This is a genomic window from Clostridium folliculivorans, assembly GCF_024341905.1.
In the GTDB taxonomy this organism is placed as follows: Bacteria; Bacillota; Clostridia; order Clostridiales; family Clostridiaceae; genus Clostridium_AR; species Clostridium_AR folliculivorans.
In genome coordinates this window covers 207,071-418,833 of the sequence record NZ_BQXY01000004.1, presented here as the reverse complement: position 1 = coordinate 418,833, position 211,763 = coordinate 207,071, and the positions used below count along the sequence as shown (strand labels likewise).

The window sequence follows — 211,763 nt, the reverse complement described above, 5'->3', positions numbered from 1 at the left end:
AGTTTAATCATAGCTTACTTACTTAGTAAGTCTTTTTTCAAAAGAATTGCTGGTTTAGTTTAAGTCTAATTTTAGACTTTGTTTATCTTCTCTGTTTAATTTTCAAAGACCAATGCAATCGTTTCCGACTGCTTAATAATATTAACATTTAAGATTTAAATTGTCAACTTGTTTTTTTAACAAGTTTTAATTTACTATCCTGTCACTCATCAGCGACGTTTATTATAGTAACATTTTTATTATCTTACTCATTTCTATATATAATATAAATAAAGAAGTTATCTCACTATAGTTTTATTTTTCTAATATATTTAAGCTATTTCTATTAATGATACACGTGGTAATGTTTATAAACTAATTTGTATTTTATTGTTAATATATCTAATAAAATTACGATAATACACTTAGAAACCTTTATGTATTTACTTATTTGAACATATAAATATGCGATTTCACCGCTAATTTATTTTTTATCTTTGTAAAATTCACTTTTTCTTGTGCTAAAATTTAACTATAAAAAGCTTTGACTAGATCATTGTTTTATAAATATTAAAAAATCTTATAACTATTAATCAATTGATATATACTTAAAGATGAATCACTTCAATTAAAATCCTATTTTTTAGAACCTTCATGGCTTCTGATGAGGGAATTTGAAAATATAAATTAAAGTATTAAACAAATTCATCTGTAGATAACGCTATACAATTTAATAATTATATTTATTAATAGAACTTAATAAAAGCATTATATAGACTTATAGGTAGTTTTGTATTCCATACTAAATTACTATTTATAATTCAAGAAATCTCACAAATAATACTTAGGAGGAAAAGCATGAAGAAATTCTTAATTTGTTCAGTTATCGTATTTTCTTTTTCATTAGTTGGGTGTTCATCTAAGAGCAATTCAACAAACTCTAGTAGCAATAGTAGTAATTCAACTGATATAAAAATAACTTCTCCAACAACAGGAAATAATTCAAACACCGAAGTTAAAAATGATACAAAAGGCATCTCAGTATCTGGAGATCCTAATATTGCTCTACCAATTGTAAAAGTAGGTGGCAATATATATGTATCTCAATGGAAAGACAATAATAGGTTATATGAATATTTAACTAGTGATATTAACTCAATAAATGATCTACTCAAAGCTACAAAGAAATATAATTTATTCTCTAGAGAAATGGTTCAAGATACTGAAAAAATATATTTTACTAATATATCTGATAACAGCAATATATATACTTTATCTGATAGTACAAAAGAGATTAAAAAGCTTGATAACAGCAGAAGTTCAAATATAACTTTAGGAACCGACGGATTATATTTTATAAATCAAAGTGATAACAGCAAGATTTATAAAATAAATTTAAGTGATAATACTAAAACTGCAGTAATTCAAGATTCTGTTGGAAAGTTTCTCTTATTTAGCGATACAATCATATATCAAAATAAAAATGACAAATTCAAATTATACGCCTACTCTCTTAATGACAATACAAAAACTGAACTTACTAGCAATTCAGCTGAGAGCTTCGGTGTAGCTAATAACAAACTATATTATGTTAATTCGGGAGATCAAGATTCTATATGGAACTTAGATTTACAGAGCATGGAAGATAAGAAGCTTATAGATGTTAAAGCAGAAGATTTACAAGTAATCTCAGGAAGAATATTCTTTATAAACAGGTCTTCAGCTAATTATTTAAATGAATTGAGTTTACCTGCAAACGGAGTAGCATCAACAAGTCAAATTATAAATGAAGGTGTAGAACAATACTTTATATCTGAAAACACAATATACTATGAACCAAAAACTTCTCACAATGATATAAAAACATATAATATTAAATAATTGTACATCAAAAACTCGCTGAAGCGGCTTTCTTCAGCGAGTTTTTTTTGCACATCAGCTTTTCCAAATGTATATGAGAAAAATTGAGCAAGCGAATAAATTTTCTTTTTTAATGTATTAACTACAAATCATTAACTATACCCTTAAATTTATTCCCTCTAACTTCAAAGTTTGCAAACATATCAAAACTTGCGCAAGCGGGAGATAGGGCAACTACATCCTCTTCTTTTGCCAATTCCTTTGCTTTCAACACCGCTTCTTCTAAACTATCTACGCAATATATAGGAACTTCGATACCCTTTTCTTGTTTTAATTTATTAAACGCTTCTGCTATCTTATCCTTTGTAGCACCTAGTAATATAAGATTCTTTATATATTTATACCCTTCATAAGCAAGAGGTTCAAAAGGTATCTTCTTATCATATCCTCCTGCGATTAGTATCACAGGTTTTTCAAAAGCTTTTATTGTAGCTAAAGTTCTTGTAGGAGATGACCCTATAGAATCATTATAGTATTTCACTCCATTTACTTCCCTTATAAATTCACTTCTATGTGCAACTCCCCTGAACGAAGTTGCAACATTCTTCATAGCTTCAACAGATACTTCTTCATAAGTTGCTGCGAAGGCTGCCAAGTAATTCTCAACATTATGCATTCCCTTTATAACAATATCACTCTTTTTACATATTTCATTACCAAATACGTACAAACTTCCATCTTTATAGTAAGCTCCATCTTTCATTTCTCTTTTGGAGCTAAATTCTATAACATTTCCTTGCGCCTCATCTTTAAATGAAGCTGTTATGTCATTTTCTCTATTTATAATAAGTAAGTCTTTTGAAGTTTGAAACTTGAATATATTCTTTTTAGCATCAATATATTCTCCCATTCCTTTATGCATGTCTAAATGATTAGGAGTTATATTAGTAACAATTGCAACATCTATTTGACTATTCATTGTCATCAGCTGAAAACTTGATAATTCTAAAACAACCCTATCTTCTTCTTTAATCTCCTCAATTTTCGTGAACAGTGGTATACCTATATTTCCTCCTGTCCAAGTCTTAAATCCTTGTGACTTAAGCAACTCAGATATTACAGAAGTTGTAGTAGTTTTCCCATCACTGCCAGTAATTCCGTAAATCTTTCCTTTACAGTATCTAACAAACTCCTCTATTTCTGATGTTATATAAGTTCCATTAGCCTTTGCATTTACTAGAGCTTCATGATCTATTCTCATCGATGGACTCTTGAATATAACATCAAAGCCTACTAATTTATCAAGATAACCTTCCCCAAGATTCAACTTAACACCTTTTATCTCAAATCCAGTTGCAACTTCACCTAACTCAGACTTACTTTTCTTGTCAAATGCAGTAACACTAGCCCCTAAACTTAATAAAAAATCTATCAAAGGTATATTACTGACACCAATTCCTATTACAGCAGTATTCTTACCTTTAATAAATGCCTTAAACTCGTTAAAATCTTTTCTCATCAAATACTCGCTCCTTTAAAATTATAAATCTTAATAACTAATCAAAAAATCGATGAAACGACTTTCTTCAGCGATTTTTTTGCGCATATGCCTTTCCGAATGCATATGAGGAAAATCCGGCAGACAACACATTATTCTTTAACTTATACTACGTTTTAAGTCTATTATTCATACTTGGCCATAGATCAATTGAATTATAATTTCCTAAAGAATAAAAAATCGCTTAACGATATTATTTTATGTACTATATTAAATACTGTCCCATTTCTTTCTAATTATAACACCAGCAAATTATTTATTCTACTTTTCAAATAGTATATAATTTATAATTATACTCATTTTGCGGAGGGTATTATGGATACATATTATATAGGTTACTATTCCTCTCCTGTTGGCTTAATAAAGATCAAGGCCACTACAGATCATATAGTTAGTCTTGATTTCATTGATAACAAAACATCAGAGGATCAAAATCACAATTTTCTAATCACAAATTGTCTAAACCAGTTGCAAGAATATTTTGAAGGTAAAAGATTTCAATTTGATTTACCTCTATCACCTTCTGGTACTGATTTTCAAAGAGCCGTATGGAATGAACTTATAAATGTTCCTTTTGGCTCTATAAAGACATATAAAGATATTGCTATAGCTATAAATAATCCAAAAGCTGTTCGAGCTGTAGGTGGAGCAAATAACAAAAACCCTATTCCATTAATAATACCTTGTCACAGAATTATAGGCAGTTCAGGAAAATTAATCGGTTATGGAGGTGGCCTCTGGAGAAAAGAATGGTTATTAAACCATGAAAAAATAAAATTCAAAAAATGACAAACGTGATGTAATTGATATTATATAAAATAGATAAAACTTTAGAGCTGTCACAAAAATAAGTGACAGAATCTAAAGTTCTCTTATTCTATAGCCTTTGGTTAAATATATTACTTATCCCCAAATCTTTTATTTTATTTTTTATTTCATCATTATCTGTTGTATATAAACCTAACGCCTTCATTCTTTCAAAATACTCAGCTCCAGAAAAAGTATGTCTAACCCTTCTCCCGTCTTCAGTATTTAGCCTCTCATTAGCATAAGCAATTATATCACCTACTACAGTTTTTCTAGGAAGTATTAATGTTTCCATTCCTAAATAATTTCTTACTGCATTATATCCAGCTAATGTTCCAGTACTCATTGCTTCTGTGTGTCCTATAAAGAAACCAGCCTTTTCTCCTGCTACAAATAGGTTATCAATCCCCTTTACTTTCATATCATTATCTCTCGGTGTTGATGAAAGATATCTTATCGAATTACCTACGCCTCCTGAGTAAGGATCTATATATCTGGCATTTTCCAAGCCTTTAATCTTTCTTAACTTTTCTAATGGATAATAAGAAGTCATAACTTTTATATGCCCTGTATCAAGAAGCACAATATTTTCAGCAAATTCTTTTAATGCATATTGTTGGCATACCTTTGAGTCTAGTTTATCCATATTTATATCTTCTTCTGGAACTTTAAGAATTGCTGAGCCTTTTTCTTCAAGCTCTTTTAATATCTCTGGCGAAACACTTTCTCTCGGTATCTCACAGGAGCCACTAAATGCACCTATAGTTCCATCTCCTCTTTCTCCAGGGATATCCACTATTCCAGCCTTTGCACTTAAACTCACTCTCATTCCAAATGTAGGACACCTTAGTATACACATAACACATCCATTGCCATACTTATTACAATTCTCCATAGATCCTGTAGATCCGGTAGCTTCTACAAATGCATCAGCTTCTGCAACTGTCTTATCAAAAAACTTTATTGCCTTTATTTCATTGTTTTCTTTAACTACATTTATAGCTCTAGATCTAAAGTTAACCTTTATTCCTAGGTCAAGAATATACTTTCTAACTTCTGGTTCAACCTTACTTACATCACATAGCCACGCATGCTTATGTTGTGGAAAATCTACATTTTTATGGATCGCATTTCTATCCATGATGTCTATAAGTTCACCAGCTCCAAGAGCTATTAACTCTTCTGCCGCAGTATATCTACCATTATTCCTCATTATACCACCAACATTGCCTACACCAAGAAGTAGATCTGTCCTCTCAAAAATCTCTACTTCTGCTCCAGCTTTCTTAGCTGCAATTGCGGCTGCACATCCAGCCCATCCACCACCTACTATAACTAGTTTCATACTCTACCTCATTTATATTAGTATAATACTAGAATATTTATTTTCTATTGATATTGTTACAACACAAACACTATATTCCTTAAATATATCTATAAATAAATTTATAAATTAAAGTGCCTACTACCCTATCCAATTTAGAATCGATTTTTTAAATTTTAAAAATTTACTGTTAAACTTTACTTTAACACCAAAATTGTTATGCTTAATAAAATTTATAGCATCAATGTATTCTTTACCATCAGTTTGTAGGATAAATCTTTTACTACCCTTAGGTTTTATAAAAATAAGATTTGTGTTATCCTCGATAGTTTTTATATAACTTATATATTTATAGTCATATGCAGTTATTTTTAACCATTCGAAAAATATATTTGCTCTTATAACAAACATCTTCTTATTAGTTACAACAACTACTGTGTTTACACCCCATTCATTGTTAAATAAGTTTGACTTTGCCACTTCTTTAGTTTTTAATACTCTTCTATCTATTACACTGATATTAAATGCCTTAAACTTATACAATATTCTCTCATTCTCTTCTAGATGCTTTTGCAGCCTTGATATACCCTTAACCATCTCATTATCAATTATCTTTTCTTTTACTCTTCTCTCTATCTTAACTGCATCATATCCAACTATAAACTCATTTTGTGACTTTTCTATTGATTCAGCGTCTGTATCTTCATAGTTTAATAATGATAATACTTTTTTATCCATATTAGTACTCCTCCAAAGATTCTCTAAAGAATATGGTTCTCAATTTTTTTCTCCCCCTGCTCAATCTATTATATATAGTTACAGTTGTCATATTTAGTTCCTTGGATATTATCTCTACACTCTCTTCTTTTAGATATCTTCGCTTAAATATTTCTCTATCTCTATGAGCTAAGTGGTTAAACATATTCTCTATTTCACTTTTACTTTCTTTTTCTATAAAATCATTTTCTAAGTCTTCATTAGAATTAATTTGCAAATCTTCAAGCATTATATTATTTCTATCTCTTGAAAGTTTTCTTTTATAATCTAAAGCCTTATATCTTGAGATTGCCATTATCCACCCTTTAAAATTCCCTTTCTCAATGTCAAAGCATTCAATATTGTTCCAAATAATCATCAATATATCATCTACACATTCATCTATATAATTCATTTCATTACTATAATTGAGAATAGAAGCCACTGAGTTATATATTATTTTACCAAAAGAAGTTATAAGCTGGTTCAACGCTAATTCTTTTCTTTCAAATATACCTTTTATAATATCTTCATTACTCATTTTTCTCTCCTCTCACCCCTCATAATACTATACGTTTTAATTTAGCTTTTTCTGTCAATATAAATTTATTATCATAATATAGCTAGTTTTATATTTGCAATAGAAAAGTCATAGAAGTGAGCCCTTTTTGCACATCTTCCTTTCGAAATATATGAACAAACATATAGGCGAATAAGTTTTATTTCCTTGCAGTATAGCCATAAAAAAACTTCTAACCTCATTGAAATATATATTTAGCTGATTTGAAAGCTTTACACTTTTCTGGACATAAAAAAAACAAATCAGCTTTATAGAAAACTGATTCGCCTTTTTAAATCAAAAACCTTCTTATTTACAAGATTTAAAATTCTAATTTTTCTGCTATATAATTATCTAATTCTTCTATCTTAATTCTAACTTGTTCCATAGTATCTCTATCTCTTACTGTTACTGCAGCATCTTCTAATGTATCAAAGTCTACAGTTATACAGAAAGGAGTTCCTATCTCATCTTGTCTTCTATATCTCTTACCAATACTTCCAGCCTCATCATATTCAACATTAAATTTCTTTCTTAATTGTGAGTATACTTCATCAGCTTTTTCTGAAAGCTTTTTAGATAATGGTAGTATCGCTGCTTTATATGGAGCTAATGCTGGGTGTAGGTGCAATACATTTCTAACATCTCCATCTTCTAGTTCTTGCTCTTCATATGCATCTGCTAAAAATGCAAGCGCTACTCTATCTGCTCCTAGTGATGGTTCAATACAGTATGGAACATACTTTTCATTAGTAGTAGGATCTAAATAACTCATATCCTGTCCTGAATGTTCCTGATGTTTTGTTAAGTCATAATCAGTTCTATCTGCTATTCCCCAAAGTTCTCCCCAGCCAAATGGGAATAAGTATTCTATGTCTGATGTAGCATTTGAATAGAATGATAATTCTTCTTGTTCATGATCTCTCATTCTTATATTTTGTTTAGTCATACCTAAGTTTAATAAGAAATTCCAACAGTAGTCTCTCCAAAAATTAAACCATTCCATATCAGTTCCTGGTTTACAGAAGAATTCAAGCTCCATTTGTTCAAATTCCCTTGTTCTAAAAGTAAAGTTACCTGGTGTTATTTCATTTCTAAAAGATTTTCCTATTTGTGCTATACCAAAAGGAACCTTCTTTCTTGAACTTCTTTGCACTGCCTTAAAGTTTACGAATATACCTTGAGCAGTCTCTGGTCTAAGGTATATCTCAGCTTTTGCATCTTCAGTTACACCTTGGAATGTTTTAAACATTAAATTAAACTTTCTTATATCAGTGAAGTTTTTCTTTCCACACTTAGGACATTCTATTTGATGTTGTTCTATATACTCTTTTAATTGCTCGTTTGACCATCCATCCGCTGATGCTACCTCAGCTCCTTGTGCTGTCATATGATCTTCGATTATCTTATCAGCTCTAAATCTTGTCTTACATTCTTTACAATCCATAAGTGGATCTGAAAATCCGCCTACGTGTCCTGATGCTACCCATACTTCTCTATTCATAAGTATAGCGCAATCAACTCCAACGTTATAAGGGCTTTCTTGTACAAACTTTTTCCACCAAGCTTTTTTCACATTATTTTTAAATTCTACTCCTAGAGGACCGTAATCCCATGAGTTTGCTAATCCACCATAAATATCTGACCCCGGAAATATGAAACCTCTATTTTTACACAAAGCTACTAGTTTATCCATAGTTTTTTCAATTGCCATTTTAATACCTCCATTTATAATTAAATTTTAACTTATTGTTCATTTAATCCATCATCTGAATTCCATAAATTTACATATTAATAGTATTACTTAAGATTGCATAATTTAATATACATTTTTTAATATATTTACACTACTCTTATATAATAAAATTGTTTTAGACAAATAAAAAAAGCCCTTACCATAAAGGGACGAAAATTTCCGCGGTTCCACCCTTCTTGGCAAATGCCCTGCTTTAATATCTTAGCATTCAAAAGCGCCCTTCATCAATACAACTTAACGGTTTACACCAAACACCATCTCTCTAAAAAGTTATAAAGATTACTCTTCTTTATCATTATGCTATATTCATTTATAATTAGTATTGTATCAAAAAATTTCTTATTGTCAAGAAAAATACAAAAATCTCTTAAAACTCATATTGAAATAGTACTTTTATATAGAGTTCCTAATTTAACTATTAATTTGAACTCAAATATCTAACTTTCATGAATATTAATTGTCAATTCAATATATAACCTTTAATTATAAAAATTATCTTCAATAGCCATGTTATAGTTTCAAGTTCAATACTTATACTAAAATGTAATAAAATAATAAAACCTCATGCATAGCATGAGGTTATTGTACAAAATAAAAATGGCTCCGCGAAGAGGACTCGAACCTCCAACCTATCGGTTAACAGCCGAGTGCTCCACCATTGAGCTATCGCGGAACGTCATTACAAATAATATTATAACATCTTATAAAAACTTTGCAAGTATTTTTTTATTTTTTTTTGCACTTTTTACACTTATATTTTACCAACTCAAGATAGCATTAAAAAGCAATGTTTTACACAAAGCTTTAACATAATAACAAAACAATGGTAAGCTAATATATGAGGTAACATACAGGAGACATATTCTTATTTTTTATCCTTTAACTTGTATCAGGTTTTAAACCTAGTACTCATACTTATCTACAGATCTAATTGAATTATAAATTAATAAAAAATAAAGCCTTGCTTAAACAATACTTAAGCAAGGCTATTTTTACTTTTATAGTGGTTTCATGGTTGGGAATAAAAGTACATCTCTTATAGACGCAGAATCTGTTAAGAACATTATTATTCTATCAATTCCTATCCCTAATCCACCTGTAGGAGGCATACCAGTCTCAAGAGCACTCATAAATTCCTCATCAATTACATATGCTTCGTCATCTCCAAGCTCTCTTTCCTTAGCTTGTTGTTCAAATCTTTGTCTTTGAACTATTGGATCATTAAGTTCAGAGTATGCGTTACATATTTCTCTTCCATATACAAAACCTTCAAATCTTTCTGTAAAGGCTTCATTTCCTCTCTTCTTCTTTGTTAAAGGAGAGATTTCAACTGGGTAATCAGTAATAAATGTTGGTTGAATCATATGCTCTTCTGCATATTCTTCAAATAACATATTTAACACTTCGCCTTTTGTTACATTCTTTATATCTTTTTTAAACTCAAGGTGCTTTTCTTTTGCGATTGCTTGAGCTTCTTCATCACTTGAAATATTATTGAAATCTACACCTGCATATTCTTTAACAGCATCAACCATAGTGATTCTTCTCCATGGTGCTTTAAAATCTAGTTCAGTTCCTTGATATGTTACCTTAGTAGTACCATGAATCTTTTCACATACACTTGAGATTAAGTTTTCAGTGATTTCCATCATATCATTATAATCTGAATATGCTTCATAAAGCTCTATCATAGTAAATTCAGGATTATGTCTTACATCTATCCCTTCATTTCTAAAGTTTTTACCCATATCATATACTTTTTCGAAACCTGCAACTATACATCTCTTTAAGTAAAGCTCAGTAGCTATTCTTAAATACATATCAATATCTAAAGCATTATGATGCGTGATGAAAGGTCTTGCAGCTGCTCCACCTGCTATAGGCGAAAGTATAGGAGTTTCTATTTCTAAGAAACCTCTATTATCTAAGAAATTTCTAATTTCCTTTATAATTTTAGTTCTCTTTATGAAAGTATCCTTTACTTCTGGATTTGTTATAACATCTACTTCTCTTTGTCTATATCTTAAATCTGGATCTTTTAATCCATGCCACTTTTCTGGTAATGGTTTTAATGATTTGCAAATTAGTTTAAATGTTGAAACCTTAACTGAAACTTCTCCAGCCTTTGTTTTAAACACTTCACCTTCTGCCCATATCCAATCCCCAAGATCATATGTTTTATATTCTTTTAGAGCTTCTTCCCCAACCTCATCAATCTTTATAAATAGTTGAAGCTTACCATCTCTATCATGAATATCTGAAAATATAACCTTACCTTGACCTCTTTTAGACATAAGTCTTCCGGCTACTTTAACAATTTTTCCTTCTAATGTCTCAAAATTGTCTTTCACTTCAACTGATGAATGACTTCTTTCAACTTTATAAACATCAAATGGGTCCTTACCTGCTTCTTGTAGATCTAAGAGTTTCTGCCTTCTTAATCTTTCTTGCTCATTAAATTGAGCCTCTAACTGGTTTATACTCATTTCCTCATTTGACATTAAAAATCCCTCCGTTAATCTCTTCTTATTCCTAAAACTTCAAACTTACTCACACCTGATGGAACTACTGCTTCTACAATATCGCCTACTTTTTTGCCCATTAAAGCACTTCCTACAGGAGATTCATTTGATATTTTACTTTCCATTGGATCTGCTTCTGCTGAACCAACAATTATATATTCAACCTCTTCATCGAAGTCATAATCTTTTACTTTAACAATAGATCCTATTGTAACTGTATCTGTTGATATTTCTGACTCATCTACAACCACTGCATTTTTCAGCATGTTTTCAAGTTGTATTATTCTACCTTCTGTAAAAGCTTGTTCATTTTTAGCTTCGTCATACTCTGAGTTCTCGCTTAAGTCTCCATAGCCTAATGCAACCTTTATTTTTTCAGTTATTTCTTTTCTTTTAACTGTTTTTAAAAATTCTAGTTCATCCTCTAATTTTTTGACTCCTTCATAAGTCATCATATACTTCTTAACTTCGCTCATTTTTTTCTCCCCTTCAACAGTCATACTATTATAATATATCATATTTTAACAAAATTTCATATAAATTTGTTATATATGGTCTTCCTTAAACTGTCAATTATTTTTCATATTATAAGACCTATATTAGCTAATGTCAATATTATTCTTAAATAAATACTTAATTATATCACAAGCTAATATGTAATTTAACAAATTAGTTGCAAACGTTTTATAGGTTAACTTGTTATTATAAATCCTTTATTGCAACTTATTATTTAAGACTTGCTATTTTAATGACCATACATAAAACATATGGTACAGCAAAATAGCAAGTCTCATGTACTAACTTTAAATTTATGACTTTTCTCATTATTGTCTTTTTAGTATATTGTTATACCATATATTTATTCATTAATTTATCATAAAATGCTGTATCAAAATTCATTAATTAAATTTTTTTTATATTCTCTTAATATTGTTAATACACAATTCACATCATCTTCTGTATTAATAATATTCTTAATTTCTGTGCAGTTTTTTAAACCTTTTATGTACCAAGCAATATGTTTTCTCATTTCTCTTAAAGCCTTCCGTTCTCCATCATACTTTAAAGCCAAATCATAATGCTCCAAACACATATCAATTTTTTCAGAAGGAGTAGGTTCTATAACCTCAATTCCATTCATCATGTCAGTAATCTGTTTAAAGACCCATGGATTTCCCATGCTTCCTCTTGCTATCATTATTCCATCACAATTAGTCATTGATGTCATGTTTTTAGCATCAGCAGCAGTTACTATATCTCCATTACCTATCACTGGTATATTAACAGATTGTTTCACTTGTCTTATTATATCCCAATCAGCCTTACCTTCATACATTTGTTCCCTAGTTCTGCCATGAACTGCTATAGCATCAGCTCCTGCTGATTCTATCACTTTAGCAAAGTAAACTGCATTAACATCATCTTTATCAAAGCCTTTTCTAAACTTAACAGTTACAGGTTTATTAGAAACACTTTTTACAGCTTTAACTATATCATAAGCAAGGCTTGGATTTTTCATAAGTGCAGAGCCTTCACCATTTTTAACTATCTTTGGAGCAGGACATCCCATATTTATATCAACTATACAAATATCATCATTATTATTGAAATAACGTTCAGTAATTTCAGCCATAACCTTGGGATCATTACCAAATATTTGTACTGCCACTGGCTTTTCTTCTTCTGAAATTCGTAGAAGCTGTTCAGTATTATCGCTTCCATAATAAAGAGCCTTACTACTCACCATTTCAGTATAAACAAGAGAACATCCCATTCTTTTGCATAGGCCTCTAAAGGAAATGTCAGTAACCCCTGCCATAGGAGCTAAAAACACATTGTTTTCCAAACTTACATTACCAATATTCATTAGAGTATACCATCTTCTATTCTTTATTCTTATAATAAATTATCTTAAGTCCTTCTAAAGTCAATCTTGAATTAACTTTATCTATAAGATCCGTTTCTCTAGCAATTAAATTAGCTAAACCACCTGTAGCTAATACGAATGGTTCATCTTCTCCAAGTTCCTTCATTTCCTCTTTCATCTTTTTAATAATATATTCAACTTGCCCAGTGTATCCATATATTATCCCAGCTTGCATACTTGTAACTGTATTTTTGCATATTAGGGTATCTGGTTTTTCAAGTTCTACCCTAGGAAGCTTAGCAGCTCTCTCAAACAGAGCATCAGATGAAATTCTTATTCCTGGAACTATATTTCCTCCAAGATAGTTACCATTCTTGGATATAGCGCAGAACGTAGTAGCAGTACCAAAATCTATAACTATGGTGCTTCGCTTATACATTTCATATGCAGCAACCGCATTAACTATTCTATCAGCACCGACTTCTTTCGGATTATCATATTTTATATTTATACCTGTTTTTATTCCTGGCCCTACTACTATTGGATCCATATTGAAACATTTTCTAACCATATGTTCAAATGAATACATTATGTTCGGAACAACAGATGAAATTATTATTCCTTCTATGTCCTTAATATCTAAGTTATTCTGAGAAAATAAGGCTCTTACTTGTATTCCATATTCATCAGATGTTTTCTTCGAATCTGTTGATATTCTCCAGCTCATCATATACTTATTATTGTCATAAACTCCTAAAACTATATTAGTATTGCCAACATCTACTAATAAGATCATAATAATAATCCTCCAACTAATACAATTAAAAGCAGCCTTTGAAGCTGCTCATTGATGTTTTATTTTATTTAACTGCACATCTGGTTAGTTTCAAAATGTGTTGTGTAAATATCAATATAATTTTAGCAATTAAATTTTATTTGTCAAGTTTTTATCAATCTTTAGCTGAAGTCTCTTCTTTTCTTGGTCCCTTTTTTCTGAGCTACTTCTACATTAACTCTTACTCCGTTAATCTTAACCTTGTTCATCACATCTAATACATCATTTGAATATTGCTCAGGAATTTCTACAAATGTATACTTTTCATATATATCTATAGCGCCTATACTTCTGCCTGGTATACCAACTTCACTAGCTATAGCTCTCACAAGATGTTCTGGTTTTAGATTCTTGTCTCTTCCGATGTTGACAAACATTCTAACCATACCTTCTTCTCTGCTTTGGCCGACTTCTCTTCCGCCTCTTTCGCTTCTTTCGTTTCTTCCACTTCTTCTTGTACTTTCATCTCTAGATGATGTTGGATTCATATCTACATCGTCTCTTTCAGTAAAGTTAAGCTCTCTTTGAAGTAACGCAGCCGCTACATCCTTAGCATCATGACCTTGTTCCAGCATCTTTTCAACAATTGCTACATATTTCTTATATTCATCATTCTTCATGTCTTCTTGAAGCATATCTACAAACTTTTGAATTTTAACTTTTCTTACATCCTTTAATGTAGGTATGTTATGAAGCTTCATTTTCTTCTTTGTATATGTCATGATGTCTCTAAGATCTCTCATCTGTCTTCCAGTTACCATAGTGAAGGCTCTTCCTTCTCTACCTGCTCTTCCTGTTCTACCAATTCTATGAACATAGTGTTCTTCATGTTGTGGAACATCGAAATTAAATACCATTTCAACATCATCTATATCCAAACCTCTAGCAGCAACATCTGTAGCTATAAGAATCTTAATGCTTCCTTGTTTAAATCTTTGTATAACACTGCTTCTTACAGATTGCTTCATATCTCCATGTATCTTACTTATATTATAACCTTTATTTAAAAGCTTCTCTTCGATTTCATCTACTTTACTCTTAGTATTACAGAATATCAAAGAAAGCTTTGGATTGTACATATCTATAAGTCTTGTCATTACTTCTACTTTATCTTGTTCCTTAACTTCCACATACATTTGAGCTATATTTGGAGTTGTAATTTCCTTATTCTCTATCTTTACCATTTCAGGATTCTTTAAGTGCTTCTTAACTATGTCTAATATAGATCTTTTCATAGTAGCTGAGAATAAAAGTTTTTGAACCGGCTGTTCTATAGTTGATAATATTTCTTCAATATCATCTCTGAATCCCATATTAAGCATCTCATCAGCTTCATCCAATATAAGAACTTTTAAAGAATCCATCTTTATAGTTCCTCTTCTCATATGGTCCATAACTCTTCCAGGTGTTCCAACAACTATTTGGCTTCCTCTTCTAAGACCTCTTATTTGCCTATCCATAGAGTCTCCACCATATACAGCTAATACATTTAAACCTCTTTTGTATTTTGAAAGCTTTTCAAATTCTTCACCAACTTGAACAGCAAGTTCTCTAGTTGGGCATAAAACTAATACTTGCAAATCTTTGCTTGAAGTATCTATTCTATCTATAGTTGGTATACCAAAAGCAGCTGTCTTTCCAGTACCAGTTTGTGCCTGACCTACCATATCAGCTCCACTCATAACTACAGGTATCGCCATTGCTTGTATTGGTGTAGCTTCAGTGAACCCCATATCACTTATAGCCTTTTTTATCTCGTCTGAGCAATTTAACTCATTAAATATCATTTTTTCCATTCAGTATCTCCTTTTAACTAATTTTAATTTTTTATTTATTTTACGTATTATAATTTATTGCGCACCAAAAAAGGTCGAACAAAAAAAATCCTATCCATATCTAAGAGGATTTTTCAAGGCGACCAAAATTTCGTTTATACTCTTGAAGTAAATCGGAAAAAAAACCCAAAAACATGTTATAACATATTAATTCTTACGAGACTCTATTGTATCACATGGTTTATTCTCTGTCAAAGTATAAACATAAATATTAAAATTATAATATTTATTTTTAAAATTACATTCCTTTAATTTTAAGTTAAGTTTTCATATTATAGACCTAAAATTATAGTAGCCTTATGAAAATCTTCTATCACTTTGGCACAATTATTTTCATAAAATTCAAGTATACCTTTTTTTCAAAAATCTATTATCTAAGATTTTTGTATGCATTATTTTCTTTATTAATTATTTGAAAAGTCCGCTGATTTTATACATTAAATCAGCGGATTTCTAATATAGTTTTTAAAATAAACCTACAATTTCTCCATTTTCAAGGATATCCATCTTATTTGCAGCAGGAACTTTAGGTAATCCAGGCATAGTCATTATATCTCCAGTCAATGCAACAATAAATCCAGCCCCATTCGATACCCTTATCTCTCTTACAGTTATCTCAAAGCCTTCTGGTCTACCAATTAAAGAAGGATTGTCAGATAGTGAATATTGAGTTTTCGCCATACAAATAGGTAGCTTATCTAACTTAAAATCCTCTAATTCCTTTATTTGCTTTTGAGCAATTGAAGTATAATTCACACCTTTTGCTCCATATATTTCTTTCGCAATAACTTCAATTTTTTGCTTAATTTGAAGCTCTGAGTCATATATCGGACTAAAGTTTGATTTTTCTAGCTCTATAGTCTCAACTACTTTTTTAGCTAAATCAATTCCTCCTTCTCCACCTTTTTCCCAAACTTCAGTAAGAGATACCTTAACATCTAAGGAGTCACAAAACTCTTTCACAATTCTTATTTCTTCATCAGTATCTGAAATAAATTTATTTATTGCAACTATAACTGGAACTCCATACTTTTGGATATTTTCCACTTGTTTCTCTAGGTTTTTAATTCCTTTTTTCACAGCTTCTATATTTTCTTCATTTAGATTATCTTTCTTTACTCCACCATGATGTTTTATAGCTCTAATTGTTGCCACTAAAACTGCACAATCTGGTCTTAATCCACCATATCTACACTTTATATCAAAGAACTTTTCTGCACCCAGGTCTGCCCCAAACCCAGCTTCAGTTACAGTATACTCACCTAACTTCATTGCTGTTTTAGTTGCAATTATTGAGTTACACCCGTGTGCTATATTTGCAAAAGGTCCTCCATGTATTATTGCTGGAGTATTTTCTAAAGTTTGAACTAGATTTGGTTTTATGGCATCTTTCATTAACAACGCCATAGCACCTTGTATACCTATCTCTTTAGCATAAACAGGCATACCTTCTAAATTATACGCTACAAGTATATTGCCCATTCTTTCTTTCAAATCTTTAAGATCTTTCGCTAAACATAATATAGCCATTATTTCTGATGCTACTGTTATCATAAACCCATCTTCTCTAACAAATCCGTTAGCTTTACCACCCATACCTATTACTATATCTCTTAACGCTCTATCATTCATATCCATGACTCTTTTAAAAATAATTTTTCTAGAATCTATCTTTAATGAATTACCTTGATGTATGTGATTATCGATAGCAGCACACAGTAAGTTATTTGCAGTAGTTATCGCATGCATATCTCCCGTAAAATGAAGATTTATGTCCTCCATTGGAACAACTTGTGAATATCCTCCACCTGCTGCCCCTCCTTTCATTCCGAAAACAGGTCCTAAAGAAGGTTCCCTTAGAGCTATCACAGCATTTTTGCCTATCTTATTTAACGCTTGACCAAGTCCTACAGTAACTGTAGATTTACCTTCTCCTGCTGGTGTTGGATTTATAGCAGTAACAAGTATTAGTTTTCCAGCTTTATTTTCTTCTTTGTTGTTAACAACATCAAGAGATATCTTACATTTATACCTTCCATAAAGTTCAATATCTTCATCAGTTAATCCTAATTTTTCAGCTATCTTTATTATTGGTTCTATTTTCGCTTCTTGAGCTATTTCTATATCTGTTTTCATAACAAAATACACTCCTTCAGTTTAATATTCTTGAATAGAATATTTTTTCTTTCAATCAAACAACTAATACTAGTAAAAATCATAACTTATGAAATTATTATGATCATATGTAATTGCTAATAACATAACATTATTATTTGCCTCAGCATTATTAACATGTATATTATACCATTTTTAAATATAAAATAAATATATACTCGAATATTTTTATCTATGTTTTTATAAATATTCGTTATACAGCATACAATATCCATAATAATAGTTTAAACCATACGTATAATTGATTCTTTTAACTTTTGCAACAGCCTTTTATTTTATACGTTTAGACATACTCACATTTAACTTATAAATTCAGTTTCTTAACTAATATTAAATGATTTCATTTTATATAAAATAAGGTAACCACATTATCTGCGGCTACCTTATTTTTATAATGCATTATTAAATATCTCTTCAAATTCTTCAGCTTCAAGCTTTTCTTTTTCTAGAAGAGCTTGAGCAACTGCATGTAACTTACCAACGTACTCAGTAAGTAATGATTCAGCTTTTCCATAAGCCTCATCTATTAGACCTTTAATTTCTCGGTCAATTTTAGATCCAATTTCTTCACTGAAGTTTCTACTTCTTCCGATATCTCTTCCAAGGAAAACTTCATTATGGTCAGTTCCAAAAGATATAGGACCTACTTCATCACTCATACCATATTCCATAACCATACTTCTAGCTATATTACTAGCTCTATCAATATCGTTCTTTGCTCCAGTGCTTATATCACCCATTATTAATTTCTCTGCTACTCTACCACCAAGAAGTCCTACCATTTCATCTTTTAATCTAGACTTAGACGTATAACTTCTATCTTCTGCTGGTAAATGCATTGTATATCCACCAGCCATCCCTCTTGGAATTATGCTTATTTGATGAACTGGGTCCGCATTTGGCAATAGTTTAGCTACAACCGCATGCCCTGCTTCATTAGCTAAGTTTTCAATATCAGCTCCTGTAAATCCAGGAGTTCTCTTTGCTAAAACTTTAAGTTCTATATCATCAGATAAAGGCTTATTTCTTGTATGAACCTTAAGTATCTCTTCTCTACCTTTTACATCAGGAGCTCCAACTACAATCTGTCTGTCAAATCTACCTGGTCTTAATAGAGCAGGATCTAAGATATCTGGTCTGTTAGTAGCTGCTATCATAATGATTCCTTCATTAACTCCAAAACCATCCATTTCAACTAGCAACTGATTAAGTGTTTGTTCTCTTTCATCATGACCACCACCAAGTCCAGCACCTCTTTGTCTACCTACAGCATCTATTTCGTCTATAAATATTATACATGGAGCATTTTTCTTTGCTTGCTCAAATAAGTCTCTTACTCTTGAAGCACCTACTCCAACGAACATTTCTACGAAATCTGAACCTGATATACTAAAGAACGGTACGCCAGCTTCTCCAGCAATTGCTCTTGCAAGAAGAGTCTTACCAGTTCCAGGAGGTCCAACTAAAAGAACACCCTTTGGAATTCTAGCTCCCATTTCTATATATCTCTTAGGCTGCTTTAAGAAATCAACTATTTCCTCTAGTTCAGCTTTTTCTTCATCAGCACCTGCAACATCTTTGAATGTAACCTTCTTTTTATCTGGAGTAGCCATCTTAGCTCTACTCTTACCAAAATTCATTACACCTCTGCTTCCGCCTCCACTTTGAGATTGCTGCATAAATATAAAGAAAAATGCTATAAATAAGAAAATTACTAACACTGTTGGTATTATCTGTACCCAAACAGATATATTTGTTGGAAGTTCAAACGAAACTTTTACATTTGGTTTATTATTATTTGCAAGTAATATATTTAATGTTTCAACAGGAACTACAGTATTAAAAGTTTTGTTATTTGTTAAGGTACCTTCTACAGTCATTTTATCCTGTTTCACTTGTATACTCTTAACTTGGTCACCAATCCATTTTTGTTGAAAATCGCTATATGGTATAGTACTTCCTGCTTCGCCGCTTTTCACAAGAAAAACTGCAGAAATTACAACCATTATCATTACCACAACCCAGGCCGTTAAGCTAGAAAATTTTTTCATGATAGGCCCCCCTCTCTTACTAGTTACTATAAAATTTTACCATATGATTTTTTCCATTACAATACAGTTACATTACTTATTATATACTTCCTCTTTTAAAGAAGCTATAAATGGTAAGTTTCTATATTTTTCGGCATAATCAATGCCATAACCAACTATAAATTCGTCTGGAACTTCAAACCCATAATACTTCACATTAATATTTGTCTTTCTTCTTACTGGTTTATTAAGTAAAGATACTATTTCTATGCTGTTAGCATTTCTATCCTCAAAGTATTTCAATAAATAGCTTAGAGTAAGACCTGTATCAACTATATCTTCTACTATTATAACATCCTTACCTGCAACATCGTTGTCTAAATCTTTTAAAATTCTAACAACTCCTGAAGTTTGTGAAGAATTGCCATAACTTGATACAGCTATAAAATCTAACTCACAAGGTATCGATATATACTTTAATAGTTCAGAAGTAAATATCACAGATCCTTTCAATACTCCAACTACAAGTAATTCTTTGCCCTTATAGTCCTCGCTTAAATTTGCTGCTATTTCTTTAACCTTGCTAATGATAGTATCTTCAGAAAACAGTATTTCTTTTATGTCTTCTCTCATGTTAACTATTCCCTTTCTATAAAGCTTATTTGTAAAATTTTTTTTGTATTCTTATTAACTTTAAATAAGTCACTTATCTTTAAACCCACAATCCAAGAAATATTGCTATCAAAACAAACCAACGGTATTTCATCTCTTAAATTATTAGGAACTTTATTATCAATGAATATATCTTTTATCTTTTTGGTCCCTGTCATACCTAAAGGCTTAATTTTATCACCATTTTTTCTATTTCTAATAATTATATTTTGTTTTATTTTATCATAATCAAAATATTTAATTAAGTCACTACTATTTAAGTCAATTTTATTATTATTCTGCTTCACTTGTAGGACAGTATCATACATTAGCCCATCTAATCTCAGATTTTCTATCTTTTTCTCATCAAGCTCTTTTTTGGATATTATAAACTCTATGCTTTTGCATTTATCAAATTTTCTTATTGAGATAATTATATCTCCATAAGAATTTTCTGCAACTATTTTATTGGGAAGATTTATATTTTTTCCTGTTTTTCCTTTTTGTAATAGGATAATATCATAAATATGTTTCATTTCAAAATTATATGTAGCTCCAGAAACATAAAATATAGATTTTCTTACAAGCCTAGTCAACAACGCCTCATGAATATTAAAAGCCTCTTTGTTTATTATTACAGTTCCTACTTTTTCCTTACAAAACTTAAAATACATATCTTCAGAACTTTTATCAATATACTCACTATCAATATTGGCTAATGAGGCAAGCCTATTAAGAGATTCTACTATATCTTTATTGAAATTATTCTTTATAAAAGGAATCATTTCAAGTCTAACCTTATTTCTAGAATATATACTTTCCAAGTTAGTTCTATCAATCCTAGGATTAAGGTTATTACTTACGCAATAATCTTCTATTTCTTCCCTTGCTATACAAAGTATAGGTCTTATATATATATCATCTCTTACTGGCTTAATACCAACTAACCCATCTATGCCTGTTCCCCTCATAACTCTCATAAGTATAGTTTCTGCTTGATCATTTGCATTGTGAGCTATCGCAACCTTATTGAAACCTTCTTCTTTTATTATCTCGTTAAAAAATCCGTATCTTGCCTCTCTACCAGCCATTTCAGACGATATACTTTTCTCTTTCGCCATAGACTCAATATCTACTCTTTTTGTAAAACACGGTATTCCAAGACTAGCGCACATTTTTTCAACGTAGCTTTCATCTTCAAACGAATCGTCTCCTCTGAGCAAATGATTAATATGAGCTGCCCCAAGAGAAATTCCAAGTTCTTGTCTTATCATATATAAAACATGCAATAAACAAACTGAATCAGGACCTCCTGAAAGGGCAACCAATACTTTATCCCCATTTTTTATCATATGATGTTCTCTTATAAAATTTATAACTTTATCTTTCAAGCTAGAACACTTCCTAATCAAGTTTAATAACTTATTATAACATATCATTAAACTCTTATTAATATAAATTATTACAAATTCACTAAAACTTAAATAAATCGTATATTATCAATTGATTAATAATTTTATTTAAAATCACGCCACTCCTCTTACCCTTTATACATAAAAACGACTATGAAACTAAGCTAACATTAGTTTCATAGTTAAAATGTATTTTATTCAATTATAATATCAATTTTTCATTTTATCCATAAAGGTTTCATTTTATAACTTTTGTAAGTTACAAAAACACTTATTCACTAGTATATAGCAAACACCTTGGATACCACTACCGTCATATCATCTTTTATCTTAGCCCCACTTATTTCCTTAGCTTTGTCTAATATCTCTAAAGAAAGCTCTTTAGGATTTTTATTATTAGTTGTACGTAAAAATTCAGTAAGCCATTGACAGCTTCCATCACCATCTTTACCGTATAATATTCCATCACTTATTGTAACTATTAAATCTCCATTAGATACTTTTTTCTCTACGATATCAACATCTGTTGTATCCAATATGCCAAAAGGTAATGTTTTTGACTTCACTAATTCAACCTTTTCGCCCTTCTTGATAAAACTCTCTACAGCTCCAACTTTCATAAACTTGGCGTTTCCTGTATATAAATCAATATTTTGAAGATCTAAAGTTGCGAATTTTTCATCTTCACTAAACTTCATAGACATTATAGAATTAACAGTATTTATAGCCGTTAATTCCGAGAATCCAACTTGTGTAAACTTTTCTATGAGCTCCACAGCAGCTTTGCTCTCTGCACCAGCTTCAGGTCCTGATCCCATACCGTCGCTAACTAGAACCATATAGTTACCATCCTGAGTTTTCCCATAGCTATAGCTATCACCAGTATACTTTTCTCCATCTTTACACGCTATTGCTGCATATGATGACACATGATATTTAGGTGTTTCCTCAATATACACAGAACACTTATTAGTATTTGGGTCTATAGAGCATCCATCTCCACCTATACTCATAGTCTTACCGATAGACTTATTTATTACTGGCAAGACATCTTTTATGCATACTTGTCCACCACCACAACTATCCATAATTACTTTTATATTTAACCTGCCATTTTTATCGTTATAACATAAAATGTCATCATACTTTATACTCTCTTTATTCAACGCTCTCTTTATAGTTCTTTCAACATCATTGCATATAACTATATCTTTGCTAAAATCATCTATTAATTCTCCAATCGTAACCGCCATATTATTTATATGACCTGCTAAAAGTTTTCTTCCCTCTCCAAGTCTTCTTTTAAGCATTTCATCTTGAATATAATTACCAACTATCTCTTCTGTATTTTTTACTAGAGCATATTTTTTAATACATTTCTTATCCAATTCTAACGGAAAAGTCGATTTCCCCTCCTGATTACTTCTTATCAATTCAGAAAATGAATTGTAAGTAGTGTGCAACTCTCTTTTCCAACAAGTATATCTCATATCACAACCACTACACACTCTGTCAGCTAAGTTTTCTATAAGAGCACTACTTTTATTTTTTAATAGCAACCTATCATTATCAACTAAATTGCTTAGCGTAATAGATATAGTAGATAAAATATCTGTAAAATCAACAAGTCTATTAGTAAATTCCTCTTTAATCTTGCAAAAATGTAAATCTCCTAAAGTATCCTGCTTTCTTTCATTATCTAGTTCAAGCGATAGTTTATTATAAAACTTAAGTGGAATTGCACAAAATAACACTGCCACGATTAAAGCCTCTATAACCTTAAAATCATCGAATTTCTTTGAATACATTGATAGCACAAAGTATACTACAATATACGCTAACATCGTAAACCACTTGCCTGTATCTTTAAATATACCAACCATCAATCCGCATATACTATATACACTTATATAAAGCATCATATTATTAGTAGAAAGTCCTACTATTATCCCCATCGCGACACCTGCCGCTGCCCCCACTGAACTTCCTAAAGAAAAAGCTATTATTATTACAAAAAATAATGCAACTACATTCCTTATACTAATACCAAAAAGCGCTATACTGCCTATACCAGAAATTATAAGACAAAATAATAATGCCATAGCTATAAGCTCTTCACTTGTAAAAAAGTGATTTGTTTTTATATCATCTAGGCATGTTAGTGCATACTTTATAATATAATATATTGGATAAACTACAACGCATTGCACTAACGACGTTACTATATTAATCCATAGACTTATATTGGAACTAAACGCTCTATAAAAAATCATCGACAACATAAGTATGGAAAAACTCATTATTAAGCTAACCTTCTCCTTCAACTTAAAAGGGAGGTACGTAAATATAGATATTATAGCTGCCGACAAAATATAAATACCAACATTAGACGCACTACCTAGAAGAGTAGCGTATCCTAATAGAACTCCAACTGCCGCGATTATTCCTTCCTTCTTACTTTCCTTATTTAAAAACGACAGTATAAAAGCTATCCCGAAGGGTGATAACCCGTCTATACCCGCCCCATTTGCATTTATAGTTACTCTACTTATCAAAAAAGCTCCTATGAAATTAAATAGTAATCTATAAGGAGATCCTATAATCTTAAGTTCTTTCTTATCTTTTTTTCTATCACTTATTCTTTTATATGTAGTGACATCTACTCCATATTGCATTGGTAAACCCTCCTATTTTTCTAAAGCGTATTTCTATTATAGCAAAGGAGTTTGGAAATATATGTCACTTAATGTTTGTTGAAAATATTTTTATTCGGACATTTATCACTGTATTTCTTTATATTATTTATATTGATTTTCACTTAACTTATTGTAAAAGCACCTTTCTATTATAATTCACTATATAGTATGGTAAATACACATTTTCCTAGAAAAACCTCCTTATTTGTCGTTGTACAATAATCTTTGGGAATTTATAAGGATATTTTTTATGCATATAACCATGTACTTATATTTTATGTCAAAAAAAGCAAAATTAAATATAATATCTAAAATCACTTTAAGGTTACATAATTATTTACTTTTAATTATCACAATAAAGAATTTCTAAAGACATTAAAATATCCAGGTATAGTTAACTTAAAAATTTAATAATTTCTTATATAACAAAAAAGAACTCATAATATATGAGTTCTCTTGGTGCTGAAGACCGGAATCGAACCGGTACGATGTTTTAGCATCGCAGGATTTTAAGTCCTGTGCGTCTGCCAGTTCCGCCACTCCAGCAAGATGTATTTAATTTGAAATGGTAGCGGAAATAGGACTTGAACCTACGACCCTTCGGGTATGAACCGAATGCTCTAGCCAGCTGAGCTATTCCGCCATGTTATGGTTGCGGGGGCAGGACTTGAACCTACGACCTTCGGGTTATGAGCCCGACGAGCTGCCAACTGCTCCACCCCGCGATATTATGGTGCTGAAGACCGGAATCGAACCGGTACGGTGTTTTAGCACCGCAGGATTTTAAGTCCTGTGCGTCTGCCAGTTCCGCCACTCCAGCGAGTATTATTTAAAATTTGAAATGGTAGCGGAAATAGGACTTGAACCTACGACCCTTCGGGTATGAACCGAATGCTCTAGCCAGCTGAGCTATTCCGCCATGTTATGGTTGCGGGGGCAGGACTTGAACCTACGACCTTCGGGTTATGAGCCCGACGAGCTGCCAACTGCTCCACCCCGCGATATTATGGTGCTGAAGACCGGAATCGAACCGGTACGATGTTTTAGCATCGCAGGATTTTAAGTCCTGTGCGTCTGCCAGTTCCGCCACTCCAGCAAGAATTTTTCTGTCCGCCTCTCAGCGACAAGTTTTATTATAAAGTATGATATGTTTACTGTCAACACTTTTTTATTTTTTTATATATATGTTTTAACAGTTGATCTATTTTACAAAAAACAAGCTATAATCTCATTGTTCAGAGCTTATTTATCGATGATAAAAGCCAGATGTTTCCATCCGGCTTTTTCTATCTAAATGCTTTATATTAACCTAAGTTTTTTCTTCCCTTTGATTTGAACTCTTGATGTTTTTTTACATCAGCAAGTTTTTCTTCGCTATCTTTAAGGAACTTTGACATTATATCTTCAAAACTATTTGAAGAAGCCTTCTTCTTTTCTGAGTTCCAGTCAATCTCTGCAGGCTTAACTGATTTCTTTTGAACATTAGCTTGCTTTATTGAAAGGCTTATCTTTCCATTGTCATCTACTGATATAACTTTTACCTTCACCTTATCTTGCTCTTTTAGGTGCTGTCTTATATCTTTTACAAATGAATCTGCTACCTCTGAAATGTGTACAAGTCCAGTTTTACCTTCCACTTCTACAAACGCTCCAAAGTTTGTGATGTTAACCACTGTGCCTTCTAAAATGTTTCCTGCCATTAAGGTCATGTTAAAAATGTTCCTCCTTAAAATAATTAGAATAATTAAATCTATGTTATTTTTATAATAACCTATTTTGTAGAACTTGAATCATTGCTTGTTAAAACTTTCTTTTCACCTGGTTTAATCATACCTAATTTCTCTCTAGCCATCTTCTCGCTATAGGCATCAGTTTTTGACATGTTAACTTCATCTTTTAATCTATCATTAACTGCTTTCACTTTATTAAGTTCTAGCTGCCTTTCACTTACCTGTGCACTAATTTTGCGCATAGTAATCTCTTGTCTTATAAAACTAAATACAAATATTGATACAATTAGGAGTATAGCTATATTTTTAAGAGTAAGTTTCTTTCTCATGACTAAAGCTCCTTCGATTTCCAAAAAAATTCATTTATACTCCTATTTTAATAACTATTCATTTTTTATTCAAGTTATTTTTTTATCTTACTACTTATTAATCCTATTTCTGAAGAATATAAGTTTAAATATATACGATAAGTTCTTAAAAAATATTCTCATACCCTTTCCTGCAACTCTCTCAGCCTTTTTTTCAGTTTTCAGCACTTTCTTACTAAATAGCTTAATATAAATAAACGCTCCTATTATTATAAATAGATATACATACATCCCTAAGAAAGCATAATTAACATAAAGAAGGAATGTGAATATTATTATTGCAGTCAATATCCAGAATAAAAAATCCTCTATAAAAACTATAAACTTAGGTGTACCAATGCCTCTTATTGCTCTATAAATGTCAAAAAGCACACCAGTTAACATCCCTGCAACAAGGCTAAATATTACAATCTCAAATTGAATTTTTAATGGAAGTAGCATGATATCACCTATTTAAATATCTTCTTAAAGATATTTTCCTTTTCTTTTTTCACTTCACCCGTATATATCATAGCTGATATTTTCCCTATTATAACTACATCACCATTCTGTACATCTAGCTTATTCATCTTAAGCCCTTCACCTTTTACTGTAAGCATGCCTAGACATGTATTTAATAATATTTTTTCTTCATCAAAACTTAGAACTTCAACTACTCCTGTTAAAACTATCTTCTTTCTATTTTCCAGTGCTAAGTTGCTTTTTCTTTCCTCAACTTTAAGCTCCTTCTTATTCTCCATAATATCCTCCTATATGTTTTTATAATAAAATATATGACTATAAATTTTGATATATTCAAAATAGAGATATTTTTATTTAAATACATCATCCTAAGTAATCTTATTATTTTTATATAGTTTATATTATTGGTACTTATATGAGCTTTTTGCAAAATTTCAATCTATTCAAATTAATATTCAAACTATTACACTAAGCTAATTAGAATCACTTTATCACCTTTACGAAACAACACAAAAAATGACAAAAGGTCTCCTTGACTCTTCGTCAAAGAAACCTTACATTTCGTCTTGATCTTCTTCACCTTCTAATATTTCATACATCTGCTTTGCATTTTCTTTCTTTACATGTTCTGCAATATTAGTTATCTTAGCTTTCAGTTTTTTGTTAGCAAATACTATTTCAATTACATCCTCTTCTTTTACCTCTGTAGAAGGTTTTGCAACTTTGCCATTAATAGATACTCTTCCACCTTCGCACACTTCTTTAGCTACGGTTCTTCTCTTGATTATTCTAGATACCTTAAGATATTTGTCTAATCTCATAATATATCTCCTTATAACTTTAAGAACCCGAGATTCCTCGGGTCCTAAAAATATATATCTATTACTTGTTAACTTTTTCTTTGAATTCTTTACCAGCTTTAAATACTGGAACCTTTGAAGCAGGTATTTGGATAGTTTCCTTAGTTCTTGGGTTTCTTCCTTCTCTAGCTGCTCTTTCTCTAGTTTCGAAAGTTCCAAATCCAACTAATTGAACCTTTTCTCCATTTTCTAAAGCTTCTTGAACACTGTCAATGAAAGATTTTAATGCAACTTCTGCATCTTTCTTAGTTAACTTACTCTTCTCAGCCATGCTTGAGATTAATTCTGCTTTATTCACTTTTACATCCTCCTTAAAACTCTTATGATATGTTTTATGGTACCCTGATTATAATTATGTATTATAATCTACATTAACATATTATATAACCACTTTTTTATATAGTCTATAGTAAATTACTTATTTAACAGTACAAATATAATATGGTAATGATTGCTCACTCATGCTATATATTCTTCATAAAAGGGAAATTTCCTTCTTTGCCCCTAGTTTTTTTCAGTTTTTTTTGCTTTATTCCACAAATTATCCATTTCCTCAAGGGACATATCTTCTAATTTTTGCCCTTTTTTAGAAGCTTCTTGCTCAATATAAGAGAATCTTCTTATAAATTTTTCTGTTGTTTGAATTAAAGCAAGCTCACCTTCTACATTAAGGAATCTGGCAACATTAACACAGGCAAACAATAAATCTCCTACCTCTTCTACTATCTTTGCCCTATTTTCTCCATTATATACCTCTTTTATTTCATTTAATTCTTCTTCTACCTTAAGCATAGCATCCTCTACTTTATCCCAATCAAACCCAACCTTTTTAGCCTTATTTTGTACCTTTGTGGCTCTGATAATTGAGGGTAACGATTTTGCTATAGCCTTTAATTCATCGGTAATGCTATCAAATCCTTTTTCCTCTTTCTTAATATCTTCCCATCTTTCTAACACTTCACTAGATGATTTTAACGATTGACTGCCAAAAACATGCGGATGTCTATTTATCATTTTCAAACAAATCCCTTGTACTACATCCTTAATATTGAAGTACCCTTCTTCCTTAGCAATAGAAGAATGGAATACTATTTGGAGTAATACATCTCCTAATTCTTCTATCATCCCAGCATCGTCCTGGTTATCTATTGCTTCCAAAACTTCATAGCACTCTTCTATAAGAGCTTGTTTTAGACTCTCATGTGTTTGTTCTCTATCCCAAGGACATCCACCCTCACTTCTTAAAGTATCTATTATATCTACTAAATCATAAAAGTCCTTCTTATTTTTCAAATCTTTCGGTACATAGATCGAAGTTAAATAATCGATATCTTCTTGCATATCAATTTCATAAAGAGGCATTTTTCTTATACTTTCTTGATTTTTTATACCTGCAGCTCTAACAAAATATACTTCTGTATCATCATTAAATTCTTCTTGAAGCTTTAACTTTACTTCTGATGCAATAAATTGGTTATACACCTGAGTTACTATAATACCAGATCTCTTATCTAGAACCTGGTTTTCAACATCAAATGCATCAACAATTTTAAGTCCTTCCACTGGATCTATTTCTAAAGCTTCCATCATTACATCAATAAAGCTAACTGCCGGCAAAACTTCATATGGCACCCCTTGCTCTTTACACAAGTTTACGAGATTTAAAACAGATTTTTCTGCCACTAAAGGATGCCCAGGAACAGCATAAATAATATCATTATGTTTTTTATGCTGCTGAACCAAATCCAAAGCTATGCTTTCATACACTTGGTCAAATGTATCAGACTTCTCGTAAGCATCATCATAAGTATTAAACTTTACTCCCTCATCAACTAAATACTGAACGGTGGGATGCTTTTCTGTTCTAAGAAATATATTATCGCACCCTTTTAGTTCTTTTATCGCTCCTAAAGTTAAGGCTTCTTCAGATCCAGGTCCTAAGCCGATTATCTTGATCATGTTCTTTCTCCTTTTATCTATGTCTTTTTAGAAATTTACTCTTTATATAATCATATTTAAAGACACCAAGAATTACTATTAGCATCACATATATAATAATACCCAAAAAAACAGAAATCAAGCAAGCTATTCCATTACTAGAGGTTCTATTAAATATATTGATATAGGTTATTAGAACTACCAATATCATTATAGTAGCTGCAGCTAACGGTTTCATAACTGCTGCTCCGTAATCTATTCTAACTTTAAGTTTTAAATGGAGATATATCAGATTCAGCATAGAAGCAGCTATATATGCTAATATTGAGGCCGCTACAGCTCCGTATATATTTAGCCACGATATCGGTATAAGATACAATGTCAATACTACCTTAATAAAGCATCCAATGAGAAGATTTATTACAGGCATAGCATAAGATCCAGTAGATTGTAATATAGCTGTTGTAGTTTGTGCTAATATTATAAACGGAATAGAAATAGCTAGATATTTAAGTATCTGATACCCCTCATATCTTCCTGGAAATATAAGCATCATTACAGGCTCTGCTAAGAAATATAGTCCTAACGTACAAGGTATAGCTATAACCATTGACATTCTTATTGCAGAATCCACCTTAGAAGCAACTTCTCTAATATTCTTCAATATATAATTTTCCGCAATTATAGGTATTAAGGAAGTACTTAGAGCAACAGATAATGTTAAGGGTATATTGACTATTACTGAAGCTTTACCTGTTAATTGAGCATAAAGAATGGTAGCTTGTCTATAATCAAAACCTGCGTTCAAAAGCTGCCTTGGTACTAATATTGAATCAATTAAACTAGCTATAGTTCCAACCGCACCCCCTAGGGATATTGGAATCGCTATTTTAATCAACTGAGTAAGAAGCTTATCATTTGATTTTACTTTCCTTACCCCAAAGCTTCTCTTAACTTTAAAGTACTTTGTTATCAAGTATATTCCGCCTAAAAAGCCTCCTGCCGCCGCACCAAAGGCAGCACCACCTGCTGAATATTCTATTCCATAAGGAAGTAATAGAACAGCTAGTCCAACACCTACGACTACTCTTCCTATTTGCTCAATTATCTGTGAGATTGCAGATGGATTCATATTTTGGAGCCCTTGAAAAAATCCTCTAAAAGCAGACATTATAGATATACATATAGGTGCAAAAGCAACTCCAATAATAGAATAATAAGACTTTGAATCCCACTTTAATGCAGACATTATGGGTCTTGCACCTAAGAACAAAAACAACGACATGCCTGTCCCTAAAATTATCATTAATATAAATGATTCTTTCATAGTTTGAAATGATGTATCCAAATCTCCAACAGCATTACTTTCCGAAACCATCTTGGAAACTGCAACAGGAATTCCCGCTGCTATAGCAACATAAAACATATACAAAGGATAAGTCATTTGATAATATCCTATACCCTCATCGCCTATAAGCATTATTAAAGGCCAACGAAAAAATATTCCTAAAAATCTTGTGAATATTCCTGCAACACCTAATATTATACTTCCTTTTATAAGAGATTGTTTTTTCATAAAATACCTCCAAATTTTTTAACTACTTAATCTTTATTGCAAATTTGGAGGTATTATTACAGAATTTTTATATCTAACTGAATAAATCTTTAAAACCTAGTCAATAATTAAAATGGTTTTGGGATGCAAGTCCTAGGAGATATTATTGTTCCATTTGTTTTCCTAGGAATGCGGCTGCTGTTTCAGCAAGCTTAATTTCTAAGTCTCCAAACTTTTCTCCTGCTTGTTTGGATAATATCAAAACAGCACCGATTGCATCCCCCTCTGATATTATAGGTGATACTACTTGGCATGAGTATTTATCTTCAGCTGTATCCTCACTATATATTGGTACAACTTTACCTCCGGTTGCTCCTAAACATACAGTTTTTCTTTCATCCATTATCTTTTCTAGTTCATTACTTATCTTCTTTTCCATAAAATCTTTTTTAGAAGCTCCACTAACTGAAATGAAGGCATCTTTATCAGCAATTAAAACTATATGCCCTATTGCTTGTTGAAGACTTTCTGCATACTCTTTAGAGAAATCTGTTAATTCTCCAATAGGAGAATATTTTTTTAAGATAACTCCACCTTCTCTATCTGTAAAAATTTCTAGAGGATCTCCCTCTCTTATTCTTAAAGTTCTTCTTATTTCTTTTGGTATAACCACTCTACCTAAATCATCAATACGTCTAACAATACCTGTAGCTTTCATTATTATATTTACCTCCTTATATATCTTTCACTTAAAACTTTCGTTATTATTATTTTTCAGAATAGAAATTTTATACATGCTTTGGCTATAATTATCTTTTTGTATAATTTCAATCCAATAAAGTAAAAACTCACATAAATTTGAGCAAACAAATTCATGTGAGTTTTATTATGTCATTAAGACCAAAATTTATTCAATTAATTAAAGCTTATCATCATATGTTACAACTTTTAATTCTTTTTTCCATTCTTCATACTTAGCTTTAAATATTTCATTCTTCTTATTTGTTTCTAATGTATCTTTAATCGAAGCCTTAACAGCTGATAATTCTTGAGTCTTTGATGTAGTTTGAATTCCAGCAACCTTTATTATATGCCATCCATATTGAGTTTTAACTGGACCTGATACTTCACCTTCCTTAAGCTTCTTTGCAGCCGCTAAGAAGTCCTTATCGTAGTTTTGTGAATCATAAGGAACATACCCTAAACTTCCACCTGAGTCTTTTGTACCATCTGTACCATATTTAGCTGCTAATTCCTCAAACTTCGCACCTTTGTCTAACTCTGCTTTTATAGATTTAGCTTTATCTTCACTATCTACAAGTATGTGGGACATATTTGCGCCAGGTTGTTGTGTGTATTGAGTTTTATTTTCGTTATAATACTTTTCTATATCAGCATCAGTAATCTTTATATCTTTAAATAAGTATTTATCGAAAACTGCTTGCATCTTTATTTGAGTAGCTAAATATTCTTTTAAAGTATCTAAAGTGTAGTTTGCTGATTTTAGAGCATTATTGAACTCATCATCAGTCTTATAGACTTTCTTTATATCAGCAAGTTTTGCATCAACTTCCTTGTCTAGTTCAGCCTTTTCGGGTATCAATTTTAAGTCAGCTGCCTTCTTTAAAACTACCTTTTCTTGTATCATTTGCTCCAATTGAGTTTGTCTTTGTTGCTTTAAAGCAGCCTTACCATCAGTACTCTTTTCCAAATCATTGCCATATTGTTGTTTTAATTGATCTATAGTAGACTGCATCTTTTCATCAACACCACCAAGTGTGATTTTCTCACCATTAACAGTTGCTACTACAGTCTTGCTTATAGCTTCTGGAGTTTTTTGTATCATCTTACAGCCTGATAGTGATAATCCAATAACACCAATCAAAGCTATTGAAACTAATTTCCTTATGTTCTTCAAAATTCTTACCTCACTTTTCTTAAAATTAATTCCCCTTTATAACCAAAATTCAATAGACATAAATTAGTATATCAATTTATAACAATAATTTCAATTTATATTGGGTAAATTTATTTATTTATTAACATAATATGGTTTATATAAATTATTTTTATTATCATTATACAGCTAATTCAGTTAATTTGCATTTAAATTCCAGTTATATTTAAGCATTTTTACTTAAACTATCTACCATATTTTTAAGCGCAGGTAATATATCCTCTCTCTTTATATCTTTTAACTTATATCCAAAAGAAGGTTTATCACCCATTCTTATTATTATATTATTCTTATATCTCTCAAGCAACTTTTTAAATATATCCTTATCTACTTTATCTCTACTTTGGAATTGGAATAAAACCTCTCCATCTTTTTCTTTAACATCCTCTATCCATAGGTTTCTAGCCTTACTCTTAATATAAGCTATATCCATGAGGTTATATACTGCATCAGGAATTTCAGAAAATCTATCTTCTAACTCTTCTTTTACATCCATATAATCATGTATGCTTTCGATGGCTGCAATCTTTTTATATATTTCAATCTTCTGCAATTCATCTTCAATGTATTGAGAATCAATAAACGCATCGACTTTAATATCAATAGATGTTTCTATAGGCTCTTGCTCTATTTCACCCTTTATTATCTTTATTGTGTCTTCTAGCATTCTACAATATAGATCGTACCCAATAGTAGCCATATGTCCATGTTGGGCTGACCCCATCATATTTCCAGCTCCTCTTATTTCTAGATCTCTCATGGCAATCTTAAATCCTGACCCCAACTCAGTGAAATCTTTTAGGGCCCTTAATCGTTTTTCAGCTACTTCAGTTAAAATTTTATCTTTTTTATATACAAAATAGGCATAAGCTATTCTATTACTTCTTCCAACTCTCCCTCTCAATTGATAAAGCTGAGACAGCCCCATCTTATCTGAATCATATACAATTATGGTATTTACATTCGGCATATCTATACCAGTCTCAATTATTGTAGTACATATAAGGACATTATATTCATTATTCATAAACGCCATCATTTCGTTTTCCAGTTGTCTCTCTGTCATTTGACCATGAATTACTGTTGTTTTACACTCTGGCACAAGATTTTGAATATAATCAGACATCTCCATAATGTGTTCGACTCTGTTATATACAAAGAAAACTTGCCCTCCTCTATTTATTTCTCTAAGAATAGAATCTCTTATAAGTTGATCATTTTGCTCTACCACATAAGTCTGTATAGGATATCTATCCTCTGGAGGAGTCTCTATTACTGATATGTCTCTTACTCCAGTAAGAGACATATGAAGCGTTCTTGGTATAGGTGTAGCACTCAAAGTTAATACATCCACATTTTTCTTTATGTTTTTTATTTTCTCTTTCTGTGTTACACCAAATCGTTGTTCCTCATCCACAATAAGCAGTCCTAAATCTTTAAACTGTATATCCTTAGATACTAACCTATGTGTTCCTACAAGTATATCTACATTCCCTTCTTTTACTGCCTGCAAAGTTTCCTTCTGTTGCTTAGCTGTTCTAAATCTAGAAACCATATCTATTTTTATAGGAAAATCTGAAAATCTTTTCTTCATATTACCATAGTGCTGATCTGCCAATATAGTTGTCGGAACAAGTAGTGCAACTTGCTTACCATCCATTACAGCTTTAAATGCAGCCCTTAATGCAACCTCAGTTTTTCCGTATCCTACGTCTCCGCATAGCAGTCTATCCATAATCTTTCCAGATTCCATATCTGTTTTTATTTCTTCTAACGCTGTCAATTGGTCTGGAGTTTCTTCATAAGGAAATTCTTGTTCAAACTGATCCTGCCACTGAGTATCATTTGAAAACTTATGTCCTTTTAAGGTATTCCTCGTAGCATATAGCTTAACTAAGTCTTGCGCAATCTCATTTATAGACTTTTTAACCTTAGCTTTAGCTTTTTGCCAATCACTTGATCCAAGCTTGCTTATCTTTGGAGACTTTCCTTCACTACCAATATACTTTTGAACTAGATCCAATTGGTCCACAGGAACATACAGTTTATCACCTTTAGCATACTCTATATCCAAGTAATCTCTCTTATGTCCACTAACATCAATTTGTTTAATTCCTTTATATACTCCAACCCCATGATTAGCATGAACTACATAATCTCCTAGCTTTAATTCGGCAAAACTCTTTATTTTTGAAACGCCTTTTTGCTTAGGAGATTTTCTTACTGACTTCCTTTTAGCTTCTCCAAATACTTCTTTATCTGATATAACACAAATCTTTAGATCTGTGAACTCAAACCCTTTTAGCTGATTTCCAAAGGTTATTATAACTTCACCAAATTGTATTTCATTTATTATATCTTTATAGACACTTTCAATATCTCTATCTCTTAAGGTATCTACTAGCCTTTCTCCCCTGGGCCTTGTTCCTGATAATATAATAGTCTTATATCCATTTTTCTTTTTTTCTTTTATGTCATCTATCAACATATCAATTCTTCCATGATAGCTACTCAATGTTACTTGGGAAAAAGCTATAGAATCGACATTTTCAATAAAATCACTGTTCCTGGCAAATGCGTTTATCGTTATTAGTCTAGATGAATTAAACTTCTGTACTAAAATATCTTTACCTAGTATCAAGTTTCCTTGGGATGGTAAAATATCTCCTCTTTCAAGAAATGAGGAGTAGTTTTCTTCAAATTCATATATAACACTATCTAATTTGCCATTACATCTCTGATCGTCATCCATAATCATTATATAATCTTCAAAATAGTCAAAAAAACTTGATAATTTTTGAAAGAAAAAAGGTAGATAACTATCAATTGTTTCAAAGGACCACGTTTCTTTAAGATTTTCTATATTTGACCTAATATTTGATTTTATCTTTGATATTATATCTTTATCGCTATTATCTCTAGATTTTATAAAATTTGATAGTTCCTCATTAATCTTAGTTATAGCCTTCTGTATAGTTTCATCATCTAATATCACTTCTTTTGCTGGAAAGATCTCTATTTCTTTAACTTTATCTATACTTCGCTGACTTTCTAAATTGAAAAATCTTATAGAATCAATCTCATCCCCAAAGAGTTCTATTCTATATGGTAACGCAGTATTAGGAGGATATATATCTAATATACCTCCTCTGACTGAGAACTGACCTTTACCATCAACTATATCCATTCTCTCATATCCGCACTCTATCAATTTTTTAGAAAAATCTTTAAAGTTTATTTCATCTCCAACCGCAACTCTAAAGGTATGACTTATATATAAATCTTTAGGAGTATATACCGTTGCAAAACTCTCAATTGATACTACTATTATTTTCTTTCTACTATCCAAAATCTCTTTTAAAACTTTTAGTCTAGCCCATCTTAAATCTCCTGAAATAGCGTCAATATTGTAAAAAACTATTTCTTTTGAAGGGAAGTAGTATACATCAGTAGTATATAGTAATAAATCTTCATATAAATTTTTAGCTTCAATATCATTATGAGTAATTACAACTATAGATTTATCACTATTTTCAAATATACCACTTATTAGATAACCCTTTCCTGATTCAGACACTCCGTAAGTAGAAAACGGATATCGATCCCTATCAATATTTGATTTAACTTTCTGAAAGTTAATACTATTATTCAACGGCTCCATCAGGCCATTTAATCTCATAGAAACACCACCTGTAATACATTATTATTCCGCTTTAAATCCATTAAATTTATTCATTGCTTCGCTGATATCATTCTTTATTATAACCTCAACAGCTTGAACAACAGCTGGTAACGTTTTTTCTAAGATCTTATCTTCTTCCGAATTGAACTTTCCTAAAACATGTGAAACAAGGTCATGTTTAGGTTGTCCTACTCCGATTTTTATTCTTTGAAATTCTTCTGTTCCTAAATTTGCTATTATACTCTTTATTCCATTGTGACCTCCAGCACTTCCTTTTGGTCTTATTCTAAGTTTTCCCACTTCCAAACTAACATCATCATACAATACTATAATTTCATCACTATCTATTTTGTAAAAGTTTACTATATCTCTTACGCTTTCTCCACTGAGATTCATATAGGTTGTTGGCTTCAGTAGGATAACTTTATTGTTGTTAATGTATCCTTCTCCATACACACCTCTAAATTTTTCCCTATTTATTTCTATATTATACTTATTAGCAACATAATTAATTGCATCAAACCCTATATTATGTCTAGTATTAGTATACTCTTTCCCAGGGTTACCAAGGCCTACTACTAAATACATACGCTTACCTCCATTAGGCGAATTTTATCTTTTATAGTCAATTCAGTTGTATAACTATTACTTATTTATATATATCAAAACTTATATTTTGAGTCTAATGATTCAAGCTCATTATCTAAACATAAGAAAGTATATCCCATCCCTATTGTTAAAACTATATTCATTATGATTTTAACTATCAATAATATTTTAATCATAGATATAGATTTTATTTGGAACTAGCATATCTCTATAATACAAATATAAAATAAAAAATGCAACAAAGCATGCATTTGCTATATATTATAGCAAGCATGCTTTATATCACACCTTTTGTAAAAGTTTCATAGTTAACTCTACTGTATTTTTTCCTCTTAGTACTTTACAGGATATATTATCCCCAACATTATGAGAATTAATTACATCATTAATTTCAGTCAATGTTTTTATCTTCCTGCCATCCATCTCTATAATAATATCAAAAGGCTTCATTCCTGCAGCATCAGCGCTTCCTTTAGCAACTACACTTTCTACATACACCCCTTCAATATCTTTGTTTTGCTTAGATGTAAGATTCCATCCTCTAAACCCAAGGTTAACAAGCTTCACTTCATTATCACTTATTATTGAATCTATTATCTTCTTTGCATCTTGAATGTTTATAGCTATTCCTAGTCCTTGAGAAGAGTACTTATTAGTAATAGGTAAATTATTTATTCCTATTACCTCTCCATATATATCCGTTAAGGCTCCTCCATTATTTTCCCTATTTATTATTGCATTAGTTTGAAAAGTTCTAACGGATTGTTTGCCTAAATCTGCATTTTCAACATTGAATCTTATATTGGTCGAAGTAATTATTCCAGATGTAACAAGTCCTATATAATCATCTCCTATGCAATTACCTAAAGCTATTACTAAACCGCCTTCTCTAACATCCGATAGGTCTGATATCTTTACAACAGGTAACTTATCGGAATCAATCTTAACAACAGCCAAATCAGTTGTTTTGTCGTACCCAATCATCCTACCTTGCTCAATTTTAATTCCGAGGCCTGCTCTTTTTACTAATATCTTATCAAATGTTGATATAGAACTATAGTTTGTTACTATGTATCCATCTTCTTTATATATTATTCCTGTTACATTTGTATAACTATTTATATTAAAGTTTTCTTCTTTATTACTTATACTTACTATAGAAGGAGAAACTTTTGAAACAACCGAACTAATTTGCCCCTCCCCTGAAGTGGCAGAACTTTCTCTAGTGTCTATAATCTGAAATATCGTCTTATTACTGTCCTTTAATTTCAGTCCATATTTTCTCTCAACAATATAAGCACCTGAGATAGCCCCTGCTACTGATGCAACCAAGATTATTATAATACCTTTTGTTAATCTCTTTATATTATTTCTTCTTTTATTTTCCTTAAATCTTATCATTCCTTCTAAACTGCTAGTATCATCTTTCTTAGAAGATTTTTCGATGCGTATAGTTTTATCCTCCTTCTCCATGTAGCACCTCCTACGGTATTAAAACCATACATTTTATACTTTTTTTAGTGAAAATGTGAAGACTACTCCCTTATCTGACGCCTTATTCTCTACCCAGATGTCTTCACCATGTAACGAAAGTATATGTCTAACAATAGGCAATCCTAAGCCAGTACTAATCTTATTTGTTCTAGACTTATCTGACTTATAAAATCTATCCCAGATATAGGCTTTTTCTTTTTCTGATAGCATAGGTCCATCGTTATAAACACTGATTAATGCTTTACTGCCCTTTGATCTAGTGGTTATCTTTACATCACCACTTTCATTGCAATATTTAATTGCATTATCAATAAGATTATTTACTACTTGGATTATCCTATCTTTATCACCAGCTACATACAGATTTTGCCCCTCTAATACCACATCTACTTTTAACTTCTTCTCTTTTATCTTTTGCTCTAGGCTTATGGTACAATGTTTAATTATTTCATTTATATTTATTTGAGAAACATTCAATTTTAGCTTACCAGCTTCCATTGCTGATAAATCAAGCAAATCATTTATAAGCCTTGTAAGCCTTTGTATCTCTTCATAAGCTATACCCAAATAATACTTTTCCTTATCTATAGGAATAATGCCATCCAGAATACCTGCAATAAATCCCTTGATTGAAGTTATTGGCGATCTTAATTCATGAGAAACATTAGAAATAAATTCTCTTCTATTTTTCTCTACTTCCTCTAAAGACTCTGCCATTATATTAAACGAATCGGCCAATTCACCTATTTCATCCTTAGAACTTATATACACTCTATTCTCTATATCACCTTTTGCCAGTCTTTTAGCACCAATATTTATCTTAGCTAATGGAATTATAAGCATCCTATTACATACGTAATATATTATTATACTAGATAATATCAAGGCAATTAGAACTGTTATCCATATGATTGCATAAACTTGTTTTAATTGACCTTTTATTTGCTCCAAAGGCGTGATCATAACTATAGCACCTGCAAAAGTATCTCCGTACATTATAGGTTTGTAATAAATGTATCGTGATTCTCCCAGTATCTTATTATCTGTATTCCTCACCTCAATAGATATACCATTTTTAAGTTCATTAAGATTTTTACTGTCAATTACTTGCATTCTCATAAGACTACTCTTATCTTCACTATATGCTTTGACTATACCCCATAAATCCGTGACTAAAATATCAGATTTTATAGATTGACCACTATAATCTACAAACTTCTCCAAATCATTGAATGTAATTTCCTCATCATCAAACTTAGCCTTTTCTTTAGCTATTAAGCTAGCCTGTATATCTAGTTGCTGCTTTTTTTGATTAAAATGATAGTTTTCAAACCAAACAGATAACACTATAGCTATTATTACTAGACATCCTGCTATTATCAAAGTAAACGTTCCTAAAAGTTTAGAAACTAAACTGTTCCTCTTCATCTACTTCACCTCAAACTTGTATCCTACACCCCATACAGTTTCAAGCTGCCAATTAGAACCTCCATGTAACTTTTCTCTCAATCTCTTAACATGAACATCAACAGTTCTGGAATCTCCTGGATAGTCATATCCCCAAACCTCACATAGTAACTGTTCTCTTGTAAACACTCTGTTTTTATTAGATGCTAGGTAATATAACAATTCAAACTCTTTAGGTGGCATCTTTATCTCATTACTCTTATAGACAACATTATAAGAATTTGCATCTATAACAAGCTCTGAAAAATATAAAGTTTCCTTATTAGTTGAATCCACATTATATCTTCTCATTACAGCCTTTACTCTAGCAATCATTTCCTTAGGTTCAAAAGGTTTTACAATGTAATCATCTGCCCCAAGCTCCAATGCAAGTACTTTATCAAATGTTTCACCCTTTGCTGTAAGCATTATTACAGGCGTTTCATGCTCTTTCCTAATCCACTTTAAAACATCAATGCCATCTATATGCGGCAACATCATATCTAATAACACTAAATCCGGTTTATAATCTAAAAACATTTCTTCCGCAATTCTTCCATTACTAGCTACTCTAGTATCATAGTTTGCACTCTGTAAATACATCTTTATTACTTCACATATATTTTCATCATCATCAACAATGAGTATCTTTCCTAATAGTCCATCCATATCTAACACTCCTCATTTCTTTATATATTAAATTTAACACACTTATACTCTTCTTTTATATATCTTTTCAAAAATGTTACAAATTATTTACTACATATATATTATTCAATTGAATTTTTCCTATAAATATATCAGTTATAGTAAAAGTTATTACAAAAAAAAGACACTATCTTATTTATTATTACCAATAAATCGATAGTATCTTTCATCTATAAATATATCATAAAAATGTTTTTTACTTATGTATAAGTAAGCCTAGCCTTCAAATAACTTACTTAATGGCTTGTCGTCATATATCCTATTTATAGCTTCAGCAATAAGTGGAGCTACTGATAATGACTTAAACTTATGTAAATCTTCTCTTTCAGGAAGAGCTATAGTATTTAGCATAACTAGTTCCTCAATAGCTGAACTATTTATTCTTTCAAATGCAGGTCCCGAAAGAACTCCATGTGTACAACATGCATATACATGGGTTGCTCCTAAATCCTTTAGAGCATTTGCAGCATTCGCTATTGTTCCTGCAGTATCAATCATATCATCTATAAGTATACATCTTTTTCCCTTAACTTCACCAATTATGTTCATTATTTCAGAAACGTTAGCTTTAGGTCTTCTCTTATCAATGATTGCAATAGGTGCATGAAGTCTGTCTGCAAATCTTCTAGCTCTAGTTACACTACCCAAATCTGGTGATACCACAACTACATCATCTCTATCTATTAATCCCTTTTCTACGAAATACTTAGACAGTATAGGAGCTCCCATCAAGTGATCTACAGGTATATTGAAATAACCTTGAATTTGCGCTGCATGTAAATCCATAGTTAATACTCTTTCTGCTCCAGCAGCCGTAAGTAAATCTGCCACTAATTTTGCTGTGATTGGATCTCTTGATTTTGCTTTTCTATCTTGTCTAGCATACCCGTAGTAAGGTATAACGGCTGTTATTCTTCCTGCTGAAGCTCTCTTAAATGCATCAATCATTATAAGTAATTCCATAAGGTTATTATTAACTGGAGCACTTGTAGATTGAACTAAAAATACGTCAGCGCCTCTAACAGTCTCTCCAATATCTACTGAAATTTCCCCGTCACTAAACGTACCTACCTTTGCAGTACCTATAGGTAAACCTAGAATACTTGCAACTTCATGTGCTAATTGAGGATGTGAATTTCCAGTAAATATTTTGATATTCTTTCCATGGGTTATCATATTGTGAAGACCTCCTTAAAATTTGGGGTAGCTAATAAAACTATTTTTTCAGTCCTTTTTTATCTACCCAACCTTCTATGTTGGTTTGCTTTGCTCTAGCTATAGCAAGACTTCCTTCAGGAACTTCTTCAGTTATAGTAGAACCAGCAGCTATATAAGTATTATTTTTAACTTCCACAGGAGATACTAAATTGGTATTGCAACCAATAAAGGAATTGTCCCCTATGATAGTTTTATGCTTATTCTTTCCATCATAATTTACCACTACAGTTCCACATCCAAAGTTACAGTTTTTGCCCACTTCTGCATCACCTATATATGTTAAATGTGAAACTTTAGTATTATCATCTATTGTGGATTTTTTTATTTCTACAAAATCACCAATTCTTACTTTACTTCCAATCTTACTTTCTGGTCTAATATACGCAAATGGCCCAACAGTAGTCTCATTTCCTATTGTACTATCTATTATTACAGAAGACTGTATCTCAACACCATTACCTATAGTACTGTTGTCTATCCTTGAATTTGGATACAGTATACACTCTTCTCCTATTACAGAATTTCTTTCTATATAATTACCTGGATATATTATAGTATCCTGTCCAATCGAAACATCTGCACCAATATATGTGCTATTTGGATCAATCAGCGTAACTCCATTATCCATGTGAAATTTGTTTATTCTATCTCTAAGTATTTTTTCAACTTTAGCTAATTCAACTCTAGAGTTTACTCCAATTGTTTGCTCAAATTCTGTTATCATTGCTCCAATCTTTTTGTTCTCACTATTGAATATTTCAACAATATCTGTAAGATAATATTCACCTTGAGCATTTTCATTAGATAACTTTTCTAGAGCTTCGCTTAAGCTCTTTATATCAAAACAATACATTCCTGCATTAATTTCATTTACTTTAAGCTCTGCTTCATTACAATCTTTATGTTCTACTATCTTTTCTACACCTTCAGCACTTCTTATTATTCTTCCGTATCCACTTGGATCATCAATTACTGATGTCAAAAGTGTAGCATAATTATTTTCTTTTATATGCGTTTTTATAAGGTTTTCTACAGTACAACTAGTTATTAGTGGAGCATCTCCTGTAAATACTGCTACAACACCATCTTTATCCTTAAAAAAATCCTTCGCACATTTCACTGCATGACCTGTTCCCAGTTGTTCTAATTGCATTGAATACGAAACTTCTCTGCTATTTGTTCTTTCTTTAACAAGCTCTGCACCTTTTCCAATTATTACATTAATATCATTTATTCCAGAACTTCTTATAGTATCAATAACATGGTTAACCATTTCTTTTCCAGCAACTTTATGCAAAACTTTAGGTAAGTTTGATTTTATTCTTTTTCCTTGACCAGCGGCTAAAATTATAGCACATTTATACATTAAATCACCTCTTTATGAGTTACATTAAATTAATAGCATATTCAATTAATTTTATAATCTGAGCTTAACGCCTATTATATTATATTTTAAATAAATCACTATTTCAACTTTTTATAAAAAATTAGCTAAATTGATCTTATATAGTAAATCTTTTACGGAGCTACCTTTTCGAAAGTATATTAGAAAAACCTGAAAGGCAACAAATTTTACTTTTTACTGTATTCCTTAAAAGGCTATAACAATCAACTAAAATTATTTGTTTTAGTTAACATTAAGTTTTATACCTTTTTAAGTAAAAAAAAAATAAAAGGAAGTATCAACTTCCCTTTATCTGCACTACTCGGCATCTTCAGTATCTGCTTCTAATGCCTTTTCATATTCAGTTAAAATAGCTTCTTGAATCTTTTCTCTAGTATCTGTATTTATTGGATGGGCTATGTCTTTGAATTCTCCATCTGGAGTTTTTCTACTTGGCATAGCAATAAATAGACCATTTTGACCTTCTATAACCTTTATATCATGAACTACGAATTCATTGTCAAAGGTTACCGAAACTATTGCCTTCATTTTACCCTCAGCAGCTATCTTTCTGATTCTAACGTCTGTGATTTGCACTTCACTACACCTCCAGTTGCTTTATTGATTTATAAATTCTTCAAAAATTACTAAATTCCTCTTTTTTAAATTAAATTTTTTGAAAATTTTTTATTGTTCCTAAAATCAATCTAATTATACACTACTAAATTATATAAAACACAATATACATAGATATCCCAGTTCTACACTTTAAAACTAAGTTAATAATTTTTTTATTCACTAACGATAATAGCGATAACTTAGTTATGTATTTAGATTTTATTTGGAATTGGTACATCTTTAATAATTATCTATCATTTCTATTGGAATAGAAGCGACGGATTCATTATAACCTCTCCAGTTTCCTCTACACCTTTTAACTCTGCTATTGCAACATAGTTATTTATAAGTTTTTTGTTAGTACCTACGTTATCTACTAGTACCCCTATACCAATTAGATTACTGTCAAATTCCTTTAACAAATCCGTTATTCCTTTTGCTGTGCCTCCGCCTTTCAAAAAATCATCTATAAATATACACTTACTTCCTGTCTTCAACGATCTTTTCGAAAGAGACATTTGTTGTAATCTACCTGAAGATCCAGATACGTAGTTAATAGTAACCGTTGGTCCTTCAGTAACTTTACTATCCCTTCTTGCTATTACAAGCTGCACGCCAAGGTTTCTCGCAACTTCGTATGCTAAAGGAATCCCTTTGGTTTCTACAGTAACTACATAATCTATTTCATCTTTGTTGAAAAACGAAGATAATACAAGTCCTGCTTTACTGATTATTTCAGGATTATACATTACATCTGTCATGTATATAAAATTACCTGGAACCACTCTATTAGGATCTTTTAACATTTCACAAAGCCTATTTGCAAAATCCTTTTTTGCTGTTTCTCCTATTTCAGCTATATATCTGATGCCACCAGCTGCTCCAGATATAGTTTCAACTCTTCCCATATACATTTTCTCTAAAAGTTCTCTTACTATCACTATATCCTCACTTATTGTGGATTTAGCTGCATTTAGTAACTCAGAAAACGTATTCAAGCCAATAACTTTATTAGGATTTTCTATTAAATACTTAGTTATAGCTGCAATTCTACCATTTCTACTTATCTTTTCCAAAATATCACCTACACCATATACTTTACGAATTATATATATAAATTTTAATACTATCATTCATATTGTATTCAATATTATATCCAGAATCAATCTTTTTAACCATTTTATTATATATTATAAACTCTACGAATAAATTTATTGTAATATAATTGAACTTTTTGTAATGAATTAATTTAATTTTTTTATATTTTATACAAATCCTATTAATTTTTCTATTAAATTCTAATATAATTATATATACTAAACGATATATATATATGTAGCTTTATAATTAATATTTTTATAGGTTCCTTATACGTTTACATCTATGGATATACCAGTTCTAAATTAAATGTATTTATCAAGTAAAATACATTTAATAGTTAAATAGCTTATGGGTATGTTTTTAAACCTTGGAAATGGGATATCTATTCCGCTAAACTGACATACTACTTTAATCATTAGACTCAAAATAATGCTTTCGACTGTCTTACGAAGTACTATTTTGATAAATTTCAATTTGAAGTAGTATGTCTATGGATGTACCACTTCGTAATAAAACTTATTATTTTTAAACATCAATACAAAATATATTGTCCATCGTTATTATTAAAGGAAGGTATCTAATTATGAAGATTGTTCAAGAAATCTCATCTCATGAATTGCAAAATGGTATGATTATAGCTAAAGATTTAGTTATTAACAATTCTGTACTTTTAACAAAAGGAACAGAAATTTCAGAAAATCTAGCTGAGAAAATAAAGCTTAATTTTCCGCTTGTACGAATAGTGATTTATACAGAAACAAACCCTAATAATTCAACTCTCTTTGAAAGCAGAAATTCTGTGAAGAAGGTTAAAATAGAAGAATCTTTCAACAGAATGTCTTCAGTTGCAGAGAATATTTTTCACTCTATCAGAGAAAGCGATAAGTTTAACATGTCAGAGGTAAGGGAAATATGCGATGGTGTAATAGATGAATTGAGTGAAACTGGTTTAGTAATAAAAAATATAATTGATGAAAGAGAGGATAACCTATATCTTACAAGACATTGCGTAAATGTTGCTGCTATTAGCTCCTTAATTGGCAAGTGGCTTGATCTAACTAAAAAAGAAATAGTTTTCTTAACATACTCCGCGCTACTACATGACATAGGCAAAGCAAAGATAAGCCCAAGTATTCTTAATAAGAAAACAAAATTGACCAACGAAGAAATAACTCAGTGCCACTCACATTCCGCTCTGGGATATGAAATAGCGAAAAAAATACCTTACATAGATCAATCTATACTTTTCGGAATACTATTTCATCACGAAAGAGAGGACGGATCTGGTTATCCGCTTAAAGTAAAAGGATCTCAAATACCTAAGTTTGCAAAAATAATAGCCATTGCTGATATCTTCGATGCAATGACCTCAAATAGAGTGTATAAAAATAAAGAATGTGCACTTGTAGTTTTAGAGGAAATAAAAGCTGAGATATTTGGAAGACTAGATCCAAGTATAGGGACAATCTTTATAAATAATATATTAAATTATTATATAGGCGAATTGGTTGTACTTAATGACGGAAGGATAGGAAAAATAGTAAAGATAGATTTAAACTCCATCACAAAACCTTGGATATCTATTAATGATGAAGTTATTAACTTAATGTCTAACTCAACTTTAAAGATAGTTGACCTTTTATAAACTTATTAAGATTCAGCTAAAATTCTATTTTGATTTTCAGCTGAATCTGATATTTTACTTTATTGGTTCACCATTGAGATTTTGATACTGAGGAATATTTTTTGCATCTCCCTTATTATTTTGATCTCTATGAAGTTTTTGTCTTCTCTTTCCATCATCAGTTACATTGTTTCTTATTTTATTAGACATTTTTATCAACTCCTTTCAAAAATATTTTTCAACAATACCTCTCTTTTTATTCTTAGTAATATCTTTGAAATTAATCCTTATTTATAATATAAACTTCAAAATAAACTTAGTATTTCCATCTATAATGAGCATTTATAGGGCACTTAAACCAAGAAAGCTTAACTTCACTGGCATTGGGATTAGTGTTATGAATAACATATGGAATTCCATCCTCATCTCTTTTATCGGAAACTATAGCTACATGCTCATAATCCTCCAAAAAAACTACAATATCACCCGGCTGCCATTCCTGTAAATTTTCACGATCTCTTGCCTTAAGTTCTGTGGTAACAGCTATGCACTTCCTCTGAAAAAACACATTTTGATTCTGAACTCTTCTAAAATCTATATTAGTATCTGGAGTCTCCCCAATCCTTACATAGTTTTTTTTATTGTCTTTTATATCATTATCCATAAGAGTTTTCAAATCAATATCAGCACCTTTTAACCCTCTCCATATTACATCGGTACAAACGCCTTCACCTTCCGGAGGATATCCACCATAATAATAATTACTTTTGTATTTTGTCTTAATTTGCACTTCTTTTCTTGCAGAATTTACTATATCAATTGGATCTGCAATTCCATTATTATTTTTATCAACATTAGAATATTTGTTAGGTACTTCAAAGTCACTCTTTATGAAAATTCTTATTAAGTTATTATTTAATAAACTTTTGTACTTATTTTCTATAAAATTGATTATATAGTATGTAGAAAAAATAGCTAAAGCAATCAATGCAATTAATATATATTTTCTAAGCCTATTCATAATAAATCACCTCTTCTGAATACTATACGTAGAAGAAGACTGCTTAGTATCACTTAATTAGATTGAATTTATTTAAAAATATAATTTTCAAACAAAAGCTATATACCAAACCTTCTTAATTCTTTAGATTTGTAATGATCACTTTTTCATAATACTTTGTCATGAGCTGTTCCTATACATAAAAAACTTACAAAGCCATTAAAATCTATATGTTTATCAAGGATAAAGATTTTATACTTTCATATACAGTAAAAAAGAGCAGTTATAAACCGAACTAATTTTGTTCGTTTTACAACTGCTCTTTTAATATACTACGCTTCTAGCAATTCATCCATCATAGAGAGTTTTCTAGAATACTTATAAACATATCCTTTATAAACTAATTCTTTATTGGGAATGTTTATTATATCATCACTCTTAATAAGCTCTGATTTTTTATCAAATTTATATATATTGCTGTTTGACAATACTTGTGAAACAAACTGAGTACAAAAATAATGATTTTTCCTCTTTATCGGTCTATTAAACCAAACGCCAAATAGTCCTATAAAATTATATTTAAGTTCACTTTTAGAGGTTATAAACTTATTGATTTCTGATATTATTTGATCATATTGTTCTTCCGAAACTTTTATTCTGTAAATTACACACTCACTATCTTTAAATATACTATATACCCCTTCATATAAGTTTTCTTGTACAAATCCACCAGAAAAAGGATTTCTAGGACTTGTCCTTCCGAAAGAATACATCTTAGTGAAAGTATCATCAATACTCACCGAGGAGTGAGCATACTTATTTTTTGTAATTAGGTATATTATCTTAGAAAGCCATGTTCCTGTCTTTGAAAACACCAAATATATATATCTATCCTTCATAATTTATGTGTGATCTCCTTTATTTAGGTTTTATTAAATAAACCTTTCTAGGCTTTAATCTTTCAACTCTAAAAATTAATAGCATTGAATTTTCATGTTTCTACTATGAATTATATATATAATTATAATTATTAATTATTTATAATTTATGTTATATATATTAATTATTTCTTAATTTTATAGGAATGTACCAATTAATAGTAAAACTTAATATAAGCCATAGTCTACATATGTATGGGGTCCATTTATGTGAACTTAAGTTATGTAAATTAAAAAATCGCTATCCTATGTCTTTTAGAACATTTAACTTAATGCTTGAAGTTAAATATTTATAACACTTTACTCAGCTCAATGTAATTAAGATAAAATTCAAACTTTAATTAGAGTTCTTTGAGAATTCAAAATTTAGAAAGATACTGACTTAATATTTAGATCACAGATAAGATTGTCATTATAATAAATCATACATTATTATTTCACTAATAACAACCATTTGATTTTTTTAATAACAGTAACATATTTAACCTTTTTTCATAAAATAATTATGAATTATGTTTTCATACGTGTGCAATTCTAAAAAAATGTATATAATTATAGATGGTAACTTATAAAGGAGTTGATATCTTGTCATTTAATTTTATAAAAGATAAAAATAAAAAAGTTCATTTTATAGGTATCGGTGGGATAAGTATGAGTGGTCTTGCCGCTATTCTATTAAGAGAAGGATATAAAGTATCAGGATCAGATGCTAAAAAATCCGAAATAACAAACAGGCTTAAAAATGAAGGTGCAGAAATTTACATAGGTCATAATAGTGATAATCTTAAAAATGTAGACTTGGTAGTATACACAGCTGCAATTCCTTCAGATAACCCAGAAATATTGGAGGCTAAAAGATTAAATATATCATTGATGGATAGAGCTGAGTTTCTAGGTAAGATAATGTTAGGTCATAAGTATGGTGTTGCTGTAGCTGGTACTCATGGTAAAACCACATGTACATCTATGATTTCTCATATAACATTAAAAGCAGATTTAGATCCGACTATATTGGTAGGTGGAGACTTAGATATCATAGATGGTAACTTTAAAATAGGAAATAGCGAATACTTCGTAACAGAAGCATGTGAATATAAGGAATCATTTTTAAAATTCTCACCTTTTGTTGGTATTATCTTAAACATTGACGCAGACCACCTTGATTACTATAGAGATATTGATCATATTCAAGAGACATTCCAAAAATTCGCCTCAATAATTCCTAATGATGGCTATCTAGTCGGTTATGCAGATGACGCTAGAGTAATGTCAGTAATCAACAATGCTAAATGTAATATTTTGAGTTATGGAATAAATAGCGGTGAAGTAACTGCTAAAAATATATCATTTGATGAAAATGGCTGTGCTACCTTTGACGTATTCAGAAATGCTTCTAGATTATTCTCTGTTACTTTAAATGTACCTGGAAAGCATAATATTTTAAATGCTCTTTGTTCAATATGCATTGGACTTATATTTGAATTACAGTCTAAGGATATAATAGGCGGGCTACATGACTTTAGAAACGCTCATAAGAGATTTGAACTTAAAGGAAAAAAATCAGGTGTTACAGTAATTGATGATTATGCTCATCACCCAGTAGAAATTAAGGCAACATTGAGCACAGCAAAGAATATACCTCACAAATCAGTTTGTTGTGTCTTCCAACCACATACTTATACAAGAACCAAGAGTTTATTCAACGAATTTACTGAAGCATTCAATGATGCAGATGAACTGGTACTTATGGATATCTATGCTGCCAGAGAAAAAAATACCGGTTTAGTAAGCTCTGATGAATTGGGAGATGCTATAAGATCTAAAGGAATATCCTGCGTGAATGTACACTCTCATGAAGAAGCCGTTAATTACGTTAAAAATAAAGTATCTAATGGAGATATCTTAATCACCGTTGGTGCAGGAGATGTTGTTAAGGTTGGAGAATTATTTTTAAACTCATAGACAATCTCATTTATAGTCAATATTTATAAATATAATAGATATATACTACTTCTATTATTTGAATTAAAATAATGTTTTCGATTGACCTACGAAGCTTCATTTTGATAAATCTCAATATGAAGTATTATATCTATAGATTTGTAGGATTCCACTATTAACCACTAATTTATACATGTTAAAAATTATAGGTTTGTGATTTTCTACCAAATATAAATTAGGTTTCAATACAGGAATCCTTTATAGAGTTCCTAACTCAACTATTAATTTATACATGCTAAAATTCATAAGTGCGTGATTTTCGAACAAGTATAAATTAAGTTTTGATATAGGAACTCTTTATTGATATACCATTTCATAATAAAATTTATATTTTCAAAATATACTCTCAGAACCTAGCAGAGTTTAAAAATAATTTTCATATTGAAATGGTACATGTTAAACTTTACAATAGTTTGCTTTAAGCCATATTAATCTTGCTTAAATATTCTAAAGGACAATTTCTAATATAACAGGCTTATTTACAAGTTCATGTTCTCCGTTAACTATCGATACAGGACTATTATCTATAATATTAATATAGACTCCATCACTTAAAGGCACTTCTATGTTACCTTTTTTCTTTTCCAAATTGAAAATACCCACGAGTCTTGAATTTTCATGCTCATAAGCTCCATATACAACACTATCTGCTAAGCAATCAAGTGTATAAAACCCTTCTGCTACTATTTGCCTTCTCTTTAACCCTGCTAACTTTTTCATTAGCTCGATATACTCATCATTTATATTATTCCACTGAATTTTATCTGTATCAAAGAGACTAGGACATTTATCATCTAGTGCTTCTTGACCTGCATAAATTAAAGTTGTTCCTTTTTGAAAGTAAAGAAAACCTGTCCAAATCTTTAATGTTTCTTCATCAGGTATTAATTTTTTTGCTCTAGGTTGATCATGATTTTCTAAAAATCTGAGTTTCACATAATTATCTGGATACATAGCCTCCTGCATTTTTACCTTACTTATATAATCTCTTAAGCTATTGTTTTTGTTAAAATAACCTGTATATTCTACATTCACATCATAATCATAAGTCATATCAAATGCTTGATAGATTTCACTATCAGAAAGTCCTACAAAGCCATTCTTTCTCATCTCAAGTAAAAAGTGAGGGTGTACAGTTTCAGAAAGCCATATATGATCTGGATTTACCTGTGCAACCGCTTGCCTAGCAGACAACCAAAAGTCTAATGGAACTAATGGAGCGACGTCACATCTAAATCCATCTACCCCTATTGATGCCCAATATCTTAAAGTTTCTATCTGATAACTCCATAAATCTTTATTGTTATAATCTAGATCTACTATATCAGTCCAATCTCCAACCTTGTTGCCCATCTTTCCATCCAGCTTTTTGTAGAAATACTCAGGATGATTGTCCACCAACCATGAATCAGGTGAAGTATGATTATAAACTACATCTATCATACACAACATATCTAACGAGTGGATTTTATCTATCAATCGTTTAAAATCTTCCAAAGTTCCATACTCTGAATTTACACCTCTATAATCCTTTATAGCATAAGGCGAACCTAAAGAACCTTTTCTATTTTTTTCTCCTATAGGGTGTATAGGCATGAACCAAACTATGTCTGTGCCCAATTCTTTTATCCTTTTAAGATCATCTTCTACATCTTTGAAAGTTCCACTTTTACCATGGTTTCTTACAAATACCGAATATATAATCTTATTTCTTAAATTCTTTTTTGTATCTTTAGCCATATTTACCTCCTCAAAAATATTAATTTAGTATAGTAAAATATCAAACTATATAACTACTTTACTTCACTTTCTATAATATATCAATATCGTTTACATTTATTTAATAACCAGTTACCTCCATCCCCTTACTATACATTAAAAAGTCGCTGAAGTAACCTTCTTCAGCGAGCTTTTCTAAAGTATCTGCCTTTCCAAATTCATATGAGGAACAATTGGCAGACTAATAAGTCTTATTTTTTACTGTATAGCCATAAAAAAATCAGGAACCATTAACTCCGTTCCTGATCTAAGTTCTAATATAATAGGTCTTAAAACTCTTCTTCTATGAATTTGTCTATTTCAATATCCAATTCAAGTAACTTATCTTGATCTTCTTCTATTTTATATTGAAGTCTACTTACACAACTGTCTACTTGTGAGCTGAGATTTTTAAGTTTATAATAGCTATCTTCAATTTTTGACTGTACTGCTATATCCGTAAATATATTGTCAAAGAATATATCAAAAGCTTTAGTAAAAGAAGAAAAAGTAATAGTTTGTGAGATTTCATTTGAAACTATAGATACATCAGACAACTCTTTTTTAAACTTATCTACAAGATATGGTATATTATTAAGCTTATCCTGAGCATCATCAATCTTTTTATGTTTTGCCATTGATATAACCATACTATCCATAAATATATCGGCTTTTCCCCAATTCATTGCACTAGATATACTTTCATTTGCACTATCAATGGCTCCAAGTAATCTTTCACCTGCAAAAATCGCTTCTTTTAATTCCTTTATATCCATAGAAATACTTAGCCTATCATTCTCCATATTATTCAGTCTTTCTTTTGTAGCCGTACTTCCAAACTTTTTTATATCTGATTCCTTTTCTTCAATTAATCTCTTATATTTAACATCTGCACCACTCACAATATTAAACTTTTTTCTTAGTAAATTCACATCATCAAGTGCTGCTTTCATTTTCTGTTCACATTGATCAAATTCTATCTTAGCCTCAATATATTCCTGTCGCTCTTTATCTAATTTTTCTTCTTTGTTATGAAACAGTAACGCTAAGAAATTTGATAGGGTTATACCTTCAAACTTTTTTATATCCATTTCTTCTTTATGAAGTCTTGCTTTAACATCTTTTAGTTCACTTTCATATTCCGCTAATAATTCTTCAGCTGACTTAAGCTTTCTCTTAATATATTCTTTTTCCTTAACTTCCTCTTTAGCGTTTCTTATTTTCTCATTTAATTCCCGATACATCCTTACCTCTCCAATACTCTTTATAATAAATTATCTTACTATTAGATCCTTAATTATACCTGGAATTTCTCTAATAGCACCATATATTTCATTGGCAACATATGCTTTAACAAACACTCCTTTATACGAAGCTGAAATTTTATTTCTCTTGCATAAAATCTGAGCTCTCCTAAGATGAAACTCATTAGATACTACCACTGCACTATTAAGATTTTTTGCTTTCATTACTTTAGATGTGAACTTTATATTTTCAGCCGTATTAGTTGATTTATCCTCCATGATTATTTTATCTTCATCTATTCCTTTACTTAATAAAATCCTTTTCATTCCTTCTGCCTCAGAAATACTTTCTCCCTGTCCCTTTCCCCCAGAAACTATTATATATTTACCATAACCATTTTTAAAAAGTTCTGCTGCTTCTTCTGTTCTTGCGGTTAAGAAAGCACTTGGTGTCTCACCTCTCAGTCTACACCCCAATACTACTATTGCATCACTCTTATCAGGACTTGTAAAAAGGGGAATCCAGAATATAAATATTTCTACTGCTATACACATTATAATAATTATAGAAAGAAACATCTTAATCCTCTTTTTCATTATTAATACTCCTCTCTTTATTAATAGTAATAATCTTTAATATTTGTGCATAGAATTAACTGCACCATTTATAATCAAGGAAGCCCTTGGCTAATTTACAATTTATAGCTATACCAATTCTAAATAAAGCTCCCGATAAACCTACAAATTTTTATTTGGATGAATTTCAATATGAACTAATTTATCTATATATTTACATACCTAAGATTATATACGAAATTAAAAGTATAATAGTTATTTTTAGGTTACGTATTTGAAAAAGTTTAAATTATGAACTTAAATTCCAAAACTTTAGTATGTAATTATAGAAACTTTTGGATATTCTTATAAATTTAAAAATATTGGAAAAAACCTTTGACACTTTCTGAGTAATCCGTATATAATGTTATTAAAGTAATTTCATTAAATAAATTTTAACGAAAAGGAGGTAGGACCATGTTAGTAGCAACATTTAATTTTATGAATGGCAAATTTAGAAAATCAAATAACTTAATAACTAATAACAATAGCCCTATCTCTGCGAGTTTTGTTGTCGAGTAATTATTGACAATTTTTAACTTTGTATGTATTTAGGTCATGGGCTATTGCTCATGACTTTTTATATTGTGTTTTTACGCAAAAAAGGTTGTGGGATATCCATGGCCTTTTTTTGCATAAATGGGCACCATGTACAAACAAAAAAGGGGGGAATAAATTTGAGAAGAATCTTAAATTATTTATTTAAACACAAAGCTATACTAATTATAGGTACTTTGGCCATGATTATAATTATAGCTGTAGACAACATTACACCTTATCTTCAAAAGATAATAGTTGATAAAGTAATTACAGATAAACAATATTCACTTTTATATCCAGCACTTGGAGGAATTCTAGCAATTACTCTATGTAAGGCTCTTCTGGGATATGTTAAAGAATTTCTCTTTGACTTTATTGCAGCAAAAGTGCACAGAGATATTAAAAATGAATTATTCGAGCATATTCAAACTATGGAGTTTAAATATTTCGATAACATGAACACCGGAGAACTGATGTCTAGAATCGGTGAGGATATAGAGAACATCTGGCAAACTATTGGGTTTGGTTTAAGACTTTTTGTAGAAAACATTATATATTTTATTATAGGTACTGTTATATTACTACTATTAAGCTGGAAGCTTGCTATTGCATGTATAGTGATAATGGTTCCTATAGGATATATGGCCATAAAATTAGAAAAAGAGTTTGGATCAGTATATAGTAACATAAGTGACCAAACAGCAGAAATTAATACAACAGCTCAAGAAAATATAGCTGGGGTACGACTAGTTAAAGCTTTTACAAGAGAAAAACATGAAATTCTTAAATTTTTAAAGATGAATAGAACTTATTATGATTTAAATATGAACCAAGCAAAGATTGTAGGGAAGTATTTTCCTCCTATGGAGTTCTTAACAAACATCTCATTAATAATAATGATTATTCTTGGTGGTGTCTTTGTTATAAAAGGTGAGATAACAATAGGAACTTTAGTAGCATTCAGTGGTTACTTAAATTCCCTTATCTGGCCTATGAGAAACCTTGGATGGTTAACTAATATGCTTGCTCAAAATCAAGCATCTGCAAAGAAAATTTTTGAGATACTAGATAGAAAACCTGATATTGCAAGTAAAGAAGCTGCGATATCACCTGAAGAAATAAAAGGAGCTATATCGTTTAATAATGTTAGCTTCAAATATAATGACGAGTTAGTTCTTAAAAATGTAAACTTAGACATCCCTGCTGGAAGTACCGTAGCGATAATGGGTACTACTGGTGCTGGTAAATCATCTATACTCCAATTAGTTGGTAGATATTATGATGTGGCCTCCGGTGAAGTTTTAGTTGATGGAATTAATGTAAAGGATATTGATTTAAAAAAACTTAGAAGTAATATGTCTGTAGTACCACAGGATACCTTCTTATTTTCTGATACTATCGAGAATAATGTGAAATTCGGGAATAAGAATGCTTCAATTGAAGAAGTTATAGAAATTTGTAAAACTGCTTGTTGCTATGATTTTATCTCATCCTTTGAAGAAGGCTTCGATACTGAAATAGGCGAAAGAGGTATTGGTCTTTCAGGTGGTCAAAAGCAAAGAATTTCAATTGCTAGAGCTCTTCTAAGAAAAGCTCCAATTCTTATTCTTGACGATTCTACATCTGCTTTAGACATGGAAACAGAATATGAACTTCTTAAAAATCTTAATGATAAAGAACAAAAAAGTACTACTTTTATAATCGCTCATAGAATATCTGCTGTCAAAAATGCTGATATAATACTATTTGTTGAAAATGGTGAGATTAAAGAAGTAGGAAATCACACTGACCTTCTTGCTAAGAAGGGTAAATACTATGATGTTTATTGTGAACAATTTAAAGATTTCGATTTAGTTGAAAGCGAGGTGGTATAATGGCTAAAAACACAGTAAGTCGTGATGAAGAAGGAATGCAAAGAAGTAAAACTGAACTTACTATAAGACTTTTAAAATATTTAAGTCCTTATAAACTTAAGGCAACAATAGTTATTATACTTCTATTATTTGTTATGATTTGTGGGATAATAAATCCTTATCTATTAAAGATAGCGATAGATAGTTATATTGGAGACAGTAATATAAAAGGTTTGATGTACATTGGTGCCCTCCTATTGACATTAAATATTTTATCTATGATCGCTTCTAAAATAAGAATTGTTATGATGTCCTCAATAACAAATAATATATTGGTAAATATACGACATGAGCTTTATACTCATATTCAAAAATTATCATTTTCATTTTTTGATAATAGACCAGTAGGAAAAATATTAGCTAGAGTTATGGGAGATGTAAATGCTCTTCAAAACCTATTTAACCAAAGTATACAAACTCTTATACCAGAACTTATGAGTTTAGTATGCGTTTCTATAATGATGCTTTTCCTAAACTTTAAGTTAGCATTAGCTGCTATTGCTATATTACCTTTTCTAGCAGTAGCCATGTTCTTCATAGAAATTCAATCCAGAAAAAGATGGGAAGTATATAGAAAGAAACGTTCAAATTTGAATGCATATAACCACGAAGATTTCTCTGGAATTAAAGTAGTTCAAGCTTTTGCAAAAGAGGGAGATACACTTTCTAAGTTTAAAGACTTAGTAAACGAACTAGTAAACTCTTTCGTTGCTGCTGTCAAATTTAATGACTTCTTTTGGCCATTAGTTGAACTTTCATGGGGTGTAGGTATTGTAATAGTATTCTATGTTGGATACTTATTGGTAAAATCTAATGATGTTACTATAGGTACTCTAGTAGCATTTTCAATGTATATAGGTATGTTTTGGAGACCTATCATGAACCTTTCAACTTTCTATAATACATTGATCACAAACTTCTCCGCAGCTGATAGAATATTTGATATCATGGAGATTGAACCAGACATTATAAGTGCTATAGACTCTATAAAGATACCTAAGATAAAAGGTTCAGTTGAATTTAAAGATGTAACATTTGCTTATGATGAAGGTTCAGTGGTTTTAAATAACGTGAATTTTAAAGTTACTCCTGGAGAAACAGTAGCATTAGTTGGTGCAACAGGTGCCGGAAAGACTACTATCGTATCTTTACTCAGCAGATTTTATGATCCTACTTCTGGTGAAGTACTAGTAGATGGAAAAAATATAAAGAATGTAGAATTAGAATCCTATAGAAGTCAGATGGGTATAATGCTTCAAGATACTTTCCTATTCTCTACTACTATTAAAGAGAATATAAGATATGGTAAACTTGATGCAACTGACGAGGAGGTAATTGCTGCTGCCAAGGCTGTAAATGCTCATGGCTTTATAATGAATATGGAAAAAGGTTATGATACAGAAGTCAATGAAAGAGGATCTAGACTTTCATTAGGACAAAGACAACTTATTTCCTTTGCAAGAGCACTACTGGCTAATCCAAGAATATTGATATTAGATGAAGCTACTTCAAATATAGATACTCATACTGAAAAATTAGTTCAAAAAGGTATAGAGAAGCTTTTATTTGGAAGAACTTCTTTCGTTATAGCTCATAGATTATCTACAATAAGAGATTGTGATAAGATTATGGTAGTTGGTGATGGGAATATAAAAGAATCTGGGACTCACGATGAACTTTTAGCTCTTAAAGGGATTTATTATAACCTTTATAATGCACAATATAAGTTCTTAAATGAAGGAGCATAAAAACTGATTTAGATTTATATTAAAAGTGGTGAGGATTTGTTATCCTCACCACTTTTACATTAAGCATGTATATGTATTTATTCCACTACTTTGATCTACTTCATTATATCCTCGCCTAGCAATGAAAAAGTCTTAAGCATCATATATACCTTTATATCCATTTTGTGATTAGCTTTAAGTATCTCTTTGGCTTCAAGCTGGCTAATCATATGAACTTCAATATCTTCATCTTCCTCCAAATAGTCACTACAAACTTCTCCTTCACAGTAACAGTAAACTAAAGCTATAGATTCATCCGTCATTCCTACAGAAACATACAAAGCTTTTATATCTTCTTTATTTACAATATCAATTAAATCAAGCCCAGTTTCTTCATGAAGCTCTCTTCTTACTGCATTATTTATTTCCTCTTCACCATCTATAAGACCAGCCGGAAGTTCATAAACATAATCATTAATAGGAACTCTAAACTGCCTTATAAGAACAAGTTTCTTGCTCTCTTTATGCATAGCTACTATTATTACAGCATCAACTTTTTCTTCCTTTTCTTTTTGTATTTGAAGTCTTAACGTTTCGAGATCTTTCCTAGATGCAATGGTCCAACTTCTAATATTTCCTTTTTTATTTGTATATTTAGCATCATATAAACTGAGATATTTAGTCTCAGCTAATATTTCTATATTATTAATCTTAGGTCTTAAATTTTTCATGTTATCACCTTCATTTAATAAATTTGGTCATTTATTCAAAGTTACATATGTATAATTCTATATGAAAAAATATTCTATTTCAATTAACTTATACGAATGTACCACTTCGTAATAAAATTTATATTTTAAAATTCTCTCACAAGAAGCTGTGAGAGCTTTAAAAATTGTTTTAGGATCTAACTGGTACATCTATAGTAATCAATATTATTCTTCACTAATTTATTTCTTCGATTTAGGTTTACTATGATAAAACTTAATTTAAAATTAATTTCTATAGTTATTTTAGAATTAATTTTATACATCTTATGTACTTTTACTACACATACATGAAAATTAAAGATATAATTAGAAAAAAACAGATTTAAAGAGATAGTATTATACAATACATTATAAACACTAAGAAATATTTAGTTGTTATCCTAAACGCTTTTTGCGTTATTAAATACCATGTAATATAATTACATCATGAGTTAAGTCTTTAAGAAAAGATAACTATTCATATATTATCTTAATGGATATACAAATTTTTAAATTACGGATACAAATTATACAATTCGAAAATCCTTATATCTCCATCTTTCAAATATACACATAATTTAGAAATTTTCTTTATAATACCTAAAACTAAAATCTAGATAATCTAAAATATCCTAAGTTAATGTTATTTTTATCTTATTATTAAAGTTTAACAATAATAAAATTATTAAGGGGAGAGGTTTGTATGAACCAAGAAACAATATTATTATTAATAAAGATAGGAATCGGAATCGTAGCTTTCTTTTTCTTAGTTTGGTTATCCGGTTTTAGGATTATTCCTAACTCCAAAGTAGCTATAATAGAAAAATGGTGGTCCTCAAAAGGTTCACTTAAAGAACAAATTATAGCATTAAACGGTGAAGCAGGATTCCAACCAGTTGTTTTAAGAGGTGGTATTCACTTTTTAAGTCCTTTAGTTTATAAAATCCATACTGTTCCACTAGTAACCATACCTCAAGGAAAGATAGCCTACGTATTTGCTAGGGATGGTAAACCACTAGAACCAACTCAAACTCTTGGAACAATAATCCATGAAGGCAATAACTTTCAAGATGTTAGAGGCTTTATAACAAATGGCGGACAAAAAGGTCCTCAAAGAGGTATAATTCGTGAAGGTACTTATGCCTTTAACTTAGCTCAATTTATAATAATAACGGAAACCAAGACTTATTACCTTCCAATGGGAAATGATACCGAACAAAAAACTATTATGGAGATGGCACAAAAAATTAGTGCAAGAAATGGTTTTGATCCTGTAGTTATTCAAGGTGAAAGTGACTTAGTCGGTATAGTTACTATACATGATGGTCCTTCTCTAGGAAAAGACAATATAATCTGTCCTACTGTTGGTGATGAACCTTCTGATCCAAATTATCATAATAACTTCCAAGATCCTGAAAAGTTCTTATCCGCTGGCGGTTACAGAGGTAGACAATATCAAGTCCTTGCAGATGGTACTTACTTAATAAACAGATTATTTGCCACAATAGAATATATACCTAAAACAGTTATCCCTGTGGGTTATGTAGGTGTAGTTGTTTCATATACTGGTATGAAAGGAACTGACTCATCTGGAGATGATTATAAACATGGCGAACTAGTACAAAAAGGCTTTAGAGGAGTTTGGAGTGAAGCTCTTATGCCTGGTAAATATGCTTTCAACACTTATGCAGGAAGTATCATAAAAGTTCCTACTACTAACGTAATCTTAAAATGGATAAGCAATCAAAATGGTAATCATCGATATGATGAAAATCTTAAAGAAGTTAGCTTAATTACAAAAGATGCTTTTGAACCATCATTACCTTTATCTGTAGTTTTCCATATAGATTATAAAAAGGCTCCTATGGTAATTCAAAGATTTGGAGATATAAAGATGCTTGTTGATCAAACACTTGATCCTATGGTATCAGCATATTTCAAAAACATAGGACAAACTAAGACATTAATTGAGTTAATACAACAAAGAAATGAAATACAGAATCAATCTTCCGTGGAAATGAAGACAAAATTCTCTCACTATAACTTAGAGCTAGAAGAGGTTCTTATAGGTACTCCTACAAGCTCAAAGAATGATACAAATATAGAGCAAATTTTAACTCAGCTTCGTTCAAGACAAATAGCTAAGGAACAACTTGAAACCTATTCAACTCAACAGGCAGCTGCTGAGAAAGAGAAGGAACTAAAAGAAGCTGAAGCAGTAGCTAAACAACAAACATCACTTACTGAATCAGATATCAACATCAAGATTCAAGAAAACCAAGGTAAAGCTGACCTTATGAAATCAAGACAAGATGCAGAAAAGATACAAAGACTTTCAGAAGCTGATGCCTACAAAGTTAAACAACAAGCTGAAGCTGAAGCTTATAGATTAAAGCAACAAGCTGAAGCAAATGCATATCAAGTTAAACAACAAGCTGATGCTGAAGCATTTAGACTTAGACAAACAGGTGATGCTGAAGCATTTAAAATCAAAACAGTTGGTCAAGCAGATGCTGATAGAGAGGCTAGAGTTGGTATATCTAAAGCTATAGCTGCAAAAGAACAAGTAAATGCTTTTGGTGGTGCTCAATACAAAGTAGTACAAGAAATAATGAATAACTTTGCTGACGCCATTAAAACATCTAAGATTGATATAGTACCAAAGACTCTTATAACCTCTGGATCAAATGAAGGGGAAAACGGTTTGCATAATGCATTTGAAAATTTAGTTATGCTATTATTAAGTGATAAGTTAACCTCTCAAGCTTCTAATGTTACTGAGTTATCCGAGGAAGCTGAAATCTTAAAAAAAGAAATACTAAATAATGTTTCTCCTTCTGATATAAAAAATAATAAATAACATTAAAATAGACAAACTGCTTTTAGCAGTTTGTCTACTTTTTTAATTATGTAGTATATTTTATCGCCTCATATACAACAGAACTTTTATTTTCTTCAGCTAATATATACAATTTATTCATTGATTTAAATCTAGTTTCATCATCAAAATGCAAAACTATATATCTATTACCTTCCAACTTAACAATTTCTTCTCTCACTGTTCTGAACTTTTTTTCATTTTTATGTTCAACAATTGATATAATTGCAGTTATATCTTCTCTTTTAGATGGAGCGATTTCCCACACAGACTGTGTATCTTTTAAATTTAAGTATTTCCTTATCATCATCAAATCTGACATAATATATTTACTGTAAGAATTAACTTTGCTATTTAAAATTCTATCATCTATGTAATTATTTATTTTAACTACATTCTGTGAAAAGGTCCCTGTTATAAGCCCTGAACTTTCGTATACTTCATCTGTCATTCTCACCCAAAAAGTACTTCCTGTAATCTTTCTAATCCTATCTTCAATTATCGCTAGATCAGTCCTAAAATTTATATCTCTATTTATTAAATCAAATATAAGCACTACCCTTTGAGCAAAATCCATTAAAACTACATATCCTTTAAATCTAACTTGATATACTTCACGTTCGACATTTTTAACTGCCTTTAAAATTTCTGATTTTAACCCTTCACTAAGTGAAAATAACTTCAAATTATTTACCCCCTCAAAATCAAACTATAATAATAGTTCATATCTTTGGTTATAGTAACTTCTATACTAAAGACGAAATGCTTCAATCCGAAATTTACTTTCAAAACTCCTTCGGCTTCTGAGAGGAGAATTTGAAAATATAATTTAATTATGAAGTGATTCATCTATATATAGATAAACTACTTCATATTAGAATTTATCCAAATAAATATTCGTAGAACCATCGAAATCTTTATTTGGAGTTTAATGACTGAAGTAGTTTATCAGTTCAGCGTAATATATATATCAATTCATATGTTCAATAACATCACAGAATCTATATTTTTAATTATATATCTAAAGTACATATGAGTTCTAAGAAACTATTTCAGTGAAAATTATATACCATTAAACACACACAATATACATTATACATTTTTGTCAATTATATACAACATTTCTTTCTGCTATTTTATAATTTATACTATATTTTTTTCAAATGAATTTTAAAACAAGTAATTTTATGTAAAAATAATTTATTAAGAATAAATAATATTTCTATTTATATATTTATCTTTATAAATTATAATATATATAATTAGTAATAAATAAATATTTTCTAACTTTTATTATAAAAATAAAGTTTTATTATTACTAAAATGTCTTAACATGAATAGTATTTATATCCCTTATAATCTATTTTAGTTTTAGACATTTAGGGAAGCGCTTTCACATTATGTGCTTTTAATTAATCGACTAATGGACACAATATATAATATATTATTTTGCGAGGTGTTTTAATATGATAAAAAGAGTTATATGGGTTGTACTTGATAGTGTTGGCATAGGCGAACTTCCTGATGCTAAGAAATATGGTGATGTAGGTTCTAACACCCTTGGCCATGTAGCTGAATTCAACAACGGATTAAGCATACCTAATATGGAGCAGATTGGTTTAGGTAATATCGCTGGAATTACTGGCTTAAACAAAGTTACTTTTCCAACAGGTTGCTATGGAAGAATTCACGAAGCATCAAACGGAAAAGATACTGTTACTGGACATTGGGAAATGGTAGGAGTTAAATCAGAAATTGCTTTTCCTACTTATCCTAATGGTTTTCCCAAATCTGTGATAGATAAATTTGAAGAATTCACCGGGAGAAAAGTTATAGGTAACAAGTCTGCATCAGGCACAGAAATACTTGATGAACTTGGTGAAGAGCATATGAAAACAGGTGCTCTAATAGTCTATACTTCAGCTGACAGTGTATTTCAAATAGCTGCTCATGAAGATATAGTTCCTTTAGAAGACTTATATAAATATTGTGAATTTGCTAGAGAAATGCTTACTGGTGAAGAATCTGTAGCTAGAGTTATTGCAAGACCGTTTTTAGGTAATCCTGGCAGCTTTACAAGAACACCTAATAGAAGAGATTATGCTTTACTTCCTCCTCATGATACATTATTAGATTTATTAGCTAATAAAGGCTTAGATGTAATGGCAGTAGGTAAAATTGAAGATATATTCTCTGGTAGAGGAATAACAGAAGCTGTTCATACTAAGGATAATATGGATGGAGTTGATAAAACTCTTGAGTATATAAAGGAAGATAAAGATGGCCTTATATTTACTAATCTTGTAGATTTTGATATGAAGTGGGGACATAGAAGAGATGCAAAGAGCTATGGAAAAGGCTTAGAGGATTTTGATGCTAGACTTCCAGAAATACTATCTGCTATGAAAGATACTGATGTGTTATTCATAACTGCAGATCATGGATGTGATCCTACATTTAAAGGAACAGATCACACCAGAGAATATATACCTTTCTTAGCTTATGGTTCTCAATTAAAGAAAGGATTTGATCTTGGCACAAGATTTGGATTCTTTGATATGGGGCAAACAATAGCTGATATATTTAATGCCGGTGAAATAAAAAATGGTGTAAGTTTCTTAAATGATATAAAATAACAATTAGGAAGAACTAAACAATATTACTTGAGGTGAAATTATGGATTTAACTAAAAAGATAGAAGATGCTGCTGAATTTATTTTATCTAAAAGCAAATACAAACCGCAAATAGGACTAATTTTAGGCTCTGGCTTAGGTGCTATTGCTGATATGATAGAAGATGCTGAATATTATAACTATAATGAACTACCTAACTTTCCTGTATCAACTGTAGAAGGTCATGCTGGTAGACTAGTAATAGGTATGCTTCAAGGAAAACAAGTGGTTGCTATGCAAGGTAGATTCCATTATTATGAAGGCTATGCCATGGAGCAAGTAACCTTCCCTGTAAGAGTTATGAAACTTTTAGGTATAGATACAGTCATCGTAACTAATGCAGCAGGTGCAGTGAATACTGACTTTAAACCTGGTGATCTTATGATTATAAATGATCATATAAATCTCTCAGGAACTAATCCTTTAATAGGAAAAAATCTTGATTCATTTGGAACTCGTTTTCCAGATATGTCTGAAGCTTATAACTGCGAACTTATTAATAAAGCAAAGGACGTTGCAAATTCATTAAATATAGATATAAAAGAAGGTGTATACGCTATGTTTAGTGGACCAACTTATGAAACTCCAGCTGAGATAAGGATGGCAAGAATCTTAGGTGGTGATGCAGTAGGAATGTCCACGGTTCCAGAAGTTATAATAGCAAACCATAGCAAAATAAAAGTTTTAGGTATCTCTTGTCTTACAAATATGGCTGCAGGAATATTAAAACAGCCATTAAACCATGTAGAGGTAATGGAAACTTCTGCTCTAGTAAGAGATAACTTCATAGCACTTATGACAAACATAATAAAAAATCTATAATGAAAAAGGTTGATGGCTGCAATTAATGCCATCAACCTTTTTGTTCATTAGGTGTTCTACTTATAAATCTATTGTATATATTTAGTGCATCGTTAAATTCGTTGCCAACTTCTATTATATCTTGTGATACAAGATCTTTTTCACTAGCTTTAATTAGATTTTCCAATTTTTCTCTAATATTAGTTATGTTGTTTAATAAAGTTTTTTCGTCCATCTAACTAACACCTCCATCTATATTTTTTACATTTAATGTAAATCTTAAACATAGTGGATGTAATTTTATTTTACACGGCTAGATGACAATTAAATCCTTTGGATAACTATTAAGTACTTCGCATCCATCTTCTGTTACTAATACTAAGTCTTCAATTCTAACACCAACATTATTCTGAATATAAATTCCTGGTTCAATTGAGAATATCATACCAGGCTTTACTTCTTCTTTATTAACAGAACTTACATCACCAAAATCATGTACTTCAATACCTATAGAGTGTCCTGTCCTATGAGTGAAGTATTTTCCATAGCCATAGCCCTCTATAACATCTCTAGCAGCTTTATCTATATCACAAAATCTAGTGCCTGGTTTAACTTTTCTTATACCAGCCAAGTTGGCTTCAAGAACAATTTCGTAAACCTTTCTTGCTTCCTCAGAAGGCTCTCCACAAAAGAAAGTTCTTGTCATGTCTGAACAGTAAAATTCGTTCCTACAACCGGTATCTATTATTACGCTATCTCCTAACTTTACGATAGATGAGTCAGTTTCATGATGAGGATCTGCCCCATTAGCACCATATGCTACTATTGGTGTAAAAGAAAATCCTTGAGTTCTTTCTTCTTCATATAGTTCACCTAATATACCACTGATAGCTTTTTCACTTTTATCTTTTGAAAATCTGCTCACTATTTTACCCATGACTCTATCATTTATAGCAGATGCTTTTCTCATAAGCTCAATCTCTTCAGCATCTTTAATTGTTCTTGCTCTATCTATAATAGGTGATCCATTCACAAAGCCTGCTGCTGCACTATTTTCCATAAGTCTAATCAAGAAGTGTGCCTGCCAATTTTTATCAATCCCTATTGGCAATGATTTATCTATAATATTGCAAAGTGCTGAAACTGGATCTTGTGTATCATTGTACCAAACCAAATCTACTCCTAAGTTTTCATGTATAGGGAAAAGTTCATTGATTACAAGCTTTTTATCTCCCTTTGTATTTATATATAAAGCTAATAGTCTTTCACCTGATTCTATCCATTTACCAGTCAGATAAAACACTGCAGCTGGTGAGGTTATAATCATTTGATGTAGATTCTCTTTATTCATCTCTTCTAATATTTTATTTAATCTATTTTCTTTCATTTCTGTTCTCTCCTTCTATAAATACAAAATTGTTATTTATATATTTTTTAACTATGTTTATTCATATAGTTAATTATTTATTTTTTATTAATGATACATATTAATTATATACAAAAAAGACTTGATAATCCATTAACTTAAATCATCCATAGTATATATAAATTTATTTTTGCATAATACTATATCTTCACGTATTACGCAATTATATATTCTCAAAAGATATTTTGTTATAATCCACTAATATCTTTTATATAATAACAATCTTTAACACTTTATTAATATTGAGCAAATAAAGATGTGAATATACATTAAGTGGTATAATATTTAATAGAAATATACTTATCTTTTTTAATTAGGAGGAAATTAAATGAGAATTGCAGTTATATCAGACATACACAGTAACCTTTATGCTCTGATTAGAGTTATTGAAGATATAGATAGCCAAAATGTAGACACAGTGATTTGCCTAGGAGATTTGGTTGGTTATGGCCCTCAGCCAAATGAAGTTATAGCTATGGTAAAAAGAAGAGCATTTTTATGTATAAAAGGAAATTATGACGCATCCGTTGTAGATAATGGATTCACATATATACGAGATACAAATATAAATTCTTTTTCTCTACCTTGGACAGTAGATGAATTAAGAGCGTCGAATAAATACTACCTTGAAAACTTACCAGACAGTATATCTTTAAAAATTGATAACAAAAAAATACTTTTTGTTCACGGAAGCCCAAATAAAATAGATGAGTACTTATATGAAAGCAATCCTGATTTAGATACTATAGTAGAAGGAATCGATGAAGATATATTGGTATGTGCGCACACCCATATACCTATGATAAAACAATTGAATAATAAAATGATAATAAACGGTGGTAGTGTAGGAAAACCCAAAAACGGTTCTCCAGACTCAACTTATGCAATAATAGATATATCTAAAGGTAGAAGCGCTCGCGCAGAAATAAGAAAAGTAAGCTATGAATATAAAAGAATAATGAAAGACATGGAGATGAAGAACTTTCCTTCAACCTTAATACATTCTTACGAAACTGGTTATGAATAAATTTCTCATCATAAGTTTTCAATTAAATTGTAATAAATGCTTGTAAAACCTTTGAAATCTCTAGGTTTAACTAACTTAAAAACTTCATGCTTTTCTATAAAGTAAAAGATTGTGATCATGATATCTAATTATATATCATGATCACTTCATTTAATCCCTTAGAACACCAACAATTCTTGTATTATTCAGCAGCTGTTTGTTAAGCTTTCCTGAATTAAACTGTTCTGAAAGGTCCGTTCCTGGTCTAAAACCAGCAGCTACTATCTGATTTAATGCCACCTCTCCTGTAATGTCGTAAACTGTTCCATTAACAGCTATATAAGCATGGTTATCGCCCAAGCCATTATATGAGGATAATTCTTTCATTGTAAACTCTCTAGTCCTAAAAGAAAAAACTGTTTCTCCATTATCTTTTTCAACTTGTTTTTCTGTATTCTTTTCCTTATAATATTCTAATATACCTTCAATTTGTATTGTTAACCTTTCGATATCCTTTATAAGTCCTAGACTATTTTCTTTTGTACTTAGTAAAATCATCTTTTTATAAAAATTTATCTTATTATACTTTTGTAATAACAACTCTTCACTGGAACTAGTCATAAGCTTTCCTCTTAAATATCAATATATCTCTATATTTTATGAGGGAATAATTGCATTTATTAAACTATTAGTGTAAAATAAATATTATTTAAGGGTTAAAGTGTTAAATTTACTAGGCTTAACCGGTTAAAACCGTTATATTAAAAGCACTATTGTGCTGTATGCAAAGTCATCTATTATGACAAATTAGATGGTACCGTGGAAATATAGCCTTTCGTCCATACTTATGGATTGATAGGTTTTTTTATTTTAGTCTTAAATGTAAACTATACCTATAAAATACATTAGAAACGTAAATAATATAATTAGAAAGTGAGGTCATATAATGAACACTACATTAGTTAGAGCTCTATATAGAAACACAGAAGAGCATATTGAAAAAAGTGTAAAAATTTCAGGTTGGATAAGAACATTAAGAGCATCAAATGCTTTTGGGTTTATAGAAGTTAATGATGGCTCATTCTTCAAAAATGTTCAAGTGGTATTTGATAATAAGATTTCAAACTTCAAGGATGTATCTAAATTACCAATAAGTTCATCAATTTCAGTTGTAGGTAAATTAGTACCAACACCTGATGCAAAACAACCTTTTGAAATACAAGCCGAGGAGGTAATCATAGAGGGAATGTCTTCTTCTGATTATCCTTTGCAAAAAAAGAGACATACTTTTGAATATTTAAGAACAATAGCTCATTTGAGACCTAGAAGTAATGCTTTTTCAGCTGTATTCAGAGTTCGTTCTGTAGCTGCTTATGCAATACATAAGTTCTTCCAAGATCAAAGCTTTGTCTATGTTCACACTCCAATAATAACTGGCAGTGATTGTGAAGGCGCTGGAGAAATGTTTAAATTAACTACTATGGATTTAAACAACATCCCAAAAACTGAGGAAGGAAGTATAGATTTCAGTGAGGACTTTTTCGGAAAAGAAGCTAATCTTACCGTGTCAGGTCAGCTAAATGGCGAATCTTATGCCTTAGCTTTCAGAAATATATATACCTTTGGACCTACATTTAGAGCAGAAAACTCAAATACAGCAAGACATGCTGCTGAGTTCTGGATGATAGAACCTGAAATGGCTTTTGCTAATCTTGAAGATGACATGGAATTAGCAGAACAAATGCTTAAATATGTTATAAAATATGTTATGGATGAATGTCCCGAAGAAATTGACTTCTTTAACCAATTCATCGATAAAGGATTAAAAGATAGACTAGATCATATAATCAGTTCTGACTTCGGAAAAGTTACTTATACTGAAGCAGTTGAATTACTTAAGAACTCAGGAAAAGTGTTTGATTATCCTGTTGAATGGGGTATAGACCTACAAACTGAGCATGAAAGATATTTAACTGAAGAAATATTCAAAAAACCTGTATTTGTAACTAATTACCCTAAAGAAATCAAAGCTTTCTATATGAGATTAAACGAAGATGGAAAAACAGTTGCTGCAATGGACTGTCTAGTTCCTGGTATCGGCGAAATCATAGGGGGAAGCCAGAGAGAAGAAAGGCTTTCAATGCTTGAGGCAAGACTTGAAGAACTTGGTCTTAACAAAGAGGATTATTGGTGGTATCTTGAACTAAGAAAATATGGTGAAACTGTCCACTCAGGTTTTGGTTTAGGATTTGAAAGATTAATAATGTACATCACTGGCATGTCAAATATAAGAGACGTAATTCCTTTCCCAAGAACTACAGGGCAAGCGGATTTTTAATACAAACAATTATGACTACAAGCTCAATTCTGGATTGTGAGAAATGAGCTAAAAAAACAAATTTCATTATGAAGTTTATGATAAGTATAATACCCAGCAGGATTTCTGCTGGGTATTATACTTATTTATTTCCATTTATTTTAAAATGATCTTTATTATTTTCTTCTTTATTTTTATTGTCATTACTGTTGGTTTTATTTTCATTTGTATTCTTACTAGTTTTGTTATCTGAGTTTCCGTTATTTTGTTTTACTTCCTTATCTAATTGACTCGAATTATTGCTTTTATTATTACTATTATTTTTTCTATTGTCATTAGTATTTATATTATTACTCTTATCAACTTCGTTAGTAGATTTTTTATTTTCGTCAGTTGACGGTTTACTTTCTTTATTATCATTTGTATTATCTATAGAATTGTTGCCTTTATTTAAATTATTGTTGCTATCATTCTGATTCTTTTGTTCATCTTTTTGCTTACTAGTATCTTCTCTTATCTCGAGTTTCTTCAATTTATCGATATCTTCAGTAACTTCTGCTATATCAACCTTACCCTTAACTGGTGTTATATTTATATCCGAATAGGAATCTATTAGCCTCTCGTTCTTAGCTTCACTTACAATCTCTTTCACCGCATCAGCTAAAATCATATTATTAACCTTGATCTTATTCACCACAACTTTAAAATCCGCATCATCTACTTTAACTTTAACAACTCTATTCCAACGATTAGCTTGTATTAATATCTTTGATTTTGCATCTAATTCAACTGCCTTTACAGGATTATAATAATCTATTATGCCAAATGTAAATATCATTAAGAAGGTTGCAGCTAGAACTGCAAGTCTTTTTATTGTGTTCTGACTGCTAACAATATTACCTTCGTACACTTCACCTTTTATAGGTAAAATATTAGAAGCCTTTACAAGTGCAAACTCTCCAGTCTCAGTTAGCAATATAACTTTACTTCCTTTTGTTTCAACAACTACTCCATTCTTTTTCATTACACTACTGCTCCTTCCTTCTTATATTTAAATACGATTTGAGATATATGTATTCATTACTAGAAAGTAGAATTATTAATGATATCATATATTTTCTCCACTTTTCTATAAACTTCCTATTCCTACCCGTAAGTTCAATAATTTGTACTATAGGTAACTTTTTTGTTTCGTATAAGATATTCATTATTTCTTTATTTCTAGAGCATAGTAATGCTACATTAAGTACATCTTCTCTAGTATCATTATGGCTAGGCGAACTTTTTGAAAGCTCATAGAAGTTTATTTTAAATTCTTCCAACTTCTCTTTATATATATTTATCTCTTCTAATCTACTTTTTTGCTCTTGTTCTCTATCATATTTATCCAATGATATTGTATTATCTATATCTTTCATGCCTTCTTCTTCTTCAAAATATAAAATAGGCACATTTTTAGAATTTCTAAAAAAATCAATTAATGAATTTCGCATTACTATTTTAGCATAAGAAAAGAAATTTCCTTTTTCTTTAGAAAAATTATCGCATGCTTTATTAAAAGCCTCTATGGCTATACTGAACTCCTCGTCGTTTCTCCTATCTAACTGCTTTTTACATATAAAAGAAGCAGTTTTATATACGAAACCTAAGTTTTCTTCTATAAATTTATTCTTATCTTCAATCAAAAACTCTTCCTTCATAGTTTTTCACCATCCTGCTTGAGTTCATAGTTTTTAAAGAGCTCCTATATGAAAGTTTAATTGATACTCTTTCAAATATAATAATTTACGAGTATTTTCAAAATAATATCAATTACCACATGAACTAGACGCCCTATAATATTATAGCCTATTAATTTAAATTACTTGTAAATTTCAACTTCACAATTCAATAATACTAAAATAAATATTCTCTAATTTCAAGAGTTCTATACTTGCTTATACGTAGTAACTTTGATTTTTAAGGGGGCAATTACTTACCCCCCTAAAGCTTTTTTATATGTCGTAGATTAATATGCAAGGCTAATTGCTAGCAAAACATTGATTATATCAGAACTTAGTCTTAAATAATATTAATTTGAAATTACGAGGAGGATTACTCATGAAGAAAAAATATGTCTTAGCATTATCATTAATGTTTTCATTATCGTTTTCTGTTCCAGCTTTTGCAGCAGATACTACAACTAACAAGACTACGGATTACAAATCTTACGCTGGATTAACACCAAACAGCATATTCTATCCTTTAGATAAGGCTATAGAAAATATCCAACTAAGATTCACGAAAGATCCTAATAAAAAAATAGAAAAATTACTAGAAATTCAAAAAGAAAGACTAGGGGAAATACAAACACTAGTAGAAAAAGATAAGAAAAACCTAGTTCCAATAGCTCTAGAAGGTTTAGAATATGCAACTTCACAAACCCAAACAGAGACAGCTAAAATTATTACTGATACTAATGTTAGCAAACCTATTACTGATTCAGATACTACAACTTCTGACAATACTACTACCGCTGGTAGTACATCAGAACTAGACAAAGAAATAGCTGCAATTGATTCAACAACTAAATCTATTGAAAATACTAATACAGATTCTATTGAAATTCTTGATTCAATAAAAGACCAGCTTCCTCAAGAAGAACAAGATAAGTTATCTGCAGTAGTTGAAATGCAAAAGCAAAAGAAAGAAGCAGTTAAGCAAATGGTATCTGCTATACATGATCTTAACACTGCTAGAAAGCAAGTAAATGAAGCTAACAAAGCTCTAAAGGATGCTACTAAATCTGGTGATTCTAGTGCAATAGCTAAAGCTCAGGAAACATTAAATGTAGCTAATGAAGCATTTACACAAAAACAAACTGCTCTTGAAACAGCTAAAGCAAATAAACAATTAGTTGTACATCAGGCAAAAGTAGGTAAAGGATCTGATGCTACCTCTAAAGAACCTAATTCAGATGATAAAGTAACTACTGAACCATCTACAGAATCAGAATCTTCAAATAGTAGTGCAAACACTGAAGGATCCTCCAATGTAGCAATTGGTTCTACTTCAGCTACTCAAGCACCTACTGCAGCAGCTAAAAAAACAACTAATACCAAGGAAAGTTCCACTACTGAGGTGAAGAAAAAAGAAGATAGCGAAAAAAAAGTATCCAGTGAAAAGAAAGAAACTAAGGATTCAGATCAAGAGGTAAAAAAAACTGAACATTCAAATGAAAAAGACAAAAACAGAGAAGATAATTAAATACCAATAAAGTAAAATTAATTAATATTAACTACCAAGGTAATTCTGCAAATGCACAAATGCACAAATACACAAAAATAATTATACAAATACGCTCATATAAAAAACTCGTTGAAGAAGATAACTTCAGCGAGTTTTTTACATTTTACACCTTTTTTACTAAGCCCTAGCCTTTGCTAATTCAAATAGTGTTCTTACTCCAGCACCAGTTCCACCCTTAATAGAGTAATCATCTGCAGCATCAGTCCATGCAGTTCCTGCTATATCAAGATGAAGCCATGGCTTATCTTCCACGAATTCTCCTATGAAAAGGCCTGCAGTTATTGTTCCTGCATTTCTTCCCCCTATATTCTTAAGATCAGCAATATCAGACTTTATCAATTTTTTATAGTCATCAAATGCAGGCAGTTGCCAAACCTTCTCTCCTGATACCTTAGAAGCTTTAACTAGTTCTTCATAGAAACTATCATTATTAGTTACAACTGCAGTGGTTGTAGTCCCAAGGGCTACTAAAGCAGCCCCAGTAAGAGTTGCTAAATCTATAACTTCAGTTACATTTTCTTTTCTTATTATATAAGTAACTGCATCAGCTAAAGTTAGTCTTCCTTCTGCATCAGTATTTAAAACTTCTATTGTTTTTCCAGCCATAGACCCAATTATATCACCAGGTTTATAAGCTTTTCCAGAAATCATATTTTCACATGCAGCTACCACAGCAATTACATTAATTTTAAGCTTAAGTTTTGCTATTGCACTTATTGCGCCTATAACTGCAGCAGCACCGCCCATATCTGACTTCATTGTCACCATTCCATCATTTGGTTTTAATGAGTATCCACCTGAATCATAAGTTAGTCCTTTTCCAACTAGTCCAAGAATATCATTTTTATTTTGATCATTTCCGAAATATCTCATTACAATAAGTCTTGGCTTTTTCTTTGAACCTCTAGCTACAGATAAAAAAGCATCCATTTTCAAATCACATATTTGTTCTTTTTCAAGAACCTCAGTCTCAAATCCATATTTAACCCCAGCCTTTACAGCTTCTTCAGCTAAAGTTTCAGGATAAATTGTGTTTGCAGGCTCATTTACAAGATCTCTTGCTAATATTGTTGTTTCTACAAGTATCTTAGCTTCTCCTATAAATTTATCTACATCTAATGCTTTAATATCATCTATGTTTGGACTTCCAATTGAGAATTCGAATTCTCTTTGGTCTTTATCATCATTCTTTTCACTCTTGTACTTATTAAATTTATATGAGCTTAGCCCAGCACCCTCAACCATAGCTTTTACAACTAAGTTTAATTCAACCTTATCTGTATCTATAAGTCTCATGAATATTTTTTTATTTTTTAGTTCTGTAGCCTTTTTTAAAGCTTTCCCTACAGCTCTTCTAATTTTTTCTCCATCGATATCCTCTTCTTTGCCAAGACCAACTAAAACCATATCCTGAGTTTTACCATCTATAGTTCTGACGAAATTATATATTTCACCGAATTTTCCTAAAAAGCTTCCTTTGTTTTTAGCATATTCTAATATAGTATTTACATCACTATTAGGAGTCTGTAATCTATCTTCAAAAAGAGAAATTATAGCTGCCTCTCCATCAGTGCATCCAAATTTTTTAAATCCAATATTCATTACTTATACACCTCTTTCTTGATAATAATCTTATTTTTTTAATACAAAATTTTCTTCCTTAATTATAATTAGAATTATTATAATTATCTATATTGAATCATTATTACTTAATAATATACCATAAATAGATAATTATAGATAGCCACAGCATATATTAATATAAAATAATTTTATCGTTTAATTAATTCTTTATCTATATACTTACTATCATACATGACCTTTGAATGATTTTTTATTAGTAATCTCTCTTCAATTATGTTACCATCAATTTTATTAATTATTCTTCTAAATACTTTGTTATTCCTATAATAATCATTACCTTCTATAGAAAAGCACGCTTCTTTTTCAACTATATGATACGAATATTGTTGCTCATGAAGACATCTTAACTCTCCACATAAGTGAGTATCTGTAGTATATGTTATTATTTGATAAGTATTTTTAGTGTTATTTTTAACTTGATAATCAAGGTAGTTGTATACTATAGATGTACCGGTTCCAAAAGGAAGTGCTCTATTGTAGTCTGGGAATAGATCGAATTCATTATGATGATGATGCTCTACAATGGTAAGATCACTATGAAGGACCATCCAATGTATCAAATTAGTAAATTGACACATCCCTCCGCCTACTCCACTACTTGTCCCACTATTATTTATTGTAAGTCCTTCCAGATACCCTTTTGATTTAGTACATCTACCAGCAAGCTTCCAAAAGGAAAATGTCTCACCTGGTTTTATTAAAACCCCATCAATTTTTGAAGTTGTCAGCATTAAGTTAACTGCCTTATTCTCTTGTAATCTTTGTTCAACATTACCAAGCTTTCTTCTTATTAGTGAATTATGTGAATATAGCAATACCGGAAGCTTACTACTACTTCTTTCCTTTGCATATGTTTCTCCTCCAAACCACCACTTAAGATATCTCTTACTCTGTTCTTTAGCTACAGAAATCTTATATGTTAAAGGACTAATCTCACAAAATAATCTTCTACCCATTTTGATTTATAACCTCTCTTTATCATACTTATAATAATTAATACGTATCATCTCAGAAAAAGTTCTGTTATTCTAATCATACACCACTTTACATTTTGTTCCAACCACTTTTAAGCTTATATCCTCCTTAGCCGATTATTTAACTATATCATATAAATTTGGTATAATTAGTTTATAATACATTTATATACTGAGAGCTTAATGTATTAATAAACTATAATATAGTATAGTACCTATATAAGAACTTTCACTTTTAATTATCAGTCAGGAGGATACTCAATGAAACGTCGTCTAAAATCAGCTAGTTTAATTATTATATTATCGCTTATATTAATTCTTGCCATAAATTATCTTCAAACATTCATAATTGATAATTCTCTTGAAGTAACACCAAATAACATTGCAAAAATAGATAATGTAAATATAAATTATAAAATCACTGGAAACCAAAGTAACCCACCAATATTATTAATACATGGATTATTCTCATCCTCCGATGATTTTAGTAATTTAGCCAAAAGGCTATCAGACAAATATAGGGTAGTTTCAGTAGATTTAATAGGCTTTGGATTATCAGATAAAAGAGAAGACTTAGATTATAATACAAATACTGTTGCTAAGTTATGCAAAGACCTAATGAATAATCTAGGATACAAGAAATTTTCAGTATTAGGCCACTCAATGGGTGGGGGCATCGCACTATTGATGGCACTTAACCATCAAGATTCTATTGATAAACTTATACTAGTAGATAGCACTGGTCTTGGAGAGCATATTCATATAAATCCTCCAAAGTTTATAATAAAAGAAGGTATGCTAACTTATTTTCCTCAGCTTGCTATGTATAGTCTCAATTTTAGTAATCCTAAATATATCAACTATGACAACTTTGAAAAAAATCTATTCTATAATAGACAACTGGATAGTAGTACAGTACAAAAGTTATTGAATAATTGTAAATCTATCGATAACTTAAAGGATAGATTAAAGGATATACATGCTAAAACCTTAATAATTTGGGGTGCAAAAGATAATGTTCTACCTGTAGACAACGCCTATACCTTTAATAATGAAATCAAGGACAGCAAATTATCTATAATATCTAATTGTGGTCATATGCCTTTTGCTGAATCAGAAGATTTATTTGCAAATGAACTGATGTCGTTTATGTCAAGCTAATACAATATATAACAGTAAAAAAGGTTCACTGAAGCGACCTTCTTCAGTGAACCTTTTTTTTGCGCATCTGCATTTTCTGAACGTATGTGTAGAAATTCTGGCAGGCGAATATGATTTATTTTTTTACTGTATAGCTATAAAAAGCTTCTGAAAGCATTGAACTATCTAGCTTTAATCGGCATAAAAGCTTTATACTGGTCTTTACAGTAAAGACCAGATTATTTAGTTATGCTAATATAAAGTTATGATTTCACCACCACTTAGTGAACTCTTAACATCTATAACTCGTTGATTCGATGAACCTCTATACTTTATACTTTCATCTCTTAATGTTATCTCAAACCTTCCATCAACCAATACATCTATATTATTTATAAGCTTCTCCCAAGCTTCATTATCTTTTAGGTTGTTTAATATGTACTCAAACTTATAACCTGTATAGCACCATATATTAAGGCCTAGAGCTTTTATTCTCTGCGCCATATAAGAAAACTTATCTGCTTGTTCAAAAGGATCACCACCACTAAAGGTTACACCGCTTATTATTGGATTACTCTTAAGTTCCTCAATAAGTTCATCCATGTTTCTTAACTCTCCACCATCAAAGCTATGGGTTTCTGGATTAAAACACTCCTTACATTTATGTTTACATCCCTGAGAAAAGAAAACTCTTCTTATTCCTGGACCATTTACTAAACTTTCATGTATTATACCTGAAAGTCTTATCATTTTATCTTCCATTACTAAATCAACACCTCAACTTTTTTGAGCCCTATAGCTCTCCATTCCACTCTTTGTAAAATTGATCTAAAAATAGCTGCATAAACTTATGTCTTTCCTCTGCTAGTACTTTCCCTCGTTCTGTATTCATCATATCTTTTAACAGAAGAAGCTTCTCGTAAAAATGATTTATAGTATTACTCTCACTGTTCTTATAACCCTCAAAGCTATCGTGCATTTCATATCTTACATTTGGATTGTACATTTCTCTTCCTTTAAAACCCCCATAAGCAAAAGCTCTGCCTATTCCAATAGCCCCTACAGCATCTAATCTATCTGCATCTTGAACTATCATTCCTTCAATAGAATCCATCTGTCCAACAACCTTTGCTCCTTTGAAGGTTACATTATCTATAATGTAACATACTTCAACTATAGTATCCGAATCTACACTCAACTCTTCAAGCCATTGCTTGGCAGCTCTACTCCCTGCCTTTTCATCTCCATCATTAAACTTCCAATCAGCGATATCATGTAGCAATGCAGCCAACTCAACAATGTCTTTATCGCATTTCTCAAAAGCCGCTATATTTTTAGCATTTTGCCAAACTCTATATATATGCCACCAATCATGGCCACTACCTTCACCACTGAACTTTTTTTCTAGCATCTCTGCTGTTTTTTGTATTATCTCTGTCATTACTTACCTCCATTTTAATTAGGCAATATTGTATGCTGTAAGAATTCTTGTTATTAATTCTAACGTTAATGATATTAAGATTGCAAACATGAACCATTCTTTCATAATAAATTATAATATATATTAATAATTAAATCACATGTCAACATATAAATAATTTATAAATAGAAAAAGATATAGGATTTTTCCTATATCTTTTTCTATTTAGTTACTTACCTAATACTATTTATCATTCTTAAATCCTTGTTGAGCCATGGTATCCTTAACCTTAGGATAATAGACAGTTTGATATAAAGAAGAAGTTAAATCACTCCAATTGCCTTCTTGCTCTCTTCCTATTTCCTTAAGATATTTTTCCATATATTCATCATACTCATCTATCTTAGTCTTTAATACTTCTTTATGGTATCTATCTACATGCTTAAATGTCTCAAATGGTAATCTAGGTTTTTGCTTAGATTGATTTTCTGCATACCCTAGAACCAATCCGCATACTGGGTAAGTAAACTCAGGTAGTTCCAAAAGCTCTATAACCTCTTCTGGATTTCTTCTTATACCCCCAATAGGAACTACTGATAGCCCCAATGATTCAGCTGCTATTATAGCTGCTCCCATAGCTATACCAGCATCAAATACACCTGCTGCAGTGCCTTCAACACTTTCATGGATAACTTGCTTTCTCCCATACTTCTCAGCACCTATATTAGTTTTATAAAAGTCCATTACAAATACTAAAAATACTGGTGCTTTGTCAACATATACTTGATTACCAGTTACTTCAGAGAGTTTCTTTTTCTTTTCCTTATCTCTAACTACTATAATTGATGTTTGTTGCCCATTGATAGAATTTGGCATAGCTTGAGCAGCTTTAAGTACTTCATCAACTAATTCTTGTGATATATCCTTATCCAAGTACTGTCTTATTGATCTATGTTGTTTTATTAAATTTATAGTTTCATTCATTTTTACACCTCTTCTTTAATAATAATTATCTACTAACATTATATATCAATAAAATTAAATTGTAAACAATCTATCCTAATATTATAATTTCACAAATTAAAATATTTATGTAATCTAGTTCATAAAGAATTATGATTTTCTAAAGAATAAAAAATTGCTGTTTTAAAATAAATATAAGTTTCCAAAAAAATAAAAGCCAAGCATACACTTAGGTATATGCCTGGTCTTTCTATTAATTAAAACTTGCAAATATTCGTTTTTCTATAACCTCTATATCAAAGCCACTACTTTTCTATAAAGTAATTATGCTTATGATTTTCAGTATGAGTTACTCTGTCTTCTCTCTCTTCATACTTTCCTGGACCAAATCTTTCATCAAGGCTTAAGTAGCCAGTAACTCTTGAAACACCTTGTATATCATGACTTCCACAACAAGTGCATTTTGATTCACCGTTATTTAAATAGGTTCCACAGTTCTTACAATACCTTATATGGAAGTTTATACCCAAGTAACTAATGTTAGTATTCTTATATGCATAGTTAAGTATATTCATTATAGCTTCTCCATCAGGAGTTCCATCTACTTCAAGATATGATATATGTCCACCATTACAAATCTTATGGTATGGTGCTTCTATCTTTATCTTGTCTATTATTGATATTGGATACCCCACTGGCACATGATAGCTGTTAGTGTAATACTCCTTATCAGTAACTCCTTTAACTATTCCAAATATCTTTTGGTCTTGCTTTATGAACTTTCCGCTTAATCCTTCTGCTGGAGTAGCGTAGCAACTCCAATTAAGATGAGTCTCCTCTTTTAGCCTATCAGTATATTCTCTGATATATGATACTATCTTAATACCTAATTCTCTTGTAGCTTCATCTTCGCCATGATGCTTTCCAACTAATGCAATTAAAGTTTCAGCAAGTCCTATAAATCCTAAAACCCAAGTTCCTTGTTTTAAAATTGGTTCAATATTATCATCTGGACTTAAGCCCTCTGATCCCTTCATAAGTCCTTGACCTGCTACAAATGGAAGATCTTTCACTCTTAAGTTCTTAAGAACTGAGTATCTATGCATTAAAGATTCCTTAGCAAGTTCCATTTTACTTTGCAGTATTTCGAAGAATTTATCAACGTTTCCTTTTGCTTGTAGTCCTATTCTTGGTAGATTTATTGTTGTAGGAGCAATATTACCTCTTCCCTTACAACCATGATCACCATTTATATTATTCATAAGATATGTTCTACATCCCATTGTTGCAGGCATATATCCCTTATCGTAATACTCTTTATTAAAATCTGCATCTATGTTCATAAATGTAGGATTCATTCTTTTAGCAGCTACTCTACATGCTAATTCAAAAAGATAGAAATAAGGATCTTCTTTTTCCCTATTCACTCCTTCTTTAACTCTAAAAATTATGTTAGGGAATATAGGCTGTTCTCCTTTACCTAACCCCTTTTCATATTCAAGTAAGAATATCTCACATACAAGCGCAGCATCTTCATTATAAGGAATACCTAGATTTATAGATGAAAACGGCACCTGAGAACCTGCACGAGAATGCATTGTATTTAAGTTATATACAACACCTTGCATAGCTTGATGAACTCTTTCTCTAAGTTTAGAGTCTACAAGCTTCTCAAGTTTTTCTCCTTCTATTCCATATTCCATGAGCTCTTCTTTTATTTCTTGCCTAGTTGGTTCAACAAATATTGACATGTCATTATCAAAATCAGGATGCGATTGTCCTCCAAACATGTCATTTTGAGTTGACTGAAGTAATATGCAAGAAAGTTCTGCTGCTGTTTCTATTCTTCTTGGATTATTAATTGTTCCATATCCAGTGTTAAAACCATTTTCCAATATTTCTTTGGTTGGTATATGTAAGCAGTTTGTAGTCAAATTATAGCTATCTAAATCATGATAATAAACATCCCCATTTTCATGAGCTTTTGCCAAATGCTTCGGCATTGAGGCAAGATTATGCCACTTATTAGATTCTGAAGCTATTCTAAGTAGCTTTGATGAGAAATTATTCCCTACATTTGCATTATCTCTATCAGTTTCAATTCCAATTTTTCCTATTGCTCTCATCAAGTCTGATTTTATTTCTCTAACTTTAGTTCTTTCATTTCTGTAAGTTGAATATGCTTGCGCTATATTCTTAAATCCATTATCACTTAAGGCCTTTTCAACTAAGTTTTGAATTTCTTCTACTGTAACATTTGATTTTCCAGACATTTCAATATAATTGATTACCTTTTGAATTGTATCAATTACTTGACTTTCTTTTAAACTTTGACCAATTTCTTCTGCTGCTCCCTTAATAGCTTTCCCTATCTTTTGAGCATTGAAGCTAACCCTTCTTCCATCGCGCTTCACAACATCTAGCACATCGACGACCCCCATTACACTATATCTTGTACTGACTTATTATACTTCACTAGAAATTTAAAGGCAATTCTAAATTAAACTTTATCTTAATAATAGCAAAGTATACGTCATTATATCTCCTATTTTTAAACTTTTTTACAGTATTTCTAATGTTGACATTAGGAGTATTTAAGAAAATACTGGCAAATTAATCTTACTATTTTTGATTTTCGTCTAAAGTTTAATAATATTAATAGGTTGTCGCATATATATTTAAATATAATGTACAAGCTTATATGCTAAACACATTAAATTGAGGAGGTGAATTCATGAAGAAAATCACTTTTATTATACCCTTGTTATTATGTATTTCTATAGTTGGTTGCAGTTACACAGATACAAAATCTAGCTCAACTAAACCTTTCAAAAGAGAATCTCCACCTGTAATTGACATATCAAACAACAATGCTGTTACAAATGATTGTTGGTATACCGGTGAGGATTTGACAGAAGCAGAAAAATCCAACATTCCTTTTATGGCGATAATTGAAAACTCAAAGGATGCAAGGCCTCAAAGTGGATTGAGTGAAGCAGATATTGTATTTGAGACTATGGCCGAAGGTGGAATACCAAGATTTATAGCATTATTTCACAAGAACACGCCTAAACAGATTGGTCCTATAAGAAGTGCCAGACCTTACTTCTTATCTATTGCTGAGGAATATAACCTACCTTTCGCCCATTGCGGAGGAAGCGCTGAAGCTTTATTAACTATAAAAACGAACCCTGATATAAAAAGTATAAATGAAATAGTCAACGGTTCATATTTTTATAGAGATAATTCTAGAAAAGCTCCTCATAACCTATATACTTCTGCTGATAAGATACGTAAATATATAACCTCTAGCAATATGAAAACAGATATGGTTTCTAATCTTTCTTTTGATAATTCTTTTTGGAAAAAAGAAGATTTAACTAATGCAACTGTAGTAAACTTCAAACTAAATAATTTCTATACAACTAATTATAAGTTTGTTAATGGTAAATATGAAAAGTACATGGATAATGTGAAAGCTATAGATAAAAATAATAATTTATCTCTGTCCTTTACCAATATAGTTGTACAACAAACCCCTATAAAAGTGCAATCTGATAACCTACATTTAGATATAAATATGATAGGAAAAGGAACTGGGTATTTATTCTCTAATGGTAAAGTTGAAAAGATCCGTTGGTCAAGAGGTTCTTCTAATTCTCAAACCGAGCTGACTACCGAAGATGGTAATAAAGTTTATCTAGCTAAAGGTAACACAATATGGCACATAATTGATAACTCAGTCACACCAAAATATAATTAAAAAAATCCATAAAGCGACTTTTTTGAGTACCTTCCTCTCCAAACATATATGAGTAAAAGTTGGTAGGCGAATAAGTTTTATTTTTCAATGTATATTCAAAAGCTTGTAAAGCCATTGAAAGCTATAGTTTCAGCTAACATAAATCTTTTTTACTTCCCTATAAAGTAAAAAAAGGTTGACGAGTTACATATTCGTCAACCTTTTCTACTATAAATACAAGCACTATCCTTTTACTGCTTTGAAACACTTCTAAATCTATAAAACTGGTTATGTGCACTCATTCTTGCACTTTCTCTCTCTTTTGTCTTTATACATATTTTTATCCGCTATACACAGAATTTCATCTATACTTAAATTATTTATACCATCTATCTGAACTAATCCGTAACTAAAGTCTATATGATTCTTTGCAGTACAGTTCCTTAGTAAATAATCTTTTATGATCATGATTTTCTCTATAGCCTGCTCCAGTGTACTATTTCTAAAAAGTATTACAAATTCATCCCCTGACATTCTTGCATAGAGATCATTATGATTCAAATTAATCCTTAAAGCTTCTGACATTATTATAAGTGCCTTGTCTCCCTCACTATGGCCATAATTATCATTTATAAACTTAAAGTCATCTAAATCGATAAGAGCTACATGAGATATGTGTTTTTTTCTTTGCATCTCTAAAATTTCTCTACTAAAATAATCTTTGAAACTCCTTCTATTGTAAAGATTCGTGAGTTCATCATGAGTTGCTATATATCTAAGCTGCTCTTGAGACAAGAAATTTTTTAGTGCAAGCTCCAATTCATGATTTATGTACTTCATTTTACTGATATCACCTTTGTTAAACAATGCATCAGCTGCTGTACTATCTAAATTCACTATAGCCACAACCTTATTGTCTACATAAATAGGTGAAAACAAAACACTTTTGATATTAGGACCCTTCTCTAGTAGCTGAATCTTACCTGAAATATTGTCATTAAATAAATCATCTTTGTCATTAAACGGCATTTTAAGAATACAAATATCCGCTAGTTTGTTATACTTATAAAGATACACATCTTCTCTTTTTATCTTCATGTTCAGTAGATCTGTAGGATATCCTTTAATAGCTCTATAGTGAAAATAGTTATCTTCCTCTAATACTAGAACACTGCCTCTATTTGCTTTACTAATTATAGACATTGCTGAGTCTAGCATAATTTCATAAACTAAACTTCGACTATCAGTAGTACTTATCTTTTTCCCCATACTATATATTTCTTTTTTTATTATCTCTATCTGCATAATATTATTTCTCAGCACAATATTTCTTATTATAAGAAATATTATAAAAAATAATTGAAAAGATAATACTATATATATCAGAAAATCCTTTTTCAAAATCTTCACCCCAAAAATAAAAAATAGACTCAATATTAAAAACTTAAAATTATATTTAAGTACAATCTGCCACTATAATTATAATTAATTTTTTAATTTTTTTAAATATCTGATTGAATAATTTAATACTTATTCAAAATAATATATATATAAGCTTCAAAGAATCAAATTTTTTTCTTCAACTATATCAGTATTGATATAGTTATCACTTGTGATATAATTTAATCATAATAGATTTGAGGAGGAATATACCTTGCAAAAAATAGCTTTAATTACTGATAGCGGCTGTGATTTAGATACTGAGATTTTAAATAAATATAATATTTTTTTCTTACCATTAAGAATTATATATAAAGACAATGATTATTTAGACAGGCTAGAGATAAGTCCAGAAGATTTATATCTATCTCTTGAAAAAGAAATACCAAAAACATCACTTCCTGATGGACAATTTATAGAAAACATCTTGAACCAAATAGAAGCTCAAGGATATACACATGCTATATCTATAAGTATATCATCAGGACTTTCTGGTACTGCAAATAGTTTAAGAATAATAGCTGAGAATCATCCAAATCTAAAAACCTATATCTTTGATTCAAAAACATTAAGTATGCCTCAGGGCTCTATAGCTTTAGTCGCTGCTGAAATGATAGAATCAGGTAGCACTTTTGAAGAGATAATTGAAGTTCTACCAAAACTTAGAGAAAAAACTGATGGTTATTTTACGCTTAACACCTTAGATTACTTAAAGAAAGGTGGAAGAATTGGGAAGGTTTCTGGAACCATAGGCGAGATGTTAAACATAAAGCCCGTAATTTCCATAAATGATGACGGTGTTTATTTCACTCATTCTAAGGCAAGAGGTAGAAAACAAGCTATAGGTAAACTAAGAGAAATATTAGATGAAAATCTAAGCATCGCTAAATGTAAGGTTTGGGTACTACAAGGCGGTGCATTGGATGAGGCAAAAGCTTTCTTTGAAGTTGTAAAGGATTTACCAAATATAACTCATATAAGCATCTCAACTATCGGGCCAGCATTAGGGGTACATACCGGACCTGGACTCTTAGGCCTTGCTATCCAAAGGGAATAGTCATTATAGTGGACGAATTTAAATTTAGTAACATAGAAGATATAAAAGCTGAAGAAAAACGCCTGTATGATGAATATAAGCAAAAGCTCAACGAGCTAAAAAAAGTTCAAAAGGAAAAAGAGGCCGTAGGACAAGTACTTACTAAAGGTCTACTTCCAATTTATGTTCTTTATACATTAAGTTTAGGTCCTACAAATGGAAATGATATATCTCATAAAATAGGAGAAAGAACTAATGGTTTATGGGTTCCTAGCACTGGCGGAATATATCCTTTACTAAAGAAGTTTGAAAAAGAAGATCTTGTATTAGGCGAATGGGATGATCCTAAGAAAAAATTCATGAAAGTTTACACTCTTACGGATAAAGGTTTCAAAGAATTTGATAACAGAAAATCTCTGCTAAAAATTAAGATAGAAGAAGCATTAGATGTATTTAAAATAATTTATTCTGATTTATACTAGGAGTATTTAAAGAGCCCCTATGCGAAGCTTAATTTATACTTGTTCAAAAATCCTGGCTTTTGGGGATTTTCGGGCATGTATAAATTAATAGTTGAGCTAGGAACTCTATAGAATTAGAATATCACCTTTATGTACTGATTTTTCGTCAAAATATTAAAGTAAGGCTTATATAAGTCTTACTTTTTTTTATTCTTTAGAAACTTATACTCCAATTAGATCTTTGGAGAAATATGTGTAACAGACTTAAAACATAGTATATTTTAAATAGCGAAAAAGAATATTGTTTCGCTTGTAAGATTCTTCACTATACTTAAGAAAAGGTATATACGCAAAAAATCACTGAGGAAAATCACTTTAGCGATTTTTTCAGTATAAATATTTATTAAAAGTAAAGACTAGTGTTTATAAAAAGTAGTTTTTTATTTTATATAAACTTGGTAAAGAGGTGATATTTTGAAAGGAAAAGTTTTAGACATGAACAAAACCGATGCTTTCATATCTTTAGAAGATGGCAGCACTATAGATTTAGATGTATCTAGACTCTCTCAAAATGTTAAAGTTGGTGATACAGTTGATATACCTATAACAATGAGAAACTCTGTTGATACAAATTCTTTCTCTCATGATAAGGCTAATAGTAATAAACAAATTGATTTTTTCTAAAACTTGCAGTATAATAATGGTAAATTAAAACAGTGTGCTAGGGGTGCCTTAAGGCTGAGAGATGATTTTATTCATTAACCCTCATACCTGATCTGGATAATACCAGCGTAGGAAAGCGTTATTGATAGTATATCAACCGTATTCCACTTCTGGAATGCGGTTTTTTTACTCTCGCTTTTCGCTCCTTAAACACTAAAAGGGGGATCTTATGATTAATTATTTTAATCAAATTATCAAAGATTTTTTTGATGGACTAGCTAAATTCGGCAGTTTACCAAAAAATGTAGTAGATATCTTTACAAATCCTATGAATGTTATAGCATTATTAGGTTGTGCTATATTGATAGGAGTTTTTGCAGCCTCAAGGAAAATTAAATTTGATGCAAAGCTTATAGCAAGAATTGCTTTAGCACTTGCTCTAGCTACTATTCTACAAGCACTTAAATTATATCACTTTCCTCAAGGTGGGAGTGTTACTCCTGGTAGTATGATTCCTATAGTACTTATTGGTCTAATATATGGTCCATCTGTTGGACTTCTAACTGGATTTTTATACGGTTTAATAAATCTTCTTACTGATCCTTATATTGTTCATCCGATACAATTATTATTTGATTATCCTTTAGCTTTCACTGCTCTTGGTTTATCAGGTTTCTTTAAAAACAGCAAAATTCTAGGTGCAAACACTAAATTGCTAGCATGCATTATTGCAATCTTCGGAAGGTTTATATGCCACTTTATATCTGGAGTTGTATTCTTTGGTGAATATGCACCTGCTGGTACATCTGTATGGATTTACTCCTTAACTGTTAATGGATTAATAATGGGCGCAGAGGCAATCATATGTGTTATAATACTTTATTTCCTACCAGTTGAAAGACTCGTTAAACAAGCTTCTCTAAGTTCATATTAGTGAGGTGTTAATATGGTTATAGCAGACATTGCAGTAATGCCCTTAATTCCATGTGTAAGTGAAGATGAAATGTATAAAGTAGTAGATAAGGTAATTGAGTATATAGAAAAATCAGGATTAAAATATGAAGTTGGTGCCATGAGTACAACCATTGAAGGTGAGTTCGAGAAAGTATTTGAAGTAGTAAAAAAGGCTCACAAAATACCATTTGACCTAGGGATAGAACGGGTAGTAACTGTAGTTAGATTTGATGAAAGATATGGTGGTATTTCAATTGATGAAAAACTAAAGAATCATAGGTAGTAAAGTAAAAAATCGCTGAAGTGACTTTCTTCAGTGATTTTTTTGCGCATCTGCCTTTTCTGAACGTAGTGAAGAATCTTACAGGCTATAAATTCTTATCTTTTTATTCTTTAAATCACATTATATATTAAGTTGCTACTCATATTTATCCACAGATATAATTTAGTCATAAGCTCCTAAAGAATAAAAAAGCAGTGCTAAAAAGCACTGCTTTTTCAATATAGTAATTATTCTACTGATATTGCATTTACAGGACAACTTTCTTCAGCTTCCTTAGCTGAATCCTCCGCTCCATTAGGAACATCAGGATTTACTGCAGCAGCTTTTCCATCATCCTCCATATCAAATACCTCTGGGCAAATAGATGGACAAAGTCCACATCCAATACAAGTATCTTTATCTACTTCTGCTCTCATATAACTTCCTCCTCAAAAATAATTAACATCTATATTATCTCCTAAGGGTTTCATTTTATGTCTATTAAATGATAATTTAACAATGAAACTTGAAGCTTTAAATAATTAACTTACTGATAAAACATTATAAGTAAAGATTGGTACTGGTAGTACTTAACTTAATGTTAATTCTTTGTACCGAAATCTTTTAATATAGTCCTGCAAACAACATTTCATATAAAGCATTATCTGCTACATAACTTTCTGCTTTTCCCTCTTCTAAAGCCTCAGTTAAATCAACATTTATTGGTAACTCACATATGAGTGGTAGACCTAAGTACTCTGCATGCTCTTCTGCAGATTTTTTGGAAAATACCCTCATTTTTGTACCACATCCATCACATTCTATGTAAGACATGTTTTCTACAACGCCTCTTATTTGTACTCCAACCTTTTCAGCCATGATAACAACCTTCTTAACAATCATTGAAACCATATCTTGAGGAGTTGACACGACTATAATTTCTGATATAGGAAAACTTTGCATTACTGTAAGAGCTATATCACCAGTTCCTGGCGGCATATCTATCAACAAGTAGTCTAAATCATCCCACATAGTATCAGTGTACATCTGATTTAGAACTCCGGTTACTACAGGTCCTCTCCATATAACAGGCTGTGCTTCTTCAGCTGTAAGCAAATTCATTGATATTACCTTTATTCCCATCTCTGTTTCAACAGGAATAAACTTAAAATTGTTATTATCATCTATCGGTATCATTTGTGCTCTCTTTTCATTGATACCAAAGAATCTTGGCATTGATGGACCTGTTATATCTGCATCTAACACTCCAACTTTATAACCTTTCTTTCTCAAATGAGTAGCCATTATACCAGTAACAGTAGATTTTCCTACTCCACCTTTTCCACTTATAACACCAATTATATTTTTAATATTGCCGTATTTAGGCATAACCTTAACACATACATTTGTACCGCTTTTAGCACTTGAACATTTATCTTTACTTGAACATGTTGAACAATCTCCCATTGTAGTACCTCCTATTTTTACCAGCTATCTGGCTTTTTATCTAATATGTTTATTTGCCATGCATTAAAATCATCATACTTACAATCTACATAGTAATTAGTTTGAGAATTATCTTTCTTATTTGTTATAGTTACTATAGTTTTAAATGTTTTAGTCTTATATCCTTGATTTTTAACGCTTATTATTATATTGAACTTATCTGAGTTTTTATCTACCAACTGACCATTTGGAAGTATAGATTTTATATCTCTTTTGAATTGCTCCAAATCAGTCGATAATATGTACTGTGCACAATCTCTATCATCAGAAATATCTATACCTATACTACCATTATCCTTCATCAACCCATCTTTGTTCTTTTTTATAACCTCTAATATAGAAGAATAATAAACATTCTCAAATTCTCTAGGTTTTCTGATAAAAGATAAGTTTTGTATTATATCGTTATCTAATCGCTTTGGTACTACGTATATAGACTTATCATCGTAAAAATTGCCAGTTTTCTTGTCATATATACCAACTACATAATTAAACTTCTTCACTTCTTTTCCCATTTGCATCTCAAATACATAATCTGGTTCAAGAGTAGACTTTTCACTTACTGATTTTGCAGAGGATAACAAATCATATATCTCTGATATAGTACTCTTATCTGTTACAACAAATCTAAACCCAGTATCTCTAGTGCTTTGTATCACTATTTTATCAACTTTATTTTGCTTTATATATTCAAAATCCTTATTTTTACTTCCAATCTTGCTTTGTATTGCTTCAGTTACACTGCATGATACAAATAACGTTGACACTAAAACAAATATCACTAATAAAATAATGCTTTTTCTACTATTCACTTTGTACCAAACTCCCTTATAGATATAATAATTATAACTAAACTCATTTTTTTAATTCATTCTCAAACTAAGAACAATACATAAAGGAGAAGCTTTATACTTCTCCTACCTTACTCTAACTTAAATTATAATACTATAGGGTTCCTAACTCAACTATTAATTTATATCGTTACATTATTTATTCTGTATAAAACTCTCTACGATAGCATCAAATACAGAATTTAGACTTTCTTTATATTTATCTTGACCTATGCTAAAATCCACCTTGAAAACTATTCCGTTAGCTTCACTAACATAGTATGTATTGTGGTATACTAGTTTTCCTTGATTTAGTTTTTCCTTATATTCAATCTTTCTACATTCTTTATCTTTTATCTTTGTACTTACTATCTTATAGTCTAATATCTTATCATTATTTAATCTAGCTTTGTCTTCTCCGGATATCTTGTCCAAGTTTTCTTTTGAATTTAATATCTGAGCATAGCCCATGACCCCTAATTCATCATTTTTAAAGTTATTGGAGTAAATTATATAATTTCCTGGATAAGATTTCTGTTCTGCAATCCACTCGCTAGGCAATTTATACTGATACTTCCCGTCATTTATTGAGTATTGCTTGAAATCAGTTATATTACTGTTCATTAAAGATACTATCCTCAATCTATCATTAAACCCTATTTGGACTACAAAAAGTACTGCCATAAGACTTATGAGAATTAGCATAACTCCCAATTGCTTTTTGTTCATAAACGCTTTCACTTTTTACCCCCTGTAATATAGCATTTTATACTTTAGTATATTATAAGTACAAGCCTTTTATTACAAAATTAAGGTGGTGAAAAGATAAACTATTTATACTTATTTATTATAAACAGTCTATCAAACTACACCACCTTGATTCTATTTCATTGGTACAACTATCATTGAATTTTTAAAATCATAGAACATTAGCCAATAACCATAATCCTTACCCTTCTTAGAATGAGGCATCCAAGTTACAAAGCCTGACTTACCTCCATATGGTTGTTCTAACTTATCTTTAGTTCCAGGCACTGCATAAACCAAGTATTTAACTCTGCCTTCATCATCACATTTAAATCCAATCATAAAGTACCCATGTTTTTTAATGTATGGATAATAATTTATCATAGGATAATATACTACTGTGTACTTATTGTAGTTAGATATGTTGCACATAACGTCTAAATCTTTTACTGGAACCTTGTACCACTTACAGTACTTTATGTCTCTGAATCCACCAACTTCTTCAAAGTCCTGAACAACACCTTGGAAGAACTCTCCTATACTACCTCTTATCTCGAAGCTATTTTCTACATCTACATCTTTATCTCTTTCTTTTACATCAACAATTGATCTTTCATATTCATCAAACTTATGATCCTTAGGATCTTCCTTTTCTTCTTCTCTATCATTTATTTTGTCTAGGTAACTCTCTACAGTCTCATCTTCCACTATACTAGCAGGAGTTTCGTCTTCAACTCTATTTATTTCTTGTTCTACCTCTACCTTTTTATCAGCTTGTTCAACAACTACCTTATCTTCTTGTGGAACTTCTTCTGGTTTTCTAGGATTCTCTTTAATTTCTTCCACAATTGGTTGCTGAAGTGCTTCTTCTCTCTTTTCTTTTACTTCCTCTTTAATCTCCACTTTGACTTTTTTATCTTGCTCGTACTCCATTTTTTTATGCTCATCTTTATGATGATGCTCATCTTTACTACTTTCTTTTACTTCTACCTTTTCTTCTACTTTAATTTCAGTCTTAATCTTTGCATTGATTAATTTGTAAGTTTTCCAATCATCACTTGGTGTCTCACCATTCATAAATCCCCCAAGTACGAAGGTTAGCTTTCCATCCAATTCTTTAGCAAGGGCTGCTCCTGAGACTTTATCAAATAATATCCCTGCCCCACCGACATCATTCGCTAAATATTCACAACTTGTCTCAGCCTTACCTTGTTCAGATATGTTCACAGGACCTAGGTTTATTAATTGCTTATTATCTTTCTTTGAACAGATAAGGATCATGCACAACTTGCCATTATCTTTTTTTAAGTTCTGCGCATAGAAGGTTATCTTGCATTTATCATTTTTAGCCTCAATCTTTGCATACCCTGACAAAGGCTTATCAGATGATACAGAATGACCTCTTTCATCTTCTTGAAGTATAATAAAACTCCTATATAATTTTCCGTGTGACAACTTAATAGTCCCTCCACATTATATTTATTCCTTATATTATATGTGTAAAGTCTTATAATATGATTGAAAAGGCTTCTATACAGTTGTCCCATTTTATTTTAAAAATAAAAAACTCGCTGAAACCATCCTTTTCAGCGAGTTTTTTGCGCATCTGCCTTTCCGAATGTATATGAGGAAAACTTGGCAGGCGAATAAGTTTTATTTATTAGTGTTAACATACTAAAAGCTTAATTAAACATTTTTATGTACACATAGCTCTTAACTATTGTTTTTTTCTTCATATATAGAATCACTAAGAGCAGCAAATTCAGCAACACTTAGCGTTTCACCTCTTCTTTTAGGATCTATTCCACTATTTTCGAATGCCTTCTCCATATGTTCTTTTGAAAGGCCTACACTTTTAACAGTATTCCATAAGGTCTTTCTTCTCATATTAAATGAACCTCTTACTACATCAAAAAATAATTTTTGACTTTTAACATCTACTCTAGGTTTTTCAAGTCTATCTAATCTTATAACTATTGACTCAACCTTTGGTCTTGGAATAAAGCAACTAGGTGAAACATATCTTACTATCCTTGTATCACAATAGTATTGTACCAGAACAGATATAGAACCATATTCTTTACAATTAGGTTCTGAATTTATTCTTTCTGCAACCTCTTTCTGGATCATTATTGTTAGCGATTTAAAGTTGTACCTTTCGTTTAAAAGCCTTACGATAATTGGAGTAGTAACGTAATATGGAAGATTTGCTACGAGTTTTACGCTCTTCTCTTCACCTATTAACTCATTAAAATCAACTTTTAATGCATCTTTATGAATTAACTGAAACTTTGGGTTATCTCCAAGTTCATTTTGTAATATCGGTACTAGCTCATCATCTAGCTCTATTGCTATTACCTTTTTTGCTTTTTTAAGAAGCTCTACTGTTAGAGTGCCAACTCCTGGCCCGATTTCTATAACTAAATCATCCTCATTTATTTCAGCTCCATCAACAATATCCTGTAATACCGAATCATCTACAAGAAAGTTTTGTCCTAAACTTTTAGTAAATTTAAAATTATACTTTTTCACTAATTCTTGCGTCTTTATATCTTTTATATCCATAAAATCATTCTCCTATACTTAGCTTTTTATCAACCTTTTTCATAGCTTCCACAAATTCTTCTTTAGTTATTCCATAATTATTTAATCTGGAAAGCAGCTGGTTCCCATTTCCATATCCAATACTAAGCTCTTTGCCTAAAAGCGCTCTTCTATTTTTAGCATCTCCATCACCAACCAATTTAAAATAAAAAAGATCTTGAATGCTAAACTCTTCTCTCTTTTCCTTTTGATTAGCCTTCGCCTCAGTTAAAGCTCTTATTATAACCTCTGGTATAGCATTCTCTACACCAACGTCTCCATCCTTTGTTCCATCTTCTCTTGCTATATAAGCATGTTTTATTCCTTCTACTCTTTTAGAGATTATTCTTCTTATCTTTTCACCAGCAAAGTCCGGGTCAGTTAGCACTATTACACCTTGTCTTTTCTGTGCTTCTCTAATTCTATTTATAATCTTACCGTTTATTCCAAATCCGCCTACTGCTATAACTTCAGCATCTACAGCTTTTTTTACAGCAGTAACATCATCTCTTCCCTCAACCACAATAACTTCTTTTATCACAAAAAGACTTCCTTTCCTTTTTAAATCATAATCTTAATTTAACTAGTTACACCGCTTCTGTCAACTTTATAGAATCTTTTATGTAAGTTATCTATTCAATCAATCATTAATGATAAATATATTATGAGTTAGAACACTGGAGTAGCGGCTAAATTAAAATTATTTAAACCTTACTAAAACTATATGACTTATATAGTTTAGCTTAAAATATATAATATATCTAAATTACCAACAAAAGAAAATAGAGATAACTAGCCGTTATCTCTATTTTTTCATTATCCTTGACCGGGATAAGCAATAATATAAACATCTACGTTTCTTACACCCCACGAATTTGCATCACTACTTGAATTCATATAAAGATCTACCCTATTATTTTTAATTGCACCGCCAGTATCATGTGCAACAGCAAACCCATAACCAGGTATGTAAACCTTTGTTCCTAAAGGAATTACCCTTGGGTCTACCGCAATAGTACTAGTTCCATTTGCATTTCTCTTAGGTGTGTTGCCTGTAGCTGTGCTTCCACCTCCAGCATAAGCAGTTGCTACCACTGAAAGTTTTTTCTTATAAGCTATCGAATCTCCTCTAGACAGCGCAAGAGTATTCATAGTACCCTTAACAACTACTTTATTCTGAGGATCTTTTACCACTTTTTCAGCTACTACTTTTTTACTTACCTCTTTGCCATTTTCAACGATAACTCTATAAGTAACTTCTTTTTCTCCAGGAAGACCTTCCTGAACCGTCTTTACAACGCTTCTGTCTAAATTGTCATCATTATTGACAACAGTACTATAATCCAACTGTTGACTTTCCTTTACGACCTTAGACTCCACTCTTACAACTTCTATTTTCATTCCTGCTGTTATTTGGGCGTTTACTGCTGGAGATATCTTGTCGTATTCTTCAAGTTGTATCCCTTCAGCACTCAACATTTCATTTACGTTACCTTCAGCGGTTTGTATCTTTAGCTCTTTTCCATCAACCGCAACCTCTACATCAACTGCCTTTTTTATATTAATCTTTATATTACTCTTCACAGATTGATCTAAAGATGGTTGAATTTTGTCCTTAGGGCCTAGAACTATACCGTTATCGTGTAATGCCCCTTTAACAGTCCCTTTAAATGTCGTTAATGTCTGTTCATTGCCGTCTATACTAACTATTACAGTCTTTCTCATGTTGCATATCACTATAACCAAGCCTGTTGCAATAACAAGCCCCAACACGATTTTTGCCTTAGGACCATTAGAAAAAATCTTTCTTAGATTGATTTTCATTTTTTCTACCATTTATTTTCCCTCCTTTGGCAAGAGCGTCTGTAGCATTATAACTTAAAATATCGATTTTTGTCAAATTTTAGCCTCTTGCTTTTTTTGTTGACTGTCTAAAAATGCACCATCTGCATATTTTAAAGTAAATAATAATTAAATAAAATGAGAGCATTAGTGAGGAAACAGTCACTTTGGGGAGTATTTACAGATAAATGGCCCAAGTTTATTACTTTATATATATATTAAATTCATCTTTTAGTTATTACTACTATTATTATTTTCTGTTCCCATAATATGTAAAACTATAAAATATATTTTACCCTATGACTATAGTTTTAGCAACTGTTTAATATTTTTTATAAATTGATCATTTATTTCTTTAGGTTCTAATCCCTTTATCTCTGCTAACTTTCCAACAATATATCTGATATAATCTGATTGATTTCTTTTTCCTCTAAAAGGTACTGGTGCCATATAAGGACAGTCTGTTTCAACTAACATCCTATCTAAGGGTACCTCCTTAGCAACTTCTAATATCTTCTTAGCATTCTTAAACGTAACTACTCCAGTAAATCCAATGTAGTATCCAAGTTTCAAACAATCCTTAGCAAATTCTACACTACCAGAAAAACAGTGTACTATTCCTTTTACGTTAGGAAATTCCTTCATAATTTCTAATGTGTCTCCATGTGCCTCTCTATCGTGTATTACAACTGGTAATCCAAGATTTTCAGCCAACCTCATATGCGCTCTAAAAACATTCTTTTGAACTTCTCTTGTAGGATTCTCTTCCCAATAATAATCTAGTCCTATCTCTCCTATAGCCTTTACCTTTTTATTCTTAGCTAATTCCTTTATTCTTTCAAAACTACTTTCATTAAATTCATCAGCATTTTCTGGATGTATCCCTACTGCAGCATAAAAAATGTCATATTGTTCCGATAGCTTAACTGACATTTCAGCACCGTATAATGAGGATCCACAGTTAAGCACTCCGATTACACCGTTGTGTTTAATATCGGTTATAACCTTTTCTCTATCTTCATCAAAGGATTTATCATCATAATGCGCATGGGTATCAAATATGTTAAATGCGAAGTCATCCATAAATAGCCACCTCTCAAAATTTAATATATAAATTATTACATATGATGTATAAGCTGTCAAACTAAGTTTTCAAATTATTCCATCAATTCACGCATATATAAAATTACCTTATACCTAATTATTGCCACACTTATAGTTATATATACATATTTTGTATTAACTTCCTATACTTGCAAGTATAGGTGATAAAACTCCTAATATTCCACCTAAAAGTGCCCCCAACCATGTAATAGCAGAAAGCTCCTTGCTTGCTATATCCAATATTATTTTTTCAGCATAATCTACATCGAAGGAATTGATTTGATCTTCTACAATTTTGGGGATATCAATTATATGTATAATATTAGCCCCCTCTTCATTAATAAACTTATCATATATGTTTTCTATTAACTTATCTAATTTATCATTAACACTTCCATCATAATTAGATAGTAATTTTGTTATTGAAGTATTAGATATTTCTTTGATAAGAATATCTATAGCACTTTTTATCTTTTCTTCAAACATCCCACTAATTACAAGTGTTTTAATAGTACTTTTTATGTATTTTTCTATTCTGTCCTCATAATTTTCAGCTAAAAGTATTAATATGTGATGATACGATTCAAAGCTATCTATCTTATCTAGAATTAGCTTTAATCCTTCTTCTAATATGTCAGTAGTTATTAACTTTTCCACTGCTGATGCTGATAATATTTCTGTTAAACTTTCTCTGGACTCTTGAGGGATCTCATCAAGTACATCTTTAACTTGCTTCTTCCCAAAGTTAATAATCACCGTTCCTAAATATGTAACTAGTAAAATCTTATTCTCATCATTTTCAAGATAACCATCTATAGCTAGCAAAAACTTATCATAAACTGAATCTACATTTAAAAACATTGACACTAATGGACTCATTCCAGACAAAACATTATTTTTTATTGCCTCTTTAACCTTTTCCTCTACTTTATCTTCCCTAAGTATAGATAGCAACTGCTTAGAAATAGCATTTCTTTCATTATAAATATATGTATTTATTGAAGATAATACCTCTAACGGAATAATATCTTCTATCTTCATACTTTCACTAACCAAATCCTCTAATGATTTATTAATATTTTGATTAATGCATTGGGCAATTTTAGATTTATCTATTGATTTCGGTATGTCATTAAGTACGTTATTGCAGAATCCATTTCCTGAAAATAATTCTTTTAGCTTATCAGGTTTTTCTAACAAGGTTATATTAATTTTATTCATAATCAATTTAGACACTGAATCTATAAATTCTTCATTTCTAACTTTGCTAATAGCATAACTCGATGCTTTAACTTGAAGTCTAATCTTTAGTTTTTTGTAGTACTCTCCAATCTTATTTTCTAGAACTTCATCTAGACTTTTATCCAAATCCTTAGCAGTGCCTATCTTTTTTTCAATCATGTTCTTCAAGTGTTTTTTTATATTATCATTGCTTAAAGCACTGATCATAACGTCATTAGTAAGAAGATGATTTCCAACAGTTTCACCAACACTTTTAGAAATCCTCGCTTTCTCCTTAGGTATAAGTCCTGGTGTAAAAGGCAACTTAATACCAAATAACCTTTTCTCATAGTGTGGTCTGAAAAGCATCTTTATAGCTACCCAGTTTGTTATATATCCAATTATAGCTCCTATTAAAACTCCAAAAAAATACTTCATATTAATCCTCCCTTACTAGAACTTATGAATTGAAGTTGTATATGTATATTACTTTAGATATAATATCTATAATATATAGATGTACCACTTCATAATTAAATTTATATTTTCAAATTCTCCTCTCAGAAACCAGAGGAGTTTTGAAAATAGATTTCGGATTGAAGTGTTTCATATTTAGATGAATTAAGTTTTACATATAATACTTTATATAAACTTTAACTTATAAACAATTCATCTATTATGATAAACAATTATTTTATATGGTTGGTGATATTATGAATGACACAAGTTCAATAATTATAAAGCTTCAAAAATGCAAGTTATTTTCACATTTTACGGAAGATAATCTAAAATCAATTTTATCAAACAACAAGACATCTCTGAAGTCTTATGCTCCGAATGATGTTATATTTATCGAGGATGAACCTTGCAATCACCTTAGTGTAATATTATCTGGAAAAATTGATATACAGAAATTTGATTCAGATGGCAATGTTCTCATTGTTTCCACCATGGAAGATGGAAACGTATTTGGTGAAAATCTATTATTCGGGGATAGAAATCATTACCCTATGTCAGTTATATGTAAGGATGTTTCTGAAGTACTTCATATATCAAAAGAAAAAGTATATGAACTTTGCGAAACAGACCACATTTTTATGTTGAAACTTTTTAGAATTCTCTCAAATAAAGCAGTTGCCCTAAGTTCAAAACTTAAACAGGTAAGTATGAAATCTCTCCGCCAAATGATTTGCCACTTTCTAATGGTTAAATATAATAAATCAGAAAATTCTTTGATTCAATTAAATATGACTAAAAAAGAGTGGTCTGATAAACTCGGTGTTCAGAGACCATCTTTATCTAGAGAATTAATTAAAATGAAAGAAGAAGGACTTATTGACTATGATAGAAAATCAATAACCATATTAGATATCGAGGCTATTGAAGCTGAAAGTTAATAAATCAGTTCATAATTTTTTTATTTTTTTGACATCAAATCGACATATTAGAGGGGTATATTTATATATGTAAAGTAGCTAAGCGCTAAATAATTTACCCCTTAAAACCATTTATAAATAGGCTAAAGCCCTTGAAAGTTCGTTCCCCTTACACAGACTTTCAAGGGTATTTTTTTTACTAAATCCTCCCAGACTTTAATCTCATTACTTCATAGTCAATTGTCTTTTTATCAATTCTTTCGAATAATAATTCCAAGTCATTCAACTTGATATTTTTTAACTCCTGAAAACTCCAATTAGCTTCTCTTATACCTAGAAATCCTCTGAGCTTCTCGCAAGAAAAAGGTATTATTGGATTTAATAGATTAGCTAGATTAACTATAATCTGAACACAATTATATAAAGTCTGTCTACACTTTTCTTCGTCTTCTTTAATTGTTATCCAAGGAGTTTCTTCATCAAAGAGTTTATTTCCTCTTTTGACTAGAGCGAATATTGTATTTATTGCATCTTTAAATTCACCATTTTCGATGCTTACTCCCGCTTTTTTATACGTTTCTTCTATATCTCTCTTTATTTTATGATTTAATCCACAATTAGCTATACTTCCTTTATAGTTTTTGTGGATAAAAGTTAATGTTCTGTTGATAAAATTACCGAATCCACCTAAAAGTTCACTATTGTGTGAATTAATAAATTCTCTCCAAGAAAAATCAGAATCCCTCTTTTCAGGCCCATTGACCATTAAAAAATACCTTATAGAATCTGGATTATAATGTTCTATTATATAAGGTACCCAAACAGCCCAGTTTCTACTGGTTGAAAATTTTTTGCCTTCTAAATTTAAATATTCACTAGAAACAATTCTAAGATTTACATCATTAAACCCAAGGGCAAAAAGTATTGAAGGGAAAATAACGGTATGAAATGGAATGTTGTCCTTTCCATGAATTAAATAAATCCTACTTTCTTTACTGTTCCAGTATTCATCAAGTAAGTCTTTGCTTCCGTTACAGCATTTAAGTGATGCAGAAAGATATCCTAGTACTGCTTCTATCCAGACATATATCTTCTTATCTTCAAAGCCTTCTAAAGGTACATCAATTCCCCATTCTAGATCTCTTGTAACTGCTCTATCCCTTAGCCCTTCCTTTATATATCTTTCTGTTAACTTTACAGCATTATCTCTCCATCCATGCTCTGAATTTAATAATTGTTTTAATTTATTATCAAAATTTGAAAGCTTAAAGAAAAGATGTCTACTTTCTTTAACAATAGGTTCTGAACCACAAATTTTGCACTTTTTATCTATTAGGTCTTCTGGATCTAGTATTTCAGAACATTGTTCACACTGGTCCCCTCTAGCTACCCCTCCACAATGTGGACATATTCCTTCAATATATCTATCCGGAAGAAATTGATTACAACTTTCACAGTAAGTTTGAGCCACCAACTTTTCGTATATATATCCATCTTCGTATAACTTCTTTATATAATCCTTTACTACTTTATGATGATTTATACTATCAGTCTTAGCATACAAATCATATGATATTCCTAAAGAACTGAAGCAATGTTCAAATTCTCTGTGATAGTAGTCTGCAATCTCTCTAGGAGCTTTCTTTTCTTCTTTTGCTTTTATTGCTATAGGTGTTCCATGACAGTCGCTGCCAGAAACAAATATAACTTCGTCCCCTTTTGCTCTATGATATCTCGCAAGTGCATCTCCAGGAATTACAGATGCTAGTCTTCCTAAATGTAATGATCCATTGGCATAAGGCCAAGAATTTCCGATAACTACTTTCATTAATATAAGCCCCCTTTATTAATAAACTCCTTATTCAATTATACATAGATTCCACTTACTGCTACCATGACTAACTTAAGGTAAAAACTCGCCTAGCTATAGACGAGTTTTTAGTAATTTATAGATAAAAATTTTTATCTAACAATACTTCCTGTTTCAATATTGCCTGGATCAACTACCAAAAGCTTACCATCATCATCGGTAGCAGCCGCAAGAATCATACCTTGAGAAAGTTCACCTCTTAGTTTTACAGGTTTTAAGTTTGCCACAAGTACAATGCTCTTTCCAACAAGCTCCTCTGGCTTATAGTATTGAGCTATACCTGATACCACTTGTCTTTCTTCCCCACCTAAATCAACTTTTAGTTTCAATAGTTTTTTTGCACCTTTTACAGGTTCACAGCCTATTACTTTTGCAACTCTTAAATCTATTTTCTCAAAATCTTCTATAGTTATTTCTTCTTTTATTGGTTTCATTTCCTTTTTCTCTGTAGCCTTTAACTGCGCTTGTCTTAATGCTTCTAATTCAGCTAGCTTAGCATCTACATCTATTCTTGGAAATATAACCGCTCCTTTATTAACCTTAGCACCTGCACTAGTTCCATCAAAAGCGGATAAACTATTCCATGTAGTCACTTCTGAATTTATCTGTTCATTGATCTTACCGCTAGTTGTTGGTAAGAACGCAGATATCATAACAGAAGCAAATCTTAAACTCTCTGCAAGATTATATAAAACTGTTCCTAATCTTTCCTTTTTGCTTTCATCCTTTGCAAGTATCCAAGGAGTTGTTTCATCTATATACTTGTTAGCTCTTCCTATTAAATCCCATATTGCTTCTAATGCTTCTGGAATCTTAAGGTCATCAATTGCAGCCTGAACCTTAACTGGAGTAGCTAAAGCTAAATTTATTAATTCATTATCAATATCTTCTTTTGCAGTTGGAGCAGGTATTACACAATCAAAATACTTCTCTATCATAGTGATAGTTCTTGATAGAAGATTTCCCAGGTCATTTGCAAGATCTGAATTTATCTTCTTTATAAATATTTCATTATTAAATAGTCCATCAGAACCAAATGGTATTTCTTTTAGAAGATAATATCTTACTGGATCTACTCCAAAGCTATTTACAAGAGCTACCGGATCAACTACATTTCCTTTTGATTTTGACATTTTTCCACCATCAACAAGAAGCCAGCCATGACCGAATACTTGTTTAGGTAGAGGCACTTCAAGAGCCATAAGCATGATTGGCCAGTATATTGTGTGGAATCTCAATATATCCTTGCCAATTAAATGAACATCTGCTGGCCAAAATCTTTCATATAATGATGTATCTTCATTTCCATATCCTAAAGCTGTTATATAGTTTGATAAAGCATCTATCCATACATAGATTACATGTTCATTATCAAAAGTTACTGGTATTCCCCAGTTAAAACTTGTTCTAGACACACAAAGATCTTGTAATCCTGGTCTTAAAAAGTTATTTAGCATTTCATTTTTTCTTGATTCCGGTTGTATAAACTCTGGGTGATCTTCGATATGCTTTATAAGCCTATCTGCATACTTACTCATCTTAAAGAAGTAAGCTTCTTCTTTAGCCTTTTCTACAGGTCTTCCACAATCTGGGCACTTTCCATCTACAAGTTGAGTTTCTGTCCAGAAGGATTCACATGGAGTACAGTACCACCCTTCATATGAGTCTTTGTATATATCGCCTTGATCATATAGCTTTTTAAATATATCTTGAACAGCCTTTATATGATAATCATCAGTAGTTCTGATGAACTTGTCATAGCTTATGTCCATCATTTCCCACAGACTCTTTATTCCTGCTACAATCTCGTCTACATATTCTTTAGGTGTAACCCCTTTTTCTTCTGCTATTCTTTGGATCTTTTGTCCATGCTCATCTGTACCTGTAAGGAACATCACATCATATCCAGTAAGTCTTTTAAATCTCGCAAGAGCATCTGCTGCTACTGTAGTATAAGTGTTCCCTATGTGTAAATTTGCAGATGGATAATAAATTGGTGTAGTAATGTAATATGGTTTTTTGCACATATTTATTTCCTCCTAATGTATATTATTAGTTATAGTATTTCCTCTATTATTCTATAAATCTTTATTATCACAATAAAATTTTTAAGAAAGACCCATCCTCTCTTAAACTATCTTGTTAAAATAAATATCTATAAAAAAGTCGCTGAAGCGACCTTCTTCAGTGAGCTTTTTTTGCGCATCTGCCTTTTCTGAGCGTATGTGAAGAAATTCTGGCAGGCGACACATTTTTCTTTTTTTATTCTTTAACTTATATTATATTTTAAGTCTGCTACTCATATTTACCTACAGATCTAATTGAGTTGTAATTTCCTAAAGAATAAAACAAAAAGCCTCTGCATAGACAATTTATGTCCATGCAGAGGCGAATTCACGCTGTACCACTCTACTTCATATCTATCTCACAATAGATACCTTAATAAGTGACTCCACTAAACAGTTTTCATCACCTTGCAATATAACGGTTGCTACCGTACCTTCTTAAAAAATTCAGAAAGCCTGCTCCGAGTCCATATTCATGAAACTTTTTGTCACTGGCTTTCACCTGTCCCAGCTCTCTTTTAGACAATCTATATCATTACTCTTCTCTTCAATGCATTTTAAATTATTTCTATATATTATATTAGTTTACATTAAAAACAATGTCAATAATTTTCTTATTTTATAATTCATCTACTAATTCTTTCAATTCACTTTTACTTACACCTTTAATCCCCATAAATAAATACACAATACCTAGTACGAATAAGAGTATACTTGATCCTGTAAAGTTTACTCCAACTAGAGAAAATATTGCACTTAAAACTACAGAAGGAGTTGTTGCGTATAAGCTTAGCTTAAATCTTTGTCCAAAGGTCGTTTCACCTTTAAATATTGTTCCTATTATTGCAACGATAAATGCTCTAAAATATAAACCTATTATAAATCCAAAGGCTAATATTGCAAACATAGCACTCGATATGGCACCATGAGAATCTAAAATTCCACCAATATCTTTTTTATTAAAATCCATGTTTAAGGTAGAATATTTTTGATCTAAAGCAACTGTTCCTTCTGATTTTACTATTACAGTATCTCTCCCAAATATTATACCTGACTTATACTTATCTGATAAAAGCTTTATATCTGAAGTATTATCTAAAACAAAAGTTCCACTATCTCTAACTATTTCAGCATTTTTATTGTTAGGAATCTCTAGCTGTCCATTTTTTATTTGAAAATCTGGAATCTTTTCATTATATTCTATAGAAAGATCTTTCATAGTAGTATTTACTTTATAAGCAGGATATGCAAATGCTACTATTGAAAACACTAGAGCTAGAATTATACTATAAAGAAATGACTTTCCTGCAGATTGCTTTCTGAAAATAGCATAACTCTTAAAATCATAAAAACTTTTAATAAATCCCTTAAAAATATTCATTATTATACCACCTTTTTTCTAAATCTATACTATTATTCTAGACTAGAAAGCTTAAGTTCACCTTAAGAAAAGTTAATGTCTACCTTAAACTTACATATTTGTTATTAAGTTAGAAACACCTCAAAGTTCTCATTAATAAACATGAGAGCTTGAAGATTACAATTAATAGTTGAGCTAGGAACTATATTTACTTAAATAAATCCTTAATATTCTCTAACGACATATCTTTAAGTGCATTATATTCGTTGATATCTTCTCCAATTATCTTTTCTATAACTTTTTTCTTTCGTCTTTGTAGATCATATACTCTTTCTTCTATCGTACCTCTAGTTATAAGCTTAATTACCTCCACAGTATTCAATTGACCAATTCTATGAGCTCTATCAGTGGCTTGCTCTTCGATTGCAGGATTCCACCAAGGATCATAATGCACCACAACTTCCGCACCAGTTATATTAAGTCCTGTTCCTCCTGCTTTAAGGGATATAAGAAATACTACAGAATCTCCATTATTAAACTCTTTAACTAATTTGGTTCTATCTCTTATCTCCGTGTCACCATCTAGATATAAGTAATCTATGTAATTGTCCTCTAAATGAAGTGCTATATTTTTTAATACTGTTGTAAACGATGAAAACACTAAGACCTTCTTGCTGTTTCCTTTTGCATTTTCAATTATATTCATTAATGCTTCTAGCTTGCCATTTTGTCCTTTATATCCTTCTACGAGGACTGAAGGATCACTGCAAATTTGTCTAAGTCTTGTTAAAGCCCCAAGAACCTTAATCTTTGGTACATCTATACCTTGCTTTTCAAATTCTCTTAGTGCTGCCTTTGAGTAAGCTGCATATATCTTTTTTTGCTTATCTATCATATCTACAGAAATTGAATACTCAATCTTAGGTGGCAGTTGCTCTAAAACCATATTTTTTGATCTTCTTAGTATAAATGGTTTTATCTTTCTGTTCAGCTCTTCTAATGCACCAGTATCTCTATCCTTCATTATAGGCGCCTCATATCTAGTAGAGAAATTCATCTTATTCATTAGATATGATGGCATTACAAAATCAAAAATAGACCACAAATCTCCTAGATTATTTTCTATTGGGGTTCCAGTAAGGGCAAACCTTGTGACCGCTATGATTTTCTTTACACTCTTTGCATTTTGAGAGTTATAATTTTTTATATTCTGAGCTTCATCAATTATACACACAGAAAATTCTTTATCCTCATAAAGTTCTATATCCCGTCTTAAAAGAGCATAAGAAGTGACAATAACGTCATATTGCTTATATTCATTAAGTATTGTTTCTCTAAATCTTTTGTCACCTTGAACTACTGCAACCTTCATATCTGGTGCAAACTTTTCAAATTCATCTTTCCAATTATATACTAATGAACTAGGTACAATTATTAAAGAAGGTTCATTCATCTGAAGAGATGACAAGAAAGCTATAGTTTGAAGAGTTTTTCCGAGCCCCATTTCATCTGCAAGAATCCCTCCAAATTTAAAAGAATGAAGCATATTAAACCACTTGAATCCATCCTTTTGATAATCTCTCATTACAAAATCAAACTTATCTGGCATATTAAAATCAGAGGTATCCATATTTTTAGTTTTTGAGTACAACCTATCAAAATCTATAGTATTTTCTATGAATCCTAAGTCATTTTTTTCAATAATGTCTCCTATGTAATACCCCTTATAGGTTGGAACCTTGAAACTACCACTAGTAAGCTCATCTTTTTTCACTTCTGCATAATTAATTATTTCTTCTAGAGCTTTTAATTCTTTCTCCTGAAGAGTTATGAAGTTTCCATTTTTAAGTTTATAATATTTCTTTTTTTGTTTTATAGAAGTGAATATATGCCATAATTCTCTATTATCAACACCTTCTATTGAGAAGTATATTTCTAACAGACCTTTATCGCTTATTCTAATAGACCCCTTATAGCTATTAGGTGTATATACCTTTAAACTTTTAAAACTCTCCGAATAATATACCTCACCAACACTTCCCAGGGTTACTACTCCCCACCTTAAGAACTCTACTATTTTTTCTTCGTCTTCTAGAATCAATCTTTCTTCTGAAAGAAAACCATAACTATATACCTTCTGAAGGATTTGTTGCTCTTTTATTCGATCTCTAATAATCTCTTTATAATCATCTGTTTGTTCAAAAGAATCAAACTCGTGTTCACCATAGCAAAAGTGCACATCTAAAAATATATTTTCATTATCTCTATCTATATAAAACTTAGCTTTTAAAGGTACTACACTTAGTTCTTCCTTAGAAATCTCATCTATATTTACAGTACCACTATGTTTATTTAGCATTGGCAATACTGTAGACATAAGATTATTCCTATCTCCCTTATCAAAGGTTATATAGTCTTCTTTCTTTAAAATATCAATTATAGGCCTTAGAACTTTCATACTTTGCTCATCAGGAAGATATATCTTATTATTTAAAAATAAAATGTCGCCTTTGGAAGTTAATGCTAGTGGTATATTATCACCATAAGCTAACCTTATTGTATCCTTATGAGAATTTAATACGAAATTCATAGGATTATTTTCTTTAACAATCCTTACATCACTGTACTCCCGTCCATTAATTGTACAGTCAATAAATTCCTCACTTAATATAATAAGCACTCTTTTTAGTTGAGTTAAAGATAAATATACTCTTCTTCCTTCTATCAGTCTCATATTGGGTGTAGAGTAATTATATAAACTTCTAGTAAGCCTATCATTCTCATCTATTTCTTTAATGACATCTATGATCCCTTTGTATTTTTCAGAGAATATATGAATGTCTCCACAAAAATCGAAATTCTTAGAAACACTTATCTTTTTCCTATTGTCATAAGCATCTAAAAAATCTTTTATATCTCTTACTAAAAAGTTCTTTTCCTTGCCGATTTTTATTTCCATTGAGCTTTCGATTAAATTGCTTTTATTAAACTCCAGCTTAACCTGTAAGCTAAGCATTTCTTTTCCTCTACTCTTACCAGAGGCTAAATTCATGTCACTAATAATTCTTTGAACTTGAATATTACTTTTTTCATAGGCTATGTCTTTCTGCTTTTCTCTAAAATACTTTACCATTACAGCAGCAATATGCTCACATATACCTTTTCTTCTATAATCATTATGAAAGAAATTACAGTCGCAATTAAAGCTTGTGAAACCAACATTATCGTTTAGAGAAATACGTATGTTATATCTATTTTTATTAGCTCTTGATCTGACAAAAGTCTCAATAAAATATGAATTAGCTCTATTTCCTTCTGAAGGTTTTATATTAATAGAAAAATCCTCTACAAGCCCACCTTCATAATGTTGTATTCCCTTTAAATATTGCCTTTTATCTCCGTAACTTAATATAGACTTTTCTTCCATAATTATAGCAATTCTCCGTTTCTAGGTTTTATTTCAGACTAGTGGATTACGCACTTATAAATCCCACTTGTTATCTTCACCACTGCTCGAATATATAATTTTCTCAAATATTCATTTACTTATCAAGCATAATTACTTTTCAAATTACAGCTTGGATTTAACCTTGTCTATATAAATAAATATTAGCTATATATATCTTTAACTGAATTATACTTTGAATAAAGAAAAAAATATACTAATTATTTAATGAATATTTCTAGGCATTATTCTAAAAATATACTATTGTTACCAAATAACTCTAGAAAAATATCGTATTTTATGTAAAAATAATACTTGTTAAATATAGTATAAATTTCCTTTTAAATATAACTATGAAAGGCGGTATTCTATGAAGGATAAAAAAGAAAAAAAATTCAAGCTATTTAATAGATTTAATTCAATTATAGTTATTATGCTTATCATCTTTGTATGTATAATATCCAGATTGATATATCTTCAAATATTTAGATATGATTATTATACTGACAAGGCTAATACACAAGCTAGAAGATCTCTTCCTGAAAAAGCTCCTAGAGGAAAGATCTATGACTCAAATGGAAATATCTTAGCCGATAATAAAACTGTATATAATCTTACCTTCACTACAACTGATGACTCATCCAAATACTTTTATGATACTATGAAAACGGTATTTAAGTTATTAGACGAGCGAAAAGATGAACAACAAGACAATTTCAATTTAAAGCTTGATAATAACAATAAACCGTATTTTGACTTTAGCGGCAGTTCGGATGATACTAAGAAGGCTCAGGAAATAAGATTTAAAAGAGACCGCGGGCTTAACGATCTAGTAAAAAGAAACATTTCAGAATTGAAAAACAAGCAAGAACTTACAGACGCAGATGAAGATAAAATAAATCAAGAATTGCTTAAAATCAATGCAGAAGATACTTTTAACTACCTTCTAAAATTCTATACTATGTATGATATATTAAACCCAACTGCTAAAGAAAGACAAAACTATAAGCAATATTATACAGATAAAGAAATATCAAATGCATTATTAAAAAAGTACTCTATTAAAGATTTAAGAAGATTCATGATTGTTAAAGATGCGATAAAAATGCAGAGTTACTCTGGTTTTAAGCCAGTTACTATAGCATACAATATTCAAAAAGATAGTTCATATATATTCTACCAAAAACTTAGTGACCTACCTGGTATAGATATATCTGTAGAACCAATGAGAACTTATCCTTATGCAACTGACTATAATTTAGCATCTGGGGTAATAGGGTACATATCATCTATAGATAGCAGTAAGAAGGATCGCTATGAAGAAAAGGGATATGATCTATCCACTGACCTAATTGGTAAAGCAGGCATTGAATCTGCATTCGAATCTGTTCTGAAGGGAAACACTGGAGAAACTATAGTAAAGGTAAATTCTCAAGGTAGAAAAACAGAGGAGCTCTTTAAATCTGAATCTAGTCCTGGAGAAAATGTACATTTAACTATAAATAAAAATATCCAGTATTCCGTAGAGCAAACTCTTAAAGATAGATTAAACTATGTAGCTACTCAGTATGTTGATCAGCAGGATAACAAAAAAAGTAACTTTAATGCTACAAGAGGAGCTGCTATAGTCCTTGAGGCTAAAACAGGAAGAATATTAGCTTTAGCAAGCTATCCTGGGTACGATGCAAATATAATTTCAGATCCTAATGCTCTTACTCCAGAAATATCTAAGCAATATTTCTCTCCTGACTATGATAAACTTGGTCAGGAATTTATAAACAAACATCATTTAAATAAAACTATAGATGAATTATTTCCAAAGGATAAGAATGGTGTTAGACAGGATAAATATGATCTTTTACCTAAACCATTTTATAATTATGCTACTATGGGACTTATTCCTCCTGGATCCACCTTTAAACCACTTACCTCATTAGCAGGTCTTCAAGATGGGGCTATAGACTCTAGAACAACAGTTAATGACACTAATGGTCCTTATACAAATAAACTATTAGGAACTCAACAATTTCATGATGATGGAGTTCATGGAGCTTCAGTAGACATAAAAAAGGCTCTGTCTGTATCTTGTAACTTTTTCTATTATGAAACTGGAATGAGGTTGTACGAAAAGAATGGTGGCAATATCTCAGCTTTGGATAGCTTGGCAAAATATGCTTGGCAGCTTGGTATGGGAAATGATCCAAACAGCAAAACAAAAGGAAGCACCGGAATAGAAATAGGAGAAAGCTTTGGTCAAACTTATAATTATCAATATAATAAAGATCAAACCTTAATGTATGGACGATTTGATCTTGTAGATGCTCTCGAAGCAGGAAACTATGAAGGTCGTAGTTTTGTACCTTTAGACATAGCTAACAAAGATGATGATAGTGATGAGTTAAAAGCCACAAAGCAAAAGCTTAAGGATTATATTTTTGATTATCTAAAAAACAACAAAAGTTCTAGTCTTACTGGAGTAAATCAATTTATAAAAGGATTAGATCCTCTATTGGATCAGCTTCAGAAGGATTCTAAAGTATTTAGTGATAAAGTAAAAAAATATACCGAGTCTGGAAAAAAATATTCTAATGCAAATGTAAGAGCTGCTATAGAACAATTTATTTATAATGAAAATGCTCTAATCAATACACCTGCTCAGCTAGTTTTAGCTTCCATAGGGCAGGGCGTTAATAACTTTTCTATAGTTCAAATAGCAAATTATATATCTACAATAGTAAACGGTGGAACAAGATATAAGGTTCACTTAGTAGATAGAATAACTGATTCAACTGGCAAAGTAGTTGAAGAATTTAAACCTGAAATACTTAACAAGATAGATATAAGTCCTACAAACCTAAGCTTGATAAAGCAGGGTATGGAAATGGCCAATACAGATGATTTAGGTACTGCAAGTTCTGTATTTAAAAACTTTCCAATTCCTACTGGAGGTAAAACAGGTACTGCTACCTACAATGAACAGATTCAAGATCAGATAGGTAGAAGTGCTTACGGAGTATATATCTCCTGTGCTCCTATAAATGACCCTGAGATTGTTGTGGCTGTTGTAATGTATGATGGAGCCCATGGTTTCTTAGGTGCCGATGTAGCAAAGGCTGCTTATGAAACATATTTTAAAGATAGACTTCAAAAGGATTATCCAAACTATCAACCAACATTCCCTTATACCTTTAACTCTCCAGTACCTGACAAAAAAGATGATACTATGAATAAGTAAAAAACAGTCTATATCATGAAATTCACTTATGATATAGACTGTTTTATTTTAAGTTTCCTGATCTTATTATAGATATTAAAAGCCATAAAGCAAAAATCCCTGATGCAAAATATCCTGTTATTCCTATAATTGATATATCTCTTATTCTAGGTCCAACATTAGAACCAGTTATTATTGATGATCCAATAATCATTCCTGCTACTATGAGACCAAAAACCAATCTATTTATCATCTTATTTAAATAATCTACAGACTTCTCCAAATCAGGAACTTGAAGATTAACCCTAGCTCTCCCTTGTATTACGCTATCAGACAGTTCAACTAGCTTTGAAGGAATTTTAATGCTGTCTCTTAGTATAGAATAAGCATTAATTGCAAAATCATCACTGGTCAGTTTATTTAAGATATAATGTTTATTCTTAGACTTAACAAAAGGTATAGCCACATCTAATATATTCATATCCGGAGCAATCTCTGCTATTACTCCTTCCAATATAACCATTCCTCTAACAAGTATCACAAGTTCAGTTGGTAACTGTATATTATTTCTTTCAGCAATATCAAAAACTTCTCTTAGTAGAGTTGATATTTTTATATTTTTTAAAGATATAGATAGATAGTTCGATAGCAGGTATTCTATGTCGTTATATAATATATGTTTATCTACTCTACCTTTTTTTACACCTACTGTCATTATAAAATCTATTATCTTGTCAATATCTTTTAGAGCTATAGCAACCATTGCGTCATTAAGAGAATCCCTTATAGAGTCTGCTAATTCTCCCATAAGGCCAAAATCTATAAAACATATCTTTCCATCTCTTATTAGAAGATTACCTGGGTGCGGGTCAGCATGAAAGAATCCGTCATTAAATATCTGTTTACAGTATGATAGAGCCAACTTTTTTGCTATATCTGTACGGTCATATCCTTCTTTAACTATACTATATATATCATTAATCTTAAAACCTTGTATATTCTCCATAGTAAGTACTCTCGTTGATGTAAATTGCTCAACAACATACGGTACAGCTACACACTTAACTTCTTTATTTAATTCTCTAAACCTGTCAATATTGTCCTTTTCCCTTTCAAAATCTAACTCTTTGCTAGTTGCATCCATAATTTCATTCAGTGCTTCTACTGGATCGATAAGCATACCATTAAATCTTGTCTTGGTTAACTTTACAAGTCTCTTTAAAATAGATATATCCAGTTCCATCTTCTCACGAATATTTGGTCTTTGAATTTTTATTACAACTTCTCTTCCATCTTTCAAAACGCCTTTATGTACTTGAGCGACTGATGCTGATGCTAAAGGAACGCTTTCTACATATAAAAAGACATCATCCATACTTAGATCAAACTCCTCTTGAAACACCTTTGCAATAACGCTAAAAGCTTCCCAAGGCACTTCATCTTGTAGCTTAGAGAGTTCTTTTGTATATTCTTCATCTAATAAATCAGTTCTTGTACTGAGTATCTGACCAATCTTTATAAAAGTTGGCCCTAGCTCAATAAAAGCTTTTCTAAGATTCTCAGGAGACTTATTATCAGCTGGTTTCATTGCACTATTAACTAAAAAACCAAATCCGTAGTAAGCAAATACCTTTATTATCTCCCTAAACCTTTTTAGTGTTTCTTTTCTCATAGTTCACCTCAATGTTATAAAGGTAAATGGAGGTTATTAACCCCCATCGTATTATTTATTCTTCCTTGCCCTCATCAAGCTTTTCCATAAGTTCCGAAAGTTTAGTTTCTAAAAATTCAACTCTATCCTTTAAACTATCAAATTCCATTCTAGTTGGAATATCTCTGTCTTTCAAATCTGAATTCAACTCTTGTTTGGTAAGAGGTCTAATATCATCGATTTTGTCCATAACCTTATTAGTTGTAGTTGAAGCTTTTCCTTTAAAATCTCTCATTAGCTCTTCCGATAATTCTTTACCTTCATCTACTGTTATTTTCCCCTTTTCAACCATTTCATTGATAATCTCATTTGCCTTTTCATAAGTAGTTGCCACTGCACCCACTCCAGCTAGCATAACTTTTTTTAGTTCATTAAACATATAATCATCTCCTCATAAATCAAGTTTTCATTTTAAACTCGTTAGCGCATTTTCTACAAGTCACAACTATCTTCCCTTTTCCTCTTGGAAGCCTTAACTTTTGACTACAGTTAGGACATTTTACTATTTTGTAATTTTTTCTTTCGTTGTACCACACAGATGCCTTATCTCTATAATTGCCAAAACTAAAGCCTTTATTACCATACGACCTTCTATTTCCATAATTATTTCTATTATTAATTAAATTTCCTAACTTACTTCTTAAAAAACTTTCAAATCTTAGTGCTTCATTACTTCTTTTTGTTATATCTCTTGATAAAACTCTGTAAACGCCATATCCTATCAAAACCAATCCAATTCCATACGTAATTACATTTCTCCATATAGAGAACATTAATCCCAATAAAACTAATATTTTAGACAAGAGATCAAAACCATATCTTCCTTGAAAAAAGCCCATAAAATTTCCTCCTATAAGCAAGCAGCTAAAAGTTTTATATATTTAAAACTACTTAGCTGCAATTTATCTGTCTGCATATATTATTTACTTGTGCTATAGATCTTTTAATCCATACCCAATCTTTATATATTCTAAAACTTATCTGTTACACATAAAGTTTTCAATGTCTTCAACAGATTTTATCATGTCCTTTGTAAGTACTTCATTGCCAGCTTCTGTTATAAGGACATCATCTTCTATTCTTACCCCAATGCCTTCCTCTTCTATATATATTCCTGGTTCTACCGTATATACCATACCAGGTCTTAAGTCTACATTTCTCTCACCAACATCATGTGTATCTAGTCCTAGTCCATGACCTATACTATGCCAATAGTAGTTTCTAACATCTTTCTTATCCTTTATAAGTCCTAACTTAATACATTCTTCTGCTATTAAGTCAGTAGCCTTATCATTTATTTCCCGGAAATTAACTCCTGGTTTCAAGGTTTCTATAATAGCTTCATTAACTCTAAGTACAGCTTCATATACTTCCTTTTGTCTATCAGTAAATCTTCCGCTTATAGGAAAAGTTCTAGTAATATCTGCATTGTAATAATTATATTGAGCCCCTAAGTCAAATAATATAAGATCATCTTCCTTTATGGTACTGTTGTTTTCAACATAGTGCAGAATTGTTGCGTTTTTTCCTGCAGCTGCTATTGTTTTAAATGCAAAATCCTTAACACCATTTTTCTTTAAATGAAAGTCAAAATATGCTTCAAGTTCATATTCTTTTAACCCTGACTTTGCATTTTTCATTAATGAGTTTACACCTTCAATAGTTATATCGATGGCTTTTTTCATTTCTTGTATTTCTTCAGGAGCCTTTATAGTTCTAAGCTCTGAAATTAATCCATATGCATTTTTTATATTTATATAAGGATATCTTTTTGATATATCCTGAACAAACTCTTCTAATAAGGTAATTCTCTCTTCAAAGCTTCTTCTTTCTAAGTCTAAATACAAAGCTTTTACCTTACCTGAAGATAATTTTTGATTTATAGTGCTATTAAAATCTTCTAAATATAAAACCGTTTCAATTCCTGACAGCTCGATTGCTTCAGCTTCTCTTACAGTCTTACCAACCCACTTTTCTTTAACTGGGTCTGGTTTTTGTATAAATAAAATTTCCTCTTCAACTCCATTTGATTTGAAAAGCACTACCTTATGTTTTTCTTCATTTATTCCAGTAATATAATAGAAATTTCTATTTGGAGTAAATGGATATAGCTCATCCGCTGTTTTTTTAAGTGCTTCTCCAGCTAAAAGTACAACCATTGCTCCATCTTCAAGTTTATCAAAAATTCTCTTTCTATTATTTATAAAAATATCTCTCTTCAACCAAATCACTCCTCTTGCAATTAACTTTAGGTATAAGTACCCAATCAGTATTCCAACTAAAATTTCTGAATATTTAAAGTTAACTGATAATCTTATATTTATTGTAATTATATCATAAATTATTCCATAGCAAATAGTTTTACCTTAATAACTCCTTTTAAACAATCTATTTGCTTTATTAGTGCTTTTACATCAATCTCAAGTCCAGATATGTCAACAGTTATGGTAGCAATAGCAATCATATTCATTGGTATGTCTTGATTTATAGTAAGGACATTTCCCTTCATCTCTGCTATCTTATCTAAAACCTTTGATAATATTCCAGCTTCGTGACTCATGCTAACTGCAAGAGTTATCTTTTTTGAATTGATACTTTCACTCATCGGAAACACATGATCTTTATACTTATAGTAAGCACTTCTACTTATTCCAACTTGCCTTATACCTTCAGTAATATCTTTTACTTCCCCAGTATATAAAAGTTCATTTACTTTTAAAACCTTTAAAAATATTTCTGGAATTACTCTTTCACTGATCACATAGTATATATCCCCTGCCATATGCTCCACCTTCTTTATATTATATAATTATAATTATAGCATATAAGGATAATATTTAACAAAATTCGTATATATATCAATTTAAATCTTATATTTTCTTAATAACTTTTTAGTTTTTTTATAAGATTAATTTTCTTGTATTTTTCTTGTATAGCAAAAAAGCCTCGTAAGTTATATACCTACGAGTTTCTTTTAGTTGGGCACTATAGATCTTTTATTGAATTCTTAATGTTTTTTTCTACACTAATAAATTATAAAATAATAATAAGCAACTATCACAAAAGTGACTAAAACATTGAGCGATACAGTGATTAAAGCTTTAAGGCTAGACATTTTTACCTCCATTTTTCAACACAAAAATTTGCTCAAATAACTATTTAGAAGTATTAAGTTATCCATACAGTGAAAATCACAAAAAATCTGAGGTTTGGGAACAAATATAAATCAACTTCTAATGGTGGAATCATCTATCTATTCAGAAAAAACAAATACCTATCAATACATTTACTAGTCCAAATAATACTCCATAACTAATATAACCGAGATTGTAATTATCATATGTTGTGCTTAGTATTATAAAAGTACCTATAAAAATAATCCCACTGTATATTCTATTTCTTTTCAGTTTGCTAGTGAAGTTTTGAATAGGAACAAACAACTTCAACATGCTCTTATTTAATGCGAAAAATATTATAGAAAAAATAACTGTTGAAATGATTATTGTAATCAACAACTTAAACCACATACTCAGTACTTCCATATGACACCTCTTAAATATTGAATTTTCCCTATTCCATAAGAATAACAATTTAATATTATCATTTAATATCACTATTGATATCTATATATACTGAAACAGCTAATTTTACTTCTAAATGAGTTGTAACTAGATATGGTTAAACTTATAATTTTTCATATTTCAATTTTTCTAATAACTCTTTTGTATAAGTTTTTGATAAATAGCACGTTTGTCCATCTTTCATATATATGAGCTTTTCTCTTTTATTTACTAACTCAATGTTATCTATATTCACAATGAAAGATTTATGGCACTTAATAAATCTTTCATCTAAACATTCCTCTACATCTTTTAACTTACTATAAAATTCTTTACATCTATTAATGCAATTAACTTTAAGTTTATTTTTAATTGTTGTAGTTTCAAAGAATAATATATCTTTGAATTCAATCTTTGTTACAGATCGTCCATCTCTTATTATAAAAAACTTTTTATTTTCATCTCCATTGAGAGATTCTTTTTGTATCTTTATTAGAGCCTCACTTAATTCCTTAAATTGATTTTCCCTTGAATCTTTAATTATATAATCAAATGCTTCTACCTTATATTTAAAGGTTAAGTAGGCAAGTTCCGAATGACTCGTAATAAATATTAAGAAAGATTGCGGATCCTTATTCCTTATTTTATCAGCCAATTCTATTCCGTTTATGTCAGAATTAAGGTCTACATCTAATACATATAACTTAACTTCTAAACTTTCATCAGCAACCTTTAAAACATCATAAGGATTATCAGTAGACATATAAACATTCATCTCAAGATGATTTTCTTTTATTATACAATCAATATCCCTCAATATATCTATTCTTTGCTTTTCATCATCTTCGCATAATATTATATTCATATACTTTATTCGCCTACCTTTCTTACAATCTTAATTTGATATCGTTACAGTTTTTAACTTAAAGACATGAGGCCAGATATTATTTATATTCCCATATCTCCCCTGCATGATTTATGATGATGCAACAAAAAGTTCAAAAAAATAGGGAATAAGTTCTTATCTTAAAACAAAAAAATTATATAAATAAGCTTGAAATACACATCCTTTGCGGTAACTAAATCAATACAATTATATTAATTTTTTAACTACATGTAAATATATGTTACATGTTACACTAACTTACATAAATTAGAGTGCTATAATTTAAAGCTAGAACCACTTTCTCTATACTTAATATTGTTAAATATCAAGGAATAAATTTCTACAATAATATTAAATATAAACTAGATTTAGTTGTGGCACTTATATATCAGCACTGTGATATAATTATTATGATTTTTTACGATAGGAGAACTACATGAAAATATATAAAAGTACTATTATAGATGTATTGAATATAGCCTTGCCTGCAGTGGGGGAAATGATTTTATACATGATGATTGGTGTATTTGATACCATGATGGTAGGAAAATATGGTGGTAATTTAGCTGTAAGTAGCGTAGGGCTTGGCAGCGAAATAATATATACCTTTTCTAACATACTTGTAGCCAATGGAATCTCAATAGGTATATCTTCTTTAGTTTCAAGAAAAATAGGTGCTAAAAAACTTGACATGGCGGAGGAATACGCAACTTTAGGTTTTTTAACTTCAATAATAATATCAATATGTGTTTTTGCTTTTCTTTTCTTTAGTTCCTCATTGTTGTTTAAAATAGTAGGTGCCGAAGAAAACATCATACATCTAGGGACTCCTTATATGAAAGTCGCCTCTATAGGTATTACCTTTAATATGTTTATGAATAGCCTCAATGCTTCCTTAAGAGGCTCTGGAAACACGAAAATACCATTAATAGCTTCAATTATAATAAATATAATAAATATATCTTTAGATTATATTTTAATATTTGGTAAGTTTGGCGTGCACCCTATGGGAATTATGGGTGCCGCAATTGCAACTACTTCTGCACAAATTATAGGTTTTATATTCATACTATTTTATATGTACAGATACTCTGCAATAAAAGTTAGACTTAAATATATAAAGCAATTAAATTTTTCAATGTTTAAAAGTCTTATGACTTTATCCATTCCATCTGCACTTCAAGAAGGTGCTTTTAGTATAAGCAGACTTTTAAGCAATTTCTTTATAGTTGCCTTAGGAAGCTTTGCTTTCGCATCTAATCAAATAACGACCTCTATAGAATCAATATCTTTTATGCCAGGATGGGGGTTTGCTGTCGCAGCAACATCATTGGTTGGGAAAAAAATTGGTGAAAAAGACTATAAAAAAGCCAAAGAATATGCCTATTGTTCCATATTCTTAGCTACGCTTATTATGTTGATCTGCTCTTTATTATTTTTAGTTATTCCAAGATTTTTGGTATCTCTATTTATAGCTTCAAGTGAAAAGCTTGTTATAAACGAGGCTATTATCTGCCTCATGCTAGCATCAATAGAACAGCCCTTTATGGCTTTATCTATGGTTGCAGGAGGAATATTAAAAGGTTCTGGCGATACTAAGACACCTTTTAAAGTATCTATGTTCTCAAGCTGGGTTATTAGGCTTCCTCTAATGTTTATAGCAATTTACATCTTTAAACTGCCTGTTATGTACGCTTGGCTAATTACAGGTATACAATGGGTATTTGATGGCTCAATAATATTCATATTATTTCGAAGACATTTTAGTGAATTATCAGTTTTTAATTAATTTAATAGAAAAGGATACTAGAAATAAATTTCACTTCTAGCATCCTTTTTTAACTTGGTTAGCAGTCAATCTTTTTTAATTTTAACAAGTTTTTTGTATATAGAATATATTCCAGAGACAATGATACCAAGCACTCCCCCTAAAGAGAATCCTAGAGGAGGATTGCTTATAAAGAAACCCAGCATCAGTCCAACAGTAGTACCCGCTCCTATGCCATATGCCAAATATCTTATATCATCATCTGTAACTGATAAAAGTTCTTTTAATTTCCTTTCCATAAACACACTCCCCTAGATCTCTATAAACTGCAAGACTAAAACATCTAACTTTCCTTGTATAAAGTTCCTAGCTCAACTATTAATTTATGAATACTAAAAGTCATAGGTACATGATTTTTGAACAAGTATAAATTTAAGATTTAATATAGAAACTCTTTACATATATATAGACGTAGAAAAGGTACTAAAAGTTTCATCATTTTTATATTCTTAACAAACATTTAACAAATATATTTTTAATCTGTTAGGTTGCTAAACATTTTAACACCTACAGTACTTAGTATTTTATATAATACTATATTTAATACCAAAGTTATTAATGCCAAACCGAAATATGATATTAAATAATTGGCACCTATAAATATAGTTGCTACAGCTCCAACTCCACCTATAACTAATCCTATAAGTACACATTTTAACGGATTCAAATTTTGTTTTACAGCCTTTTGCTCATCATCCCAAACAAGCTTTGGCGACTGTAGATCAATCAATATTCCAAGCATTGAGAACATAAATATCTCTAATATTGCTAGAATAAATATCAATAATAGTAAAGTAACTGGTACTCCAATAACTATACCTGCTATCATAAATATAATCACTAATAGACTATTTATTAGCACTGAAGTTAATACTTTAGCCATAATTTGCGTCATAAAACTTACAGGCAAAAACTTTGATATATAAAGATTATCCCCTTCTCTTGAAATAGAAGTTGATGCTGTAGGGTTAGTTGCAGTAAAGAAAATAACAACTGCAAAAGCCACTCCAATTATTATATTAAAACTATGTGTATCCGCTAGTACTGATTTAGCTGCTTCATTTATCTTCCCTATTCCACCTTGAGCAATCATAGGCATAGCAAAGGCAACAGGTATTATTATAATAGTAGAGATACAGTTCAAAAGATATGCTGGTGTTCTAAATAAAAGTAAAAGCTCTTTATTGAACCAAGTCATTAGCTGAGACTTTTCTTTTGTGCTCTTATCCAACGCTTCTTTCTTTAATTCCTTTCTTCCACCAAAACTTTCAGAATTGCCAACTGCACCCTTGAGATATAACTTATCAGCAATTACTATAAACACAACTAATGCTAAAGCATTAATTAATACAAACAAAACTAAGTTAATAGCCATCTTTGAAGAACTCTCAGCTATTGTAGCATAGGTACCTATTTTTGCAGTTATAAAAAAGTTTGAAAGGCCTGCTACTGCAGAATTTTTATTTGCAATTAGATTATTTAAAAATTGCTGTGCGTCCCCAGATGAACCCGCCCTTGATCCTAAAGTATTTGAAAATATATTTATCCCTACAGCTATAAATATAGCTATTAGACCAGTTACAACTCTAAAAGCATCTTTATGTTTCGCAAGATTTGTAAATCTCATAAGAAGCATTGCTATAAGCGAACAATATGTCACTGGCAAAATAGGCATAAGTATAAAACATATTATAGAAACTAGATAGAATCCTATACCTGCTCCTGTCTTAAAACCGTATATACCTATTGGAGGAAGTAATATAAATACTTGTATCATATATTGATATATTATTACGGTTATAAATTTAGCCAAAGATATCTCATGCGCCTTAAATGGAAGCGGCAGTACAAAATCTATGTCTTTTGAAAAATAAAAAATACTTATTACAGACATTATTCCAAATATAAATATTACTATGGAAATTAAATTATATGCCATACCAATTAGGAGCCCTTCTTGGTTAAGCTGATGAAGGACCTCGAATATACCAAATGTCATTCCTCCAATACCAAACATAATCATTGGTACTGTGAATAATAAAATTAATGCATTTACTATTTTAGAATTAGTTTTTCTTTTTCCTCTTCTTGTATTTCCAAAACCAGTTTTCAAGAATATTTTTGTTAATAATAATACTCTATTCATTTTCAGTCATCTCCAAGAACATCTGCTCTAAGGACTCATTTGTTTTAAAGTGCTCCTTCATCTCAGTTAAAGTTCCACAGAACAGTATTTTTCCTTTATTTATGATAGCTACTCTATCGCAAACTTTCTCAGCTACATCCAGTACATGGGTTGAAAAGAATACACTTTTGCCTGAATTCGTGTGTTCTCTCATCATTTCCTTTAGTATATATGCAGATTTTGGGTCCAAGCCAGTAAGAGGTTCATCTAATATCCACACTTCTGGATCATGTATTAAAGCTCCCATAAGTACTATCTTTTGTCTCATACCATGAGAATATGATTGTATCTGATCAGTAAGTGCTGTAGACATCTCAAATCTCTTTGAAAGTTCTTCAATTTTTTTCTTTCTCTGCTCCTTTGGAACATTATAAACATCCGCCATAAAGTTGAGGTATTCTATACCTTTTAGTCTCAAAAACATATCTGGACTATCTGGTACATAAGCGAAATGCTTCTTAGCTTCTAATGGATTATCAGTTATGCTTATACCATTTATCTTTATGTCCCCTTTACTTGGAGCTATTATTCCCGTTATCATTTTTATAGTAGTGGTCTTACCTGCACCATTAGGGCCTAAAAATCCAAAGATCTCTCCATCATTTATCTTAATATCTATACTTTCTACAGCATTATTTATCTTGTTGTAGCTCTTAGAAACATTCATTATTTCAATCATCGTTATCTCCTCCTTTTATAGAAAAATTTTACCATACTTATCTTAATTTAGCCTTAAGATTATTAAAAATCTATCTTAAATATATAGGCATATTTTTAACAAATTAGACTTATTTAAAAAACTTAATTTATAGGTGCTGTTAACACACAGTATTTTAATTAAGTTGTTATCCATCCGATGCTTTAATGAGCCTTCGCAAAGAATTAATATGATTTTGTCATATTCCATGGCTAAAACTATAAACTCACTACGTTCGAACAGTACAGTTTTACTTTTTAAAAATCCATGTATTCTATAAATATTTTATTTATTAGATTTAATAAAATAAAAATGCTATATGATTAAAAAGTAAATACTCCGTTACTAATAATTATCATAAGCCTATATCTTTATATTGGCCTATTATAATAAATTAATTACGAAGTATTATTTAATGGATGCTTAGAAAAATAAAACTCTTACTACTGTAACCGCAACTATAATAGCTGTGAGATCCGCCATCAATGCAGCCCATAATGTATGTCTTATCTTTTTAATTCCAACCGCTCCAAAATATACAGTTATTGTATAAAAAATAGTTTCAGTACTTCCCATTATTACTGAGCCTACTAATCCAATAAAACTATCTGGTCCATACTGTTTTAATATATCTGTAAGCACCCCAAGTGCACCACTCCCTGAAAGAGGCTTAACCAATATAAGAGGAATTAGCTCCTTTGGTAGTCCTATTATCGAAGCTACTGGCGCTAAAATATTATTTAGCATATCCAAAAGCTTAGCTTCTCTAAATATCTTTACTGCTATTATCATTGATAATAGATAGGGAAATATTCTGTAGCATACATGTAATCCTTCTTTTGCTCCTTCTACAAACCATTCATAAACTTTTCTTCCCTTTATCATTCCATAGATTAGAATAACTATAAATATTATTGGTATTATGCTTTTTAATAGGTAGTTAAACATAACATCCTCCTAGAAGTATTTTTGCAGAATTTTGCAGCATGTAACTCCCATTATGGCTGCACATCCTGTAGCAATAAGAGTTGGAATTATTATTGCACCTGGATTACTTGAACCAGCTGCAGCTCTTATTGATATTACTGTAGATGGTACAAACTGAACACATGCTGCATTTATAACTAAAAATAAAGCCATATCATTGGAAGCAATACTTTTTTTAGGATTTAGCTTGTCCATTTCCTCCATAGCTTTAATGCCAAAAGGCGTAGCAGCATTAGATAACCCTAGCATATTTGCTGTTAGATTCATAACTATTGAACCTAAAGTTTTTTCATCTTTAGCAGCATCTTTAAATAAAAGCCTCAATATTGGCTTCAATAGATTTGCTAATACATTGGTTAATCCACTTTTCTCTGCTACCTTCATAGTACCGCACCAAAAACACATGACTCCTAGAAGTCCAAGGAGCAAATCTGTTGTTGATGCAGTTGAATCTACTATTGCCTTTGAGATTAATTCTCCATTTCCAGTGAATATACCTACAGCTATTCCTAAAAGCAACATGAAAAACCATATGTAATTAATCATATACTTCCTCCATTTCATATTTAAGATTTCTAAGTAACTTTTGGTTATTAATCAATTCATATATTTTAACTATTCTCAGCTTGTACAACTTATAGCTAAACACTCTAAAACATGCTTAATTATGAATCAATGAATCTACACCTATTACTACCTTTCGTATCTATACAATATATGCCTTGCACTGCCGGTTTAGTAATGATAACATTAAACTGTACTCTATAATATTTTTTAATAACTGAAACAAAGGAGATTACTTATGGATGAAAATAACCTTAAGCTTGCTCAACAAGATATTGAGGAAGCTCTAGCAGCTGTAGAAGAAATTGAAAGAAGTATTGATGGAAATGAATCTACCGATGGGCTTAAAAAGAAATTTATTAAGTTAACAGAAAAAGTTCAACAGCTTGAAGATATATTGAAAACAGAAGGAATTATATAATAAAAAGACCAGATAAATTCTTAAAAAGAATCTATCTGGTCTTTTTGTTCTAAGATACTATGTTTAAATTAAGTAGTCATGCATCCAATGCTTTAATGAGCCTTCGTAAAGCATCTCCTGCATGACCACTTAATTTTAATAATATAGATTATCAAGTTACTCTTTCAATGCCTTTACATCTCTATAAAACACAATTGCAGTTATAAGAGCTGAAAGTCCGTCAGATATTGGACCAGCAAGCCAAACACCAGTAAGACCTAAAAATGTAGGAAGTATAATTAATAATGGTATTAAAAGTATTACCTGCCTTAACATGCTTAAAAACATTGCCATTTTAGCCTTACCTATACTTTGGAAGTAATTTGCACTTATAGCCTGAAATCCTATTACAGGTAACATAAATAGGAATATTCTAAGACCGTTGCTGCCAACTCTTACAAGTTCCTCATCACTGTTAAATATAGTTATTACAAAATGAGGAATGATCTCTACTACTAAGAAGCCAATTACAACTATTGCTGTTGCAGCTATAGACCCCTTCTTTACAGTTTCTTTAACTCTGGAATACTTTTTCGCTCCATAGTTATATCCTATTATAGGTAATGAACCTTGGTTTATACCAAATATAGGCATCATAAATATCATAGCTACAGAACTTATAATTGACATTGCCGCTATAGATACATCACCACCGTAAGTTCTCAAAGCATTATTAGATATAATTTGAACAATACTAGCCGCTATTTGCATTGCAAAAGGAGAAACGCCTATTGCAACTATACTTAATACAAATTCCTTTTTTAGCTTAAAGTTCTTAACTCTAAGTTTTAAAATACTATTTCCTTTAGTGAAATATCTCAATATCCACAACATGGATACAAACTGTGCAATAACTGTAGCTGCAGCTCCACCTCTTACTCCTAGATGAAGAACAAATATAAATATTGGCTCTAATATAGTATTTAATACAGCTCCAATAAGCATTGTAAACATAGCTATTTTAGGATTACCATCCGCTCTTATTGAGTGATTCAATCCGAATCCAAGCACATTAAATATAGAACCTATAAATATTACCTGTATAAATTGTTTCGCATACTTTAATGTCACTTCACTAGCTCCAAATGCATTTAATACTGGCTCCATTGTTAAAAGCCCCAATATTGTTATAACCACTCCCGTTATAATCAAAAGCATAAAAGCATTGCCTAAGATATTTTCTGCCTCATCTTTTTTTCCTTGTCCAAGCCTTATTGATATAGCCGTAGCTGTACCTATACCTACTAACATACCAAAAGCCATTATAATCGTCATTATTGGAAGAGTTATCCCAACCCCTGTTAATGCGTCTTTTCCTATTCCAGGAATATTCCCTATGAATATTCTATCTACTACATTGTAAAGTGCGTTAACCAACATTCCTATTATAGCTGGCACTGAAAACTTTAATAGCAATGACCCTATATGTTCTTCACCTAATCTCTTTTGTCTATCCATATTACTTCTCCTTTCCTGCACATATCCTTTGATTTTTTGCTATCTTACTCATTAGCTCAAGAGTCATCTTTTTCTCATCTTCAGTCAAGTTAGACGTAAGTTTATCATTCCAATCATATAAAATATTCTTAATATGTGGCTCAATTTCCTTTGCTTTATCCGTTACAGATAACTTATACGCCCTTCTATCTGAAGTGTCCTTAACTCTTATTACATATTCTTGCTCTTCAAGTTTCTTTATAGCTCTAGCTGTAGTTCCTTTATCTATATGTAGAATCTCTGCTAATTCTTCTTGGCAGATACTTTCATATCTATAAAGTTCTATTAAGAACATAAACTGTCCATAACCTATGTTAAACTTTGATAGTTCCTTAGTGATAAAAGCACTACCAAATCTATATAACTGAGATATGTAGCCTCCAAGCATCTTATCTTTTTTACTCATAAAAATCCTCCTATTATACTGGATATGATTTTATAGCGCAAGATTTAGTATAATAAAAAATAGTTGCAAATGCAACTACATATTTATCTAAATACCTAAAGAAAACGTGCTCATTTTAAAATTATTTTTACCAATTACAATATTTTGAACTATTGTTTTTAAGAAAGTTCCTTCTTTGTCTATAATTCGGAATTATCCTCTCAACTAAATTCCAAAACTTTTCTGAATGGTTTCTTTCAACTAGGTGACATAATTCATGTATTATAACATAATCGATAACTTCTTTAGGCATAGATATCAACCTTATATTATAATTTATGTTGTTTTTAGTTGAGCAGCTTCCCCATATGGTTCTAACATTTTTTATGTATACTTTATTTATAGTTAATCCTAATTGTTTTGCTAAATCACATGTTCTTTTAGTTAGGTACTCAGCACCTTTTTTTCTAAACCATGCCATCATAAGTTGCATTTTTACTTTTTCACTATCTTCACTATTGTTAAATTTAGAACTCATAATTGTAAATATAAATTTTTCACCATCAAACTCTAATAAATCTCTTGTTCCTATGATAACTTTTATTTCGTAGGGTGCCCCCATATAATAAATATTCTGTCCTTCTTTATAAGTTAGCTTATTAGCCTTCTTGCCCATTACCTTCTTATGCGTCTCCTCAATCCATACCCTATTCTTATCAATTAGGCTCTCTACGTATTGTTTTGAACAATTATAAGGACATTTTACAATTATCTTATCCTCTTTTACTTCTATAGCTACAGTTTTTCTTTTAGATCTTATTAACTGATACTCCATCTTAGTCTCCTACATTTAGAGATGTATCACTTCGTAAAAAAATTTATATTTTAAAATTATCCTCTTAAAATCTAGAGGAGCTTAAAAATATATTTCTGATTGAACTGGTACATCTTTAGTAATAATTTAAATTTACCTCAATGATACTTTTTCATATCATAATAGCACATAAGTATATATTTTAATATGATGATTCTTAGATGTACAATTTTATTAGCACTAGTAAGTTAAGTTTTAATATAAGAATACATATAATAAATAATATCTCGGAAGGATTTACAAAAAATGGGTAGAATAAGTAATTATAACTTTACTGGAGGTATTATATGAAAAAACGTTTTTTTATCTCAGCTGCAATTATACTTATTATATCAGTGATTACTTTTTTCTCTATTTCTTATAAAAAAGCAGCCAACAAGGATAAACCAAATGAGCAAGTGGCAAAAAATAAAACCCAAGAAACAAAAAGCACTTCCTCAAATACTAGCGTTCCAGCCACTGCTGTCGAATCTCTTAATAGCAATCTAAAATTAACTGATAATGGACTTCATAACTCAGTAGATAATGTTAATTCCTTAAGCAATTATCTCAATGGTGGTTTTGTAAGATATTCTAACCCTTTTTTATTTATATCTCCTTCTGTGACACTATCTTACGATTCTCCCTTAGTATACTCAATGGAGGATGGAACGACTCTTTTTAAGCAACTAAGCATTATATCCAATGCTTCAAGTATAAATATAATAAATAATACTGTTTACTATAAATCTAATTCCATTTCTACATTAATGAAATCCAATATATCCACTCATGAAAATACTATACTAGCAAGTCAATGTGGACCTTACTACATATATAACGATTGGATTTACTTTATTAGCCCAAGCGATTGTTCAATAAAAAAGATGACACTTAATGGCGACTTACTGACAACAATAAAGACTGATTTATCAAAGGATAAAAATTGGTATCCAGAAGATCCTTCAACCTTATTTATTTATAATAATAAAATTTATTATTCCGATATGGTTACCTATGGAGACGAGCATAATTTAAAATGGAAAAATGAAATTTATTCAATGAATTTAGACGGGACAAATTTAGAAAAGGTTTTGGAGGACAGCTTTTTTTCATTTGCGCTTTATGAAAATTCTATATATTACTTCAGAACCTTAGATGATACTTCAGTAAACAGGGATTTAGTAAGATTTGATTTATCAACAAAGAAAGGTTCAACTTTATCTAGTTTTTCAAATGCAGCTGCAGAAGGATTTAATATATATAATAACGATTTATATTTTTTGGATATTCATCCACAAAACAACTCAGTGTCTACAGGGTTTGATACAAAGCTTCAAAAATACAACTTAACCACTAAAAAAACTTCCACAATATCAAATTCTATAACTGCTTACGGAAAAATATTTATACTAAACGATAGAATTTTCGTACTTCCAATAGGAGTTACTGACAAAAACTCATACTTATACTATTCTGTTAAAACAGATGGAAGCGAACAAAAATACGTAAAATAAAGCATGCCTTTCGGCATGCTTTATTTACAACTATCTCTCACGATAAGCTGATGATCAAGTACATAATGACCTTCTTCTATAGTCTTTTGATTTATAAGCTTTATAAGCATTCTCATTGCAATTGAGCCCATATCATATACTGGCTGTGAAATTGTTGTTAGCTTTGGATAAAAAACTGATGCAGCATAAATGTTATTGAAACCAATAACACTAACATCATTTGGAACACTGATGTTATTTTCTCTTAATGCATTTACAGCCCCCATTGCAATTTCGTCAGAAGCACAAACTATAGCATCTGGTCTATCTTTGCTCTGTAAAATGTGTAATACACCTTCATGACCTGTTTTAGTCTTTAAAGTATCAAAGTACAAATGCTCTTCATTAATTGATATATTGGCATCTTTAAGTGCATTTTCATATCCTATATATCTGTTACTCCATGCATTATTGGTATCTTTTTTTATACCTATAAATGCAATCTTCTTAGCACCTTTGTCCAATAAGTATTTTGTAGCGTCATATGTAGCTTTAGCATTATCAATTGTAACACTTGGTAGTTGACCTTCTTTATCTTTACTTTCTACTAGAACAGTCTTTAGATCAAGTTCATTTACTAAATCTACAATCTCATCATCTAAGGAACTACTCATATAAAGAACACCATCAACCATTTTTTCTTTAAGAACTTTCAGATATTCTTTTTCTTTTTCAATATCCAAGTCAGAGTTACATAATATTACATTATAATCATATATATTAGCAACATCCTCTGCACCTCTAACTATTTCAGGATATATCTGACTTGATATATCTGGTATAAGAATACCAATAGTTTTTGTCCTTTGTGTTTTTAAACTTCTAGCCACAATATTAGGTCTATATCCAAGCTTCTTTATTGCATCTAAAACTTTCTTCTTAGTCTCTTCATTAACAACATCGATGTCATTTAGTACTCTAGAAACAGTTGCAATTGAAACTCCCGCTTCCTTAGCAACATCTTTAATTGAAACTGACATTATTCATCAACTCCTACTATGAAATTGTTTCAATAAAAAATATTATAATGGCAATATTATGGTATTACAAGGAAATATACTCCATTACTCTAGTTTATTTTTTATTTTATGTAAAAAAAATTAAATTACTCTTACTTAAAACGTTTTCTATATTCTATTATATGAAATATAAGGTAAAAATTCAATTATTAAGTTAATCTTTGTAATTTTATCCATTTTTATATTTAATTTGTTTATTTATATACTAAAAGTTTGAAATAAATTTGTATTTATTATCTTTACATATATTCTCGAAACATAATATACAATCTTTACATTCTAAGTAAAATATTTTTATTCTGCGGTAAAATTTATGCATAATAAAGGATAAAATAACAATATCCATTTAGCAAATTATATTATAGGTTCTAACTTCTGTTATAAATTTATACAAGTACAAGTATTTTAATATAAATAAAACTTAAGTTTTCATAACTATCTATTGAATATTGTTATATAAACGACTTTAAAATATAATATATAATTATATATTTACAGGAGGTTTACAATGAACCAGATAAATAATAGGGAAGCTAAAAAATTCATCTTAAGTAATGACAATATATTATTACTAGATGTGAGAACAGAGGAAGAATTTAACGAAGGTCATATAGAAGGTGCAGTACTTATACCCGCTGATAAGCTTCCTTTTAGATATGAAGAAATACTAGATTATGAGGATAAACCAATATTAGTTTATTGCCAAACTGGAGGTAGAAGTCCTATGGCTACAAACTTTCTTGAGGAAAATGGGTTTTCAGATATTTACCACATGTATGAAGGTTTTGCCCGTTGGAAATAATTTTTTACATAACTTATTGTTGAATCCTCATTCATATAAAAACAATATGAAAAAGACTGTCACCAAAGTGACAGTCTTTTATACAACTCTTTAATACGTTAGCTATATTCTTTCAACAGCTAAATCAAGCTTTTCTCCGTTTATATTACATTCTGTATATTTGGCTTCAGCGTTATATACTATATCCATTGTTAGAGTTTCTCTCTTTATTGTGTCTGCAAACTTTTTAACTACCTCTAATAACATATCATTATTTGCAACATAAAGTTTTATCTTATCTGATACTTCAAAACCGCTTTCTTTTCTCATGTTTTGTATCTTAGATATCATTTCTCTAACATGACCTTCTTCTCTTAATACATCTGTTATAGTTGTATCAAGAACTACACCAACTTCACCTTCTCCAGCAAAAGCAAAGCCATCTAATCCTTGCATAGTTACTAGAAGATTTTCATTGTTAAGTTCTATTTCAGTACCATCAACGCTTATAGTTTCAGTACCTCCATTTTGTATATTTTGAGCTAATTCCATTTGGTTCTTCGCAGCTATCTCTTTTCTTATTCCAGGGATCATCTTTCCATAAGCTTTTCCTAGCACAGGAAGGTTAGGCTTTATCTCAAAATTAACATGCTCTGATAAATCAGCTCCAAATACTATTTGTTTTATATTTAATTCATCCTTAACTATATCACCATAGTATTCTGGTAATGACTTAACTGAAACTAGCATTTCAGAAAGTGGCTGTCTATTCTTTATATTAGCTCCATTTCTTGCACTTCTTCCAAGTTTAACTATAGAGTATGCAAGTTCCATTTCCTCTTCTAGCTTCTTATCAACAGCAGTAAAATCAGCTACTGGCCACTTGCATAAATGAACACTTTCCTCAGCTGTTTCATCTAAGCTAAGTACAAGACTTTGGTATATATTTTCACTCATGAAAGGTACAAATGGTGCTGATATCTTACTTACAGTAACTAAAACTTTATATAAAGTAGTGTATGCACCTATCTTATCGTCGTTTAATTCTGTAGTCCAGAATCTAGATCTATTTCTTCTTACATACCAGTTTGAAAGTTCATCTACGAATTCTTCAAGTGCTAAAGCAGCTTGAGTTACTCTGTAGCCTTCTAAATTATCTTCTACATTTTTTACAAGTGTATTAAGCTTTGATAATATCCATTTATCCATAACATTTTCAGACTTGAACTCACTATACTTTGTTGCATCAAAATTATCTAAATCTGCATATAAAACGTAGAATGAATATACATTCCAAAGAGTACTTAAGAATTTTCTTTGAGTCTCTTCTACATCATCCTTAGAGAATCTTGTTGGAAGCCAAGGAGCACTTGATGTATAGAAATGCCATCTTGTAGCATCAGCTCCAACAGTATCTAAAACATCATCTGGTGCAACTACATTACCCTTTGATTTAGACATTTTAAGTCCCTTCTTATCAAGAACATGACCTAAAACTATACAATTTTCAAATGGATTTGAATCAAATATAGCAGTAGATATAGCAAGTAATGTATAGAACCAACCTCTTGTTTGGTCTACAGCTTCTGATATAAATTGAGCTGGGAAGTTAGCTTCAAATAATTCCTTATTCTCAAATGGATAGTGATGTTGTGCAAATGGCATTGAACCTGAGTCAAACCAACAATCTATAACCTCAGCGGTTCTCTTCATTTCCTTTCCACAGCAGCTACACTTAAGTTTTACCCCATCTATATATGGCTTATGAAGTTCTATGTTGTCCGGAACATCAATTCCCTTTTCCTTAAGCTCTGCTATGCTTCCTATAAGCTCTCTGTGACCACATTCACATTCCCATATTGGAAGTGGTGTACCCCAGTATCTATCTCTTGATATACCCCAATCTATAACATTTTCAAGGAACTTACCAAATCTTCCTGCTCTTATGTTATCTGGGTACCAGTTTATCTTATTGTTGTTTTCTAAAAGTTTATCTCTTAAAGATGTCATTCTTACAAACCAACTAGCCTTTGGATAGTAAAGCAGTGGTGTATCGCATCTCCAGCAGTGTGGATATGAGTGAGTATGTTTTTCAGCTTTATAAAGTGAGTTTTGATCTTTAAGATAATTTAATATCTTTTCATCAGCTTTCTTAACAAATATTCCTGCAAATGGAGTAACTTCATCAACAAATTTTCCTTCTGCATCTACAAGGTTAATTAATGGTAACCCATTCTTCTTTGCTACTAAATTATCATCTTCACCATAAGCAGGTGCTATGTGAACTATTCCAGTACCATCTGAAAGAGTTACGAAATCACCATGTATAACAAAGAATGCTTTTTCTTCTGGTTTATGGAATGGCATTAATTGTTCGTATTCTAAGCCTAATATTTCTTCACCCTTGAATTCTCTTACCACCTCATAATCATCTGAAAGAACCTTAGCTACTAGTTCCTTTGCTAATATATAAACTTCATCATTTTGTTTAACTTCAACATAATCATAGGATTTATTTATAGCAAGACCTACGTTAGAAGGTAATGTCCAAGGTGTTGTAGTCCAAGCCATTATATACTTGTTATCTTCGCCTTTAACTTTAAACTTAACAAAAGCTGTATTGTCTTTTACATCTTTATACCCTTGTGCAACTTCATGTGATGAAAGTGAAGTTCCACATCTTGGACAGTATGGCATTACTTTATGACCTTTATATAAAAGTTCCTTATCCCACATTTGTTTCAATGCCCACCATACTGATTCTATGTAAGAATTATGGTAAGTAACATATGGATTCTCCATATCAACCCAGTAACCTATCTTCTTAGACATATCTTCCCACATACTTACATAAGTGAATACCGAATCTTTACAAAGCTTAACAAATTCTTCTACTCCATGTTCCTCTATTTGTTGCTTTCCTGATATCCCAAGTTTCTTCTCTATTTCAAGTTCAACTGGAAGTCCATGAGTATCCCATCCAGCCTTTCTTATAACCTTGTAGCCTCTCATAACCTTATATCTTGGTATTATATCTTTTATAACTCTTGTTATGATGTGACCAACGTGAGGTTTTCCATTGGCAGTTGGTGGTCCATCATAGAAAGTAAAATACTCTCCTTCTTGGTTTGATTCAAAGCTCTTCTTTATTATTTCTTTATCTCTCCAGAGCTCAGTTACATCTCTCTCAAGTTCAACAAAACTTTTTGAAGAATCTAGTTTTTTATACATACTTTTTCCCCTTTCATAAATGGTCAAAATTTAGCCCACATTAATGTTAAAATATTATGTTTCTTTAAAATATCTATAGTATTAATGTATATATCTACTCTTTTATGGACACCACAGCTCTGATCATAACTTATATCTGTCATGTAATTTCAAAAAATTCTTACATTTAAACAAACATAATTTAAATTCAATTGGATGATATCTTCATAAGTCGCCTAATTATATAAATAAAAAAAACCTCATCCCATAGGACGAAGTTATATTCGTTATACCACCTTAAGGCGACGCCATCTAGATCTATATATTGTATAAATCTAAAGCTCATTTTCGAGTACATATATACTCTATCCTTTAACGCAGGATGACGAGATAAGCTTATTAATGCAAAAACACTTTCAGCTTCCAGCTCCTAGGTGATTTTCATTAAGTATATACACGATTTTACACCGACCAATCGCTCTCTAAAGTAGCCTACTTAATTACTTGCCCTTATCATTACTTTTCAATGTAAAAATTATATCTCAGCTTGAAGTTATTGTCAACATGCTTCAAATTATTCAGTTTATCAACCTTTTTCATAAATGAAAACATTTACTTAAATATTATTTAATATTACACTAAGTGATACAAAATAACTCTTTACAAAATATAGAATATAGTTTAATATAATACTTGTAATTATAATATTTAGAGGTGTTTTAAATGTTAATATATATTTTTAAAATGTTTATTTTTAGTATTCTAGTTTTTTCTATGATATTCATTAATCCTAATGGGTTTTTTAATTTCTTTTTTTAAGTATCCTATATAAAACTTAGATAATTTATTTATGCCCTAATATAAATTATATTAACATGGATATAATTAAAGATATATTAGATGTATCTTACCAACATATATTTCTACAATTTTTATCAGTCTAGGTCAGTTGAATTTAGAATATATTTTTAAAACAATCAATACATCTATATATAATGGCTATTTAGGATATAAATTTTATTTAATAATTATTACTAGTTACTATTGACTTTGAGTTAGTATAGTGGTTTAATATAGTTAATAAGATTTTCCATCCCCTTGAATAGTCATCCTTAAAACATGGAGGATTAAATATGGAAAATAACTTAAATCAAGAAATTTTAGATAAGCTAACAAAAGTCTGTTTATGTAAGGCCATCCCCAGGTCTAAGATAAAAGACGCTATAAGAAAAGGTGCTCGTACACCAGATGAAGTTACAAAGGCTACTGGAGCACGCACCGGTGGCTGTGGTGGTAGACGATGCACCCCTAAAATTCAAGAATTGATAGATGGGTATTTAGACGAACAATGGCATTAATTCCCCTTAATTGTTCATTCGTTATTATTTTTATCTCCCTATCGCACATAAAGTAAAAAAGATTCACTGGAGCGAATTTCTTCAGTGAATCTTTTTGCGCATCTGCCTTTTCTGAACTTAGTGAAGAAATTCTGGCAGGCGATATATTCTTCTTTTTTTATTCTTTAATTTCTGTTACGTTTTAAGTCTGTCACGCATACTTATCCAAAGATATAATTCAATTATAAACTCATAAAGAATAAGAAATTCACTGGAGCGAATTTCTTCAGTGAATCTTTTTGCGCATCATTATTTAGTTTTCTTTTCTAAGCCAACCTGAAACCCCTTTTCCAGCAGCTATAATTGGTTTGTCATCTTTATAAGTTATATTCAGTTTATCTCGAGGCTTTCCATAAACATTTTGCTGTACTATCTCAATATAATCATCTTCAACCTTGCTTACTATAGCTAAATGACCATATTCACCTTTAGTAAATATAATTATATCATTTATTTTGGGTTTATCTCCCTCACCATTTTTAAACTGAGTCAGCATCCTAGTATTATTATTAGCTCCATTTTCTATCTTCTCATCAAAATAATCTTTAGCATTTCCTCCACCAGGTATGCTTATACCTAATTTATCGTAGTAGAATCTATTAATAAACTCTACACATTGCCACTTATATCCGTAAACGTAACCATTTTTATTTTTGTTTATACCATTTTCTTGCGCTCCATCTTTACCATTATTATATATTGGTATACCCTGATACGTATCTACTACTTTGCCAACCTCACTTCCAAACTTGTACATAAGTCCGGTAACTATAGATACTATAACTCCAATTAGTAATACACCTATTATAGTTAATGTCATTATCTTTATTATATTTGCATTTTTTCTCTTATAATACATACAATCCTTTCCAAAGCGCAATCACTTTTACCATTGAAATTCTATTAACGAGTCTTGTAAATTCCAATTGACACAATGTCTAGGATACCCTTTCTTTGTAAGGTCTCCCACTATATAAAGTTTCCTTTTTACGCTACTTATTGAGTTTATTTCTCTTATAGTCTTCAGTATATACTCAACTCTTAAGTTATATATTGATTCTATTTCCTTTAACACTTCTCCCCAACCTAATATTATATAATCTGATTCTTCAATTGCTTTCCTTATTATATCATCATTCTTTATTGTGACTCCATTCGACTCAAAAAGATCATCATTTCCAGTAACAAAGCACTCTCCTCTAGACTTAAGAGAGGTCTCTATACTATTTCTATCGTATTCAATTGTAGTAAATAAATTTACTATATTAACTTTTATTACTGGCCCAAATTCTTCTCTCTTATTATCAATATATTTCAAAACTCTTTGTATTAATTTATCACACTTAAAATCACTACAAGTCTTTGGTGCCCTCCCTATTACAAGTATGCTGTTTACCCCTTTTTTACTTATTGGGAATGTAAGCTTATAGCATCTATCATTATCATAGTCCTCCAATATCTCCATGGAGCTTTTACAAACAAATCTAGGATATTTACTTTTTTGCATCCTCCAAATCCCCTTTTTTATATTTCGTAAAGCTTTATTAATACATATTTATATTTATATGAATATATACCAATAAACGTTAAAAAGCATTTTAATGTTTAAATTTAATTTTCTATAAATAATAAAAGAAGCTATGCATGACTATTTTAATATCATACATAGCTTCTTTTATTCACATTTTACCTAACATATCTTTTACTATATTTACTTGCCTTATAGATAAGCCTAACTGCTCACCAATTCTTCTAGGATCCATACCTTGATGGATTAGTTCCTTTACTTTTTGAAGCATCTCAGAATCAGTTATTACACCTTCAACAGCATTAGAATCTCTTTGGCTCACATCTTTTAAATGTTCTTCAATTTTATCATCAAGATTTAATTCTTTCATCTTATCCCAAACCATATATAAAAACCTCCCAATAATGACTTTAATGTTATTATATCTCGGAAGGACTTTTTTATTCTTTAGGAAACTATAATTCAATTAGATATGTAGATAAGTATGCTTAACAGACTTAAAGCACAATATAAGTTAAAGAATAAAAAAAGAAGAATTCGTCTCCTGTAAGTTTCCTCATACAAATCTAGAAAGGCAGATACACAAAAAAATCACTGAACAAAGTAACTTCAGCGATTTTTTTATTTACAAATTTTTATAACTTTATATTAATAGAAATCTTTACAATTCTTCTTCACTTTGGTCTTCCGACAATCGTTTGATCAACACATATCCTATTACCCCCGGTATTGCAACTGAAATAGCAGCACTTAGCAGTGTCATTCCAGTTATTCCACCTGACACAAATGTATTGATGGCATGCGCCACTCCCAATCCTATAAAAGCATATATAGCTATCTTATTCCACAAAAATACACCTATAATAGCAACTACTGTCATTACACCTAAAACAGTTGCAATTGCCATGGATGTATTGCTAGTAGCAAACTGCTTTGAGAGTTCTGGTGATAATGTTTGATTTAATTTATTTATTGGAAATGTAAATACACTAAATATTGCACCTATAAAATATAACACTAAAATTCCTGTTATTAGACATCCTCTTTCTCTTGAACTTTCCATGTGTTGCACTCCTTACTTAAACCATTTTTATAAACTAAATATTTTTTTTATATCTTCATATTTTTCATGAGTTAACAAAGCATCCTTATCGGTATCTTTTAGTTTCACTATATATGTCCATCTTCCATAAGGATAAATTTTTGAAATTAATGATAGATTTATTATATAAGACTTATGACTTCTAAAAAATTGAGCTTTATCTAATTTCTCTTCGATTTCTGAAAGAGTTGCTGAGGTTATAAAATTATCAGATTTCGTATAGATAACTGTACTATTTTCTTCTCTCTGTACAAGAACAATCTCTTTAGAGTCAATGAAACTAACCCCTTCTTTGCTCTTAATCATAAGTTTCTCTAAGCCCTTTTCATGCTTTATTATCTTATCAATTCCATAACTCGGCGATGGCTCACTTAGATTTTTGATTCTATCCAAAGTCTGATTAAGCCTTTCAATCTTAAAAGGCTTAACTAAGTAATCAAAAGCATATACTTGAAAGGCATCAGACATATATTGCGAATGTGCTGTTGCAAATATGATAATAGTCTTAGGATTAATATCTGATATCTTCCTGGCAAGTTCAATTCCGTTACAATCAGGCATCTCCACATCTAGAAAAACTATTTCCGGTCTCTTCTCTTCAAAAATACTAATGGCAAGTTCTCCTTCTCCAGCTTCACCTATAATTTCAAAACCTTGAACTTTTTCCACTACTTTTCTTATTACTAATCTCATTCCTTTTTCATCATCTACTATTAGCACCTTCATAATTGATCTGCACCTTTCCATATAGATAAAACCACTTCATATTGAAATTCATCCAAATAAATATTCGTATGTTCATCCAAATCTTTATTTGTAGTCTAAGGACTGAAGTAGCTTATCTGCTCAGATGAATATGGATGTACCACTCCAATGTTAAAACTATTTTCTAAACTACTCTGAGTTCCTAGCGGAGTTTTTGAAAATATGAATCCAATAATGAAGTGGTACATCTATAAATATTAAACTCTTCTAAATCCTCTTCTACTTCTCTTACAAACCGGTTTATTTATTATTTCAGAAAGTATTATAGCCTCTTTTAACTTAGAAGGAGTTATTTCCCCGGAAATTCCTGTTATTTGACCTTTTTCCCCTTCTATCGGATTTATATCCACTTCATTAGATTTTAAAATCTCGCCATATGAATCTCTTTGGACAACATTGTTTTCTACATTAGTTTTATTATTTACATCCTGAGAATATTTTGAATCAGCTGCATAACCTTCACTCATACCAGTTGTCACTAATTGCTTATACTTCTTAAAAGAGCTACTTATACCTCTAAAATCTTCGCTGTCAGTTATATTGTCCATAATATCAGATATAATATCCTTTAAATCCAAACCAATCACTCCTTTATGGACTTAATAGAAAATAATAATTTAATTATTGATTTTCTTTATTATTCTTTATCTCTTTTTTCTTTTGGCCTGAATCAGATATCGATGATCTCATTCTTGTATCTGCTATCAAGTTTTGCATATCATAGTAATCCATTATTCCTAGTTTACCTTCTCTAAGTGCTTGAGCCATTGCTCTTGGAACTTCTGATTCAGCTTCAACTACTGTAGCCCTCATTTCTTGTTCTTTTGCTACAGCCATAGCTCTTCTTTCTTCTGCTTTAGCTTGAGCTATATTCTTATCAGCTTCTGCCTGAAGAGTTTGAAGATGTGCACCTATATTTCTTCCTACATCTACATCCGCAATATCTATTGAAAGTATTTCAAATGCAGTACCTGCATCTAATCCTTTATTTAGAACAGTTTGAGAAATAGCATCTGGATTTTCAAGAACTAGCTTATGACTTTCTGATGAACCTACATTAGTTACTATACCTTCACCTACTCTGGCAAGAATTGTAGCCTCACCAGCACCACCAACAAGTCTTTCCAAATTAGTTCTAACAGTAACTCTAGCTTTAACTAATAATTCTATACCATCCTTAGCAACAGCAGAAACATTTGGTGTTTCTATTACTTTAGGGTTAACACTCATCTTAACAGCCTCTAATACATCTCTACCTGCAAGGTCTATTGCTGCAGCCTTCTCAAAGTGAAGATCAATATCAGCTCTATGTGCAGCTATAAGTGCATCTACAACCTTATCTACATTTCCTCCAGCAAGATAATGTGCTTCTAATTGATTTACGTTGATAGTAAGTCCCGCCTTAGTAGCTTTAATAAGAGGTAAAACTATTCTGCTTGGCACAACTCTCCTAAGCCTCATACCTACTAAATTAAATACACTAACCCTTACATTTGCAGCTAGTGATGACACCCATAATCCTAGTGGAACGAAAGTGAAAAATGTTCCAACTACAAAAACAATAATTACAATACTAATAATCATTCTAATCGCAAAAGCGTCTCCCATGATAATCCTCCTTGATATAAATTATTTTATTTTTCTAACAACAAGTCTTGAACCTTGAACTTTAAATATTTCAACCTTAGTATCTTTAGATATATATTCTCCATCTGCGACGACGTCAAATTTAACTCCATCAAAATCAGCTGCTCCCGCAGGTCTTAAATCTGTTATAGTTAATCCAGTTTTATAAAGCAAATAATCTAAGTCATTTGAGCTTATATATCCCTTATTTTTATGCTGTTCTTCAGTCAATATCAGTGGTTTAAAAAGCTTTCCTTTTGTAAATGAGTTTAGTACCACAGCTAATAGTATTCCTAGTATCGCTACTATTCCAACAATCATTATAAGTGCTTCAACAAAGGACCTCACTGTAATGAATACTGCTATTATAAGACATATAGAACCCGCTATACCAGGAAGTCCAAACCCTGGAACAACCATTTCAATTCCTACTAGTATAAAACCTATGATTAAAAGAATAATAGTTAATGCTGAAAATGCTGAAAATAAATCCATTTACTTTCCTCCCTTCATCATCCTTTAATCATATTATACAAACTCTATTTGGATCTTATAATAGAAAGTCCATATAATATACATTTTTACTGCTAAAGTGTCTTTTTATATTGTTATTTTATCTAAGTACTTTTCTCGTCCACTTTAGGAATGGTAAAATAAAATACTGTTCTATCATTATTTGATTCTACTTTTATGTCGCCACCACAGCTGCCTAGTATTTCTTTTACTATAAATAGTCCCATCCCATTACCTTCATTACCTTTGGTAGTAAACCCTTCGCTAAATATAGATGACAAACTATCTTCTGATATCTTGGGTCCATTATTCATTACTGTAAACTTATAATTATTAACAGTCTCAGTAAGTTCTATAAACAAAAACCTGCTACTATCTTTAAGTTGAAGAGCATATATGGAATTATCAACAAGATTTCCTAACACCCTACATATCTCCCATGCCTTTATAGGAAGTCTCTTAAGCTCAGTCTTAACTTCTATCTCCACCGCTATATCTTTTTGTTCAGCCATCTGAAGCTTTGCTTGAAGTAAGGCATTTATAGCTGGTTCTGAAGTTTTAAGTGCCTTACTAAGCTTTATTATGTCTTTGTATACCGGTTCCATATAATTTTTAGCTTCTTCAAATTCACCTAATTCCATGAGCCCGTATATTATTTGTATATGATTTAAATAATCATGCCTTTGTTCCCTAAGAGTCCTATTCAACTGTTCCAAGTTTCTCATAGACTCAACCAATCCACGTTCTCCTCTTCTGAACAGTATGGAATAAAAGCTAAATACCGACACTAAACTGTTCATAGCTATTATTATAGCTATTATGTAGATTTTGGTTGTACTATTTTCTATTATGTTACTCCCTTTATTAAATATAAGGAGAAAAATCATAAGCATAACTTGTATAACATTCATTAAAGCTAAAATTAATAATGTTTTTCCTAGGCTAAATCTAAACTTATTTAACTTCATTATAGGTATACTCAACCCTTCTACACATAATCTTCCTAATAATATCATACCATATTTTTGATTATAATCCAATTTATAGTTTTAATTTTAGAGTTACCCCTCTTTTTACAACCTATACTAAGATGTAAAATATCACTTCTTAAGAAACCTTGTGCTTTAACATTTCTCTTCCCTCTAAGAAACACCAACAAAAATTCCAAAAATATTTATTGTATTAACAATTATATATTTATATCAATTATGTAAAATAAAATATGAATAAAATATATTGTATGTGTTATAATCTTAGAGGATTATATGAAATAACATAACTATATTTCATTATATCAGCAGATTAATAATTAATTGTAACTTCACGGTTACATAAGGAGTGGAAATATGAGTAGTAAGTTTTATTTACATAAAATAGCAAACAAAAAGCTATCAGCTGGACGTCCTTGGATATACATAGATGAAATAAATGAATACGATGGAGATTATGAAAATGGAGATATCGTTGAAGTTTACAATGATAGAAGTGAATTTATAGGAAAAGGTTATATAAATGATAGAAGTAAGATTACTATAAGATTAATGACCAAAGATATAAATGAAGAAATAGATATAAACTTCTTCAGAAAAAGATTAAATACCGCATGGAGTTATAGAGAAAAAGTAATAGATACTTCTAGTTGTAGATTTGTGTTTGGAGAAGCAGATTTTCTTCCTGGACTTACTATAGACAAGTTTGAAGATTATTATGTAATTCAAATATCTACTTTAGGTATGGATAAATATAGAGACCTAATAGTTAATGTTCTTACTGAAGATTTTGGTGCTAAAGGAATCTATGAAAGAAGCGACATAGGTACTAGAGAAATCGAAGGCTTAGAGCAAAAGAAAGGCTTCTTGACTGAGCCATTTGATACAATGGTTCAAATCACAGAAAACGGAGTAAAATACTTAGTTGATTTAGAAAATGGTCAAAAGACTGGTTTCTTCTTAGATCAAAAAGAAAATAGAAAAGCTATTCATAGAATATGCAAGGATGCTGAAGTTCTAGACTGCTTTACTCACACAGGTTCCTTTGCTCTAAATGCAGGAGTAGCAGGTGCTAAGTCAGTTCTAGGAATAGATGTATCTCAGCATGCAGTTGATTTTGCCACAAAGAATTCTGAGCTTAATGGCCTCTCTGATGTAGTTAAATTCGAATGTCATAATGCCTTCGATATACTTCCAAAATGGGCTAAAGAAGACAGAAAGTTTGATGTTGTTATACTTGATCCACCGGCATTTACTAAGTCAAAGAACACAGTTAATGGGGCTAAAAGAGGTTATAAAGAAATCAACCTTAGGGGCTTAAAGATGGTAAGAGAAGGTGGCTTCCTAGTAACTTGTTCATGCTCACATTATATGAGTGAAGAACTTTTAAAGAAAACTATTGAAGAAGCTGCTAGAGATGCAAAAAGACAACTAAGACAAGTAGAATTTAGAACTCAATCTGCAGATCATCCTATACTATGGAGCTCAGATGAAAGCTACTACTTAAAGTTCTTTATATTTCAGGTAATTTAATTATCATATAAAAATACAGCTTTCAGGGCTTATCATCAATCAATAAGCTTTGAAAGCTTATTTTGTAATTTGTAGGATATTACACTTTATAACCTTGCTTATAATATATCTATACCATATAAGATTTGCCTAATAGGATGAAAAAAAGTAAAAAAGAGCTTCACCAATTAATGAAAGCTCTATGATTCTCAACTTATTAAATTGTAATTTCACCATTCTTGTATTCTGGCACTATAGAAAACAAATCTTTCTTTGCACAGTATTGAATGTCAGCTTCTAACTCTAGTGACTTCAATACTTCATAATGCCTAGCATTTTTTATGTAGTCTAATACATTATTGTTGTTTTCATAGATATATCTTGCTGTAAAAGCCACATCAGTAAGCGAGTAATCTCCATTCTCCGAAAGGCATTTTATCATATATCCTGAGCATATAAAATCATCTATAGAAAATCTACCTAAGGTACCTGCATTAACAAAAACCACATCTTTATCTTCTTCCTTTAGCTTTTCTGATATAGCTTTAGCATTTAACATACAACCTATATATATCTTATCGGCTAGAACACAGTTGTTTATGGCTTTAGTTCCGTTTGTAGTTGATAGTATTACAGTTTTGTTTTCTACCTCGTCCCTAGTATATTCTAAAGGAGAGTTAGACATATTAAACCCCTCTATTTTAACGGCTCTTCTTTCACCACCTAAGATGACATTCTCTTTAAGACTCTCAGCTATCTTAAATGACTCTTCAACCGTTAGAACTGGTATTACCCTCTTAGCTCCATTAGCTAAAGCAGTGGTAATTACAGAGGTTGCTCTAAGCATATCAATAACTACAACAGTTTTATTTTCTATAAGTTCTGGTCTTATATCATCAGCAGAAACAATAACATCTACATTCATTAAGCTCTTCTCTCCTTCCAGATAAAGAAAGCTATTATAAATATTGAGGCTTCTTTAAAGTTTCTTATATCATATCCACTATCTTTATATATTTTATCTAATCTATATATAAGAGTATTTCTATGTATATATAACTTTTTAGCCGCTTCACTGATATTAAGCCCGCAATTAGCAAATTCCTCTATGGTACTTATGATTTCAGAATCAAATTTAGAAAACTTATCTTTAAATTTAGCAAACAGCTCTTCCTTCATGTTGTCATTTATATTATAGATTACCTTTTCTAAAATAAGTTTGTCTGAATCATGTACTGTTTCTTTCAAGTCATATTTCTTACTAAGAGTTATATACAATGATGCATCATTAAATGCATTTTTTATATCATCGGCTCCACCACTAAAAGAGCTATAACTGATATAACACTTTGTATATATGTCTGAAAGAATAGAGTCTTTCATACTATTTGCATGCTCTAATTCATCCTCAAAATTTCCTAAAATAACTATATGATCTTTATAAATCATACTAATTATATTTTCATCATCATAGGATTCTTTTATAACATTAAGAGCATCATATCTATTTTTGTTTAAAGATATAAGAAACAGTGTACATCTATTGGATAGAAAGGGCAATGCATTATATAAAGATTCTGAAGAAACACCCTTTCCTTCCAACATATTAATAACAAGTTGTTCTCTCATAGAGAATATTTCTCTATACTTAGTTTCAATAGAATACTTTAGCAGAGGTATGCACATTTCAAAGCTTTTGCTGATTGCAAGCTTAGCCTTTTGTGCTCCAAGCCAAAGCTCTTTTTCTAATAGCAGTGCCCCATCAACTGATATTATTGAATTAAATAATATCGTATTATCATCTAATGAAAGTTTGAACTCCACACCACTATTTTCACTCAATCTAGCAAGATAGTCTTTGAAATTGTACATATTATAGCCCTCCTATAAAACTGTTAATTCTGTTTCCTTATCAAATACGTGTATTTTATCAACTTCTATTGCAAATTTACCTTTATCACCAGTTTCAAGTTTAGTGCTTCCATTTACTCTTATTGTCATGTTGTTTCCGTCTTTTGATACGTAAATGTAACTTTCAGCACCCATTAATTCTGTAACTTCTACTTTTGCTTCTATAATAGCATTTGGATTTCTAGCAATAAAGTCTGCGTCATCATCAATATGTTCTGGTCTTATACCCATTATAACATCTTTTCCCACATAATTGTTCTTTTTTAACACTGATGATTGTTGGTCGTTAAGAACTATCTTCTCTGTTCCTACAGTAAGAGCTACTTTTCCTTGCTCTTCTGAAACCTTAGCATCTAAGAAGTTCATTTGTGGAGACCCGATGAATCCTGCAACAAATATGTTTGCTGGGTGATCATACACTTCTTGAGGACTTGCAACTTGTTGAACTAGTCCATCTCTCATAACAACTATTCTTGTACCCATAGTCATAGCTTCTGTTTGGTCATGAGTAACATATACAAATGTAGTTTGAAGTCTCTTGTGTAACTTAGATATTTCAGTTCTCATTTGAACTCTTAACTTAGCATCTAAGTTTGAAAGAGGTTCGTCCATTAAGAATACCTTAGGTTCTCTAACTATTGCTCTACCTAATGCAACTCTTTGTCTTTGTCCACCTGAAAGTGCTTTTGGTTTTCTATCTAATAAATGCTCTATGTCAAGGCTCTTAGCAGCTTCTCTTACTTTCTTATCTATTTCAGCTTTATCTACTTTTCTTAATTTTAGTCCGAAGGCCATATTATCATATACAGTCATATGTGGATACAATGCATAGCTTTGGAAAACCATTGCTATATCTCGGTCTTTTGGTGCAACATCATTAACGATTTTGTCTCCGATCCAAAGTTCTCCGTCTGATATTTCCTCAAGACCTGCTATCATTCTTAAAGTGGTTGATTTACCGCAACCTGATGGTCCTACAAATACTATAAATTCCTTATCTTCAATCTCAAGATTAAAATCTTTTACTGCAGTGACATCCCCTTGATATACTTTGTATATATGTTTCAATGATAAATTTGCCATTTGTACTCCTCCTTGTATTTTATACTCTAATTGTAAGCGTTTAATCACACTTATTCCATACGAGGAAATTACAAAATTAATTTTAGCTATTTGTAGTAAAGTACAAACCCTGGTAATAATGATTTCGATTCATAGTATTATCTATTTCATTCAATATTTCCCATTTTCTCAAACTCCACATCGGTCCGATTAATGAATCTCTTGGTGCATCCCCTGTTAATCTATGAATAACCATATCTTCAGGAAGCATAGTAATTGATTTGCATATAATATCGATATATTGCTCTTGAGAAAGAAATTTCAGTTTATCTTGTTCATATAATCTTACTAGTGGCGTTTCTTTAAGCAAGTGCAGCAAATGAAACTTTACCCCACTTACTCCACTATGAGCAATATAATCAACAGTTTTAAACATATCTTGCTCCGTCTCACCTGGCAGCCCAAATATACAATGTACAACTATATCAATTGATCTTTGCTTCAATCTCTTAATAGCTTGTTCAAACACATCAAGCTTATACCCTCTGTTTATCAGCTTTGCAGTATCATCATTAACAGTTTGAAGTCCAAGTTCTACCCAAAGATATACCTTTTTGCTTATTTCCTCTAATAAATCTAGAACTTGTTCATCTAAGCAATCAGGTCTAGTGGCAATGGCTATACCCACAACATCCTCTTGCCTCAAAGCTTCTTCGTACTTTTCTCTAAGAACTTCGATTGGTGCATAGGTATTTGTGTATGCTTGAAAATAAGCTATGTATTTTCCATTCTTCCACTTTTTTTGCATCATATTTTTTATATCATTAAATTGAGATGTTATAGAGAAGCATCTGTCTCCTGCAAAATCTCCTGATCCTCTTTCACTACAAAACAGACAACCGCCCTTACTTATAGTTCCATCCCTATTAGGGCAGGTAAACCCCGCATCTAAAGATATCTTAAATATCTTTTCCCCAAACCTCTCTCTTAGAAAGTAATTTAAACTATGGTAAGGTTTATTCCCCCACATTTTCTTTTGTTCCATATAATCAACCTTTCATAAAAAACAAATAATTTATATCTTCTTATATTCTACCCCTTACAAGGCTTCAACATCAATTGTTTATTTATACCTACAAAAAACTACATGCTCTATCTTTTAAGGCAATTATAAATCAAAAACTATTAGAACAATTCAGAATAGACCTAACCTTAGTTATTTATGGATGTACCACTTCGTAATAAAACTTATTATTTTTAAATTCTCTCGCCAGAAGCCGTGAGAGTTTTAAAAATAGATTTCGGTTCGAAGTGGTACATCTATAGTTATGCATGCTAAAAGTAATATATAGTTTTCAACATGCATAACTTAAGCTTTCATAATTTTACCTATGTTAATGAGCAAAAGTAATGTTATACAAAAGTTTCTAGACCTTATCTATCTTTAATTCCTTAAAATCAAGTTTATACATACCTAATACATCCTGCCTTACATCAGTTCTTCCACTTACACCTTTTACTTCAAAAAACATTTCAGTTTTAGTAAACTTAGAAAATACAAGCTCATATTTATCTGTTGGAAATATCTTATCAAACTCAGCTTCAAGCATACTTCCGCTAGCCACACTATAAGCTTTCAGTCTATTGGCCACGTTATTTTCTAAATATTGAACTGCCATATAATTCTCATCTTGAGAAAACATAATCTTTTGGACTATTCCATTATCATAAATATCAACAGCTTTAACTTTCTTAGCTAACGGCTTTTTATCAGAGTCTTCCTGTTGTTTTTGATCTTGCCCTTCACCACCGCCACTACTACCGCCGCTTTGTGATGATGCTGTTGGTACCGCATCTTCTACTTCTAATACCCCAACAAAAGATCTATTTCCATCCTTTGTAGATATACCCATACGTTGACCTGATATAGTGAAGTTAATAGCAGTAAATTCTTTAGCTGGTATTTCCTTTTTTAATATGTTAGCTTCGTTTGTTTTTGGGTACATATCTTTAGGTAAATCTTTCATAGAAATGACTAGTTTAGCTTTTGGCTCATCCTTAGCCTTTAACTTAATACTTTCTCCTTCAACAAAGGCTTCTACAAGAGTTTCAGCTTTGACTTCATCTATTTCATATACATCACCTTGCTGCTTAGATACCTTAATTGAAAATGTATCTATATCTGCTCTAGGAACTCCTTGCTTTAATCTATTTACTTTAGCTTTTATAATTGCGCTTTTACCCGATTGATTTATCTCACTTACCGAAAAATCTACTACAGATAAATCTGTATCTTGAAGTTCCTGTGTTTTATTGGCAAGCTTTGAGCTACATAACTTTCTAGCATTCTCATAATCATTTCTAGAAAGATACTTCATATAATTTTCTGCAACTCTTATAGCTTGCTTTTCATTAACTAGACTATCTGAACTAGATCCACTTGAAGAAGAACTACTTTTTTTGCATCCAACAAATATGGTTGCTATAACTAATATACATACTACAAACAACCTTCTTTTTTTCATAACTTCCACTCCTTATTATTTATATGGATGTACCAATTCGTATTAAAATAGATTTCGGACCGAAGTGGTTCATCCTTAACTAAAACTAACCCTTTCCAACATCTTAAAATAAGCTTTTAAATATTCTTAATATCACCATAAATATCTATGTATCTCATTTATTCATACATATATGTGACTATATATAAAATAGCTTTTCCATTTAAGTAAAAACTATTATATAAATATTCTTCTACCTTTTATGAATAAATAGTGGACAATCTCTATATATTTATTATGAATAATATACATGGAGGGATATCGTGAGAAAGGAAGCCTTAAAGGTTTTTCAGGTAGCTGCAGTATTTATAGGCACAATCGTAGGAGCTGGATTAGCTTCTGGAAAAGAGATAACACAATTTTTCACATCTTATGGATATAAAAGTTTCATAGGCATTATTTTTTGTGGACTATTCTACATAGCTATGTGTTCCATAATTGCTAAAATCAGTATTAAATTTAATTTAAATTCGTATGGGGAAGTCATAAATGTAGTAAGCCCTAATTTTCTAGGTAAAATAACTGGTGTAATAACTACACTTTATCTGATTTCTTCTGCTTCTATAATCTTGGCAGGTAGTGGAGCGTTGTTGCACCAATTTTTCGGCATACCAAAAATTTTAGGTACTTTAATAATGGCTACAGCCGCTTTATTAGCTTTGACTAGAGAAACCTCTGGATTAATAGAAGTAAACTCCTTTATAGTACCTTCATTAATATTAGTTATATCAACTATACTAATCCTATATCTAGTGTTCTATAAAGATGTAGTTACTATACCTCACCTTAAAAGTCTTGGTGCTCAAAAAAACAACTGGTGGTTATCAACTATCCTTTACTCTGGCTATAATATCTTGTGCTGCTCAGGCGTCCTCGTACCTTTAAGTACAGAAATGAAGAAAACAAAAACCATGATACTAGGAATTTCCTTGGGTGCAATAGGCTTAACTCTATTATGTATGGCTATAAACCTTATGCTAATGCTGAATCAACCATATATATATCAGTACGAAATACCATTATTATATATAACCAATAGATTTGGTAGAGCACTGCAGATAGTTCTCCTAAGTATAATATGGTTAGAGATGTTTTCTACTGAAGTATCTGACGTATTTTCAATTTCAAAGACTATAGATAAAGTTCTTAAGATTAAATATGATACTGCTATATTTGTTGTTATTGGACTAGCTATATTAGTTTCTCAGGTAGGCTTCACCAACTTAATATCTACTTTATATCCTATGTTTGGTGTATTAAGCCTAATTTTTATAAGTCAATGCATTTACTTTTATGTTCGAAAAATGAGATAAACTTCAACTTATAAAACCAGTAGATTTTAAAAATCCACTGGTTTCCTTTTACCCTTAATTATGAATTACATCTAAAAATTCTTATATATCGTTATACTCAAATAAATTCAAACAAACCTTCTATATTAAAGAATGATAAAAATTATTATCTATGATATTATTTAGACATAATCTTTTAATAACATTATTTTTAGACTTTACTAAGCTTAAGAATATTGTTGAAATTTATAAGTTATTATTTGATTATTAAATTAAACCATTTATCAGAGGTGTTTATCTTGAGTTATTTAGATATGTTAAAAAGTTGCGAACTTTGTAATAGAAAATGTAAAGTTGATAGATTAAGTGGAAGTATAGGTTTTTGTAAAGCAACTGATAAAATTAAGGTTGCTAGAGCAGCACTACATCTTTGGGAAGAACCCTGTGTATCTGGCGAAGAAGGCTCAGGTACAGTGTTTTTTTCTCATTGTAATCTTAGCTGTGTGTTCTGCCAAAATCATGAGATAAGTCAAGAACATAATGGTAAAGAAATAAGTATAGACAGACTAAGTACAATATTTTTGGAGTTGCAAGAAAACAATGCTAACAATATCAACTTAGTAACACCAACACATTATGTCCCTCAAATAATTGAAGCTATACGCATAGCAAAGAATAAAGGATTAACAATACCGATCCTTTATAATACAAATGGATATGACACAGTAGAGACAATAAAAGCATTAAATGGATATATAGATGTGTATTTACCCGATTACAAATACTTCAATAAAAAATATGCATTAAAATATTCTGCAGTAAATGAGTATGTGGAGAACATTAATTCAATTATTGGTGAGATGCTTAAGCAGGTTGGTACCCCTAAATTTGATGAAAGAGGAATCATTTCTAAAGGTGTGATAGTACGTCATCTTATGCTGCCAGGACTTTTATTTGATAGTAAAAAGATAATTGACGACATATATAGAACTTTCGGAGATTCCGTATATATAAGTATTATGAATCAATACACCCCAATGCATAAAGCAACTGATCACCCCGAAATAAATAAAGTGCTTAATCCAAATCATTATGATTCACTTATTGATTATGCCTTATCTATTGGCATTAAAAATGGCTTCATCCAAGACTCTGGAACTAGTAGTAAAAGTTTTGTCCCTTCCTTTAAAAATGAGGGAATTTAACACTATTTATTAAAACTTAAATTTATATCGTTACGCATTATAAGGTTCCAACTTCAACTATTAAGTTATGCACTTCGATGAAGGAACTTATTAAAATCTTAACTTAATCGGAAACATCTCATATGTGATTCCAATTAAGTTAAGACTTTTTCTATATATTAATATAAACTTCTTCTTTCATAGGTACATTTATTCTTTTTAGTATTACGACAATAATCAAGCATATCACACAAATAAACGATATAATCCTAAACAATAGGAAAATACTAATATGTTCTAAAAGAATTCCTCCTCCTATATTACCTATAAAATTACCAATACCACAAGCAGCTGCAAAGAAAGTCATTACAGAGGATTTCATTCTCGCTGGAGTAATCTTATTCATGTACTGATACGATGATATCAGGAACAATGGATAGGTAATGCATTGCATACCTTGAATCATTATAACAGAAGTATAAGTCGTACTTAATGAATCTAAAAAATAACGAAGCACATAAAACACTAGGCCAATCATAAGTAAATTTAACTCTCCGAACCTGTTTAACAACTTATTTCCTAAAAACAAAGTAGGCAATTCACTTATTGCAAGGACAAACCATAATAACCCTAGCTTAGAGACATCACCTCCAGTTTTTTGTATCAAAACTGTGATATAACTGCCGTTAATACCAAAAGATATATTCACTATTATTACTGAAAGTATAAAAATTGAAAATCTATTATCCTTCATAAGCTTCTTAATAGCACTAATATCTATCTTACTATTATGAGTTTTACTTTTAAAATCAATGCTCCAAACTATAATGGCCCCTAAAAGCATAGTAATGGAGAATAAAACAAAAGAACTGTTAATACTTATATGCTTTACTGCCTGTGCAATAGTTAGCGCTGCAACTGCATATCCAAAGGACCCCATAAGTCTTACTTTTCCGTATTGAATATCTTTGTTATGCTCTATAATTTCATAACTATAAGCATCAGACAATGGATTAACTGAGCTTTGAAACATTAATAAAATAATCATACTAATTAAAATAGAATAAAAGCCATTAACAAATATAAAAAGATATATAACTAAAGAGCTAAAAAACATAGTTATCAAAATAGAAGTTCTCTTATTCAAATACTTATCTGTAATCACACCCCAAATAGGTTGTGTTATAACCCCTGTTATCGAATAAACTGCCATAGCAATCCCTATTTGAGTATAACTAAATCCTTTGTTTTGAAAATAATATGTTAAAAAAGGATAAAAACATGCCATTGCTGCAAATTCAAATACATAAAGAAATTTAAGTTTAACGCTTAATATATTAGATCGATTCATATAGCCAGCCCCCTTGTTAGTATTTCATATAAACAACCTCTAAATAAATGAATTTTACTTCTTTATATAAGCTCAAAATCTGATATAAAAAGCCTATATTTACTATCGATTTACCTTTGATATTTTCAAGTTAAATTATATAACACTTATATATAAGTACAATGGAAATAATAATGAATTGTATTAATACAGTGCAAAATATGAAACCTGCTCGTATAACCTTATTTTCGAGAAAAAATGCACATAAAATAGGAGAGATCCTAGTAGACCTCTCTTATTTTATCTTACATCTTTTTGTGGATTATTTATCAAACAAACTACCTTTAATAGTTAAATAGATTATTGGTATGTTTTTAAATCATGGAAATGGGGTATGTATTTCTCTAAACTGACATACTACTTAAATTCTTCAAATTCTATATTGGCTTTGAAAAGATCTCCGTCTATTTCTATATTAAAACTTCCATTCTGTATTTCTACTAAACTTTTTGCTATAGCTAGTCCTAACCCAGATCCTTCTGTATGTCTTGCCTGATCTCCCCTTTTAAATCTTTCTAATATTTCCGCAGGATCAATATCCAGCTCATATGCTGAAATGTTTTTCATAGATATCCTTACTTCACTTCCATAATTATCTACGAGTATATAAACTCTAGTACCATGTAAAGAGTAGTTAATAATATTGTTTATTAGATTTTCAAAAACTCTCCAAAGCTTTTTGCCATCAGCCAGTATATATAATTTATACTCCGGATAAGTTACTCTAAAATCAAGTTCCGCTTTCTCTATCTTTTCTTCAAATTCAGCTAAAGTCTGCTTTAGAAGCGATGTTACTTCAACCTTCTCCATATTAACTTCTAAGGATCCACTAGCAGCCTTTGATGCCTCAAATAAATCTTCAATCAATATCTTAAGTCTTTGAGACTTTCTATCAAGAATATCAATATAGTTTCTCATATCTTCTGGAGATCCATTGTTCCTCTTTAGTAGGTCCACGTAGTTTATTATAGAAGTTAGTGGAGTTTTTAAATCATGTGAAACATTAGTTATAAGCTCAGTCTTTAGTCTTTCACTCTTAACCTCACTTTCAATAGAACTCTTAAGTCCTATTTTCATATTATTTATATTATCCGCAAGCTTAGAGAGATTACCTTTTCCACTTATATCAATAGTATAGTTTAAATCTCCATTTGTTATCTTTTCAACTCCTACAATAATCTTTTCTAGTATTATAAATTTCTTAAACACATATGCAGAAACAAATGCTGCAAGTGTTAATATTAGAAGTAGTACGATAAACCCATACACAAATATATTATGGCTAAATAGAAAACCAACAAATACAGTTAATGGCAATATAACAACTACGCCCAAACATATAACTACAATAGCTTTAAAGAAGATGCTTCTCATATAAGTAACCTCTTCACCATATATAACAGCCTTTTTTAATAATTCATATACTTTCCATAATAATACCTTCTTCACCATATCTCGACTTGCTTCTTTATAAAATATAGGTAACACAAGCTTTAATAACATAATTAATGTAAGTGCAATACCTACTATAGCTTCTATTTCTACAAATGATATTACTTCTGATTTTCTATATGGATAATACGCATAATAGCTCATCAAAATCGCTATATTTAAAACAAGTATAGCTATAACCCCAATAGCTCTAACTTCAAGTGGCAACTTTTTTAAACTTATTACATTTTCCTTTAAAAGCTTTCTATTATATATAAGCATGACTAATGAAATTATAAAAATTGCAAATGCTACTCCTATTACTATAGCCTCATTAATAACTTTTACTTTTAAATTGCAGTAATCTCTATAAGCGAAATAGATTGAATCACCTTCAGAAAGCTTTTCAGAGACAGATATATATATTGTTAAATTTGAATTACTAACCCTATTAACTAATGCATCAAAATTTCCTGCTCCACTATTAGTTCTTCTTATATTAACATTACAATCATATATATTTTCATATGGATCTGTATTCCCGTTTTTACTGTACACCTTTAAATAAAATCCTGTAGTGTCTTTGAAGCTCGCCTTTATATTATTATAATCATATTGTATATTAGATTTAGTTGTACCATCATCGCCGTCGATTAATACATATTTGATATTTTTAAAACCATCTACTCTTTTTCTTATGTCCTTTAATGTTTCTAATCTTTCATTGATAATGTCTTTTTTTAAGCTATCTGTATTATTTATTCTTGAATTATATTCCTCTTTTAAATTTTGTAGGCCTTTATTAAGCTCTTCTTTTAATCTATCCGCTTCATCAAAAGTGCTTTTTGCATTTGCTTCATTAACTCTATTATTATATTCGTAAGTTAATTTATCTGTTTCATCATGTAATTTATTCACTAATTCTTGTCTTTTAGTTTCAACGTCGTCTGAAGATAAATTTTTAGCATACTCCTCACTTTTAATATACTCTTCATTTTTATAGTTCTTTACTAAATCAACAACCTCAAAATTAAAAGTCCTTACTATCTCCATAAACCCTTTAGTTTTATAAAATCCACCTTTTTCAAAAACCTCTTTATTAGTTACAACATCAACAGAAACAATAATCACTGTTGCTAATGAAAACATAGCTAGTATCAACAAAATTTCTCTTATTAACTTACTTTTGTTTTTCAATCTTATACCCAACTCCCCATACCACCTTTAAATATTTAGGATCCTTAGGGTTGATTTCAATCTTCTCTCTTATTCTCCTAATATGCACCGCTACAGTGTTATCAGCATTATAACTGAACTCATTCCATACATTTTCGTATATTTCATCTATTGAAAACACCCTATCTGGACTTGACATTAAAAGATTTAATATCTTATATTCTCGTGGAGTCAACTTTATTTCTTCTCCATCTACTGACACTGTTTTATTTACTCTGTTAAGAAACAAACCTCCAGTACTTATTTCATCTTTATCTAAAGCTTCATAATTCCCTAGTTTTAGATACCTCCTAAGTTGTGATCTTACTCTAGCTATGAGTTCTAAAGGATTAAAAGGTTTTGTCATATAGTCATCCGCTCCCATATTAAGCCCCATTATTTTATCAACATCTTCAGACTTTGCTGATAAGATTATAATTGGTATATTTCTTTCTTTCCTTATATTAAAGGTTGTCTTTAAGCCATCCAATTTAGGCATCATAACATCCATTACTATTAGATGAATATCATTGTTAATCAAAATATCTAAAGCTTCCATTCCATCATATGCTTTAAGGATATTTAATCCTTCATTACTTAAATATATCTCTATAGCGTCAGTTATTTCTTTTTCATCGTCAACTACCAAAACGTTATACTTGTCCAAGTTTTTTGTCCCCCTATTTATACATTTCTACAATATTATACCATCAAATCCCCCCTTATAGCCTTTCTTTAATATTACTCCCTAAATCTTACGAATTACTTATCATATTTCTTAAATTTTTCTTACAAAATGAAAAAAACTACCAATAATATTGTTTATCATTGGTAGTTCATTATATTTGATTTATTACATCTTATACTTAGATAACTCTTTTTTAAATATATCAATTATGCCTTCAATCTTTCTTATACTATCTATAGTCTTATCAATTTCTTTTTTATAATCTTCAATGCTTGCACTAACAGTCTCTGATGCAGCAGCATTTTCTACTGCTATTGCAGCTAAGGAATCTATGCTCTTAAACATTTCTTGTATAGAATCAGCTTCCCTATTAAGAGCTTCGATAGAACTATTTATAGCCTCTGAAACATCTTGTATTGAATTTTTAGCTTCAAAGCTTATATCTTTAACATCTTTTAGGGCCGAAGTTTCTTTTTCAAGAACCTTGTATTGACTATCTATGTTATCAACTAATCCGTTTATATCCGAAGCAAAAACATCTAGATTTTGATTAATCTCTCTAACTGCCCCCTTAGATTGCTCTGCTAGCTTCCTTATAGATTCAGCAACTACAGCAAATCCTCTTCCTTGCTCACCTGCTCTAGCAGCTTCTATCGAAGCATTTAAAGCTAAAAGATTTGTTTGTTCTGATATTCCAGAAACTATTGATACTATATTTGTGATGTCTGATGCTTTTTCTTGAAGTTTTCTTCCACTTTCTTTTACTCCCATGAAGGATTGAAGTGTATCATTTATATTAGTACTTGCTCTCTCTACATGTTCATAACTGTCTCCAATTTTTATAACAGCTTTATCTAATTCTGTCTTGTTCCTGTTTTCACTACTAACTAAAGAATTTATTTCCTCTATGTTCTTATTAATTTGAGTTAACAAGTTTTCTGTATTTATATCCTGTTGAGTAGACATTTCTGCAACTTGTCCAGAAAATCCGCTAATTTCTTCTGTTGTATATCTCATAGATTCTGTAATCTGGAACATGTCTTTAGAAAATACATTCATCTCATCAGTTACACTATTAAAAGATGTCAGATCTTGAGACCACATATCCTTAACATTAGTTATGCTATTAAAAATGTCCTCAAATATATCATTCGATTGTAGTTGCAGATTACTATACCTTCTCTCTGCCATAGAATTAAGTTCATCTATTATAGCTTTTTTAGGGGCAAGCATCATATTTGTAAATAAAGCAGATATAACAGCTGCGACTCCAGCCACTATGACTCCATTAATTGCCCCAGATATGATAACACCTACTATTGCCGTAATTATAAAAGTAGGTATTGCAGCCTTTACTCCTATATTTCTTACAAATCCAAAGGATAGCAATTTGTTCAGTCTATACTTCTTTTTATTTAATATTTCATACTGAAAAGTTAATTTAAGAGATAATGAAGTTTCTGCCCTTGCTACCTCTTCTATAGATATTTCTTCTCCAAACTTTTTAGCACTACCATTTAGTAATCCCTGAAAGTAATCAAACATACCTCTTGGAGAATTATATACGAATATAGCTTGATTTTTGCTTACAGGTTCTAATTGAAAAGCAGGAGGTTTAGCTCCGGAGAATTTTCTCATTATTACTGCATGCACATCATTCATTGCCTTTAGAAATGTATATAAATTTAATTTTCTAAAGAAAGCTGGGTAATCATTATAAAAAGTTTCTATGTTATTTTCACCCAGTATATACCAAAGCTTACTTAAATTCATCTGCTTTGATTCGGCTATGTACTTTATTACATTACCTATGACTTTATCATCTACATTTTCAAGTGGTGTGAAGATCCTACCATTATCCCATTTGACATTTGTCATAGCCTTATCTACAATTTCATTACCATAAAGTCTTCTACAGGTTTTAAGCCAAGTAGAAACTACCGTTCCCTTCATAGTATTCCTCCCCCTAACTAATAATAGTTATTCATCAACTACATTATACTATTATTATCGTCAAATAAATAGCTTTATCTAATAGTAATTCGCTAATATTCTCGTCTTTATCCTACCTTTAGATATAAAACACTCAATCCCAAATTTATTTCCAAAACTTCTATGGATCCTGAGAGAAGTTTTGAAAATATAAGTTTAATTATGAAATAGTTTACCTGTTTAAGCGGAATAGATAGACCAGTTCCAAATAAAGGCTAATTGTTCATATAAAGAAAAGTGCAGACTATATAAAAAGCCTGCACATCTCTTTGTTTCTATTAGAAAGTGATCATTTTTAAAATAAATCATCAAAGTAATTTATATAAGGCACATCCTCACCTCTATAGATATTCGATGTTGTTGGTGGGAAAAACACTCTTTCTATACCTGCATTATTCCTTGTATATTCTGAATTTCTTAATTCACCAATTTTCGTTACCCCAACATACACATCAGATATTTTATACCATGTGGCATAATCAACTACACCGGTCTGTGGAAGACTAAATACACTTTGGAACACTCTAACAGACTCTGCTGTATTAGGCCCATAACTTCCATCTACTGAAAGCTTTGGAATCAACGGATAATTCACTGAAATTCTATTTAAATAAGTTTGAATAGTTCTAACAGGTTCTCCGCTAGAGCCTATTTTGAGATTGTATCCTGGATATGAACTTGGAATACCTTTAACTTGCTCTGCTGTTACTAATTCAAGATCTGAACCATAAAAATTAGTTAGTATTTGAAATGGAGTTCTTCCTTCATCGCCAAGGTATTTACTTCCCCATTGAGTTAACCAACCTGGACATTGAACATTCTTTCCGTCACAATACTGGGTTAATAATGGTTGTTTTCTACCAGGTCTTCTAGCATAGGTAGCAAATATTTCATCAGCTATTCTCTCTATATTATCAAATATGTTCCTTCCATAACTAAATGCGTGGTCAAAGGCTGTAGAACTAGTTATATCAAAGTTTTTTCCTTTTCCTCTATACCATTCTGTATATACCCTATTAAGGGTAAATGATATTATGCAAAACAAGTTAGCCCTAATTGTATTGTCAGACCAGGTAGGAAAAATCTCAGAACTAGCAACATTCTTTATATAATCTTTAAATCTTACTGTGTAGTTTGGTGCAGAGGTATCATTAGGTACGCCCTGATGAACCACTACGAATTCTGGAACTACAGGTTTGCTTAAAACTACTCCGCTACTTGGTGGTGGTAATGGCTTTTCTGGATTTTCTGGAATCTTAGGAGGGAAATTTCCTACAAGTTTATTAGGTTGTATCTGTATAATATTTTCTCCCTGCCTTGTGTTTGATGTTTCACTCAGATTACATTTCTGATACGCAACCTTGTCTGGGTATATCTGACACCCTCTAATGAAAAGTGATTCAAACCCTGCTCTTTCTACTCTTATATCTGCTAAACTATATGGAATTTGGTTATTGGGCGCCTGAGAATACTGCAATGGGGGAGTATCCAATTGTATAACTGGTGATAACCCAGCTGAGTCAGTACTTAACTGTATGGTTTGAGCACTTGGAGAAGCAAACTCTCCAGTAGGAGTGATAGTTATCCTTACTTTATCTACAGGAATGTAATTATCTCCCTGAAAACATTGAATTTTCAAATTTCCCCTAAATGGCATTATATAGCTCCTTTTAAATTTTTCTTTACTATAATATGCTTTTAACAAAGGTTTTGTGATTAGGTCATCTCGAAAACCAACTTGTATATCTTTATCTAAACTACGGCTACTTCTTTATCTTAGGTATCCTAATTATTAAGTTTCCTTTATTGAATTCCATAAATTCGCTATCTTCTCTATAATTATCATCATATAGCAGCTTTTCATCCCTATTCTTGTTACTTTCCCTTATACTATCATTTTGTTCATTAAAAACTTGATCCTCAGATTCTTCTTTAATATTAAAAACACTTCTTATGTTATCAAATACACCCTTCATATTTAACATTCCATAGCCCCACTGAGGATTAGGATATACATCCCCTTCTCTTTTTGTAGCTCCTCTATATAAATAAGTTTTTATATTAGAGGAATACATCGTAGGATCATTTTTCTCAACAACTCCCCACTGGAGAAGTAAAGCACAGCATCCAGCGGTAACTGCCCCTGCTACACTTGATCCAGAGACAGTAACAGTTTCTCCTCCAACATCAGTAGTTAGTGCATTTATACCACCTGCAGCTATATCAGGTTTTATTCTATTATCTCTCGTGTAACCTCTCCCAGATTCCCCTACCGTTGCATTATTATTTTGGTTATAATAAGCTACTGATATTACTCTTCTCGATGTAGATGGAATTGTAAGCGTAGTATATTGATTACCACTTAAAAACTTTGTATCTGGAGCCAATAAATCTCTTTGAAGGAGATAAGCATCGTATCTACCAGTAACTACAAGATCTCCAATCAATCTGAACTGCCATATCCCTTCTCTTATATCTTGTGCTCTGATTACAATCTTTTCATCTCCTGTAGTATTCTCTGGTATAGAGTACTCAATATTCATTTTAGTTCTCTCATATACAAAATTTATTTCACTAGCTTGTTTTAACTTAGGTGGTATCCTTTGAATAATCTCACCTGAAGGTGATACTATCGACAAAGAAAACTTATCTGGTTTTCCAACCCAAATCTCAAACTGGATATTTCTTTGACCTCTTCCAATTCGTAATTCAATAATATTGCTATCCCCAGTCTTAGCTAAAGTTCCAGTTGTATGAGTATCTGCTTCAGCTTGATTACCAACAGTGGTAACCACAATAATTCCTCTCACTTTCGCCACTTCATCAATATATCTTTCTATAGATGCATTTCCATCATGAGATCCTAAATTTGTGCCAAGGGGCAAGTATATTACCATTGGTCTTCTAAGACTTATTGATAAATTATACAGATATTTTACAGCCAATAAGACATCAACATTGCCATACCTTCCAGGAGCCTGACCATATGCAAAGAAATAATCTAAATATCCTTGAGGCGCTTCTCTCACTTTTACAACAGCTAATGTAGCTCCAGGCGCTGCACCTATAACTTCTGGGTTCTTACCTCTAGCAGCCGCAAGCCCTGCCATATGAGTACCATGTCCTATTTCATCTTTAGAGGGAACTATTGCATATGGATCACTTCCAGCTCTTTTAGCTTTTATTGCACTATTTATTTGTTGTTCTGTGTATTCTGTTCCATATGGAAAACCTATTGGAATCTCATTTGGAGTCTGTATGGTTTGATCCCATATTCTTACGATTCTTGTAGTATCATCTTCTTTTATAAACTCATCATTTAGATAGTCTACTCCACTATCTATAATCCCAACAATTACTCCTTCTCCATTTAATGGGAGATAGACATTGTTATGGAATAAAGTAGCATCGGCAGCTTCTACTGGTGATATTGCGGATAAGGTAAATATTCTTCCTGAATCGATATTTATTACCTCTGCCACTTCATTTACAATAGAATTTATTTTACTTATTGGAGCTACAAGCACAGCATTGTATTCATCCAAAATCAGCACATCTGCATCACCATATTTTTTGATAGCATTTTTTATATCACCTTGATACTCTATCGCAAAATATCTATAGTTAGGATTTAAGAATAAATTTCCGTCTGTTCCAAATCCAGAATTATTTATCCCTGTAGAACCACTCCCTTGTTGTGTACTCTGCAACTGACTACCAACTTGACCCATACCAGGTGTTACTTGTAAACTTCCAGTCTGCTGATTTCCTATTGGCCCAGTTACGCCTATCACATTTTTCTCTGCGTTTTGTCCAATTGCTCCTTGCTGTATACCGGTCTGCTGACCTTCAAATGTCATACCAGTATTTCCTGTTATATTTGAATTACCTTTTGTTTGATTTCCTTGCGGATTATAAGGTTGATTGAATTGATTTATTAGATACGGTTGGCCAGTCTGTACTCCACTTTTTTGCGGATTAGTGGTCTCAGTTGTAGTTTGCGTGTTACCTACTGATGTGCTATCAGATTGTACTGTGCCTTGATTATTTGCATTTTGCTGAGGAACCTGAGAACCTACTGTCCCTGTAGTAGTCTGTAGATTATTTGGGTTCACACTTTCCTGAGTATTTTCTTGTCTATTTTGATCATCCCTCATATAACCTCTCCCTTCGTGCGATGCCCTTAGTAAAGTTAAGGCATCATATGCACATATAGTGCCATATCCCCAGCTAGGATTAGGATATGCAACATCTGTTCTTTCCCTTTTGGCCGATCTCATAATATAATATTTCAATCTATCACCAAATAGAAAAGGATCATTTCCATTTACAACACCCCATTGAAGTAGCAATGCACATATACCAGCCACATGAGGCGATGCCATGGATGTTCCTGTCTTAGAATCAAAACTTCCTCCCTCTACTGGAGCTAATATACCTTCCCCAGGTGCAGAGATATCAGGTTTATTAAATGAAACATTTAGGAGTCTTCCTCTGCCCGAAAAAGGAGATAAGTTGTTAGTTTTGTAATCATAGCTTCCTACCGATATAGCAGCCTCCACAGTAGCAGGTATTCCTAATGTGTTAAATACATTAGGTTGTAAAAACCTAGTGCTTGGATTTAATGCCTCGGTTATTGGTAACCATATATCATAAAGTCCCCTATATTGATTTAAAGTTTTTAATGTTATAGTCCATTCACCTGCACTTAAAGATTCTCCTACAGGTACAAGACTTATAGTTATTTCTCCCGCAATATCAAATGGTCTTGGTCCTGTATTATATATCAGACACCTATTGCCATCGACCGTTGTTTCCTTATATCCTTCACTTAAAATTATCTCACCAGTTCTTATACCAGATGGAGTCGTTAAAACAAGTGATAAATTACTAAGAAGTGGTTTATATAATTGTAACGTCAATGTTGGCTCTCCCTCTGAAACTGAAAGAGATATATTTATTTGCTCTCTAAGTTCTCCACCTACATGATGAGCTGCTTCCCCTTCATTCCCTGCTGCTATAACTATAGCTATTCTTTCCAACGTACAAACTGTCTGTATATACTGCTCAAATAGACTAGTACCATTATGCGCACCATCATTAGTGCTTAAGCTAATATTTATAACTAAAGGCTTTTTCAATTCATTTGCTCGATCAATTAAAAATCTTATTCCTCTCATTATTTGAGTACTTAAAGCATAATTAGCAAATCCATACCTAGTTGTTTTTACCATGGCTATAGAACACTCATATGCCACACCATAATATTGTTTATCTATATTTCCTCCAGCACAAGCTATCCCAGCAACGTGTGTTCCATGCCCTATTGGGTCTGTGACATCAACTACAGATAGTGGATTACTTGAGCGCAAAGCTTGATTTATCATATTTCTATCATATACTTTTCCTTGCGCTGTAAGATCATATATATAATCTATTCTAGTAGTTCCATCTTGGTTTCTAAATGCTGGATGAGTATAATCTATACCCGTATCTATAAAACCTACTAACACCCCTGATCCGGTAACCTTATATTCACTATATACTTGTGGAACACATGCTGCTCTATTACTATTCACATCCGATGTGAACAAAACTTTTGGCAATTCTGCGTATTGAACACCTTCTAATTCAGAAATCTTATTAATATCCACAGCTTTAATCGTTACTATACCAAACCCAAATCCTAGATTTTCAAGCTTTCCTCCGATTTTGTCCACAGATTGCACAACTTTATCCACATTATCCCCAAATAATATAACAACCTCTATACTACCTTGGTTTATTTTTTCATTCTCCGATATCTTTGATAGTTTCCCTATTAATTCATTTGGTACGTTAGCTAACAAATTAAGTGTTGCATCAACTTTACCGCTATCTATCGTAAATTCCTCCTAAAAATATCTTCATATACTAATGTTATTCAAAAAATAATAGAGTAATGCACTGCATTACTCTATTACCTAATAAAAATTCGTTCGTATTTTATAAAACTATCTCTAATCTGTCTAACTTTCCTATTAACTTTATATCTTTAACATTAGCAGTTTCAGTTTTTACTGAACCTTTATTACTTATCAAAAGAACCTTTGAGCTATCTAGTTTCTTAACTTGTCGTATAACCCTACTATCATTAAGCTCTATCAAGCATATAGAATTATTCTCAATATCCTTAATGCTATGACAAAAAGCTATATCTCCTTCAGTTATTCTAAAACCCGACATATCATCATTTTGAATCTTTAGATAAAATACCTTATCTACACTATGTCCTTCGATCTTATTTGAATGAAGAACCATTTCCTTATATCCATATGTCTTAATCATAGAATAATCATAAATAGGAACATTCTTTAGTACTGAACCAAAAGCTTGATTCCAAACTTCATCTGTTTCGCCTTTAGGAGCTACCTCAGATTTCTTAGGTTCGTATACCTTTTTTACAACTTCTCTTTCTTTTTTCAAATCCTCATCTGTTACAACCATGTTGACATCATTTAGATCTGTATTAAGTACCTTAGCAATCTTTTCTATAAGAGCTTCATTGAGTATTTTTTTACCCATTTCAACTTCGTTTATAAACTTTTCTGCTACTCCTAGCTTCTTAGCTAATATTTTTTGAGTAATGCCAGCATTAATTCTAGCCTGCTTTATCTTATCTCCTACCCTACTCAATTAAACTCTTCCTTTCTGATTCTTATACCATTCTCGTTCTTCGATTAAGTGCTCAATTAAGTAACTAAAAGTCCATTCACTAGAGGTTGGCGTAACCACCGCTAATATAGACTGCTTCACTATCGCTCTAACTATCTTTATATATTCTTGTAATTCTTTATCTTCAAAATTGTTAAATATCAGAACCTTTTCCTGCGGCAAAGCTTTGTCTACAGTTTCAAACTTTAAGCCTGAAATTAAGTCTTTAATTTTCATATCAACCATCTCAGTACTTATCACTATTATCTTATTGTTCGTAAGCTCCAACTGCTTTAATTCTTCTTTTTCTAACCCATAGACTAAAATACATTTTTGGTTTTCTAACATTTTGGCTCACCTCCAGTTTAAACTGATATCATATATAGATGTTTCACTTGGAACTGGTTTATCTATATATTATAGTGTTTCTGGTTCTCCAAGGTCATCTGCGCCTTCAACTGTTACTTTTTCCATAACTTGATCTTCATATGGCTTATCGCTGTAGTCTGTTTTTGTTGCTACAATACCATCGACTACATCAAGACCTTCTGTTACTTTACCAAAAGCTGCATATTGACCATTTAAGTGTGGAGCATCAGCTACCATTATAAAAAATTGACTTCCTGCTGAATCAGGATGACCAGATCTAGCCATGGATAAAACACCTTTTGTATGGTTCAAATCATTTTTGAAGCCATTAGCTGCAAATTCACCTTTTATTGAATATCCAGGACCTCCAATACCTATACCTTGTGGATCCCCTCCCTGTATAACAAACCCAGGGATTACTCTATGAAAAATCACTCCATCATAAAATCCTTTTTTAATAAGAGACACAAAGTTTTTAACAGTATTAGGTGCAACCTCTGGATATAACTCTGCTTTTATTACACCGCCTTGTGCCATTTTTATAGTAACTATTGGATTCATAAATAATTCTCCTTTCAAAATACGGAAATATAATCTATATTATTGACATTATTCCCATGTTAAATTCTACATAGGTAAATTATATAATACTTTGTACTGTAATATCAATAATTGTATAAATAGATATACTGTATCGAGTAAAATGTCATTAATGTTTAAACTTTACAGTAAAAAGTAATGGAGCATATTTAAGTTATCCCCCTTAAACATGCTCCATTACTCACGCATTATTTTAAATTATATTATATTCAAAATTACGCTTAATTAAATGTTGTTCCCCTAACCACTCTTGAATAATCCTTAGAATTTGACAAGTTTTTAACATTGATATGCGAAATAATAAAGTCTCTTCCATTCTTGTTTATTAAATCTGTAAATAAACAACATAAAAATGTGGTTGGAATTCTTTCAAATCCTTCAAAATCTAATTCGATGTCTTGACCTATATTCTCTTGAATAAATTCTCTTAGCAGTATAGCATCCTCAACAACAAAATTTTCCCCTAAAAACTCTCTAACATTAACTTTCATATGACACACCCCTTGATATATATTGATAAGAATTTATATTCTTTTTTTATAATTTTCAGATAATTCATCCTCTATATATAATATATCAAGAACTAATTATTTTGTCAATAATTTAACAAAGTTTTTTTTCATTTTTTAGAACTTATAATTAAGTTATATTTTAAAATAATTACGCCAATAAACTTAAGCCATAATATAAGTTAAAGAATAAAAAAAGAAGAGTATATTGCCTGCCAGAATTTCTTCACATACGTTCAGAAAAGGCAGATGCGCAAAAAAATTCACCAAAGAGGATGGCTTTAGCGAATTTTTTATTTTATCTTAAGAGTTTATAGCTAAGTTCAATCGCTTTGTTTTCCTGAAGTGAGTTATATATAGTTATCTCTCCTTTTCTACCTTTATCCCCCAATATACCTGCCTTTCCAAGTCTTCTTCTAAGCTCCTTAGCAGTACCTTCACTTCCATCTATTAATATAGCTTTATCTCCAATAACCTTAGCTAATGCTTTTTTGACAAAAGGATAGTGTGTACACCCTAGAACCACAGCAGAAATCGCATTCTTATCTATATCTAAAAACTTCTTCTCTAGGAAATTAATCATTTCATCTCCATCAGTAATTCCTGATTCTATAAGTTCTACCAATCCCGCACAAGGAAGAGGTACTATCTCAGCTTCTTCAGAATACTTTTCCATTAAGTTTTTAAACTTCTTTTCAGCAAGAGTCATAGGTGTTGCCATAATTATTATTTTACCGTTATTACACAACTCTACTGCTGGTTTAAGTGCTGGCTCAATACCTATTATAGGAATATTTTTATAATGAGCCCTAAGTTCGTCAATAGCAGCTGAAGTAGCAGTATTACATGCTATAACAACAGCTTTTACTCCTTTATTTATTAAAAACTCTGTAGCATTAAAAGTAAGCTTTTTTACTTCATCAACGGTTTTTGTGCCATATGGGGCATTTTTAGCATCTCCAAAATATATGTAATCTTCCCAAGGCATAAACTCTATAGCTTTTTTCATAACACTCAGACCACCTACTCCTGAATCAAAAAAACCTATCGGCTTCATACTTTCATTGTTACTCATATTCATCACTCCAACCTAATAGTTTCTAAAATTATTTTATTACTTTACAGTTAATAAATCTATATAAAGTCATAACTTTAATTATTAATTTATATATGCTTACTAACCGCAAGCCTTTGTTTTTCAAAACTTCCTAAGCTAAATTTTCAGGTGAATAAGTTTTGTTTTTTACTCTATAGCCATAAAAGGCTTGTACAGCTATTAAAACTCTTGGGTTTAGTTGCCAAGTAGACTTCATACTTTACATTAAAAAGAGTTCTCACAATATTAGCTAACTGTGAGAACTCTTTTCTAATTATATTATTCAAATAAATATCTAATTTAATATTATACGTTGAATAACAATTCACCGTAAGTTGGTAAAGGCCATACATCCTTATCAACTAAAGTTTCTAGTGTATCTGCAACAGCTCTTACAGCTTGCATTTTTTCGAACACATCAAATTTGTAGAAGTGAGCAACAGCATAAGCATCTCCGTCTAAAGCTTGTGCCTTTTCAACTGAAGCTTCTAACTCACCAATGTTTTTCTTTAAAGCTACTGCAAGTTCATCTACTTCAGCTAATAATTCACATTGAACCCCTGCAGATACTCCAGCAGCCTTTACAGCACTTATTGATTTAGCCAAGCTTGTTTCAAACTTGATAACTGCAGGTAATATTTGACGTTTAGCAATTTCAAGTGTTGTTTCAGCTTCTATATTTGTAGTCTTAGCGTATATTTCAAGATTTACATCGTAACGAGCATGCATTTCTAGCTTGCTTAATACGCCATGTTTCTCCATTAACGCTACATTCTTTTCTGTTATATAAGCCTTTGTAGCTTCAACAGTTGTCTTTATATTTGCAAGACCTCTCTTCTCAGCTTCAACAACCCATTCATCAGAGTATCCATTTCCATTAAATATTATCTTGCTATGCTCTTTAACAGTTTCAGTTAATATAGCATTTATTTCAGCATCTAAATCTGCAGCTTTTTCAAGTCTATCAGCAACTTCTGAAAGAACTTCAGCTACTATTGTATTTAATACTGTATTACAGTCAGCTATAGTGCCTGAAGATGGAACCATTCTGAACTCAAACTTATTACCAGTGAATGCAAATGGTGATGTTCTATTTCTGTCAGTTGGATCCTTAATTAACTTAGGTAAAGTTGATACACCTAGATCTAATTTACCTGCTGATATCGATGAAGTAACTTCACCTTTCTCAATTTGTTCAATTAAATCTTGTAATTGATCTCCTAAGAACACTGATATTATAGCTGGAGGTGCTTCATTTGCACCTAATCTATGATCATTTCCAGGATTTGCAGCTGAAGCTCTTAATAAATCAGAGTATTCATCAACAGCCTTTATAACTGATGTTAAGAATAATTGGAATTGCTTACTCTTATGTGGTGCATCAGTTGGATCAAGAAGATTTTGTCCATCATCAGTACTCATTGACCAGTTATTGTGCTTACCTGAACCATTAACTCCTGCAAATGGTTTTTCATGAAGTAAACATACTAATCCGTGTCTTAATGCAACCTTCTTCATAACATCCATAGTAAGTTGGTTAGTATCTGTTGCTACATTTGTAGTAGTAAATATTGGCGCTAACTCATGTTGTGCTGGCGCAACTTCGTTGTGCTTAGTTTTTACTGAAATACCAAGCTTCCAAAGTTCCTTATCTAAATCCTTCATATAATCGGATATTCTTTCTTTTAAAGATCCAAAATAATGATCTTCTAACTCTTGTCCCTTTGGAGGCTTAGCGCCAAATAAAGTTCTTCCTGTATATATAAGATCTGGACGTTTGTCATATAACTTCTTGTCCACGATAAAATATTCTTGTTCAGGTCCAACTGTAGTTGTTACTTTGTTTGCTGTAGTATTTCCTAGAGCTTTTAAAACTCTTATAGCTTCTTTTGAAAGAACTTCCATTGAACGAAGTAATGGAATCTTCTTATCAAGTGCTTCTCCAGTATATGAAACAAATGCTGTTGGTATATATAAAGTCTCATCTTTAACAAACGCTGGTGATGTCATATCCCAAGCAGTATATCCTCTTGCAGCACAAGTAGCTCTACTTCCACCTGATGGGAATGAAGATGCATCTGGTTCTCCCTTAATTAATTCTTTACCTGAAAACTCTAGTAGAACCTTACCATCCTCTGTAGGATTGATAAATGAATCATGCTTTTCTGCAGTAATACCTGTCAATGGTTGGAACCAGTGCGTAAAATGAGTAGCTCCTTTTTCAACTGCCCAATCCTTTAATGCTAACGCTACAACATCGGCCACAGCTAAGTCAACAGTTGCCCCTTTTTCTATTGCCTTTTTCAATGCCTTATAAGTTGCTTTAGGAAGACGTTCCTTCATTATACAATCATTAAATACATTTTCACCGTAAAATTCACCAAAATTGCTCATCGTAATAGCCCCTTTCGTATTCAAACCTATTTTACACAAAACGTGCCTATCTTTTAATTTTCTATTCAAAATTATAGCACCCTAAATTGCCGTAAACATCAAAATAAGTCCATTCTACATAAAAAAACTATTTTTTTATAAAATCAACAATTTAATACGTATACTTTTTATATTTTTATAATTTTATAACTTTTTCAAAGTTTTTTTATTGATTCTATTGATTTTTAACTATCATTTCATTGACACTACACGTTTCCTTATAATACAATTTTTCTATGATATAAATGTTATTTTATCAATTATTTAGCCTTAGAAATTCACTAAAATTTTCAATGAAAGGAAGTGAACCAGTGCTTACTTTTCTATTACTTAAGTAAGTACAAATAATTATGGCAAAAAATCTCATTTTTACTATTCCTACTGATAAACACAATAAAGAGGACTTATTAGCATTACTCGATTCTCACCCAGAAATAAAATTCGTATCAATAGTAGGTATTGATTTATCAGGCAATGATACAGATGAAAAAATTCCAGTAAGTCTATTTAAGGATGATATAGCATCATTTTTGAACGGTACTGCTGTTCAAACTGATGGTTCATCAGTAGTTCTACCTGAAATAGCTACATTAAACAACGCAAAAGTTGATATGATTACAGACTTAGAGGTAAATTGGTTCGTTGACTATAACTATGAGTTCTTAGATCCTGAAACTAACAAACCAGTTGGAACTTTAAGAATACCTTGTTTTCTTTACCATGAAGGAGTTCCTGTTGATTCAAGACATATATTAAAATCTGCAGTTGATACTTTTAAAACTACATTATTAGATATATTTGCAAAAAAGCCAGAAACACTTAAACCTTTCGGAATAATCTCTGATGACATAGATCAAATCGTAATAACTTCTGCTACCGAACTTGAGTTTTGGGTTAAAACTCCTAATGATAAAGTTGAAACAGAAGAATTATCCACTTCCCAAATATTACAAGAACAGTATTGGACTAGAACTAAAGGAGTTGTAAGAACAGCTCTAGAACAAAGTTTAATCTTAATGGAAAGCTACGGCTTTGAACCAGAAATGGGTCACAAGGAAGTCGGCGGAGTTAAAGGTAAATTTGATTCATCCGGAAACTTCAATCATGTAATGGAACAGTTAGAGATAGATTGGAAGTACTCAGATGCATTACAATCTGCAGATAATGAGTTATTCATAAGAAATCTTGTAAAAGAAACCTTTAGAAGGAATGGCTTAGATGTTACTTTCCTTGCAAAGCCAATTGAAGGAGTAGCAGGAAGCGGAGAGCATACTCATCTTGGTGTTAGTGTTAAACTTAAAGATGGAACAAGAATCAATCTTTTTGCTGCAACTAAAAATGACTTCCTAAGTGCTATAGGCTATGGTGCTATAATGGGACTTCTTAAAAATTATGAAATTGTAAATCCTTTTGTTTCTTCAACAGCCGATTCTTTGAGAAGATTAAAACCTGGTTATGAAGCTCCAGTTTGCATAGTTACTTCATTAGGACACAGTCCTGAGGTACCATCAAGAAACAGAACTATCTTAGCTGGTCTTGTAAGAGATCCTCATAGCCCTTTAGCAACAAGATTCGAACTTAGAGCACCAAATCCTCATACTAATACCTATTTGGCAATGAGTACATCTTATTTAGCTATGTTAGATGGTATATTGTATGCTTTAGAAAGTAATAAGACAGAAGGACAATTGCTTGCTGAACTTTCCAAAAAAGCTGGCGAAGATGCTGATTATTTAGAAAAAGATAGAGCGTATAGGGCTGAAGAAGATGTTTTTGAAGACTTCACTCAAGAAGAAAGAGATGAATTCTTCGGAACAGCACCTGCTACTGTTTACGAAAACTTATTAGCTTTAGATAAATATCCTAAAAAAGTTGAAGTATTAAAGAGAAATGATGTATTCACTGATAAGCTTATAAATAGCTTTAGACTTGGAGTAACTAAGAGATGGACTACAGAAATAACTAGTAGAGTGATTTCTGAATATGCAAGTGAAATAAGAAGTTTTAAATTATTACACTCACTTGATAAAGCACTAGACTTAGATATATCTAATTGGATGGCAATAAATGATTTAAGACATTATATAATGAAGGATAGCTATACAAATAAGAGTCTATTTACAAAAATTAAAGAAGCTATAGTAGCTGATGATCTTGAAGAAGCATCAAACCTACAAATAGAATTAGATGATAAGATGTCTTTATTAAGATTTTTATATAATTCATATAAGAAAAACTTATTAGATATAGACATTTAGATTAATAATAATTAGAATAAAAAAGAAACCTATAATTTAATAGGTTTCTTTTTTACTGTAAAGGAAAGCATAAATGTTTAAATCTAGCTAAGCCTAGTGCCTTCAACAATTTATCATAACCTTTTAGTTATACAGTAAAAAAGCAAAATATACTTACCTGCTAGGTTTCCCCAATATATATTTTAGAGAGGTAGCTTCGCAAATAAAAATCTCACTAAAGAAGGTCGCTTCACCGACCCTTTTATTTGGTAACTTAAAATTTATCAATTATGTGAATTTTTAATAAAAGTATAGAAGACTCTTTAGTATGTTTGTAGTATAATTGACTATATATCTTAAGATGAGGTGTAGGAAATGAGACTAGTTCCTATTGAATGTGTAAGAGACGGTTGTTATTTAGGTAAAACTTTATTTGATGAAAACGGACGAACTCTTTTAAAAGAAGGAGTTAAGTTGTCGACTCCTTTAATAAAAAGGATAAAAGATATACATATTTATTCACTTTACATTATGGATGAATATAGTGAAAAAGAAATTGATGACATAATAAGACCTGAACTCAGACAAAAATCAATATCATTAGTGAGAGAGACCTTCAATAATGTAGAGAGGATATACTCAAATCTTCACAATTCATCATTGAATAAAAACAAAAAAAATATTCTCCTAAAACAAAAAGAGGAATATTTATCATCTATTCATGGACTTGCAGAAGAATTATTAGAAAATATACTTTCGAACAAAAACATAATGATAAATTTAGTTGATATAAAAACTATGGACGCGTATACTTATCAACATTGCGTTAATGTTGCTATATTATCTCTAGTTCTAGGTATTGGTCTTCAACTTCAGAAACATGAACTTCTAGATCTTTGTATAGGCGCCTTGCTTCATGATATCGGAAAAGTCTTTATACCAAAAGAAATACTTTTAAAAGACGGACCTTTAAGCTATGCAGAATTCGAGATAATGAAAGATCATCCCAAAAAAGGATACTCTTATCTAAAGACTGTACATAATATATCATCTTTCTCTAGAATGGTAGTATTGCAACATCATGAAAGAGAAGATGGACTTGGTTACCCTGATGGTAAAAAAAGTTCAAAGATTAATAAGCTTGCAAAAATTGTTGCAGTGGCGGATGTTTATGATGCATTAACTTCTGATAGACCATATAGAAGAGCACTTTCTCCAAATGAAGCTTTTGAATTTATACTGGGGAACGCTGGCTCTATGTTTGATTACGATATAGTTAAAGCATTTACTAAGATACTAGTACCTTACCCTGAAGGAACCATAGTAAAACTAAGCAACGGAGATATCTGCGTGGTTGAAAGCACTCCTCCTGATTATCCGCTTAGACCTGAAGTTAAAGTTATTAGAAGTGACAACGGAACTTCTGTTGGTTCTTTAATAAACCTAGTAAAGGAATTATCATTAGTTATATTATCAATTGAATATGAAATATAGATATATTAATGTAATTAATAAACCTCAATAATAAAAAAATCGCTAAAGAAAATCACTTTAGCGATTTTTTATAATTTTAAAAACTTTAATAAAACAAAGCTTGCGGTTAACTAAATTCATCTTATTAATGTAAAGCTCATTTTCTAACACTATTATCAATTTTATTTATAACATTATAAGCCTTGAAAAATCCCTACGGTGTAATATTGTTAAGTCATTAATTGTTTAAAGCTATATAGTTATTACTTAATATTTCAAATGAATAAAAATCCGTGCCCACAAAAGGATTATTGTTTATTATTTCTTCAGCTTCTTGAAAGCTATTTGCCTGAAATATAAACGTCCCTCCATTTTTGTTATAAGTTCCAGCACATAATAAATACTTTGATAGATTCATCTCTCTATACTTTGCATTGGTATCTTTAATTCTTTTCTTCTCAACATTATCTAACTTATAGTTTATCTTAACAAATATTCCACCATTCTTTTTCATCTCATAATTCCTCCCTTTTTCATCCTTACCTAATCATATGAGCTTGTACACAATTTTATGCATTATTTTTCTCGAACATACGTTTGATTATATTGTAGCGAACATGCGTTCATATGTCAATATATTAATTTATATTTTTCAACATATTATTCCATATATTTCACACACTCTATGTTGAATTTTAAAGAATATTGTAAAACAAACATTTTACAAAAAAAACATCTAGGTATCCTCAATGTCATTTTATTAAATAAACAACATTGAAGTAACCTAGATGTTTCACTATAATAGCCTTAGCTTAAAACAGCCTTATTGTAGCAAGTATTATTTTGTCATGTTGAACACTTCAAGATCTCTCTCTTCAATTTTACTTGTTTTAACCTTTACTAGAGCATTAAAAGTATCAAGAGCTGTAATAACTCCTATATTTCTTTCTATAGCTGCTCTTCTTATATGGAAGCCATCTCTCTTAGAATCATTACCCTTAGTTGGTGTGTTTATAACTAAATCAACCTCTTTATTCTTTATAATATCTATTATATTAGGATGATTTTCATTTAGCTTTCTAACTTCTTTAGCATCTATACCTGCAGCCCTTAAAAGTTCAGCAGTACCTGAGGTAGCTATAAAATCATATCCAACATCAGAAAGTGCTTTTGCTATTGGAAGGAATTCTTCTTTATCATGCTTATTTATAGTAGCAAGTACAGTACCCTTTTTCTTACTTAGAGTATACATATACGCCCCTACAAAACCTTTGTATAAAGCTTCCTCTAGAGTTCTACCTACTCCCAATACTTCCCCAGTAGATCTCATTTCTGGCCCTAGAGAAACTTCAACCTTTGGAAGCTTTTGAGTGGAGAATACTGGTACCTTTACAGATATTAAACTTGGCTCTTTGTATACACCAGTTCCATAACCTAAATCCTTAAGTTTAGCTCCAAGCATTATTCTAGTAGCTATATCCACTATAGGGACTCCACTAACTTTACTTATATAAGGAACTGTTCTTGAAGCTCTTGGATTAACTTCTATTACATATAGCTCACCCTTAAACTCTATAAACTGTATATTTATCATCCCTTTTATACCTATAGCAAGAGCAAGCTTATTAGTGTATTCTAACACCTTATCTTTTATATCTTGACTCAAATTTTGGCTTGGGTAGATTGTTATACTGTCACCTGAGTGTACCCCAGCTCTTTCTAGATGTTCCATTATTCCTGGTATAAGAACATCTTCACCATCAGATATAGCATCAACTTCTATTTCTCTTCCCATAAGATATTTATCTATTAGTATAGGATTCTTTCTATCTTTTTCAAATGCATTGTTTAAATAGAACTTCAGCTCTTCTTCATCATGAGTTATTTCCATACCTTGACCACCAAGTACATACGAAGGTCTTACAAGCACAGGGAATCCAAGCTCTCTTGCTTCATTTACCCCTTCTTCAATACTCCAAATCCCTTTTCCTTTAGGCCTAAATATATCTAATTCTTCAAGTAAAGCGTCAAATTTTTCTCTATCTTCAGCTAAATCAATCTGATCTGCTGTGGTTCCTAATGTCTTTATATTTTTTTCTTTAAGGAATTTTGCAAGCTTTATAGATGTTTGCCCACCAAATTGAAGTATTACACCTTCTGGTTTTTCTTTTTCAATTATATTAAATACATCTTCTTCTGTTAATGGTTCAAAATATAATTTATCCGATATATTAAAATCTGTACTTACAGTTTCAGGATTATTATTTACTATTATTGTTTCTATCCCAAGATTTCTAAGTGATTTTACGCAATGAACTGATGCGTAGTCAAATTCTATTCCCTGTCCTATTCTTATAGGTCCAGATCCTATTACCATAACCTTTCTTCTATCACTTACTTCCACTTCATCATAAGTCTCATAAGTTGAATAATAGTATGGAGATAAGGCTTCAAACTCGCCACCACAGGTATCAACCATCTTATATACAGGTTTTATACTCCATATATCTCTTAATCTATAAATATCATCTGGCGAAACTTCTAGAAGATCTGCAATACCTTTATCAGAGAAACCCTTCCTCTTAAGTTTATATAACCATTCCTTATCTAAATCACCTATTTTAGAGATTCTTAATTTTTGCTCTTCATCAACCATCCACTTGAATTTTTCTAAGAAGAATAAATCAACTCCTGTTATCTCAACAATTTTATCCATCCTATAATTTCTTCTAAGCATTTCTGCTAGAGCAAAAATTCTTTCATCATCAGGTGTTATTACCATCTCTTTCAAATCCTTCATAGAAAGATCTCTAAACTTTTTAAACTCTAAGGAGTATCTTCCTATTTCTAAAGATCTTATTCCCTTAAGAAAAGCTGATTCGAAATCACTTCCTATAGCCATTATTTCTCCCGTAGCCATCATCTTAGTTCCTAAAGCTCTATCAGCACTTTTGAACTTATCAAATGGCCATTTAGGTATCTTAACAACTACATAATCTAAAGAAGGTTCAAAGCATGCATAGGTTTTTTGAGTTACCGCATTTTTTATCTCATCAAGGGCATAACCTAATGCTAGCTTCGCAGCAACCTTTGCAATTGGATATCCGGTTGCCTTAGAAGCTAATGCTGATGATCTTGAAACTCTAGGATTTATTTCAATTACTGCGTATTCAAAGGACATTGGGTTAAGCGCAAACTGAACATTGCACCCACCTTCTATTCCTACTGCATTTATTATATCTATAGAAGCACTTCTAAGCATTTGGTACTCTTTATCAGATAAAGTTTGACTAGGAGCTACAACTATACTATCACCAGTATGTATTCCCACAGGATCAATATTTTCCATATTACATACTGTTATACAATTTCCAAAGCTATCTCTCATTACTTCATATTCTACTTCTTTCCATCCCTTTACACTCTTTTCAAGTAATACTTGACCTATAGAGCTTAACTGCAATCCTGATGACAGAATTTCTTCCAACTGTTCTTCATTATCAGCTATTCCACCACCAGTTCCCCCTAGTGTATATGCTGGTCTTACTATTACAGGATAACCTATGGTCTTAGCAAATTCCTTCCCAGCTTCTAAGTCTGTTATTATCTCACTCTTTATAACAGGCTGGCCTATTCTATGCATCATCGCTCTAAATAACTCTCTGTCTTCTCCTTCTTTTATACCTTCGACAGAGGTACCTATAACTTTTACATTGTACTTATCTAGTATTCCTTTATCATAAAGTTCAACAGCTAAGTTTAAGCCTGTTTGTCCGCCCATTCCTGCTAAAAGACTGTCAGGTCTCTCTTCAGCTATAACTTTCTCAACAAATTCTATAGTCAGCGGTTCTAAATACACCTTATCTGCAACTTCAGCATCCGTCATTATAGTTGCAGGATTAGAATTTATTAGAACTACTTCTATTCCTTCTTCTTTAAGTGCTTGACAAGCTTGAGTTCCTGAGTAATCAAATTCTGCTGCCTGACCTATTACTATCGGGCCTGAACCTATTACTAATACTTTTTTAATATCTTTTCTAATTGGCATAATGGCTACCTCCTAAGTGTTCTATACTAATAGTTACTCTGCAAATTTTATGAACTCATCGAATATATAGTCACTATCTTTTGGTCCTGGACTAGCTTCAGGATGGAATTGTACAGAAAAAATAGGTAAAACTTCATGTTTCATACCCTCTATAGTTCCATCATTCACACTTATATGAGTTGCCCTTACGTCTTTTGGCAGTACATCCACATAATAACCATGGTTTTGAGAAGTGATATAGACTCTATTTCTATCAATATCTTTTACCGGATGATTGCATCCTCTATGTCCAAATTTAAGTTTCTTAGTTTTTCCTCCAAGACTTAGAGCTAATATCTGGTGTCCAAGACATATACCTACTATAGGTTTCTTTCCAACAATGTTTTTAACATTCTCTACTATATCTGATAAATCTTCTGGATCTCCAGGTCCATTTGATAAAAACACAAGATCTGGATTAACATTTAATACTTCTTCTGCAGAAGTAGTTGCCGGAAAAATTGTTACTCTGCAATTTCTTTTCACAAAGCTATTTATTATATTTTGTTTAACACCAAAATCCATTATAGCTATATGTTTTCCGCTTCCATAAAATTCATAAGTTTCACTTGTTGTAACATTAAAAACTGCATCTTTATTTGAATAAAGCTCTGTTTTCTTCATAGCCTCTTCTGAAGAGATTTCATCTAGTGTTATTACACCCTTCATTGTTCCATTTTCTCTTAATATTTTAGTAAGAGCTCTTGTATCTATTCCTTCAAGTCCAATTATTTTATTATTATTTAAAAAAGTTTCTATTTCTAACTCACATCTAAAATTACTTGGTGAATCACATTTTTCTCTTACAATAAATCCTTTAACCTTAGGATAAGAAGACTCCATATCTTCAAGATTTATTCCGTAGTTTCCGATCAAAGGATAAGTCATAGTAACTATCTGTCCATAATACGATGGATCTGTAAGCACTTCTTGATACCCTGTCATTCCAGTATTAAATACTACCTCTCCAACACTTTCTTTTAGATATCCAAAAGCTTTTCCTTCAAAAACAATACCATTTTCCAATATAAGCTTTGCTTTCATTAATAGTCCTCCTTATAATCCTTTAGGGAAAATACACTTATACAAGTGAGGTTCCTGCCGAACTTATTCATGTATATTTATTAAATCATATTGCATAAATATTCGTCAATAACAATTTATTCATGTATTTTATGATTTATTCTGATAGTAACTGTATAATTTTGCTTTGCTCTATAGGAATCTGTTTTAAATATATTTTTAACATTTCTATAAGCCTTACTTCTTTTGCCTACCGTTAAAGATCACTATATAAAACTCAATCTATCTATATCCAAAAATTGCAGCATTATTTTAGATCAATCAGCCATTAAGTTTATACTACCTGATATTTAGGAAACAAATATTGTATAAGCTTATCCTATTTAAACAAAACAAAAGGATATCTAAGAGATTAATAAAAAATACTAATCTCTTAGATACCCTATATATTCAGCAGGATATTCAATTATAATCAAAGCTATTTGTTTAATTTCATGACAAAAAACGTATGCCATATAATCATACCCCTTTCTGGCCTCTCTGGACCAATTTAAAGTGTATTATCTACCTTATTATTTGTTATTAATATCTATTCTAGTTTAACCTATAGTCTATGTCAAGAAATAAAGTTTTTATTTTTGTTGAAATGATTAAAGATTACCCAAAAGGGTAATCTTTAACCATTAACAATATTATACCTTGCCTATAGGTATTTGTAAGTTAAAATAACTTACCTTGTACTCTTTTTGTCCTATTGAGTCCATTATATTATTATCTATAGCAAGCATTTTGTCAATGTGATTATTATCATACAAACAAAGTTCTTTTCAACAAAGACAAAGCATTATTGTATATTTATGCATTTAATTTTATGTTTGTGCACTTTGTATATAAAAATAATATTTATTTTTCCAATTAAGTTAAGTATATTGTCTTAATACCTATTAAAAACATCACTGTAATATGGTATAAATTAATACTTTTATACTTATTAATTTAGCCTATAGATTAACAACTTCAGTCGTTAGATTCCAAATAAAGATTTCGATAGTTCTATGAAGCCTTATTTGGATAAATTTCAATTATCAGTAACTTATCTATATATACTAATAAGCTAACTGGTTTTTTTAATATTGTGTAACTTAAGTAGTATAAATTTCATATTCTTATAAAGAGATAAATTTTTAAAGGGAGATCAAGATGGATTTCTTTAATAATGATTACTTCAATCCAAATAGTCACTTTAGATTTTATGACGATGGAAGCAGTATAGACGAAGTTGGAGAATATGAAGTAGATGTTAGTTTTACTTATGCTCCAATATATGAGAGCTTAGAAGAGGATATGAGAGGCCCCTCTGATAGACCAACTCCACCTCCAGCTCCAGTAAATACCCCCCCAATGGCTCCTCCTCCTTCATTCAATCCTTCAAAGAATGACCCTAAAGCTAAAGTTCTTGCAGGCTCACAATATCCTGAAGGACCTCAAGCTTTTGGTGGACCTCAAACTGGAGGAGGCAATGTAAAAGCAGTAAGTCCAATTTCCATACGTCCTTGCTTATTTAAATATACTTATATATGGCAAAATAACGGAAGATCTTATTGGGCTTACCTGACATCAGTAGATCGCTACTCAGTTTCTGGATGGAGATGGATGTTCTATAGATGGGTATATTTCGGAATAGACATAAGAAGAATAGATACATTTATATGCTATTAGATAGTTATAAGGAGAAGAATAGATATTCTTCTCCTTATAACTATTAGTTACTTATCATTCTTAGATATACAGATTTAACTTTAACTTTTCAATCATTCCAATAAAAAAATATCTTTATACAAATATCCATTCCATGTCTTCTATACCTTGACAATAAAATATATATCCTGTTCTCTTATCAAAAATAATTATAGGACTCATATAATCACCAACATATTTATATTTTCAATCAACTTATCTACCAGATTAACTTAAAGATACGGATAAAACATCACTTTTTAGAAACCCATTTATTATCCTTGATATAGAATCTCCAAGGAAAATGCACAGCTTCTTCTGCATAATCTATACCTACTCTAGTGGTTTCAACGATATCTTCATCTGATATACTCTTGTTATTCGATGGCTCTTCTAAATATAAATCTTCGCTTTCAGTCATATCTATCCAGTTATCTTGCTTATTTATTGCAAAAGCAATACATAATTTTGATGGACCATTGGTAAGAGCCTTCATTTGAGTATTAGTCAAAGAATCTATTGTTTTATCAAATCTCCTTTTAGCCATTTCTTCAATACCATCTATAGGTTCTATTGCTCTTATGAGTACACCCTCTGCAGTTCCTTCTTCTTTTGTAATTATATTAAAACAATGGTACATTCCATATATAGAAAAAACATATACAATTCCAGGCGGCCCGTATAGAGGTTTAACTCTCTCTGTCATTTTACCACCATATGCATGGGAAGCCTTATCTATAGCTCCGATATACGCCTCAGTTTCAACTATTATTCCCCTTAGAAACGTTTCTCCTACCTTCCTTACTAAAACTTTCCCTAGAAGATCCTTAGATACTGTGATTACATCTCTTGCATAAAAATCTTTGCTTATCCTCATGATACTCTCCCATTGGTTCAATTAGAATTATGTCTTTAAAAATATAAACTTTATGATTAATTATTCCCTATAATCAAGCAAATATTATATAAGTTTTACTTTTACAAATCTTAACTTACCGATTTGAATTATATCACCATCCCTTAACGAAACCTCTAAGCTATTAATAACCTTCTCTCCATTTATCTTTACTCCTCCACCAGTTACAAGTCTTTTTGCATCATTCTTACTCTTACATAAGCCTTTCTCAAATAAAAATGATATTAAATCTTTCTCTAACAATTCAGCATTAACTTGAAGTTCTTCTATATCTTTAGGAATACTTTTTTTCTGAAATATATTTATGAATTCCTGTTCTTCTTGTGTAGCGGCTTTTTCTCCATGGTATAATCTAACCAATTCCTTAGCCAAGCTTATCTTTACATCTCTAGGATTTACCTTCCCACAATTTAATTTACTTCTAATTTCATCTATTTTATCTGGATGTATATCAGTAGCTAGTTCAAAGTATTTAACGATATTTTCATCTGGTATAGACATGGTCTTTCCAAATATATCTTTAGCATTTTCATTTATACCGATATAATTCCCCAAGCTTTTACTCATCTTTTCTTTTCCATCTACACCTTCAAGTAAAGGCATAAATATAGCAATCTGACTTTCCATATCAAAATCTCTTTGAAGAGTTCTACCCATCAGTATATTGAATCTTTGGTCTGTGCCACCTAGTTCAATATCTGCTTTTAAACTTACAGAATCATAAGCTTGCATTAAAGGATAGAAAAACTCATGAATAGAAATGCTTTGATTACTTTCAAATCTCTTTTTAAAGTCATCTCTTTCAAGCATTCTAGCCACTGTTGATTTTGCTGCTAGATTTAACACATCTTCAAAATTCAACTTCGAAAGCCATTCGCTATTAAATCTAACTTTTGTCTTCTCTCTATCTAATATCTTAAATATTTGCTCTTCATAAGTTTTCGCATTTTCTATAACCTGCGCCTTAGACAATTGCTTTCTAGTTTTTGATTTTCCCGTTGGATCACCTATCATTCCTGTAAAATCCCCTAAAACTATAACTGCTTCATGCCCAAGTTCTTGCATTTGTCTTATCTTTCTTAACACAACCGCATGCCCAAGATGTATATCTGGAGCTGATGGATCAAGACCAAGTTTGATTACTAATGGCTTATTTTCTTTTATTGACTTTTCTAGCTTTTGTCTCAAATCAACTAAGCTTATAATCTCGTCTGCACCTTTGGAAATTATTTTTATTTGCTCTTCTACACTTATCATATTTATAAAGTTAAGTTCAACAAGTCTGCTCTTTCTCATAATTTGCAATTTATTCTTTACTATAAAAAGAACCAACCTATTCTTAACTACACCTCCTAAATTAAAATTTATTTAATTTTTTTTAAGTTTATTCAAATCCAATTTTAACGATGATGTTTCACTACAATATGAGGCTTCATATTAGATAAAGCTATCCATATTTAAACGTACCGCTTAGCTTAGTGTAATTTATAAGATTACCTGCAGAATAACCTTATAACATTAGTTGGTAAATAAAAAAACTCCCGTCATCTAGATTGCTCTAGAGGACGAGAGTATAGACTTCGCGGTACCACCTCAATTTATTAATGCCTTACGACAATAACCTTTTCGAGTACGATGTCAACAACACGATACTCTAGCACTATAACCTGTGCAGGATAGGGAAAACAGCCTACTACCTTATAAGGATTTGGTGTTCAGCTCATAGATGTATTCAAAATAAATTCTTTGCTTCTTCACACCACCCAGAAGCTCTCTTAAAAAGAAATATATTTTTACTCTTTCTACTCATAGCCTTTTTTATATTTTTTTATATATTATACTCAAGCATGCAAATTTATTCAACTAATTTTTTGAATAACTTACATAAAAAGTTTTATACGACCTCCTCAGGCCGCATTAACACTATATATTTATATAAATATATAAACATTTAAATTTTTCTTTTTAAAATTATATGATTATAACAATATAAGAATTTTTCTTTTTAGCGTCTTTTATTGTTTACTTTTTCAATTCCTCTATAACTTCATCAATAGACTTTTTAGCTTGCTCTCCAGAAAGCATTGACTTTACAGTCAATATATTATCCTTTACCTCGTCATCCCCTATTAATATTACATAAGGAATTCCTAATTTATTCGCATAATTCATCTTCTTTTGAAGCTTTCCCCCTTCAAAATAAAATTGAGTTACGATACCTGCACTTCTTAATTTATTTGCTGTTTCTAGAGCATAATTCAAGTCATCATTCATCGGTATTATAATAACATCACAAAGAGTTTCTCTACCCTTAGACTTTAATAGATTTGCTTCTCTTAGTTGATAGAACAATCTAGTTAAACCTATAGATATCCCAACTCCAGGGAGTTTCTGATTTGTATAATACTCTGCTAGATTTTCATATCTGCCTCCAGAACACACTGAACCAATAGAAGGATAATCATCTAATATAGTTTCATACACAGTTCCAGTATAATAATCTAATCCTCTTGCAATTTTTAAGTCAATTATATAATTTTTTTCTGGCACGCCAAAGCAACCTATATATTCTATTACTGCCTTTAATTCCTTCAATCCATCTAAGAATACTTCATCTTCTACACCAAGCTGCTCTAAAGAGTTAATAAGTTCACTGTTATTTCCTGAAAGCATTATAAATTTCATTATTGAAGTAGCTTGTTCTTCATTTAGAATATTTAAAAGCTCATTTCGTACACTTTCTTCTCCAATTTTATCTAGTTTATCTATTACTCTTAGAACATCACCAGCCTCGGCTATCCCTAAAGAACTAAAGAAACCATTTAATATCTTCCTGTTGTTTATTCTTATCTTAAAGTTTTCAAAGCCTAATTCTTTAAATATGGAATATATAACTGCTGGAATTTCAGCATCATTTACTATACTTAACTTTCCATTGCCTATTATATCTATATCACATTGGTAGAACTCTCTAAATCTTCCCTTCTGATTTCTTTCTCCCCTATAAACCTTCCCTATCTGATATCTTCTAAAAGGGAAATTTAATTCACCCATGTGTTGTGCTACAAACCTAGCAAAAGGAACTGTAAGATCAAAACGTAAAGATATATCAGTATCCCCTTTGTTAAATCTATATATTTGCTTTTCTGTTTCACCTCCGCCTTTAGCAAGCAAAACCTCACTTTTCTCCATAATTGGAGTATCCATTGGCGCAAATCCGTATTTCTCATAATTCTTCTTTATTGTCTCAAGCATAGAATTAAAATCAATTTGATCCCTTGGAGTCAGCTCCATGAACCCAGGTAATATAGATGGTTTAACAAATTTTTTCTCCATTTCTTCTCCTCCTGTTGATATTATTTATTTGGAAAACAAAAACACCCACTAAGGATTTATACCTAGGTGGGTGTACTATTTATCCCTCAAGCACCATAGATACAAAATCCTCAACAAGATTAGACCTGTATCTGTGGTTTTTTAACCAAGAACAAGTCTTCTATCTATGGTAATGTAGTTTTACTTGTGAATTAAAACTTATATTAATCATAAATCACTATCTCCAAACTTAATTTCCATTATCTTAACATATTAGAATTTAATATTCAAGTTATTATAAAATTATTTAATCTTAGAATATCAATCTTTTATTGATTCTATAATAATCAATATCTTATAATTATATACAGACTTCATTAAAAATGATCAGCAATAAAATCATATTTTAAATATTATAATAAACTAATGTTCATTTATAAGTTTATTACCAGGTGGTACATCTATAAAACAACACTATATCCAATATATTTTTATTTTAAAGGAGAACCTAACTTTGAGAAAAGAAAAGAAAATCACAATAAGCAAAGAAGCAAGAGACTCTATGATTTCATCTATTCAAGAATTTTTCTATAATGAAAGAGATGAAGAAATCGGGAACCTAGCTGCATCTGCAGTATTAGATTTCATCGTCGAAGAGTTATCTTCCGAATTCTATAATCAAGGAATTAACGATGCCTATAGATATATGAGCGAAAGAACTGAAGATATGCTGGGACTTCAAAAGTAATCGTAAATTCATCTATATTACTTGCTATAAAACTTACCATTATAAAAATTATCTATTTCCAGGAAATAAAAATCTCGCTGAAGCGACCTTCTTCAGCGAGATTTTTTTAACGCATCTACCTTTCCCAATTCATATGAGGAAAACTTGGCAGGCGAACAAGTTTTATTTTTACTGTATAGCCATACAAAACTAAAGCCAATCGATAGTTTTGTAGCGTTTTAAATTATCTTATCAAATTATTATTCAACGTCTATTATCTTAGACTTTCCGTCAACACTAGAAAGAATCCCTTTATCATTTACATCCAACAAAGTACCTTCATATTTGATAGTCTTTTTAGTAACAGCATCTGTTAAGTTTTTATTTAAACTTTTTATAAACACTCTACCTCCAGCAGTTACGAATATATCCTTTTTATCTACTTTAGAGTCTAACTTAATCTTTTGCCACTCACTTACTGATTTATCAGCATCACCATAGATTATTTCGTCTATTTCACCAGCTTTTCCCTTACCTATAAACACTGAATTATCACTATGTCCTATTATAATTCCGTCACTTAAATTTTTAATTTTAGTTTGCTTAGTCCCTGTATTAAGCTTCACCATATTCGTTTGCTCATAAAGCAAGTTAGCATTTACTGGATCAATATCTATTGCACCTATTCCAACAAGATTAGACTTAACCTTTTCCATTTGGGACATAACATTTATTTTATATATATCAGATCTATTAGATGATTTTCCTATCTTAAAATACATTACATTAGAAGAAGTAGCAAATGCCATATCTTCAACATTATCCTTACTACTAGATAAGTTAATTATATCTTTTTTCAAATCCAAGTCAGTAAGCTCAACCTTTTCATCTCTAGAAGCATCATATTTATGAATATCTATATAAGGCTTATTCTTAGAAAACTTTGTCTTCTCCGCTATTATTAGAAAATCTCCATCAGTTACCCATTTAGTATAATTAACTTCCATGCTTTCTTCTAATTTGACAGTCTTTATATCTCCTTTAGTCCTATCCCCTACTTTTAAAGATCCATCTTCCATGAATGCAATATAGGTGCCATCATGAGACATCTTGATATCTGTAGCATCACTAGGAATATTTATATCTTTCATATTACTGATTTTCTTCTTTTCTACTTTTTCAGCCTTAACAGTAGTATCTCCGCCAAGATATACCTTTTCGAAATATAAAAACACTCCATTTTGTATTATCAGAGCAATAGCAGTCCATAGTAAAAACACTCTAAGTTTCTTCATAATCAATCACCTATTTCTCCACATAGAAAGCTGTGGCTACCTTTCTCTCACCAGACCAAACATTAGGTGAGTTGATAACTTCTCCATCATAGTACATAGTACTTGAATATCCACCATCAAGCTTTCCAGCATTTACAGCTCCTCTAGACATCATTATTTCTTGAACATCATATAAGGTTGCTCCTATTTTGCTAACACTTTTTCTTCCATCTATAACAAGAAGTAATATAGTTCCATCCTTTTTCTGACCTATAGCAGTTCTAGGATTAAAGCCATCTTCAAGTTTATTTTTAGCCTTTATTTGTCTTTCACCATTAACTATAAGTGGGACTTTATCAAAACACATAGCTTCATTTACATTAAGACTTTTTAAATCATTTATACTGTAACTTCCGACCAGAAGCACACCATTTTTAGTTATTGCAATTGAGCTTATAGGATTTTTATAATCTATATTTTCTTTTGGATATATTACTTTTCCTTCAGAAATTACAAAACCACCAGGTACAGCCCCTGTTCCTTCATACATCTTGCCATCAGGTGTTTGATCGCTAAATGCACCACCGTTAATAGCGGCAATAGCATTATGATCTTTTGCAAGCTCACTAGTTTTTTCACCAACTTTACCTAAATACTTGGTCATAGCTACTTTAACTTTCTTAGGATTTTTTATCTCTAGCATATATCCATCATATTTATCAGTGTGAAAATCATACCTTGTTATATCATTTCCAGAGGTATTATTTATTTTTATCAAACTTGTATCTTCCTTCATAGCAGAAGTTGCATTATCTGTTTTATCCATCATTTCATTGATAGTAGCATCAGGTATAAACTTAGTTATTAGATAACTATGTCTTGTTGCTAACACCGTTCCCAAAACCATCTTTCTAACATCGCTATAAGGTCCAAATAACAATAATATAGGTGAAGTTATAACCATAAAACCTATTATATAAATAATAAACAGAGCAAATTTCTTATATGAAAATTTAGTCTTGTTCTTCTTTCTTCTTTTCTTATTCATAAAACCAGTCCTTTCATCATAAGAATCCAACTTTCTAAATATACCAAAGTAACATTTAGGTTTAATTACATTTTAATTACATATATAAAATTTAATAAATATTTTACTTTTAACTATATTCTTAACATTTTTTCTTATATTCAAAATAGAATTTTGCAACCATGTGTTATATGCTTATATTTTCAACTTTCAATCACCAAATAAGTATAGAACAAAGTAATTTGAATGTACATAGTAATATTCTGAGCTAATATTAGTTATATATATAATTTGCATTATTATTCCATATTTGCTACAATCTTAACAATTAGTTATTAATTTGTTAATAAAAAGGCTTATTAACTCATATTTAATTTGTTATTTTTTATATTAATCATTGAAAAATAAATAAAACTCTATATTGAAAGGAGAAGTAAATGGAACAAAACACAGACACATCTTTACAAGAAGAAAAAATTAAGATAGGTTATAAAGACTTACTAACAGAAAAACAATTTCTAAAAAACACCATTGCCAACAGCGTCTCCAGATTTGGTGACGGAATAGATACAATTGCATTCTCATGGCTCGTATACCAAGTAACAGGTTCTACAGCACTTGTAGCTGCTCTTTTTGCAGTAAATGGCTTACCTAACTTATTATTTGGCATGGTTTCTGGAGTAGCATCAAACTATTTTAAAAAGAAACATGTAATGGCTATATGCGACTTAGGTAGAGGCCTCTGTGTATCCTTAATAGCTTTACTTCTTATTACTGGAAATCTCAGAGCTTGGCATCTTTATGTAGTTACATTTTTCAACTCATCTTTTGAAGCTTTTAGAGGTCCAGCATCAACTGCTGCCTCTCCACTAATACTCCCAAAAGAAAAATTTAATGTAGGTACTTCACTTAGCTCATCCTTAACTAACACACTTCAAATAATAGGTCTTACCGCCGCCCCATTATTTATCGCTATATTAGGTGTTGGTGGAGCAATATTAATAGACGCAGGTACATTCTTTATTTGTGGATTTATAGTTTTAACTTTAAAGTATACTGATTATCTAAAGAAAAATACAGATAATAGTCCTAAAGTTTATCTTAATGATTTAAAAGAAGGTTTTTCTTATGTAATTAAAGATGGTTTTGTGCTAAGCATATGTATCTTTGGTGCATTGGTTAATGTTTTTATGACACCATTTAATGCTTTCCAAGCGCCTTATGCAAAAGATGTGTTAAACAGAGGTTCAGAAGTACTTTCATTTATGGAGGTTCCTATACTTATAGCTATGTCATTAGGTGTATTGTTTATACCTAAGATTAAAGAGAAGATAGGTGGAAGATTCATGCTTTTATCAGGCACTGCAATAGTCGGATTAACCTACTCCATCTTCGCTCTCTTAGGTCATCTTCCAGCCTACTTACTATATCCATCATTAGCTATTAATAGTTTCTTTTTAGGCTTAGGGGCTATTTTAGTTAACATGCCTCTCCAAATATCGCTATTTACTAAAATAGATAGAGAATATCTTTCTCGAGTTGCTTCTATTATGAATGCGCTAATGCTTTGTGCTACACCATTAGGCTCATTTATTTTTGGTATGATTTCATCTGTAGTTTCCATTAAGGTATTGTTCTTCGCCTTAGGTATAGTAGTAATTATTCTATCTTTGACTCAGACTTTAAACAAAGCTCTTAAAGGTCTTGATTAGCTAATAAACTTTAACGCAAAGAAAGTAAACAAAAAGTTTGAGCTGATACAAACTTCAGCTCAAACTTTTTTATAAAAACAATATATATCGATGTACCACTTCGTAATAAAATATATTATTTTTAAATTCTCTCACCAGAAACCGTGAGAGTTTTAAAAATAGATTTCAGTTCGAAGTGGTACATCTATAGTTTCTAACTCAACTATTAATTTATACATGCCCGAGAATCCCCAGAAGCCGGGATTTTAGAACAAGTATAAATTAAGTTTCGACATAGGAAATCTTTATTAACTTCTAAATATAACTTCTTCTCTTGAGAACATTATCTTTACAAAAAGAATTGATAAAATAACATAAACCACATGCCAAGCAGCTACAACTAATATATGCTGAGTATTGAATATACCAACCAAAAATTCTTTCATCAGAACCACCACATTTACTATAGGTATGTTAAAGTACATCCACTTAACAGTCTTAGCATCCATCATAAATGGTATATACGATAATATAAATACCGGAGCAGTTATTCCACCTAAAAATGAATTAGCTTCTTTTATAGATTTAGCATATATACTTACAGCCATCTCCACAGCACATATTGATATTAGTATAAATACAGAGAATACAGCTATTAAAACTAAAGCCTTAGGAGTCACATTCAAGGCACTGCCTAGTTTAAAATTGTACTTCAAAGATCCTCCCATTGCTATCATACTAGCAACTAAAGCTATTATAGATACTGTGGCAAGGGTAGCTAGTTTCCCCCACATTATAGACATTCTACTAACTGAAGTTGAAAGTAGCGGTTCAAAAGTACCTCTTTCTTTTTCTCCAGCAATAAAGTCTGCAGCTATAGTTAAAGTAGGAGTAAGCATAAATATTATTATGAAGGTTGGAAGCATTCCTATCATTACAGCTCCTAAGCCTTCATCTGAATCTTTTACATTTTCAGCGGTAACCTGCTGTATATCAAAGGGATTCAAGAAATTCTTCTCTAGACCTTTACTCTCTATTCTCGCATTTACTATTGATTTATAATAGCTATCAAAAATAGCTCTTATGCTCGAAGCTGCCATAGATGATTTATTTGAATCCTTATCATATACAAGTTTCAACGTTGTTGGCTTAAAATCATTAATATTTTGATCAAACCCATTAGGTATATCTATTATAAGAGATACATCTCCCTTTTTAAGTTTTTCGTCCAAATTATCATCATAATGAAGAGTAATATTCTTCTGCTGCTTCAGTATACTTACTATAGCAGAGTCTTTATTTCCCTTGATTCCTAGATCTAGCTTCTTCTCAATATCACTTTGCATATCCTTCATCATATAGTTGACCAGTCCAAACATAACTGGGTAGATCAATATAGGTAGAAGAATACTAAATATAATTGTTTTCCTGTCTCTAAAAATATCTATTAGTTCTTTTTTATATATAGAAAAGAAATTATTCATCTCTTTCACCTCCTATAAGATCCACAAAAACTTCCTCTAAATCATCATTATTGTATTTCTTCTTTAGATCAGCAATGGTTCCTTCTTCTACAAGCTGTCCCTTGTTTATTATAACTACTCTATCACATAGCTTTTCAACTTCTCTCATAGAATGGCTCGAAAAAAGTATTGTCTTATTTTCTACTTTACACTTCTTTATGAAGTTATGAATTATTCTAGTAGCTCTTACATCCAAACCTGTTGTAGGTTCATCAAATAGCATAATTGACGGAGAATGGACAATAGCTCTAGCAATAGACACCTTCTGTTTCATACCTCTAGAAAACTTACTAACCCTTTTGTCTATATACTCTCTCATATCAAGTTCATCAGCTAGTTCATTTATTCTTTTATCAGCTTCCTCTTTGCTAAATCCATAAAGATTGGCGAAGTACGACATATTTTCTCTTGCTGTGAGTCTATCATAAAGACCTACATCTCCTCCAAATAATATACCTATTTCTTTTCTAACCTTATCCGGCTCCTTATTTATATCGAAACTGTTTACTAACACAGTACCATCTGTAGGTTTTAGCAATGTAGATACCACCCTCATTGTAGTTGTTTTACCTGCACCATTCTCACCTAGAAGACCTACTATCTCACCTGGCTTCACTGTAAAACTAAGCTTACTTACAGCCTTTGTTTTCTTGAACTCTTTTGTAAGTTCCTTAACCTCTAACATATATCATCTCTCCCTATTTAAAATCTTTTGCGTAAAGCTCTACGTTTAAAAAACATTTTTATATTTCCATAAATCAAAAGCATCATCAGTAATCCCCAAAAAACTGCCAATACAGGACTTTCTTCTGCAGTTCTTATTATTGATGCAAGCATACATAATTCTGCAACTGTAACTAATCCTATTAGCTTTTGAACACGACTCACCATTTCAGCCTTAGATTCTTTATCATTAAAAATCTCCATCTTATCGTCACTATAGTTTTCATTTTTGAAATAGAACCAATTCATACATCCTGTTACATACTCCCAATCAGACTCTGCAAATATCGTGAGGTAATTGTCCTCTTCATATCTACTTAATCTCCTATAATCAAGCTTATATACAACATCCTTCGGTTCGCACACTTTGAATGTAAATGTGAATAATCTTGCATTTACCAGCTCATACCCTTTTAGACTCATTTCCCTTAACCATTTTTCTTCTTCTTCATGCTGCCACACAAAGAAAATCTTAAATTTTTTAATATATTTATTTATATTTACCATATTAACCTCCTTAACGAATGCTATAATCCAGATACTATTCTTTTACCATTCTCATAAAGTAATTCAATTCTTTTATGCTCTAATTTAACTATCTCTTTTCCTAATTCAGTCAGTGAATAGCTTTTTCTTCTAGAATCAAATTCATTAATTACTTCTACTATTATCTCTTCCTTAACTAACTTACTTATCGCTCCGTATAAGGTTCCAGGTCCAAGCTTAACCTGGCCCTTTGTCATCTCCTCAACCCTTTGCATTATGCCATACCCATGCATAGTCTCTGCTAAAGATAAAAGTATATAGTATGTAGCCTCTGTTAAAGGAATATATTTCTTAGCATCTTTCATTTACTTCAGGTCATCCCTTTCATTTGTTGCTTTTATATCGCTTACCGATATATCGTATACTGATATAATATTCCAATTTATTCATATTGTCAATAATCTTTCAGTGATTTTTTTGCTCATCTTCCCTTCCCAATGCCTATGATGAAAATCTGATAGGAGAATGGGCTTTCATTCTCACTGTATACGTCAAAAAAGCAGGAAGTGCCTGAAGTAACTAGGTTTAACTAGCACAAAAATTATATATCTTCTTTATAAAGCAAAAAATAGAAGCTAAATCTAGCCTCTATTTTGTATTGACACCTCTTATTATTTTTCTTATAGCACTTCTTGGTGCCATTCTTAATGCCTGAATCATAATTTTGTTCTTCAATCCGGGTATAACTATTAACTTTCCCTTTAAAAAGCCCTTATAGCCTATGTACGCTACAGTTTCAGCATCCATCATATATTTTTTAGCTTTCTCAGATTTCACAACTTCCGCGCGACTTTGAAAATTAGTCTTTACAGGTCCAGGGCAAAGGGCTGTTATTTTTATATTAGTATCCCTAAGCTCTTCTCCTAAAGCTTCAGTTAATGATAATACATAAGCCTTGGTTGCATAATAAACAGACATTTTAGGTCCTGGAGCAAATGCTGCCGTAGATGCAACATTTAAGACTCCCCCTTCACCTAATTCAATAATCTTAGGGAGGAAGCTTTTAGTAAGTCTAGTTAATGCATATATATTAACCTTAATCATATCTAAATCTTTTTCTGAATCAACTTCATGAAAATGTCCAAAAGAACCAAAGCCCGCATTATTCACTAAGTTTTCCACAGTTAAACTATTTTCATCAACAAATTTAATCACTTTTTCCACAGAAGCTTCTAGTTTTAGATCTGCTTCTACAAAATGAATCTTTATAGAATTTATTTTTTCAAACTCACCCTTTACTTCCTTTAATCTTTTTTTATCTCTTCCAATTATAATTAAGTTATTTTTGTCTTTTGCAAAAAGCTTTGCTAATTCGTACCCTATCCCAGAAGTAGCTCCAGTTATTAACGTATACTTATCACTCATTATTTTTCTCCACTGTATATATTCTCAGCTTGAACTATACTATCCTTCATATCTCATTTTAATATGAGGTATTCCTGCTTCCATGTAAACTTCAGATTTTCTCCTAAATCCTAAACCTTCGTATAAATTCACCACATATTCTTGTGCTGATAATGTTATATTATCTTCATCCAATTCATTTTTTATAAATTCAATTGCTTTTACCATCATTTTATTAGCAAGTCCACTTCTTCTATGACTTCTTGTAACTAGAACACGACCTATAGAAGGATCTTTGTATGCTACTCCAGTCTTAAGAATTCTACAATAAGCAACTACTCTACCATTATCCATTGCAAAAAGATGATAACAATCTTTATCCCTATCATCTAAATCCTGCTCCTTAACTTCCTGTTCTCCTATAAATACTTCATTTCTTGATTTTACTATTTCATAAAGTTCTTCTATATTTAAATCACTAAAATGCTTTGTAATCCACTCCATTTTATTTCTCCTTTTAAAGTTATTGAATATATAATTTCTAAGTAAATCTTAATAATTTTTATTCATAAACATATTGTAGTAAATACACTTTAATAAATTAGAAAAATATTTATAATAGTATATTTTACAACAGCTACACTACTATTTTTGCAGGCTCTACACTTACACTATATTTTTTCTTTATATATTTATATATTAATTAAATGTTGGTAGATATTCACACAAAAAAAGCAGACAACCCTGGTATTAATTCCATACTTTTAAAAAAGTGAACTTCTAATTCTTATTTCATCAGTTTTTATAAATCTATTTCCTTCAAATAATCTATCATATATCAAGTCCATATAATCGATCGCCTTATCCAAGTTCATGATTATGAAAAAACTAAGGTATCTTTGCAGATATTTTGAGGCTACTCCATGGAAGATTGATAGCCACTTTTTCAAATTTGGCCAAATATATTTTATTCTATATTCTTTGTCTACCTTAATAGATTTATTTTTATTATGTCTCATAGCTATTGCATTTATATTGCTGTCTCCGTATGCAGCAATGTATGAGTTTTTTTCTATTTTAGTATAAACTTTCTCATTGAAAGCAACTTTATCCCATTGATACTTAAATATTGGTTTTATAAACATAGTGTCTTCTTGCCCTCTTGCACCAATAACCCAAATGTTTTCTCTTGGAGTTGATGCAGCGATTATTTCTGGATCTCTACACCCTTTAAAATTCTCTTTTATAATAACTTTCCCTACATGTACAACTCCTGATAGATTATCTGGAATTGAGTCTATACTTAGAGCCTTAAGTATTTTATGTCTCCAATAAAAAGCTGTCCCAATACTTATATTTAACTTCTCAGCGCAAAATTTTAAGGTTTTATTTTCGGTCATTAATTCAGTAAATTCCATCCAGATTCTAGTATTCTTCTTTGAATAACTCCACAATGAATTAGTTGCGCGTGAAAAAGTTTTATCACACACTTTGCATTTGTATCTTTGAATTCCGTTATAAAAACCATATTTAATATGCCAAGTTGACCCACAAGTTGGGCAAGCTTCTACAATTCTATCTTTATAAAAATCTCTTTTTATAACATCATTAGTATGCAAATCAAACTTTTTTAATTCAACATCATGCTGTATCAAAAGGAACACCTCTCTAATAAAATTTAATAATTGAGCTATCCTCTTAATGCTTGCCACATGTTCATGTTTTTAATCATTACCAACATTTATTTAACAAATAACTGCATACTATAAAAATTCACTGAAGTGCCTTTCTACTATGCTTTCTTTATAGCAGTCAGTTAGAATAATAAAAACGTTTATATAAAGCTGTAATATTTCCATTCTTCAGTGATATTTTAGATGATTTATTATATCCTATTTTACTAATTTTTTGTTAGTAATTCTATAGCTTAGCGTAACTCTCTTTTTATTCTAGTTTAAATAGTTAAGATTAATCAAATAATAACTTTGAAAGGAGTGTTGATTATGGGTAAAAGAAAAGGTATGCATGAAAAGCAGATGGAGTCTGCAAGAAAGTTCCTTGAACATAATGTTGGTATAACTGAAATAATGAATCAAACAGGGCTATCTCAAGAAGATGTATTAAAAGAAAAACATAATATGGAGAGAAGAGCTGACGACTAGTTAATTACTTCCTGATATCCATAATAGATATCAGGAAGTATATTGTTATTTAATAAAATATTTTAATAAAAAACTACTCAGAAAATTTTTAAATCCTAAGTTTATATAGAACTTAGATTCTATATCTATAAATAGGCTAATTGCAAATGAAATATATAGTTGATAAACCTATTACTATTAATAGTTAACAGAAATATCAATTAGTTTCATTATATAGAACTAGATTATCTATATTATCCATTAACTATATTACCGCCATTAACATGTATAGTTTGACCTGTAATATAAGACGCATCGTTTGAAGCTAGGAACACATAAGCTTGAGCTAATTCCACTGGCTGACCAGCTCTGCCCATAGGCGTATCTGATCCAAAACTCTTAACATCTTCTCCCCCAAAACTTGCTGGTATAAGCGGTGTCCATATTGGTCCTGGTGCAACTGAATTAACTCTTATTCCTGTCTTTGCAAGACTTTGAGATAGAGCCCTTGTGAAGCTTACTAATGCTCCCTTAGTGGATGAGTAATCTATTAAGGTTTCATTACCCTTATAAGCTGTTATGGAAGTGGTATTTATTATATTTCCTCCACATTTTAAATGTGGCAAAACTGCTTTACTCATATAAAATGCACCAAATACATTAGTTCTAAAGGTCTTCTCAAGTTGATCTGCACTTATATCCTTTAGGCTATTTTGTACATGTTGCTCTGCTGCATTATTAACTAATATGTCAACTTTACCCCATTGATCCATTACTTTTTTTACTACTTGCCCGCAAAAGTCTTCATAACCTATATCTCCACTTATAAGCATACACTGAGCTCCACATTTATCTATTATGCTCTTAGTTTCTTCGGCATCATCTTCTTCATGCAAATATACTATGGCAACCTTAGCACCTTCCTTTGCAAAAGCTATGGCAACTGCTCTTCCTATTCCACTATCACCACCTGTTATTATGGCAACTTTATCTTTTAATCTATTAGAGGATGCATTATATCCTTCCATTTCAAAAATAGGCCTTGGATTCATTTCATTTTCAAAACCTGGCTGTCTATCTTGGTGCTGTGGTGGGAAACTAGTTGGAAACTTATGATTTTTATCCATTTATATCACCTCTAAAAATTATTTATAATTTCTATACAAAGCTATAATTCTTAATTATTATTCCTTTTAGGTTAAATTTTTATCCTTTTCATAAAATGTTTAATCATTGAATTTCATATCACTTAATCCTTTATTGCAGAATAATCCTAGTATATAGACATATAAATATAGAAAAAATATATTTGTAGAGAGGAGTGATATAAGTGGAATACAAAAGAATACTCGATAGTGGTGATTTAAAGTCTAGAATACAAAATACTATAACTGAATTTTATTGGGTTAATAAGATAGACATAAATGCTAAAAATGATCCTTTTTCTGCAATTGTATACGTAGATCCTAAATTAGTACAATATGATGAGGTACTTGAATTCATACACTTTCTAGGTGACGAAGAAGACACTGCAAGATGTACAATATGTGATACTCGAGCAGTAATGTCATTAAGAGAAGGTTTTGAAAGCGGAAAAGAATTCGAATATCTTATAGGATTAAATGAACTTAAAACAATACTTACTAGATCCTACGACTTACCTGATAGCAAATTTATAGATGCTATAGTTAAAGTTCATGAAGATATCCATATATTAATAAAAGATAGAAAACCATTACCAGTGTAATAGCATATAATATATTTTTGCAAATTATAAAGTGTGAGCGTTAATATGAAATAATCGCTCACACTTTAATTATACTTCTGATATTATTTTTAGAAGCTTTTAGCAACTTTCTTTGCATTGTCTATAGCTGCATTTTTAATTTCTTCAGCTTTATCTGGAGCATAGTTTGCACCTTCAACTATTACAGATGAATAGTCTGTAATTCCGAAGAAGCCAAGAACTGATTTTATATATCTATCTCCTAATTCAAACTCAGCAGTTGGACCATAACTATATATTCCACCTCTTGCTTGTATGTGCACAGCCTTTTTGCCACTTAATAAGCCTACTGATCCGCTCTCAGTATATTTAAAAGTCTTTCCAGCTACTGATACAGTATCAATATAAGCTTTTAACATTGGAGGAATTCCAAAATTCCAAAGTGGCGATACAAATACATACTTGTCTACATCTACAAATTGATCGACCAAAGCACCTAGAGTTCCTACTTTTTGTTGCTGCTCTTGTGAAAGTTCATTAAATGCTACTCCACCTGCTAATTTACCCCAAGCTTCAAAAACATCTCCATCTATAAGAGGTATATTATCTTTATAAACATCTATATTAATAATTTCATCATTAGGGTTAACCTTTTTATATTCCTCAATAAACTCTTTTGCTACAGTTAGGCTATATGAAGCTTCAACTGATTTTGGATTTGCAGTAATAAATAAAACTTTTGACATAATTAAATCATCCTTCCTTACAATAAATATATATTTTCTAAATTCTAATAATTTACTTGTGTTTTAATATCAAGTTTTATATAATTATAATACCTAATTAATAATTATTATCAACTTACTTTATGTAACTATATTAATATATCATACTTACTTTTGTCAAGTATATATGATAAAATAAATTTGGGAGATGATTATTATGGATAAGTGTCAACTTTGCCCTAAGTTTGAAGCAGCTTTTTCCCTACTTGGTAAAAGGTGGTCTGGCTTAATAATAAGAACTTTACTAAGTGGTCCAAAGAGATTTTCAGATATATCCGAAACAATTCCTAATATGAGTGCAAGAATGCTTACAGAGCGCTTTAAGGAATTAGAAAAGGAAGGTATTATAAAGAGAACTGTGTATCCTGAGATTCCGGTAAGGATAGAATATGAGCTCACTGAAAAAGGAAAAGACCTTGAAACAGCCATGGATGAAATCCAGAAATGGGCTGAGAAATGGAGTTAAAATCGGCAGGCAACTGCCGATTTTCCATTTAAATTTATTTATCTTTATTGTAGATAATTTTATTATCAGCAGTTATTAAATTTGCATTTACTAGTATGACTTTAATCACTGCATATAATGGTACTACTGCAAAAGCACCTAATGGCCCAATCAAACTAGCAGCAGCTATAACCAAGAATATATCTGTCAACGGATGTATCTTCATAGCCTTTGACATTATTAAAGGAACCACAATTCTTCCTTTAACCCCTTGTGCTATCATAAATAATATTGTGAGCTTTATCACCATATGAATCCCCACACTTATAGCAATAATATAAGGGATTATCATTGAAACAAAGAAGCCTACAAAAGGTATAAAAGCCAAGATAAACGTAGTTGAAGCTAAGATAAGAGCACTAGGCATTCCCACTAACTTATATCCTATATATACCATAACTGATAAAGATAATGCTACACATGCCTGCCCTGTAACATACGACGATAATACTCTATTACTTTCATTCATAATTGAAAACACCTTATCTTTATGTCTATCTGGAACTAACTTAATAATGCTTCCTTTAAATTTTACCCCATCCTTTAGTAGATAAAATATTATTACAAGTATAAGTAATAGTACAGAAAATAAATTCATCGCATAGCTAAATACTCTCATACCTCTCTTTCCAAGCATATATACATATGTTTCTACATATCTCACAATCTTTTCATAAACCCATCCAAGATCTAAGTTATTTGTAAAATAATCATTAAAACCCTTTATTAATGAATCATTCTGTAAAGTATTTGATACCTTAGAAATAAGTTGTTGAAATTCTCTTATCAATCGTGATCCTAAAAACACAAAAAATCCAGATAGTACTATAACCGTAATTATTAGAGTCAACATAGCTGCAATGCTGTTTTTCGTACCCTTTCTTAAAAGGAAATCATTTAAAGGCTTTACTAGATAAAAAAAGAACACTCCTATAATTACTGGTACGAATACTACCTTTGCAATTTTATGGGCAAAAATTATTAGTGTTGGTACTTTACTATAAAGAAATATTGCTAGTAAAACTAAATTTATTATTAAAAGATTATATATTAGTTTTTTCTTCTTCATAATTTTCTCCTAAAGTTTTTATAGTTTAACTAATATTAGTGTTTTCCATAGCTTTGGTTTGTATGCCTAGTAATATTTATAAATAGTTTAATACGCCATAAATATAACAGCCCAGTTCTAAATAAGATCTAGCTAAACAATCTAGTTTTTACTAATAGTTAATAGAATCAGCAAATAAATTTTGTAGTTTTTTATACAGCAAAAAGGAAGACTATTTATCATAGTCTACCTTATATAAAGGGTGAGATTATTATTTACGAAGATCCGGGGAGATCTTGCCTAAAATTTAAGGGGATACTTAAATTTTCGTATACTGCATGAGATTAATACTTAATACTTAATTTTTAATTATTGTGCAAGGAACATAGCCATATCATCATCAACATTTGTTGTTCCACCGATACCAAAGTTTTTAACTAAAACATTAGCAACATTTGGTGAAAGGAATGCTGGTAGAGTTGGTCCTAAATGTATATTCTTAACTCCTAAGTATAGTAATGATAACAATACTATAACAGCTTTTTGTTCATACCAAGCTATGTTGTATGATATTGGTAACTCGTTGATATCAGCTAATCCGAATACTTCTTTAAGCTTTAATGCTATTAATGCTAATGAGTATGAGTCATTACATTGTCCAGCATCTAGAACTCTTGGAATTCCTCCGATATCACCTAAGTTTAATTTGTTATATTTGTATTTAGCACATCCAGCTGTAAGGATTACTGTATCCTTTGGAAGCTTTTCAGCAAATTCTGTGTAGTAGTTTCTGCTCTTAGCTCTTCCGTCACAACCAGCCATTACGAAGAATCTCTTTATAGCTCCACTCTTAACTGCATCAACAACTTTATCTGCTAAAGCAAATACTTGTTCATGAGCAAATCCACCGATGATTTCTCCTGTTTCTATTTCAGTTGGTGAAGGTAATTTCTTAGCTTGTTCAACTAAAGCTGAGAAATCCTTAATTCCATTTGCATCTGCATCTATATGCTTAACTCCTGCAAATCCAGTTACACCTGTAGTATATATTCTATCCATGTATGAAGCTTTTGGAGGAACTATACAGTTTGTAGTCATAAGTATTGGTCCATTGAACTTTTCGAACTCTTCATTTTGTTTCCACCAAGCATTTCCGTAGTTTCCTGCAAAGTGCTTGTATTTTTTGAATGCTGGATAGTAGTGAGCTGGAAGCATTTCACTATGAGTATAAACATCTACTCCAGTTCCTTCTGTTTGCTCAAGTAATTGTTCTAAGTCTCTTAAATCATGTCCACTTATTAATATACCTGGGTTATTTCTAACTCCTATATTAACCTTAGTTATTTCAGGATTTCCATAAGTCTTAGTGTTAGCAGTATCTAATAATGCCATACCTGAAACACCAACTTCACCAGCTTTTAAAGCTAATGCTACATAATCATCAACTGTTTTTGTATCATCTAGTAATTCAGCTAATGCTTGAGCCATGAAAGCAACAACTTCATCATTTTCAAATCCTAATGCTCTAGCTTGCTTTACGTAAGCTGACATACCTTTTAATCCGTAAGTTGTTAATTCTCTTAATGATCTTATATCTTCATCCTTTGTTGAAAGAACTCCTACAGTTTCAGCCTTTTCATTGAATTCATCAATGTTAGTTGAGAACCAAGTTGTTGCTTCTGGAAGTTTGCTTTCTTCTTCTCTCTTTAATCCAACGAAAGAAAGTATCTTAGCTAACCAGCTTTCATTTGTTACTCCAACATTTCCGCCTGCTTTAGCTACTTCAGCCTTTAGTTCTTCTCTTAAAGCTAAGCCTTCTCTTATTCTTGATATAAATACATCTCTATCAAAGTTTGCATTTGTTATTGTTGCAAATAAACTATCAACTATGAAGTTGTCAGCTTTCTTATTTTTAACTCCAACTTTTCTTCCTTCATTGTTTACAACTGCAAGACCCTTAACAACATATATTAATAAATCTTGTGATTTTGCTATATCTTCAGTCTTACCACAAACACCTTTTATTGTACAGCCTTTACCTCCAGCTGCTTCTTGACATTGATAACAAAACATACTCATGAACGTAACCTCCGTTTAATTTATTTATTTTAAATTATTCGTACCATCTTCCGTATGACTAATTGAAGTGGCATTTATTTGTTTGATCTCTTCTCTACATTTCAAATTATACTAATTTACTCTACATTAATCGGTAACTTAAGTTACGAAATAAAAACTTTTTATAATTTTTATAAAAAAGTTTTGTTTATTCATTTTAAAATATGCTGCTAACATAGGTATATTGCCACTTTAGTACAAACTTGTAACCTTAAATAATAAAACTCCCAGTCTTATAAATACATTATATTAGCATTTATATACTGAGAGTTTTATTAAATAGTTTCTTCTTAATGCTATTGTTGAAATTAAGGTGTTGCTATGGAGATACTATATGATTGAGCTATTAGAATTAAATGATTTGCGGAAATGGAATAGCGTTAATAAACTGTATTGTCCGAACGTAGTGAGTTATACAGTTTTAGCTATGAGATTTCCGAAAATCATATTAATTCTTTGCGAAAATCGTTGAAGTATCGGAAGAGCGACAACTTAATTTCAACTCAAGCCATTAATTAATATGATATTAAAGTTTAGCTAATTCTACTGCAAGCTTAGCTGCAACTTCTGCATTATTAAATACAAGCTTAATATTTGAATCTAAAGATGCTCCACCTGTAATCTCTTTAACTTTAGCAAGTAAGAATGGTGTGCTTTCTTTTCCTTTTATTCCTTTTTCCTTTGCTTCTTTTAATGCACTTTCTATAGCATTATTTATAGTATCATAATCCATTTGATACTGCTCTGGTATAGGATTAGCTATTACTACTCCACCATTTAGTCCAAGATCCCATTTAGCCTTTATTGCTTCAGCAAGTTCCTTTTCATCTTCTACTTTGTAATCAACTCCAAAGCCGCTTTTTCTTGTATAGAAGGCAGGAAGTTCTTCAGTCTTAAATCCAACTACAGGAACGCCATAAGTTTCTAAGTATTCTAATGTTAAACCTATATCAAGTATTGATTTTGCACCTGCACAAACAACTGCTACATTTGTATGAGCAAATTCTTGTAAATCTGCTGATATATCAAAAGTTTCCTGCGCTTCTCTATGAACACCGCCGATTCCTCCAGTAGCAAATACTTTTACTCCAGCTAGTGCTGCTATTATCATAGTTGAAGCAACCGTTGTAGCTCCATCAGCTTTTTTAGCTATTATGAAAGGTATATCTCTTCTTGAAGTCTTTATAACATTTCCTGCTTTACCTAAATGATCTATTTCCGCTTCTGTTAAGCCCACTTTCAAAACTCCACCTAATATAGCTATTGTAGCTGGAACTGCACCATTATCTCTTATGATCTGCTCTACTGCTAATGCAGTTGAAACGTTTTGTGGGTATGGCATACCATGAGATATTATAGTAGATTCTAAAGCTACTACTGGTCTACCTTCTTCTAAAGCTTTTTTAACCTCTGGATTAATGTCTAAATATTTTTCTAACATAATTAAAACTCCTCCTCAATTAACTTATATATATTATCCACTGTAATATTAGGGTTTATAGTATCTTCGTGACTAAGTGCAAGTATCGCTGCTGCATTACCGAATATGGCCTTTTGTTTTATACTTAAATCATTAAGTTCTCCATATACAAGTCCAGCCATAAATGCATCTCCAGCTCCAGTTGCATTTACTACCTTTATAGCTTTCCCTTCAATATATCCATCTTGTTTTCCGTCAGTATAATAAGTGCCTTTTGAACCAAGACTTATAAATACATTTTTCACACCTGCATCTATGAAATATCTACCAACCCTTTTCAAACTGGTGTCATCTTCTATCATTATACCGCTTAGGATCTCAGCCTCTAACTTGTTAGGTTTTATAGTGTGAAATACTCCTATTATGTCTTTAACCTTCATGGACTTTGCAGTAGAAACAGTGTCTAAGAATAATTTACTTTCTTTATAGTTACTTGCTATATATTTGATTACATCTTCATTGAGATTTGTATCAATTACAGTAATTGAAGAATTCTCTAATACATGTTTTTTACTTATCAAATAATTAACATCAAGTTTCTCGATAACATCCATATGAGATATTGCAACAGCCATATCTCCATACTCATCTAAAATTGATAAATAAGAAGACGTACTCTGCCCTTGAGCCACCATTATCTCCTTAACATCCATTCCGATATGTCTTCCTTCATCAATAATCTTTTGACCGTAAACATCCTCACCAACTACTGATATAAATTTCGTATGAATTCCAAGCCTAACCATATTTTCAGCTATATTTCTTCCAACCCCGCCTAATGAATGTTTAACCACACCAATATTGGAGTCTTTGTATATCAATTTACTACTAGGAAAACCTTGAATATCTATATTCGCTCCCCCTACAACTGTAGCATATTGATTTTCCTTTACCACATATCCTTTTCCTAATATACTGCCTTTTTTTATTAAATTAGTTATGTGTACTGCTGCTGAAGACCTAGTAATACCTAAGATATTTGCTAATTCTTTTTGTGATATCATAGGATTTCTTCTTATGATCTGTAATATTTCTTGCTCTCTGTTCGTCATAGCATCACCCTAACATATGCTTATTTTATTAACTTTTGCTTACTTAAATCGTACCACTTATTTATTCCTCTGTAAAGGTTTATATATATTAAATTCATAAAAAATATCTTTATTTTTCAACTTACATTTTTACATATCTATAATTTAGAGCGCTTAGTTTAACTATTAATTTATACATGCTTGAAAAGCTTATAAAACAAAAAGTATTGAACAAATATAAATTAAATTTCCTTAGAAGAACCCTACATCACTATTAACATCAAGATGAATATTTAATACTATATAAGTATAACCTTTTAATGTTACACTTAATAAAGTTTTCTATCTGTAAACCTAGGCGGTATTCTACCTAAACATAAGCTATGTTATAAAGGAGATTAATTTTGTATGAAACACTATATAGATCAAGCAAAATCTGAAGTGAACCAATGGAAAGTTAAAGTAAATAAAAAACCCACAGTTATAGATAACTTGGCTAAAAAAAGCCAGCAAAAGATAAACAGTATCCTTCCAGACAAATATCACACTATAATGACAGAATCTATAAAAAATATATCAAAAGCTGTTATATCAGGTTCTGAGTTTATAACAAAGAAAACATACAGTAGCATGAGTTTTTATGACAGAGAAGAATTAGTAAGAAAAAAAATCGAAACATATAAAACCACAGCTATGATAGAGGGGGCTGGAACAGGTGCTGGCGGTTTTTTAGTAGGTCTCGCTGATTTTCCACTTCTACTAACTATAAAATTTAAGTTTCTATTTGATGTAGCTTCTATATATGGTTTTGATGTACGTAACTATAAGGAAAGACTCTTTATTCTTCATGTATTTCAACTAGCTTTTTCAAGCAAAAATCATTCAAATAAGATATTCTCTGAAATTGAAAACTGGGAAGAATATTCAAGATCCCTGCCTTCCGATATAAACGAGTTTGACTGGAAAACCTTTCAACAAGAATATAGAGATTATATAGATTTAGCTAAACTACTACAGATGCTTCCTGCTGTAGGTGCCTTTGTAGGAGCTTATGTAAACTCAAAGCTTTTAGATAAGTTAGGTGAAACTGCAATGAATTGTTATAGGATGAGATTACTCTATAAATGAAAGTAAGCCGCATAAATTTTAATTTATAGCGGCTTACTTGTTATATTGATGTATTACTTCATTGACATATCAAGGAATAAAGTGATGCATCCATATACTATATGATGCTATATAAAATTTGGCCACTGATACAAAAACACAAACCTTTCTTCCAATATTTACAAAATAATATCTTTTTTATAACATTATTAAATAAAATCTATCACATCACAGTAATTCATTCATATATTATAAATATAAGATAATATTTTAGTTAAAATTAAACAAAGGAGCTGATTTTTTTGGCAGACTCAACAGTGCATTTTGATACGCCTCAAACTGGTTCTATTTATTCGGTACAAGCTACTGGAACTCTTGTCCCACACTATGTAGGTTATGTCACCCTTGATTTAAAGGATATTAATAATAGCACCACTTTCCCTAGAACTAGTGCAACACATTTTAAGAAAACTTTTCCTTTAAGTAATACAACTTCTTTAACAACAACTTATAATATAACAACTACTTTAACTATTGTTCCAAAGCGAGAGACCAGGGATACAGTAACATTAACATGGGGCTTATCTCAAACACCTTAATAATATAGAACCTATTAAATTCTAATTATATGAGTACCACCTCATAATTAGATATATATTTTCAAATTTTATAATTAAACTCCGTAAGATTTTTAAGAATAAACCAGATTTGAGGTGGTACATCTTAATTGTGGAGTGAGATAAATTAATATCTCACTCCATATTTTATAATATTGGGAAAAGAGGTGAAATCCTTGGCAAGTGTCATAATCCCCGCTAATAAAAGTATTACTATAACAAATAAACTTCCAGATGGAAATATAAATGGAGATACTATATTAGTAGGTAGCGATGGTATCACTACCTATTTTAGCTATCTCTTTTTTGACTTATCCGTAATACCAAGTGATGTATTGATATGCTATGCAGAACTCATATTATTTAAAACTGATAATTTTTATAATGATGTAAGCAAGGTATTTGGAATTTACCCATGCAGCTATTTCAGCACTTACACCACTTTTAATAATCATCCCACAATAGATGGCTGCATGCCAAAGTACTTTTACCCAATTACCTCTGAGGTAGTAGCAAAAGCTACATTAACCCCTTTTGTTTCTGCTTGGATAGTTAATCCCAAAAGGAGTACATGTATTATGTTGTTTGGAAAAAACAATGATATAATTGCGAGCTTCGGTTCTGCTATAATCAAAGATCATTACTTGATTCCTTTTTTAAAGGTAAGTTTCACCCCTATACCTCAGAAGCAGCTTCCAGATAAATGTATACCGCCTGCTCCACCCAATGGTATCCCCTCACTTGCACAGGTACAGGTTACAGGAACAGTAGCAGCTAATGCAAAGTATAATGCCTTAATTGATGTTGCTGTAAAAAGGCATCTAACTGGTACCACAGACAATTATTACGTGGTTGATCAGTATGACAATGTTGGAGAGAATACACCTCTTCATATAGATAAAACTTATTATATAACAATAAACCCTAAGCCTAATCCACAAGATACTGAAAGTATAATCTTTGGTGGTTCATATTCAGATTAAACTCTATTTGTTATTTATTTTTAAAATCTCCTTATCAATAATAAAATGTTTTTTATCATAATATTGATAAGGAGATTTTATTTTATATTTTCAAAATATCTAAGCCTTCATTATCATATATTTCAAACTCTTTTATCGATCTTAAGATTTCTCTTTTAGCTATTTCAATATATCCATTTCTATAATAAAGTTTTCCTAGTTCTAGCAGTGCGAATCTATTATCCACTAAATTTGCCAAATTTACAGCTACAGCTAGCTCATCATATTTTCGGTTGATTAGTATTATCTCCCAAACTTCCAAAATAATATTCATATATTCTGTTTCATTTTCATCTTTACTTATTGTAGACGTTGGCTCTTTAGTAAATAGATTAACAAGTTGCCTGCATACTTCAATCACCTTTTTATCATACCCGTAAATTGGAGTATCTCTATTAGTATCCAAAATCACTTTAGCTTTATCACATTTACCAATTAATATATAACTTATTATTTTATACATTAAACATTCACTATAACCTTTGGTTTCTTCATTAAAATTATCAGCTGCAATACACTCTTCATAATTTCCTATTCTTATAAGACATTTTAGCTTAAAAGCCTTCATTTCATCTGTAAGTGTAATACCCCTACATCTCCCTAAACACTCTAATGCCGCTTCGTAATATCCTTCTTTGAAAAACAGCTGTGTCATCATACTACAATCTTCTGAAGAGTCAGAGAAAAACCTCTTAATTATCTCCTGTACTTCATTCACTTTTAAGCTTTGAAGTTTTAGTATATGAATAATATCGTATATAGGGGTTATAAACCCAGCTTCAGCTTTCATTGCCTCAACATAATAGTTATATGCACCCTCGTAATCTCTTAATTCTGAACAGACATTGCCTAATTCATAGTAAGCTTTAAATCCTCCTGTTCCAGAGAAAAATTTCAAATTAGCAGGAGCTTCTCCTATTTCAATACATTTTTGCAACGCTTTAATCTGTAAGGTTGGTTTCCTTAAAGCCTTAAAGATTTCCGCCTTGAAAAAATGCAAATCTGTACAATAAGGATAGTATTTTATTCCTTCATCACTAAGATTTAAAGCTTCATAATATTCTCCAAGAGTATAATGTGTGTATACCATACGTATTACTAATGCAAAGCCATATCCTGTATTAGGCTCAAATTTATCATATGCTTTATAGTAAAACTCCAAAGCTTTCTTTAAATCACCTAAAGCTGCATATTCATTTCCTAAGTTAAAGCATATAAATTTATCATTAGGATTTTCCTTGAACTGTTCTTTTAATATTGTTAGGTTCCTATTTCTCTTATCAGTAGAAATAATCCTTTCATTCAAATATCCATAATGATGTATTTTTACATCCTCACAAATTACATTATAATTGTTCTCTGAAGATACTAGCTGGTTATGAATTGCTGATTCATAGTGAATTCCCATATTATTTTTGAATAACCTTGGATTTAAATTTACGGTTTTATTATTTTCATCAATATAATTTCCTGAGTAGCTTACTCCTTCAAAATTATAAATAGCATTTTCATCTAGTTCACTATTAAATAAAGTTATGAAAAGTTCTTGATCTTCTTTGTAGATTTCTTCATCTGCATCTAATATTAATATCCAATCTTTAGTAGCATGTTTTAAAGATTCATTTCTAGCCTCACTAAAATTATTGCTCCACTGAAAAGAATATACTTTCGCATTAAATTCCTTTGCTATCTCTATTGTTCTATCTGTAGAGCCAGTATCTACTACTATTATTTCATCCACAATATCTTTAACACTATTTAAACATCTAGGTAAATACTCTTCCTCATTTTTTACAATCATGCATAAGCTTATTTCATTCTTCATAACGTTCTACCTCAAGTTTGCTTTCTTTATTAACATTACTCTCATTAGAAAACATAGGATTAGTTATTTTTTGAAGGCTATTTAATTTTAGCTTTCTAGTATTTTCATTAGCTATACCACTAGCCTTACATTTACTTGCGTACTCAAGGGATATTTCATAATGCCCCTCATGATAAAATGCTTCTGCGATAATATAATATGCTTTAGGATAATCATCAAAAAGATTCTCTACTTTAAGTTTGATCTCCTCTAATGGTATGTCTTGTTTATATATCATCTGAATAATATTACATAGTGGCACTATATAGTCTGGTTTTAGCTTAATAACTTCTGAAAAATAATTATAAGCTTTATCATAATCATTTAATTTCATATATATATTTCCCAACTCATTATAAGCTCCATAACTTCCTGTTCCACTCAAATATTTAAATTTAGCCGGTGATTCACCAATATTAATGCACATATTAAGTGCATCTATTTGCATATTAGTTTCATTTAATTCTTTATAAATAAGAGATTTAACATAATATAAATCTGTGCATTTCTCAAAGTATTTCACTCCAATATCTACAAACCTTAGAGCTTCACTGAATCTTTTTAATTCATAATTTGCAAGTGCTATTCTCAGGATTAATCTAGAACTATATCCTAAATTATAATCAAATTCCTCATAAGACTTATAATAGTAGTCTAATGCTTTTTCAATACTTCCCAAATAATAATACTCAGTTCCTAAATTAAAATAAGCAAATCCATCCTTAGAATTTCTTTTTATTTGTTCTTCCAAAATCGGAATATTTCTATCAGGTTTTTTCTTTAGAATTATCTTTTCATTTAAATATCCATAATGATGTATCTTTATATATTCTTCGATTACACTAACCTCATTACTTATATATACCAATTGATTGTGAATCTGACCTTCATAATGAATACCTCTATTATTTTTAAATAGGCGTGGATTTAAACTAGTAGTGATATTACCTTCATCAATCTTTTCACCTAAATAACTTATCCCTTGAAAAAAATAAATAGCATCTTCTTTTAATTCACTACTTAATAGTGCTCTGAGTCTTTCTTTATCTTCTAAATAAAGTTCTTCATCTGCATCCATTATTAATATCCAGTCTTTTGTAGCATGCTTTAAAGATTCATTTCTAGCCTCGCTAAAATCGTTATTCCAATTAAAGCTATATATCTTAGCACTAAAACTCTTTGCTATATCAATTGTTTTATCCTTCGATCCAGTGTCTACTATTATAATTTCATCCACTAAGTCTTTAATACTGTTTAAACATACTGGTAATGTTTTTTCTTCATCTTTAACAATCATACAGAGGCTTATCTCATTGTCCATAACATTCATCCCTCCAAGCCATCTATAGAAGCTCTATATTTTGCTTATCCTTAAGACTTTTAGTTGCATTTCTAGTATCAAATATTATCTTGGAGTTTCTTTGGATAAATAAATAATCATATTTTTTATGATCAGTAGTAATTACTACTAAATCTGATTTGTTTAATATATCTTCTGTTAACTCAACACCTCTATACTTTTTATCTTTAAATACATACTCTGAAATATAAGGATCGTAGAAATTAACTTCTGCTCCTTGATTTTGAAAGCTTTCAATAACCTTAAGAGCAGGGCTTTCTCTATAATCATCTATATCACCTTTGTAGGCTATTCCAAGTATTAATATATTGGATTTATTCAAGGGTTTATTAAGTCTATTCAATATTTCACAAGATCTTTGTACTATATATCTAGGCATATAATTATTTATTTCACCAGCTGTTTCAATAAGTCTAGTGTGATAATCATACTCCCTCGCCTTCCAAGTTAAATAATAAGGATCTAGTGGTATACAATGTCCCCCTAGCCCTGGACCTGGATAAAATGCCTGAAAACCATAGGGTTTGCTTTTAGCTGCTTCTATTACTTCCCAAATATCCACATTCATCTTATTGCAAATAATAGCCATCTCATTTATCAAACCAATATTTATGTTTCTATAAGTATTTTCAAGTATTTTTTCCATCTCAGCCACTCTGGGACTAGATACTGTAATAACCTCACCTTCAAGTACACTCTTATAAAACTTCTCAGCAATTACTGAACTTTTATTCCCAATACCACCTACTACCTTAGGGGTATTTTTTGTTTTATAAACTTCATTTCCTGGGTCTACTCTTTCTGGTGAAAATGCCAAGTAAAAGTCTTTCTCACAAAATAGTCCAGATCTTTGCTCCAGTATAGGACGTATTAGCTCTTCAGTTGTTCCTGGATATGTGGTACTCTCTAAGATAACAATCATATCTTTATGAAGAAAATCAGCCACAGCTTCTGTAGATTTTTTTACATAGCTAATGTCCGGCTGCTGATATTTATCCAATGGAGTTGGTACACATATCAGCACTATATCCACTTCACTTACAAAATTAAAATCTACTACCGCTTTTAATCTTCCTTCAGAAACCAAATCCTTAAGGTCAGTATCAACTATATCTCCTATATAATTAACAGCTTCATTTATCATGCGAACTTTTCTTTCTTGC

173 protein-coding genes, 8 tRNA genes, 1 pseudogene, 1 riboswitch and 4 other annotated features (1 of these 187 cut by a window edge) are annotated in these 211,763 nt (G+C 30.9%); of the genes and pseudogenes, 40 read left to right on the top strand and 142 right to left on the bottom strand.

Features of this window, described 5'->3' with window-relative positions; genetic code table 11:
- The first annotated feature begins 837 nt into the window (after positions 1-837).
- Positions 838-1,860 carry a DUF5050 domain-containing protein gene (locus tag OCU55_RS14865; RefSeq protein ID WP_261853078.1) on the top strand — a complete coding sequence of 341 codons (1,023 nt, stop codon included), beginning with the start codon at positions 838-840 and terminating at the stop codon, positions 1,858-1,860.
- 121 nt (positions 1,861-1,981) lie between these two features.
- On the opposite strand, the gene murD is transcribed toward OCU55_RS14865, so the two are convergent.
- Positions 1,982-3,358 (bottom strand): UDP-N-acetylmuramoyl-L-alanine--D-glutamate ligase, encoded by a 1,377-nt coding sequence (gene murD / locus OCU55_RS14860; RefSeq protein WP_261853077.1) that lies wholly within the window; start codon positions 3,356-3,358, stop codon positions 1,982-1,984.
- A 354-nt stretch (positions 3,359-3,712) separates the two neighbouring features.
- Here murD and OCU55_RS14855 point away from each other — a divergent pair, with 354 nt between their 5' ends.
- Positions 3,713-4,186, top strand: a complete 474-nt coding sequence (locus OCU55_RS14855; protein ID WP_261853076.1) for a methylated-DNA--[protein]-cysteine S-methyltransferase — start codon at positions 3,713-3,715, stop codon at positions 4,184-4,186.
- An 88-nt stretch (positions 4,187-4,274) separates the two neighbouring features.
- Here OCU55_RS14855 and OCU55_RS14850 read toward each other — a convergent pair whose 3' ends face one another.
- The 41 genes and pseudogenes from OCU55_RS14850 to purR all read right to left on the bottom strand — a co-directional run bounded on the left by OCU55_RS14850 (position 4,275) and on the right by purR (position 45,727).
- The gene (locus tag OCU55_RS14850) at positions 4,275-5,549 is read right to left on the bottom strand and encodes an FAD-dependent oxidoreductase (protein ID WP_261853075.1); all 1,275 of its coding nucleotides are present in this window, start codon (positions 5,547-5,549) and stop codon (positions 4,275-4,277) included.
- Positions 5,550-5,669: 120 nt separating this feature from the next.
- A complete protein-coding gene (locus OCU55_RS14845; protein WP_261853074.1) occupies positions 5,670-6,266 on the bottom strand; it encodes a PH domain-containing protein in 597 nt (198 codons plus the stop codon).
- A gap of 1 nt (position 6,267) precedes the next feature.
- The gene (locus tag OCU55_RS14840; RefSeq protein WP_261853073.1) at positions 6,268-6,825 is read right to left on the bottom strand and encodes a sigma-70 family RNA polymerase sigma factor; all 558 of its coding nucleotides are present in this window, start codon (positions 6,823-6,825) and stop codon (positions 6,268-6,270) included.
- A 340-nt stretch (positions 6,826-7,165) separates the two neighbouring features.
- Positions 7,166-8,557, bottom strand: coding sequence for a glycine--tRNA ligase (locus OCU55_RS14835; RefSeq protein WP_261853072.1), 1,392 nt, complete (start codon positions 8,555-8,557; stop codon positions 7,166-7,168).
- A 184-nt stretch (positions 8,558-8,741) separates the two neighbouring features.
- Positions 8,742-8,904: a binding site (T-box leader), on the bottom strand.
- Positions 8,905-9,197: 293 nt separating this feature from the next.
- Positions 9,198-9,272 (bottom strand) — tRNA-Asn (locus OCU55_RS14830).
- A gap of 325 nt (positions 9,273-9,597) precedes the next feature.
- Positions 9,598-11,100 carry a lysine--tRNA ligase gene (gene lysS / locus OCU55_RS14825; protein WP_261853071.1) on the bottom strand — a complete coding sequence of 501 codons (1,503 nt, stop codon included), beginning with the start codon at positions 11,098-11,100 and terminating at the stop codon, positions 9,598-9,600.
- Positions 11,101-11,114: 14 nt separating this feature from the next.
- Positions 11,115-11,597, bottom strand: a complete 483-nt coding sequence (greA, locus tag OCU55_RS14820) for a transcription elongation factor GreA (RefSeq protein ID WP_200266150.1) — start codon at positions 11,595-11,597, stop codon at positions 11,115-11,117.
- A gap of 413 nt (positions 11,598-12,010) precedes the next feature.
- Positions 12,011-12,988 carry a tRNA dihydrouridine synthase DusB gene (gene dusB / locus OCU55_RS14815; protein WP_261853070.1) on the bottom strand — a complete coding sequence of 326 codons (978 nt, stop codon included), beginning with the start codon at positions 12,986-12,988 and terminating at the stop codon, positions 12,011-12,013.
- A gap of 16 nt (positions 12,989-13,004) precedes the next feature.
- Positions 13,005-13,784: a type III pantothenate kinase gene (locus tag OCU55_RS14810; RefSeq protein WP_261853069.1), complete on the bottom strand. Its 780-nt coding sequence runs from the start codon at positions 13,782-13,784 to the stop codon at positions 13,005-13,007.
- Between the two features lie 161 nt (positions 13,785-13,945).
- Positions 13,946-15,619 carry a DEAD/DEAH box helicase gene (locus tag OCU55_RS14805; RefSeq protein ID WP_261853068.1) on the bottom strand — a complete coding sequence of 558 codons (1,674 nt, stop codon included), beginning with the start codon at positions 15,617-15,619 and terminating at the stop codon, positions 13,946-13,948.
- Positions 15,620-16,123: 504 nt separating this feature from the next.
- Positions 16,124-17,794 (bottom strand): formate--tetrahydrofolate ligase, encoded by a 1,671-nt coding sequence (locus OCU55_RS14800; protein ID WP_261853067.1) that lies wholly within the window; start codon positions 17,792-17,794, stop codon positions 16,124-16,126.
- Positions 17,795-18,222: 428 nt separating this feature from the next.
- The gene (locus OCU55_RS14795) at positions 18,223-19,884 is read right to left on the bottom strand and encodes an ATP-dependent metallopeptidase FtsH/Yme1/Tma family protein (protein ID WP_261853066.1); all 1,662 of its coding nucleotides are present in this window, start codon (positions 19,882-19,884) and stop codon (positions 18,223-18,225) included.
- A 72-nt stretch (positions 19,885-19,956) separates the two neighbouring features.
- Positions 19,957-20,496 carry a hypoxanthine phosphoribosyltransferase gene (gene hpt, locus OCU55_RS14790; protein WP_261853065.1) on the bottom strand — a complete coding sequence of 180 codons (540 nt, stop codon included), beginning with the start codon at positions 20,494-20,496 and terminating at the stop codon, positions 19,957-19,959.
- A gap of 5 nt (positions 20,497-20,501) precedes the next feature.
- Entirely contained in the window at positions 20,502-21,905 is a 1,404-nt protein-coding gene (gene tilS / locus OCU55_RS14785; protein WP_261853064.1) for a tRNA lysidine(34) synthetase TilS, read from the bottom strand.
- 299 nt (positions 21,906-22,204) lie between these two features.
- Positions 22,205-24,601: a stage II sporulation protein E gene (gene spoIIE / locus OCU55_RS14780; RefSeq protein WP_261853063.1), complete on the bottom strand. Its 2,397-nt coding sequence runs from the start codon at positions 24,599-24,601 to the stop codon at positions 22,205-22,207.
- Between the two features lie 478 nt (positions 24,602-25,079).
- Positions 25,080-25,168 (bottom strand) — tRNA-Leu (locus OCU55_RS14775).
- Between the two features lie 20 nt (positions 25,169-25,188).
- Positions 25,189-25,265, bottom strand: a tRNA-Met gene (locus tag OCU55_RS14770).
- Positions 25,266-25,271: 6 nt separating this feature from the next.
- Positions 25,272-25,347: transfer RNA gene (locus tag OCU55_RS14765), tRNA-Met, on the bottom strand.
- A 6-nt stretch (positions 25,348-25,353) separates the two neighbouring features.
- A tRNA-Leu gene (locus OCU55_RS14760) sits at positions 25,354-25,442 on the bottom strand.
- A gap of 22 nt (positions 25,443-25,464) precedes the next feature.
- Positions 25,465-25,541: transfer RNA gene (locus tag OCU55_RS14755), tRNA-Met, on the bottom strand.
- Positions 25,542-25,547: 6 nt separating this feature from the next.
- A tRNA-Met gene (locus OCU55_RS14750) sits at positions 25,548-25,623 on the bottom strand.
- Positions 25,624-25,629: 6 nt separating this feature from the next.
- A tRNA-Leu gene (locus OCU55_RS14745) sits at positions 25,630-25,718 on the bottom strand.
- Positions 25,719-25,926: 208 nt separating this feature from the next.
- Complete coding sequence (locus OCU55_RS14740; protein ID WP_261853062.1) at positions 25,927-26,331, bottom strand: S1 domain-containing RNA-binding protein; 405 nt, start codon at positions 26,329-26,331, stop codon at positions 25,927-25,929.
- Positions 26,332-26,393: 62 nt separating this feature from the next.
- A complete protein-coding gene (locus OCU55_RS14735) occupies positions 26,394-26,681 on the bottom strand; it encodes an FtsB family cell division protein (protein WP_261853061.1) in 288 nt (95 codons plus the stop codon).
- A gap of 90 nt (positions 26,682-26,771) precedes the next feature.
- Entirely contained in the window at positions 26,772-27,161 is a 390-nt protein-coding gene (gene yabQ / locus OCU55_RS14730) for a spore cortex biosynthesis protein YabQ (protein WP_261853060.1), read from the bottom strand.
- Positions 27,162-27,169: 8 nt separating this feature from the next.
- Positions 27,170-27,460 (bottom strand): sporulation protein YabP, encoded by a 291-nt coding sequence (gene yabP / locus OCU55_RS14725; protein WP_200266140.1) that lies wholly within the window; start codon positions 27,458-27,460, stop codon positions 27,170-27,172.
- Between the two features lie 276 nt (positions 27,461-27,736).
- A complete protein-coding gene (locus OCU55_RS14720; protein WP_183279283.1) occupies positions 27,737-28,003 on the bottom strand; it encodes an RNA-binding S4 domain-containing protein in 267 nt (88 codons plus the stop codon).
- Between the two features lie 61 nt (positions 28,004-28,064).
- A pseudogene (locus OCU55_RS14715) lies at positions 28,065-28,367 on the bottom strand (HU family DNA-binding protein); the annotation flags it as partial.
- 179 nt (positions 28,368-28,546) lie between these two features.
- Positions 28,547-30,001 carry a bifunctional methyltransferase/pyrophosphohydrolase YabN gene (gene yabN, locus OCU55_RS14710; RefSeq protein ID WP_261853059.1) on the bottom strand — a complete coding sequence of 485 codons (1,455 nt, stop codon included), beginning with the start codon at positions 29,999-30,001 and terminating at the stop codon, positions 28,547-28,549.
- Positions 30,002-30,014: 13 nt separating this feature from the next.
- Positions 30,015-31,556 (bottom strand): putative polysaccharide biosynthesis protein, encoded by a 1,542-nt coding sequence (locus OCU55_RS14705; RefSeq protein WP_261853058.1) that lies wholly within the window; start codon positions 31,554-31,556, stop codon positions 30,015-30,017.
- Between the two features lie 142 nt (positions 31,557-31,698).
- The gene (gene spoVT, locus OCU55_RS14700; RefSeq protein WP_280923801.1) at positions 31,699-32,253 is read right to left on the bottom strand and encodes a stage V sporulation protein T; all 555 of its coding nucleotides are present in this window, start codon (positions 32,251-32,253) and stop codon (positions 31,699-31,701) included.
- A 201-nt stretch (positions 32,254-32,454) separates the two neighbouring features.
- Positions 32,455-33,453 (bottom strand): peptidylprolyl isomerase, encoded by a 999-nt coding sequence (locus OCU55_RS14695; RefSeq protein ID WP_261853057.1) that lies wholly within the window; start codon positions 33,451-33,453, stop codon positions 32,455-32,457.
- 205 nt (positions 33,454-33,658) lie between these two features.
- A complete protein-coding gene (gene mfd, locus OCU55_RS14690) occupies positions 33,659-37,171 on the bottom strand; it encodes a transcription-repair coupling factor (RefSeq protein WP_261853056.1) in 3,513 nt (1,170 codons plus the stop codon).
- Positions 37,172-37,195: 24 nt separating this feature from the next.
- Complete coding sequence (gene pth, locus OCU55_RS14685) at positions 37,196-37,762, bottom strand: aminoacyl-tRNA hydrolase (protein ID WP_261853055.1); 567 nt, start codon at positions 37,760-37,762, stop codon at positions 37,196-37,198.
- Positions 37,763-38,065: 303 nt separating this feature from the next.
- Complete coding sequence (locus OCU55_RS14680) at positions 38,066-39,256, bottom strand: S1C family serine protease (protein ID WP_261853054.1); 1,191 nt, start codon at positions 39,254-39,256, stop codon at positions 38,066-38,068.
- A 33-nt stretch (positions 39,257-39,289) separates the two neighbouring features.
- Positions 39,290-40,705, bottom strand: a complete 1,416-nt coding sequence (locus tag OCU55_RS14675) for a sensor histidine kinase (protein WP_261853053.1) — start codon at positions 40,703-40,705, stop codon at positions 39,290-39,292.
- Positions 40,706-41,392, bottom strand: coding sequence for a response regulator transcription factor (locus OCU55_RS14670; RefSeq protein ID WP_183279292.1), 687 nt, complete (start codon positions 41,390-41,392; stop codon positions 40,706-40,708).
- Positions 41,393-41,647: 255 nt separating this feature from the next.
- Positions 41,648-42,607 (bottom strand): ribose-phosphate diphosphokinase, encoded by a 960-nt coding sequence (locus tag OCU55_RS14665; protein ID WP_261853052.1) that lies wholly within the window; start codon positions 42,605-42,607, stop codon positions 41,648-41,650.
- A gap of 40 nt (positions 42,608-42,647) precedes the next feature.
- On the bottom strand, positions 42,648-44,015 hold the full coding sequence (glmU, locus tag OCU55_RS14660; protein WP_261853051.1) for a bifunctional UDP-N-acetylglucosamine diphosphorylase/glucosamine-1-phosphate N-acetyltransferase GlmU: 1,368 nt from the start codon (positions 44,013-44,015) through the stop codon (positions 42,648-42,650).
- 336 nt (positions 44,016-44,351) lie between these two features.
- Positions 44,352-44,630, bottom strand: a complete 279-nt coding sequence (gene spoVG, locus OCU55_RS14655; protein ID WP_183279295.1) for a septation regulator SpoVG — start codon at positions 44,628-44,630, stop codon at positions 44,352-44,354.
- Between the two features lie 281 nt (positions 44,631-44,911).
- Entirely contained in the window at positions 44,912-45,727 is an 816-nt protein-coding gene (gene purR / locus OCU55_RS14650) for a pur operon repressor (RefSeq protein WP_261853050.1), read from the bottom strand.
- 608 nt (positions 45,728-46,335) lie between these two features.
- On the opposite strand from purR, the gene OCU55_RS14645 reads away from it, so the two are divergent.
- Complete coding sequence (locus OCU55_RS14645) at positions 46,336-47,397, top strand: HD-GYP domain-containing protein (RefSeq protein ID WP_261853049.1); 1,062 nt, start codon at positions 46,336-46,338, stop codon at positions 47,395-47,397.
- A 54-nt stretch (positions 47,398-47,451) separates the two neighbouring features.
- On the opposite strand, the gene OCU55_RS14640 is transcribed toward OCU55_RS14645, so the two are convergent.
- The 3 genes from OCU55_RS14640 to OCU55_RS14630 form a co-directional block, all read right to left on the bottom strand.
- Complete coding sequence (locus OCU55_RS14640) at positions 47,452-47,586, bottom strand: clostri-philic family protein (RefSeq protein WP_261853048.1); 135 nt, start codon at positions 47,584-47,586, stop codon at positions 47,452-47,454.
- A gap of 106 nt (positions 47,587-47,692) precedes the next feature.
- Complete coding sequence (locus OCU55_RS14635; protein WP_261853047.1) at positions 47,693-48,397, bottom strand: DUF1287 domain-containing protein; 705 nt, start codon at positions 48,395-48,397, stop codon at positions 47,693-47,695.
- Positions 48,398-48,708: 311 nt separating this feature from the next.
- Positions 48,709-49,275 carry a hypothetical protein gene (locus OCU55_RS14630; RefSeq protein WP_261853046.1) on the bottom strand — a complete coding sequence of 189 codons (567 nt, stop codon included), beginning with the start codon at positions 49,273-49,275 and terminating at the stop codon, positions 48,709-48,711.
- Between the two features lie 624 nt (positions 49,276-49,899).
- On the opposite strand from OCU55_RS14630, the gene murC reads away from it, so the two are divergent.
- Positions 49,900-51,276, top strand: a complete 1,377-nt coding sequence (gene murC, locus OCU55_RS14625; protein ID WP_261853045.1) for a UDP-N-acetylmuramate--L-alanine ligase — start codon at positions 49,900-49,902, stop codon at positions 51,274-51,276.
- 486 nt (positions 51,277-51,762) lie between these two features.
- Here the strand turns inward: murC and OCU55_RS14620 are convergent, their stop codons facing one another.
- The 3 genes from OCU55_RS14620 to OCU55_RS14610 form a co-directional block, all read right to left on the bottom strand.
- Positions 51,763-53,055, bottom strand: a complete 1,293-nt coding sequence (locus OCU55_RS14620) for an alpha-amylase family glycosyl hydrolase (RefSeq protein WP_261853044.1) — start codon at positions 53,053-53,055, stop codon at positions 51,763-51,765.
- A gap of 308 nt (positions 53,056-53,363) precedes the next feature.
- A complete protein-coding gene (locus tag OCU55_RS14615; RefSeq protein ID WP_261853043.1) occupies positions 53,364-54,317 on the bottom strand; it encodes a hypothetical protein in 954 nt (317 codons plus the stop codon).
- 30 nt (positions 54,318-54,347) lie between these two features.
- Complete coding sequence (locus OCU55_RS14610; protein ID WP_261853042.1) at positions 54,348-54,914, bottom strand: YdcF family protein; 567 nt, start codon at positions 54,912-54,914, stop codon at positions 54,348-54,350.
- Positions 54,915-55,609: 695 nt separating this feature from the next.
- Here OCU55_RS14610 and OCU55_RS14605 point away from each other — a divergent pair.
- Positions 55,610-57,346: an ABC transporter ATP-binding protein gene (locus tag OCU55_RS14605; RefSeq protein WP_261853041.1), complete on the top strand. Its 1,737-nt coding sequence runs from the start codon at positions 55,610-55,612 to the stop codon at positions 57,344-57,346.
- A 35-nt stretch (positions 57,347-57,381) separates the two neighbouring features.
- Complete coding sequence (locus OCU55_RS14600; RefSeq protein WP_486598819.1) at positions 57,382-59,133, top strand: ABC transporter ATP-binding protein; 1,752 nt, start codon at positions 57,382-57,384, stop codon at positions 59,131-59,133.
- 95 nt (positions 59,134-59,228) lie between these two features.
- Here the strand turns inward: OCU55_RS14600 and OCU55_RS14595 are convergent, their stop codons facing one another.
- Positions 59,229-59,843: an NUDIX hydrolase gene (locus OCU55_RS14595; protein ID WP_261853039.1), complete on the bottom strand. Its 615-nt coding sequence runs from the start codon at positions 59,841-59,843 to the stop codon at positions 59,229-59,231.
- Positions 59,844-60,564: 721 nt separating this feature from the next.
- Between OCU55_RS14595 and OCU55_RS14590 the strand changes: the two genes are divergently transcribed.
- Positions 60,565-62,721: an SPFH domain-containing protein gene (locus OCU55_RS14590; RefSeq protein WP_261853038.1), complete on the top strand. Its 2,157-nt coding sequence runs from the start codon at positions 60,565-60,567 to the stop codon at positions 62,719-62,721.
- 46 nt (positions 62,722-62,767) lie between these two features.
- Here OCU55_RS14590 and OCU55_RS14585 read toward each other — a convergent pair whose 3' ends face one another.
- Positions 62,768-63,424 carry a hypothetical protein gene (locus OCU55_RS14585; protein WP_261853037.1) on the bottom strand — a complete coding sequence of 219 codons (657 nt, stop codon included), beginning with the start codon at positions 63,422-63,424 and terminating at the stop codon, positions 62,768-62,770.
- A gap of 781 nt (positions 63,425-64,205) precedes the next feature.
- Between OCU55_RS14585 and OCU55_RS14580 the strand changes: the two genes are divergently transcribed.
- Both OCU55_RS14580 and OCU55_RS14575 read left to right on the top strand, forming a co-directional pair.
- Positions 64,206-65,375 carry a phosphopentomutase gene (locus OCU55_RS14580; protein ID WP_261853036.1) on the top strand — a complete coding sequence of 390 codons (1,170 nt, stop codon included), beginning with the start codon at positions 64,206-64,208 and terminating at the stop codon, positions 65,373-65,375.
- 40 nt (positions 65,376-65,415) lie between these two features.
- A complete protein-coding gene (locus OCU55_RS14575) occupies positions 65,416-66,234 on the top strand; it encodes a purine-nucleoside phosphorylase (RefSeq protein ID WP_261853035.1) in 819 nt (272 codons plus the stop codon).
- 31 nt (positions 66,235-66,265) lie between these two features.
- Here OCU55_RS14575 and OCU55_RS14570 read toward each other — a convergent pair whose 3' ends face one another.
- The gene (locus OCU55_RS14570; RefSeq protein ID WP_261853034.1) at positions 66,266-66,448 is read right to left on the bottom strand and encodes a hypothetical protein; all 183 of its coding nucleotides are present in this window, start codon (positions 66,446-66,448) and stop codon (positions 66,266-66,268) included.
- Positions 66,449-66,526: 78 nt separating this feature from the next.
- On the bottom strand, positions 66,527-67,600 hold the full coding sequence (locus tag OCU55_RS14565; RefSeq protein ID WP_261853033.1) for a M24 family metallopeptidase: 1,074 nt from the start codon (positions 67,598-67,600) through the stop codon (positions 66,527-66,529).
- A gap of 367 nt (positions 67,601-67,967) precedes the next feature.
- Here OCU55_RS14565 and OCU55_RS14560 point away from each other — a divergent pair, with 367 nt between their 5' ends.
- The gene (locus OCU55_RS14560) at positions 67,968-68,666 is read left to right on the top strand and encodes a metallophosphoesterase family protein (protein ID WP_261853032.1); all 699 of its coding nucleotides are present in this window, start codon (positions 67,968-67,970) and stop codon (positions 68,664-68,666) included.
- Positions 68,667-68,816: 150 nt separating this feature from the next.
- Here the strand turns inward: OCU55_RS14560 and OCU55_RS14555 are convergent, their stop codons facing one another.
- Complete coding sequence (locus OCU55_RS14555; RefSeq protein WP_261853031.1) at positions 68,817-69,266, bottom strand: cytochrome b5-like heme/steroid binding domain-containing protein; 450 nt, start codon at positions 69,264-69,266, stop codon at positions 68,817-68,819.
- Positions 69,267-69,591: 325 nt separating this feature from the next.
- On the opposite strand from OCU55_RS14555, the gene asnS reads away from it, so the two are divergent.
- A complete protein-coding gene (gene asnS, locus OCU55_RS14550) occupies positions 69,592-70,983 on the top strand; it encodes an asparagine--tRNA ligase (RefSeq protein ID WP_261853030.1) in 1,392 nt (463 codons plus the stop codon).
- Between the two features lie 121 nt (positions 70,984-71,104).
- On the opposite strand, the gene OCU55_RS14545 is transcribed toward asnS, so the two are convergent.
- Together OCU55_RS14545 and OCU55_RS14540 are read right to left on the bottom strand one after the other, a co-directional pair.
- Complete coding sequence (locus OCU55_RS14545) at positions 71,105-71,986, bottom strand: anti-sigma factor domain-containing protein (protein WP_261853029.1); 882 nt, start codon at positions 71,984-71,986, stop codon at positions 71,105-71,107.
- Between the two features lie 4 nt (positions 71,987-71,990).
- A complete protein-coding gene (locus OCU55_RS14540) occupies positions 71,991-72,662 on the bottom strand; it encodes a sigma-70 family RNA polymerase sigma factor (protein ID WP_261853028.1) in 672 nt (223 codons plus the stop codon).
- A 400-nt stretch (positions 72,663-73,062) separates the two neighbouring features.
- On the opposite strand from OCU55_RS14540, the gene OCU55_RS14535 reads away from it, so the two are divergent.
- Complete coding sequence (locus OCU55_RS14535) at positions 73,063-74,208, top strand: DUF5667 domain-containing protein (RefSeq protein ID WP_261853027.1); 1,146 nt, start codon at positions 73,063-73,065, stop codon at positions 74,206-74,208.
- A 159-nt stretch (positions 74,209-74,367) separates the two neighbouring features.
- Here the strand turns inward: OCU55_RS14535 and OCU55_RS14530 are convergent, their stop codons facing one another.
- Both OCU55_RS14530 and OCU55_RS14525 read right to left on the bottom strand, forming a co-directional pair.
- Positions 74,368-75,852 carry a leucyl aminopeptidase gene (locus OCU55_RS14530; RefSeq protein ID WP_261853026.1) on the bottom strand — a complete coding sequence of 495 codons (1,485 nt, stop codon included), beginning with the start codon at positions 75,850-75,852 and terminating at the stop codon, positions 74,368-74,370.
- 170 nt (positions 75,853-76,022) lie between these two features.
- Complete coding sequence (locus OCU55_RS14525; protein ID WP_261853025.1) at positions 76,023-76,850, bottom strand: VanW family protein; 828 nt, start codon at positions 76,848-76,850, stop codon at positions 76,023-76,025.
- A gap of 279 nt (positions 76,851-77,129) precedes the next feature.
- Here OCU55_RS14525 and OCU55_RS14520 point away from each other — a divergent pair, with 279 nt between their 5' ends.
- Complete coding sequence (locus tag OCU55_RS14520) at positions 77,130-78,029, top strand: alpha/beta fold hydrolase (RefSeq protein ID WP_261853024.1); 900 nt, start codon at positions 77,130-77,132, stop codon at positions 78,027-78,029.
- A gap of 231 nt (positions 78,030-78,260) precedes the next feature.
- Here the strand turns inward: OCU55_RS14520 and nrdG are convergent, their stop codons facing one another.
- From nrdG to OCU55_RS14500, 4 genes are all read right to left on the bottom strand, one after another.
- Positions 78,261-78,770: an anaerobic ribonucleoside-triphosphate reductase activating protein gene (gene nrdG / locus OCU55_RS14515; RefSeq protein WP_261853023.1), complete on the bottom strand. Its 510-nt coding sequence runs from the start codon at positions 78,768-78,770 to the stop codon at positions 78,261-78,263.
- A 31-nt stretch (positions 78,771-78,801) separates the two neighbouring features.
- A complete protein-coding gene (locus OCU55_RS14510; protein ID WP_261853022.1) occupies positions 78,802-79,449 on the bottom strand; it encodes an HD domain-containing protein in 648 nt (215 codons plus the stop codon).
- Positions 79,450-79,671: 222 nt separating this feature from the next.
- Positions 79,672-80,412 carry an NADPH-dependent oxidoreductase gene (locus OCU55_RS14505; protein ID WP_261853021.1) on the bottom strand — a complete coding sequence of 247 codons (741 nt, stop codon included), beginning with the start codon at positions 80,410-80,412 and terminating at the stop codon, positions 79,672-79,674.
- A gap of 284 nt (positions 80,413-80,696) precedes the next feature.
- A complete protein-coding gene (locus tag OCU55_RS14500; RefSeq protein WP_261853020.1) occupies positions 80,697-82,817 on the bottom strand; it encodes an anaerobic ribonucleoside triphosphate reductase in 2,121 nt (706 codons plus the stop codon).
- 308 nt (positions 82,818-83,125) lie between these two features.
- Here OCU55_RS14500 and OCU55_RS14495 point away from each other — a divergent pair, with 308 nt between their 5' ends.
- Entirely contained in the window at positions 83,126-84,154 is a 1,029-nt protein-coding gene (locus OCU55_RS14495; protein ID WP_261853019.1) for a DUF3048 domain-containing protein, read from the top strand.
- A gap of 267 nt (positions 84,155-84,421) precedes the next feature.
- Here OCU55_RS14495 and OCU55_RS14490 read toward each other — a convergent pair whose 3' ends face one another.
- Positions 84,422-85,534, bottom strand: a complete 1,113-nt coding sequence (locus OCU55_RS14490) for a sensor domain-containing diguanylate cyclase (RefSeq protein ID WP_261853018.1) — start codon at positions 85,532-85,534, stop codon at positions 84,422-84,424.
- A gap of 253 nt (positions 85,535-85,787) precedes the next feature.
- On the opposite strand from OCU55_RS14490, the gene OCU55_RS14485 reads away from it, so the two are divergent.
- The 5 genes from OCU55_RS14485 to OCU55_RS14465 all read left to right on the top strand — a co-directional run bounded on the left by OCU55_RS14485 (position 85,788) and on the right by OCU55_RS14465 (position 88,970).
- Positions 85,788-86,630 carry a DegV family protein gene (locus OCU55_RS14485; protein WP_261853017.1) on the top strand — a complete coding sequence of 281 codons (843 nt, stop codon included), beginning with the start codon at positions 85,788-85,790 and terminating at the stop codon, positions 86,628-86,630.
- Between the two features lie 8 nt (positions 86,631-86,638).
- Positions 86,639-87,091 (top strand): PadR family transcriptional regulator, encoded by a 453-nt coding sequence (locus tag OCU55_RS14480; protein WP_261853016.1) that lies wholly within the window; start codon positions 86,639-86,641, stop codon positions 87,089-87,091.
- 453 nt (positions 87,092-87,544) lie between these two features.
- Positions 87,545-87,754 (top strand): hypothetical protein, encoded by a 210-nt coding sequence (locus tag OCU55_RS14475; RefSeq protein ID WP_200270093.1) that lies wholly within the window; start codon positions 87,545-87,547, stop codon positions 87,752-87,754.
- A gap of 29 nt (positions 87,755-87,783) precedes the next feature.
- Positions 87,784-87,885, top strand: a riboswitch (TPP riboswitch).
- A gap of 77 nt (positions 87,886-87,962) precedes the next feature.
- Positions 87,963-88,667 (top strand): energy-coupled thiamine transporter ThiT, encoded by a 705-nt coding sequence (gene thiT / locus OCU55_RS14470; RefSeq protein ID WP_261853015.1) that lies wholly within the window; start codon positions 87,963-87,965, stop codon positions 88,665-88,667.
- Between the two features lie 12 nt (positions 88,668-88,679).
- Entirely contained in the window at positions 88,680-88,970 is a 291-nt protein-coding gene (locus OCU55_RS14465) for an MTH1187 family thiamine-binding protein (RefSeq protein ID WP_261853014.1), read from the top strand.
- Between the two features lie 227 nt (positions 88,971-89,197).
- Here the strand turns inward: OCU55_RS14465 and OCU55_RS14460 are convergent, their stop codons facing one another.
- The 10 genes from OCU55_RS14460 to OCU55_RS14415 form a co-directional block, all read right to left on the bottom strand.
- Entirely contained in the window at positions 89,198-89,386 is a 189-nt protein-coding gene (locus OCU55_RS14460; protein WP_261853013.1) for a ferredoxin, read from the bottom strand.
- Between the two features lie 187 nt (positions 89,387-89,573).
- Entirely contained in the window at positions 89,574-90,416 is an 843-nt protein-coding gene (locus OCU55_RS14455) for an Mrp/NBP35 family ATP-binding protein (protein WP_261853012.1), read from the bottom strand.
- A 17-nt stretch (positions 90,417-90,433) separates the two neighbouring features.
- Entirely contained in the window at positions 90,434-91,267 is an 834-nt protein-coding gene (locus tag OCU55_RS14450; protein ID WP_261853011.1) for a YhfM domain-containing protein, read from the bottom strand.
- 174 nt (positions 91,268-91,441) lie between these two features.
- Complete coding sequence (locus tag OCU55_RS14445) at positions 91,442-92,026, bottom strand: hypothetical protein (protein WP_261853010.1); 585 nt, start codon at positions 92,024-92,026, stop codon at positions 91,442-91,444.
- A 141-nt stretch (positions 92,027-92,167) separates the two neighbouring features.
- Complete coding sequence (locus OCU55_RS14440; RefSeq protein WP_261853009.1) at positions 92,168-93,487, bottom strand: DUF7922 domain-containing protein; 1,320 nt, start codon at positions 93,485-93,487, stop codon at positions 92,168-92,170.
- 258 nt (positions 93,488-93,745) lie between these two features.
- A complete protein-coding gene (rsmA, locus tag OCU55_RS14435; protein WP_261853008.1) occupies positions 93,746-94,597 on the bottom strand; it encodes a 16S rRNA (adenine(1518)-N(6)/adenine(1519)-N(6))-dimethyltransferase RsmA in 852 nt (283 codons plus the stop codon).
- 4 nt (positions 94,598-94,601) lie between these two features.
- The gene (gene rnmV, locus OCU55_RS14430) at positions 94,602-95,156 is read right to left on the bottom strand and encodes a ribonuclease M5 (RefSeq protein ID WP_261853007.1); all 555 of its coding nucleotides are present in this window, start codon (positions 95,154-95,156) and stop codon (positions 94,602-94,604) included.
- 275 nt (positions 95,157-95,431) lie between these two features.
- Positions 95,432-96,451, bottom strand: a complete 1,020-nt coding sequence (locus tag OCU55_RS14425) for a resuscitation-promoting factor (protein WP_261853006.1) — start codon at positions 96,449-96,451, stop codon at positions 95,432-95,434.
- Between the two features lie 309 nt (positions 96,452-96,760).
- Positions 96,761-97,540: a TatD family hydrolase gene (locus OCU55_RS14420; protein WP_261853005.1), complete on the bottom strand. Its 780-nt coding sequence runs from the start codon at positions 97,538-97,540 to the stop codon at positions 96,761-96,763.
- 156 nt (positions 97,541-97,696) lie between these two features.
- Entirely contained in the window at positions 97,697-99,220 is a 1,524-nt protein-coding gene (locus OCU55_RS14415) for a DUF445 family protein (protein WP_261853004.1), read from the bottom strand.
- 275 nt (positions 99,221-99,495) lie between these two features.
- Between OCU55_RS14415 and OCU55_RS14410 the strand changes: the two genes are divergently transcribed.
- Positions 99,496-100,179: a Crp/Fnr family transcriptional regulator gene (locus OCU55_RS14410; protein ID WP_261853003.1), complete on the top strand. Its 684-nt coding sequence runs from the start codon at positions 99,496-99,498 to the stop codon at positions 100,177-100,179.
- A gap of 178 nt (positions 100,180-100,357) precedes the next feature.
- Here OCU55_RS14410 and metG (OCU55_RS14405) read toward each other — a convergent pair whose 3' ends face one another.
- The 4 genes from metG (OCU55_RS14405) to OCU55_RS14390 all read right to left on the bottom strand — a co-directional run bounded on the left by metG (OCU55_RS14405) (position 100,358) and on the right by OCU55_RS14390 (position 108,881).
- A complete protein-coding gene (gene metG, locus OCU55_RS14405) occupies positions 100,358-101,986 on the bottom strand; it encodes a methionine--tRNA ligase (protein WP_261853002.1) in 1,629 nt (542 codons plus the stop codon).
- A 134-nt stretch (positions 101,987-102,120) separates the two neighbouring features.
- Positions 102,121-104,055 carry a methionine--tRNA ligase gene (gene metG / locus OCU55_RS14400; RefSeq protein WP_261853001.1) on the bottom strand — a complete coding sequence of 645 codons (1,935 nt, stop codon included), beginning with the start codon at positions 104,053-104,055 and terminating at the stop codon, positions 102,121-102,123.
- Positions 104,056-104,409: 354 nt separating this feature from the next.
- Positions 104,410-104,654 (bottom strand) — a binding site (T-box leader).
- A gap of 59 nt (positions 104,655-104,713) precedes the next feature.
- A complete protein-coding gene (locus OCU55_RS14395) occupies positions 104,714-105,475 on the bottom strand; it encodes a DUF1189 domain-containing protein (RefSeq protein WP_261853000.1) in 762 nt (253 codons plus the stop codon).
- Between the two features lie 187 nt (positions 105,476-105,662).
- Positions 105,663-108,881: an SNF2 helicase associated domain-containing protein gene (locus tag OCU55_RS14390; RefSeq protein ID WP_261852999.1), complete on the bottom strand. Its 3,219-nt coding sequence runs from the start codon at positions 108,879-108,881 to the stop codon at positions 105,663-105,665.
- Positions 108,882-109,269: 388 nt separating this feature from the next.
- Between OCU55_RS14390 and OCU55_RS14385 the strand changes: the two genes are divergently transcribed.
- A complete protein-coding gene (locus OCU55_RS14385) occupies positions 109,270-112,134 on the top strand; it encodes a penicillin-binding transpeptidase domain-containing protein (RefSeq protein ID WP_261852998.1) in 2,865 nt (954 codons plus the stop codon).
- Positions 112,135-112,177: 43 nt separating this feature from the next.
- Here OCU55_RS14385 and OCU55_RS14380 read toward each other — a convergent pair whose 3' ends face one another.
- The 6 genes from OCU55_RS14380 to OCU55_RS14355 form a co-directional block, all read right to left on the bottom strand.
- Positions 112,178-113,785 carry an ABC1 kinase family protein gene (locus tag OCU55_RS14380; protein WP_261852997.1) on the bottom strand — a complete coding sequence of 536 codons (1,608 nt, stop codon included), beginning with the start codon at positions 113,783-113,785 and terminating at the stop codon, positions 112,178-112,180.
- Between the two features lie 55 nt (positions 113,786-113,840).
- Positions 113,841-114,203 carry a phasin family protein gene (locus OCU55_RS14375; protein WP_261852996.1) on the bottom strand — a complete coding sequence of 121 codons (363 nt, stop codon included), beginning with the start codon at positions 114,201-114,203 and terminating at the stop codon, positions 113,841-113,843.
- Between the two features lie 19 nt (positions 114,204-114,222).
- Positions 114,223-114,663 carry a hypothetical protein gene (locus OCU55_RS14370; protein WP_261852995.1) on the bottom strand — a complete coding sequence of 147 codons (441 nt, stop codon included), beginning with the start codon at positions 114,661-114,663 and terminating at the stop codon, positions 114,223-114,225.
- Positions 114,664-114,801: 138 nt separating this feature from the next.
- On the bottom strand, positions 114,802-116,046 hold the full coding sequence (locus OCU55_RS14365) for an aminopeptidase P family protein (protein ID WP_261852994.1): 1,245 nt from the start codon (positions 116,044-116,046) through the stop codon (positions 114,802-114,804).
- 119 nt (positions 116,047-116,165) lie between these two features.
- Positions 116,166-116,606 carry an ACT domain-containing protein gene (locus tag OCU55_RS14360; RefSeq protein WP_183279349.1) on the bottom strand — a complete coding sequence of 147 codons (441 nt, stop codon included), beginning with the start codon at positions 116,604-116,606 and terminating at the stop codon, positions 116,166-116,168.
- 902 nt (positions 116,607-117,508) lie between these two features.
- Positions 117,509-118,249: a LytR/AlgR family response regulator transcription factor gene (locus OCU55_RS14355; RefSeq protein WP_261852993.1), complete on the bottom strand. Its 741-nt coding sequence runs from the start codon at positions 118,247-118,249 to the stop codon at positions 117,509-117,511.
- A gap of 457 nt (positions 118,250-118,706) precedes the next feature.
- On the opposite strand from OCU55_RS14355, the gene OCU55_RS14350 reads away from it, so the two are divergent.
- Entirely contained in the window at positions 118,707-120,059 is a 1,353-nt protein-coding gene (locus tag OCU55_RS14350; protein WP_261852992.1) for an MATE family efflux transporter, read from the top strand.
- A 65-nt stretch (positions 120,060-120,124) separates the two neighbouring features.
- On the opposite strand, the gene OCU55_RS14345 is transcribed toward OCU55_RS14350, so the two are convergent.
- The 5 genes from OCU55_RS14345 to OCU55_RS14325 form a co-directional block, all read right to left on the bottom strand.
- Positions 120,125-120,337, bottom strand: a complete 213-nt coding sequence (locus OCU55_RS14345; protein ID WP_261852991.1) for a hypothetical protein — start codon at positions 120,335-120,337, stop codon at positions 120,125-120,127.
- Between the two features lie 236 nt (positions 120,338-120,573).
- On the bottom strand, positions 120,574-122,244 hold the full coding sequence (locus tag OCU55_RS14340; protein ID WP_261852990.1) for a putative ABC transporter permease subunit: 1,671 nt from the start codon (positions 122,242-122,244) through the stop codon (positions 120,574-120,576).
- Entirely contained in the window at positions 122,237-122,962 is a 726-nt protein-coding gene (locus tag OCU55_RS14335) for an ABC transporter ATP-binding protein (protein ID WP_261852989.1), read from the bottom strand. Before OCU55_RS14335 ends, OCU55_RS14340 begins: the two co-directional genes overlap by 8 nt.
- A gap of 441 nt (positions 122,963-123,403) precedes the next feature.
- A complete protein-coding gene (locus OCU55_RS14330) occupies positions 123,404-123,928 on the bottom strand; it encodes a spore maturation protein (RefSeq protein ID WP_206872600.1) in 525 nt (174 codons plus the stop codon).
- Positions 123,929-123,937: 9 nt separating this feature from the next.
- The gene (locus OCU55_RS14325) at positions 123,938-124,513 is read right to left on the bottom strand and encodes a nucleoside recognition domain-containing protein (protein ID WP_261852988.1); all 576 of its coding nucleotides are present in this window, start codon (positions 124,511-124,513) and stop codon (positions 123,938-123,940) included.
- 256 nt (positions 124,514-124,769) lie between these two features.
- On the opposite strand from OCU55_RS14325, the gene OCU55_RS14320 reads away from it, so the two are divergent.
- On the top strand, positions 124,770-124,952 hold the full coding sequence (locus tag OCU55_RS14320; RefSeq protein WP_183279358.1) for a hypothetical protein: 183 nt from the start codon (positions 124,770-124,772) through the stop codon (positions 124,950-124,952).
- Between the two features lie 156 nt (positions 124,953-125,108).
- Here OCU55_RS14320 and OCU55_RS14315 read toward each other — a convergent pair whose 3' ends face one another.
- The 3 genes from OCU55_RS14315 to OCU55_RS14305 form a co-directional block, all read right to left on the bottom strand.
- On the bottom strand, positions 125,109-126,449 hold the full coding sequence (locus tag OCU55_RS14315) for an MATE family efflux transporter (RefSeq protein ID WP_261852987.1): 1,341 nt from the start codon (positions 126,447-126,449) through the stop codon (positions 125,109-125,111).
- Between the two features lies 1 nt (position 126,450).
- Positions 126,451-126,894, bottom strand: a complete 444-nt coding sequence (locus tag OCU55_RS14310) for a MarR family winged helix-turn-helix transcriptional regulator (protein WP_261852986.1) — start codon at positions 126,892-126,894, stop codon at positions 126,451-126,453.
- Between the two features lie 127 nt (positions 126,895-127,021).
- Entirely contained in the window at positions 127,022-127,708 is a 687-nt protein-coding gene (locus tag OCU55_RS14305; RefSeq protein WP_261852985.1) for a M48 family metallopeptidase, read from the bottom strand.
- 326 nt (positions 127,709-128,034) lie between these two features.
- Between OCU55_RS14305 and OCU55_RS14300 the strand changes: the two genes are divergently transcribed.
- Complete coding sequence (locus OCU55_RS14300; RefSeq protein ID WP_261852984.1) at positions 128,035-129,243, top strand: DUF5050 domain-containing protein; 1,209 nt, start codon at positions 128,035-128,037, stop codon at positions 129,241-129,243.
- A 20-nt stretch (positions 129,244-129,263) separates the two neighbouring features.
- On the opposite strand, the gene OCU55_RS14295 is transcribed toward OCU55_RS14300, so the two are convergent.
- The gene (locus tag OCU55_RS14295; RefSeq protein ID WP_261852983.1) at positions 129,264-130,262 is read right to left on the bottom strand and encodes a LacI family DNA-binding transcriptional regulator; all 999 of its coding nucleotides are present in this window, start codon (positions 130,260-130,262) and stop codon (positions 129,264-129,266) included.
- 547 nt (positions 130,263-130,809) lie between these two features.
- Between OCU55_RS14295 and OCU55_RS14290 the strand changes: the two genes are divergently transcribed.
- Positions 130,810-131,103: a rhodanese-like domain-containing protein gene (locus OCU55_RS14290; RefSeq protein ID WP_261852982.1), complete on the top strand. Its 294-nt coding sequence runs from the start codon at positions 130,810-130,812 to the stop codon at positions 131,101-131,103.
- A gap of 102 nt (positions 131,104-131,205) precedes the next feature.
- Here OCU55_RS14290 and ileS read toward each other — a convergent pair whose 3' ends face one another.
- Positions 131,206-134,313 (bottom strand): isoleucine--tRNA ligase, encoded by a 3,108-nt coding sequence (gene ileS, locus OCU55_RS14285; RefSeq protein ID WP_261852981.1) that lies wholly within the window; start codon positions 134,311-134,313, stop codon positions 131,206-131,208.
- Positions 134,314-134,557: 244 nt separating this feature from the next.
- Positions 134,558-134,818 (bottom strand) — a binding site (T-box leader).
- 607 nt (positions 134,819-135,425) lie between these two features.
- Between ileS and OCU55_RS14280 the strand changes: the two genes are divergently transcribed.
- The gene (locus OCU55_RS14280) at positions 135,426-135,650 is read left to right on the top strand and encodes a (2Fe-2S)-binding protein (protein ID WP_183279367.1); all 225 of its coding nucleotides are present in this window, start codon (positions 135,426-135,428) and stop codon (positions 135,648-135,650) included.
- Between the two features lie 292 nt (positions 135,651-135,942).
- On the opposite strand, the gene OCU55_RS14275 is transcribed toward OCU55_RS14280, so the two are convergent.
- The 9 genes from OCU55_RS14275 to OCU55_RS14235 form a co-directional block, all read right to left on the bottom strand.
- A complete protein-coding gene (locus OCU55_RS14275) occupies positions 135,943-136,548 on the bottom strand; it encodes a CHAP domain-containing protein (protein WP_261852980.1) in 606 nt (201 codons plus the stop codon).
- A gap of 27 nt (positions 136,549-136,575) precedes the next feature.
- Positions 136,576-137,196, bottom strand: coding sequence for a DUF1643 domain-containing protein (locus OCU55_RS14270; protein ID WP_261852979.1), 621 nt, complete (start codon positions 137,194-137,196; stop codon positions 136,576-136,578).
- 172 nt (positions 137,197-137,368) lie between these two features.
- Complete coding sequence (locus OCU55_RS14265) at positions 137,369-137,602, bottom strand: hypothetical protein (RefSeq protein ID WP_261852978.1); 234 nt, start codon at positions 137,600-137,602, stop codon at positions 137,369-137,371.
- A 276-nt stretch (positions 137,603-137,878) separates the two neighbouring features.
- Positions 137,879-138,280 (bottom strand): hypothetical protein, encoded by a 402-nt coding sequence (locus OCU55_RS14260; RefSeq protein ID WP_261852977.1) that lies wholly within the window; start codon positions 138,278-138,280, stop codon positions 137,879-137,881.
- 27 nt (positions 138,281-138,307) lie between these two features.
- On the bottom strand, positions 138,308-139,066 hold the full coding sequence (locus OCU55_RS14255; RefSeq protein ID WP_261852976.1) for a LytR/AlgR family response regulator transcription factor: 759 nt from the start codon (positions 139,064-139,066) through the stop codon (positions 138,308-138,310).
- Between the two features lie 215 nt (positions 139,067-139,281).
- Complete coding sequence (locus tag OCU55_RS14250; protein WP_261852975.1) at positions 139,282-139,662, bottom strand: hypothetical protein; 381 nt, start codon at positions 139,660-139,662, stop codon at positions 139,282-139,284.
- 43 nt (positions 139,663-139,705) lie between these two features.
- Positions 139,706-140,668, bottom strand: coding sequence for a flotillin-like protein FloA (gene floA, locus OCU55_RS14245; RefSeq protein WP_261853085.1), 963 nt, complete (start codon positions 140,666-140,668; stop codon positions 139,706-139,708).
- A gap of 45 nt (positions 140,669-140,713) precedes the next feature.
- Positions 140,714-141,205, bottom strand: coding sequence for an NfeD family protein (locus OCU55_RS14240; RefSeq protein WP_183279374.1), 492 nt, complete (start codon positions 141,203-141,205; stop codon positions 140,714-140,716).
- 122 nt (positions 141,206-141,327) lie between these two features.
- The gene (locus OCU55_RS14235) at positions 141,328-142,191 is read right to left on the bottom strand and encodes a sensor histidine kinase (RefSeq protein ID WP_261852974.1); all 864 of its coding nucleotides are present in this window, start codon (positions 142,189-142,191) and stop codon (positions 141,328-141,330) included.
- A gap of 378 nt (positions 142,192-142,569) precedes the next feature.
- On the opposite strand from OCU55_RS14235, the gene OCU55_RS14230 reads away from it, so the two are divergent.
- Positions 142,570-143,745, top strand: a complete 1,176-nt coding sequence (locus OCU55_RS14230; RefSeq protein ID WP_261852973.1) for a class I SAM-dependent rRNA methyltransferase — start codon at positions 142,570-142,572, stop codon at positions 143,743-143,745.
- 196 nt (positions 143,746-143,941) lie between these two features.
- Here the strand turns inward: OCU55_RS14230 and OCU55_RS14225 are convergent, their stop codons facing one another.
- From OCU55_RS14225 to OCU55_RS14205, 5 genes are all read right to left on the bottom strand, one after another.
- A complete protein-coding gene (locus OCU55_RS14225) occupies positions 143,942-144,649 on the bottom strand; it encodes a 2-phosphosulfolactate phosphatase family protein (RefSeq protein WP_261852972.1) in 708 nt (235 codons plus the stop codon).
- Entirely contained in the window at positions 144,649-145,596 is a 948-nt protein-coding gene (locus OCU55_RS14220; protein ID WP_261852971.1) for a PucR family transcriptional regulator, read from the bottom strand. The genes OCU55_RS14225 and OCU55_RS14220 overlap by 1 nt, the downstream gene beginning before the upstream one ends.
- A gap of 12 nt (positions 145,597-145,608) precedes the next feature.
- Entirely contained in the window at positions 145,609-146,718 is a 1,110-nt protein-coding gene (locus OCU55_RS14215) for an ABC transporter ATP-binding protein (protein ID WP_261852970.1), read from the bottom strand.
- Positions 146,719-146,800: 82 nt separating this feature from the next.
- Positions 146,801-147,742, bottom strand: coding sequence for a tRNA modification radical SAM protein MnmL/YtqA (gene mnmL / locus OCU55_RS14210; protein WP_261852969.1), 942 nt, complete (start codon positions 147,740-147,742; stop codon positions 146,801-146,803).
- 382 nt (positions 147,743-148,124) lie between these two features.
- Positions 148,125-149,222, bottom strand: coding sequence for a hypothetical protein (locus OCU55_RS14205; protein ID WP_261852968.1), 1,098 nt, complete (start codon positions 149,220-149,222; stop codon positions 148,125-148,127).
- A gap of 302 nt (positions 149,223-149,524) precedes the next feature.
- Here OCU55_RS14205 and OCU55_RS14200 point away from each other — a divergent pair, with 302 nt between their 5' ends.
- Both OCU55_RS14200 and OCU55_RS14195 read left to right on the top strand, forming a co-directional pair.
- Positions 149,525-150,574 carry a YkvI family membrane protein gene (locus OCU55_RS14200; protein ID WP_261852967.1) on the top strand — a complete coding sequence of 350 codons (1,050 nt, stop codon included), beginning with the start codon at positions 149,525-149,527 and terminating at the stop codon, positions 150,572-150,574.
- Between the two features lie 293 nt (positions 150,575-150,867).
- Positions 150,868-151,758, top strand: a complete 891-nt coding sequence (locus tag OCU55_RS14195; RefSeq protein WP_427847057.1) for a radical SAM protein — start codon at positions 150,868-150,870, stop codon at positions 151,756-151,758.
- A 151-nt stretch (positions 151,759-151,909) separates the two neighbouring features.
- Here the strand turns inward: OCU55_RS14195 and OCU55_RS14190 are convergent, their stop codons facing one another.
- The 12 genes from OCU55_RS14190 to OCU55_RS14135 all read right to left on the bottom strand — a co-directional run bounded on the left by OCU55_RS14190 (position 151,910) and on the right by OCU55_RS14135 (position 170,114).
- On the bottom strand, positions 151,910-153,088 hold the full coding sequence (locus OCU55_RS14190) for an MFS transporter (protein ID WP_261852965.1): 1,179 nt from the start codon (positions 153,086-153,088) through the stop codon (positions 151,910-151,912).
- 396 nt (positions 153,089-153,484) lie between these two features.
- Positions 153,485-155,767 carry a sensor histidine kinase gene (locus tag OCU55_RS14185; RefSeq protein WP_261852964.1) on the bottom strand — a complete coding sequence of 761 codons (2,283 nt, stop codon included), beginning with the start codon at positions 155,765-155,767 and terminating at the stop codon, positions 153,485-153,487.
- Entirely contained in the window at positions 155,739-156,440 is a 702-nt protein-coding gene (locus tag OCU55_RS14180; RefSeq protein ID WP_261852963.1) for a response regulator transcription factor, read from the bottom strand. Before OCU55_RS14180 ends, OCU55_RS14185 begins: the two co-directional genes overlap by 29 nt.
- A 186-nt stretch (positions 156,441-156,626) precedes the next feature.
- The gene (locus tag OCU55_RS14175; RefSeq protein ID WP_261852962.1) at positions 156,627-158,414 is read right to left on the bottom strand and encodes a heme NO-binding domain-containing protein; all 1,788 of its coding nucleotides are present in this window, start codon (positions 158,412-158,414) and stop codon (positions 156,627-156,629) included.
- 334 nt (positions 158,415-158,748) lie between these two features.
- A complete protein-coding gene (locus tag OCU55_RS14170; protein ID WP_261852961.1) occupies positions 158,749-160,110 on the bottom strand; it encodes a peptidoglycan-binding domain-containing protein in 1,362 nt (453 codons plus the stop codon).
- A gap of 106 nt (positions 160,111-160,216) precedes the next feature.
- Positions 160,217-164,335 carry a S8 family peptidase gene (locus tag OCU55_RS14165; protein WP_261853084.1) on the bottom strand — a complete coding sequence of 1,373 codons (4,119 nt, stop codon included), beginning with the start codon at positions 164,333-164,335 and terminating at the stop codon, positions 160,217-160,219.
- A 103-nt stretch (positions 164,336-164,438) separates the two neighbouring features.
- Entirely contained in the window at positions 164,439-165,128 is a 690-nt protein-coding gene (locus tag OCU55_RS14160) for an XRE family transcriptional regulator (RefSeq protein WP_261852960.1), read from the bottom strand.
- A complete protein-coding gene (locus OCU55_RS14155; protein WP_261852959.1) occupies positions 165,129-165,494 on the bottom strand; it encodes a DUF3783 domain-containing protein in 366 nt (121 codons plus the stop codon). It abuts the gene before it with no gap.
- A 69-nt stretch (positions 165,495-165,563) separates the two neighbouring features.
- Positions 165,564-166,076, bottom strand: coding sequence for a peptidylprolyl isomerase (locus OCU55_RS14150; RefSeq protein ID WP_200270220.1), 513 nt, complete (start codon positions 166,074-166,076; stop codon positions 165,564-165,566).
- 260 nt (positions 166,077-166,336) lie between these two features.
- Positions 166,337-166,606 (bottom strand): STAS-like domain-containing protein, encoded by a 270-nt coding sequence (locus tag OCU55_RS14145; RefSeq protein WP_261852958.1) that lies wholly within the window; start codon positions 166,604-166,606, stop codon positions 166,337-166,339.
- Between the two features lie 316 nt (positions 166,607-166,922).
- Positions 166,923-167,699: a glutamate racemase gene (gene murI, locus OCU55_RS14140; protein ID WP_261852957.1), complete on the bottom strand. Its 777-nt coding sequence runs from the start codon at positions 167,697-167,699 to the stop codon at positions 166,923-166,925.
- Positions 167,700-168,026: 327 nt separating this feature from the next.
- Positions 168,027-170,114, bottom strand: a complete 2,088-nt coding sequence (locus tag OCU55_RS14135) for a glutamine synthetase III family protein (protein WP_261852956.1) — start codon at positions 170,112-170,114, stop codon at positions 168,027-168,029.
- A 389-nt stretch (positions 170,115-170,503) separates the two neighbouring features.
- Between OCU55_RS14135 and OCU55_RS14130 the strand changes: the two genes are divergently transcribed.
- Together OCU55_RS14130 and OCU55_RS14125 are read left to right on the top strand one after the other, a co-directional pair.
- The gene (locus OCU55_RS14130; protein ID WP_261852955.1) at positions 170,504-172,411 is read left to right on the top strand and encodes a type I glutamate--ammonia ligase; all 1,908 of its coding nucleotides are present in this window, start codon (positions 170,504-170,506) and stop codon (positions 172,409-172,411) included.
- 354 nt (positions 172,412-172,765) lie between these two features.
- The gene (locus OCU55_RS14125; RefSeq protein ID WP_261852954.1) at positions 172,766-173,884 is read left to right on the top strand and encodes an HD-GYP domain-containing protein; all 1,119 of its coding nucleotides are present in this window, start codon (positions 172,766-172,768) and stop codon (positions 173,882-173,884) included.
- A gap of 217 nt (positions 173,885-174,101) precedes the next feature.
- On the opposite strand, the gene OCU55_RS14120 is transcribed toward OCU55_RS14125, so the two are convergent.
- The 3 genes from OCU55_RS14120 to carA form a co-directional block, all read right to left on the bottom strand.
- Positions 174,102-174,377 carry a YciI family protein gene (locus OCU55_RS14120; protein ID WP_183279395.1) on the bottom strand — a complete coding sequence of 92 codons (276 nt, stop codon included), beginning with the start codon at positions 174,375-174,377 and terminating at the stop codon, positions 174,102-174,104.
- A gap of 324 nt (positions 174,378-174,701) precedes the next feature.
- On the bottom strand, positions 174,702-177,911 hold the full coding sequence (gene carB, locus OCU55_RS14115) for a carbamoyl-phosphate synthase large subunit (RefSeq protein ID WP_261852953.1): 3,210 nt from the start codon (positions 177,909-177,911) through the stop codon (positions 174,702-174,704).
- Positions 177,912-177,944: 33 nt separating this feature from the next.
- Positions 177,945-178,994: a glutamine-hydrolyzing carbamoyl-phosphate synthase small subunit gene (gene carA, locus OCU55_RS14110; protein ID WP_261852952.1), complete on the bottom strand. Its 1,050-nt coding sequence runs from the start codon at positions 178,992-178,994 to the stop codon at positions 177,945-177,947.
- A gap of 1,179 nt (positions 178,995-180,173) precedes the next feature.
- Here carA and OCU55_RS14105 point away from each other — a divergent pair.
- Positions 180,174-180,692, top strand: a complete 519-nt coding sequence (locus OCU55_RS14105; protein ID WP_261852951.1) for a hypothetical protein — start codon at positions 180,174-180,176, stop codon at positions 180,690-180,692.
- A 271-nt stretch (positions 180,693-180,963) separates the two neighbouring features.
- Here OCU55_RS14105 and OCU55_RS14100 read toward each other — a convergent pair whose 3' ends face one another.
- From OCU55_RS14100 to hisS, 3 genes are all read right to left on the bottom strand, one after another.
- Positions 180,964-181,587 carry a DNA-3-methyladenine glycosylase gene (locus OCU55_RS14100; protein ID WP_261852950.1) on the bottom strand — a complete coding sequence of 208 codons (624 nt, stop codon included), beginning with the start codon at positions 181,585-181,587 and terminating at the stop codon, positions 180,964-180,966.
- 84 nt (positions 181,588-181,671) lie between these two features.
- Positions 181,672-182,883 carry a tyrosine--tRNA ligase gene (gene tyrS, locus OCU55_RS14095; protein ID WP_261853083.1) on the bottom strand — a complete coding sequence of 404 codons (1,212 nt, stop codon included), beginning with the start codon at positions 182,881-182,883 and terminating at the stop codon, positions 181,672-181,674.
- A 301-nt stretch (positions 182,884-183,184) separates the two neighbouring features.
- Positions 183,185-183,445, bottom strand: a binding site (T-box leader).
- A gap of 203 nt (positions 183,446-183,648) precedes the next feature.
- Positions 183,649-184,962, bottom strand: coding sequence for a histidine--tRNA ligase (gene hisS / locus OCU55_RS14090; RefSeq protein ID WP_261852949.1), 1,314 nt, complete (start codon positions 184,960-184,962; stop codon positions 183,649-183,651).
- A gap of 493 nt (positions 184,963-185,455) precedes the next feature.
- Between hisS and OCU55_RS14085 the strand changes: the two genes are divergently transcribed.
- Positions 185,456-185,689: a DUF2164 domain-containing protein gene (locus OCU55_RS14085; protein ID WP_261852948.1), complete on the top strand. Its 234-nt coding sequence runs from the start codon at positions 185,456-185,458 to the stop codon at positions 185,687-185,689.
- 239 nt (positions 185,690-185,928) lie between these two features.
- On the opposite strand, the gene OCU55_RS14080 is transcribed toward OCU55_RS14085, so the two are convergent.
- Positions 185,929-186,963, bottom strand: a complete 1,035-nt coding sequence (locus tag OCU55_RS14080) for a hypothetical protein (RefSeq protein ID WP_261852947.1) — start codon at positions 186,961-186,963, stop codon at positions 185,929-185,931.
- Between the two features lie 10 nt (positions 186,964-186,973).
- Positions 186,974-187,990: a phosphodiester glycosidase family protein gene (locus tag OCU55_RS14075; RefSeq protein ID WP_261852946.1), complete on the bottom strand. Its 1,017-nt coding sequence runs from the start codon at positions 187,988-187,990 to the stop codon at positions 186,974-186,976.
- Positions 187,991-188,406: 416 nt separating this feature from the next.
- On the opposite strand from OCU55_RS14075, the gene OCU55_RS14070 reads away from it, so the two are divergent.
- Positions 188,407-189,681 (top strand): MFS transporter, encoded by a 1,275-nt coding sequence (locus tag OCU55_RS14070; protein WP_261852945.1) that lies wholly within the window; start codon positions 188,407-188,409, stop codon positions 189,679-189,681.
- A 287-nt stretch (positions 189,682-189,968) separates the two neighbouring features.
- Here the strand turns inward: OCU55_RS14070 and OCU55_RS14065 are convergent, their stop codons facing one another.
- The 7 genes from OCU55_RS14065 to OCU55_RS14035 all read right to left on the bottom strand — a co-directional run bounded on the left by OCU55_RS14065 (position 189,969) and on the right by OCU55_RS14035 (position 195,451).
- Complete coding sequence (locus OCU55_RS14065; RefSeq protein WP_261852944.1) at positions 189,969-191,144, bottom strand: ABC transporter permease; 1,176 nt, start codon at positions 191,142-191,144, stop codon at positions 189,969-189,971.
- Complete coding sequence (locus tag OCU55_RS14060) at positions 191,137-191,868, bottom strand: ABC transporter ATP-binding protein (RefSeq protein WP_261852943.1); 732 nt, start codon at positions 191,866-191,868, stop codon at positions 191,137-191,139. The genes OCU55_RS14065 and OCU55_RS14060 overlap by 8 nt, the downstream gene beginning before the upstream one ends.
- 17 nt (positions 191,869-191,885) lie before the next feature.
- Positions 191,886-192,413, bottom strand: coding sequence for a DUF2812 domain-containing protein (locus OCU55_RS14055; RefSeq protein ID WP_261852942.1), 528 nt, complete (start codon positions 192,411-192,413; stop codon positions 191,886-191,888).
- Positions 192,414-192,433: 20 nt separating this feature from the next.
- Positions 192,434-192,757, bottom strand: a complete 324-nt coding sequence (locus OCU55_RS14050; RefSeq protein WP_261852941.1) for a PadR family transcriptional regulator — start codon at positions 192,755-192,757, stop codon at positions 192,434-192,436.
- A gap of 283 nt (positions 192,758-193,040) precedes the next feature.
- The gene (locus tag OCU55_RS14045; protein ID WP_261852940.1) at positions 193,041-193,817 is read right to left on the bottom strand and encodes an SDR family NAD(P)-dependent oxidoreductase; all 777 of its coding nucleotides are present in this window, start codon (positions 193,815-193,817) and stop codon (positions 193,041-193,043) included.
- 39 nt (positions 193,818-193,856) lie between these two features.
- A complete protein-coding gene (locus tag OCU55_RS14040) occupies positions 193,857-194,300 on the bottom strand; it encodes a GNAT family N-acetyltransferase (RefSeq protein ID WP_261852939.1) in 444 nt (147 codons plus the stop codon).
- Between the two features lie 260 nt (positions 194,301-194,560).
- Positions 194,561-195,451, bottom strand: coding sequence for an IS1/IS1595 family N-terminal zinc-binding domain-containing protein (locus OCU55_RS14035; RefSeq protein WP_261852938.1), 891 nt, complete (start codon positions 195,449-195,451; stop codon positions 194,561-194,563).
- A gap of 348 nt (positions 195,452-195,799) precedes the next feature.
- Between OCU55_RS14035 and OCU55_RS14030 the strand changes: the two genes are divergently transcribed.
- The gene (locus OCU55_RS14030) at positions 195,800-195,958 is read left to right on the top strand and encodes a hypothetical protein (protein ID WP_183279412.1); all 159 of its coding nucleotides are present in this window, start codon (positions 195,800-195,802) and stop codon (positions 195,956-195,958) included.
- A 233-nt stretch (positions 195,959-196,191) separates the two neighbouring features.
- Here OCU55_RS14030 and OCU55_RS14025 read toward each other — a convergent pair whose 3' ends face one another.
- Positions 196,192-197,064 (bottom strand): SDR family oxidoreductase, encoded by an 873-nt coding sequence (locus OCU55_RS14025; protein ID WP_261852937.1) that lies wholly within the window; start codon positions 197,062-197,064, stop codon positions 196,192-196,194.
- Between the two features lie 203 nt (positions 197,065-197,267).
- Between OCU55_RS14025 and OCU55_RS14020 the strand changes: the two genes are divergently transcribed.
- Entirely contained in the window at positions 197,268-197,684 is a 417-nt protein-coding gene (locus tag OCU55_RS14020; protein ID WP_261852936.1) for a hypothetical protein, read from the top strand.
- Positions 197,685-197,773: 89 nt separating this feature from the next.
- On the opposite strand, the gene OCU55_RS14015 is transcribed toward OCU55_RS14020, so the two are convergent.
- Positions 197,774-198,409 carry an FMN-dependent NADH-azoreductase gene (locus OCU55_RS14015; RefSeq protein WP_261852935.1) on the bottom strand — a complete coding sequence of 212 codons (636 nt, stop codon included), beginning with the start codon at positions 198,407-198,409 and terminating at the stop codon, positions 197,774-197,776.
- Between the two features lie 196 nt (positions 198,410-198,605).
- On the opposite strand from OCU55_RS14015, the gene OCU55_RS14010 reads away from it, so the two are divergent.
- A complete protein-coding gene (locus tag OCU55_RS14010) occupies positions 198,606-198,914 on the top strand; it encodes a winged helix-turn-helix transcriptional regulator (RefSeq protein WP_261852934.1) in 309 nt (102 codons plus the stop codon).
- A 34-nt stretch (positions 198,915-198,948) separates the two neighbouring features.
- Here OCU55_RS14010 and OCU55_RS14005 read toward each other — a convergent pair whose 3' ends face one another.
- From OCU55_RS14005 to OCU55_RS13990, 4 genes are all read right to left on the bottom strand, one after another.
- Positions 198,949-200,022: an AI-2E family transporter gene (locus OCU55_RS14005; RefSeq protein WP_261852933.1), complete on the bottom strand. Its 1,074-nt coding sequence runs from the start codon at positions 200,020-200,022 to the stop codon at positions 198,949-198,951.
- A 348-nt stretch (positions 200,023-200,370) separates the two neighbouring features.
- Positions 200,371-202,080, bottom strand: coding sequence for a hydroxylamine reductase (gene hcp, locus OCU55_RS14000; RefSeq protein WP_261852932.1), 1,710 nt, complete (start codon positions 202,078-202,080; stop codon positions 200,371-200,373).
- Positions 202,081-202,645: 565 nt separating this feature from the next.
- Positions 202,646-203,560, bottom strand: coding sequence for a pseudouridine-5'-phosphate glycosidase (locus tag OCU55_RS13995; protein ID WP_261852931.1), 915 nt, complete (start codon positions 203,558-203,560; stop codon positions 202,646-202,648).
- Between the two features lie 2 nt (positions 203,561-203,562).
- Positions 203,563-204,651, bottom strand: a complete 1,089-nt coding sequence (locus OCU55_RS13990) for a PfkB family carbohydrate kinase (protein WP_261852930.1) — start codon at positions 204,649-204,651, stop codon at positions 203,563-203,565.
- Between the two features lie 387 nt (positions 204,652-205,038).
- Here OCU55_RS13990 and OCU55_RS13985 point away from each other — a divergent pair, with 387 nt between their 5' ends.
- From OCU55_RS13985 to OCU55_RS13975, 3 genes are all read left to right on the top strand, one after another.
- Positions 205,039-205,758, top strand: coding sequence for an EcsC family protein (locus tag OCU55_RS13985; RefSeq protein ID WP_261852929.1), 720 nt, complete (start codon positions 205,039-205,041; stop codon positions 205,756-205,758).
- A 281-nt stretch (positions 205,759-206,039) separates the two neighbouring features.
- Complete coding sequence (locus OCU55_RS13980) at positions 206,040-206,336, top strand: hypothetical protein (protein ID WP_261852928.1); 297 nt, start codon at positions 206,040-206,042, stop codon at positions 206,334-206,336.
- 194 nt (positions 206,337-206,530) lie between these two features.
- Positions 206,531-207,337 (top strand): DNRLRE domain-containing protein, encoded by an 807-nt coding sequence (locus tag OCU55_RS13975; RefSeq protein ID WP_261852927.1) that lies wholly within the window; start codon positions 206,531-206,533, stop codon positions 207,335-207,337.
- Between the two features lie 82 nt (positions 207,338-207,419).
- On the opposite strand, the gene OCU55_RS13970 is transcribed toward OCU55_RS13975, so the two are convergent.
- The 3 genes in view from OCU55_RS13970 to OCU55_RS13960 are tightly spaced (at most 22 nt apart) and all read right to left on the bottom strand, a layout consistent with a single transcriptional unit that may run on beyond the window.
- Positions 207,420-209,201, bottom strand: a complete 1,782-nt coding sequence (locus tag OCU55_RS13970; protein WP_261852926.1) for a tetratricopeptide repeat-containing glycosyltransferase family 2 protein — start codon at positions 209,199-209,201, stop codon at positions 207,420-207,422.
- Positions 209,191-210,561: a tetratricopeptide repeat-containing glycosyltransferase family 2 protein gene (locus OCU55_RS13965; protein WP_261852925.1), complete on the bottom strand. Its 1,371-nt coding sequence runs from the start codon at positions 210,559-210,561 to the stop codon at positions 209,191-209,193. The genes OCU55_RS13970 and OCU55_RS13965 overlap by 11 nt, the downstream gene beginning before the upstream one ends.
- A 22-nt stretch (positions 210,562-210,583) precedes the next feature.
- A protein-coding gene (locus tag OCU55_RS13960) for a nucleotide sugar dehydrogenase (RefSeq protein WP_427847055.1) crosses the window boundary here: on the bottom strand, positions 210,584-211,763 show its 3' portion. 137 nt of this gene lie beyond the right edge of the window; 1,180 of the gene's 1,317 nt are visible here — the last part of the coding sequence; its start codon lies beyond the right edge, outside the window; it ends in the stop codon at positions 210,584-210,586.

Coding starts and splice junctions, on each gene's coding strand:
- OCU55_RS14865 (WP_261853078.1), top strand. CDS start 838: ATGAAGAAATTCTTAATTTGTTCAGTTATCGTATTTTCTTTTTCATTA.
- murD (WP_261853077.1), bottom strand. CDS start 3,358: ATGAGAAAAGATTTTAACGAGTTTAAGGCATTTATTAAAGGTAAGAAT.
- OCU55_RS14855 (WP_261853076.1), top strand. CDS start 3,713: ATGGATACATATTATATAGGTTACTATTCCTCTCCTGTTGGCTTAATA.
- OCU55_RS14850 (WP_261853075.1), bottom strand. CDS start 5,549: ATGAAACTAGTTATAGTAGGTGGTGGATGGGCTGGATGTGCAGCCGCA.
- OCU55_RS14845 (WP_261853074.1), bottom strand. CDS start 6,266: ATGGATAAAAAAGTATTATCATTATTAAACTATGAAGATACAGACGCT.
- OCU55_RS14840 (WP_261853073.1), bottom strand. CDS start 6,825: ATGAGTAATGAAGATATTATAAAAGGTATATTTGAAAGAAAAGAATTA.
- OCU55_RS14835 (WP_261853072.1), bottom strand. CDS start 8,557: ATGGCAATTGAAAAAACTATGGATAAACTAGTAGCTTTGTGTAAAAAT.
- lysS (WP_261853071.1), bottom strand. CDS start 11,100: ATGTCAAATGAGGAAATGAGTATAAACCAGTTAGAGGCTCAATTTAAT.
- greA (WP_200266150.1), bottom strand. CDS start 11,597: ATGAGCGAAGTTAAGAAGTATATGATGACTTATGAAGGAGTCAAAAAA.
- dusB (WP_261853070.1), bottom strand. CDS start 12,988: ATGAATATTGGTAATGTAAGTTTGGAAAACAATGTGTTTTTAGCTCCT.
- OCU55_RS14810 (WP_261853069.1), bottom strand. CDS start 13,784: ATGATCTTATTAGTAGATGTTGGCAATACTAATATAGTTTTAGGAGTT.
- OCU55_RS14805 (WP_261853068.1), bottom strand. CDS start 15,619: ATGGAAAAAATGATATTTAATGAGTTAAATTGCTCAGACGAGATAAAA.
- OCU55_RS14800 (WP_261853067.1), bottom strand. CDS start 17,794: ATGAAAACAGATATAGAAATAGCTCAAGAAGCGAAAATAGAACCAATA.
- OCU55_RS14795 (WP_261853066.1), bottom strand. CDS start 19,884: ATGAAAAAATTTTCTAGCTTAACGGCCTGGGTTGTGGTAATGATAATG.
- hpt (WP_261853065.1), bottom strand. CDS start 20,496: ATGAGAGAAGACATAAAAGAAATACTGTTTTCTGAAGATACTATCATT.
- spoIIE (WP_261853063.1), bottom strand. CDS start 24,601: ATGCAATATGGAGTAGATGTCACTACATATAAAAGAATAAGTGATAGA.
- OCU55_RS14740 (WP_261853062.1), bottom strand. CDS start 26,331: ATGACCTTAATGGCAGGAAACATTTTAGAAGGCACAGTGGTTAACATC.
- OCU55_RS14735 (WP_261853061.1), bottom strand. CDS start 26,681: ATGAGAAAGAAACTTACTCTTAAAAATATAGCTATACTCCTAATTGTA.
- yabQ (WP_261853060.1), bottom strand. CDS start 27,161: ATGCTACTTCCATTAAAAATTCAATTTGAGATTGTAATATTTAGCCTT.
- yabP (WP_200266140.1), bottom strand. CDS start 27,460: ATGGAGAATAAGAAGGAGCTTAAAGTTGAGGAAAGAAAAAGCAACTTA.
- OCU55_RS14720 (WP_183279283.1), bottom strand. CDS start 28,003: ATGAGATTAGACAAATATCTTAAGGTATCTAGAATAATCAAGAGAAGA.
- yabN (WP_261853059.1), bottom strand. CDS start 30,001: ATGATCAAGATAATCGGCTTAGGACCTGGATCTGAAGAAGCCTTAACT.
- OCU55_RS14705 (WP_261853058.1), bottom strand. CDS start 31,556: ATGAAAAAACAATCTCTTATAAAAGGAAGTATAATATTAGGTGTTGCA.
- spoVT (WP_280923801.1), bottom strand. CDS start 32,253: ATGAAAGCTACAGGTATTGTTAGACGTATTGATGATTTAGGTAGAGTG.
- mfd (WP_261853056.1), bottom strand. CDS start 37,171: ATGAGATTAAATGGCCTGATGGAGCCGTTGAATAATAGTATTAACTTT.
- pth (WP_261853055.1), bottom strand. CDS start 37,762: ATGTATTTAGTAGTAGGCCTTGGTAACCCTGGGAAAGAGTATACTAAT.
- OCU55_RS14680 (WP_261853054.1), bottom strand. CDS start 39,256: ATGGAGAAGGAGGATAAAACTATACGCATCGAAAAATCTTCTAAGAAA.
- OCU55_RS14675 (WP_261853053.1), bottom strand. CDS start 40,705: ATGAAGAGGAACAGTTTAGTTTCTAAACTTTTAGGAACGTTTACTTTG.
- OCU55_RS14670 (WP_183279292.1), bottom strand. CDS start 41,392: ATGGATGGACTATTAGGAAAGATACTCATTGTTGATGATGATGAAAAT.
- OCU55_RS14665 (WP_261853052.1), bottom strand. CDS start 42,607: ATGATAACCCATGGAAAGAATATCAAAATATTTACTGGAAATTCACAT.
- glmU (WP_261853051.1), bottom strand. CDS start 44,015: ATGTATAAATGTGCTATAATTTTAGCCGCTGGTCAAGGAAAAAGAATA.
- OCU55_RS14645 (WP_261853049.1), top strand. CDS start 46,336: ATGAAGATTGTTCAAGAAATCTCATCTCATGAATTGCAAAATGGTATG.
- OCU55_RS14640 (WP_261853048.1), bottom strand. CDS start 47,586: ATGTCTAATAAAATAAGAAACAATGTAACTGATGATGGAAAGAGAAGA.
- OCU55_RS14635 (WP_261853047.1), bottom strand. CDS start 48,397: ATGAATAGGCTTAGAAAATATATATTAATTGCATTGATTGCTTTAGCT.
- OCU55_RS14630 (WP_261853046.1), bottom strand. CDS start 49,275: ATGAAGGATAGATATATATATTTGGTGTTTTCAAAGACAGGAACATGG.
- OCU55_RS14620 (WP_261853044.1), bottom strand. CDS start 53,055: ATGGCTAAAGATACAAAAAAGAATTTAAGAAATAAGATTATATATTCG.
- OCU55_RS14615 (WP_261853043.1), bottom strand. CDS start 54,317: ATGTATCGGGAATTAAATGAGAAAATAAGAAACGCTAAAGAGGAAGTT.
- OCU55_RS14610 (WP_261853042.1), bottom strand. CDS start 54,914: ATGAAAAAGAGGATTAAGATGTTTCTTTCTATAATTATTATAATGTGT.
- OCU55_RS14600 (WP_486598819.1), top strand. CDS start 57,382: ATGCAAAGAAGTAAAACTGAACTTACTATAAGACTTTTAAAATATTTA.
- OCU55_RS14595 (WP_261853039.1), bottom strand. CDS start 59,843: ATGAAAAATTTAAGACCTAAGATTAATAATATAGAAATATTAGCTGAG.
- OCU55_RS14590 (WP_261853038.1), top strand. CDS start 60,565: ATGAACCAAGAAACAATATTATTATTAATAAAGATAGGAATCGGAATC.
- OCU55_RS14580 (WP_261853036.1), top strand. CDS start 64,206: ATGATAAAAAGAGTTATATGGGTTGTACTTGATAGTGTTGGCATAGGC.
- OCU55_RS14575 (WP_261853035.1), top strand. CDS start 65,416: ATGGATTTAACTAAAAAGATAGAAGATGCTGCTGAATTTATTTTATCT.
- OCU55_RS14570 (WP_261853034.1), bottom strand. CDS start 66,448: ATGGACGAAAAAACTTTATTAAACAACATAACTAATATTAGAGAAAAA.
- OCU55_RS14565 (WP_261853033.1), bottom strand. CDS start 67,600: ATGAAAGAAAATAGATTAAATAAAATATTAGAAGAGATGAATAAAGAG.
- OCU55_RS14560 (WP_261853032.1), top strand. CDS start 67,968: ATGAGAATTGCAGTTATATCAGACATACACAGTAACCTTTATGCTCTG.
- OCU55_RS14555 (WP_261853031.1), bottom strand. CDS start 69,266: ATGACTAGTTCCAGTGAAGAGTTGTTATTACAAAAGTATAATAAGATA.
- asnS (WP_261853030.1), top strand. CDS start 69,592: ATGAACACTACATTAGTTAGAGCTCTATATAGAAACACAGAAGAGCAT.
- OCU55_RS14545 (WP_261853029.1), bottom strand. CDS start 71,986: ATGAAAAAGAATGGAGTAGTTGTTGAAACAAAAGGAAGTAAAGTTATA.
- OCU55_RS14540 (WP_261853028.1), bottom strand. CDS start 72,662: ATGAAGGAAGAGTTTTTGATTGAAGATAAGAATAAATTTATAGAAGAA.
- OCU55_RS14535 (WP_261853027.1), top strand. CDS start 73,063: ATGAAGAAAAAATATGTCTTAGCATTATCATTAATGTTTTCATTATCG.
- OCU55_RS14530 (WP_261853026.1), bottom strand. CDS start 75,852: ATGAATATTGGATTTAAAAAATTTGGATGCACTGATGGAGAGGCAGCT.
- OCU55_RS14525 (WP_261853025.1), bottom strand. CDS start 76,850: ATGGGTAGAAGATTATTTTGTGAGATTAGTCCTTTAACATATAAGATT.
- OCU55_RS14520 (WP_261853024.1), top strand. CDS start 77,130: ATGAAACGTCGTCTAAAATCAGCTAGTTTAATTATTATATTATCGCTT.
- nrdG (WP_261853023.1), bottom strand. CDS start 78,770: ATGGAAGATAAAATGATAAGACTTTCAGGTATAATACATGAAAGTTTA.
- OCU55_RS14510 (WP_261853022.1), bottom strand. CDS start 79,449: ATGACAGAGATAATACAAAAAACAGCAGAGATGCTAGAAAAAAAGTTC.
- OCU55_RS14505 (WP_261853021.1), bottom strand. CDS start 80,412: ATGAATGAAACTATAAATTTAATAAAACAACATAGATCAATAAGACAG.
- OCU55_RS14495 (WP_261853019.1), top strand. CDS start 83,126: ATGAAGAAAATCACTTTTATTATACCCTTGTTATTATGTATTTCTATA.
- thiT (WP_261853015.1), top strand. CDS start 87,963: ATGATTAATTATTTTAATCAAATTATCAAAGATTTTTTTGATGGACTA.
- OCU55_RS14465 (WP_261853014.1), top strand. CDS start 88,680: ATGGTTATAGCAGACATTGCAGTAATGCCCTTAATTCCATGTGTAAGT.
- OCU55_RS14460 (WP_261853013.1), bottom strand. CDS start 89,386: ATGAGAGCAGAAGTAGATAAAGATACTTGTATTGGATGTGGACTTTGT.
- OCU55_RS14455 (WP_261853012.1), bottom strand. CDS start 90,416: ATGGGAGATTGTTCAACATGTTCAAGTAAAGATAAATGTTCAAGTGCT.
- rsmA (WP_261853008.1), bottom strand. CDS start 94,597: ATGGATATAAAAGATATAAAGACGCAAGAATTAGTGAAAAAGTATAAT.
- OCU55_RS14425 (WP_261853006.1), bottom strand. CDS start 96,451: ATGGTAGAAAAAATGAAAATCAATCTAAGAAAGATTTTTTCTAATGGT.
- OCU55_RS14420 (WP_261853005.1), bottom strand. CDS start 97,540: ATGGATGACTTCGCATTTAACATATTTGATACCCATGCGCATTATGAT.
- OCU55_RS14415 (WP_261853004.1), bottom strand. CDS start 99,220: ATGAAGTATTTTTTTGGAGTTTTAATAGGAGCTATAATTGGATATATA.
- OCU55_RS14410 (WP_261853003.1), top strand. CDS start 99,496: ATGAATGACACAAGTTCAATAATTATAAAGCTTCAAAAATGCAAGTTA.
- metG (WP_261853002.1), bottom strand. CDS start 101,986: ATGAAAGTAGTTATCGGAAATTCTTGGCCTTATGCCAATGGATCATTA.
- metG (WP_261853001.1), bottom strand. CDS start 104,055: ATGTGCAAAAAACCATATTACATTACTACACCAATTTATTATCCATCT.
- OCU55_RS14395 (WP_261853000.1), bottom strand. CDS start 105,475: ATGAATATTTTTAAGGGATTTATTAAAAGTTTTTATGATTTTAAGAGT.
- OCU55_RS14390 (WP_261852999.1), bottom strand. CDS start 108,881: ATGGAAGAAAAGTCTATATTAAGTTACGGAGATAAAAGGCAATATTTA.
- OCU55_RS14385 (WP_261852998.1), top strand. CDS start 109,270: ATGAAGGATAAAAAAGAAAAAAAATTCAAGCTATTTAATAGATTTAAT.
- OCU55_RS14380 (WP_261852997.1), bottom strand. CDS start 113,785: ATGAGAAAAGAAACACTAAAAAGGTTTAGGGAGATAATAAAGGTATTT.
- OCU55_RS14375 (WP_261852996.1), bottom strand. CDS start 114,203: ATGTTTAATGAACTAAAAAAAGTTATGCTAGCTGGAGTGGGTGCAGTG.
- OCU55_RS14370 (WP_261852995.1), bottom strand. CDS start 114,663: ATGGGCTTTTTTCAAGGAAGATATGGTTTTGATCTCTTGTCTAAAATA.
- OCU55_RS14360 (WP_183279349.1), bottom strand. CDS start 116,606: ATGGCAGGGGATATATACTATGTGATCAGTGAAAGAGTAATTCCAGAA.
- OCU55_RS14355 (WP_261852993.1), bottom strand. CDS start 118,249: ATGAATATAATATTATGCGAAGATGATGAAAAGCAAAGAATAGATATA.
- OCU55_RS14350 (WP_261852992.1), top strand. CDS start 118,707: ATGAAAATATATAAAAGTACTATTATAGATGTATTGAATATAGCCTTG.
- OCU55_RS14345 (WP_261852991.1), bottom strand. CDS start 120,337: ATGGAAAGGAAATTAAAAGAACTTTTATCAGTTACAGATGATGATATA.
- OCU55_RS14340 (WP_261852990.1), bottom strand. CDS start 122,244: ATGAATAGAGTATTATTATTAACAAAAATATTCTTGAAAACTGGTTTT.
- OCU55_RS14335 (WP_261852989.1), bottom strand. CDS start 122,962: ATGATTGAAATAATGAATGTTTCTAAGAGCTACAACAAGATAAATAAT.
- OCU55_RS14330 (WP_206872600.1), bottom strand. CDS start 123,928: ATGTTTAACTACCTATTAAAAAGCATAATACCAATAATATTTATAGTT.
- OCU55_RS14325 (WP_261852988.1), bottom strand. CDS start 124,513: ATGATTAATTACATATGGTTTTTCATGTTGCTTTTAGGAATAGCTGTA.
- OCU55_RS14320 (WP_183279358.1), top strand. CDS start 124,770: ATGGATGAAAATAACCTTAAGCTTGCTCAACAAGATATTGAGGAAGCT.
- OCU55_RS14315 (WP_261852987.1), bottom strand. CDS start 126,449: ATGGATAGACAAAAGAGATTAGGTGAAGAACATATAGGGTCATTGCTA.
- OCU55_RS14310 (WP_261852986.1), bottom strand. CDS start 126,894: ATGAGTAAAAAAGATAAGATGCTTGGAGGCTACATATCTCAGTTATAT.
- OCU55_RS14305 (WP_261852985.1), bottom strand. CDS start 127,708: ATGGAGTATCAGTTAATAAGATCTAAAAGAAAAACTGTAGCTATAGAA.
- OCU55_RS14300 (WP_261852984.1), top strand. CDS start 128,035: ATGAAAAAACGTTTTTTTATCTCAGCTGCAATTATACTTATTATATCA.
- OCU55_RS14295 (WP_261852983.1), bottom strand. CDS start 130,262: ATGTCAGTTTCAATTAAAGATGTTGCTAAGGAAGCGGGAGTTTCAATT.
- OCU55_RS14290 (WP_261852982.1), top strand. CDS start 130,810: ATGAACCAGATAAATAATAGGGAAGCTAAAAAATTCATCTTAAGTAAT.
- ileS (WP_261852981.1), bottom strand. CDS start 134,313: ATGTATAAAAAACTAGATTCTTCAAAAAGTTTTGTTGAACTTGAGAGA.
- OCU55_RS14280 (WP_183279367.1), top strand. CDS start 135,426: ATGGAAAATAACTTAAATCAAGAAATTTTAGATAAGCTAACAAAAGTC.
- OCU55_RS14275 (WP_261852980.1), bottom strand. CDS start 136,548: ATGTATTATAAGAGAAAAAATGCAAATATAATAAAGATAATGACATTA.
- OCU55_RS14270 (WP_261852979.1), bottom strand. CDS start 137,196: ATGCAAAAAAGTAAATATCCTAGATTTGTTTGTAAAAGCTCCATGGAG.
- OCU55_RS14265 (WP_261852978.1), bottom strand. CDS start 137,602: ATGGTTTGGGATAAGATGAAAGAATTAAATCTTGATGATAAAATTGAA.
- OCU55_RS14260 (WP_261852977.1), bottom strand. CDS start 138,280: ATGGAAAGTTCAAGAGAAAGAGGATGTCTAATAACAGGAATTTTAGTG.
- OCU55_RS14255 (WP_261852976.1), bottom strand. CDS start 139,066: ATGGAAAGGTGCAGATCAATTATGAAGGTGCTAATAGTAGATGATGAA.
- floA (WP_261853085.1), bottom strand. CDS start 140,668: ATGATTATTAGTATTGTAATTATTGTTTTTGTAGTTGGAACATTTTTC.
- OCU55_RS14240 (WP_183279374.1), bottom strand. CDS start 141,205: ATGGATTTATTTTCAGCATTTTCAGCATTAACTATTATTCTTTTAATC.
- OCU55_RS14235 (WP_261852974.1), bottom strand. CDS start 142,191: ATGAAGTTAAATAAGTTTAGATTTAGCCTAGGAAAAACATTATTAATT.
- OCU55_RS14230 (WP_261852973.1), top strand. CDS start 142,570: ATGAGTAGTAAGTTTTATTTACATAAAATAGCAAACAAAAAGCTATCA.
- OCU55_RS14225 (WP_261852972.1), bottom strand. CDS start 144,649: ATGAATGTAGATGTTATTGTTTCTGCTGATGATATAAGACCAGAACTT.
- OCU55_RS14220 (WP_261852971.1), bottom strand. CDS start 145,596: ATGTACAATTTCAAAGACTATCTTGCTAGATTGAGTGAAAATAGTGGT.
- OCU55_RS14215 (WP_261852970.1), bottom strand. CDS start 146,718: ATGGCAAATTTATCATTGAAACATATATACAAAGTATATCAAGGGGAT.
- mnmL (WP_261852969.1), bottom strand. CDS start 147,742: ATGGAACAAAAGAAAATGTGGGGGAATAAACCTTACCATAGTTTAAAT.
- OCU55_RS14205 (WP_261852968.1), bottom strand. CDS start 149,222: ATGAAAAAAAGAAGGTTGTTTGTAGTATGTATATTAGTTATAGCAACC.
- OCU55_RS14195 (WP_427847057.1), top strand. CDS start 150,868: ATGTTAAAAAGTTGCGAACTTTGTAATAGAAAATGTAAAGTTGATAGA.
- OCU55_RS14190 (WP_261852965.1), bottom strand. CDS start 153,088: ATGAATCGATCTAATATATTAAGCGTTAAACTTAAATTTCTTTATGTA.
- OCU55_RS14175 (WP_261852962.1), bottom strand. CDS start 158,414: ATGAAGGGAACGGTAGTTTCTACTTGGCTTAAAACCTGTAGAAGACTT.
- OCU55_RS14170 (WP_261852961.1), bottom strand. CDS start 160,110: ATGCCATTTAGGGGAAATTTGAAAATTCAATGTTTTCAGGGAGATAAT.
- OCU55_RS14155 (WP_261852959.1), bottom strand. CDS start 165,494: ATGTTAGAAAACCAAAAATGTATTTTAGTCTATGGGTTAGAAAAAGAA.
- OCU55_RS14150 (WP_200270220.1), bottom strand. CDS start 166,076: ATGAATCCAATAGTTACTATAAAAATGGCACAAGGCGGTGTAATAAAA.
- OCU55_RS14145 (WP_261852958.1), bottom strand. CDS start 166,606: ATGAAAGTTAATGTTAGAGAGTTTTTAGGGGAAAATTTTGTTGTTGAG.
- murI (WP_261852957.1), bottom strand. CDS start 167,699: ATGAGTAACAATGAAAGTATGAAGCCGATAGGTTTTTTTGATTCAGGA.
- OCU55_RS14135 (WP_261852956.1), bottom strand. CDS start 170,114: ATGAGCAATTTTGGTGAATTTTACGGTGAAAATGTATTTAATGATTGT.
- OCU55_RS14130 (WP_261852955.1), top strand. CDS start 170,504: ATGGCAAAAAATCTCATTTTTACTATTCCTACTGATAAACACAATAAA.
- OCU55_RS14125 (WP_261852954.1), top strand. CDS start 172,766: ATGAGACTAGTTCCTATTGAATGTGTAAGAGACGGTTGTTATTTAGGT.
- OCU55_RS14120 (WP_183279395.1), bottom strand. CDS start 174,377: ATGAAAAAGAATGGTGGAATATTTGTTAAGATAAACTATAAGTTAGAT.
- carB (WP_261852953.1), bottom strand. CDS start 177,911: ATGCCAATTAGAAAAGATATTAAAAAAGTATTAGTAATAGGTTCAGGC.
- carA (WP_261852952.1), bottom strand. CDS start 178,994: ATGAAAGCAAAGCTTATATTGGAAAATGGTATTGTTTTTGAAGGAAAA.
- OCU55_RS14105 (WP_261852951.1), top strand. CDS start 180,174: ATGGATTTCTTTAATAATGATTACTTCAATCCAAATAGTCACTTTAGA.
- OCU55_RS14100 (WP_261852950.1), bottom strand. CDS start 181,587: ATGAGGATAAGCAAAGATTTTTATGCAAGAGATGTAATCACAGTATCT.
- tyrS (WP_261853083.1), bottom strand. CDS start 182,883: ATGATAAGTGTAGAAGAGCAAATAAAAATAATTTCCAAAGGTGCAGAC.
- hisS (WP_261852949.1), bottom strand. CDS start 184,962: ATGGAGAAAAAATTTGTTAAACCATCTATATTACCTGGGTTCATGGAG.
- OCU55_RS14080 (WP_261852947.1), bottom strand. CDS start 186,963: ATGAAGAAACTTAGAGTGTTTTTACTATGGACTGCTATTGCTCTGATA.
- OCU55_RS14075 (WP_261852946.1), bottom strand. CDS start 187,990: ATGAATAAGAAAAGAAGAAAGAAGAACAAGACTAAATTTTCATATAAG.
- OCU55_RS14070 (WP_261852945.1), top strand. CDS start 188,407: ATGGAACAAAACACAGACACATCTTTACAAGAAGAAAAAATTAAGATA.
- OCU55_RS14065 (WP_261852944.1), bottom strand. CDS start 191,144: ATGAATAATTTCTTTTCTATATATAAAAAAGAACTAATAGATATTTTT.
- OCU55_RS14060 (WP_261852943.1), bottom strand. CDS start 191,868: ATGTTAGAGGTTAAGGAACTTACAAAAGAGTTCAAGAAAACAAAGGCT.
- OCU55_RS14055 (WP_261852942.1), bottom strand. CDS start 192,413: ATGGTAAATATAAATAAATATATTAAAAAATTTAAGATTTTCTTTGTG.
- OCU55_RS14050 (WP_261852941.1), bottom strand. CDS start 192,757: ATGAAAGATGCTAAGAAATATATTCCTTTAACAGAGGCTACATACTAT.
- OCU55_RS14045 (WP_261852940.1), bottom strand. CDS start 193,817: ATGAGTGATAAGTATACGTTAATAACTGGAGCTACTTCTGGGATAGGG.
- OCU55_RS14040 (WP_261852939.1), bottom strand. CDS start 194,300: ATGGAGTGGATTACAAAGCATTTTAGTGATTTAAATATAGAAGAACTT.
- OCU55_RS14030 (WP_183279412.1), top strand. CDS start 195,800: ATGGGTAAAAGAAAAGGTATGCATGAAAAGCAGATGGAGTCTGCAAGA.
- OCU55_RS14025 (WP_261852937.1), bottom strand. CDS start 197,064: ATGGATAAAAATCATAAGTTTCCAACTAGTTTCCCACCACAGCACCAA.
- OCU55_RS14015 (WP_261852935.1), bottom strand. CDS start 198,409: ATGTCAAAAGTTTTATTTATTACTGCAAATCCAAAATCAGTTGAAGCT.
- OCU55_RS14010 (WP_261852934.1), top strand. CDS start 198,606: ATGGATAAGTGTCAACTTTGCCCTAAGTTTGAAGCAGCTTTTTCCCTA.
- OCU55_RS14005 (WP_261852933.1), bottom strand. CDS start 200,022: ATGAAGAAGAAAAAACTAATATATAATCTTTTAATAATAAATTTAGTT.
- hcp (WP_261852932.1), bottom strand. CDS start 202,080: ATGAGTATGTTTTGTTATCAATGTCAAGAAGCAGCTGGAGGTAAAGGC.
- OCU55_RS13995 (WP_261852931.1), bottom strand. CDS start 203,560: ATGTTAGAAAAATATTTAGACATTAATCCAGAGGTTAAAAAAGCTTTA.
- OCU55_RS13990 (WP_261852930.1), bottom strand. CDS start 204,651: ATGACGAACAGAGAGCAAGAAATATTACAGATCATAAGAAGAAATCCT.
- OCU55_RS13985 (WP_261852929.1), top strand. CDS start 205,039: ATGAAACACTATATAGATCAAGCAAAATCTGAAGTGAACCAATGGAAA.
- OCU55_RS13970 (WP_261852926.1), bottom strand. CDS start 209,201: ATGAAGAATGAAATAAGCTTATGCATGATTGTAAAAAATGAGGAAGAG.
- OCU55_RS13965 (WP_261852925.1), bottom strand. CDS start 210,561: ATGGACAATGAGATAAGCCTCTGTATGATTGTTAAAGATGAAGAAAAA.